Genomic DNA, 228,303 nt, shown 5'->3' on the forward strand with positions numbered 1-228,303 from the left:
CTTGTCCCGTATCACCAAAAAGCCGCCTTAGGGCGGCTTTTTGCTTTGCCGTGCCAGGGTGATGACGCCGGGTGGCGCGGCCTTTTGCCAGCCGCTACGATGGCGGGCTCATCTCCAGGAATTCCATGTCGTCCGTAATGCCCCCACTCGATCTCGATGATGCGTTCGCACCGCTGCCTGCTGGCGACCAGCAGGTGGCCCAGTTGCGCGTGCCGCCGCATTCGATGGAGTCCGAGTCCAGCGTTCTAGGGGGGCTGCTGCTGGACAACAACGCCTGGGAGCGTGTTGGTGATCTGCTGGTGGATGGTGATTTCTACCGCCATGAGCACAAGCTGATCTACGAGGCCATCGGCAAGCTGATCAACGGCAGCAAGCCGGCCGATGTGATCACGGTCTACGAGCATTTGCAGAGCATGGGCAAGGCCGAGGAAATCGGCGGGCTGCTGTACCTGAACCAGCTGGCGCAGTACGTGCCCAGCGCCACCAACATCCGGCGCTATGCGGAGATCGTGCGGGAGCGCTCCATCCTGCGCAAACTGGTGACCGCCAGCGACGACATCGCCACCAATGCCTTCAATCCGCAGGGCAAGACGGTCGATCGCATTCTGGACGAGGCCGAGCAGAAGATCCTGGCTATCGGCGAGGAGGGTGCGCGCAACAAGCAGGGCTTCCAGTCGCTCGACACGCTGGTGGTGGACCTGCTGGACCGTGTTCAGGAGATGGCCGACAACCCCATGGACGTGACCGGCGTGCCCACGGGTTTCGTCGATCTGGACCGCATGACCAGCGGCTTGCAGGCCGGTGACCTGGTGGTGCTGGCTGCCCGTCCCTCGATGGGCAAGACCTCGTTTGCGGTGAATATCGCCGAGCATGTGGCGCTCAACGAGGGCCTGCCGGTCGCCATTTTCTCCATGGAAATGGGCGCGGCCCAGCTGGCGGTTCGTATCGTCGGCTCCATCGGCCGCGTCAACCAGGGCAATCTGCGCACGGGCAAGCTCAACGACGACGAGTGGCCGCGCCTGACGGAAGCCATCGAGCGGCTGCGCACGGTATCCCTGCACATCGACGAGACACCGGGCCTGTCCCCCACGGAACTGCGCGCCAATGCGCGGCGCCTGGCGCGCACCTGCGGCAAGCTGGGCCTGATCGTGGTGGACTATTTGCAGCTGATGAGTGGCTCGGGCTCGGCCGCCAGTTCCGACAACCGTGCGACCGAGCTGGGCGAGATTTCGCGGGGCTTGAAAATGCTGGCCAAGGAACTGCAGTGCCCGGTGATTGCCCTGTCACAGCTCAACCGCTCGGTGGAGCAGCGCACCGACAAGCGTCCCATGATGTCCGACCTGCGCGAATCGGGTGCCATCGAGCAGGATGCCGACATCATCATGTTCATCTACCGTGATGACTACTACAACAAGGACAGCAAGGAGCCGAACATTGCCGAAGTCATCATCGGCAAGCAACGTAACGGTCCCACGGGAACGGTGAAGGTGTTCTTCCAGAAGAACCAGACGCGTTTCGAGAACCTGGCTGTGGGCTACGGTGGCGGCGACGAGTACTGACCGGGATACCCCGGCTTTGTGCCCGCAATGAAAAACGGCCCCGAGGGGCCGTTTGCTTTGGGGGGTTGGCGATCTACATGCGCCAGACCTGGATCAGCAGGCCCGCCACGCAGACGCCAAGGATGGCGCATGCCCAGGCCAGCCGCTGGGCGCCCGTGCGCAGCGCGCCCACGGTGGCCACGATCTGGGCGTTCTGCTCTGCCAGCTTTTCGATCAATTCCAGCGACTGGCGCTGGGATTGTTCCAGTTGCACGATGCGTGCGTCCTGGGCCTGGATCAGCTGCAGCGCCTGTTCGCCAGCCGAGCGCGGCGGTGCCAGCGGCTCGACGGCCGCAGGATGCTGTGCATCGAGCTCCTGCGCAGCGTCCTTCTTGCGCAGCAGGTTCTTGGCGGCCTTGACGACCTGGGGCGTGGCCTCGATGACATCGCCCCAGGGCACCAGCTTCAACGCGGTGATCCAGCTGATCGCCATGGCTTAGAGCACCTCGCTGGCGAAGTCTGCCAGGCGCGAACGCTCGCCGCGCGCCAGCGTAATGTGGCCGCTGTGCGGCCAGCCCTTGAAACGGTCCACGGCGTAGGTCAGGCCCGAGGAGCCTTCGGTCAGGTAGGGCGTATCGATCTGCGCCAGATTGCCCATGCAGATGATCTTGGTGCCGGGGCCGGCGCGCGTGATCAGGGTCTTCATCTGCTTGGGCGTCAGGTTCTGGGCCTCGTCGATGATGACGTACTTGTTCAGGAAGGTGCGGCCGCGCATGAAGTTCATGCTCTTGATCTTGATGCGGCTGCGGATCAGCTCATTGGTGGCCGCGCGGCCCCATTCGCCGGCATTGCCGCCATCGCCCTTGGCCAGGAATTCGAGGTTGTCGTCGAGGGCGCCCATCCAGGGACCCATCTTCTCTTCCTCGGTGCCGGGCAGGAAGCCGATGTCCTCGCCCACGCTCACCGTGGCGCGCGTCATGATGATCTCGGTGTAGCGGCGATCGTCCAGCACCTGGGACAGGCCGGCAGCCAGGGCCAGCAGGGTCTTGCCGGTGCCGGCCGTGCCGGTCAGCGTGACCAGGTCAATGTCCGGGTTCATCAGCAGGTTCATCGCGAAGTTCTGTTCGCGGTTGCGTGCCGTGACGCCCCAGACGGCGTACTTGGGATTGCCGAAGTCCTTGAGCGTCTTGAGCACGGCCGTCTTGTCGCGGATCTCGGTCACGCGCATGAACAGGCTGGGCTCGCCGGGTGCCTCGTGGTAGACGAACTGGTTGATCATCAGCTGGTCGACGATGGCACCGCTGATGCGGTAGTAGGTGATGGCGCCTTCCTGCCAGCTCTCGACGTTCTTGCCCGCCTTGGCCCAGAAGTCCTGGGGCAGGGCCAGGGCGCCTGCGTACAGCAGGTCGCCGTCGTCCAGTACCTTGTCGTTCTGGTAGTCCTCGGCCGCCAGGCCCAGCGCGCGTGCCTTGACGCGCATGTTGATGTCCTTGGACACCAGCACGACTTCGCGCTCGCTGAACTTCTTGCGCAGAGCGGCGACCACGCCCAGGATCTGGTTGTCCGCCTTGCCCTGGGGCAGGCTGTCGGGCAGCGAGGTCTCCAGCGGTTCCGTCTGGAAATACAGCATGCCCGTGGCGCTGCGCTGGCCCGTGGCATTCAGCGGCAGGCCCTTGTCCAGCGTTTCGGAGGGCTGGGAGGCGACCAGCGAATCCAGCGTGCGGCTGACCTGGCGGCCGTTGCGCGCCACTTCGGTCATGCCCTTCTTGTGGCCGTCGAGTTCTTCCAGCACCACCATGGGCAGGAAGATGTCGTGTTCCTCGAAGCGGAACAGGCTGGTCGGGTCGTGCAGCAGCACGTTGGTGTCGAGCACGAACAGCGTCTTCGGTCCTGTGCGCGTGCGGCGCGGGCGTACCGGCGCTGCCAGCAGTGCTGCCGGCTTGGCTTCTGTGGACGACCTGTTGGCCGAGCGGGCGCTGGATGGCGCTGCCGTTGCTTTGGAATTGTCGGTTGCGCGGCGCTGCCGATTGGCAGGGGCTGCAGTCGCGGGCGCAGGAGCCGGTGCCGGTGATGCGGGCTTGGTGTTGCGGCCGCGCGCCGGTGCGGGCTTTGCAGCTGTGGCGGTGTTGTTGGAGGCGGGGGCTGGGGCCGGCTTGCGCTTGCGCGTCGCGGCGGCAGCTACGGCCTCGGCTGCATCGGGAAGATCGTCAGCGGGCAGGGGGTCTGCGTGCTGGGCACCGCGCACGGGAAGAAAGGCTTCGGGGGAGAGCTTGGCGGCACGGCGGCCGGGTGCGGGGGGCAGGGGCATAGTGGACGAACCGTTCCTCAACAGGGATCAAAAAGCACAAAGCCGCCTGGAAACCGAGGCGGCTTTGGTGGGGTGACAGGGAAAAGCGTCTTTGCTAAGAGGCATCGTCCCATTATGCATAGGCTGATGGCCTGAATATGTCGGCCGGCGCTTTGTCGCCTGTCAGATTGTCGCTATCAGGCGGCCTGCTTCAGTGCCTTCAGGGTCTTGACAGCCTTGAGCACCTCGTCAACGTGGCCGGGGACCTTCAGGCCGCGCCATTCCTGCACCAGCAGGCCATCGGTGCCCACCAGGAAGGTGGAACGCTCGATGCCCTTCACCTTCTTGCCGTACATGATCTTGTTCTTGACCACGCCGAACATGTGGCACATCTTCTCTTCCGTATCGGCGATGAGCTCGAACGGCAGTTCCAGCTTTTCCTTGAAGTCGTCGTGCGACTTCATGTTGTCGCGCGAGACGCCAAACACGGTGGCACCAGCTTTCACGAAGTCCTTGTACTTGTCGCGGAACTGCATGGCTTCAGTGGTACAGCCAGGCGTATTGTCCTTTGGGTAGAAATACAGGATCAGAATCTGGCCCGTGTGGGAGGTGTTGGTCACCTTGATCCCGCCGGTAGCGTTGGCTTCAAATTCGGGAAGGGGTTTGTTGACAACGATCGCCATGCGCTTATATCTCTCGGGTGTAGTCGTTGAAATGCCGAGGGCCGTGTTTGTGTTTTTGCTTTTATCGGAAATGCCCCCAACCGCAACCTGCAATTTTACCCTGAAAACGGGATTTCACCCAATCAGGGGGCCAGGAGTCTACTCCAAGAGTAGGGCCGCGACGACGTTACGGCCTTCGCTGGCAAGGATGTTGTAGGTGCGACACGCGGCCTGCGTGTCCATGCTTTCCAGGCCTATGCGCCGGGCCATGAGGGGGCGCAGCCAGGCCGCCGGCGGGAAGCGGTTGCGCTGGCCGCTGCCCAGGATGATGACCTCGGCATCCAGTTGGGACAGCGCCTCGAAATGCTCGGGCGTCAGGTCCTCGAAGCGGACGCAGTCCCAGGCCTGGCGCAGGCCCTTGGCGCCTACCAGCAGGCTGTGCTCGAATTTTTCCCTGTCCACGGCGACCCAGCCGGGGCCATAGCCCGTGATGCTCTGTGCTTCGGATTTGTCGGCGTGGAATTTCATGGATGAGGGTGGCGCGGTCTGCGCGATGGGGGTGGCCGCCACACGGCCGGGGCCAGGGCGATGCTGCATTGCGGAACTGTGGTCAAATTATAGGTTTCACCAGGGTGCATGGGGCACTTTGGCGTGCATGAAGGCCGCAAGCCCGCGCCGGCCACTTTCATATTCTCAGCATGAAAACCGTTCTCAAATCCGCAAAACTAGCCAACGTCTGTTATGACATCCGCGGGCCCATCATGGACGCGGCGAAGAAGATGGAAGAGGACGGGCAGAAGATCATCAAGCTCAATATCGGCAACCTGGCCGTGTTCGGCTTCGATGCCCCCGAGGAAGTGCAGCAGGACATGATCCGCAACCTGCCCAATTCGGCAGGCTACTCGGACAGCAAGGGCATCTTCGCGGCGCGCAAGGCCGTGATGCACGAGACCCAGCGCCAGGGCATCCTGGGCGTGACGCTGGACGATATCTACCTGGGCAATGGCGCATCCGAGCTGATCAGCCTGGCCACGAACGCGCTGCTGGACGACGGCGACGAGATGCTGCTGCCGGCGCCCGACTATCCGCTGTGGACCGCCGTCACCAGCCTGTCGGGCGGCACGCCCGTGCACTATATGTGTGACGAGTCCAACGGCTGGATGCCCGACCTGGACGACATCCGTGCCAAGATCACGCCGCGCACCAAGGGCATCGTCGTCATCAATCCCAACAACCCGACGGGCGCCCTGTACAGCAAGCAGCTGCTGCAAAGCATCGTGGCGCTGGCCCGCGAGCATGGGCTGGTGATCTTTGCCGACGAGGTCTATGACAAGGTGCTGTACGACGATGTCGTGCACACGCCGCTCGCCAGCCTGTCCACCGATGTGCTGACGCTGACCTTCAACTCGCTGTCCAAGGCCTATCGCAGCTGCGGCTACCGCGCCGGCTGGATGGTGGTCTCGGGCGACAAGAAGGCGGCCCGGGACTATATCGAGGGCCTGAATATGCTCTCCAACATGCGCCTGTGCGCCAATGTGCCCGGCCAATGGGCCGTGCAGACGGCGCTGGGCGGCCACCAGAGCATCGACGAGCTGGTGCAGGAGGGCGGCCGGCTGCGCGTGCAGCGCGATCTGGCCCACAAGCTGATCACCGAAATCCCCGGCGTGAGCTGCGTCAAGCCGCAAGCCGCGCTGTATATGTTCCCGCGCCTGGACCCCGAGATCTACCCGATCAAGGATGACCAGGCGTTCTTCCTGGAAGTGCTGCAAGAGACCAAGGTCATGCTGGTGCAGGGAACAGGCTTCAACTGGCCGCACCCCGACCATTTCCGCATCGTCTTCCTGCCGCACGACACCGACCTGCGTGAGGCCATCCGCCGTCTCGCAGTGTTCCTCGAGAAATACCGCAAGCGCCACGGCACGGACCGCGGCTGAGCTGTGCGGGCCGGTGGAGGAGAGGGCCTTCCGCCGGCCATTGCTTTTTACCGGCTGCCGGCGCGCACCCTCTGGGCGCCGCAGCGTTTTTTGACTGGCAAGTAGTTTATGAAACCGATCCAAGTAGGCCTTCTGGGCATTGGCACCGTGGGCAGCGGCACCTTCAACGTGCTGCAGCGCAATCAGGAAGAGATCCGCCGCCGTGCGGGCCGCGGTATTGAGATTGCCATGGTGGCCGACCTGGATACGGAACGCGCCCGCTCCGTCGTGGGCGACACGGCCAAGGTGGTCGGCGATGCGCGCGAGATCATCGCTAACCCCGAGATCGACGTGGTGATCGAGCTGATCGGCGGCTACGGCATTGCCAAGGCCCTGGTGCTGGAAGCCATTGCCGCCGGCAAGCATGTGGTCACGGCCAACAAGGCCCTGCTGGCCGTGCATGGCAGCGAAATCTTCAAGGCCGCCGCCGAGAAGGGCGTGATGGTGGCCTACGAAGCGGCCGTGGCCGGTGGCATTCCCATCATCAAGGCGCTGCGCGAAGGCCTGACGGCCAACCAGATCCAGTGGGTGGCCGGCATCATCAACGGCACGACCAACTTCATCCTGTCCGAAATGCGCGACAAGGGCCTGGACTTCGATGTGGTGCTCAAGGAAGCCCAGCGCCTGGGCTATGCCGAAGCCGACCCGACCTTCGACATCGAAGGCGTGGACGCCGCCCACAAGGTCACGCTGATGAGCGCCATCGCCTTCGGCATTCCCGTGCAGTTCGACAAGGCGCATGTGGAAGGCATCACCAAGCTGTCTGCGGCCGACATCAAGTACGCCGAGCAACTGGGCTACCGCATCAAGCTGCTGGGCATCACCAAGCGCACGGACAAGGGTATCGAGCTGCGCGTGCACCCCAGCCTGGTGCCGACCAAGCGCCTGATCGCGAACGTGGAAGGCGCGATGAACGCCGTCGTCGTGCATGGCGACGCCGTGGGCACCACGCTGTACTACGGCAAGGGCGCGGGCTCCGAGCCCACGGCCAGCGCCGTGATCGCCGATCTGGTGGACATCGCCCGCCTGCACACGGCCGATCCCGAGCACCGCGTGCCCCCGCTGGCCTTCCAGTCGAACACGCTGGTCGCCGCAGGTGGCGAGCTGCCCGTGCTGCCCATGAGCGAGGTGGTCACCAGCTACTACCTGCGCATCCGCGTGGCCGACGAAGCCGGTGTGCTGGCCAAGATCACCAGCATCCTCGCGGGCATGGGCATCAGCATCGACGCCCTGCTGCAGCGAGAGGCCGGCGAAGTGAGCGGCGACAGCGAAGGCAGCCAGGGCGTGCCGCAGACCGACCTGATCATCCTGACCCATGCCACGCGTGAAGGCGATATGGACACGGCCCTGGCCCAGATCCAGCAACTGCCCACGGTGCTGGCCCCTATCAACCGCATCCGCAAGGAAGAGTTGAACTAAGACACCCCCTGAGCGGCTGCGCCGCTTCCCCCTCTCTCGCACGCGGGAGGGGGACGACGCCCTCGCTGCGGGGCGGCCCTTGCTCGGCATCCCTGGCATCGGCCGCGCCCCGTCTCACAGAATACTGACGAGGAAGCGACATGCTTTATCTTTCCACGCGCGGCCACGCGGACCGCAAGCGCTTTTGCGACATCCTGCTCGAGGGCCTGGCGCCCGATGGGGGGCTGTACCTGCCCGAGCACTATCCGCAGATCGATGCCGCCCGCTTGGGCGAGCTGCGCAGCATCTACAAGGAGCAGGGCTACGCTGCCCTGGCCTTCGAGATCCTGAGCCTGTACATCGACGACATCCCGGCCGAGGATCTGCGCGCCCTGTGCGCCAAGACCTATACGCAGCAGGTGTTCGGCACGGCCGAGATCACGCCGCTGCGCCAGCTGGAAGACGGCCTGTGGCTCGAAGCCCTGTCCAACGGCCCCACGCTGGCCTTCAAGGACATGGCCATGCAGCTGCTGGGCAACCTGTTCGAGTACGAACTGGGCCGCCGTGGCGAGGAACTCAACATCCTGGGCGCTACCAGCGGTGACACCGGCAGCGCGGCCGAGTACGCCATGCGCGGCAAAAAGGGCGTGCGCGTGTTCATGACCAGCCCGCGCGGCCGCATGAGCCCCTTCCAGCAGGCCCAGATGTTCAGCCTGCAGGACGCCAACATCCACAACATCGCCATCGAGGGCGTGTTCGACGACTGCCAGGACATCGTCAAGGCCGTCTCCAACGACCACGCCTTTAAGGCGAAGTACAAGATCGGCACGGTCAACTCGATCAACTGGGCCCGCCTGCTGGCCCAGGTCGTCTACTACTTCGCCGGTTACCTGCAGGCCACGCAGAGCAATGACCAGAAGGTCAGCTTCACGGTGCCCAGCGGCAACTTCGGCAACATCTGCGCCGGCCACGTGGCGCGCCAGATGCGCCTGCCGATCGCACGCCTGGTGGTGGCGACCAACGAGAACGATGTGCTCGACGAGTTCTTCCGCACGGGCGCCTACGTGGTGCGCGGCAGCGAGCACACCTACGAGACATCGAGCCCCTCGATGGACATCTCCAAGGCCAGCAACTTCGAGCGCTTCGTGTTCGACCTGCTGGGCCGCGATGGCCAGGCCACGCGCGAATTGTTCGCCGAGGGCGTGGCACGCCAGGGCCGCTTCGACCTGGGCGGCAATCCGCTGTTCCAGGAAGCTGCTGCCCGCTACGGCTTCGTCAGCGGCAAGAGCACGCATGCCGACCGCCTGGCCACCATCCGCGATACCTTCGAGCGCTTCGGCACCATGATCGACACGCACACGGCCGACGGCGTCAAGGTGGCGCGCGAGCAGCTGCAGGCCGGCGTGCCCATGATCGTGCTGGAGACGGCACTGCCCATTAAGTTCGCCGCCACCATCGAGGAGGCGCTGGGCCGCCTGCCCGATCGCCCGGCCAAGTTCGAAGGCATCGAGGACCTGCCCAAGCGCGTGACCGACTTGCCGGCCGATGCCGAGCAGGTCAAGGCCTATATCGCCCGGCATTGCGACTGATGCCGCAGCCGGGCTGCCCAAAGGTCCGCAGCAGGAGTGCATGGCGATGAAGGTCATAGGCTTCGCCGGCTACTCGGGCTCGGGCAAGACCAGCCTGGTGGAGCCCCTGATCACGCTGATGCGTGCGCAGGGGCTCAGCGTTTCGGTGGTCAAGCATGCCCACCACCATTTCGATGTCGATCACGAGGGCAAGGACAGCTGGCGCCACCGCAAGGCGGGCGCCTATGAAGTGGTGCTGGCCTCGGATCGCCGTCTGGCGCTGATGCGCGAATTCCCCCGTCCCACGGAGCTGTCGGTGCACGACATGCTGGCCGAACTCGATCCGCGCGTGGATTGGGTGCTGGTCGAAGGCTTCAAGCACGCCGACCTGCCCAAGATAGAGATCTGGCGCGATCAGCCCGAGCGCGCCAGCGCCGGCAAGACCCAGGCGCCCCTGTATCCGCACGACCCCCATGTGCTGGCCATTGCCACCGACGCACCGCAGCGCCTGCCAGAGCCGCCGCGCCAGCCCGTGCTCGATCTCAATGCGCCAGGGCAGATACTGCAATGGCTGCTGGAGCATGCGCAGCAACTGCGCTACCGTGCCCCAGGCCTCCCTCGAAATTAGGAAAACACCATGCGAGCCCCGCTCAAGCCCCTTGACGAAGCGCTGGCCGAATTGCTGGCCCAGGCACTGCCGCTGGCCGGCGATGACACCGTGGACAGCTTCGATGCCGATGGCCGTGTGCTGCTGGCCGATGCCGTCTCTCCGCTGCAAGTGCCGCCCCAGGACAACAGTGCCATGGACGGCTACGCCGTGCGCAGCGCCGAATGCACCCAGGGCAATGCCGAGCTGCCCGTCTCGCAGCGCATCCCCGCAGGCGCCATGGGCCAGCCGCTGGCCGTGGGCACGGTGGCGCGCATCTTCACGGGCGCTCCGGTGCCCGAAGGTGCCGATGCCATCGTCATGCAGGAAGACTGCGAAGTCCTGGAAGACGGTCGCGTGCGCATCAAGGCGCGGCCCGAGGCCGGGCAATGGATACGCCGCTCTGGCGAAGACATCCGGCGCGGCGCCACCGTCATCGCGGCCGGCACGCGCCTGTCGCCGGCCGAGCTGGGGCTGGCGGCCAGCATTGGCCTGGCCTCTTTGCGCGTGGCACGCAAGCCGCGCGTGGCCCTGTTCTCCACAGGCGACGAGCTGGTCATGCCGGGCACCGTGGCGCCCGAGCAGATGCCGCCCGGCAGCATCTACAACAGCAACCGATTCTTCCTTCGCGCCCTGCTGCAGCGCATGGGCTGCGAGGTCACCGACTTCGGCATCGTCCCCGACCGGCGCGAAGCCACTGTGGATGCTTTGCGCGAGGCGGCCCGCGCGCATGACCTGATCCTGACCAGCGGCGGGGTGTCTGTCGGCGAAGAAGACCATGTCAAGCCCGCCGTGCAGGCGCTGGGCCAGCTCGACCTCTGGCAGATCGCCGTCAAGCCTGGCAAGCCCTTCGCCTATGGCCGCGTGAACCGCGAGGACGAAGGCCTTGCCCACTTCATCGGCCTGCCCGGCAACCCGGTCTCCAGCTTCGTCACCTTCCTTTTGCTGGTACGCCCCTTCGTGCTGCGCCTGCAGGGCGTGCAGCAGGCGCTGCCGCGCTCGGTCGAGGTGCGCGCCGACTTCCATTGGCCGCGCGGGGACAAGCGCCGCGAATTCCTGCGCGTGCGCTACAACGACAGCGGCGGGCTGGAGCTGTTCCGCAACCAGAGTTCGGGCGTGCTGACCTCGGCGGCCTGGGGCGATGGCGTGGTGGACAACCCGCCGGGCCAGGCCATTGCGCCGGGCGACCGGGTGCGCTTCATCGCCTTTTCGGAGCTGCTGTCATGAGCCAGGCCATCACCATCACCGTGCGCTATTTCGCCTCCATCCGCGAAGCCCTGGGCACGGGCAGCGAAACCCTGTCCACCGAGGCAGCCACCGTGGGCGCGCTGCGTGAGGAACTGATTGCGCGTGGCGGTGCAGCCGCCGAAGCGCTGGCCCCGGGCAAGGCCGTGCGCATGGCGCTGAACCAGGTCCTGTGCGATGCCGGTGCCGCCATTCGCCAGGGGGACGAGGTGGCTTTCTTCCCTCCCGTGACCGGAGGTTGACCCAAATGACCACCGACAAGCCCGTGGACCAGGCCATCAGTGCGCGCACGCGCAAGGCCCTGTCCGAAGCCAAGGCGCGCGGCGTGCAACTGGGCCGCGCAGGCGCAGACAACCTGCGCGCCACCGTGGAAAAGCGCAAATCCACGGCCGATGCCTTCGCCCAGCAGCATGAGGCGCTGTTCGCCGAACTGCAGGCGCGCGGCCTGACGCACCGCGCCATGGCCGCCGAACTCAATGCCCGCGGCATTGCCGCGGCCCGGGGCGGCGAGTGGACGCACGGTCAGGTGCAACGCATCCTGAACCGCTATGCCGACCTGCGCTCGGCAACACCGTCTGCAGACGGCAGCAGCGGCAGCTGAATCCCGGCCAGCCGCTGCGCCAGCGCGGCCGATGCCGGCTGCATGGGCGCCCGCAGCGTTGCCCGCATTCGGCCCTGCTGCGCCAGCAAGGCCTTGATGGGTGCGGGATTGGGCTCGGCAAAGCAGGCGGCGATGTGCGGCTGCAGCGGCTGCCACAGCGCACGGGCAGCGGGCAGGTCGCCACGCTCCAGGCATTGCATCAACTCAACGAAGTGCCGTGTATGCGCGTGCGCGCTGGCAGCAATCGCTCCCGCACCGCCCAGGGCCAGCGTGGAAAAGATCTGCGCGTCTTCGCCGGCCAGCACCTGCAGCTGCCCATCGGCGATCAGCGCCTGGGTCTTGGCGGCATCGCCCCCGCAATCCTTGATGGCCACGATGCGCTCATGGGCGGCGAGCGCGCGCAGCGTGGCCAGCTCCAGCACCACGCCGGTGCGGTAGGGAATGTCGTAGACGATGACCGGGTGTGCGCTGCGCTCGGCAATCGCCGTGAACCACTGCAGCAGGCCTGCCTGCGACGGGCGTATGTAATGCGGCGCGGGCACCAGAATGCCGGCCAGCGGCAGGGCGTTCAGTGCCCGAACACGGGCCAGCGCATGCCCCAGGTGGCAGTCCGAAACGCCCATGACCACGGGCATGCCCTGGGCCGCTGAGAGGATGGTGGACAGGGCGGCATCGTGCTCCGCTTCGCTCAGCGCGGCGGCCTCGGCGGTCGAGCCGCAGGCCACGTAGCCGGCGATGCCGCTGGCGTTGTAGTGCTGCACAAGGGCGCGCAGCGCCCCATGGTCCACCGCTGCCTCATCTCCAGGAAGAAAGGGCGTGACCAGCGGAAGCCACAGCCCCTGGAATCGGGCTTGCGGCGAGGTGGTGGAAGGCAAAGACATGGAAGATCCCTTCGGGTGATTCAAACAATGAACGACCGGACGCAGCCACCAGCCAGACCGAGGGCGGAAAGGCAGGCGCCTGAAGGGATGCGGGAAGGGGAGATGGAGGCTGCCGGGCCGGTTCCGTCGCTCATCTGGACGGAACCTCAGCTCCGGTCAGACGAGCTGGGGTTTGCAGGCTTTGCCCAGGCACAGGCGCACGGCATCACCGTGGCATGTGGGGAAGGCAAAGATTGCAGGCATGGCGCGCAGTGTAGCGCGCCTGAGCGCCTGGGTGGTGGCCTTCAGGCTGCGCCTTCGGCGCCGGGAGGGGGGGATGCATCGGGCAGCAACGGTGCCTGCCACTCCAGCAGCTCGGCCAGACGCTGCACGATCCAGCGCGCCTCGCCAGGGCTGACGATGGAGCCCTCGGCCGCCAGGCCCGCGTGCATGCCCAGCAGCACGCCTTGCTCCGAGGAGTTGCCGGAGTGATAGAGCGTCTGCGCCTGCTCGACCAGGTGGCTGGCCAGGTCCTCGCACAGTTCATAGCGCCCGACCACGTCTGCAATCGATGCCTTGAGCCGGCCGTGCCGGTCGGCATACAGGGCGGCAAAGCTCGGCGGTGGCTGTATCTGGCTGGTCTCGTCCATGCGCGCCTCAATCGGGTTCGAACAGGCGTTCGAAGCGAGCAAGGTCCTCGGCCAGCTCGCAGCTCACGAGCTGGCCCATCTTGCCGTCGGCCAGGCGGTGGGCTGCGAACAGCGTGGCCTTGCCGCGAAAGTTGTAGTCGGGCAGATGGATGATGGTGTAGGGATGGGACACGAACAGCTGATGCTCGTAGACCACGCGCTGCTCGTTGCGCGGCGACGGGTAGAGCGTGTATTCGGGGGTGGTGATCGTGAGTGTGGCCATGCATGGCCCGCTGCAGCAAAAGGCCGGCGGCGGGGGAGGGCAATGCTACCGCGTTCATCACACCCTGGCGCGCCGCCGCCCTGCGACAATGCGGGCATGCAAGCAGCCCGTGTATCCATCCAGACCGAGGATTTCGACGTATCGGCCGAACTCGCCGCCCTGCGCGGCGGCGATGCGCGCGTGGGCGCGGTCTGCAGCTTCATAGGCACGGTGCGTGACCGCAATGAAGGCGCCGCCGTGGCCAGCATGGAGCTGGAGCACTACCCGGGCATGACCGAGAAATCCATCGAGGCCATCATCGACGAGGCGGTCCAGCGCTTTGGCATCCATGGCGCGCGCGTCATCCACCGCATCGGTCCGCTGCAGCCCCTGGACCAGATCGTGCTCGTGGCCGTCACCGCATCGCACCGGGGCATGGCTTTTCAGGCCTGCGAATACATCATGGACTACCTCAAGTCGCTGGCGCCTTTCTGGAAGAAGGAACAGACGCCCGAGGGCGCGCGCTGGGTGGATGCGCGCGTCAGCGACGAAGAGGCGCTGGCGCGCTGGCGCCAGTGAGGCGGCGCGCCTTCAGGCCTTGAGCGCAGCGCCCCGCAACCATTGCGGCGGGCGGAACACCAGCAGGTTTCCGAACATCACCAGCAGCAGCCCGCCCACGGCCAGCGGCGTCCAGACATAGCCCTCGAAAAGCGCCGAGATGCTGAGCGCAACAATGGGGAACAGCACCGTCGCATAGGCCGCCTTCTCCGGGCCCAGCCGGCCCACCAAGGTCAGGTAGGCCGTGAACGCAATCACCGAGCCTGGAATGGCCAGGTACAGCCAGGAGCCCACATAGGTCCAGCTGGCATCGAAGCGCCAGGGCAGGCCCGCCACCAGCGCATAGCCGGTCAGCAGCAGCGTGCCGGCCAGCATGCCCCAGGCATTGGTCTGGGCCGGCCGCCAGCCCATGGACTGCAGCGAAGCCGACAGCATGTTCCCGCAGGAAAAGCACAGCGTGCCCAGCACCGCCCAGGCCAGACCAGGCAGGCTGGCATGCCGGCCTGCGCGCAGCTCGGGCCAGAACAGCGCCACCAGGCCTGCAAGGCCGAAGAGGCTGCCGGCCAGCACATGGGGCGCCAGCCTGCGGCCGTGGATGATGCGCGCCAGCAGCGCGTTCCAGAGATTGGCGCTGGAGAACACCACGGCGGCCAGGCCGCTGGCCAGCGTTTCGCTGGCATGCATGAAGCACACGAAGTTGAAGCTGAACAGGCACAGACCTTGCCCCAGCACGCGCGGCAGCGCCGGGCCGCGGGGCACGCGCAGCTGCCGCGACCAGGCCAGCCAGGCGAACATCAGCACGGCGGCCAGCGCAAAGCGGTAGGCAATGGACAGCTCCACGGGGACGGCGCCCAGCTGCAGCTTCAGGGCGATCCAGGTCGAACCCCAGATCAGCACGACCAGGGCATAGAGGGTGGCAGTCATGGCCGGTGATGATGGCGCCGCAGGCTGGGCGGGCATGGCAGATTCCTGCGGTTTGATGGCCTGGCGCCATGCGTCGGTATGGCTGCGGGACCACAATCGCTGCCATGACGCCCACGCCGCTGCCCGAGCTGCCCTCCAGCCACCTGTGCCAGGTGCTGTCACGCTCCAAGGCCCGGCTGCAGCGGCGCGTGCGCCTGAGCGAGGGGGTGGAGCTGGCCGTCTGGGCCAATGTGGACGACGAGGTGTGCTACTGCCAGCCCGGTCACCACACGCTGTCGGTCTACCTGGCCGGGGGCGAGGGCTCGCAGCTCAAGGCGCGGCCCGAGGCCATGGGGGCGCCGGGGCGCATCTGCATCTTCACGCCAGAGGACGAATCGCACTGGCTGGTGCGCTCGCCCGTGCAGTTCCTGCACCTGTATGTGTCCGACCTGGCCTGGGCCGGGCGCGTGGTCCGCATGCTGGATGCCGAGCCCCGCTCGCGCACCTTGCGTGCGCAGATCTACGGGGATGATCAGGCCTTCCACGCCGGTGCCCGTGCGCTGATGCAGCTGGACTGGCAGGACCCCCAGCAGCAACTGGCGGCCGATGCCATTGGCCAGCAGCTGGTGGACCGGCTGGTGCTGCAGTCCGCCACGCCGCGCCAGCTGCAGGCGCTGCAGCGGCCGCTGGGTGGGCTTTCTGCGGCCATGCGGCGCAGGGTGCTGGCCCATGTCGAGGCGCATCTGCATGACTCCAAGGCCGTGTCGCTGCCGGCACTGGCGAGACAGGCCTGCCTCTCCGAATTCCATTTCGCACGCATGTTCCGCCAGAGCATGGGCTGCACGGTGCACGAATGGGTGCTGCAGCAGCGCCTGGCCCGGGCACGGCGCGCCCTGTCTGCGCGCAACGTGCCGCCGCTGGCCGAGCTGGCACTGGATTGCGGCTTTTCCGGCGCCAGCCACCTGGTGCGCAGCTTCCGGGCGCATTTGGGCGTTACGCCTACGCAGTTCTCGATCTTTCAGCGCAATGCTTGAGAAGGATGGCCGGCCTCGCCGGCCTTGATCTGGCGCAAGCGTCTGTCCTTGCAGGCCGGGCATGGCTTGAAATTTGCCCTGCCGGTATCAGATAAATCGCAATGACCCTGTTTCAGGAGCGAAAAGAAACACCATGCGAATCGACAAACTGACAACCAAGTTCCAGGAAGCCCTGGCCGACGCGCAAACGCTGGCCCTGGGCGGTGACCAATCCAATATCGAACCCCTGCACCTGCTCGTGGCGCTGCTGCGCCAGGACGATGGTCCGCGCTCGCTCTTGCAGCGCGCCGGCGCCAACGTGGGCCAGCTGCAGGCCGCGGCCGAGAAGGCCCTGGCTGATCTGCCGCGCGTGCAGCACCAGGACCAGGTGCAGGTCGGCTCCGAGCTGGGCCGGCTGCTGCAGGCGACCGAGAAGGAAGCCCTCAAGCGCGGCGACCAGTTCATTGCCAGCGAGCTGTTCCTGCTGGCGCTGACCGACAGCAGCGGCTCTTCCACGCGCGCAGGCCAACTGCTCAAGGAAAGCGGCGTGACGCGCTCCAGCCTGGAGTCGGCCATCAACGCCGTGCGCGGCGGCCAGACCATGGACAGCGCCGAAGGTGAAGGCCAGCGCGAGGCCCTCAAGAAATACACCATGGACCTGACCGAGCGCGCGCGCATCGGCAAGCTCGATCCGGTGATCGGGCGTGACGACGAAATCCGCCGCTCCATCCAGGTGCTGCAGCGCCGCAGCAAGAACAACCCCGTGCTCATCGGCGAGCCCGGCGTGGGCAAGACCGCCATCGTCGAGGGCCTGGCCCAGCGCATCGTGGCCGGCGAGGTGCCCGAAAGCCTCAAGAACAAGCGCGTGCTGTCGCTGGACATGGCGGGCCTGCTGGCCGGCGCCAAATACCGTGGCGACTTCGAGGAACGCCTGAAGTCCGTGCTCAAGGAAGTGGCCCAGGAAGAGGGCCGCATCATCCTGTTCATCGACGAGATCCACACCATGGTCGGCGCCGGCAAGGCCGACGGCGCCATGGACGCGGGCAACATGCTCAAGCCGGCCCTGGCGCGCGGCGAGCTGCACTGCATCGGCGCGACCACGCTCGATGAATACCGCAAGTACATCGAAAAGGATGCGGCGCTGGAGCGGCGCTTCCAGAAGGTGCTGGTCGAAGAGCCTTCCGTGGAGGACACCATCGCCATCCTGCGCGGACTGCAGGTGCGCTACGAGGCCCACCATGGCGTGGACATCACCGACCCGGCCATCGTGGCTGCGGCCGAGCTGAGCCACCGCTACATCACCGACCGCTTCCTGCCCGACAAGGCCATCGACCTGATCGACGAGGCCGCGGCCAAGATCAAGATCGAGATCGACTCCAAGCCCGAGGTCATGGACAAGCTCGAGCGCCGCATGATCCAGCTCAAGATCGAGCGCGAGGCCATGAAGAAGGAAAAGGACGAGGCCTCGCAAAAGCGCCTGCAACTGATCGAGGAGGAGCTCGGCAGCCTGGAGCGCGAGTACGCCGACCTGGAAGAGGTCTGGAAGAGCGAGAAGGCCAGCGCCCAGGGCTCCGAGCAGATCCGCAAGGAGATCGACCAGATCCGCATCCAGATCGAGGAGCTCAAGCGCAAGGGCGACTTCAACAAGGTGGCCGAGCTGCAGTACGGCAAGCTGCCCTCGCTGGAAAAGCAGCTCAACGAAGCCCAGGCCAACGAGCAGGGGCAGGGCGGCGCGCCCGCCCACAGGCTGCTTCGCACCCATGTGGGCGCCGAGGAAATTGCCGAAGTGGTCAGCCGTGCCACGGGCATTCCCGTGGCCAAGATGATGCAGGGCGAGAAGGACAAGCTGCTGCGCATGGAAGACCGTCTGCATGACCGCGTCGTCGGCCAGGACGAGGCCATCTCGGCCGTGGCCAATGCCATTCGCCGCTCGCGCTCGGGCCTGTCCGATCCCAACCGGCCTACCGGTTCCTTCCTGTTCCTGGGCCCCACGGGCGTGGGCAAGACCGAGCTGTGCAAGGCGCTGGCCGGCTTCCTGTTCGACAGCGAGGACCATCTGGTGCGCATCGACATGAGCGAGTTCATGGAAAAGCATTCCGTGGCCCGCCTGATTGGTGCGCCGCCGGGCTACGTGGGCTACGAGGAAGGCGGTTACCTGACCGAGGCCGTGCGCCGCAAGCCCTACAGCGTGCTGCTGCTCGATGAGGTGGAAAAGGCCCATCCCGACGTGTTCAACGTGCTGCTGCAGGTGCTGGACGATGGCCGCCTGACCGATGGCCAGGGCCGCACCGTGGACTTCAAGAACACGGTCATCGTGATGACGAGCAACATAGGCTCTTTGCTGATCCAGGCCATGGTCGGCGAGGATTACGATGATGTGAAAGATGCGGTCTGGGGGGAACTCAAGAACCATTTCCGACCCGAATTCCTCAACCGCATCGACGAAACCGTGGTCTTCCACGCGCTCGACGCGAAGAATATCGAGTCGATCGCAAGGATTCAGCTCAAGCTGCTGGAGCGACGTTTGGAGAAAATGGACCTTGCGCTGCAGGTGTCCGACCAGGCACTGGCCGAACTGGCCAAGGTGGGCTTCGATCCCGTTTTCGGGGCCCGGCCGCTCAAGCGCGCGATACAGCAGCGGATCGAGAATCCGCTGTCGAAACTGCTGCTCGAAGGGCGCTTCCCGCCCAAGAGCACGATTGCGGTACATGTGGACCCGGTACAGGAGCCGGGCGTATTCCGGTTCGATGCGGCAGACCCCGCCTGACGCACCGGGCCAGCCAAGAAAGGCTTTGCTTTGAACGATTTTGTCGCCACCCTGACCCGCTGGGCCGTTCGCATCCTGCTGATGCTTGTGGGCTTGGTCTTCTTTGTCAGCCTGCTGACCGCCGCGGCGCTGCTGGCCCTGGTCTGGGCCGTGAGAGCGCTGTGGGCCAGGCTCACCGGCCAGCCGGTGATGCCCTGGGCCATGCGCATGAGCCCGCGGGCGGGATGGCAGACCGTGTACCGCTCCGGCTCCGAGTGGATGGCACAGCGTCCGCAGCGCGCCTATGGCGCTGCCGAGGGCGGTGGCCGCCGCGCCGGTGCCGGCGTACTGCCGGGTGCGGGCGAGGTGACCGACGTTCAGCCCCGTGAAGTGCGCGAGCCCTGAAGCGTCTTGCTGCAGCCTTTACGCGGCCTGCGCATCTTCGTGCCCAGGCCGCGCGTGGCGGCCCGTATAGTCTGAAACCCTCGGGAGCCCGTGCAAGGCTCCCTTTTTTTTCCTGCCGCTGCATGCCAACATGTGCCGCGACGCATCCTTGGAATGCGGCGCATGCAAGTGTCTTCTTACCATTGAGCCTATGACCCAGCTGGATCTCCACCGCGTCTTCGACCTTCAGTACCAGGCCAGCCGGGCGCAGGTGGACGTGCCCCTGCTGGTACGCCGCGAACGCCTGCTGCGCATGCAAAAGCTGCTGGACGAGCACGGCCCCGTGCTGGCCGCCGCCGTGCAGGCCGACTTCGGCATGCGCTCGCCGCGGCTGACCGAGATGGTGGAGCTGTTCGTGCTGCGCAACCTGCTCAAGCACACGCTGCGCCATCTGGCGCGCTGGTCGGGGCGCCAGCGGGTGCGAACGCCGCTGATGCTCATGCCCGGCCGGGGATGGATAGAGCGCCAGCCGCTGGGCGTGGTGGGGGTGATTTCCCCGTGGAACTATCCGGTGCAGCTGGCGCTGGGGCCGGCCATCACGGCCCTGGCGGCGGGCAACCGCGTCATGCTCAAGCCCAGCGAACTCACGCCGCACACATCGGCCCAGCTGGCGGCGCTGGTGGGGCAGTTTTTCGCGCCCGAGGAATTCGCCGTCATCGAAGGCGATGTGAGCATCGCCACGCAGTTCTCGGGCCTGCACTTCGACCATCTGCTGTTCACCGGCTCGACTGCCGTGGGCCGTCGCGTGGCGCAGGCGGCGGCGGCGCACCTGACGCCGACGACGCTGGAGCTCGGTGGCAAGTCGCCCTGCATCATCTCCACCGACTGCGACCTGAAGGAGGCCGCGCTCAAGATCGCGCATGGCAAGCTCGTCAATGCGGGCCAGACCTGCATCGCCCCCGACTACGTGCTGCTGCCGCGCGGGCAGGAGGCGGAGTTTGCCGAGGCCTTTCGCACCGCGGCGCGGCGGCTGTTTCCGCGCTTTGCCGGCAATCCGGACTATGCGGCCATCCTCACCAAGCGCCACCTCGCACGCCTGCGGCAGATGCTGCGCCAGGCCCAGGGCATGGGGGCGCATGTCGAGTGGATGGAGGATGGCGGAGCCGGCCAGGAGAGCGCCGACATGGCCTGGGGCGATGCCGTGGAGCGCCAGATGGCGCCGGCCCTGGTCTTCAATGCCACCAGCCAGATGCAGCTCATGCAGGAGGAGATCTTCGGCCCCATCCTGCCCGTGATCAGCTACGACAGGCTGGATGACGTGGTCTCGGCCATCAATGCGGGGCCCAGGCCGCTGGCGCTGTACTGGTTCGGCCGCGATGAGAAAGTGCGTGATGCCGTGCTGTCACGCACCATCAGCGGCGGGGTGACGGTCAACGACACCCTGCTGCACTTCGCACACGAGAACCTGCCCTTCGGCGGCGTGGGCGACAGCGGCTGGGGTGCCTACCATTCGGAGCAGGGCTTTGCACGGCTGAGCCATCAGAAGGCGGTGTTCGTGCAGTCGCGCTGGTCGGGGGCTTCGATGCTGTATCCGCCCTACGGCGCAAGGTTCGACCGCATCATGGAGTTGATGCGCCGCTGGCTGTGAGCGAGGGGGTGATTTCTCGCCGTTGCCGGGCTTGCCTGCATCGTGAGAAATTGTCAACTGATTCCTTGCCAAGCCTTGTGTCGCGTGCGCCAGCTGCTCTTTTTTGGAGAGCACATAGCACATCCCAATGCCGAGGGCAAGAAAACGAGCACAGCCGTACTTGCGTGCATGGCTAAGAGCCGCAACGCACGCAAAAAGCGCGATTCCTGTGAAAATCACGCCCTTCTATTTTCACCTGTTTTCGTTTCGGTTTTTCCATGTCTAGTATCCAGGTTCGTCCAGCCACTCTCCGCGATGCAAAAGCGATTGCCCAGATCCATACTGCTTCCGCCATGGAGGCTTATCGCGGTCTGGTTCCCGATGACCAGCTCAAGAGCATGTCGTCGGTAGAAAAACGCCAGGCCTATTGGCGCGAAGCCATCGAATTTTGCGAACCCCAGGTTCAGGTTGCCATCGACGGCGACAAGATCGTCGGCTTCGTCGGTTTCGACCGCTCGCGCGATGAAAAGTCGCGCCAGACCACCGGTGAAATTTGGGCCATCTATGCCGCTCCCACGCACTGGAATCAGGGTGTGGGCGTGGCCCTGTGGGACGCCGCACGCGACGGCCTGCTCGAAGAAGGCTGCACCAATGTCACCTCGTGGGTGCCGCTGCGCAATGAACGCGCGCTGCGCTTCCATGAGCTCGCCGGCTTCAAGCGCGAAATGTCCACCGCCAAGACGGCCCAGGTCGGCGCTCTCAAGATCGAGGAAGTGCGGCTCAAGCGCGCACTGAACTGATCGATTCGCCAAACCATCCACCCATCACTCACGGAGCAGCAGGCCTTGTCCTCTTCCCAGAACTGGTCCCTGCTGCAGTGGCAGGAGCACGAGGCCACCCAGGTTGCCCTGTGGCGCGCGGACAGCACCATGACCGCACCGCGCCGCATCGTCATCGCTGACGACAGCCTGGCCGCCGACAGCGCCTACCGCCTGGCCTGCGAAGGCCAGGCCATGCTGTGGCGCGGCGATTTCCAGAATGCCCGGCAGTTGCTGTCGGCCCTGGGCCGCCGCCTTGACAAGCCCGCACGTGAGACTTCCGCCAAGGCGCGCCAGCGCCGCGCCGGCAAGGAAGACGCCAAGCCGGTCTTTCCCCACGCCTTCCACCTGCACCGCCAGGCACTGGCGCAGCGTGCGCGCATCCTGTCCAGCGTGATGATCGAGCTCGATACCCGCTGGCACTGTGCCCTGCGCCGCGCACCGGACTGGAGCGAAGCCTGTCGCGAAGCCTGGGGCGAGATTCCCGCCGACCAGGGTCCGCACAGCGTGATCGTTCCCCTGCGTGAACTGCTGGGTGCCCTGGGCGCACATGAGTGGCGCAAGAAGGGCGTGGCCCTGGCCGTGCCGGGCATGCCGGAGTTCAGCATTCATCCGCACTACGGCGTGTTCTCCCCGGTGCGCGGCGAGTACCTGGATCTGGTGGCGCAGGCGCCCCTGCCCGCCGTGGCCCAGCAGGCCGATGCCGCCGTCTGGGATATCGGCACGGGCACGGGTGTGCTTTCCGCTCTCTTGCTGCACCGTGGCGTGCGACAGGTGGTGGCCACCGACCTGAGCGACCGGGCACTGGCCTGTGCGCAGGACAACCTGCAGCGGCTGGGTCTGGCGCAGCGCGTGAGCCTGCGCAAGGCCGACCTGTTCCCTGAAGGCCGGGCCGCCTTGGTGGTCTGCAATCCACCGTGGCTGCCGGGCAAGGCCAGCTCCTTGCTGGAGCAGGCCGTCTATGACGAAGGCAGCCGCATGCTGCGCGGTTTTGTCGAGGGCCTTGCTGCACATCTGCTGCCGGGCGGCGAAGGCTGGCTGATCCTGTCGGATCTGGCCGAGCACCTGCAGTTGCGCTCGCGCGAGGAACTGCTGGGCTGGATCGATGCCGCAGGCCTGCAGGTCCTGGGCCGCGAGGACATCCGCCCGCGCCATGGAAAGGCTGCGGACTCCACCGATCCGCTGCACGCGGCACGCGCCGCCGAGCTCACCTCGCTGTGGCGCCTGGCGCCGCGCTGATCGCGCGCGCGTCCACCCTTCGTTTCGTCTAGGCGCCCTGTGCCGTCGCTGCCTCCTGGGGCAGCAGATGCCGCAGGCGCTCGCGCAGGGCATCGGCGCGCTCGTCGCCCGCATGTTCCTGCACGGTCTGCAGCAACTGCAGGGCGGCGGCCTGCAGTGCCTCAAGATCGCGCGCCTCGCGCAGCAGATGGCGCAGCACCTGGGCCTTGTCCTCATGGCGGTTGGCGAACATGCGCTCGCACATATCGAACAGGTACATGCGTGTGCCGGCAAGATTCAGCGTGGCAGCGGTGCCGGGCGGGCTGGATTCCTTCGCAGCGGCCGGTGCCATGGAGGGGGCCTGAGCATGAGCCGGGGGTGATGATTCGGCGGCTTGGCCAGCCAGGCGCTGCAGGTGGCCGCTGGCGATCAGTTGCTCGATCAGTTCACCGGCCTGTGCACCCAGGACCTGCTGCAACTGCTCCTCGGTGCGGCCATCGGCCATCAGCAGCACCGAGCGCTCGCGCAGCGGCAGGCTGCGGCGGCCGGGCTGCAGCTCTTCAAGGGCCTTGGCGGTTTTTTGCAGCAGCATGGTGGGGGCAGGGAGTCCGACAAGCCCCGATTGCACGTTACATGAATGACCGTGGCGTGAAGAAGCCATGACAACTGGTCCGACCGGTGTTCTGCGGCAAGCGCACAATCGCCTGCCATCGCATGGGCGGGCGCTGATTTCCAGGGGCTGGCGGCCGATGCCGGTCGCAGAAATATTGTTTGATCTGTAACAGGAAGACGGGGCGCAGGCCTCGCGACATAGGTGATGAGACTGTTGCTGGCGCCCATGGAGGGCTTGCTTGATTTCGTGCTGCGCGATGTGCTCACGCGCGTGGGTGGCGCAGACCGCTGTGTCTCGGAGTTCATCCGCGTCACGGGGACCGTGCTGCCCGACAAGGTGTTCCTGCGCACCATGCCGGAGCTCAACAACGGCAGCCGGACGCTGGCAGGTGTCCCTGTGCGTGCGCAGCTGCTGGGCTCGGACCCGGACAGCATGGCGGCCAATGCGGCCAATCTGGCGCGCCTGGGTCCGGAAGGCATCGATCTGAACTTCGGCTGCCCCGCCAAAGTGGTCAACCGCCATGGCGGCGGTGCTGCGCTGCTGCAGGACCCGGAGCAGATCGCGCGCGTGGTGGGTGCCGTGCGTGCTGCCGTGCCGGCGGCCATGCCTGTGTCGGCCAAGATGCGCCTGGGTTTCAACGACACGACACTGATGACCGAATGCGCCCAGGCCATGCAGGCCGGTGGCGCCTGCGAAATCGTCGTCCACGCCCGCACCAAGCTCGACGGCTACCGTCCGCCTGCCTACTGGGACATGATCCCGCGCATCCGCGAGTCCGTGACCGTGCCCGTGGTGGCCAATGGCGAGATCTGGACGGTGGAGGATGCGCTGCGCTGCCGCGAGCAATCGGGCTGCGGCGATCTGATGCTGGGCCGGGGAATCGTTGCCGACCCAGGCTTGGCGCTGGCCATTCGCGCTGCCGTGGAAGGCGGGCAGATGCCAGCAGAACATGTTGCAGCACAGGTGTTCTGGAGCGATCTGGTGCCGCAGGTCCAGCGTTTCTGGGACATGGTCTGCAAGGATCTGGAGCCGCGCCAGCGCGCAGGCCGCCTCAAGCAATGGCTGAACCTGCTGCGCCGCCGCTTCCCCGAAGCCGAGCAGGCCTACCAGGAAGTGCGCACGCAGACTGACCAGCGCGAGATCACGCTGTGGGTGCAAGCGCTGGCGCGGCGCCAGGAGTGGGCCGGGCTTTAGCGCGATCGGCCGGTTACAGCAGATGGTCGGGCGCCAGCGGGCCAATGAGCTTGAGCATCAGGCGCAGGCCCCAGCTGGCATCGGGCTCGCTGTGCTCGTCACCGCGCTCACTGTCTTCCGAGGCCCGCCACACCAGCTCGCCATCCTTGTCGAGCTCGACGCGCCAGCTGCCATCCTGCAGGCCCTCGTCGATGCTTTGCGTGGCCAGGCGGCCGAACTCGCGGCTGGCGATGAGCAGTGCAATCTCGGTGTTCTGCAACTGGGAGCGCAGATCCAGGTTCATCGAGCCGACTGCCACCAGATGCCCGTCCACCACCAGCAGCTTGGAGTGCAGCATTGCACGCGATGCGCCTGTGGAACCCGAAGGACCGCCGCCACCCGTGCTGCCCGAGCCGAATGCAGAGCGGACGCTGGCCGCCGTGCTGCGCATTTCGTAGAGTTCAACGCCCATCTCCAGCAGCGCCTTGCGGTGGCGCGCATAGCCGGCATGGGCCAAAGGTGCATCGTTGGAGGCCAGCGAATTGGTCAGGATGCGCACGCGCACTCCGCGTTGCCGTGCGCCACGAAACGCCTCCATCATGTCCGGGCCCGGCACGAAATAGGGCGAGACCACCAGCAGATCGCGCCGGGTCTTGCGCACCAGGGCCAGCAGGCCATCGACCACCGAATCGGCCTCCAGCACCGGACGCGTCGCCTGGCGCAGGGCGCCAGCCGGCTGGCCCATGGGCAGCGTGCCGGCAGGCCTGGCCTGCGGGCTGTTCGACGCGGGGCTGGCCTGTGCAGACGCATCCGTGCCAGCGCTTGTGATGGGGCCTGGGCTGTCATCCCTGTCCAACGGAATTTTGGCGGGCTCATCCACCAGCACGGCGGCCGATGCCCAGGTCCAGCGAGCCTTTCGCAAATCCATGGGCTGCTGGTCCCAGATGATCCGGCGCTGTTCAGCCGTCTGGTCATCTGCCTTTGTCTCCTTTGCGGGAACGGCACGTGTGGGGTCGTCCTCCTGCGCTTGGTCATCATCGCCCGCAAAGCGCTCGCGCAACTGCTTGAGTTCCTTGAGGCTGATCAGCGACTGGACGGGATAGGCGCGCTGGTTGTTCCAATAGCTGTCGAAGCTGCGTGACAGGTCGTTGACCACCGGCCCCGCAGCCAGCACGTCGAGGTCCACGAAATTGCTGGCGCTGTCCGCATCGAAATACGCATCGCCCAGATTGCGTCCCCCAATCACACCCATGGCGTTGTCGGCGATGAACAGCTTGTTGTGCATGCGCTGCTGGGCCCGCTGGAAATCCGTCAGCAGCGTATAGGCCCGGCCCAGCGCCGAGCTGCGCGCGCCCGCCAGGGGATTGAACATGCGCATCTCGATACCCGGCACAAAGGCCAGCCGCATGACCTGCGCATTCGCCCCCGTGCTGTGGAAATCGTCCAGCAGCACGCGCACGCGCACGCCACGCCGTGCTGCCTCAACCACGCCGCGCAGCAGGCGCTGCGTGCTCTCGTCGGCATGGATGGCGTAGTACTGCAGGTCCAGCGTCTGCTGCGCTCCCTCGACCAGTGCCAGCCGGGCGCCATAGGCGGCCTGGGCGCCGGACAGGAGGGTGAAGGCGGAGGTTTGAGGCTTGACGCTGGCAGGCCGCAATTGCTGAACCAAAGACCCCAATGGCGTGCTTTGCGGGGCTTCCAACGCTGCAGTGACGGGGCGATCGACCTGGGAGGGCAAGCTGCTTGCGCAGCCGCAGACCACGGCGGACACCAGCAGGACAAGCGTGGTCCGCAGGCCTCGAAACAGGCTGGTGGGTGGAAGGGGCTGTAAGTTGCGAGCGCCGGACATGATTCGGAGATTTGGCCCAAGGATCGGTCAATCGGGTGTCGGACGGCTGCGCCAGCCGGTGGTCCAGGAAGCCGCTGTTCGCGTCAGAAGCTGGCGCGGTCCACAACGCGGGCCACAACGCGCAGATCTGGCCCGATGCGTTGCACATCATGCAGTGCCAATGCAAGGGCCTCGGACAGCGCGTCCAGCGGCCCGAAACTGGCGATGCCCATGCCACCCGTCCCCAGCAGCTTGGGGGCCAGGTACAGCAGCAGTTCATCGACCAGCCCCTCGCGTACCAGCGAGCCATTGAGCTTGAAGCCGGCTTCCACATGCAGCTCGTTCGTGCCGCGCGCCGCCAGGTCACGCAGCATGGCGCACAGGTCCACCTTGCCGTGCGCGTTGGGCACGGGAATGACGGTCGCGCCCAGGTCCTGCAGTGCACTGGTTTTCGATGCATCCCGGCTGCTGGTGTAGATCAGACAGCCGGCCGGGGCCTGGAGTACCCGGGCGGTGAGCGGCATGTCCAGCCGGCTGTCCACAACAGCGATGCGCGGCTGGCGCGGCGTAGCCACATCCCGCACGTTCAGGCGCGGGTCATCTTCCAGCACCGTGCCTATGCCCGTCAGTATGGTGCATGCCCTCGCTCGCCAGGCATGGCCATCAGCGCGAGCCTCTGGCGACGTGATCCATTGGCTGGTGCCGTTGTGCAACGCGGTTGCTCCGTCAAGGGAACTGGCCGCCTTCATGCGCACCCACGGTATGCCGCGCAGCATGCGGCTGAAGAAGCCGATGTTCAGCTCCCGGGACTCGTCTGCACCCGGCCCCACCACCACATCCACGCCTGCCGCGCGCAGGCGCGCGAAGCCTTGGCCGGCGACCTGGGGATTGGGGTCCGTCAGTGCGCCTACCACCTTGGCAACGCCAGCGGCGATCAGGGCATCGCAGCAGGGACCTGTACGGCCCTGGTGGGAGCAAGGCTCCAGCGTCACATAGGCGGTGGCTCCACGCACGTCCTCGCCTTGTGCTGCGGCATCGCGCAGCGCCATCACTTCGGCATGTGGGCCACCAGCCTGCTGAGTGAACCCTTGGCCGGCGACCCGGCCATCAGGTGCCACCAGTACGCAGCCCACGCGCGGATTGGGGGAGGAAAGAAAAAGCGCCTGGGCGGCGAGCCCAAGCGCTTGGTGCATGTGTGGCACGGTGTTTGTCATGGTGCCTGGGATGGTAACAAGCCTGGGCTCGGTCAGCGCCTGGCAGGTCGGTATCTACCCGGTGCTCACCTGCCCCAGCAGTCGGAGACGATGGTGCCTGTCGTGGCCCCGTTGGCGCCGCGCAATCCGCTTTGCGTCAAGGTGTAGTTGCCGCACTTGTCGTTGGCTTGGGCTCCCTTGGGCGTTGCCGTCACGGTGAACGTGCTTCCATCCGTGGAGTTCAGTGAAATATCGTAGCGATTGGAGGGAACTGTCTTCAAGGAGGCAGGGAAACTGGCGGTGAGCGGATAGGTTCCGTTAGAAGTTGCCGCCCGCTCAAGCCATTGCGCCGCTTGCAAAAGGCCGGCCCGGGCTTCCGCCCGATGCCCACGCCGAATATATTCGTTGTAGCTTGGCATGGCGATGGCTGAAAGTATGCCGACCACAGCGACGACGATCATCAACTCAATCAGCGTGAATCCAGCAGATCTTTTCATCATGATTTTATTCTCCAGATGCATCAGTTCAATTGCCTCCAGTTGGGGCGCAGCATCAACTCCGGGATTTTTGACAGCTTATCTTCACGCCCACTATTGCCTTTCCTGACCTGAAGAGATTTGTTGCTGAATCGAAGTTCCTTGGGGTCCGAGGTCATCCTGTTCACTGATTTGTCCTCGCCGTTGTATAGGCCATCTCCAGTCAGATCAAGAATCTGCGTTCTAGGTTTTGATCCCTGTTCGATAGTCAACAAAGTGCGAAATGGCTTTGCGGATTTAGGCGTTGGTTCACAGCTTTCTTCCGTACCTGTCGTGGCGCCTCCAGACGCAGGGACTTCACTCATGATTTCCAGAACGTTGCTGCCGTCATAGAATTCAATGGCATTGAGTACACGCTCGCCAGCTTCCGGAAGATCAAAATACCACCCTTTGACTGCGGTGCAATTTGATTTTCCTTGGCAATCATAGATGGCGCTGTTGTTGCTCACGGCCCAGAAATCACGGTTAGAGCTTGCGAGTTCCCCAGGCTTCTTGGCGCCCTCAATCGCCTGGCTCATCAATTGAGTCCGTGAAACTGTGGCAGGTCTCGGATCTGATGTTTCCAAAACAACCTTGCCTTTGCTTGTGGCATCCTTGCTGATCGTATAGCGCGTATTGTCAATAATGGAATAAACAGTCTGTTTGGAGTCTGTGTCTGTACGATCTCCCTCAGTCAGGCTGCGTCCTGTTCCGAAAGCCACCATGAGGCCGCCGACCTGTCTGTTGGGCCTCAATACAGGAGGTGTCGTGATGGGCTGGCGGCTTGTGGCGCTGCCAGTTACTCCCGTGGAATAGGTGGCAGTGAATAATGGGCTTCCGTCAAATGCAACATTCCAGTTGGAGGCATTGTTGCTGGAGATGTCAAATTTCCAGAGATTACCGCGCAAATCTCCTGCATAGACAATATCTGGAACACCATCGCTGTTGATGTCGAGAAACTGTGGGGTTGACAGCCCATTTTGATCAGCCTCTGCGTTTTTGGGTGTGGTCACGGGTACTGCCGAAATTTTCTTGAGCTCCCTGTTTCCATCCAGATATTGAATGAGTAGAACAGGCCTCTCGTTCGTGCTGTTGTAACCGTTACCCATGATTACCGCCCAGCGGCCATCATTGGTTTGTGTTATTTGCAAGGCTCTTTGTGGATTTGCCTCTTCAACGACAGGGGCACCAAAGATGTGGCCAATATCTGCATCTGAGCCATCAGTCTTGTCCATGATGACCAGGCTGCTCGCATTGGCCTTGCTGAAGTCGGTGGCAATCACGCCATCTGTGGTGCCGGGCTTTGTGGTATTGAGCACAAAATAACCTTTGCCGCCAGCGCCCAATGTTCCTACCAGATAGGTGGCCCAGTTCGGGGACTCCTTGGTTCCCAGATTGAGGTCACCTGTGAAAGGTGAGCCATCTACATAATATCTATGTGTGTAGCCGGTGTTGGAGAAATCTGGAAGATTTTTAATGACTCCCTGGGGAACGTATGCTATTTTCTCAGAGCCATCAATGGCAGAGAATCCATGAAGCATGCCATCATTTCCTCCTACATAAAGCATTGGGATGCGTTTACTGTGGGTGGCTATATAGCGGGTGTAGCTGGCAATATTATATGTGAGTGACGGAGGTCCAGCATACCAGATGGTGGAGTTGACAATATCGGCCTGGCGGGATTTTCTTTGACGAAATACTCCTCCAGTTTGATTTTCCTCCTTGCTGCGATCCCCGCGGATATAGTTGACTCTGTCCTTGCCGCGGCCGTCGCTGGGCGTCAAGTTCAAGAGTGCCTGCTGTGCGGTGCTCAGCTGCGTGGTGGTTCCCCATTCAAAGGATATTCCCGTGCTTCCATTGTGTGACAGGATAAGCCTGGATGTGATGTCCGTAGCAGATAAGGCATCCAGCTTATCCGCTGTTGTCATGTGATTATTGGGGGCTGTCTTATTGGGATTGAGGCCCCAGGCTGGATTGGGTGTTGTCTTCCAGCTGATATTCTGTGAATCCTGTGGATCAACGACGGAGATTATTTTCTCGGATGCAACAAAGCCACTCCAACGATTCTTGTTGGAATTAAGGTCTTCTGCGGCGACATACCCCGATTGGAAAGACTCGGTGTTGTTGCGGCTGATGGAATTGGATGCGCTGGTAAATCCTGTCAGTGGGCTTGTATTGTCGGCAACGATGGAGCTGAAAATCTCATCAAATGCTTTTTCCAGATCGGCGCCAGTTTGCACAGGGAAGAACTTCCCTCTGCTGTTGATCGCCATATGCCATAGCTCTTCTGGACGCACATAGTCGGTGATGGCCTGGCCTTTGCGTGTTCCACTGGTATAGCTACCGTCATAATCGTCGTCGGTTGAATCGACCCATGTCTTGATGCCCAGTATCGCGTCAGTGAAACCATCTCCGTACATTCCATTGGTGAAAATAGGGTTTTTCCCTGTGCTATCCCAATTGCTTGCTCGTGCTCCGTAGCCAATGGTGTGGGTGACTAAGTGTTGCCAGGTTGCAGGGTCATTTTTAGGATTCCACTCTGGCTTTATGGTTACAGAGCTGTTCCCAGATTTGAAGGTTTCATCGGTCGATTTTTTGGGTTCAAAAGGTATCTCATTCTTGATGTTGGGCTGCAAGTCTGTGGACCAATAGTGAAATGCCATATCGGCAAGCGTAGGATATGCGAAGTAATAATCTATCCTGTTGACTCTCTGTTTTTTTGTGCCGGAGCCGTAATTATCGCGATATATTTTTGTCTGATCACTCGTGATGTCGTAAGTCAAAGTGGGGCCGTATTTTGGCGCTTCTGGAGTGGGGAGTGATTTCGTCGTTCCATCGGAATTGCCTATGGCTTCTGCATGGGAGCTGACCATCTTGGTCTGGAAATCAAAAGAATTGAAGTTGGTTGATGGTAGATAGGTATTCCAGCCACCGTCTGTCATGAAAACGTGATACGCCCTGCGGCAAGAGATGGGCTTGGTGTCAGCAATGCCGGGAGTGGCATTCCAGGGGCTATCTGCGCCCGTGGTTTTCATATACTGGCCTGCGTTCCACATCATCGTATGAGAAGGAGTTCCGTCCTTTGCACTGATAGAGTCCACCCAGGCGGAGAAATTGTCCTTGTGGGCGCCTGAAAAGTTTGCCATGGCGTTGTTGCCGTCGCAACCTGACTGGTCGCTGGGGATATTGTTACACCGCCACATCGACTGCCATGCCAGCCTAAACTGATTGTCATATTTGCTGGTCTTGACCAGTACATTCTTCAGGCCACTTTTTAGCGAAGTGATACGGGCTGGCTTGCTACTGCTTGCCGAGCCTCCGTCATCATTCCAGGCCATGCTGCCCGAGTCATCGACGGACAAGACTACATTGGGAATCGGCATCTTGTGTGCGGAACCAGCGGGATACTGGGCAAAAGGTATTTCTGCCGAAATTGCCTGTGTACCTGCGAATGCGGAGAGTACGGCGCAGGCCAGTGTGCGTTGCTGAAATGAAGGCTTTTTCATGATTTTCTCCGTATTTATTCGGCCAGGCTCAAAGACAGGGTGGATTGGAGGACCACCTCAGTACCGGGCTTGAGTCCCCGGGCGAGTGCCGTGATGCGATATACCCATCTTTTTTTTCGGGAAGGTGCAAAAATTTCCACATTGGCTCCTGGTGGAACGCCTTTGAGAAGTGAAATATTAGGATCCACATAAGGCAGAACCTCTACCCAGTACCATGCGCCACGACGATCCTTCAGAGCGCTTGGTGTGGCAGTTACGTTGAGTATGGGGTTTCCACCGGTTCCCGTTTTCGCTCCGGTGAACTGTCCGTATCGTGCACCTACGTTTTCTGCAGTCATTTCTGCAAGGCGCGTGGGGTCGTGCCAAAAATCCTGTGGGTCTGCGAATTTCTGACAAATTCCTTTATGGCACTTAGAGTCGTAAGTGCCCAGCGTGTTGATGAGATTGGGTAGATCCTTTGTCTCAATGTCGAAATAGATGGTAGTCAATCTTCGGCACACATCGCCTTTATCTGCATCCGGCGTGCAGTAACTTCCGTTGGTGTTGACTCCGCGTATATCCATTTCAGCATCTTGCAGCATGGCCTGTGCGGCTTCGAAGGCGCGGCGATAGTCTGCATCATTGCCTACAATCATTTCGTTGAGCAGCGCCGTTCTCGATGCCCATAATGCCAAAAGCATTGAGAGTAGAACCAAAATGATAATCACGTAAAGTGATATTCCGCGCTGTTTTTGTCGACGAGCCAAATGGTATGCTGTCTTGTAAATGCTTGGATTTTTCATGATAGCGCTTGGCCTTGGCTACGGATTTGAAAGGTATTCCTGAATACCATGCGCAAGCGGTTGCCACGCTTTACAGATGAGCCATCGCATTTTTTATAACTGGCTCCCGCTGTATCTATTGATTCGGATCCCTCCAGTTCCAGACAAACTTCGATGGCATACACATCACGCCATCCATTTGGCGAAGAGGATGCTGTGCTTGCACTGGCATAGTTGGTTTTAGGTAAACCTGTCTTTGTGCTATCCGGATCCTGTGTCAAATACTTGATTTTCATGTCCTTGACGTTGCGTATGATCGGTTTGGGTGTACCGCTGACCCCCGTACAAATCAGTTCGTCATTGCTTGATAGCCTGAACTTGCTTTCTATGATGTATGCAGTTGCAGATCCACTATTTTCACCCAGGCAGTCGCGCAGTTGATTGCCTTCTGCGTTGGCTGTGGCAGGTGGAGTCGGGGTTAGTATCTCTTCATAGTTTTGATATCCGATGCTTAGGGCGTATTCGCTGCTGCTTGGACTATCTATGCCAGCCAGCATGCTCGTGCGCCTATCGAACATTGGGCGCGTTCCTGCCGGGTCCGGTGGATCAAATGCAACCGGAGTCATGGGTCGGAGTGCTTCTGAAGAGCCAAAAGAGTCGAAGTTCAATTCCAGTTGAATGGTGCCCGCTTGGCGTATTTGCTGGCCCATGACCCGAAATGCGTAAGCGGCTTGTTGCTGCAGGTTGCTGGCGTCACTAACGGTTCCAGAAACACCACGAGATATCATCAGTGCACCGATGCCTACCGCGACTGTCAAAAGGCCGATGGTGATCCCGATCATCAATTCGAGAAGGGTTGCTCCTTCCTGAATTTTCAAGGATTTAATTGTCGGATGATTTATATTTTTGGTCATCGCTGTCTCTCGAAGAGTGAACTTCAGCCGGGGCAATATAGTGGTGTTGTGCCGCTTGCTTTCCCTAAAAGAAATGGTGTGCAGCGCTGATTGGGTTGTATATATTGAATGTGGCATATCAAGCCGGTGGGGCAGCTGACTTTGGCAGATCCTGTATCTGCTGGAGTGAATGGCTCCGTGTATTTGTCATCATTACTGCCGTCTGACGCCTTGTGCTCTTTCTCATTGGCTTTCCAGCCAATCATGACTCCTAGTTGACGCCGGTTTTCTGTGGCACTATCCACAGCACTGACGAAAATGGCTGCATCTCCTTTGGGTAAGGTCGATTTTACGGTTTCTTTCCACTGGGCAATATCATAGGCGCCCATTTCAGAGGGGGAGCATCCTTCTGGTTTGCAGCTACCTGTTGGAAAATCTTTCCAATCACTTTGGTAAGCATCAAGATTGCCCAGGCCATTGGGGTTGGCTTGAATTTTCTCGCTCAGATCTTCTATCAGTCGAATGGCTTGGGCACGGTTGAGGCTGGTTTGAGTATCTGCGAGATTTCGCAGCTGCAAGCCGAGAATTCCAAGAATACCCAACGACATCACGACAATGGCGACAAGAGATTCGATCAGGCTGATGCCAGATTGAATATTGGCCATACGTATTGTTTTCATGGTGGTTCTTGGTGCTGGTGCTGGTGCTGGTGCTGGTGCTGGTGCTGCGTGGCAGATCTGCAAGCCATGATGGATATTCATGGAAAGCAAAGGAGGTAGCCCGATTTCGACAATGCGAGATTGAAAGAAGGATTTTTCGAGATTCAGCATGTGCCATCCCCCGTATTCAATCGGCGGATCATTCCACCTGCTGCCACGCAAAGGGTTGCAGCGGCCGAGTTGGTGGCATTTGAGCCTTGGGGGAAGAGGCGGAAATTGAAACTGCTGCTTCCGGCGCTTGCAAGCTGGCCCCAACGGTCCACCGTGATATATCCGTTGCTGCTTGCGAGATTGATTTCCAGCTTGGTAGGGGCAGAAGATGTCTGAAGCGTCAGTTCACCTGAGTCCTGGGTGGCGTTGTTGTTGGCATCGATAAAGACGGTCCAGCCGCAACCCCACTGGGTGTTGGCGTCGGCCGCAGTGCAGCCATTGCCACTGGCGATCTTTTTGAGGACGATCTTTCCACCGCGCTTGATGGCTTCTGAGCGCGCGTAATAGAGGATGGACTGAAGGTCTTCGGCTGCTGCGCGTACACGCCATCGTTCGATGAGTGGCCGAAAGCTGGGTGCTGCCAACGCAGCCAGTATGGTGATGATGGCGATCACAACCATCAGTTCGATTGTGGTGAAGCCACGTGCGACCAGCCTTTGTTGTTGGCTGGACAGGCTGGATGGGGGAGGGGCAGCGTACATTGGCGCATCCTAGATTTCTGGATGCGCGTTGGGAGTTCATTCCGGATGGATGGCTCAGGCAGCGGGATGAGTGGTGCGCTGTGTAAACCTCTGCTCAGTTCGTCAGGCAGTCGCTTGCCGATTGCTGATCGAGAGGGGGAAGGTGCGTACACCTACCAGGTAGACGCGCTCACTCGGATCTCCTTGGCTCCTTGTGTCGCGGATGCGCATTAACAGGTCAGGAAGCTGGCACTCTGAACTTGTAAGACTACCGCCCCCAGCACTCCACCGCCGTGGTATTCACACCCAGGCCGCGCGCATCACGCTCGCCCGTATGGGTCAGTGTGAAATCGCCGCATCGGTCATTGAGCTGGGAGCCACGGCGCGTGGCGATCAGGGTGTAAGTGTCGTCGTCGTGGCCGCTGGTTGCCAAAAAGTCGATGGTGTAGCGCTTGCTGGAGTCGCGGGCCCAGGTCAGCTCGACGGGGAGCGTGGTGGGGTAGACCCCGTTGGCCGTGGCTGCGCGCTCCAGCCATTGCTGGGCCTGAAGCAGGCCGGCGCGGGCATCGGCGCGGTGCACTCCGCGAATGTATTCGTTGTAGCTGGGCACGGCGACGGTGCCGAGGATGACTATGACGGCCACGACGATCATGAGTTCTATGAGTGTGAAGCCCGGGGGAGGAGGGCGGCGCATTGTGCGGCTCATTTCATTTGGCGCCAGCTGGGGCGCAGGGATTGCTCGGGCATGCGGGCGAGGACGTTGCGGCGGCCATCGGTGTCGTAGCCAATGGCGTGATGGCCTTTGTTGAGCAATGTCTGGGATCCCCCGGAGACGGTTGCGCGCGAGGCTTCCTGATCCGCCGTGTCGTAGACGCCGTCGCCGTTGCTGTCCATCAATGGAACACTGGGCCGCTTGCCATCCATGATGTTCATGAGCGTCAGAAATTGGCTTTCCTCGCTCACATTGCAGGCGTCAGCGGGACGGTTTATGGCTTCACCAGGACGCTTGGAGGATCTTGCGGGTATCTGGCTGTAGATCGCGAGGAGGTTGCTGCCGTCGTAGAAGCTCATCGGCTTGAGCAGGCGCTCACCTGACAGGGGAAGGTCCATGTACCAGCCTTTGTGCCGCGTCCAGTCGAGGTCGGTGGTGGAGTCCACTCGCCAGGTGCCACGGCCTACGATCCCTTGCGTCTGGGGGGTCACCGAGCGTTTGGCCAGCTCATCGATGCCGGATACAGGGGCTGGACGCTGCCCTGCAGGCAGCTTGCACTCAGAGTCCGAGTCACCCGTGCAAGGCTGTACCCGGCCGTCCGCGAGCAGCTTGTAGCGGGTGTTGTCGAGGATGGAATAGATGCTCTGCACCGCCGTGTTGCCAGTGTCCTGCTGGGTGATGTTGCGTCCTGTGCCAAATGCCACCAGCATGCCGCCCACAGTCACGCGTTCATCGCTTCCTTTGGGTTCTGTGGTGGCGCTGTACCGGTCATTGGCGCGTACGGACGCAGGGGCGGTAATGGGCTGGCGCAGCGCGCGAGAGGCCGTTGGCGAGCTGCCACCCATGGCGGTGTACAGTGGCCGGCCGTCGAAGGCCACGCTCCAAGCGGAGGAAGCATCGCTGGCGATGATGAATTTCCACAGATTGCCCTGGAGGTCGCCCGCATAGACCACATCGGGCCGGCCATCGCCATTGATGTCCACGAGGCGTGGTGCGGAGAGCCCATTGCTGGTGGTCTCCGGTCTGGTGCCGGTGGGGATGTCGCCTGTGGCCACGATGCGCAGCAGCTCCTGGTTGCCATCGAGGTACTGGATCAGCAGCACGGGTCGCTGGTTGATGCTGTGGTAGCCGTTGCCCGTCACCAGAGCCCAGCGGTTGTTGTTCAACTGCGTGATCTGGATGCTGCGTTGCGGGTTGGCATCGTCCCGTACGGGGGCTGCAAGGATATGGCCCAGGTCCCTGTCTTCCTGGCAAGTGGTGCGCTGCCAGAGGGCGGCGGAGATGGCGCAGTCACCGGGATTGCTGTTGCGGGCCTGGGTGCGGTCCAGCAGGACCAGCGTGCCGGCGCCGTGTTCGTTGAAAGCCTCTGGGTGCGTGATGTCCAGCACAAAGTAGCCTTTGGCACCGGCGCCCGGCATGCCTGCCAGCACGGTGCGCCACTGCGGGGATGCATGGCTGCCTGAGTTGATGTCGCCGCTCATGGCAGAGCCATCCACGAAGTAGCGATGCCGGGTGTCGTAATCGAGGTCGGAAAGGCGTGCCAGCCCCGAAATCACGCCACGGGGGATGTAGGCGATCTTCTCGCTGCCGTCAGTGGCAGAAAAGCCGTGCAGCATGCCGTCGTTGCCGCCCACGTAAATCATGGGCTGGCGCTTCTGCTGGGCGAGCGTATAGGCTGCGTAGCCCGGCAAAGGCGAGTTGTCCACAGGGCGGCCGGTGTGCCAGATCTGGGAGTTGACGATATCGCCCTGGCGCGAGCCGCGTTGGCGAAAAGGGTGGGCCGGGTCAGGGCGCGGCGGTTGTCCCGCAGCTTCCATGCGGCGGTCGCCACGTATGAAGTTGAACCTGTGCTTGCCCAGTTTGTCTGCCCTGCCTTCGGCATCGAGGCTGAAAGAGGCCTTCTGGGGGCGGTCCAGCTCATGCCATTTGAAAGACACGCCCCTTTGCAGTCTGTCACTCCAGGTGAGGATCAGGCGTTCATTGAGTACCTGTTGATCACTGAGTGCATCCAGGTGGTCAGCCGTGCTTTTGCCTTGCCAGCCGGCTGCTGCGGTGGTGCTCCCGTCGGCTTGGACGGTTTCTGCTTTGATCCAGCCGCTCCAGGCGGCTTTGGCGCTGTAGCGGGCCGTGAATATGTCCACGCCTGCCTGTGCAATCACGCTGCTGTTGGAAGTGGCGGAGCTGCTGCGGCCCTTGGTATCGGCTGTCTGGCCTGTCAGGCAGTCTTCAATGGGCGTGGCAAATTCGTTGTCTTCTCTCTGCGCCGGGGAAACTGGCGTGCCTGCCTCAGAGAAACTTTGGGCCTGGCTGTTTTGCGCGGCCAAGACTGCGGCGATCACGGCTGGCAGCAGGAGGGGGCGGAACCCAGGGTGGAAGAGATAAGGCATGTCAGGCGTTCTGAATCAGTCGCGGCGCTTCTGGCGGACATAGGTCTGTTGCAGCACCACCTGGGTGGCGTTCTTGCGGCCGTGAGCGATGGCTGTGATGCGATAGATCACCTGGGGCTGCATGTAGAGGGCCAGACGGGGTGAGTCGTTTGCGATGAGACCTGAGTTCCCTGCGTTGGCGTCATAGGGCAGGATCTCTATCCAGTACCAACCCCCTTTCCCTGTCTCACGGCTTGCCAGGATGGGATTGCTCTTGCCCTCAGAAATGGCGCCCGTGAACTGGCCGTAGCGTGCGGCTACATCGGGGGCGGTCATCTGGCTCAGCGTGATCCCTTTGGTCTCGTCCACGTTGTTCCAGAAGTCCTGAGGCCCTGTGCGCTTGGTGCACAGGGCGTCTCGGCAGCTTGTGGGGGTGGCTCGGTTCAGGTTGGCCAGCAGCAGACCTACCTGCTGGGTTTCCTGGGGAAACTGGGTGATGGTTGCAGCGTTGCGGCAGACGGATGGCTGGCTGCTGTTGGCGATGCAGGCGGCGCCGTTGGCCTGTTCGCCTCGAATGTCCAGTTCGGCATCCTGCAGCAATGCCTGTGCAGCTTCGAGGGCGCGTTGGTAGTCGGCATCGTTGCCCACGAACATTTCGTTGAACAGGGCGCTGCGCGATGCCCAAAGTGCCAGCAGCATGGAAAGCATGACCAGGGTGATCACGATGAACAGTGCAACGCCTTTCTGGCGCTGCGCGGCACAGGTGTGGGCATGCCTCATGCCTGCTGCTTTGGCGGTCATCCAGCCATCCCCTGGCTGCGCAACTGATACACGCTGCGAAAGACCATGTGCAGGCGCCGGGTCCTGGGCGCCGGCAGCGTGGTCATGTCGATGGATGATTCGGCTTTGCCGTCACTGCTTGCGCAATCGGTGTAGCGGCTGTCGGCGGGCATGTTGATGACTTCGGTTCCGAAAAGCACCAGACAGACCTCGGCGGCAACGACGCGTGACCAGTCCTGGCCCACGGCGGCTGCGTTGACGTACTGCAGGCGTGCATCACCTTTCGGCGACTGGATCAGATAGCGCACCTGGAAGTTGGCGACGTTCTGGGCCAGTGGCTGGGCTCCCGCAGAGGGTGCTCCGGTGCAGCGCAGGGTGTTTTTGCGGGCGTCCAGCACAAAGCGGCTCAGGATCAGGTTGTGGCTGTTGGTCTGGCCCAGGCAATTGCGCTGCAGTGAAGTTTCGATGGCCGAGCCGTGCAGCGGTTGCGTGTAGTTGCTGTAGCCCACGGTGAGCTTGTATTGAGCGCGGCCTGGCGCATCAAGGCCCAAGATGGTGTCGTGCGCAGGGTCGAAATCTTGTGCGCTCGCCTCGAATGCAACGGGGTCCGCCACGTCAACGGTGTCTGTTCCCTTTTTTCCAGACGAGAGAAGCAGCCGAAGAGACCCCGCCTGCCGGATCTGCCGGCCCATGACGCGGAAGATATGGGATGCCTGCTGCTGCAGATGGCTGGCATCGCTGACGGTGCCGGAGACGGCGCGTGATGCCATGAGTGCGCCCAGGGCCACTGCGATGATCAACATTCCCAGGAGAAGGCCCACCAGCAGTTCGACCAGGCTCAGGCCCCGTTGACCAGGCTGCACCAGCGTTGCGGCGGCGATGTGGGTGTGCTTCATGGGCTTGCGCAGAAGAACTGGACTGCGTTGTTGGCAAGATATGGCGCGCAACGGGCGCTGAGCGCTATGTATTGCAGGTGGCAGGTTCTGCCGGTGGGGCAGGCCATGGCTTCGTCGCCGTGTGTGCCATCGCTATGGAGTCCGATAGGTTTTTTGTAGCCGGCTTTGCTGGATTTCTCGTTTTCACGCCAGCTGATCACGATGCTCAGGTGGCGTCCGTTGCTGGTGTCGTCTTTTGCAGGGATGACCTTGGCGGCTCCGCCTGGCAGCAGTTGGTGCACGGAAGCCTTCCACAGCGCGAGGTTGTAGCGGGCCAGCGTTTCCGGGTCGCATGGTGTGGCGCTGCAGTCGGCGGTGGATTCAGGGGTGTGATCCCAATCGGATTCGTAATTGCCCATCTGCCCGAGGGAATTGGGATTGGCGTGGGTGCGCTCGCTGAAGTCTTCGATCAGCCGGATGGCCTGAGCGCGGCGCACGCCGCTTTGGGTGTCGGCCAGGGTGCGCATCTGCAGGCTCAGGATTCCCAGAACACCCAAGGCCGTGACGACGGTGGCCACCAGGGTTTCGATCAGGGTGAAGCCTTTGGCGTGCCGAGCGTGGGTACTTGTCAGGCGCATGGAATGCCTTCCCGGCCGACCACCCGGATACGTCCGCCGGACGAAACGCAGACGCCTTTCGCTGCGGCAGAGACGAGGCCGGCGGAAGACGGGGCGATGGCGAAGCCCATGGCAGTGAATCCACCCATTTGTCCCCACCGGTCCACACTGATGATGGCGGCGGATCTGGAGCGGATGACAAGGGTGCGAGCGGGAGTGTCGAAGCGCTGTAGTTCTTCCCGGGGATCCCAGCGCCTGTTGCCATTGCGGTCAACGAACACCACCCAGCCGCAGCCCCAGTCCACGTGACGTGCAGCCAGAGTGCAGCCGTTGGTGCCTTGGGGTAGCTTCTGGATGAAGACGCCGCCCCCGCGCCGGACTGCTTCGGAGCGCGCGTATTGCAGCGTCGACTGCAGGCCCTCCACGGTCTGGCGAACGCGCCATTGCTCGATGAGGAGGTGGAAGCTGGGTGCTGCCAGCGTGGTGAGCACGGCGAGGATGGCGCCGACCACCATCATCTCGATGGCGGTGAAGCCTTTTGAGCCCAGGTGGGCCTGAGGCCAGGTCGATGACATGTCTTGAAACCCTCCCCGTCGATCTGCTTGCGAAGCGCTGGTTGTTTTTGCGTGCCGCTCAATCTATTGGGGTTGTTCGTACATGTCTTTCAGACAAATCTGTTTCTGTCCTCAACAACTAGGAGTCGTGCCGTTGGTGCGGGGTCATCCGGCGTGACGATGCGTCAAAAAATCCAATGGTGACAAGGTGTTGTTGGCTTTGTCGCTATCGGACTCCTGGGTAGGACTGTTTTTTGTTGGGAGAACGCTCAGCGCTGCTGTCTGCCGGGTGGCGGCCGGGTATATCCGGCGCATGCCCCGGCGTTGTGCCTGCCCTGGCATTCGCGGTACAGCCGCTTGTCGCGTTGCTCGGGCGATTCCTCGGAGCTGCTGCGCTGGGTTGGAACACGGACCCGCTGTCCGCCTTTTTTGCGCTTGGCGCCTTGCGCAGCCGATGTGTCGGAGCCGTGTGGGCTCGCCTGGGCCGGCAGGGCCAGGCAAAGGGCCGCGACCAGGCACAGCAGGGTGCATTGCTGCCGATGTGCGCGCCAGGTTGCAGCAGTGAATGAAAAACGCGTTGCCATGGTGTTGCCCTCCCGTGATCTATGAATGTCTGCAGGCTTCGCGGCATTCTGGGCGGGCTGTCGGCCGGCGCGGTGTGGGGCCACAAAGCATGTGTGGATGCTGGACAGGGCGTGCTTGTTATAATCCCAGGGTTTTGCATGGTGCAAGACGCACGTCGGGGCCTTTCCAGTCCCGGCGCAAGTAACCAAGGCTGCCTCCCTGCTTTTGTCTGTGAGGGGCCAATTTCAAAGGAAAAAAAATGATCGCATCTTCCGTGAAGGCTGAAGTCGTCAAGTCCAACGCACGCTCTGCCAACGATACTGGCAGCCCAGAAGTGCAAGTGGCCCTGCTGACCGCACGCATCAACGAGCTGACCCCTCACTTCAAGCAACACGCCAAGGACCACCACGGTCGTCGCGGCCTGCTGCGCATGGTGAGCCGTCGTCGCAAGCTGCTGGACTACCTCAAGTCCAAGGACGCTGATCGCTACACCGCACTGATCGCCAAGCTGGGCCTGCGCAAGTAAGCACGGTGGGAGATCAAAACGCCTGAGTTAGCCTGTCTAGCTCAGGCGTTTTTTACTTCGGAGAATGCAAGACAGAGCGAAGCTGTGTCATTCCAATGCTGCTGATTTGATAGCAGTGAATCCAGCACTGGAATGGCATCGTGTTCTGAATTGCTCTCCATCATGGCCCGATGAGTGCATCGGTCCACCCATTCCAAAGGAGCAACAATGTCCATCTTCAACAAAGTCACCAAGACCTTCCAGTGGGGCCAGCACACGGTCACCATGGAAACCGGCGAGATCGCCCGCCAGGCTTCCGGCGCCGTGCTGGTCAACATCGATGACACCGTGGTGCTTGCCACCGTGGTGGCGTCCAAGCAGGCCAAGTCCGGCCAGGACTTCTTCCCGCTGACCGTCGATTACATCGAGAAGACCTACGCCGCAGGCAAGATCCCCGGTAGCTTCTTCAAGCGCGAAGCCAAGCCCAGCGAACTCGAAACCTTGACCAGCCGCCTGATCGACCGCCCGATCCGCCCGCTGTTCCCCGAAGGTTTCTACAACGACGTGCACGTGGTCATCCACACCGTGTCGCTGAACCCCGAAGTCGATGCAGACATCGCTGCCCTGATCGCCACCTCGGCTGCCCTGTCCGTGTCGGGCATTCCTTTCAATGGCCCCATCGGTGCTGCCCGCGTGGGTTACATCAATGGCGAGTACGTGCTCAACCCCGGTCAGACCCAGCGCAAGGATTCGCAGATGGATCTGGTCGTGGCTGGTACCGAAGCCGCCGTGCTGATGGTGGAGTCCGAAGCGCAGCAACTGCCTGAAGACGTGATGCTGGGCGCCGTGGTCTTTGGCCACGAGCAAGGCCGCATCGCCATCGACGCCATCCATGAGCTGGTGCGCGAAGCCGGCAAGTCAGTCTGGGACTGGGTCGCTCCCGCCAAGGATGAAGAGCTGATCGCCAAGGTGGCGGCACTGGGCGACGAAGCCCTGCGCACGGCCTACCAGATCCGCAACAAGCAAAGCCGCACGCAAGCCTGCCGCGAAGCCTACGCCGCCGTGAAGGCCGGCCTGACGGCCCAGGGCGTGGAGTTCGACGGCGTCAAGGTCGAAGGCATGCTGTTCGACATCGAGGCACGCATCGTTCGCAGCCAGATCCTGGCCGGCGAGCCGCGCATCGACGGCCGTGACACGCGCACCGTGCGCCCCATCGAAATCCGCAACTCCGTGCTGCCCCGCACGCACGGCTCGGCCCTGTTCACGCGCGGCGAGACGCAGGCTCTGGTCGTGTCCACGCTGGGCACCGAGCGTGACGCGCAGCGCATCGATGCGCTGGCTGGCGAGTTCGAGGACCGCTTCCTGTTCCACTACAACATGCCTCCCTTTGCCACCGGCGAAGTGGGCCGTATGGGCTCGACCAAGCGCCGCGAAATCGGCCACGGCCGCCTGGCCAAGCGCGCCCTGGCGGCCTGCCTGCCCAGCAAGGAAGAATTCCCCTACACCATCCGCGTGGTGTCGGAAATCACCGAGTCCAACGGCTCCTCGTCCATGGCTTCGGTCTGCGGCGGCTGCCTGTCGATGATGGATGCGGGCGTTCCGATGAAGGCCCACGTGGCCGGCATCGCCATGGGCCTGATCAAGGAAGACAACCGCTTCGCCGTGCTGACCGACATCCTGGGTGATGAAGATCATCTGGGCGACATGGACTTCAAGGTGGCCGGTACGACCAGCGGCATTACCGCACTGCAGATGGACATCAAGATCCAGGGCATCACCAAGGAAATCATGCAGGTCGCCCTGGCCCAGGCCAAGGAAGCGCGTATGCACATCCTGGGCAAGATGCAGGAAGCCATGGGCGAAGCCAAGGCCGAGATCTCGTCCTTCGCTCCCAAGCTGTACACGATGAAGATCAACCCCGAGAAGATCCGTGACGTGATCGGCAAGGGCGGCTCCACCATCCGTGCACTGACCGAAGAGACCGGCACGCAGATCGACATCGGCGAAGACGGCACCATCACCATTGCCTCCAGCGATGCCGCCAAGGCCGACGAAGCCAAGCGCCGCATCGAAGAGATCACGGCCGAAGTTGAAATCGGCAAGATCTACGAAGGCCCGGTCACCAAGATCCTGGACTTCGGTGCTCTCGTGAACCTGCTGCCCGGCAAGGACGGTCTGCTGCACATCAGCCAGATTGCCCACGAGCGCGTGGAGCGCGTCGCCGACTACCTGCAGGAAGGCCAGATCATCAAGGTCAAGGTCATGGAGACCGACGAAAAGGGTCGTGTCAAGCTGTCGCTGAAGGCGCTGACCGAGCGTCCTGCCGGCATGGAGCGCAGCGAGCGCCCCGCGCCTGCCGAGCGTGAGTTCCGCCAGCCGCGTGAGCCCCGCCAGCAGCGCGAGTTCCGCGAGCCGCGTGAACCCCGCGAGCCCCGTGACGGCGGCCGTCCGGCTGCCGAGGGCGAGCAGCAACAGCAACAGCAGCAGTAATGCCCGGCAAGGCCATTCCCCAAAAGGGGGTGGCCTTGCAGGTGCATGTGGTGACTGGCAAAAAGCGCTGACCTGTTCAGCGCTTGTGGCATTTTTGACAGGGATTGCGAGGTCGAAAGATGGAAAAGCAAATCATGCGTGCCGTGGAACTCACGGACTTTGGTGCTCCCGAGGTATTGCGCCTGGGCGAGCGTCCGCTGCCCGTTGCGGGTGCGCAGGAGTTGCTGATCCAGGTGTCGGCCAGTGGTGTCAATCGCCCTGATGTGTTGCAGCGCAAGGGGCACTATGCTCCGCCGCCTGGCGCCTCCGATCTGCCCGGGCTGGAAGTGGCTGGGGTGATCGTGTCGGGCGACGACGAAGCCATGCGGTTGGCAGGCCTGCGCGTGGGAGACCGCGTGTGCGCGCTGCTGGCCGGTGGTGGCTATGCGGAGTACTGCGTTGCGCCCGTGGCCCAGTGCCTGCCTATTCCGGCAGGGCTCAGCGAGGTGGAGGCTTCGGCATTGCCCGAGACCTTCTTTACCGTCTGGAGCAATGTATTCGACCGCGGTGCCTTGCAGGCAGGTGAAACCCTGCTGGTGCAGGGTGGCAGCAGCGGCATCGGCGTGACGGCCATCCAGCTGGCCAAGGCGCGCGGCGCCACGGTCATCGTGACCGCTGGCTCCGATGCCAAGTGCGCCGACTGCCTCAAGCTGGGTGCCGACCATGCCATCAACTACCGTACCCAGGACTTTGCCGCAGAGGTGCAGCGCATCACCGAAGGCAGGGGCGTGGACGTGATCCTGGACATGGTGGCGGGTGGCTATGTGGCGCGCGAAGTGCAAAGCCTGGCAGAGGATGGCCGCCTGGTCATCATTGCGGTGCAGGGTGGCATCAAGGCGGAGTTCGACGCGGGCCTGGTCCTGCGTCGCCGTCTGCTGGTGACGGGTTCCACACTGCGTCCGCGGCCTGTGGCTTTCAAGGCAGCCATCGCCCAGGCCCTGCGCCGCGAGGTCTGGCCGCTCATCGAGGCAGGCGGCATTCGTCCTGTGATCCATAGCACCTTTGCTGCCGCTGATGCCGACAAGGCGCACGCGCTGATGGAGTCGAGTCAGCACACCGGCAAAATCGTTTTGACGTGGTAACCATGAAGAAGAAACTCATCGTCGGCAACTGGAAGATGAATGGCAGCCTGGCTGCCAATGCCGTTTTGCTCAAGGCCCTCAAGGAGGGTCTGCCCGAGGGGGGCAACGCGGGCGTGGCTGTGGCCGTGCCTGCCGTCTATCTGGCCCAGGCCCAGGCCGAGCTTGAAGGCTCGGCCATAGGCGTGGCCGCGCAGGACGTGTCGCAGCATGAATCGGGTGCCTATACGGGCGAGCTGTCGGCCGCAATGCTTCGGGATTTTGGCGTGCGCTATACGCTGGTGGGGCACTCGGAGCGTCGCCAATACCATGGCGAAACCGATGCCGTGGTGGCGCTGAAGGCGCAGGCTGCGCTGGCCAAGGGCGTCACGCCCATCGTCTGTGTGGGTGAAACGCTGGCGGAGCGCGAGGCGGGGCAGACCGAAGAAGTGGTCAAGCGCCAGCTGGCGGCCGTGATCCACCAGGTGGGCCAGTGCATCAATGAGCTGGTCGTGGCCTATGAGCCCGTCTGGGCCATTGGCACCGGCAGGACCGCCACGCCGGAGCAGGCTCAGCAGGTGCATGCCGTGCTGCGCGCCCAGCTGGCGGCTGCCAGCCAGCAGGCCGATCGCATCGCCTTGCTGTACGGCGGCAGCATGAATGCCTCCAATGCAGCCCAGCTGCTGGCCCGGGCCGACATTGATGGTGGCCTGGTGGGCGGAGCGTCGCTCAAGGCGGCCGATTTCCTGACCATCATCGCTGCGGCCCAGTAAGCCGGGGCGGTTTTTCCATTCGCTTTTTTAGCTCTCGCGTTACTAGCAGGTACAACCAATGAATGCATTCGCAAGCGTGATCCTCGCCGTTCAGATGCTGTCGGCTCTCGGCATGATCGGCCTGATCCTGATTCAACACGGCAAGGGTGCCGACATGGGCGCCTCGTTCGGCAGTGGCAGCTCCGGCAGCCTGTTCGGTGCCTCGGGCAGCGCCAACTTCCTGTCGCGCTCCACCGCAGGCCTGGCCACGGTGTTCTTCGTGGCAACGCTGGCGCTGGCCTATCTGAGCAATGCGCGTCCCGTCAGCTCGGGCAGCGTGCTGGAAGGTGCCGCACCCATCACGGCGCCGGCTCCTGCGGCCTCTGGCGCTGCTGGCGAAGTGCCAGCTCCTGCTGCAGGCCAGGCGCCTGCTGCCGGTGCTGAAGGCGCCGCCCAGATCCCAACGAAATAATTTCGAACAAAGTCCTCGGTCCTCCGGGTCCGAGGGTTTTTCAGAGTAGAATCTAGAGATTGTTCGGTAGGCGGAATCTTTGCAACGGAGATAAAGAGCCAGCCGAAATCAAGACTTGCCGTCGTGGTGAAATTGGTAGACACGCTATCTTGAGGGGGTAGTGGCGAAAGCTGTGCGAGTTCGAGTCTCGCCGACGGCACCAAGATATAACTAAGAGCCTGCCCTGCTGATCAGGCTGATCGGTGCGGGCATGCCTTTCAAGGTAGCCGCACACGATGAACATCGACCAGTATCTTCCCGTTCTCTTGTTCATTCTCGTCGGCATGGGTGTCGGCGTAGTCCCCCTGGTGCTGGGGTACGTGCTGGGTCCGAACCGACCCGACGCCGCCAAGAACTCCCCCTATGAATGTGGCTTCGAGGCCTTCGAAGACGCGCGCATGAAGTTCGATGTGCGCTACTACCTCGTCGCCATCCTGTTCATCCTGTTTGATTTGGAAATCGCCTTTCTGCTGCCCTGGGCCGTTGCGCTTCGGGACGTGGGTGGGGCTGGTTTCGCCGCTGTCCTTATTTTCCTGACCGTTCTCGTCGTGGGCTTTGTCTACGAATGGAAGAAGGGTGCGTTGGACTGGGACTGAAGCGGGTTCACTAAGGAAACACGATGATCGAAGGCGTGATGAAAGAAGGCTTCATCACCACGAGTTACGACTCTGTGGTGAATTGGGCCAAGACGGGCTCGCTGTGGCCCATGACATTTGGTCTGGCCTGCTGCGCGGTGGAGATGATGCACGCTGCGGCGGCGCGTTACGACATCGGTCGCTTTGGCTCGGAAGTCTTCCGTGCCAGCCCGCGGCAGTCGGACCTGATGATTGTGGCCGGCACCCTGTGCAACAAGATGGCGCCCGCCATGCGCAAGGTCTATGACCAGATGTCCGAGCCCCGCTGGGTCATCTCCATGGGCTCGTGCGCCAACGGCGGCGGCTACTACCACTACAGCTATTCCGTGGTGCGCGGCTGTGACCGCATCGTGCCGGTCGATGTCTATGTGCCTGGCTGCCCCCCCACGGCGGAAGCCCTGATCTACGGCATCATCCAGCTGCAGCAGAAGATCCGCCGCACCCATACCATCGCTCGCGTCTAAGGGCTAGATGATGACTGCTATTGCGATTCACCCCGAAGTGCTTCGGGATGTGGTGGCTGCTGCCTTGGGCGACAAGGCGCGCAGCGTGACCGTGGCCCTGGGCGAGGTGACGGTCGAAGTGTCCGCCACCCAGTATCTTGAGGCCATGCAGGTTCTGCACACTGCTCCGGATTGCCGGTTCGAGGTCCTGGTGGACCTGTGCGGCGTGGACTACTCCACCTATGCAGAAGTCGGGCGTGAAGGCCCGCGCTTTGCCGTGGTATCCCACCTGCTGTCGATCAGCCTGAACCAGCGCCTGCGCGTTCGTGTCTTTTGCACCGACGACGATTTCCCGGTGGTGGCTTCCGTCACTTCCGTCTGGGCGGGTGCGAACTGGTTCGAGCGCGAAGCGTTCGACCTGTTCGGCATCGTCTTCGACGGCCATGACGACCTGCGCCGCATCCTGACCGACTACGGCTTCATCGGCCATCCCTTCCGCAAGGACTTCCCGCTGTCGGGCCATGTGGAAATGCGCTATGACCCTGAGCAACAGCGCGTGGTGTACCAGCCGGTCACCATCGAGCCCCGCGAGATCACGCCGCGGATCATCCGCGAAGACAACTACGGGGGCCTGCACTGAAGGCGCTCCAGGCGCCTTTTTGATGGACGACCATGGCTGAAATCAAGAACTATTCCCTGAACTTTGGTCCGCAGCACCCGGCAGCGCACGGCGTGTTGCGCCTGGTGCTGGAGCTCGACGGTGAAGTGGTGCAGCGCGCAGACCCGCACATCGGTCTGTTGCACCGTGCGACAGAAAAACTGGCAGAGAGCAAGACCTACATCCAGTCGCTGCCCTATATGGACCGGCTGGACTACGTGTCCATGATGTGCAACGAGCACGCCTACTGCCTGGCCATCGAGAAGCTGCTGGGCATCGAGGTGCCCATCCGCGCCCAGTACATCCGCGTGATGTATTCCGAGATCACCCGCATCATGAATCACCTGATGTGGCTGGGCTCCAGCGGCAACGATGCGGGCAGCTCCACGACGCTGATCTACACCTTCCGTGAGCGCGAAGACCTCATGGACATGTACGAGGCGGTTTCGGGCGCGCGCATGCACGCGGCCTATTTCCGTCCGGGCGGCGTCTACCGCGACCTGCCCGACACCATGCCGCAGTACAAGGCCAGCAAGGTGCGCAATGCGCGCTCGGTCGAGATCATGAACCGCAACCGCCACGGCTCGTTGCTGGACTTCATCGACGACTTCACGCAGCGCTTCCCCAAGTGCGCGGACGAGTACGAGACCCTGCTGACCGACAACCGCATCTGGAAGCAGCGCAACGTGGACATCGGCGTGGTGACGGCCGAGCGTGCCATGAACCTGGGCCTGACCGGCCCCATGCTGCGCGCCTCCGGCGTGGCCTGGGACATGCGCAAGTCGCAGCCCTATGAGGTCTATGACCGCATGGATTTCGACGTGCCCGTGGGCAAGACCGGCGACTGCTACGACCGCTACCTGGTGCGCGTGGCCGAAATGCGCCAGTCCAACCGCATCATCAAGCAGTGCGTGGACTGGCTGCGTGCCAACCCGGGCCCGGTGATCGTGGACAACCACAAGATTGCTCCGCCGCCGCGCGAAGGCATGAAGTCCAACATGGAAGAGCTGATCCACCACTTCAAGCTCTTCACCGAAGGTTTCCGCGTGCCCGAAGGCGAGGCTTACGCGGCCATCGAACACCCCAAGGGGGAGTTCGGCATCTACATCGTGAGCGATGGGGCCAACAAGCCCTACCGCCTGAAGATCCGTCCGCCGGGATTCGCCAATCTGTCCGCCATGGACGAAATGTGCCGAGGCCACATGCTGGCCGACGCCGTGATGGTGCTGAGTACCCTGGACATCGTGTTTGGAGACGTTGACCGATGATTACCGAAGCGACCAAGGAGCGCTTTGCGCGCGAGGTGGCCAAGTACCCGGCCGACCAGAAGCAGTCTGCCGTGATGGCCTGCCTGTCCATCGTGCAGCAGGAGCAGGGCTGGGTCAGCGCCGAGAGCGAGGCCGTGATTGCCGAGTTCCTGGGCATGGCCGAGATCGCGGTGCATGAAGTCACCACGTTCTACAACATGTACAACCAGCGCCCCACGGGCACGTACAAGCTGAACGTCTGCACCAACCTGCCTTGCCAGCTGCGCGACGGCTACAAGGCGCTGCACCATCTGGAATCCCGCCTGGGCATCAAGATGGGCGAGACCACGCCTGACGGCATGTTCACGCTGCAGCAGTCCGAGTGCCTGGGCGCCTGCGCGGATTCGCCGGTGATGCTGGTGAACGACCGCTGCATGTGCAGCTTCATGAGCAACGAAAAGCTCGACGAATTGATCGACGGCCTGCGCGCCGCGGAGGGCAAGGCATGAACGCCGCCGCACAATCGGTCCTGGCCAAGTTTGCCTCTTCGGGCAGCGAGACCTGCTTTCACGACCGCCACATCAATCCGCAGATCTACGCCGACCTGACCGGCGCCAACTGGTCCATCAAGGACTACGAGGCACGCGGCGGCTACCAGGCGCTGCGCAAGATCCTGGGCAAGGATGGCAGCGAAGGCCTGACCCAGGACCAGGTGATCGCCACCGTCAAGGAATCGGGACTGCGTGGCCGCGGCGGCGCAGGTTTTCCCACGGGCCTGAAGTGGAGCTTCATGCCCCGCCAGTTCCCGGGCCAGAAGCACCTGGTCTGCAACTCGGACGAAGGTGAGCCGGGTACCTGCAAGGACCGCGACATCCTGGTGCACAACCCGCACATCGTGATCGAGGGCATGATCATCGCCGCCTACGCGATGGGTATCTCCCTGGGCTACAACTACATCCACGGCGAAATCTTCGAAGCCTATGAGCGCTTCGAGGCCGCGCTGGAAGAAGCCCGCGCCGCCGGCTACCTGGGTGACAACATCATGGGCAGCAGCTTCAGCTTCCAGCTGCATGCGCACCATGGCTTCGGCGCCTACATCTGCGGCGAAGAGACGGCGCTGCTGGAGTCGCTGGAAGGCAAGAAGGGCCAGCCGCGCTTCAAGCCGCCGTTCCCGGCCAGCTTCGGCCTGTACGGCAAGCCGACCACGATCAACAACACCGAAACCTTTGCGGCCGTTCCCTGGATCATCCGCAACGGCGGCGCTGCGTACCTGGAGTGCGGCAAGCCCAACAACGGCGGCACCAAGATCTTCTCGGTCAGCGGTGACGTGAACCTGCCCGGCAACTACGAAGTGCCGCTGGGCACGCCCTTCAGCAAGCTGCTGGAGCTGGCCGGTGGCGTGCGCACGGGCCGCAAGCTCAAGGCGGTGATCCCCGGTGGATCGTCCTCGCCCGTGCTGCCGGCTGACATCATCATGGAATGCACGATGGACTACGATTCCATCGCCAAGGCCGGCTCCATGCTGGGCTCGGGCGCCGTGATCGTGATGGACGACTCGCGCGACATGGTCGAGAGCCTGCTGCGCCTGTCCTACTTCTACCAGCACGAGTCCTGCGGCCAGTGCACTCCCTGCCGCGAAGGCACGGGCTGGCTGTGGCGCGTGGTCAACCGAATCGAGCACGGCGAAGGCCGTCCTGAAGACATCGAGCTGTTGGACTCGGTGTCCGTGAACATCATGGGGCGCACGATCTGTGCGCTGGGCGATGCGGCAGCGATGCCGGTGCGCGCCATGATCAAGCACTTCCGCCACGAGTTTGAAGCGAAGATCCAGAACGCTTCCAAGCAGACGGTCCACGCCGCCTGATCGCGAGAAAAGCATATGGTTGAAATTGAACTGGACGGAAAAAAGGTGGAGGTCGCCGAAGGCTGCATGGTCATGCATGCAGCCGAGAAGGCAGGCACCTACATCCCGCATTTCTGCTATCACAAGAAACTTTCCATCGCCGCCAACTGCCGCATGTGCCTGGTGGATGTGGAAAAAGCCCCCAAGCCCATGCCTGCCTGCGCCACGCCCGTGACGCAGGGCATGATCGTGCGCACCAAGAGCGAGAAGGCGATCAAGGCACAGCAATCGGTGATGGAGTTCCTGCTCATCAATCACCCGCTGGACTGCCCGATCTGCGACCAGGGCGGCGAATGCCAGCTGCAGGATCTGGCCGTGGGCTACGGCAGCTCCGCCTCGCGCTACGAGGAAGAAAAGCGCGTGGTCTTCCACAAGGACGTGGGCCCGCTGATCTCCATGCAGGAGATGAGCCGTTGCATCCACTGCACCCGCTGCGTGCGCTTCGGACAGGAAGTGTCCGGCGTGATGGAACTGGGCATGATCAACCGCGGCGAGCACTCCGAGATCACCACGGTGGTGGGCGATACGGTGGACTCCGAGCTGTCGGGCAACATGATCGACATCTGCCCCGTGGGCGCGTTGACCAGCAAGCCCTTCCGCTACAGCGCCCGCACCTGGGAGCTGTCGCGCCGCAAGTCGGTCTCGCCCCATGATTCCACGGGTGCCAACCTCATCGTCCAGGTCAAGAACCACAAGGTTCTGCGCGTCGTGCCCTTCGAGAACGAAGAGGTCAACGAGTGCTGGATCGCCGACCGCGATCGCTTCTCCTACGAAGCCCTGAACAGCGACGAACGCCTGACCCGCCCCATGCTCAAGCAAGGCGGCGAGTGGAAGGAAGTCGATTGGCAGACCGCCCTCGAATACGTGGCCAACGGCCTGCGCCAGATCAAGAATGACCATGGCGCATCCGCCATCGGTTCGCTGGTCAGCCCGCACAGCACGCTGGAAGAGCTGTACCTGGCTGGCAAGCTGGTGCGTGGCCTGGGCAGCGAGAACATCGACTACCGCCTGCGCAATGCCGAGTTCACCGCCGCCCAGGGCGTGCAGTGGCTGGGCACGCCCATCGCGTCGCTGTCCAAGCTGCAAGGCGTCCTGGTGCTGGGCTCCAACCTGCGCAAGGACCATCCGCTGTTCGCGCAGCGCATCCGCCAGGCTGCCAAGCAGGGCTGCGCCGTGCTCGCCATCAATGAGCGTGTCTACGACTGGGCCATGCCGGTGACGGCGTCCATCGTGGCTGCCCCGGACTGGGCCCAGGCGCTGGCCGATGTGGCCGCCGCCGTGGCGCAGGAAAAGGGCGTTGCCGCTCCCGTGGCCGCCGCCGACGTGCATGCCGAGGCCCAGGCCATCGCTGCCGCGCTGCTGCGCGGCGAGCGCAAGGCCATCTTGCTGGGCAATGCCGCTGCGCACCACGCACAGGCATCGACCCTGCTGTCGCTGGCCAACTGGATTGCCGAGCAGACCGGTGCCTCGGTCGGCTACCTGACCGAAGCCGCCAACACGGTGGGTGCACAGTGGGTGGGTGCACAGCCTGCCGCCTCGGGCCTGAACGCAGGCCAGATGCTGGCCGGCGGCCTCAAGGCCGTGCTGCTGCTGAACAACGAACCCGTGTTCGACTCCGCTGCCGGCGCCCGCGCCGCAGAGGCACTGGGCAAGGCCGAGATGGTCGTGACCCTGAGCCCCTTCAAGGCCAACATGGAATTCAGCGACGTGCTGCTGCCCATCGCCCCGTTCACGGAAACCTCGGGCAGCTTCGTCAACGCCGAAGGCCGCCTGCAGAGCTTCCACGCCGTGGTCAAGCCGCTGGCCGAAGCCCGTCCGGGCTGGAAGGTGCTGCGCGTGCTGGCCAACCTGCTGGGCGTGCAGGGCGTGGACTACGAGACGTCGCAGGACGTGCTCGCCGCTGCCACCGCCGCTGCCACCAGCGTGCCAGCCAACCTGCTGGGCAACGGTGCGCCTGCCGTGAATTCCATCGCCAACGGTGCCGGCCATGCCGCGCCCGTGGTGGCCAGTATTTATCAGCTCGACAGCATCGTGCGCCGCGCGACATCGCTGCAACTGACGGCAGATGCACGTCAGGCTCGTGAGGGAGGCGCCGCATGATTGACGCACTCAAGACGGCCGGTGCCGGCCTGATCGCCGCCCCCTGGTGGACCGACGTGGCCTGGCCCGTGCTCTGGATCCTGCTGGGCATCGTTGCCATCGTCGCCCCGCTGATGGGCGCCGTGGCCTACCTGACGCTGTGGGAGCGCAAGCTGCTGGGCTTCATGCAGGTTCGCATGGGTCCCAACCGCGTGGGTCCCTTCGGTCTGCTGCAGCCTCTGGCCGACGGCCTGAAGCTGCTGACCAAGGAACTGATTCAGCCCACGGCTGCCGCCAAGGGCCTGTTCTACGTGGGCCCGGTGATGGCCATCATGCCCGCCCTGGCGGCATGGGTGGCGATCCCCTTCGGCCCCGAAGTGGCGCTGGCCAACGTCAACGCCGGCCTGCTGCTGATCATGGCCATCACTTCCATCGAAGTCTATGGCGTGATCATTGCGGGCTGGGCCTCCAACTCCAAGTACGCCTTCCTGGGCGCGCTGCGCGCATCGGCACAGATGGTCAGCTATGAAATCGCGCTGGGCTTCTGTTTCCTGGTCGTGATCATGGTCACGGGCAGCATGAATCTGACGCAGATCGTGCTGAGCCAGGGCCAGGGCCAGTTCGCCAGCATGGGTGCCAGTGTCCTGTCGTGGAACTGGCTGCCGCTGCTGCCGATCTTCGTGGTCTACCTGATCTCGGCCGTGGCCGAGACCAACCGCCACCCCTTCGACGTGGTCGAAGGCGAAGCCGAAATCGTGGCCGGCCACATGGTCGAGTACTCGGGCATGGGCTTTGCCATCTTCTTCCTGGCCGAGTACGCCAGCATGTGGCTGGTGTCCATTCTGGGCGTGATCATGTTCCTGGGCGGCTGGCTGCCTCCGTTCGACTTCCTGTCGTTCATCCCCGGATGGATCTGGCTGGCGGCGAAGACTTTCCTGGTCGTGTCCATGTTCATCTGGATCCGTGCCACCTTCCCGCGCTTTCGCTATGACCAGATCATGCGTCTGGGCTGGAAGATCTTCATTCCCGTCACCCTGGTGTGGCTGGTCGTCGTGGGTGGCTGGATGCACTCGCCTTGGAACATCTGGAACTGAGCGGAGCAAGAATGTCTGCGGTTGCTGCTACCCCATTTTCGATCAAAGATTTCCTCAAGAGCTTCATGCTCTGGGAACTGGCCAAGGGCATGGCCCTGACTGGCCGCTACACCTTCCGCCGCAAGGTCACGGTGCAGTTCCCCGAGGAAAAGACACCCCTGTCGCCGCGTTTTCGCGGACTGCACGCCCTGCGCCGTTATGACAACGGCGAAGAGCGTTGCATTGCCTGCAAGCTGTGCGAGGCGGTGTGCCCGGCCATGGCCATCACCATCGAGTCCGATGTGCGTGACGACGGCTCGCGCCGCACCACGCGCTACGACATCGACCTGACCAAGTGCATCTTCTGCGGCTTCTGCGAGGAAAGCTGCCCGGTGGACTCGATCGTCGAGACGCATATCTTCGAATACCACGGAGAAAAGCGCGGCGACCTGTACTTCACCAAGGACATGCTGCTGGCCGTTGGCGATCGCTACGAACCCGAGATTGCCGCCGCCAAGGCTGCGGACGCCAAGTACCGCTGAAGCGGCTCCTTGATCACTTGAAAAGATTCGATCCATGGACGCCAAAACTGGTTTCTTCTATCTGTTCTCGGTCGTGCTGCTGTTTGCAGCCTTCCGGGTCGTCACGGCACGCAACCCCGTGCATGCCGTGCTCAACCTGATCCTGGCCTTCTCGCAGGCTGCCGGCATCTGGCTTCTGCTCAAGGCCGAGTTCCTGGGCGTGACCCTGGTGCTGGTCTACCTGGGCGCCGTGATGGTGCTGTTCCTGTTCGTGGTGATGATGCTGGATATCCGCATCGACGCCGTGCGCCAGGGGTTCTGGAAGCATTTCCCCTTCGCTGCCCTGATCGGCGCACTGATTGCCTTTGAAATGGGCATGGTGCTGATGGGCGGCTTCAGCGGCGTCGAGGAGCCCAAGGCCATTGCGGCCACGGTCAACGCTGCCGGCCAGACCGTGCAGTACTCCAACACCCAGGCCCTGGGCAAGCTGCTGTACACCGAATACCTGTACCCCGTCGAGATCGCTGCCGTGATCCTGCTGGTGGCCATGATTGCCGCCATCGCCCTGACCCTGCGCAAGCGCAAGGACAGCAAGGCAGTGAACCCGGCCCAGCAGATCCGCGTGCGCGCAAAGGATCGCCTCGAGCTGGTCAAGGTGCCGGTCACCCAGGCGCCGCAGGCACCGGCCGCCGAGGCAACCCCCGCCGTGGAGACAAAAGCATGACGTTGACTTTGGGCCATTATTTGACGCTGGGCGCCATGCTGTTCGCGCTCTCCGTCGTTGGCATTTTTCTGAACCGCAAGAACCTGATCGTGCTGCTGATGGCCATCGAGCTGATGCTCCTGGCCGTCAACACCAACTTCGTGGCGTTCTCCAGCTATCTGGGTGACATGCACGGCCAGGTGTTCGTGTTCTTCATCCTGACAGTGGCAGCCGCCGAGTCGGCCATCGGTCTGGCGATCCTGGTGCTTCTGTTCCGCAACAAGACCAGCATCAATGCGGAAGATCTCAACTCCCTCAAGGGTTGAGTCCGCCGTAACTTGCAAGGTTCTTAAGAATGAGTCAAACACTCTCTGCATCCATGCTCCTGGCGGTGCCGCTGGCACCGTTGGCGGGCTCCGTGCTCGCGGGCATCTGGGGCACGGCCTTCGGCGGCAACAAGATCGGTCGCGGCGGCAGCCATACCCTCACCATCGCGGGCGTGCTGATCGCCTTCATCCTGTCGGCCATCACGTTCAACAGCGTGATCTTCGACGGCGCGCGTTTCGACCAGTCCATCTATACCTGGATGGAAATCGGCGGCCTGAAGATGGAGGTCGGTTTCCTGATCGACAGCATCACGGCCATGATGATGTGCGTGGTGACCTTCGTGTCGCTGATGGTGCACATCTACACCATCGGCTACATGCAGGAAGATGACGGCTACAACCGTTTCTTCTCCTACATCTCGCTGTTCACCTTCTCCATGTTGATGCTCGTCATGAGCAACAACCTGCTGCAGCTGTTCTTCGGCTGGGAAGCCGTGGGCCTGGTGTCCTACCTGCTGATCGGCTTCTACTACAACAAGCCCACGGCCATCTTCGCCAACATGAAGGCCTTCCTGGTCAACCGCGTGGGTGACTTCGGCTTCATCCTGGGCATCGGCCTGATCGCTGCCTACACCGGCACCATGAACTACGGCGAGATCTTCGCCAAGCTGCCCGAGATCCAGAACACCCTGCTGCCGGGCACCGGCTGGCTGCTGGTGACGGTGACGGCCATCTGCCTGTTCATCGGCGCCATGGGCAAGTCGGCACAGTTCCCGCTGCACGCCTGGCTGCCTGATTCGATGGAAGGCCCGACCCCCATCTCGGCACTGATCCACGCCGCCACCATGGTGACGGCCGGCATCTTCATGGTCTCGCGCATGTCGCCGCTGTACGAGCTGTCGGACACGGCACTGAGCTTCATCCTGGTGATCGGCTCCATCACGGCGCTGTTTATGGGCGTACTGGGCATCATCCAGAACGACATCAAGCGCGTGATCGCGTACTCCACGCTGTCGCAGCTGGGCTACATGACCGTGGCCCTGGGCGCCTCCGCCTACTCGGTGGCCGTGTTCCACCTGATGACCCACGCCTTCTTCAAGGCCCTGCTGTTCCTTGGCGCCGGCTCGGTGATCATGGGCATGCACCACAACCAGGACATCCGCTGGATGGGCGGCGTGCGCAAGTACATGCCCATCACCTGGATCACCTTCCTGCTGGGCAATCTCGCGCTGATCGGTACGCCGTTCTTCTCGGGCTTCTACTCGAAGGACGCCATCATCGAAGCCGTGCACGCCACGAACCTGCCGGGCGCAGGCTTCGCGAACTTCGCGGTGCTGGCCGGCGTGTTCATCACAGCCTTCTACTCCTTCCGCCTGTACTTCATCGTCTTCCACGGCAAGGAGCGCTACGACCAGAACCCGGACGCGCACCACGATGACCACCACGGTCACGATGACCATCATGCCCATGACGACCACCACGGCCATGGCCACGATGCCAAGCCGCACGAGTCGCCCCTGGTCGTGACCGGTCCGCTGATGCTGCTGGCCATCCCCTCGGTGGTGATCGGTGCCATCGCGCTGATGCCCATGCTGTTCGGTGACTTCTTCAAGGGCGTGATCCACGTCGATGGCGCAAAGCACGGCGCCATGGCCGAACTGGCCGAGAAGATCCACGGCTGGGTGCCCATGGCACTGCACGGCTTCACTGCCGCGCCGTTCTGGCTGGCACTGGCAGGCGTCGTCGTCTCATACCTGTTCTACATGGTCAAGCCCGAAGTCCCTGCGGCCATCAAGTCGGCCATGCAGAAGATCGGTGTCTACCAGGCACTGGAAGGCAAGTACGGCGTGGACTGGGTCTACGAAAACATCTTCGCCCGTGGTGCACGCGCCTTCGGCAGCTTCTTCTGGAAGGTCGGCGACCAGGCCATCATTGATGGCGCCATCGTCAACGGTTCGTGGAAGCTCATCGGTCGCATCGGCCAGTGGGTGCGCAAGCTGCAGTCGGGCTATCTCTATCACTACGCGTTGGTCATGCTGCTGGGCGTGTTCGCTCTCATGACGTATTTCGTGTGGCTCAACAAGTAGTAGAGGAAGAACAAAAATGCATTGGTTGAGTCTTTCAATCTGGGTGCCGATCGCATTCGGCGCCCTCCTGCTGGCCCTGGGCCGCGAGGACCAGGTCAAGGCAGTGCGCTGGCTGGCCCTGGTCGGCGCCCTGGCCGGCCTGGCGGTCACGCTGCCGCTGATCCAGCAGTTCGACAACAGCACGGCTGCGATGCAGTTCGTGGAGAAGGCGCTGTGGATCGAGCGCTTCAACATCTACTACCACCTGGGCGTGGATGGCATCTCGTTCTGGTTCGTGCCGCTGACGGCCTTCATCACCGTGATCGTCGTGATCGCGTCGTGGGAAAACATCACCGAGCGCGTGAACCAGTACATGGGCGCGTTCCTGATCCTGTCCGGCCTGATGGTCGGCGTGTTCAGCGCACTGGACGGCCTGCTGTTCTACGTGTTCTTCGAAGCCACGCTGATCCCGATGTACCTGATCATCGGTATCTGGGGCGGACCCAACCGCATCTACGCGGCCTTCAAGTTCTTCCTGTACACGCTGATGGGTTCGCTGCTGACCCTGATCGCGATCATCTATCTGTACACCCAGTCCGGTGGCAGCTTCGAGATCCTCGACTGGCACAAGCTGCCGCTGTCCATGACGGCCCAGACGCTGATCTTCTTCGCCTTCTTCGCGGCCTTCGCCGTGAAGGTGCCGATGTGGCCGGTGCACACCTGGCTGCCCGACGTGCACGTGGAAGCGCCCACCGGCGGCTCCGCCGTGCTGGCTGCCATCATGCTGAAGCTCGGTGCCTACGGTTTCCTGCGCTTTTCCATGCCCATCGCCCCTGATGCATCGCACAAGTGGGCCTGGCTGGTCATCGCGCTGTCGCTGGTCGCCGTGATCTACGTGGGCGTGGTCGCCCTGGTGCAAAAGGACATGAAGAAGCTGGTGGCCTACTCGTCCGTGGCCCACATGGGCTTCGTGACCCTGGGCTTCTTCATCTTCAACCCGCTGGGCGTTGCCGGCGGCATCGTGCAGATGATTGCCCACGGCTTCGTGTCGGGCGCCATGTTCCTGTGCATCGGCGTGCTCTACGACCGCGTGCACTCGCGTGAAATCGCCTCCTACGGCGGCGTGGTCAACACCATGCCCAAGTTCGCGGCCTTCGCACTGCTGTTCGCCATGGCCAACTGCGGCCTGCCCGCAACGGCCGGCTTCGTGGGCGAGTGGATGGTGATCCTGGGTGCCGTCCAGTACAACTTCTGGATCGGCCTGGGCGCTGCCACGGCTCTGATCTTCGGCGCCGCCTACACCCTGTGGATGTACAAGCGCGTCTACCTGGGTCCGGTCACCAACGACAATGTGCGCGGCCTGACCGACATCGGCAACCGCGAGTTCCTGGTGCTGGGTCTGCTGGCCATCGCCGTGCTGTACATGGGTCTGTATCCCAAGCCCTTCACTGACGTGATGGATGTGTCCGTGGCCGAGCTGCTCAAGCATGTGGCCATGAGCAAGCTGCAGTGACCAGACTGAAACGAGAGAATCGAGATGATTGACAACATCAGCTGGCTGGCCATCTATCCGGAGATCCTTCTCCTGGTCATGGCCTGCGTGATCGCCCTGGTGGACCTGGGCGTCAAAAGCCCGCGCCGCACGGGCACCTATGTTCTGACGCTGCTGACCCTGGGCGTGGTGGCCGTGCTGCAAGGCATGTACGCCTCCAGTGGCAACACCTTCTATGGCTGGGGCAACATGGTGGTCTCCGACGCCATGGGCAACTGGCTCAAGTGCTTCGCCACCGTGGCCATGATGGTCACCCTGGTCTACGGCCGCCCCTACGCCGCCGACCGCGACATGCTTCGCGGCGGCGAGCTGTTCACGCTGGCCATGCTCGCGCTGCTGGGCATGTTCATCATGATCTCGGGCAACAACTTCCTGGTCATCTACCTGGGCCTGGAGCTGCTGACGCTGTCCAGCTACGCCCTGGTGGCCCTGCGCCGCGACCACACGGCGTCGGTCGAGGCCGCGATGAAGTACTTCGTGCTCGGCGCCATGGCCAGCGGCTTCCTGCTGTATGGCATGTCCATGCTCTACGGTGCGACCGGCTCGCTGGACATCGGCCAAGTCTTCAAGGCCATCAACTCGGGCGAGATCAAGCACCAGGTGCTGGTGTTCGGTCTGGTCTTCGTGGTCTCCGGCCTGGCCTTCAAGCTGGGCGTGGTTCCCTTCCACATGTGGGTTCCCGACGTCTACCAGGGCGCTCCCACGGCCATCACCACCATGATCGGTGGCGCGCCCAAGCTGGCCGCCTTCGCCATCGTCATCCGCCTGCTGGTGGACGGCCTGCTGCCGCTGGCCATCGACTGGCAGCAGATGCTGGCGGTGCTTGCCATCGCCTCGCTGCTGGTCGGCAACCTGGCCGGCCTGCAGCAGACCAACCTCAAGCGCATGCTGGCCTACTCGACCATCTCGCAGATGGGCTTCGTGCTGCTGGGCCTGATGTCGGGTGTGGTGGATGGCAAGGTCGATCCGGCCACCATCGAGAACGCCTACAGCTCGGCCATGTTCTACGTGGTGACCTACGTGCTGACCACGCTGGCCGCCTTCGGCGTGATCCAGCTGCTGGCCCGCGAAGGTTTCGAGAGCGAAGAGGTCGCCGACTTTGCCGGCCTCAACCAGCGCAGCCCGCTGTATGCCGGCGTGATGGCGATCTGCCTGTTCTCCATGGCCGGTATCCCCCCCCTGGTGGGCTTCTACGCCAAGCTGTCGGTGCTGCAGGCGCTCGTGGCATCGGGCCACAGCCTGTACATCGCGCTGGCCGTGTTTGCCGTGGTCATGTCGCTGATCGGCGCCTTCTACTATCTGCGCGTCGTCAAGGTCATGTACTTTGACGAACCCATCACCGCCACCAGCGTTTCCGCTTCGCTGGACGTGCGCGTGGTGCTGACCCTCAACGGCGCCCTGGTGCTGGGGCTGGGCCTTCTGCCGGGTGGCCTGATGGCCCTGTGCGCCGACGCCGTCGTGCGCGCCCTGGCTTCCTGATCCACTTTCCCGATGCGGGGCCCTGCACGCAGGGCTCCGCGGTGAGGACATCGGCTTGTCGCAAACCGCTTCGATCTGGCTCGTGATATTGGCTGCCCTTGTGGCAGCCAATTTGCCTTTCTTCAACGCCCGCTGGCTGCAGCTGGGGCCGCTGCGCGCCCAGCGCAAGCCGCTGGCCATGTGCCTGCTGGAGATGGTGCTGCTGTACTTCATCGTCGGCGGCGTGGCGCTGCTGCTGGAGCGCCGTGTGGGGCAGATCGCGCCCCAGGGCTGGGAGTTCTATGCCGTCACGGGAGCGTTGTTCCTGACGCTGGCCTTCCCCGGTTTCGTCTATCGTTTCCTGATTCACCGCCGCGGCTGAAGCTGCGGTGCCGGTTGTCTCATGGGTGGGGGTGCGTGATGAAAGTGCTCGACCTGCATTGCCCGCACGGCCATCTGTTCGAGGGCTGGTTCGCCTCGGAAGATGATTTCCAGGGCCAGCTGCAACGCCAGCTGGTGCTGTGCCCCGTCTGCGGCCACAGCGACATCACCAAGCGACTGAGCGCCCCCCGCATCAATCTTGGCGCCAAGCCAGCAGCCACGCCCCCGGCTGCGGCGGCTGAGCCTGCTGCAGCCGCCTCGGCTGCCAGTGCGGCAGCCGTTCCCTCACCGTCCATGCCGCCCCAGGCGCGCGAGCAGCTGCAGGCCATGCAGGCCGCCTGGCTGAAATGGTCGCGCCAGGTGGCGCAGCAGACCGAGGACGTGGGCGAGCGCTTCGCCGATGAAGCCCGCCGCATGCACTACGGCGAGACGGACGAGCGCGCCATCCGCGGCAAGGCCAGCCCCGAGCAGGCCATGCAATTGCTGGATGAAGGCATTGCCGTCCTTCCATTGGCCTTGCCCGAAGGCAGCAAGGAAACGCTGCAGTAAGTGGCGACTGGCACGTGCTGTCTTGGCGACGACAATTGCTCCCATTGCAATGGATCGGCAATTTCCAGGCCAGGCCTTTGCTTGTTGCTATTGATTGAGTAGCGCTCCAGCTGACTTTGTCGTCCTTCAATTGAAGAGACGACAAACTCAAGCATATCCGCGGCTTTTCGCATAGTGACTGAGCAGGCCACAGGGAGATTGCCGACCTGGGTGTTTCCCGTAAGGCAGCGGACATTGGCCGCTGCCCTGTAAGTCGCAAAAAAGGGTAGTTTGCTATCGCTTTGGAAGCGCTCTGGCCTTCCGTGCGGGCCGCGCCGGGCCGAGATGCTGGAGAACCCTAGGCCCTGCCTGCCACCGCGGCACCTTACAGCCCCGTCTGTGCTTGATTATTTCAAGTGTGAGTGGTTGCTTCTGTCGTTTGCGAAGGCCAGGCTTGATGCGCCATGGTGCAGTGCGGGGCAGGGCCTGTGCTTAGGAGCACCTACGTAGGCGTTTTCCCGCTGCGGTGCACAACGTCGGCAAGCCTACGATGCGTCCGACCCTGCACAACGCCCGCCAGAGCCTCTGGCGACGCGTTGGGGGCTGGCAGCATCAACGGAGCAGGCGAAGCGCACATGAGCGACGTTATTCTCGAAACCCGGAACCTGACCAAAGAGTTCAAGGGATTTACGGCGGTGAGCAAGGTGGACCTTTCGGTGCGCCGTGGCTCCATCCATGCCTTGATCGGCCCCAATGGCGCAGGCAAGACCACCTGCTTCAATCTGCTGACCAAGTTCCTGGAGCCCACCTCCGGCACCATCCGTTTCAATGGCGAGGACATCACGCGGGAAGCACCGGCGCAGATTGCGCGCCGTGGCGTGATCCGGTCCTTCCAGATCTCGGCCGTGTTCCCGCATTGCACGCTGCTGGAGAACGTGCGCATCGGCCTGCAGCGCAAGCTGGGCACCGAGTTCCATTTCTGGCGCAGCGAGAAGAGCCTGTCGCAGCTCGATGACCGCGCCATGCAGTTGCTGGCCGAAGTTGGCCTGCAGGATCTGGCCGACGAGGTCACGGTCAACCTGCCCTATGGCCGCAAGCGCGCGCTGGAGATTGCCACCACGCTGGCCATGGAGCCCGAGCTGATGCTGCTGGACGAACCCACGCAGGGCATGGGCCACGAAGACGTGGACCGCGTGACCCAGCTGATCAAGAAGGTCTCGGCCGGCCGCACGATTCTCATGGTGGAGCACAACATGAAGGTGATCTCCACCATTGCCGACCGCATCACGGTGCTGCAGCGCGGCGCCGTGCTGGCCGAGGGGCCGTACGAGGAAGTTTCGCGCAACCCGCAAGTGATGGAAGCGTATATGGGCACCACCGACGGCCAGTTGCAGGGAGCGCATTGAGATGACTGCACCGGCATTGGAAATCAAGGGCCTGCAGGCCTGGTACGGCGAATCCCATGTGCTGCACGGCATGGACCTGGTGGTCCAGCCCGGCGAGGTGGTCACGCTGCTGGGGCGCAACGGCGCGGGCCGCACGTCCACGCTGCGCGCCATCATGGGTCTGACGGGCGCGCGCAAGGGCTCCATCCGGATCAACGGCGTGGAGGCCATCCACCTGCCCACGCACCGCATTGCCCACCTGGGCGTGGGCTACTGCCCTGAAGAGCGCGGCATCTTCTCCAGCCTCTCGTGCGAGGAGAACCTGATGCTGCCGCCGCCGCTCAAGACCGGCCAGCCGGGCATGAGCGTGGATGAGATCTACGCCATGTTCCCCAACCTGGCCGAGCGCCGCCACAGCCAGGGCACGCGCCTGTCGGGTGGCGAGCAGCAGATGCTGGCGGTGGCGCGCATCCTGCGCACGGGCGCGCGGCTGTTGCTGCTCGACGAAATCTCGGAAGGCCTGGCACCCGTCATCGTGCAGGCGCTGGCCCGCATGATCACCATGCTGCGCACCAAGGGCTACACCGTGGTCATGGTGGAGCAGAACTTCCACTTCGCGGCGCCGCTGGCCGACCGCTTCTACGTGGTCGAGCACGGCCATGTGGTCGAGCGTTTCGGCGCGTCCGAACTGCAGGCCAAGATGCCCGTGCTCAACGAGCTGCTCGGAGTCTGACCCGGATATCCATCGTGGCCGGCGCCTGGGGCTCGCCGGCTGCATTCCTGCCATGGCCCTGTGACAAAAACCCAAGACATCAACGCGAAGGAGACACCAATGAAAGCAAAACTGACCGCACTGTCGTGCATGCTGGCTGCGGCCGGCCTGGCCAGCCCGCTTGCCATGGCACAGGAGAAGGTGAAGATCGGCTTCGTGACCGACATGTCCAGCCTGTATGCGGATGTGGAAGGCAAGAACGCCGTCACCGCCATGCAGATGGCCATCGATGACTTCGGCGGCAAGGTGCTGGGCCAGCCCATCGAGCTGCTGAGCGCCGACCACCAGAACAAGGCCGACATCGCCGCCTCCAAGGTGCGCGAGTGGGTGGACACGCAAGGTATCTCGCTGGTGTTCAGCGGCACCAACTCCGGCACGGCCCTGGCGGTGTCGCAGGTGGCCAATGAGAAAAAGCGCGTGCACTTCAACAGCGGCGCGGGTTCCTCGGCACTGACCAACGAGCAGTGCAACGCCTACACCGTTCACTACGCCTATGACACCGTGGCCCTGGCCAAGGGCACGGGTACGGCCGTGGTCGAGCGCGGCGGCAAGGACTGGTTCTTCCTGACGGCCGACTACGCCTTCGGCCACGCGCTGGAGAACGACACCACGGCCGTGATCAAGGCCAAGGGCGGCAAGGTGGTGGGCGGCGTCAAGCACCCGCTCAATGCCTCGGACTTCTCGTCCTTCCTGCTGCAGGCGCAGGCCTCCAAGGCCCAGATCCTGGGCCTGGCCAACGCCGGTGGCGACACCATCAACGCCATCAAGGCCGCCAAGGAATTCGGCATCAACAAGAGCATGAAGACCGTGGGCCTGCTGGTGTTCCTGACCGACATCCACAGCCTGGGCCTGAAGAACACCGAAGGCATGCAGTTCACCACCAGCTGGTACTGGGACCAAAACGATGCCACGCGCAAGTTCGGCGAGCGCTTCTTCGCCAAGACCAAGCGCATGCCCACCTCCATCCAGGCTGCCGACTACTCGGCCGTGACCAGCTACCTCAAGGCCGTGCAGGCCGTGAAGTCCACGGATGCCGACAAGGTCATGGCCTACCTCAAGAGCACGCCCATCGACGACTTCTACGGCAAGGGCTCGATCCGTCCCGATGGCACCTTCGCCCACGACATGTACCTGGTCGAGGTCAAGAAGCCCGCCGAGTCCAAGAAGCCCTGGGACTACCTGAAGGTCGTGGCCACGCTGCCCGCCGACCAGGTCTGGACCACCAAGGCCGAGACCAAGTGCGCGCTGTGGAAGTAACGCTGCGCCGCCACTGACCCCCAACCGCCACCCGGCCAACCACGACAGCTGCATCCCATGGAAATCTTTGGTGTTTCCCTGCCAGGCCTGATGAGCCAGCTCCTTCTGGGGCTGGTCAACGGCTCGTTCTACGCCATCCTCAGCCTGGGGCTGGCGGTGATCTTCGGCCTGCTCAACGTGATCAACTTCGCCCACGGCGCGTTGTTCATGCTGGGCGCCATGGTCACCTGGATGGCCATGAGCTACTTCAACATCAACTACTGGGTGATGCTGGTGCTGTCGCCGTTGCTGGTGGGCCTGCTGGGCGTGCTGATCGAGCGCTTTTTATTGCGCTGGATCTACAAGCTCGACCACCTCTACGGCCTGTTGCTGACCCTGGGCCTGTCGCTGCTGATCGAGGGCCTGTTCCGCTCGGTCTACGGCGTCTCGGGCCTGGGCTACGACACGCCCGAGCTGCTGGAAGGCGCGACCAACCTGGGCTTCATGATCCTGCCCAACTACCGCGCCTGGGTGGTGCTGGCCTCCATCGTGGTCTGCGTGGCCACCTGGTTCATGATCGAGAAGACGCGCATCGGCGCCTACCTGCGGGCGGGCACCGAGAACCCGCGCCTGGTCGAGGCCTTCGGCGTCAACGTGCCCGTGATGATCACGCTGACCTATGCCTTCGGCGCGGCGCTGGCGGCGTTTGCCGGCGTGCTGGCGGCGCCCGTCTACCAGGTCACGCCGCTGATGGGGCAGAACCTCATCATCGTGGTCTTCGCCGTGGTGGTGATCGGAGGCATGGGCTCCATCATGGGCTCCATCCTCACCGGCCTGGGCCTGGGCGTGATCGAGGGCCTGACCAAGGTCTTCTGGCCCGAGGCTTCGTCCACCGTGGTGTTCTTCATCATGGTCATCGTTTTGCTCATCCGCCCCGCCGGCCTGTTCGGCAAAGAGAAATAACAAGAACGAGGACAAGGGGCCGACCACATGAAATCCAAGACTCTCGTTCAACGCATCGCCCCCTGGGGCTATGGCCTGCTGCTGCTGGGCCTGCTGGCGGCGCCCATGCTGGGTGCCTACCCGGTGTTCGTGATGAAGCTCATGTGCTTCGCACTGTTCGCCTCGGCCTTCAACCTGCTGCTGGGCTACACGGGCCTGCTGTCCTTCGGCCACGCGGCCTTCCTGGGCGGTGCGGCCTATGTGACGGGCTACGCCATCAAGGGCTGGGGCTTCACGCCCGAGCTGGCCATGCTGGCCGGCACGGCCGGGGGCGCGCTGCTGGGGCTGATCTTCGGCTGGCTGGCCATCCGCCGCCAGGGCATTTATTTCTCGATGATCACGCTGGCGCTGGCCCAGATGCTGTTCTTCGTGTGCCTGCAGGCGCCCTTCACGGGCGGCGAGGACGGACTGCAGGGCGTACCGCGCGGCAAGCTGTTCGGCCTCATCGACCTGACCAGCGACCTGACCATGTACTACGTCACGCTGGTCATCGTGGTCCTGGCCTTCCTGCTGATCGTGCGCACCATCCACTCGCCCTTCGGCCAGGTGCTCAAGGCCATCAAGGAGAACGAGCCGCGCGCGACCTCGCTGGGCTATGACGTGGCGCGCTTCAAGCTGCTGGCCTTCGTGATCTCGGCCGCGCTCACGGGCCTGGCCGGTTCGCTCAAGACCGTGGTGCTGGGCTTTGCCACGCTGTCGGATGTGCACTGGACCACCTCCGGCCACGTGATCCTGATGACGCTGATGGGCGGCCTGGGCACGCTGTCCGGCCCCATCCTGGGCTCGGCCGTGGTGGTCATGCTGGAGAACAAGATCGGCGAGTTCGGCAGCTTCCTGCAGCGCCTCACGGGCGTGGAGTGGTTCTCCACGCTGGGCGAGTCGGTGACCATCGTCACCGGCCTGATCTTCGTGGTCTGCGTGCTGCTGTTCCGCAAGGGCATCATGGGCGAGCTGATCGCCTGGCTGCAGAAAAAGCGTACTCCTTGAGATCCTGAAGACCGCACCGAGCGGCGCGAAGGGCAGGCCACCAGGACCGCATCTGATCCTGGTGGCCTGCCCTTATCCGTTGTCGGGTTCCTGCATCCATGCCGGCAGGTCCCGCTGGCCGTGCAGCACACGCCATACATCGACGTGATGGGCGTGCTCCACATAGAACACCATGTACGGGTAGCGCGTCAGCGGCCAGGCGCGCAGACCGGGCAGATGGAGTTCATGGGCATAGCGCAGCGAGCCTGTGGCGGGGTGGCGGCCTATGTGTGCGTAGGCCTTCTCCAGCGCGTCGATGAAGCCCAGGGCTGCGTTTGCTGCCTCCTCGCCCAGGTACCAGGCAAGTATCTCTTCGACGTCCCGGTTGGCCTGCTCGCGGGGGACGATGGCCTTGGCCTTCACCTCCTGGCCTTCGCCCGCTCACGCAGTCCATCGAAATAGCCCGCATCCACCGCGGCAGCCGGCGCCGAACCCGCTCCAGCCAACAGCAGGTTGCGCAGTTGCAGGCGCTCCTGATCCCTGCGGATCAGCTCGCGGACATACTCGCTGCTTGTGCCGTAGCCACGCTGGCTGACCTGCTCATCCACAAAGGACTTGAGGGTGTCAGGCAGGGAAATGTTCATGGTGCTCATGGCGCCAGTGTGGGTCGCTTGGCAAAAATTGGCAAGATTCCCATTCAGCCACTGCAGTTTGAAGAGGTTTTCATAGCTGCAGCGGCCGGGCGTAGCCCGTCATCTCCAGATATCCCTGACCGGCTCGCGCCTCCTGGCCCGGGCCGGTGGGCTTTTGGAGGCTGCACAGGCCCTCCCAGTAGATGGCGCCGGTGGAGGCGCTGCTGTCCAGCTCCTGGTCATCGACCAGGGCGTTCACGGTGAAGCGGCCAGCGGGCGTGTCCACCTGCCATTGCACGGGGTAGCGCGCGCCGCTGGCGGGGCTGCTCCAGTGGCGCAGCGGTGTGAACCGCACGGCATCGTGGGCGAAGACCTGTACCTTGCCATCGGCGCCGCGCAGCGAGCCTCCGGCCCACAGCGCGCTGCCATCGCCCCGGCGCACTCGGAAGGCCGTGAGTGCACCGCCGTCGAACAGGTTCATGCCTATCCAGTCCCAGCCCACGGCCTCGGGGTGCATCAGGGCCTGGCTCCATTCATGGTCCAGCCAGGCGCGGTTGTCACCGGGTTCGCGCGCGGCTTCGATCTCCATGCGCTGGCCTGCCAGCTCCAGCGTGCCGCTCACCTGCAGTTGCGGGCGGCTGTAGTAGTAGCTTGCCTGCTCGGGCTCCGGCCCCTTGCGAGAGAGGCCGGCACGGCCCTGCAGCAGCGGGTGCTCGCGGGTCTCGAAGCGCAGGTCCAGTGCGAATGCGGTGCTGCGTATGCGGGTGGTGTAGCGTTCGGCCTCGCCGTTACCGGTGCCTTCATCGGTGCGCTGCAGCGACCAGTCCTGCAGCCGCACGTCGGCATCGGTCTCGCTGGCCTGGGCAATGCCAAAGCCTGCGCGCGCGATGCGCTGGTCGTGGTGCAGGCGGGCGCCCTGCACATCGCACAGCGCCGCATGGGCAAACAGCAGCTGGCGCGCCGCGAAGGCAGAGCGCAGCTCCTGCGTGGCCTGTACGCGCGATCGGAAGAAGGTGATCTGGAAACCCCAGGCCCGGCCTGCCGCGCGTGCCTGGCCGGTGATGTACCACCACTCGGTGCGCAGCCCGGGATGGCTGCCATGGTCGCGCGGGAAGACCAGCGTGCGTGGCGGCAGTGCCTGGGCGGGCAGTCCTGCCGCCCCCAGGCCCAGGCCTGCAGCCAGGCCCAGCAGATGGCGGCGGGGCAGGGGCATCATGGATCAGCTTTGCAACTGCGCGATGCGCGCCTGGGCCGGCCCGCAGTCGCCGATGCGCTGCATCACCCAGTCCGCATCATGGTAGGTGGGCAGGTAGCGCTCGCCCGCATCGCACAGCAGCGAGAGGATGGAGCCCTGCTCGCCGCGCTGGCGCATCTCGCTGGCCAGCCTGAGCATGGCCACGTAGTTGGTGCCCGTGGAAGGCCCCACGCGCCGGCCCAGCAATGCGGACAGGCTGCGCATGGCGGCCAGGGAATCGCAGTCCGCCACCTCCTCCATGCGGTCCACCAGGGTGCGCACAAAGCTGGGCTCCACGCGCGGGCGGCCTATGCCTTCGATGCGCGAGCCCGGCGCGGTGAGGGTGGAATCGCCCGTGCGGTGGTAGGCGGCGAACACCGAGCCCTCGGGGTCGGCCACGCAGATGCCCGTGGCATGGCGCTGGAAACGCACGTAGCGGCCAATGGTGGCGCTGGTGCCGCCCGTGCCCGCGCCCACCACGATCCAGCGCGGCACGGCATGGCGCTCGCGCCGCATCTGGGTGAACATGCTCTCCGCAATATTGTTGTTGCCACGCCAGTCGGTGGCGCGCTCGGCATAGGTGAACTGGTCCATGTAGTGGCCGCCGGTCTGCGCGGCCACGGCGCGTGCCTCGTCGTAGACCTGGCCTGCGCTGTCCACGAGATGGCAGCGACCGCCGTAGAACTCGATCAGCGCAATCTTCTCGGCCGAGGTGCTGCGCGGCATCACGGCCACGAAAGGCAGGCCCAGCAGGCGCGCGAAATACGCCTCGCTCACGGCCGTGGAGCCGCTCGATGCCTCGACGATGGTCGAGCCCTCATGCACCCAGCCATTGCACAGCGCATAGAGAAACAGCGAGCGCGCCAGCCGGTGCTTGAGGCTGCCCGTGGGGTGGGTGGATTCGTCCTTGAGGTAGAGGTCGATCCCCAGGCCGGCAAAGCCGGGCAGGGGCAGCGGGATCAGGTGCGTGTCGGCACTGCGCTGGTAATCGGCCTCGATGCGGTTGATGGCCTCGTGCAGCCAGGAAGAGGTGGTGTGCGGCATGGCGGCCATTGTCGCAGGCTGCCCTGCCCACGCGGCTACAGGCCGTAGAACGGGCGGTTGGCCTCGATGCGTGTCTGCTCGCTGGCGGGGTAGCGGCGTTCGGCCAGCAACTGCTGCAGCGCGGCGCGGCCCAGGTCGCGCAGCGGGGTGTAGAAGGCGCTGACAGCCAGCTCGTCCAGCGCGCGCCAGGCGTAGACCTGGGCGTCGATGAACAGGATGTCCTCGGCCGGGCGCGGCAGCGCGGCGGCCTGGCGCGCATAGAGGCAGGCCAGGGCGAACTCGGACCGCTCGCGGTGGTAGCGCGCCAGCTCGCACAGGGGCTCGGCCCGCTGTGGTCGCGCGGCATAGGCGGTGAGATAGGCCTCGCGCACGGCGGCCGGTTCGGCGCCCGAGCGCTCCAGCAGCACGCCGATCTGGAACAGAGCAAACCACTGCTCCTCGGCCCAGCCGCCCATGGCGGCGCGCTGCCGGTACCAATGCAGGCTGGACTCGATCTGGCCCGCGTCGCGGTGGCTTTGCGCCAGATAGAACACGTTGCGCGTGTTGCCGGGCTGCTCGCGCACGGCCTTCTCGAGCACGGCGATGTCGCGCAGGTAGGTCTGCGGATCACGCGCCCGCGCACCATCGTGCGAGACATCGATGAACGGCCCGGCCAGCATCTGCCAGGGCTGGTGCGCAGGCGCGGTCAGGTACTCGTGCAGCACGCCTTCCCAGCGCCAGTCCACGCGCGTGGAGATCAGCGCATTGCGCTGGTATTCGGTGCCCGCCATGTGGCAGGACAGCATGCAGCCGTCCGCCTCCAGCGCCGGCCATGCAAAGCCTTCGGGCACGCGCAGCTGCTCGTCGGCATCGATGAACAGCAGGTAGTCGCCGTGCGGCCGCGCCAGCTCCAGCGCCTCGTTGCGGTTGTGGGCGAAGTCCACCCAGGGCCGCTCATGCAGGATGCCGGGCACGCCGGCCATGCAATCACGCACCAGGGCCTGCGTGCCATCGCTGGAGCCCGTGTCCACGATCACCCAATGGTCCACCCACGGCTTGACCGAGGCCAGGCAACGCGCGATCACCGGGGCCTCGTTCTTGACGATCATGTTCAGGCAGATGCGGGCAGCAGAGCCTGGGCGTTTGCGCGGCGTGGAACCAGGCATGGTGTGGCTTTGCGCGAGCCTATTGGCACGTCACGGCAGTGCCCACGTCGGCGGCCTGCGCTGCTGTGCTGAACATGCCTGCACTGGGGCACAGGGTCCGGATGCGACGGGAGTGGATGCAGCAGGTGCGACGATCCAGGGTTCCTGTGATGCTTGGATGCATACCGATTCAGGGCGCCGAAAACTGCAGCGGCGCAGTGATGCTTGCCGGCAGACCCGCGTTGCTGAGAAGCGTCTCGACGAGAGGGAACACTGCCTGGTTGGAAGTACTTACTGTGCAGTCGCCCGAAAGAATGTCCTCGGTGGATGTCACGTCAATGCCCAGGCTGGTCTGGCTTTGCGACAGCACCACGCCGTTGGCATTGGCACCGCTCAAGCTATAGGTCTTGTTGTTGACCTTGGCATAGACCAGCGTCTTGGCAAAGCGAGGGATGCCCTCCACCGACCCTCCTGACGCCATGTAGGGCGTGCCCGTGCAGTCGGGCGTGAGAAAGAACAGGTTGTTGTCGTTCTGGATACGGCCGTCGAAGCGCATTCTTAAGAAATGACGGGTCGAGGTAAGCACGCCGACGGTGCTGTAGTTGGCCGTGTTCATGTCGATCAACGTTCCCAATATGGCGCCGCTGTTGTCCCTGAGGGTGACGCCCCCCCCGCCTGCGGGGCCGGTGGGTCCAGTGGGCCCTGCATCGCCCGTGGCGCCCGTGACACCCTGTATGCCCTGGATGCCTTGTGGGCCCATGGGCCCGATCTCCCCGGTCCCCGTGGCGCCGGTCGGTCCCATCGTGCCCTGAATGCCCTGCGGACCCGTGGGGCCGGCCGCTCCCGTGATGCCCGCGCCCGTGGGTCCTGTTGCTCCGGTGACACCGGTGGCACCTGTGGGTCCGGTCGGGCCGGCTGCGCCCGTGGCGCCTGCAGGACCGATGGCACCTGTCGAACCTGTGGCCCCCGTGGCGCCTGTCGCTCCCGTGGCACCTCCACCCACGCCCGCCGCGCAATGCGTGAGCTGGCCCGAGACGCCATCAAAACACAGCAGCTGGTTGCTGGTGGCCGTATCGGCCGGCAAGGCCGGCACCAGTACCTCGCCGGTACGCTGCACGCGCAGGCGCTCGGCGCCCACGGAGTTCTTGATCACGAAATCGCCATTGGCTGGCAGGGTGATGGAGACATCGGCCGCGAGTGCTGCGGAGGTGTGCAGGCCTGCGCCCGCAAACATCGCAAGCAGCAGGGCCGGGACAGGGCGACGGTTCTGGTGCATGTCCGCTCCTCAGATCCGTGTGTTGCGGCGCTGGCGGTGCAGGGCCATGCCGCCCAGCAACAGGCTCATCAGCATCAGCCCGTAGTTGCTGAGCGTGGGAATGCTGGCCGGAGCCGTCACCACAGGCGCTCCGATCTGCACATTGCCAGGCACCACGCTGCCGCTGCTGTTGACCAGGGTCGCCGACGGCCCCATGGTCACCACGGCGGTGCCAGGGCCGGAAGAGGTCAGTACCACCGGCCTGCCAGGAGAGCCCAGGGTAAGGGTGCCCAGCACCGTGAGGTTGGTGCCTGCCGGCAGAACGATGGTGGGAGGCGTTGCGCTGGTGCTGATCAGCGTGAGGTCCTTCACGATGATGTTGCCGCTCAGTTGCAGGGTGGAGCCGGCTGCGCACGAGTCCGACAGCACCACGCTGCTGGTGCCCAGGTTCAACGGCACGGTGCTGGTGAGATCGCCGCTGACGTTGAGCTGGCCCCCGGCGCCGGTGACCGTCGCGCCGGTGTCGAAGCTGAAGGACCCCGTGTCGAACGTCCCTGTGCCCAGTGTCAACTCGCCCTGCATGAGGACCGCCGTGCACGGCAGCTGGAACGAGCCGCCGGCCAGATCGATGCTGCCTCCCGCCGGAACGACCATCTGTCCCCACGCCGAGCCGCACAGCGCCGTGCCCAGGGCCAGCGACGCAGCCCAACGTTTTCCGAAACCTGCCATGAGTCCGATCTCCCGCGTACAGACGGCAATGCGCCTGTCTGATTTTTGTAGAGGCAGGCACCCCCGTGGATAGGGCGCAGCACTGCCGAAGTCGGGCAAATGATCAGATAGAAAATGATTCTCTTGTAAGAAAAATTAACAATTGATTATGCGTTTTCATTTTTAGCAGGCTATCGGTTTACGCGGAGGGATGGGGTTTACCAATCCTCCTTGACCGCCAGCACTGCCTCGCGCCCTGCAGCCGCACGCCCGGCCAGCCAGGCCGTCAGCGTGCCTGCTGCGATCACGCTGGCAGCCAGCGCCAAAAGGCGGGGCCACGGCAGGGACAGCTCCATGGTCCAGTGAAAGCTTTGCGGATTCACCACGTGCACCAGGATCACGGCCACGCCCAGGCCCAGCAGGCTGCCGGCGATGGCGCCTGCCGTGGTCCAGGCCATGCCTTCGCCAGCCACCACGGCCAGGATGTCGCGCCGCGTCAGGCCCAGGTGGGCGAGCAGCCCGAATTCCTTGCGCCGTGCCAGCACCTGGGCGCTGAAGCTGGCCGCGATGCCGAACAGGCCGATGCCGATGGCCACGGCCTGCAGCCAGTAGGTCACGGCAAAGCTGCGGTCGAAGATGCGCATGGAGCGCTCGCGCAGCGCGCCGCTGCTGGCGAACTCCAGGGCCTGCGCGGCGCCCGGCCCGGTCAGCAGGGACTGGATGCGCGCCTGAAGCTGTTGCGCCGTGGCCGTGTCGTCGCCGTCCGGCCAGATGGCGATTTCGGTGGGGCCTGCCGTGGTGGCGCTGCCGTCGGCAAGCCGTTGGTAGTCGTCCCAGTCCATGGCGATGGCGCCGAACTGGCGCACATAGTCGCGCCAGATGCCGGCCACAAACACGCGGGAATCTTCCGACGGCAGGGCCTGGGCCAGCAGCGGCCACTCCTGGCCCGGCCGCACGCCATAGAGTTGGGCCACGGCTTCACTGACATAGACGGGCGTGCTGCCAGCGGGCGCTTGCACGGGGCCTTGTATCCACGGCAACTGCTGGCCCTGGGGGCCATGCAGCGGACGCAGCAGCAGGCTGACGGCAGGGCGATCCGGGCTGAGCCACAGGCTGGTGCTGCGCATGGGCTGGGCGCGCTGCACGCCAGGCAGGGCGGCAATGCGCGCGGCCAGATCGGCAGGCAGGGGCGCGGCATCGGCACGGCCTGCGCTGCCGGCCGTGCGCAGGTACAGCGGGGCGGGCAGCACGGCGTCCAGCCAAGCGATCATGCTGTCCCTGAAGCTGGCCACCATCACGGTCAGCGCCACGGCCAGGCTCAGGCTGGCCACCACGCCGCCCACGGCCACGGTGGTGCTGCGGCGCATGCGCCGTGCGCGCTCCACGGGCAGGAGGGCCAACGGCTGGCGCAGCAGCGATTGCGGCACCAGGCGCAACAGCTGGCCCAGCAGCCAGGGCAGGGCGGCCATGCCGCCCAGAAGCAGCAGGGCCACGGCGGCATAGGCGGCCAGGGGAATGCCGGCCACGGGCGGCACAAAGGCCAGGGCCACGCTGGCTGCCATCAGCAGCAGGGCCGGCAGGCCGCGCGCCGCGCGTTCGGAGCCCGCGCCCTGGCCCTTGAGCGTGGCGGCGGGCGGCAACTCCATCGCCTGGCGCGCCGGCCACCAGCCGCCAGCCACGGTGGCGGCCACACCCAGCAGGCCAAAGGTCAGCGCGGCGCCGGCGCTCCACTGCAGTGCAGGCTGCACGCCGGCAAAGTAGCCGCCGCCCAGGTCACCGCCCAGCAGGTGCAGGGCCAGCCAGGCCAGGCCCGCGCCCAGCGCAATGCCGGCCGCGCTGCCCACAATGCCCAGCAGCAGCGATTCCAGCAGCACCAGGCCCAGGCGCTGGCGCGGCGTCAGTCCCAGCACGGCCAGCAGGGCGAACTGCGGCGCGCGCTGGGCCACGCTGAGCGCCAGCACCGAGAACACCAGGAACGCCCCCGTGAACAGCGCCACCAGGGCCAGCACCGTGAGGTTGACGCGGTAGGCGCGCGACATCTCGGCAATTCGCTGCTGGTCGTCGCCGGGGCGGCTGGCCAGGGCCTGGGCGGGCCAGTCGGGCAGGCGGCGCAGCTCGGCCAGCAGGGACTCGCGCGTGGCGCCTTCGGCCAGCAGCACATCGATGCGGTCCACCTGGCCCCAGCGCTGCAGGCTGTCCTGCAGCGCGCCGATGTCCATCACGGCCAGCGGCGGGCCGGATGCGGCCACCGTGCCCGCGATGCGCAGGGTCTGCGCGCGCCCGCCCAGTTGCCATGGCAGGGGCGTGTGCCGCGCCTGCTCCGGCGTCAGGCCCAGGGCTTCGAGTGCCGTTGCATTGAGGAAGACCGCATCGGGCGCGAACAGGTCCAGCCGCCCGCCGCCATCGAACAGCCGGGGCATGAGCGCAGGCGCCACGGGCGCCAGCCGCAGCGCATCGCCGCCCAGCACGCGCAACTGCACCGGCGTGGCGGTGCCGGCCAGGGCCGTGGCTTCGATCCAGGGTGCGGCCAGGCTGACCTGGGGCTGCTGCGCAACGCGGCCATACAGCGATTCGGGCAGGCCGCCCTGCATGGCACGCAGCTCCAGGTCCGGCTGGCCGCTGACCGTGCGCACGGCGCGCGAGAACTCATCGAGCGCGGACTGGTTGATCACATGCACGGCAAAGCCCAGCGCCACGCCCAGCATGATGGCCAGCAGGGCGGTGGCCGTGCGCCAGGGATGCTGGCGCAGCTCCTGCCAGGAAAAGGTGCGAAGCAGGGCGAGCATGGGCGGGCAATCTTTGGCGCTAGGCGGGCTGCATGCCCTGTGCGGTCAGGCGCAGCACGCGATCGGCACGGCGAGCGGCCTCGATGGAGTGCGTGACCAGCACCAGGGCGGCCTGGTGTTCCCGGGTCTGCTGCAGCAGCAGTTCCATGACCTGTGCGGCCGTGCCGGGGTCCAGGTTGCCGGTGGGCTCGTCGGCCAGCAGCAGGGCCGGTTCGTGGACCAGGGCGCGTGCAATGGCCACGCGCTGCAGCTGGCCGCCGCTGAGCTGCCAGGGCAGGCGCTGCTCCAGCCCCTGCAGCCCGACGGCCTGCAGCAGTTGCTGCACGCGCTGGCGGCCCGCCGCATCCAGCCGCTGCAGCAGCATCAGCGGCAGGGCCACGTTGTGCCAGACATCCAGATGGGGCAGTACATGGAAGGCCTGGAACACGAAGCCCACATGGCTGCGCCGCCACAGCGCGCGGCCGGTTTCATCCAGGGCCGACAGGTCCTGGCCTTCGTGCAGCACGCGGCCCTGCTGCCACTCATCGAGCCCGGCCAGGCAGTTGAGAAAGGTGGACTTGCCCACGCCCGAGTCACCCACGATGGCCACGAACTCGCCGCGCGCCACGCTGCAGTCCACGTTCTCGAAGACGGCGGTTTCCGTGCCGCCGTCGTTGCGGTAGCGCCGTGCCAGGCCCTGGACCTGAAGCAGCGGCGGCTGAGTCAGTGGCGTGTTGTCCCGGGGCGCGGCAGTCATGAAGGCGGTTTCCTGTTCAGCCGTTGCGGGCCTGGGTTGATGCGGCCACCACGGCCATCGCTGCCTGCAGCAGTTGCTGCTGGGCATCGGGCGCATCGCAGGCAATGGCATGGCGGGCGGGCATGCTGCGCAGCCAGGTGATCTGGCGCTTGGCCAGCTGGCGCGTGGCGGCAATGCCGCGTTCGCGCAGCGAGTTCATGGAGTACAGGCCGTCCAGCGATTCCCAGGCCTGGCGGTAGCCCACGCAGCGGATGGAGGGCAGGTCCAGGTGCAGGTCGCCGCGCGCGCGCAGCTGCAGCACCTCGTCGATGAAGCCGGCGTCCAGCATGGCGTCGAAGCGCTGGGCGATGCGCGCATGCAGCCAGGCGCGGTCCTGCGGCTCCAGCGAGAAGAAACCGCCGGGGCTGATCAGGCCCTGTGCCGCATCCTTGCCCGCCCGCGTATGAAAGCTGGACAGCGGCTTGCCCGACACATGCCAGACCTCCAGCGCGCGCTGTATGCGCTGGCTGTCGGCCGGCGCCAGGCGTGCTGCCGTGGCGGGATCGACCTGGGCCAGCAGCGCATGCATGGCGGGCCAGCCGATCTGCGCGGCCTGGGCGTCCAGCCGCTCGCGCACGGCGGGGTCGGCGGCCGGCATGTCGTCAATGCCATCCTGCAGGGCCTTGAAATACAGCATGGTGCCGCCCACCAGCAGCGGCAGGGCGCCGCGCGCGCGGATCTCGGCCACCAGGCGCTGCGTGTCCTGCACGAACTCGGCCGCGCTGTAGGCCTGCAGCGGGTCGCGGATATCGATCAGGTGATGGGGGCAGGCAGCCAGTTCTTCGGGCGTGGGCTTGGCCGTGCCGATGTCCATGCCGCGATAGACCAGGGCCGAGTCCACGCTGATGATTTCTGCGGCCTGGCCGCGTTCGGCCAGCAGCCTGGCCAGGGCCAAGGCGGCAGCGGTCTTGCCGGAAGCGGTGGGGCCGGCGATGGCCAGGCAGGGGAGCGGGGAAGCGTTGGACATTCGAGAAACGGGAACGCAGGAAAGTGGAATCAGCGGTGGCCATCGGCCCGGCCATGGCGGCGCACCAGCCCCCAGGCGACCAGGGCCGTGCACACGCCCCAGAACCAGATGCCGAAGGCCATGGGCCGGGTGGACTGGCCGTCCAGGTGCAGGCCCAGCCAGTGTCCCATGGCAAAGGCGATGAGCATCATGGTGAAGCCGTTCAGCGCCGAGGCCGTGCCCGCCGACTGCGGGAAGGGCGCGATGGCATTGCTCTGGCCGCAGGGCATGTGCACGCCATGGGCGATCTGGAAGATATAGAAGGGCAGGGCATAGGCCCAGAGGCTGCGCGCATCGGCCAGCGCCGCAATGCCGATGGCCGTGGCCGACAGCAGGCTTGCCAGCCCGGCGATCTGCACGGCGCGCCGCACATCCATGCGCTGCAGCAGCCAGCGGCACAGAAAGGTGCCCGCGATGTAGCACAGCGCATTGCTGCCCATCAGCAGGCCGTAGCCCGTGCGGCTCACGCCCAGCACATGGATATAGGTGAAGGAAGATGCGGCCAGGTTGGTGAACAGGGCCGCATAGGTGCAGCAGGTCAGCAACTGGTAGGACTGGAATCCCGGGTGGCGCAAGATGGTGATCCAGTTGCGCGCCAGGGCCAGCGGCTGCAGCGCCGTGGGATTGGTGCGGGCCAGTGTCTCCGTGAAGCGCAGGGCCACCAGCAGCAGGGCCAGCGCACCCATCACGGCCTGGGCCAGCATGGTCGAGCGCCAGCCCAGCGAATCCACCAGCAGGCTGCCGCTGACGGGGCTCAGGAAGGCGATCACGCCCAGCCCGGTCAGCGCCTTGGACATGACCTGGGCGCCCAGGTGCGGTGCGAACAGATCGCGCACCATGGCGCGTGCACACATCACGCCGGCGCCCAGCGATGCCCCCTGCAGCGCGCGCCAGGCGATCAGCGACTCCATGGTCTCGGCACTGGCGCTGCCCAGCGCGGCCAGCACGTAGATGGACATGCCCGCCAGCAGGATGGGCCGGCGCCCGAAGCGGTCGGACAGCGGCCCCCAGGCCAGCTGCGAGCAGCCGAAGGCCAGCAGGAACGCCGTCAGCGTGAGCTGCACCTGGGACACCTGGGTGGAGAAGGCCGCCTGTATCGACGGCAGGGCCGGCAGGTACAGGTCGGTGGCCAGCGGCTGCAGTCCCAGCAGCAGGCCGAGCAGGACGACGACCAGGACGGGGGACATGGCCGGCTGCGCTTGCGCGGCGGCGGGAGACAGGGGCGCTGACATAGGCGACCGAGGGTAGCAGAGAACAAGGGGGGCCGCTGTCCATGTTCCGGCGGTGCATATCCATCTGCGGATTGCGCAGTTGGGAACCGGCCGAGCCCTGCCTACATTGCATTGCAGAGGAATCAACCCGATCAACGCAACTGTGAACAAAGGACCGCAATGGCAACGCTGACCGCTTTCTCCTCCCTTCCCGCCGCGCTGCGCCAGGGGGCGTGCACCCTGCTGTGGGGCGTGGCCCTGGTCGGTGGTGCGGCCCATGCCAATGCGCCTGTGCCCGAAGGCCCGCTGGTCAGCACCGAATGGTTGGCGGCCAACCTCAACCGCGCCGATGTGCGCATCGTCGAGGTCAGCGTCAACCCCGGCCTGTACGAACGCTCCCATGTGCCGGGCGCCGTCAACTTTTCTTGGCACAACGACCTCAATGACAAGGTGCGCCGCGACATCGTGGGCAAGGAGCAGTTCGAGAAGCTGCTGTCGCAGGCCGGCGTGAAGGAAGGCAACACGGTCGTTCTGTACGGCGATACCAACAACTGGTTCGCAGCCTGGGGCGCCTGGGTCTTCGACATCTATGGCGTGCAGAACGTCAAGCTGCTGGACGGTGGCCGCAAGAAGTGGGAGGCCGAGAACCGCCCCCTCAACAACCGCGCCCCGGAATATGCGGCCACCACCTACCGCGTGGGCAAGGTCAACACCGCGCTGCGCGCGCGCCTGACCGATGCGCTGGCCTCGGCCGAAGGGCGCAGCGACGCCAAGCTCGTCGACATCCGCTCGGCCGACGAATACCAGGGCAAGGTCTTCGCCCCGGCCGGCGTGCCGGAGCTGGCCATCCGCGCCGGCCACATCCCCGGCGCCGTCAACGTGCCCTGGGGGCAGGCCGTGCGCGAGGACGGCAGCTTCAAGTCCGCCGAAGAACTCAAGAAGCTCTATGCGGGCGTGGGCATCGACGGCAGCAAGCCCGTCATCACCTACTGCCGCATCGGCGAGCGCTCCAGCCACACCTGGTTTGCGCTGTCCAAGATCCTGGGCTACCAGGTGCGCAACTACGACGGCTCGTGGACCGAGTACGGCAACTCCGTGGGTGTGCCCATCAACAACCCGGCCGGCACGGTCTGGGCCGCGAAATGATCCTGCAGTCGATCAACCTGTCTTGAAGGCGGGGGCCGGGCGAGGGGTGTCGGTGCTCTTGGTTCGACGGATCAGGGGTGGTGACGAGTGGCTTTGGCAAAAGCTCGGCTCCTTTGGGGCCCGCAGACTGCGGGCCCCTTTTTTTTATGCGTGGATGGCAACAAAGGAGGCAGGAATGACAAGCGTGACCGGTGAGCACACGCAGAACGTGAATGGCAGGCACAGGGCAAGGGACTGGACCAGATGGCTGCCCTTGGCCGCCGTGCTGGCCGCAGCCTGGCCTGTGGCGGCGCAGCTGCAGCTGCAAGGCGGCGGGCGCACCCTGGTCTTTGCGCTGGCGCTGGGCCTGCTGCTGGGGCTGGTGCTTCAGCGCTCGCGCTTTTGCTTTTACTGCCATGCGCGCGACTGGTTCGAGTTCGGCGACCCGCGCGGCGTGCTCTCCATCCTGCTGGCGCTGGCCGTGGGATCGGCGGGCATGACCGTGGTGCTGGGCAGCTGGGTGGCCGTGCCCCAGCCGGGCCAGTTGCCGCCCGACATGCACATAGGCCCCGTGAGCTGGGTGCTGGTCCTTGCGGGCCTGGCCTTTGGAGCGGGCATGTCCGTCTCGGGCTCGTGCATCAGCGCCCACTGGTACCGGCTGGGCGAGGGATCGCCCGTGGCGCCGTTTGCCCTGGTCGGCACGGGCCTGGGCTTCGTGCTGGGGTTTCGCAGCTGGAACCCGCTTTACAGCCTGGCCATTGCCGATGCGCCCGTCATCTGGCTGCCGGCCCATCTGGGCTATGGCGGCGCGCTGGCGCTGCAACTGGCCGTGCTGGGCCTGCTGGCGGCCTGGGTCTGGCGCATTCATGGGCGCTCGGGCCGCGCACAGCCACGGCCTGCGGCAGAACCGGCGCAGCCACCGGGCCTGCGCCAGCTGTGGCTGTCGCTGTGGCAAGGCCGCTGGAACGCCGCGCTGGGCGGCCTGGCCGTGGGCCTGATCGCGGCCGCCGCCATCGTGCGCATGCGGCCGCTGGGCGTGACCACCACGCTGGGCAGCACCGTGCGCGGCTGGGCCCAGGCGGGCGGCTGGGTGCCCGAGCGCCTGCATGGCCTCGACACCCTGAGCGGATGCGCCACGGCCGTACTCAACAGCCTGCTCACGCCCCATGCCGTGCTGCTGCTGGGCCTGGTGGCCGGCGCCTGGGGCGCTGCCGTGGCCAGCCGCCAGTGGACGCCGCGCCGCCCCACCTGGCGCGATGCGGCACGCGGCCTGGCCGGTGGCGCCTTGCTTGGCTGGGGCGCCATGACGGGGCTGGGCTGCACCATTGGCACGCTGCTGTCGGGCAGCATGGCGGGTGCGCTGTCGGGCTGGGTCTTTGGCGCGGCTGTTTTCACGGCGCTGTGGTTGGGGTTTGTGTTGCGGCGTTGGCTGCACGAGCGTGCGGGAGTGCGGGGCTTTGACCTGCAGGAGGAGATGATGGCCGAGTGACAGGCGAGAGCGGCGCCTGAAACAGGCTTTCTGGCCATTGTCTGTCCTAGGATTTTTTCTGCCAGTTTTCAGAGGAGACCGCTGGCAATTGCGGGCAGGTCATTCCTGGAAATGTCTGGAAAATAGGATTTACCTGCCCAATTCATTGCTCCTATTATTTTTCCTTCAGAAAGAAGGGAGCGCCTTTCAAAGGCGAAGGAGCCAATGACATTCAGGATCGACATCCATGCGCCATTGGGCCGCGCAGGGCGTTTCCAGGAGTTGAATGGGGCAGTGGAGCGGCCACCGGCCATCCGCTCGGATACATGAGCTGCGGGCAACTGGTCCCCGCCTTCATTGCCCTCAATCGCCTGAAGCGGTCCAGGGACCTGTGCAAGGCTGTCGTGCTTGTGGGCTTCAACAAGGTATGCGGTACCCGGGACTTCGACAATGAACTGGACCGCAGGGCGCTGTGCGAGCTGTTTTGCTGCTGCATGACCGGCGGCCTGGGCCAGCGCTGCGTGGCCGGCGTGGTCATGCAGGCCGATGGGTTTGAAGGCTACCGGGGCTACTACAAGCAGGAAGTGCCGTACCTGAACAGAGCACCTGTCATGTCGCGCAACGAGCCCGTGCGCCGCACGCGCAGCCGGCCTGCGGGCTCGCGCATTCCCGATGTGGTCGTGGTGAAGAACCCGCGCCTGCCGCCTGTGCTGGACAACGTGCAGCGGGTCTATGAGATGAAGTTTCCGGGGGATGGCTTTTCCAATGCTGAAGGGCCAGACGGCAAGACACAGCTTCAGGCCTATACGCACCTTTTTGGAGACAAGTTTCTCAAGAAAGCCTTGGATGCAAGAAGTTGTGCGTGCGACGGCGATGGAGAAAAGTCGAACCAAGGTGTGTTGAACCAGGCAGCGCGATGGCAGGCCAACAGGGAAAAGGCCATCTCTTTGGCAGAGCGGGTGAACAAGGATACGGCGGCGGCGGTCGGGGCTGCGGCCGGTGCATCCGCACTGGGGAGGGCACTGCGAGGTGTTGGTGCGGTAGGGACCGCACTGGCAAGAGTCCTCGGGTTGTCCTTTTGAGGCGATGGCTTCGGTATAGCGAAATATGGAGGGTTGATATGGCAAAAGATTTCAAAAAACCTTTGAGCACCAGAGAGCTGCAAAAAGCCACCGTGGCGACGATGGATATTCTCAAGGCGCTGGTGCTGTGCAATCAGTTCGGTGATGTCTGTGCAAGAGCCGGCTGGACCATTGAAATGGTGTTCCATGAGGGGGATTCCATGGCTGTGCGTGAGCGTGCATGGAAAGTGGTTGATCTTTTTTGTGAGGCCGTAGGGAAGGAGCGGCTGGTTTATTGGTATGACGGAATGCCAGCCATGCTGACTAGTGCGATGGCACAAAAGAAGCTGACTGCAAAGCAGCAAAAAAGCCTGGACAATCCTAAAGGTTATGCACTGATATTTCATATGGCTTCGGGTAAGCCAAATCCCCCTGAGGTGTGGGAGAATAATGCGCAAGACTTTCGCCTTTACTGTCGCATTGAGAATGACGAAGGTATTTGGGGGCATGACAGATATACGACGCCTGGCATAGGCCCTGCCATGTCTTTCATTCGCATGGCATTTCCTGCATGGTGGGTCCTGGATCAGCTGCCCGAAAACAATGTGGGCCGCATTACCACCCAGGTGGTGGAGTTTATGCAGCCTTTCTGGGCCATTGCCGGATGGGGTGTCATGCCTGCAGTGGAGGAGCGCAATATCGATCCCGATGGCAAGGGCCAGCAGATGCTGTACCCCTATCTGCAGCGTTTTCCAGGCTTGAATGCCCTGGGCAGTCTTGCGTTGATGAGCCATGACTTCAACAACGCCATGTACAGCATCAACTGGCTCAGTTTTGTCAGTGATGCATTGCTGGAAAAGCTCGGCGGGAGGGAGGCCGTACGAAAGCAGGTGGAGGCTAGCCAGTATCTTTCGGCCGGGGATGTAGGCAACTGCCTGGGAATCCGTGCGGGAGACTTTCCTGGTCTGGGGGATATGGATCAAGGACTGACGCTGCCCGCCTTTGGCGAGGCGGCGCGCCTGCTCAAACCTTTGCGCGCCAGATCCCGGCTCAACAACTTCATCGGCCCGCCGCCTTCGGGGTCCAATGATGAACATGCGTGGCTGCTGGCATGCGATGCCTACATGAGCCGGTTTGATCTGTTCTGACCCATGCAGGCCCTGCAGCTGAATCCTGCCGGGCCAGCCGGCAGGACGGGTTTTCGGGTCGGGCGGACCTAGTCCGCGTCAACCCCCAGCAGCAGATCCGCGATCTCCTCCGGATACCGCTGCCGACTTCCGTCAATGAGCACGCAGCCGGGTACTTCGGGGTCGGGCCTGGCCAGGGGCATGCCGTGGTCGATGAGGGCCTGGGCGCAGCCCAGCCAGTCGCCGCCGCTGGGTTCCGTGGATTCGGGCCGGTTCAGCGATGCCCAGCACAGGGTGCCTGCGCAGTTGTCGCCATAGGCGTGGCGTTCGGTCCACTGTGCGCCGTGCTCCAGCAGGAAGCGCGCCAAGGCGGCATCGCCACGGAACACGGCCTGGTTCAGTGCGGATGCATCCCAGTCGCCGCCGCGCGCGGCGATGGGCCAGCCCAGTTCCACCATGCAGCGCACGGCGTCCATGCAGCCCAGGGCCGCCAGTTCGGGCAGCATGCGCAGTTGTTCGGGCGCCAGGCCCTTGAGCAGCCCGGGGTGGGCTGCGGCAAGACGGCGGGCCTGTGCTGCGTCGCCCACGGCGCAGGCGGCCAGGAGTTGCTCCTGCGGCGTAGTGGGCTCGCTGCCCGCCGCCTGTTCCAGCAGGGCGGCCACGTCGGCCAGGCCAAAGCGCCGCGCCAGTGCAGCGGCACTCAGGCCCTGCGGCGTGCGGACCGACGGATCGGCGCCGGCATCCAGCAGCGCCTGCACATGGGCGGGCGAGCGGCGCCGGCGGATGGCCCACAGCAGCGGGCGGCCCCATTCGCCCTGGCCGTTGTCCTCGTTCGGATCGGCGCCGTGGTCCAGCAGCAGGCGCAGGGCCTGCACATCGTCCAGGTCCAGCACGCGGAACAGGGCATTGCTGCCGTCCACGCGTGCGCCGGCTTGCAGCAGCAGCCGCGTGCATTCGCGGCTGGCGGGCGTGCCTTCCAGCGAGTGGTAGAGCGATTCGCCATCGTTGGGGTCGGCGCCGGCCTGTAGCAGCATCTGCGTCAGTTGCGCATCATGGTTCTGGCCTGCTGCGCCATAGAGGGCCGACAGCCGCTCGGTATCGGAGGGGGCCTGCAGCGAGGCGGGTGGCCAGCGGTTGCCTATGGTCTGCAGCGGGTCTGCGCCCGCGTCCAGCAGCCAGCGCGCGCATGCGTGCAGGTGCTCGGTGAATTCGGGCAGGCGCAGCAGGCAGGAATGGGTGACGGCCATCAGCGGCGGCAGCGCCAACGGCCCGCCTGCACGGCGCAGCCAGTCGGGGTCGTTGCGCCCGGCCTCGCGCAGCACGGCCAGATTGCCGGTGGCGCAGGCCACCCAGGGATCACTGCCATCACTGCCCGCCAATTCCGGCCGCTCGTCCAGCAGGCGCCGGGCCAGCGCGGGCTGTGCGCGGTGCGTGCCGCCCGCCACATCGCCGGCATAGACCAGGGCCAGCCAGTGCAGCCGGGATTTCTCGGGGTCCGCCGCCAGGCGCTGGCATGCCTCGACGTAGCCTGACAGCTCGCTCCATGAAGCGAAACCGTGCTCGCGCGCCACGCAGGACTGGGCGTCGTGCAGCAGCAGGTCCTTGGCGGCGAGCGCCTCATCGGCAAGGCCTTTGGCCGCTGGCAGGTGGGAGCGCAGGGACTCCATGGCCTGGGCCGAGCCTGCGCGATAGGCGGCCAGCAGTTGCTTGGCCTGTTTCTTGAGGTGGCCCATGTCGGGCCGGGCGGGAATGCGTTTCACAGGAGTACCTCCATGCAAGGGGCCTGTTCACACGGATCCCTGGATCCGTGTGAGCAGGCCCCTGAGGCCAACGACCCGCAATCTGGCAGCACAAAGGCATGTGGCAAGAAAGAACGCGCCGCAGGGGCGCATACAGGTGGGTTCAACCCTTCCCGCGGGTCCGGGTGCGGCCTGCACCGCAGGCGCGGATGTTAGCGCAAGGCAGGAGTCATGTGGGTGACAGCCCGGGGGCCGTGCTTGCGGGTTCCTACCGGCATGCCCGCCCTGCCGTCTGGCATAGGCTGCGTCGGCAATCCCGCTTGAACCTGATTTTTTGCGCGCGTTTCCCTCAACACCTTCATCCCAAGGAGACAGTCTTATGCGAGCCCTGCGTTGGAATCGTTGGAAGTATCTCGGTCTGCTGGCGGCCACGGGCCTTGCGGCCTGCGGCGGGGGGGACGGTGATGCGCCCGAGGAGACGCGGGCACAGGACGGCCGCAGCTTTGCGCCGGCCAATCCTTCGGCCACCAGCTTCGACGCGCTGGCCGCCGCTTCGGGCGATGTGGTCGACAACGCCAGCACCAGCCGCTGGGCCGGTGTGCTGGAAGGCGCGGCCTACCGCATCGAGGTGCCGGCCAACTGGAATGGCCGCCTGGTGATGTATGCCCACGGCTATGCGGGCGAGGGCAGTGCGCTCAACGTCACCAATCCGTCCATACGCCGCTACCTGATCCAGAACGGCTATGCCTGGGCGGCGTCCAGCTACAGCAAGAACTACTACGACGTGCGCGCCGGCGTGGAGGACACGAATGCGCTGGCGCTGGCCTTCAACCGCCTGGCCGCATCCCACGGCCGGCCGCTGGCGCAGCCGCAGCGCCTGTACATCACCGGCCATTCCATGGGCGGCCATGTCACGGCGGCTGCCATCGAGGCCGAGGCCCAGGCCACCGCGAGGAACAAGGTGCGCTACCAGGGCGCCGTGCCCATGTGCGGCGTGACGGGAGATACCGAACTGTTCGACTACTTCGCCGCGGCCCAGGTCACCGCGCAGGCCATGGCCGGCGTGGCCCAGCGCCCTGTCACCGAGTGGGCCGCCATCCAGGGCCAGGTGACCTCGGCCCTGTTCACCACCTTTCCGTCGGCTCCCACCGCAACGGGGCGCGCCTATCTGTCGGTCATCCAGAACCTCACGGGTGGCCCGCGCCCGCTGTTCGATCTGGGCGTGGCCGTGGGCGGCTCGTTCGCGCCGGTCTGGGGCGTGTTCGGCAGCGATGGCTCGGTCAACGGCATCCTGAACCGCAACGTGGCCGACACCAACCGCTTCACCTACCGCATCGACGGGGATGCCGCGGCCTCGGCCGCGCTCAATGCCACCGCGCAAAAGCGCACGGCCGCGCCCGATGCCAACCGGCCGCGCCGCGACGGCCTGCGCTGGATTCCCGTGACTTCCGGCGATATCAACATCCCCGTGGTGACCTTGCATACGCTGGGCGATCTGTATGTGCCCTTCAGCATGGAGCAGATCTACCAGCGCCGCGTGGCCGACAAGGGCCGGAGCCAGTGGCTGGTGCAGCGCGCCATCCGCGGCGCATCGCACTGCGACTTCACCGTGGCCGAACAGGTGGAAGCCTTCGATGCCATGGTGCAGTGGGAGCAGGGCGGCGCCAAGCCGGGCGGTGACGATGTGCAGACGGCCGCCACGGTGGCCGCGCCCACCTATGGCTGCCGCTACACGCGCAACACGCTGGGCCCGGATGACAGCACCACCACGCGGCAGTTGCGCGCCGTGATCTCGCAGAACGCGGCAAGCTGCCCGTAGCGCGGAAGGCGGCGCAGGCTGCGCCGCTCAGCGCGGGCTTGCTGGCGCTGTGGGCGCCTGTGCGAGCAGGCGCAGCCCGAACAGCTCGTCCAGCGCCTGCCGGTATTGCTCCATGGCGCGCGACTGGGTGTTGTGGTGGTTGCCGCCTTCGATGAGCACGAAGCGCTTGGGCTCGCTGGCCGCCTCGAACAGCTGGCGGCCCAGCGTGGCGGGGATCAGCGGATCGGCGCTGCCGTGCACGACCAGCAGCGGCGAGCCTATGCCGGCCACCTTGTCGATGGAGGCAAAGCGCTGCGTGATCAGCGGCCCCACGGGCAGCCAGCCCCAGCGGAAGCTGCGGACCACGTCGGGAATGCTGGTGAAGGTGGCCTCGACCATGACGCCGGCCTCATCCTGGACGCTGCGCGCCAGGTCGATGGCGATGGCACCGCCCAGCGAATGACCGAAGATGAAGCGCGGCCGGCCCGGAGCGTGCCGGCCCAGCCAGTCCCAGCCTGCGCGTGCGTCCTCGGCGGCCGATTCCTCGGACGGCAGGCCGGCGCTGCTCTTGCCAAAGCCCCGGTAGTCGATGGCCAGCACCGAAAAGCCCAGTTCGTGCAGCCGCCGGATGCGCGGCGAGGAGCCGGCAACGTTCCAGCGCGCGCCATGCAGGTACAGCAGCACGGGGGCGTTGCCGGCCGTGGCCGGCTGGGGCAGCCACAGCGCATGCAGGCGGGCGCCGTCCTGCGCTGGCATGTCGATCCAGACATCTTCCATGCCGGCCGTGTTGGCGCCGGGCCAGCTGCGGTCGCTGGGCTGGAAGATCCATTCGCGCTGCTTGGTGTCCAGCACGGAGCAGCCGCTGGCCGCCAGCAGCGCCGCCACGCCCAGCGCCGCCGTGATCCGGTGCAGGCGCCTTCGGGGCCACAGAAAGGGAAGCATTGAGGGCATGACGCAACAATGGATGCACGGGCCGGCCAAAAGTTCAGCGCCGCTGCCCTGCGGGCCGGCGCTGTCATGGATTGGCGCTATTCTTGCCGCTGGTTCGCGGGCCGACAAGGCGATGCGGACCTCTCCCTACTGTTGATGAGTGAACCTGTATGCCGATACGCCTGGGCCTGGCCGCCAACCGAATCCACCACCAAACCGAGGATGCCGCACTGTTCGGCTGGCTGCGCGCCTGCGAGTCCGGCATCCGCGAGCTGCAGCTGGGCCTGCATGCCGTGGGCCGTACCTTCGACGCCATCCAGGCCGCCGGCATGCTGGCGTCCTACCGGGGCCTGCGCCGCTATCCCTATGGCCGCGAAGGCGGGCTGATGAAGCTGGTGGCCGAGGTGGTGGGCGTGGAAGGCGACGAGCGCACGATTGACGGCGCCATTTATCTGACCGACCCGGTTGATCCGTCCTCCATCTTCCCCGAGGCCGTGGCGCTCAAGCGCCAATGCGTGATCCACGGCAAGCCCTTCCTGTCCACCGTGGCCTCGGCGCGCGACTGGATCGAGATGGAGCGCATCCATGCCGGCCTTCCCAGGGATGCGGGCGCACAGCGCTTCCATGACTATGCGCAGCAGACGCTGGCGCTGATCGCCCACGATGCGCTCAAGCCCACCATGCTGGACTTCGCGGCGCGCAACTTCGAGCTGCTGTCGCGCTTTGGCCGGCGCGTGGGCACGGGAACCACGGGCCAGAGGCTCAACGAAATGGCCTGGAGCCGTGGCTGGCCCGAGGACCGGCCCTGGGTGGACCGCTACAACAGCGGCCCGCTGGGCGGCGATGCGCAGATCGCCGACCTGGTGCTGGACCGCCGCTGCCAGCGCGTGATCTTCTTCGAGGACCCGCATGTGGCGCGCCAGCACGAGGCCGACATCCAGCTGCTGGAGCGCGCCGTGACCACGGTGACGCACGACACGGTCTGCACCACTTCTCCGGCCGTGGCGCAGCGCTGGTGCGATTCGGCCTTGATGCGCCGCTGAAACCTTCGTCGCGCAGACGACAGCCTTGCGGCCTGCGGGCGGGCGAACACCCGTGACCAGCCGAGGGCTTTCTGCAAGACTGGCCGTTTCCAAAACCAAGGAGACAACGATGGTCAGTCCGCTCTTTCGGCGTTCCCGGCATGCCATGGCCCTGCTGGCCCTGCTGGCGCTACAGCCCGGCTGGGTGGCGGCCCAGGCACAGGCCCCCGCAGCGCCCGCGCTGCCGCCGCCCGACAGCGTGCGCCTGGAGCAACTGGGGCTGATGCAGGGCTTTCCTCCGGCCGCAGACAAGCGTGTGGATGTGTCCAACGGCTACCGCTATCCGCAACTGCGCTGGGTGGTGCAGCACCTGCGCGAAATACAGCCCACGCAGAACATCCGGCGCGGCGCGGCGGCGCCCTCGGCCCTGCCCGAAGCGCCCATGGCCCTGGGCGGCCTGCGCTTTGACGACGACAAGGGCCAACCCGTCACCGTGGACCAGTGGCTGGACCGCACCTATACCGACGCCATCGTGGTGCTGCACAAGGGGCGGGTGGTCTTCGAGCGCTACCAGAACCAGATGCAGGCCAGCTCGCCGCACCTGCTGTTCTCGGTCACCAAATCGTTCACCGGCCTGATGGCCGCGCAACTGGCCCACGAAGGGCGCATCGACCCCCAGGCGCTGGTGATGAAGTACGTGCCTGAGCTGGAAGGCTCGGCCTGGGGCGACATGACGGTGCGCCAGATCATGGACATGACGGGCGCCGTGCGCTTTCGCGAGGACTACACCGACCCCAAGACCGAGATCTTCGGCTACTCCTGGGCCTCGGGCATGCTGCCGCGTCCGCCCGGCTACGCGGGGCCGACCAATGTCTACGACTTTCTCAAGACCCTGCCCAAGGAGGGCACCCACGGCGAGGGCTTTGTCTACCGCACCGTGCATTCCGAGGTGCTGGGCTGGATCGTCTCGCGCGTCACGGGCCGGCGCTGGAGCGATCTCATGAGCGAGAACATCTGGCAGAAGCTGGGCATGCAGGAAGACGCCTATGTGATGGTGGACAGCACCGGCACGCCGCTGCAGGGCGCGGGCCTGAACGCCACGGCGCGTGACCTGGCGCGCGTGGGCGAGATGCTGCGCCTGGGCGGCAGCTTCAACGGCCACAAGATCTTCGACAAGGCGGTGCTGGACGACATTGCGCGCGGCGGCGACCGCGAGCAGTTCAAGTTCCGCGGCATCCAGGCCGCGCGGCCCGGCTACAGCTACCGCAACCAATGGTGGGTGCTGCACAACGCCGATGGCGCCTACGAGGCCGCCGGCATACACGGCCAGTTCATCCACGTGAACCCGGCCGCGCAGATGGTGGTGGTCAAGCTGTCATCGCACCCGGTGGCGGGCGCGGCCTTCACGCATGCGCTGACGCTCAAGGCCTGGGCGGCGCTGGCCGATGCGGTGCGCGACAGGTAGCAGTAACAGGTAGCAGGAACAGGTCGCAGGCAGGAAAAAAGGCAGCGTGCGCAAACACGTTGCCTTCTGCCCGTGGGCAGGCCGGGCCGGTTTCTGACCACCTGGGACGGCCCGCAATGGAGCACGCGCGTCAGACCTGGCGGCGCCGCATCCGGGTCATGCCGAACAGGGCCAGCAGGGCCGACATGGCTATCAGGCACCACTGCGACAGGGTGGGCACTGCGGTGGTGGTGGCGGCTGCCGCAGGCATGGCCACGACCACGGGGTCGAGGATGGCGCCGTCCTGTGCTCCGTCATCGTCGCCATCGCCGCCGTCCGTGACGGTGTAGCTGGCAGTGCCAGCATTGAAGCTGGAAATCTTCACCCACTGGGCAGGCGTTGCCAGCGGCTTCCATTTCAGCAGAACGGCACCTGCGGGCACGTCTGCATGCGTCACCTGCATGGTCAGCGTGTCGCCGACGGTGCAGTCCCGGGTCTCAAACTCCAGCACGGGCCTGGGCATGTCGGGCACGGCCGTGAAGCCGGCGGGCAAGGGGCCGGGCAGGGCGCTGGTGAATGCGACATGGCGGAAGGTGCAGGTGCCATTGGGCTGGCCTTGCGTGAACTGTGTCCTGCTCGTTCCATCGGCGTGCTGTGTGAGGCCGAGAACAGTCACGGAGACGGTGCCGGTTGCGGCTGCGTAGTTCAATGGATCGCTGCTGGCCTTGGTCCCCCGTACGACGCAGGTGCCGGTGGCCGTGCCGGTCAGCTGGTTGCCGCTGACCGTGCATGGCCCGCTCAGGAGCTGGAAGGCGGGGACGGCATTGCCTATGCCGCCGCTCAGGGCCAGGGTGGTGGTTTCGCCCACGGCGACGGCTGTCGGCGTCGCGGTCACGGTGGCTGCCTGGGGCTCGGGGATCTTGATGGGATTGAGCGTGTAGCTGCGGTCCAGCGTATTGGCTTTGCTGTCGGTGACCCGGATCGTGAACGAGGTGCTGCCTGCGGCTGTGGGCGTGCCGCTGATCGTGCCTGTGGCGGGGTCCAGTTCAAGTCCTGCAGGCAGCGCTCCGCTTTGCAGTGCAAACGTGTAGGGTGCGCCCAGGCCGCCGGTTGCCGTCAGCGTCCGGGAGTACAGGCTGCCGACCTGGGGGCTGGGCAAGGTCGCGGGGCTGATGCTCAGGGGAATGAAGGGCTCGACGGAAACGGACTGCAGGTCCACGCCCACGATGTCGGTGGCCGAGAAAGTGATCTTCACGGCGCCGCTGTTGGTGATGGGCTCGTCCAGCGTGATGGTGGAGATGCCCACAGGCGCCGTCTTGCTGTACGTCACGGCGCCCGATGTGATGGTCAGTGGCAACGGATTGGCCGTGCCGTTGCGCATCACGAATGATTGGAAATTGATCTTTCCGGAGAGAGCCGTCACGGACCAGGAGGCAAAGGGATAGGCCGTGCCGCTGATGCGAAAGCTCATCCAGCCGCTGCTGTCGGTTCCGCAGCGGATGACGCCACTGGTCATCTGTGCAGAGAAAAGATAGCTGGACGATGAAGGCGTCGTGTCAGTCGTGGATATGCAGTAGCCGTTGGCATCCAGATTGGGTTTGAAGCCGAGGGATTCATAGGCGAAGGCATTGCCCAGCGACAGGGCAGCGGCGCCGACGAGCAGCGCTTTGGTGATGGGTCCAGGGAGCATGGGGAACGGGGGTGGAGACAGGGCGCGCTGAGTGTCCTCTCCCGTTGGCCGGCGAATCTGAGCAATTCTGAGAATTGGCTTTCAATGGCGAAGGCCGTCGCGCTTTCTGTGGTGCGGGCCAGCCATGAAAAAAGCCCATGCAGCAGGCTGCATGGGCTTTCGTCAGGGATGGGGAGCGCTGATGCTCAGATCACGCCCTGGGCCAGCATGGCGTCGGCCACCTTGACGAAGCCGGCGATGTTGGCGCCGTCGATGTAGCTGACCGTGCCGTCCTCGCGCTTGCCGTACTTCAGGCAGGCGGCGTGGATGCCTTGCATGATCTGCAGCAGGCGGGCATCGACTTCCTCGGCGGGCCAGGACAGGCGGGCCGCGTTCTGGCTCATCTCCAGGCCCGAGGTGGCCACGCCACCGGCGTTGCTGGCCTTGCCCGGTGCGTACAGCACGCCGGCCTTCTCGAAGGCCTTGGCGGCTTCGATGGTCGAGGGCATGTTGGCGCCTTCGGCCACGCAGACCACGCCGTTGGCGATCAGCACCTTGGCGTCTTCCTCGGTCAGTTCGTTCTGCGTGGCGCAGGGCAGGGCCACGTCCACCTTCAGGTGCCACGGCGTCTTGCCGCGCAGGAATTCGGCGCCCACCAGCTTGGCGTACTCGTCCACGCGGCCGTAGCGGTGGTTCTTCACGTCCATGAGGATGGCCAGCTTCTCGGTGGTGAAGCCGTCCTGGTCATACACGGTGCCCGAGGAGTCGGAGACCGACACCACCTTGGCGCCCAGTTGCAGGGCCTTCTCCACGGCGTACTGGGCCACATTGCCCGAACCCGAGACCGAGACGGTCTTGCCTGCGAAGGACTGGCCGCGCGTGGCCAGCATTTCCTGGGCGAAGTAGACGGTGCCGTAGCCGGTGGCTTCGGGGCGGATCAGCGAGCCGCCGAAGGACAGGCCCTTGCCCGTGAACACGCTGGCGGCGCTGTTGGACAGCTTCTTGTACATGCCGGCCATGAAGCCCACTTCGCGGCCGCCCACGCCGATGTCGCCTGCCGGCACGTCGGTGTCCGGGCCCACGTGGCGGAACAGCTCGGTGACGAAGGCCTGGCAAAAGCGCATGACTTCAGCGGGGCTCTTGCCCTTGGGATCGAAGTCCGAGCCGCCCTTGCCGCCGCCCATGGGCAGCGTGGTCAGCGCGTTCTTGAAGGTCTGCTCGAAGGCCAGGAACTTGAGCACGGACAGCGTGACCGAGGGGTGGAAACGCAGGCCGCCCTTGTAGGGGCCGATGGCCATGCTGTGCTGGATGCGGAAACCGCGGTTGACCTGCACATGGCCCTTGTCGTCGGTCCAGCTCACGCGGAACATGACCACGCGCTCGGGCTCCACCAGACGCTCCAGCAGGCCGAGTTCGGCGTACTTGGGGTTCTTCTCGATGAAGGGCCAGAGGCTTTCCATCACTTCGGTGACGGCTTGCAGGAATTCGGGCTGGCCGGGGTTGCGTTGCGCCACTTCTTCAAGGAATTGGCCGACGGACTCGTACTTCATGGAAAAACCTCTGACTAAAAAACGGCTGCGGGAAGGGGTGAGTGCAAACCAAAATTATGCCAAAAAGTTATGCCGTCATGCATCGTTTTGGTGAACGGTGCCCGTGCTTGGTGCCTGAATGCCGTTTTTCGGTGCATTTCCAGAGAGGTGCTGGCGGTATTTGGTGCATGGGCAGGGCCTGCGTGCCGCAGTGAGCGGGCAGGCTGCGGCCTGGATCAGCCGTATCCGGTGGCGTGCATGGTCATGGCGAATGGGAATGGCTGGCGCCATGCCAACTGACATGAAGAGTGGCTAGGAAGGCCTTGCAGCCGGACGGGGCTTGGGCCCGCCCGGCCATCCCATCGCCGGCCTTTCAGCTGCGCTGCAGCTGGGGATGGCGCGCGAACAGGTCGGCCGCCCAGTCCACGAAGGCCCGCACCTTGGCGCTGAGGTGGCGGTTGGGCGGATAGACCACGTGAATGGGCAGCGGCGGCTGGGTCCATTCGGGCAGGACCTCGACCAGTTCGCCGCTGTCGATCAGCGGCTGGGCAAAGGCCGTGACCAGCTGCGCGATGCCGAAGCCCGCCAGCACGGCGGCCGTGTAGGCATTGCTGTCGTTGGCCGCGATGCGGTAGTTGCCTGCCACCTCGATGGATTCATCGCCCCGCTGGAATTCCAGCGGGTACATGCGCCGCGTATGGCCTGAGAAGAAGGCGACGATCTGGTGCTTCGTATCCAGCTCGGAAGGATGCTGGGGCACGCCATGGCGTGCCAGGTAGGCAGGCGAGGCCACGGTGACCCAGTTCATCGAGCCGATGCGCCGCGCCACCAGGGATTGGTCGCTGAGCTCGCCCCCGCGGATCACGCAGTCCACGTTGTCGCTGATCAGGTCCACCAGGCGGTCGCCCACGCCCAGGTCGATCTGTATGTCGGGGTAGCGTTCGCAGAATTCGGTCAGCGCCGGAATGATGATCAGCCGGGCCATGGAGCTGCCCACGTCCAGCCGCAGTCGCCCGCTGGGCGCGGTCTGGGTGTTGACCATGCTGGCTTCGAGATCGTCGAAGTCATTGAGCAGGCGTGCCGCGCGTTCGTAGTAGGCCGCGCCATCGGGCGTGACGGTGACGCGCCGCGTCGTGCGGTTGAGCAGCTTGACGCGCACGCGCGCCTCCAGCGCCTGTATCTGTTTGGTGACCGTGCCCTTGGGCAGGTCGAGCGAATCGGCGGCGCGGGTGAAGTTGCCGGCTTCCACCACGCGAACGAAGACACGCATGGCCTGGATCTGGTCCATGGAAAGTTGCTCCTGCAGCGCCCGGCAAGGGAATGCCGGCTCGGCGGAATTCTCACATGCGCGGTATCGGGCGATTGTTCGTGAAACGGAAACAGAGCGATGGCTGCGTTGCTATTTCAGACATGGCCGGCGCCGCCTATATTCCAACCATCGACCATTGCCGCAGGTTCGCGCCATGTCCACTTCCCCGTCGCTTCCGAACGGCCCCGCCGCCGGGGCGCAGATTGCCGAAACAGAATTCTCCATCGAGCTGCCCGAGCACGGCACCGTGGCTGCGCGCGCCTATGGCCAGCGCAGGCCCGGCACGGTCTCGCCGCTGGTGCTGCATTTCCATGGCGGCACCTTTGTCTGCGGCACGCTGGACAACGGGCGCTACATCGGCCGGCTGCTGGCCGAGGCGGGCGCCGTCGTGGTGTCGCTGGCCTACCCGCTGGCGCCCGAGCATCCGTTTCCCCAGCCCATCGAGGTGGGCTACGCCGTGCTGCAGTGGCTGTACAAGCACCGCGTGAAGATGGCGGGCAAGGGCGCGCCGCTGTTCCTCGCGGGTGAAGAAGCCGGCGGCAACCTGGCCGCCGCCGTGGCCGTGATCTCGCGCGACCGGGGCCATCCGCCGCTGGCGGGCCAGATCCTGGTGTCGCCCATGCTCGATCCCTGCACCGGCACCGCCTCGCAGCGCGAGGCAACGCCCGAGGCCGGCGAATGCCGCTGGGCCACGGGCTGGCGCGAGTACCTGAGCTGCCCCAAGGACGCCATGCATCCCTATGCCGTGCCCGGCAGCTCGCTGCGCCTGGCCCAGCTGCCGCCGGCCCTGGTGCTGGTGGGTGGCGACGACCCGCTGCGCGACGAGGCCCAGGCCTATGCGGCCCGCCTGCGCGCGGCCGGGGTGACGGCCAGCAGCCATGTGCTGCCCAGCGCGTCGAACTGGCCGCAGGCCCTGTCCGAGGCCGAGGCCTGTACGGCCTGCAGCGCCGCCGTGTTCCAGCATGTGCATGACTTCTTCGAGGCCACCATGAACAAGCCCGCAGCACCGGGCTAGGCCCCGCGCCGCCGCAGCCGGCGACACCTGCTGCCCCGTTTTCCCCTTCCGCCTTCCCGGCGCGTTCAGGCGCCGGGCGGGCATCGTGTTCCCTGAATTTCGCAAAAAAACACCATGTCCACCGAATCCACCTCATCCTCTTCCTCCGTCTCGGCCCAGCGCAAGGGCTGGAGGCTGCCTGCCGCCGCTGCGGCCATCCTCGCCGTCAGCGCCGGCCTGTTCGGCCTGCATGGCTTCGAGGCCAAGGCCGATGACGCGCCCGCCAGCGCCCAGCCCGCCGCCACGCCCGTGTCGGTGGCCACGGTCGCCGAAAGCGAGGTCACCGCCTGGGACGAGTTCTCAGGCCGCCTCGAAGCCGTGGAGCGCGTGGACATCCGCTCCCGCGTGGCCGGCGCCGTGCAGGCCGTGCACTTTCGCGAGGGCGCGCTGGTCAAGCAGGGCGATCTGCTGATCACCATCGACCCCGCACCGTATGCGGCCGAGGTCGAGCGTGCCGAAGCGCAGGTAGCCTCGGCCCAGGCACGCCAGTCCTATGCACGCAGCGAGCAGGAGCGCGCACGCCGCCTGTGGGACGAGCGGGCGATTGCCCAGCGCGAGCTGGACGAGCGCATCAACGCTGGCAGCGAGGCCGAGGCCAATTTGCGCGCGGCCCAGGCGTCCCTGCAATCGGCGCGGCTGAACCTGGGCTACACCCAGGTGCGCGCCCCCGTGTCGGGCCGTATCGGCAAGCGCGAGATCACCGTGGGCAACCTGGTGGCCGCAGGCCCGGGCGCGCCGGTGCTGACCACCCTGGTCTCGGTCAGCCCCATCTATGCGAGCTTCGATGCCGATGAGCAGGTCATCACGCGCGCGCTCAAGGAGCTGGGCGGCGGCGCGGGCAACCGCGCCAAGATCGACAGCATTCCCGTGCAGATGGGCACGGCCACGGCCGGCAGCACGCCCTTCGAGGGCCGGCTTCAGCTGATCGACAACCAGGTCGATGCCCGAAGCGGCACGGTGCGCGTGCGCGCCGCCTTCGACAACAAGGATGGCGCCCTCATGCCCGGCCAGTTCGCCCGCATCCGCATGGGCCAGGCGCGCGACAGCAGCATGCTGCTGGTCAGCGAGCGCGCCATCGGCACGGACCAGAGCAAGAAGTACGTGATGGTGGTAGGCGGCGACAACAAGGCCGTCTACCGCGAGGTGGCCCTGGGCGCCTCGGTCAACGGCCTGCGCAACGTGACCCAGGGCCTGCAGCCCGGCGAGCGCGTGGTCGTCAACGGCCTGCAGCACATCCGCCCCGGCGCCCTGGTCGCGCCCAAGGAGGTGTCCATGGATGCGCGGGCTGATGCCCGCCAGCCGGGCACCCGGCAGGCAGCCGAACAAGTGGCTGACGCAACCAAGTCCTGATCTAGCCGCACACCTTTCCTGCCTCTGAAATGCCGCCTGACCGCAGGCGGCATGGGCCGCGCTTTGCCGTGGCGGAGCCAAACACCATGAACCTATCCAAATTCTTCATTGACCGGCCGATCTTCGCAGGCGTGCTTTCGCTGCTGATGCTGATCGCCGGCCTGATCGCCATGGGCGGGCTGCCGATCTCGGAATACCCCGAGGTCGCGCCGCCGTCCGTGGTGGTGCGCGCCCAGTACCCGGGCGCCAATCCCAAGGTGATCGCCGAGACCGTGGCCACGCCGCTGGAAGAGCAGATCAACGGCGTCGAAGGCATGCTCTACATGGGCAGCCAGGCCACCAGCGACGGCGTGATGACGCTGACCGTCACCTTCCGCCTGGGCACCGACCCCGACAAGGCGCAGCAGATGGTGCAAAACCGCGTCTCGCAGGCCGAGCCGCGCCTGCCCGAGGAGGTGCGCCGCCTGGGCATCACTACGGTCAAGAGCGCACCCGACCTGACCATGGTGGTGCACCTGGTCTCGCCCAACCAGCGCTATGACATCAACTACCTGCGCAACTACGCGGTGCTGAACGTGAAGGACCCGCTGGCGCGCATCGAGGGCGTGGGCCAGATCCAGATCTTCGGCGGCGGCGACTACGCCATGCGCGTGTGGCTGGACCCGCAGAAGGTGGCGCAGCGCGGCCTGTCGGCCAGCGATGTGGTGGCTGCCATCCGCGGCCAGAACGTGCAGGCTGCGGCCGGTGTGGTCGGCGCCTCGCCGGGACTGCCGGGCGTGGACATGCAACTGTCCATCAACGCCCAGGGCCGCCTGCAAAGCGAGGAGGACTTCGGCGACATCATCGTCAAGAGCGGCTCCGACGGCGCCGTGACCCGCCTGCGCGACATCGGCCGCCTGGAGATGGGCGCAGCCGACTATTCGCTGCGCTCGCTGCTGAACAACGACCCGGCCGTGGGCATGGGCGTGTTCCAGGCGCCGGGCTCCAATGCGCTGGAAATCTCGGCCAACGTGCGCAAGACCATGGAGGCCCTGAACAAGAACATGCCCGAGGGCCTGGAGTACCGCATCGCCTACGACCCCACGCAGTTCGTGCGCGCCTCCATCGAATCGGTGGTGCACACGCTGCTGGAGGCCATCGTGCTTGTGGTGCTGGTGGTGATCCTGTTCCTGCAGACCTGGCGCGCCTCCATCATCCCGCTGCTGGCCGTGCCGGTGTCGGTGATCGGCACCTTCGCCGTGCTGCATCTGCTGGGCTTTTCCATCAACGCGCTGAGCCTGTTCGGCCTGGTGCTGGCCATCGGCATCGTGGTGGATGACGCCATCGTCGTGGTCGAGAACGTGGAGCGCAACATCGAGGCCGGTCTCACGCCGCGCAACGCCACCTACCGCGCCATGCGCGAAGTGTCCGGCCCCATCATCGCCATCGCCCTGGTGCTGGTGGCGGTGTTCGTGCCGCTGGCCTTCATCAGCGGCCTCACGGGCCAGTTCTACAAGCAGTTCGCGGTGACGATCGCCATCTCCACGGTGATCTCGGCTATCAACTCGCTGACGCTGTCGCCCGCGCTGGCGGCCCTGCTGCTGCGCGGCCACGATGCGCCCAAGGACGCGCTGACGCGCGGCATGGACCGGGCCTTCGGCTGGCTGTTCCGCGGCTTCAACCGCATGTTCCACCGGGGCTCCGAGGCCTACAGCGGCGGCGTGGGCCGCGTGATCTCGCGCAAGGCGCTGATGCTGGCCATCTACCTGGCGCTGATCGCCGTGACCTTCGGCCTGTTCAAGGCCGTGCCTTCGGGCTTCGTGCCCGCGCAGGACAAGCAGTACCTGATCGGCTTTGCCCAGTTGCCCGACGGCGCCACGCTGGACCGCACGGACGAGGTGATCCGCCGCATGGGCGAGATCATGAAGGACAACCCCAACGTGGAGGACACCATCGCCTTCCCGGGCCTGTCCATCAACGGCTTCACCAACAGCTCCAACTCGGGCATCGTCTTCGCCACGCTCAAGCCCTTTGACGAGCGCAAGCGCGCCGACCAGAGCGGCGGCGCCGTGGCCGGCCAGCTCAACCAGGCCTTCGCGGGCATCCAGGACGCCTTCATCGTCATGTTCCCGCCGCCACCCGTGGCGGGCCTGGGCACGACGGGCGGCTTCAAGCTGCAGCTGGAAGACCGCGCCTCCCTGGGCTATGACCAGATGGATGCGGCCGTGAAGGCCTTCATGGCCAAGGCCTACCAGACGCCCGAGCTGACCGGCATGTTCACCAGCTGGCAGGTCAACGTGCCCCAGCTGTATGCCGACATCGACCGCACCAAGGCGCGCCAGCTCGGCGTGCCGGTGACGGACATCTTCGACACCATGCAGATCTACCTGGGCAGCCTGTATGCGAACGACTTCAACAAGTTCGGCCGCACCTACAGCGTCCGCGTGCAGGCCGACGCGCCCTACCGCGCGCGTGCCGAGGACGTGGGCATGCTCAAAGTGCGCTCCAGCTCGGGCGAGATGATTCCGCTGTCGGCGCTGATGAAGGTGGACTCCAGCTTCGGCCCCGAGCGCGCCATGCGCTACAACGGCTACCTCACGGCCGACATCAACGGCGGTGCCGCACCGGGCTTCTCTTCGGGCCAGGCGCAGGACGCCATCAAGCGCATCGCGGCCGAGACCCTGCCCAAGGGCATCGATTTCGAATGGACCGACCTGACCTACCAGGAAATCCTGGCCGGCAATTCGGCGGTGATCGTGTTCCCGCTGGCCCTGCTGCTGGTCTTCCTGGTGCTGGCCGCGCAGTACGAGAGCCTGACCCTGCCGATTGCCATCATCCTGATCGTTCCCATGGGCCTGCTGGCGGCCATGACCGGCGTGTGGCTGTCGGGCGGGGACAGCAATGTCTTCACGCAGATCGGGCTCATCGTGCTGGTGGGGCTGAGTGCGAAGAACGCCATCCTGATCGTGGAGTTCGCGCGGGAGCTGGAGTTCGAGGGCCGCACGCCCATACAGGCCGCCATCGAGGCCAGCCGGCTGCGCCTGCGCCCCATCCTGATGACCTCGCTGGCCTTCGTCATGGGCGTGCTGCCCCTGGTGCTGTCCACGGGCGCCGGCTCGGAAATGCGCCGCGCCATGGGCGTGGCCGTGTTCTCGGGAATGATCGGGGTGACGGCCTTCGGCCTGTTCCTCACGCCCGTGTTCTACGTGCTGATGCGCCGCCTGGCAGGCAACCGGCCGCTCAAGCAGCATGGTCCCGAGATGGAGCAAGAGGCCCCTGCACATGCACCCGCCCACGGCCATGCCTCGGGTGGCGGCGCGCTGCCCATGCCCTCTGCTGCGCGTGGCGAGCATGAATGAGCCCACACCACAAGAACAGGAACCGATCATGAAGATCCCATCGCTTTCGAAACTGTCCAGGCGTCTGCTGCCCCTGGTGGCGGCGCTGGCCCTGGCCGGCTGCGCCAGCGTGTCCCAGAGCCTGCCCGAGCTGCCGGCCGCCCCCGCCTTCAAGGAGCAGGGCGCCGCGCCGCAGGCGGGCTGGACCCAGGCCCTGCCCGCTGAAGCCCAGGCACGCGGCCAATGGTGGCTGGCCTTTGCCGACCCGGCGCTGGACGCGCTGGTGGACAAGGCCACGCTGGACAACCAGAGCATCCAGGCCGCGGCCGCACGTCTGGCCGAGGCCCGCGCCCTGGCGCGCAGCGCCAATGCCGAGCGCCTGCCCCAACTGGGCCTGGGCGCAGGGGCCACGCGCGGCGCGGGGCTGGACAAGGCCTCGGGCACGCGGCCTGCCACCCTGGTCAATGCGGGGCTGAACCTGTCGTATGAGGTCGATCTGTTCGGCCGCATTTCCCAGGCGGCCGACGCATCGCGGCTGGATGCCGAGGGCCGCGAGGCCCTGCTGCAAAGCACGCGGCTGGCCGTGCAGGCCGAGGTCGCACAGACCTATCTGCAACTGCGCGCGCTGGACGCCGAGCGCGCCCTGATGCGCGAGACCGTGGAGGCCTACCGCGACACGCTGCGCCTGTCGGAGCGAAGGCTGCAGGCCGGCGACATTGCCGAGCTGGACGTGGCGCGCATCCAGGCCGAGCTGTCGGCCACCGAATCGGATGCGCTGGCGCTGGACCGCCAGCGCGCCCAGGTCGAGCATGCGCTGGCCGTGCTGGTGGGTGACTCGGCCTCGCGCTTCGGCCTAGGCGAAGGCGCCTGGACCACGGCTCTGCCTTCTATTCCAGCCGGCGTGCCGGCCACGGTGCTGATGCGCCGGCCCGACATCTCGGCCGCGCAGCGCGCCGTGTTCGCCGCGCAGTCGCGCGTGGGCGTGGCGAAGACGGCATGGTTCCCCAGCATCTCGCTGACCGGCGCGGCCGGCCATGCCTCGCCCGAGGTCGGTGACCTGTTCAAGTGGTCCATGCGCTCCTGGGGCGTGGGCGCCTTGCTGTCGCTGCCGCTGTTCGACGGCGGCCGGCGCGAGGCCGGCGTGCAGGCCGCAGGCGCGCAGCTCGATGCCGCGCTGGCCGCCTACCGTCAGCAGGCGCTGGTGGCCTTCCAGGAGGTGGAGGACCAGCTGTCGTCCATCCGCATCCTGCAGGAGCAGTCCACCGTGCAGGGCCAGGCCGTGGTGGCCGCCCAGCGTGCCACCAGCCTTTCGGACACGCGCTACCGCAATGGCTACGTCAGCCAGCTGGACCTGCTGGATGCGCGCCGCAGCGAACTGCGCAACCGCCGCCAGGCGCTGCAGGTGAAGTCTGCGCAGTACCAGGCCGCCGTGGGCCTGATCCGCGCGCTGGGCGGGGGCTGGGATGTGCCGGCTGACGTGCCGGTGGCCCAGGCCACGTTGCGCTGAGGCACCCTCAGGCCAGCACGTCGATGGAGCGGAACACGCGCTGCAGCACCGGGTCCGGGCTGTGGCGGCAGGCGTGGACCTGCTCCATGAGGTGGTGCACGAAGCGCTCGGCCACCCAGGGCAGGGGGCCGTGGCCGCGCTGGACCACGCCCACGGTGTGGGGCTCGAACTGCTCGCGCAGGGACAGTGGCACCAGGGTGCCCTGGGGCACGCCCGATTCGATCAGCGGCCAGGGGCAGAACGAGAGCATGTCGCTGTGCGCGATCAGGTGCAGCAGCAGCGATGCCGAATGCACCAGGTGGATGTGGCCCACGGGCACGGGCAGGCCGTGGCACAGGAACAGGCGCCGCACCAGGTCGTCCTCTTCGGGTGGGGTGTAGTTGAGCAGCCAGTCGCAGTCCATCAGCTCGGCCAGCGAACGGGCGCCTGCCAGCGGGTGGCCGGTGCGGGCCACGACGGTGGCGTCGTAGCGGAACAGCGGCGTGCCATGCAGGTCGCCGCCCGAGGGGCCCGAAGGCACGCGGCCAATCAGCAGGTCCAGCGTGCCTTCGCGCAGGCGCGGATGGGCCACGGCCGACAGGCCCTCGAACAGTTCCAGGCGTACCTGGGGCAGTTCGGCGCGGAAGGCGCGCAGCACATGGGGCAGCAGGCTCTGGCCCACCCAGGGCGTCACGCCCACGGACAGGCGCGCCACGGCGCAGGTGTCGCGCAGGCGTGCCATTTCATCCTCGGCCTGGGCCATCTGCCCGGTGATCAGCTGGGCATGGCGCAGCAGCGTGCGCCCGGCCGGCGTGAGGACGATGCCGCTGCTCTGGCGCTCGAACAGCGCAAGGCGGTGGCCTTCCTCCAGTTCGCGCAGGGCCTGGGTGATGGCCGACTGCGTGATGCCCAGCGCCCGTGACGCGGCGCGCACGCTGCCGCAGCCGGCCACGGCGACGAGGTAGCGCATCTGGTGCAGCTTCATGGCGGGACCGGCATCGGGGTGGGGCTGGGAATGCATGGGCCGATCTTGCAGGTTTCGTGCCATGTGTGCCATGCCCGTGATTGGCGCGTGCAGGTGTTCAGGGGATGACAGGCAATGCCTGGCAGGGCAGGCGCTGGCGGTCTTCCGCCCGCTGCCCACGCTTCCTAGACTGCGGGCATGAACATTGACCCGCCCGTTTCCACCACGGCCGAAGCCGCCGATCCGGTGCTTGCCGGCATACGCGCCACGCAGGCCGAGATGGTGGCCCTGCGCCATCACCTGCATGCCCATCCCGAGCTGGCTTTCGAGGAGTTCGCCACCAGCGACTTGGTGGCCGAGCGCCTGGCCTCCTGGGGCTATGAAGTGCATCGAGGGCTGGGAGGCACGGGCGTGGTCGGCACGCTGCGCTGCGGTACGGGCACGCGCCGGCTGGGCCTGCGCGCCGACATGGATGCGCTGCCCATCCACGAGCAGACCGGCCTGCCCTACGCCAGCCGCCATGCGGGCCGCATGCATGCCTGCGGGCATGACGGCCATACCGCCATCCTGCTGGCCGCCGCGCGCGAGCTGGCCCAGGCGCGCGGCTTCGACGGCACGCTGCACCTGATCTTCCAGCCGGCCGAGGAGGGCCTGGGCGGGGGCCGCAAGATGGTGGAGGATGGCCTGTTCGATCTTTTCCCCTGCGATGCCATCTTTGCGCTGCACAACATGCCGGGCTTTGCAGAGGGGCAGTTCGGCTTTCGCGAGGGCTCGTTCATGGCCTCGTCGGACACGGTGATCATCACCGTGCGCGGCAAGGGCGGCCATGGCTCGGCGCCCCACCTGTCGGCCGACCCGGTGGTGGCGGCGGCTCACCTGGTGCTGGCGCTGCAGACCGTGGTCTCGCGCAATGTCGATCCGCGCGACATGGCCGTGGTCAGCGTGGGCGCCATCCATGGCGGCGATGCACCGAATGTCATCCCCGGCGAGGTGGAGCTGCGCCTGTCCGTGCGCGCCTATCGGCCCGAGGTGCGTGCCCTGCTGCGCGAACGCATCACCGCGCTGGCCCACGCCCAGGCCGCCACGCTGGGGGCCGAGGCCGTGGTGGACTACCGCTGGCGCTATCCGGCCCTGGTCAACGACGCGGCCAGCACGGCCTTCGCCCGCGAGGTGGCGCGCGACTGGCTGGGCGAGCAGGCGCTGATCCCCGATCTGCAGCCGCTGACGGGCAGCGAGGACTTCTCCTTCATGCTCGAACAGTGCCCGGGCAGCTATCTGATCGTGGGCAATGGCGTGGGCGACACGCATGGCACGGGCGGCTGCATGGTCCACAACCCCGGCTACGACTTCAACGACCGCATCCTGCCGCTGGCAGCCACCTACTGGGTGAAGCTGGCCCGGCGTTTTCTGTCCGCCGCCTGAGGCGCGGCGCCCGCACCGGATTCCCTTTCACGATCTCACCTACCCATCTGTGATTGCCACCATGCGCACTGCATTTCCTCTCTCCTCCGAGGCCCGCCAGGTCCTGAGCCGCCGCAGCCTTCTGGGCGCAGCCGCGCTGGGGCTGGCCTTGCCGGCTGCTGCACAGGCCGGCTTTCCTGCCAAGCCCTTGAAGCTGGTCGTCGGATACCCGGCCGGTGGTTCGGTGGACCTGGCCGCCCGCGTGGTGGGCGATGCGCTGGCCGCGCGGCTGCGCGGCACGGTGGTGGTGGACAACGTGGGTGGGGCGGCCGGCGCCATTGCGGCCCAGCGCGTGGCCTCGGCACCGGCCGATGGCTACACACTGCTGGTGGGGGCCAGCAACGAGCTGGTGGCCACGCGCATCGTCAACCCCGCGCAGCGCTACGACGGCCGCCGCGATTTCACGCCGCTGGGCCTGGTGGCCACCAGCCCGCTGATCCTGGCCGCACGCCCGGGCCTGGGCGTGAAGACCCTGGCCGAGCTGCTGGAGCTGGCGCGCCGCCAGCCCGGCAAGCTCAGCTACGGCAGCTCGGGCGTGGGATCGACCCTGCATTTCGCGGGAGAGCTGTTCAAGCAGCGCGCGGGTGTCTCCATCACCCATGTGCCCTACCGCGGCGTGGCGCCGTTGACCAGCGACCTGGCGGGCGGCAGCCTGGACCTGGCCATGCTCTCGCCCACGGCGGCGCAACCGTTCCTGCAGAGCGGGCGCATCGTGCCGCTGGCGGTCACCAGCGCGCAGCGCCTGTCCGCCTTGCCCCTGGTTCCGGCCATGGCCGAGCTGGCGCCGCTGCGCGGTTATGAATTGGTGGGCTGGTTTGCGCTGATGGCGCCGCGCGGGCTGCCCGCCGCCACCGCGCAGCGCATCACGGCGGCCCTTCAGGAGGCGCTGGCCGAGCCCGCCGTGCGCAAGCGCCTGGAAGATGCAGGCATGGTGCCCGCCTCGGGCCGCGAGGACCTGGCGCGCCTGATCGCCGAGGAAGACCGCAAGTACGAGCAGCTCGCGGCCTTCGCGAACATGCGCGACTGACGGTGCTGACGGTGTAGACGGTGCTGACGGCGCTGGCGGCAGCCGCGCAGGTTCAGCGACCGCGCAGGAACAGCGCGTCCAGCTCCTTCATGCTCATCTGCCGCCAGGTGGGGCGGCCGTGGTTGCATTGGTCGGAGCGCTCGGTGACTTCCATCTGGCGCAGCAGGGCGTTCATCTCGTCCAGCGTCAGGCGGCGGTTGGCGCGCACGGCGCCGTGGCAGGCCATGGTGGCCAGGATCTCATTGCGCGCGCGCTGCACCACGGTGCTGGCGTCGTGCTGGGCCAGCTCGGCCAGCACGCTGCGCGCCAGCTCCACGGCATCGCCCTGGGCCAGGGTGGCGGGCACGGCACGCACGGCCAGCGTCTTGGGCGAGAAGGGGGAAACCTCCATGCCCAGGGCCTGCAGCGTGTTGCCATGGGCCTCGGCCGTGGCCACTTCCTCGGGTGTGGCGGCGAAGGTGGCGGGAATCAGCAGCGGCTGGCTGGGGATCTGCTCTGCCGCGTTGACGGCATTCTTGAGCTGCTCGTAGACGATGCGCTCGTGCGCCGCATGCATGTCCACCACGACCATGCCCTGGGCGTTCTCGGCCAGGATGTACACGCCGTGGATCTGGGCGACGGCGCGGCCCAGGGGCCAGATGGTTTCTTCGGCAGCGGCAGGGGTATCCGCTGCCGGGGGCGTGAAGTTCGCAGGTGAAGGCTCGGAGACAGCAGCTGGCTGGGGCTGTGCAGCGGGTGCGTAGCTGGCGGGCACATCACCGGCAGGCCATTGCACGCCGGGCCTGTCCACCGGGTCTTCGGCAGCACCGGCAGTCTGCATGGCCGTCTGTGCGGGAAGCGCCACCGGGGCCGGCGCGGCTTCGCGCATGGGTGCCCACAGGCCCGCCATGTTGCTGACCTTGTGGCCGCCCTGTTCATCGCCAAAGCTCATGCGCGCCTGGGGCCAGGCGGGAGCCGCCACCTTGGGCGCGGTGGCCGGTGCGGCAGGGGCCAGCTCCGGGGTGCGGTCGGCTTCCTCGGCGGCAGCGGCGGCGGCCGCCGCCGCGCGCGGGGCGGCCAGCGCGTTCTCTATGGCGTGGCGCACGGCCTGGTGCACCTCGCGGCTGTCGCGAAAGCGCACCTCGATCTTGGTGGGATGCACGTTCACGTCCACGCGCGCAGGGTCGATCTCCACATACAGCGCATAGACAGGCTGCTTGTGGCCGTGCAGCACATCCTCGTAGGCGCTGCGCGAGGCGTGGGTCAGCACCTTGTCGCGCACGAAGCGGCCATTGACGTAGCAGAACTGGTGGTCGGGCCGGGAGCGCGCCGCATCGGGAATGCCCGCGCGGCCCGTGACGTGGACGGCGCCCGACCAGTGCTCCACCGTCACGGAGTTCTGCACGAAGGCGTCGCCCAGCACATCGCCCAGGCGGCGCGCAAGGGCTTCGTCCGACATGCTGCCTGCGGCACGCCACTGCTCGACCAGCTTGCCTTCGTGCCAGATGGCAAAGCCCACGTCGGGCCGGGCCAGCGCATGGCGGCGCACGGACTCGATGCAGTGGGCCAGCTCCGTGGCGTCGCTCTTGAGGAATTTGCGGCGGGCCGGCGTGGAGAAGAACAGCTCCTTGACCTCGACCGTCGTGCCCTGGTTGCGGGCGGCGGGGCGCAGCTCGCCGCTGCGCGCATCGAGCAGATAGGCCGAGTCCTGGCCCGCAGGGCGCGAGAGGATGGACGCCTCCGACACCGAGCAGATGGCCGCCAGCGCCTCGCCGCGAAAGCCCATGGTGGCCACGGTCTCCAGGTCGTGCAGGTCGGTGATCTTGCTGGTGGCATGGCGGCGCAATGCCACGGGCAGCTCGTCGCGCGGGATGCCGCCGCCGTCGTCCTCCACCGAGATCAGCCGCACGCCGCCGGCCAGCAGCCGCACGTTGATCTGGCGGGCGCCCGCATCCAGGGCGTTGTCCACGAGTTCGCGCACCACCGAGGCAGGGCGCTCGACGACTTCGCCGGCCGCGATCTGGCTGATCAGCTCGTCGGGCAGGTCGCGGATGGGGCGGCGGGGGAGGGTGTCGGAGGAGGGGATGGATGCGTTCACGCGGCAATTCTAGGGGCTGGCATCCACCGCTTGCGGGCTGTGGGAATGGGGTGTGCGGCGCCGGCGCCCGCAAAAAAAAGGAGCCGCGAAAGCGGCTCCAAGAGGCGTCCCCGGCAACAAAGGCCGGAGCCGGGGGCACTCTTTGAATGAGGGTGGCTGCAGGGTCAGCGGCGGCGCCCTGCGCGGTCGCTGTTGCTGCCCATCTGGTTGCCGACCAGCGCACCGGCCGCGGCGCCGCCCACGGTGCCCAGCGTGGTGCCGAACAGCGCGCTGCCCAGCACACCACCGGCCACGGCACCCACGCCCGTGCCCAGTTGCGCATTGTTGGGACGGTGGGCGCAGCCGCCCATCGCGAGCGCGCCGGTCAGCAGGGCGGCGATGGCCAGGGTGCGGCCCATCGTGGAGCCGGACTGGCGTTCGGACTTGTGCGCGAAAGTGCGAAGGGTCTTGTTCATGGCTTGCTTCCTTGTGTCTTGGCGATGATGGTGAGGCCGGGCCGGCATTGCCGACGGCATGGAAGCACTTTGCCTGCAAAAAGCTGACGCACTCATGAGTTTTTCGTAGAGTTTTATCAAGTTGTGTAACAAAACAAGCTTGATTTCAAGCATTTGTAGATTCCTGCAAGCGCCGGTGTGTGCGATGGCGTGACCGGCTCCGGCTCGGCCGTGGGGGCATGTCGGCGAAGTACAGTACGGGCCGGTGCGGCGCCCGCCGCGGAGGACTCTCTTTTGGAAATCATTCAGTTCCTGATCGACTTCATCCTGCACATCGACAAGCATCTGGAGGCCTTTGTCGTGGCCTATGGACCCTGGGTGTATGCGCTGCTGTTTCTCATCGTCTTCGTGGAGACGGGCGTGGTGGTCATGCCCTTTCTGCCCGGCGACTCGCTGCTGTTCATCGTCGGCGCGCTGTGCGGCGTGGGCCTCATGGACTATTCGATCGCCTGCGCCGTGCTGCTGGTGGCGGCCGTGCTGGGCGACCAGTGCAACTACACCATCGGCCGCTACATAGGGCCCAAGGTGTTCCAGTGGGAGGACTCGCGCTGGTTCAACCGCCGTGCCTTCGACCAGGCCCACGCGTTCTACGAGCGCTATGGCGGCATCACCATCGTGCTGGCCCGCTTCATGCCGTTCATCCGCACCTTTGCGCCCTTCGTGGCCGGGGTGGCCGCGATGAACCGGGGCAAGTTCACGGCCTTCAATGTGGGCGGGGCGATTGTCTGGGTGTGCGGCATCAGCGCAGCCGGCTATTTCTTCGGCAACCTGCCCTGGGTGCGCGAGAACCTGGAGAAGATCATCTGGGGCCTGATCCTGGTGCCGGGCCTGATCGCGATCTTTGGCGCCTGGCGCGCGGGGCGCGCGCCCAAGACGGCCGCCTGAGCTTTCCGCGCATAGAAAAAACCCCTTGCACCTTCATGGCGCAAGGGGTTTTTTCATGGAGCGGGAGTGGGGATCAGCGGCGATCGTTGCGCTTGCCCACCTCGTTACCGATCAGTGCGCCGGCGGCTGCACCGCCCACGGTGCCCAGCGTGCTGCCGAACAGGGCATCCCCCACGACACCACCGGCCACGGCGCCTACGCCGGTACCGATCTGTGCACTGCTGGGATTGGTGGAACAGCCGGCAGAGAACAGGGCAATGGCTGCTGCGGCGGCAATGGAATAAAGGCGTGTCTTCATGTTCATCTCCTGTGATGGCCTGCCTTGTCGCCGTGAGTGGCGTATGGCGCAAGCACTGTGTGGAACATGTTTGCATGCTCTCATTCAGGGCTTGCGGCAGCGGTAGGAGATCTGCCCGAGCTGCCGCCGGGCGGCTCGGAAGTGTCGCGTCTTTGCCGTCCGACAGCGGCTGCGGGCGGCATCGCCCGCGCCCTTCGCCTGGCTCTGTCAGACGGAGCGGCTGCGTGCCAGCGGCGGGTTGTGCGCGAAGTAGTTGCGGATGCCGCGCATCAGCGCGTCGGCCAGTTGCACCTGGTATGCGCTGCTGCGCAGCCGGGCCTCTTCCTCGGGGTTGCTGATGAAGGCGGTTTCCACCAGCACGCTGGGAATGTCGGGTGCCTTGAGCACGGCAAACCCGGCCTGCTCCACGCGCGGCTTGTGCAGCTTGGCCATGTTGCCGATCTCGCCGAGCAGGGCGCCGCCGAGCTTGAGGCTGTCCTTGATCTGGGCCGTGGTGCTCATGTCCAGCAGCATGCGCTGCACATGCTGGTCCTGCGAGCCCATGTTCAGGCCACCGACGATGTCGGACTGGTTTTCCTTGTTGGCCAGCCAGCGCGCGGCCGTGCTGGAGGCGCCCTTGTCGCTGAGCGCAAAAACGCTGGCACCACGCGCGGCCGGCGTGGTGAAGGCGTCGGCGTGGATGCTGATGAACAGGTCGGCCTGCACGCGCCGGGCCTTTTCCACGCGCGTGGCCAGGGGCACGAAGAAGTCGGCATCGCGCGTCATGAAGGCGCGCATGGGGCTGCCGCCGATGCGGGTGTCGTTGATGCGGTCGCGCAGCAGGTGGGCGATCTTGAGCACCACGTCCTTTTCGCGCGTGCCGCTGGGGCCGGTGGCGCCGGGGTCCTCGCCGCCGTGGCCGGGGTCCAGCGCCACGATGATGATGCGGTCGGTCTGGCGCGAGGTGGCGATGTTGGGCGCGGCAATGGGGGCAGGGGCCGGAACGGGCGCAGGCGCGGCAGGGCGAGGCGCCGGGGCCGGAGCGGCAGGGGAAGGTGCCTGTGCCACCACGGCGGGCGGTGCAGGCGTCTTGCCGCCGGAGCCGCTGCTGTGCTGGGCGATCAGGTCGCCCAACGGGTCGGGGGCTGGCGCCGTGGGGCCTGAGGGCCGGGGCAGCGGTGGTGGAGGCGGCGGCGGTGCCGATGCAACAGCGGTATCGTCGCCGGAGGCATCGCGCAGGCGCTCGCTGATCAGCGCCTCCAGCGGGTCCACGGCCTTGGCGGGGTACAGGTCGAACACCAGCCTGTGCTTGTAGGCCGCCACGGGCTGCAGCGTGAAGACCTGGGGCTTGGCGGGCTGCTTGAGGTCGATGACCAGGCGCACCACGCTGGGCGAGTTCTGGCCCACGCGGATGGAGGCGATGTTGGGATCGTCGGAGCGGACCTTGGCCACCAGTTCACGCAGCGCGGGATTGAGGTCGATGCCCTCGATGTCCACGGCCAGCCGCGGGGGCTGGTCCACGAAGAACTGCTTGGCAGCCAGCGGCCGGTCGGACTCTATGGTCACGCGCGTGTATTCGGGCGCGGGCCAGACACGCACGGCCACGATGGTGGCGCCATGCGCGATGTGCTGGCGGCCCAGCAGCAGCACGATGGAGCCCGCCTGCAAAAGATTGCGGCGCGACAGGCCGGACGGATAGGAGGAGGAGTTGGCGTCGCTCATGCCTTGAGTGCTTGGATCACGGCGCGTCCGACGGGCGTGCCGGCGAGCAAGGTCACCTGGCGCTGCGTCTCGTCGATTGCTTCGATATGAATAGCTATATCTGCCGCAGGCGTAAGCGCTGCGGCCTTTTCGGGCCATTCTGCCAGCTTGAGACCGGGGCTGGCGAAAATATCGCGAAATCCTGCATCCTCCCACTCGCGCGGGTCATCGAAGCGGTAGAAGTCGAAGTGCCAGATGGCCAGGTCCGGCGCCTCATGCGGCTCCACCACGGCATAGGTGGGGCTTTTGATGCGGCCCTGCACGCCCAGTGCGCGCAGCCAGTGCCGCACCAGCGTGGTCTTGCCTGCGCCCAGGTCGCCGTGCAGCGTGACGTAGGCGTTGCGCAGCGCGGGATGGTCTGCAAGCTGCTGCGCAAACCGCTGCGTGTCTTCCTCGCTGCCCCATATCCAGCGACGGCCCGCAGTTTCCGCATCCTGCGGCTGGGCGCTTTCTACAATCGAGGGAGTATGTTGTGCAGCAGTCAATTGGTTCCTTTGATGCAAGGCTGGGCCCGCGAGCTGGGATTTTCCCAAATTGGCGTGGCCGGCGTGGATTTGTCTTCTGCGGAGCCTGGTTTGATGCAGTGGCTGGCCCAAGGGTTCCATGGCGAGATGGACTATATGCAGGCCCACGGCCTGCGCCGCGCCCGGCCTGCCGAGCTGGTGCCGGGCACGGTCAGCGTGATCACGGCGCGCATGGACTACCTGCCGCGCGACACGTCCGCCGATGCGCCGGGCGCCTGGCAAGCGGTGGAGTGGGCGCGGCTGCAGCGGCCCGACGAGGGCATTGTCTCCGTCTATGCCCGGGGGCGCGACTATCACAAGGTGCTGCGCAACCGGCTGCAGAAACTGGCCGAGCGCATTGCACAGGAAGTCGGCCCCTTCGGGCACCGCGCCTTCACCGATTCCGCGCCCGTGCTGGAGGCGGAGCTGGCCCGGCGCAGCGGCCAGGGCTGGCGCGGCAAGCACACGCTGGTGCTCAATCGCGAAGCGGGCTCCATGTTCTTCCTGGGCGAGATCTATGTGGACCTTGCACTGGAGCCCACGGCGCCGGTGACCGCGCACTGCGGCAGCTGCGCGGCCTGCATCACGGCCTGCCCCACGGGCGCCATCGTGGCGCCGCACCGGGTGGACGCGCGGCGCTGCATCTCCTATCTGACCATCGAGCATGCGGGCGCCATTCCCGAGGAGCTGCGGCCGCTGATGGCCAACCGCATCTATGGCTGCGACGACTGCCAGCTGGCCTGCCCCTGGAACAAGTTCGCCCAGCCCAGCCGCCTGCCCGACTTCGATGCGCGCGAGGCCCTGTCCGGCGGGCAACTGGTGCACTTCTTTGCCTGGGACGAGCCGACCTTTCTGCGCCTGACCGAAGGCAGTCCCATCCGGCGCATAGGCCATGCACGCTGGCTGCGCAATGTGGCCGTGGCGCTGGGCAATGCCTGGCGTGACACCGGCAACGCGGCATTGCAGCAGGCGCTGTCCAGCCGCGCCGAACATCCGGACGCCCTGGTGCGCGAGCACGTGGCCTGGGCGCTGTCGCAAAGATCGGATTGAGCTGATAAGACCAGGGCGCTTGTGTGTGAAACAATTGTTGCGCTCTGTCGGAGTGCCCCCCGGCGGCCTGTTGCGGGCCACTGCCCTTGAAGGCGCGGGGCCTGTGTGACTCAACATGATGTTTGATATGCGCGCAAAGCCTCCCCGCAGCCTGTCCCGCCTGCTGAACGCAGAACCGCTGACCCAGACCGCTGTGGCCGTCTGGGTGGGACTGTGCTGCGTGCTGCTGGCCACGGTGGCGTACTGGACGGTGCTGGTGGACAGCCACCGCACGCAGCGCAGCTTTACCGAGTCCCAGTCCTGGCTGCGGGTGGGGCAAATGTCGCATGCGGTGTCGGTGCAGGTGCAGACCCTGCTGTCCGGCCTGGACTACACCATGCGCGGCCTGGAGTCCGACTTTGCCGGTGGCGATGTCGACGGGTTCCGGCGTGCCGTGCAGACCACGTTCGACGCCTACCCGGCCGGCACCTTCCTGCAGATCGCCGTGGCCGACGAGAAAGGGGACATCGTGTACTCCAACCTCCAGCAGGAGGCGCAGACGCGGGCTGCCAAGGTCTCCATCCGGGACCGCGAGCATTTCCAGGTGCATGCCAACCGCGAGAACATGGGCATGTTCATCGGCCGCCCCGTGCAGGGGCGTGTCTCGCACAAATGGACCATACAGCTGAGCCGCGCGCTGTACCGCCAGGGGCAGTTCTCGGGCGTGCTGGTGCTGTCGCTGTCGCCCGAATACATCTCGCGCTATTTCCAGTCCATCTTCGATGGCGCCAACGACGTCATCCTGCTGCTGCGCACCGATGGCGCCTACCTGGCGCGCTCGCAGGGGCAGGAGCAGGTGATGGGCCGCTCGGTCTCCGATGTGCGCGTGGCGCTGTTCGCACCGGCCCTGGAGCGCGGCACCTACGAGGCCGAATCGTCCGTCGATGGCGTGCAGCGCATGTATGCCTGGAGCCGGGTGGAGGGCTATCCGCTGATCGTCAGTGCAGGGCTGGACAAGAAAGCCATCTTCGAGCCGCTGGAGGCATCGCTGGAGCGCGGCCTGTTGCGCAACGGCATAGGCACGGCCGTGCTGCTGCTGGGCATGCTGCTGACGCTGTGGCTGGCGCGTCAGCGCCAGCTCAGCGAGCGCATGCGGCTGCAGGGTGAGCGGCGCTTTGCGCGGCTGGCGCAGGAGGTGCCGGGCGGGCTGTTCCAGTTCCGCATAGGCGCGGATGGACAGTTCCGGTTCCCTTTCACCAGCCCCGGATTCTTCGAACTGCATGGCGCCAAGGCCGATGCCACCAGGTTTGCCGACCATGAACTGCTCAAGCGGGTCCACCCCGAGGATTTGCCGGCCCTGGCTGCCTCGGTGCAGGCCAGCGTGGGCAGCAAGGGTGTCTGGGAGCACAAGTACCGCGTCTACGGCCCTGCAGGCGAGCTGCGCTGGCTGCATGGTCACGCCCGGCCGCAGCAGGAGGAAGACGGCTCCCTGCTGTGGCATGGCTATGTGCACGATGTGACGCAGGACCAGGCCATGCAGGAATCCATACGCCACAGCGAGGAACGCCTGCGTCTGACCGTGGGCGCCGTGCGCGACGGCCTGTGGCAATGGGACTGCCGCAGCGGCCATGTGGAATGGGATGCCCGCTGCTACCAGATGCTGGGCTTCGAGGCCGCGCAGTTCCCCATGAACTATGACGCCTTCTGCGCCATGGTCCATCCCTCGGACAGGGCGCGGATGCTGGCGCGGCTGCAGCGCCATGCCGAGGCCGGGGCCGACTTCCGCGTGGAGATGCGGCTGCGCAGCTCGGCCGACAGCTGGCTGTGGGTGGAGTCGCGCGGCGAAATCACCCAGCGCGATGCCGACGGCAAGCCCGTGCGCATGCTGGGGACGCACACCGACATACAGCAGCGCGTGGAGCAGTCCCGGCTCATCAAGGCCTTGCTGGACCGGGGAAGCGCCCTGATCGTCATGGCCGGTCCCCAGCGCGAAATCCTCTATGCCAACGAGCGCGCGGTGCAGACCTTCGAGATCGAGACAGACCGGCTGCCCGGCGGCGTGAACTTTCGCGCCCTGCATGTCAGCGACGAGAGCTTCGAGCGCTTCGGCCAGCTCTACGCACAGCTCAACGCACGCGGCACGGTGCGCACGGAATGGATTTTGCGCATGCCTTCGGGCTCGGGCCACTGGTTCGACATGCAGGGCTCTCTGCTGGACCCCGACGAGGACGACGGCCGCGTCATCTGGACCATGATCGATACCGACGCGCGCCGGCGAGCCGAGACCGCGTTGGCCGAGACCCAGCACCGGCTGGAGGCCATCATCGACCGCTTTCCCGCAGGCATTCTGGTCACCGACGCCCAGGGCCGCCAGGTGCTGGCCGCCAACCGCATGCTGGCGGCCGCGCTGCGGCTGGACATGGCGCCTGCCGCCCTGGTGGGGCTGGGCATGCCGGCGCTGATCCAGCTGCTGCCGCCTTCGGTGGCTGGCGTGCTCAGCGCGGGGCCCGTGGCTGGCCGGTCCCTGCATGCGCTGCCCGACGACCACTATGTGGAGATCGAGGGCATGCAGTTGCGCGACGGTGATCGCTCCATCGGCCACTGCTGGGTCTTCCACGATGCGACGGAGCGGCAGCAGCGCGAATCCCAGCTGGAGACCCTGGCGCTGACCGACGCGCTGACCGGCATTCCCAACCGCCGCGCTTTCATGGAGCGGCTGGCGATGGAGCTGGACCATCTGCGCAGCGGACTGGTGGCGCACTCCACGCTGATCATGCTGGACATAGACCACTTCAAGCAGGTGAACGACGGCTACGGCCATGCGGTGGGCGATATCGTGCTCAAGGAGCTGCTGGCCTCGGTGGCGCAGGAAATGCGCAAGGAAGACATGGTCGGCCGGCTGGGTGGCGAGGAGTTTGCCGTGCTGCTGTCCGACACCGATGCCGAGGTGGGCCTGCGCCGCGCCGAAAGCCTGCGCGAAACCGTGGCCGCGCGCGCCATCGATGCGGGCCTGGCCGGCGACCTGCACATCACCATCAGCTTGGGCGTGTACGAGCTGCAGCGCAGCGATGCCTCGGCCCAGGGCTGCCTGGAGCGTGCCGACGCCGCGCTGTACTACTCCAAGCGCAACGGCCGCAACCAGTCCACGCTGTGGAGCGAGCGGCTGCCTGCCATTGCGCGCTGATACGCGCTGATCCGGGCTGGTGCGGCGCACAGGCCTAGGAATTCACCCCGGTGAATTTTCAGAATCATCCAATGGCCTGATCGGGCCGCAATCCCGAAAATCCTGGGTTCATGCTGCCGCGTGGACCTGCCGCCTCTTGCCTGGCCCCAACACTCGGGTGCGGCCGACTCTCCGTGCAACCCATCAAAAAAAGAGGCTGCGCGCCGAGCGCAGGGCGAGGAATGTATGACGTACAACCGCTGGTCCACGGTGCATATCGCGCCGCTTTCGCGAGCGCAGTTCTGGAGCGATGCCAGCCGCGAGGCGCAGATGCCGCACACGCCCTTGGTCGCGCAGCCCGAGCGCTTCGAGGCCGTGCTGACATCGCGCGGCGTGGGCGCGGTGGTGCTCAACCGCATCCAGATGGCGGCCGAACATGGCATGGAGCGCCTGCATGCCGATGGCCAGCGCGCAGGCCCGCCCTGCCTGCTGTGCGTGCTCTACGCCAAAGGTGGAGCCCAGGTATTCGCACCGGATGCACCTGACGTACCTGACCTGTCGGACGTGCCGGACGTAACGGATGCCTCGACGTCATCTGGGGAGCCGGGCATGGCGGTTGCGGGCAGGAGGCTGCAGGCACAACCCGGCCAGCTGTTCCTGCTGGACGAGCGGCGCGGCTACCGCATCTGGCAGAAAGAGGCCGTGGACCTGGTGGTGCTGGCCGTGCCGCTGGCACTGATTGATTCGCGTGGCGGTCTGGCTTCGCAACTGCTGGCACGCAGCCTGCCCGACTGTGCATCGCTTCAACTGCTGGTCCAGCAGATGCAATTGCTGGCCGCGTGGCAGGACCCCTTGCCCGAGGCCGAATCTGCCAGGCTGTCCGACTTGGTCATCAACACCGTGAAGACCGTGCTGCAGGCCAGCGCCGACATGGCGATGGCCCGACCCGGCGCGCCCATGCACGTGCTGTTGCGCAGGGTGCGCCAGCTCATTGCCCGCCAGTACCCGGACCCGGCGTTGGGGCCCGAGCGCGTGGCGTCCAGGCTGGGGCTGTCCGTGCGCTCGCTGCAATCCCAGCTGTCGCGCGAAGGCACCAGCCTCAGCGCCGAACTCATGGCCTATCGCCTGGAGCGCGCCCATGCGCTGCTGCGTGGCACGGAGCCGGGAACGCTGGGCATTGCGGAGATCTCGCAGCACTGCGGTTTCAGCTCACCCGCGCATTTTTCCCGGCGGTTCAGGGCACGCTACGGCAGCACGCCGCTGGGGTTGCTGCGGGACGCGGAGGGCGGGCAGGGGGCCTAGGCAGGCTGGGCGGCGCCGCGCCCGGCGTGGCGTGCGCAGATCAGGCCGAGGATTTCGAACATCATCTGCGCGCCCGCATGGGCGGTGTTGGTGGTGGCGTCGTAGGCTGGAGACACCTCGACCACATCGCCGCCCACGATGTGGATGCCGGCCAGGCCGCGCACTATGGCTTGTGCCTCGCGCACGGTGAGTCCACCGACCTCGGGCGTGCCCGTGCCGGGCGCAAAGGCCGGGTCCAGGCAGTCGATGTCGAAGGAGACGTAGACGGGCGCATCGCCCACCACCTCGCGTGCGCGGGCAATGACGCCGTCCACGCCCAGCGCGGGAATGTCTTCGGCATGGATCACGGTCATGCCCGACTCATAGGAAAACTCCCAGAGATATTCGGCCGCGCCGCGTATGCCGATCTGAATGGTCCGCGTGGGGTCGAGCACGCCGTCCAGCACGGCCTGGCGAAAGGGCCCGCCGTGGTGAAAGCGGCTGCCGTCGAAGGGGCCCCCGGTGTCGCAGTGGGCGTCGAAATGCACCAGGGCCAGTGGCCGCTCGCGGCCCAGCGCCCGCAGTATGGGCAGGGTGATGGAGTGGTCTCCGCCCGCAGACAGCGGAATCACGCCGGCCGCATGGATCTTTGCGAAGGTCGACTCTATGTCGCGGTGCGACTGCTCCAGGCTGTAGCGGCTGGACAGCGGCACGTCGCCGATGTCCGCCACGCGCAGCTCGCGTGTGGGAGTGGATCGAAGCATATGGTTGTAGGGGCCCACGCGTTCGATGGAACGCAGGGCACGGGGGCCGAAGCGGCAGCCGCTGCGGTTGCTGATGCCCAGGTCCATGGGCACGCCGATCAGTGCGGCCTGGAGGTCGCCAAACTCCGGGCGGCTCCAGTCCATGGGACGCATGGGCGCGTCCAGCAGCGTGGGCATGCCTGCGTAGGGCGCGTTGCGCGTGCCGCTGGCGTCGATGATGTGGGCGGCCACGGCGCGGAAATGCGGGTCGTGGATCACGGACTCGTTGGCGCCGCCGAAGCGTGCGCGCAGCGCCTGCAGCCTGTCTGGTGTGAAAAGCGTCATGTCGTCTCCGATTCAGTGCCGGGATCAGGATTGAATGCCCGACAGCGAACGCTGCTGCGTGCGCTGCGCCAGGCTGATGAGGATGAAGCTGGCCGTGCTCACGGCCAGGCTGGCATAGATGGGCGTGTTGGCGGCCAGGCCGTCCCTGACCATGAAGGCGACGGCCGTGGCGCAGCCCAGCAGCATGCTGGCGATGGCACCCGCCGTGGTGGCCCGGCGCCAGTAGATGGCGCCGATCAGCGGCACCAGCATGCCGCCCACCAGCAGGTTGTAGGCGGTGGTCAGGGCATTGAGCACATCGTCCACCACCAGGGCGATGCCGAGCACGGCCAGCCCCACCAGCAGCGTCAGCAGCCGGTGCCAGCGCACATCGACCAGCGGCCGGCCGCCCCGCAGCAGGGGCACGAGGTCCTCGGCCAGCACGGTGGAGCCGGCCAGCATGGCGGCGCTGGCGGTGGACATCATGGCCGCCAGTGCGGCAGCGATCACCAGGCCGCGGATGCCGTCCGGCAGGCTGGCCTGCACGATGGCGGCAAAGGCGTTGTTGGCGTTGTCCAGGTCCGGCAGCAGCACGCGCGCTGTCATGCCCACCAGGGCGCCGACCAGTCCGTAGACCACGCAGTACACGCCGGCGAGGCTGCCCGCCACGGCGGCCACCCGTTCGCTGCGGGCCGTGAACACGCGCTGCCACACGTCCTGGCCGATCATGATTCCGAAGAAATAGATGACGAAGTAGGTGGCGATGGTGTCCCAGCCGATGTGGGTGACATCGAAGCTGGACGCAGGCAGTTGTGCAACCAGCTGGTCCCAGCCACCCACGCGGTACAGGCAGATGGGCAGCAGGATCAGCATCAGGCCCGCGGTCTTGATCACGAACTGCACGATGTCCGTCAGCGTCAGCGACCACATGCCGCCCACGGCCGAGTAGATGACCACGACGCCCCCGCCCACCAGGATGGAGATCCACAGCGGCAGGTCGAACAGCACCTGCATCACGGTGCCGATGGCGATCACCGACGTGGCCGCCAGCATCAGCGAGTAGGCCAGCATCACCAGGGCGCTGGCCTGCTTGGTGCGGGCGCTGTAGCGCCGCTCCAGCACCTGGGTCACGGTGCAGATGCGCAGCCTGAGCAGGGGCTTGGCCAGGAACAGGTTGAGCACCAGCAGGCCCGCGCCCAGCGCCGCGCAAAGCCAGAATCCGGAGATGCCGTACACATAGCCCAGCCGCACCGTGCCCACGGTGCTTGCGCCGCCTATCACCGTGGCGGCCATGGTGCCCATGTACAGGCCCGGCCCGAGGTTGCGGCCGGCCACGAGAAAGTCCTCCTGCGTCTTCGCGCGGCGCATGCCGTACCAGCCCAGCAGCAGCATGGCCGCCGCGTAGATCACCACGACCGAGATATCGAGCAACATGGTTTGTCTCCCTTTTGTTGCGGCCCTGTTGGCAGGGGCCTCTTGAAACAGCGGTATCCATGGAAGTGAATTCCCTGGCCCACCCCTCTTGTTCTGTATTGCAGTCCCTCTTTGTTCAATCCAGATGTGCTGCAACAGCCGTGGATGCTAGACAGCAGCCCGGATTGCATCCATTTCAAGTTCCATTTACAAACATCGATAAGAATCGATCTTTTCCGAGTGAAAACCCCATGCTCCATACCGTTTCAGATCTGGACCTGCGGCTGCTGCGCGTGTTTCTGGCCATCGTTGACGCGGGCGGCGTGTCGGCGGCGCAGGCCAGCCTTGGCGTAGGGCAGTCCACGCTCAGCAGTCAGCTGTCCACACTGGAGACGCGGCTGGGTTTCAGTTTGTGCGAACGCGGGCGCGGCGGCTTTCGCCTGACGGCCAAGGGTCGGCGCTTCGTCGATATGGCTCGCACCGCCCTGCAGGGACTGGAAGGCTTCAGTGCGCAGGCGCGCAACATGCACCGGCAACTGGTCGGCAGCCTGGCCATCGGCCTGATCGGCAATGCACCCATGGAATACAACGCGCTGATGGGGCGGGCCATACAGCGCTTTCGCCAGCGCGACGAGGCCGTGCGCCTGTCGGTGCTGGTGCGCGGGCCGCGCGAGCTGGAAGAGATGCTGCTGCGCGATGAGCTCCAGGTCGCCGTGGGCTATTTCCTGCACCGTGCGCCGGCGCTGGAATACACGCTGCTGTTCAGCGAAAGGCAGGTGGCCTATTGCAGCGCCAGCCATCCATTTGCCGCACGCGCGGGCCGCATCGGCGCGCAGGAGGCGGGCGAGGCCGACTGGACCTGGCGGACCTATCCGCTGCCCCAGGCACCGCTGACGGGGCGCCCGCGCCATGTCACCTCAGAGGCGGACAACATGGAGGCGGCCGCCATCCTCATCCTGTCAGGCGCCCACCTGGGCTACCTGCCAGAGCACTACGCGGCGCCCTATGTGGCTGCCGGCCTGCTGCATGCGCTGGACGAATCCCTCTTCAGCTATGACGTGGACATCACCATGGTGGCCAAGAAGCGCGCACGCCAGGACGACATCACGGCCGCCTTCACGGACGACATGCGTGCCGTGCTGTAGGGGCGCCGCGGCACCGCGGCATCAGTACTGCAGCAGGCTCAGCGCAAAGGGCAGGCTGAGCACGCCCAGCAGCGTGGACAGCGTGACCAGCCCCGCCACGTACGAGCCGTTGTAGCCCATGCGTGCGGCCAGCACATAGCACGACGATGCGGTGGGCAGGGCCGAGAAGGCCATGAGGATCAGGGCCTGCGCACCGCTCAGGCCAAACGCCCGCACCATGGCATAGGCGATCAGCGGCTGCACCAGATGCCGCACGGCCAGCAGGCACACGGCCAGCAGCTTGCCGGCGGCCAGCGCGCCGAACTGCATGCCGGCGCCGGCCGACATCAGGCCCAGCGCGATGGAGGCTGCGCCTATGCGGGAGATCGACGGCTCGATCAGCGCCGGCAGCTTCAGCCCCAGCGCGCTGAACACCAGGCCCGACAGCGTGCCCACGATCAGCGGATTGCGCACCAGCTGGCCCAGGAAATGCTGGTTGCTCCCGCGCGCCATGGGCCAGACGGCCGCGATATTGCATAGCGGCACGCTCACGCCGATCAGCACCGAGATGAACAGCAGGCCCTCAGGCCCCGCCAGCCGGCTGGCCAGCGCCAGGCCGATGAAGGAGTTGAAGCGAAACGCCACCTGCACGGCGCCGGCATGCTCGCGCACATCGATGCGGCCGCGCAGGCCCGGCCACCAGGGCAGGCTGTAGGCCAGGGCAATGCCCACCAGGGCCGCGCACACGCCAGCGGCCAGCAAGTGGGAGGTGGCACCCCAGTCCACCGGGCTCTTGACGATGGAGTGGAACAGCAGCACCGGGAACAGCAGGTAGTACACCAGCGCCTCCACCGCCTGCCAGACCGTGCGGTTGAGCTGTGTGAAGCGGCACAGCACGTAGCCAAGCACGATGAGCGAAAAATCGGGGAAGAGCAGCACGGCGTAGTTCACGAGGGCAGAGCATAAGCGCAACCCCGCAGTCGCCGCGTCTCCCGAGAAACCATGGCGCGAGGCTAGGGGTAAACACCGGGAAATCAGTGCTGCGACAAACTGTGACAACCGGGCCCCGGGCCTTAGCATCGCTGGGGTCCACACAGCCGATCCGAAAGCGCAGGTCCTGACGACCGTCAAGCGCGCAGCGGGCTCCAGGCCCCACCATGGCTGTTCCGTGGCAGCGTTTGCGAGCCTTCGTTTCGCAGACCATCCATCCGCAGGCACGGCCTTGCGGATGTCCATGAAACCTTCTTCGTCAACACGACCCCCAAAAGGAGATCTTGTATGAATCGTCGCAGCTGGATGGGCCTGACCCTGGTCCTCGCAAGCACCGGAGCCCTGGCCCAGGCCTATCCCACCAAGCCGATCAAGCTGGTGGTGCCCTTCGCCCCCGGTGGCACGACCGACATCATCGCCCGCGTGATCGCCGAACCCCTGACCAAAGAACTGGGCCAGCCCGTGGTGGTGGACAACCGCGGCGGTGGCGGTGGCGTGATCGGCGCCATGGAAACCGCGCGCTCGCAGCCCGATGGCTACAGCCTGGGCATCGCCACGGTCTCGACCACGGCGACCAACCCCGCGATCAACCCCAAGATCTCGTACAACACGCTGACGGACTTCACGCCCATCATCAACGTGGCGGCCACGCCCAACGTGATTGCGGTGAACCCCAAGTTCCCCGCCAAGGACTACAAGAGCTTCGAGGCCGAACTCAAGAAGTCCCAGGGCAAGTACTCCTATGCCTCCTCGGGCACGGGCGGCATCCAGCACATGCTGATGGAGCTGTACAAGAGCCTGACCAACACCTTCGTCACCCACATCCCCTACCGCGGTGCGGGCCCTGCGCTCAACGACGTGGTGGCGGGCCAGGTGCCTATGGTGCTGGACAACCTGCCCTCGGCCCTGCCGTTCATCAAGGACAACCGCCTGGTGCCCATCGTGGTGGCCGCGCCCCAGCGCCTGGCCGTGCTGCCCAATGTGCCCACCTTCAAGGAAGTGGGCCTGGAGCCGGTGAACCGCATGGCCTACTACGGCATCCTGGGCCCCAAGAACATGCCCAAGGACGTGGTGGACAAGATCAACGCCGCCGTGCGCAAGGTGCTGCAGGACCCGGCCGTGCGCAAGCGCATCGAGGACACGGGCTCCCTGGTCATCGGCAACTCGCCTGAAGAGTTCGCCAAGCAGATCAAGGACGAGTACGAGACGTACAAGAAGGTGGTTGCTCAGCAGAAACTCACGCTGGAGTAAGCACCGCCTTGAGCGGTTGGCTCAGAACCCGAGGCTGCTTGCGGACCTCGGGTTTTTTCGTTGTAGGCTTGATGGGATGTCCCAAGTGCCTGTTGCTTCCATCGCTTCCCCATCGGCTGCCGAAGCCGAATCTGCTGCCGATCCTGCATCCTGGCCGGCGCCGCTGCCGGCCAGCCTGGATGCGCTGGACCTGTTCATGGATGCGCTGCTGCTGGAGGACGGGCTGTCGCGCAATACGCTGGCGGCCTATCGCCGGGATCTGACGGCCTGGGGGCGGTGGCTGGCGCACCAGCAGCCGCCGCTGGCGCTGGATGCGGCGGGCGAGCTGGAGCTGCAGGGCTATTTCGCGGTGCGGGTGGAGCAGACCAAGGCCAGTTCTTCCAACCGGCGGCTGACGGTGCTGCGCCGCTACTACCACTGGGCGCTGCGCGAGCAGCGCATTGCCGCCGATCCCACGGCACGCATGCTGGCGGCCCGGCAGCCGCCGCGCGTGCCGCATACGCTGACGCAGGCGCAGGTGGAGGCGCTGCTCAGGGCGCCCGATGTCGATACGCCACTGGGCCTGCGTGACCGCGCCATGCTGGAGCTGATGTATGCCAGCGGCCTGCGCGTGAGCGAGCTGGTGGATCTGCCCTTGCATGGCATCGATCTGCGCTCGGGCGTGTTGCGCGTGACGGGCAAGGGGCAAAAGGAAAGGCTGGTGCCCTTCGGCCAGGAGGCGCACTGGTGGCTGGAGCGCTACCTGGCCACGGCGCGCGGTGCCATCCTGGGCGGGCAGCGCAGCGATGCGGTCTTCGTGACCCAGCGCGGGGCTGCCATGAGCCGCGTGATGTTCTGGGTCATCGTCAAGCGCTGCGCGCAGGTTGCGGGCGTCACGGCACCGCTGTCGCCGCACACGCTGCGCCATGCCTTCGCCACCCACCTGCTCAACCATGGCGCAGACCTGCGCGTGGTGCAGATGCTGCTGGGCCATGCCGACATCTCCACCACCACCATCTACACCCATGTGGCGCGCGAGCGGCTCAAGGCATTGCACGCTTTGCACCATCCGCGTGGTTGATTGGGTGTGGAGGGTTCGCCGGTTTGGGTGTTTCTGCCGTTGAAATCGTCGAAGTGGCAAAGCCTGTCCCGGGGATATGCGCTTTGCAGAACAATCACCGCCGTGTTCGATGTGTTTCTGCGGAGTTTTCGATGACTGATTTCCTGCGCCGGCATGTGCTGGTGACTTCCATGCTGGCGGCGACGGTCGCTGCTGCGGCCTTGCCGATGTCCGCGTCGGCCGCCGATGCCGCCTGGCCCAGCCGGCCCATCCGCGTGGTGGTTTCCTATCCGGCCGGTGGCGTCAGCGACGTGGTGGCACGCGCCCTGGGCGAGAAGCTGGCCGCCCGCCTGGGCCAGCCCGTGGTGGTGGACAACAAGGCCGGCGCCGGCGGCGCCATCGGCCTGGACCTGGTGGCCAAGGCCGCACCTGATGGCTATACGCTGGGCTTTTCCTCCATCAGCCCGCTGACGCTGAGCCCGCACCTGGGCAAGCCGCTGTTCGATCCGCAGCGCGATCTCGTGCCCGTGACCAGCGTGATGTATTCGCCCGTGCTGCTGCTGGGCACGGCCCGCTCCACGGCGACCGATTTCAAGGCACTGGTGGCGCAGGCCAAGGCCCAGCCCGGCGAAGTCCGCTGGGCCACGGCCGGCCTGGCCTCGCTGGGCCACATCATGCTCGAGCAGATCATGTATGCCTCGCAGGCCAAGATCACGCACATTCCCTACAAGGGCGGCGGCCAGCAGCTCAATGATGGCCTGAGCGCCCAGTTCGAGGTGCTCTCCACCAACGCCGGGCCGGCCGTGCTGCAGCACATCAAGGCGGGCAAGCTCAAGGCCCTGGCCGTGGGCGCCCCCCAGCGCCTGGAGTCGCTGCCCGGCGTGCCCACGCTGGCCGAACTGGGCTACAAGAGCGCCAACATGACCTCGGTGTTCGGCATCTTCGCGCCCGCAGGAACGCCCGCGCCCGTGCTGCAAAGGCTCAATGCCGAGATCAACCAGGTGCTGACCCAGCCCGACATGCGTGCCAAGCTGGAGGCCACCGACAACGTGGCCACGGGCGGCAAGGCCGAGGATTTCGCGCGCCAGATCGAGGCCGAGTCCCAGTCCAACGCGCGCATCATCCAGGCTGCAGGCATCAAGCTGAACTGATACCGCTGCGGCGCGTGGCATGCAAAAAGGGCTTGCGGCTTCCCGGCCGCAAGCCCTTTGCCATGGTGGCTGGCCCGTTCAGACCGTGGCGTCGTCCGCCGTGAGGTTGTCGGCCCAGGCCAGGGCCTGCAGGTGCGCCCAGTTGACCTGGTGGTTGGACAGCTGCAAGGCGTTGGCGGCGCGCGCAAAGCCTTCGTCGTCGCCGCTTTCGCAGGCGCGCGTCAGCTCCAGGAAGGGCGCGAACACGCCCTTGTTGTGCACCAGCGCATCGATCACGGGCTGGGGCAGGGCGATGGATTCCAGCGCCTTTTCCATGGGCTGGCCCAGCATCACATCCAACAGCGAGAACACGCCCACCACGAAGGCGTTGTCACATTCCTCGGGCGAGAGCAGCTCGGCCGTCAGCAGCTCCATCAGGCGTCCGCGCACCACGGCGGTCTGGCCCACGGCCGGCGGCGTGCCGCCCGCGCGCGAGGTGGTCAAAAGCAGGGCCGCCCAGCGGAACAGCTTCTTGAGGCCCAGGATCATCACCGCATGGCGGAACGAGGTGATCTCGCAGGACAGGCCAAATCCCGAGGAGTTGATGAAGCGCAGCAGGTTGAAGGACAGCGTGGGGTCCTTCTTGAGCAGGGCTTCGATCTCGTCCGTGCTGGCCTGCTGGCGCACCAGGTTGATCAGCTGGATGATGGTCGCCTGCGTGGGGCGGATGGTGCGTGCCTGCACGAGTTGCGGCTGGGCGAACCAGAAGCCCTGGAACAGCCGCACGCCCAGGTCGCGCATGCGCTCGAACTGCTCGGAGGTCTCGACCTTTTCGGCCACGATCTGGGCATTGGTATGGGCGCGCGCGAAATTCACCAGGGTCTCGGCATCGGCCAGTGCAAAGGTCTGCATGTCCAGCTTGATGAATGCGGCCGCAGGAAGCCAGCTGGCATAGGCGCGGCGCAGCAGGTGCTGGTTGAAGGCCAGGCGGAAACCGCGCTGGCGCAGGGCCTGGAAGGTGGGCAGGCGCTCTTCGATATCGGCTGTGGTGGCGTTCTCGCCCAGCGTGGTCACTTCCAGCACCACCTTGTCGGGGTGGATCAGTTCCAGGTGGCCGCCGGCCAGGCTGTCATGCGTGCAGTTGATGAAGACCGTCTTCTTGCCCACCAGCGCCTCGGCTCCCGCATACGACAGTGCGTTGAACAGCAGGGCGGCATCGGAGGCCGCCGTGTGCGCATGCTGGGCTGTGGAGCGATCGAAGAGTTCATAGCCGAAGACATCGCGCGCCTCGTTGACGATGGCCTGGCGCGCAATGACGGCCACCTGTCCGTCCTCCACTCCTTCTGGCAGGGGTGGTGGCGGAGCGGAGGAGTTGTCGTTGGTAGTCATTTGGAAGCTGAGAAAGATGAAGGAGCGGCGGCGTTGAGTTGCATGCGATAGCTCATGACTATAGCGAGCTGTCTGCCAGTTGATCGGTCCAGGCCAGGGCCTGCAGATGGGCCCAGTTGATCTGCTGGCTGCTCAGGCGCAGTGCGTCTGCGCTGCGGTTGAAGGCTGCGTCGTCGCTGGCCTCGCAGGCCTGGGCCAGGATCAGCAGCTCGCCCAGCACGCCTTCATGGCGCAGCACGGCGGCGGAGACGGCATCGGGCACGGGGATCAGGCTCATGGCCACGTCCTGCGGCAGGTCCAGCATGCTGCCCAGCAGCGAGAAGATGCCGACGACGAAGGCCTGGTCGGAGTCTTCCTCGCTCAGCGATTCCTGGGCCAGCAGCTCCATCAGCCGCCCGCGGATCACGGCGGTCTGGCCGATGGCCGGCGGCGGCCCGCCGTTGCGCGATGCGGTCAGCAGCATGGCCGCCCAGCGGAACAGCTTCTTGAGGCCCATGAGCATCACGGCCTGGCGGAAGGAGGTGATCTCGCGTTGCACGCCAAAACCCACGGAATTGATCAGGCGCATCAGGTTGAAGGCCAGGCCCGCATCCTTCTTGAGCACATCCTCGATGGCATCGGTGCTGGCCTGCTGGCGCACCAGATTCAGCAGCTGGACGATGCTTTGCTGCGAGGGCGACAGCAGCTTGGTGCGCACCACCGTGGGCCGCGCAAACCAGAAGCCCTGGAACAGCTGTATGCCCAGGCGGCCGACCTGCTCATGCTGCTGGGCGCTTTCCACCTTCTCGGCGATCAGCTCGGCGCGCGTGTGGCGGCCAGCGAAGTTGACCAGCACGGCCAACTGGTCAGGGGCCAGCACGGACAGGTCGAACTTGATGTAGTCGGCCAGGGGCAGCCAGGCCGCATAGGCGGACTCCAGCACCGTGTGATTGAAGGCCAGGTTGAAGCCGCGCGCGCGCAGATTGCTGAGGATGGGCAGGCGGGCCTGCACCTCTTGCTGTGCGGCCAGGCCCAGCGGCGGTATCTCCAGCACCACCTTGTCGGGGTTGAGCAGCTCCAGATGCCCGCCGGCCAGGCTTTCATGCGTGCAGTTGACGAACATCAACTTGGTGCCGACCAGATCCTCTTCGCCAGCATGCGACAGGGCCGTGAACACCAGGGACACGTCCGAGGCCGCCGTATGGTCCGGGTAGGCGCGAGAACGGTTGAAAAGCTCGTAGCCGATGATCTGCTGCACCCCGTTGACGATGGCCTGGCGCGCGATCATTCCCCGGTCTGTGGACGCGGGGCTGGCCGCAGGGGCATCGTTGAAGAGATGGACAGGCAATTCGGTCATGGAGTGTTCGGTCGAAGAGGCACGGTAAGCAGCAGATCTGATTGTAGGAATGTTCTGAATAAATATGCCGACAGGCAGTGTCTGCTGGGACAAGTCCGATTGCGGAGTCGGACCCATCCTAGTTTGTAAACCATTGTGCGGCCATGCGGACGGGACGGGCCTGTCCGCGCGGCTGCGGCAGTCTTTCTTCAGACCTGCTGCAGCCAGGCCAGTTCGGTATCGGTGAAGCCAGCGGCGCGGCGCGCGCGCTCGTTGAAGGGCGGGCGCAGGCGCGGTGCCTCGTAGCGCTGCGTCAGGTGCTGGTAGTGCGCCTCCGGCTCCAGGCCTTCCCGTTCGCACAGCCAGCGGTACCAGTGGTTGCCTATGGCCACGTGGCCCACTTCCTCGCGCAGGATGATGTCGAGGATGTCCACGGCCGCCAGCGCATCGGGCGCGCGCGTGTTGCGCAGCTTGTTCTGTATCTGGGGCGTGGCGTCCAGGCCCCGTGCCTCCAGCGTGCGTGGCACCAGGGCCATGCGGGCCACCACGTCATGCGCGGTCTTCTCGCACATGGTCCACAGGCCCTGGTGGGCCGGGAAGTCGCCATAGTCATGGCCCAGGTGCGCGCGCAGATGCTCGCGCAGCAGGCGAAAGTGCTTGGCCTCCTCGGCGGCCACCTGCAGCCAGTCCAGGTAGTACTGCTGCGGCATGCCGTCAAAGCGCCAGACGGCATCCAGCGCCAGATTGATGGCGTTGAACTCGATGTGGGCAATGGCGTGGATCAGCACGGCCCGGCCTTCGGGCGTGGCCGGCGAGCGCCTTGCAACGGCAGTGTGGTGGCGCAGCTCGGGCCGCAGCGGGCGGCCGGGCAGGTCCGGTGCGGGATCGGGCAGGGCCGGTGCCTGCGCTGCTATTGAATAAAGCGCCTGCCGTGCATACATGTCCAACGCGGCGGCGGCCTTTTCTTCGGGGTCCGGGAGGCACAAAACCTCAAGGGCGCGGTGACGTAACTCCATCCCTACAATTCTAGGTTTCCTGCCATCACCAATAATTGACGGAGACAAAGACCCATGGCGATTTATGAACTGGATGGAGTGGCCCCTGAAGTGGCAGCATCGGCCTGGGTGGCCGACAGTGCCGAGGTCATGGGCAATGTGCAGCTGGCCGAAGACGCCAGCATCTGGTTCGGCGCCGTGCTGCGCGGCGACTGCGAGAGCATTTCCATCGGCGAGGGAAGCAACATCCAGGACGCCAGCGTGCTGCATGCCGACCTGGGCAAGCCGCTGGTCGTGGGGCGCCATGTGACCGTGGGCCACCAGGTCATGCTGCATGGCTGCACCATCGGCGACGAGTCGCTGATCGGCATCGGTGCCGTGGTGCTCAACGGCGCGAAGATCGGCAGGAACTGCCTGGTCGGCGCAGGTGCCCTCATCACCGAGGGTAAGGAGTTTCCCGATGGCTCGATGATCATCGGCAGCCCGGCCAAGGCCGTGCGCCAATTGACGCCCGAGCAGATCGAAGGCTTGCGCCGCAGCGCCCAACACTATGTCGATAATGCGCGCCGGTTCAAGACCGGGTTGCGCAAGCTGGGCTGAGCGAGGCCCGGCACTTTTTTACGGAATCCATCAGCGTGTCTGAACTGCATAAATTCATCTTCGAAGGCCTGCCCGTGCGCGGCTCCATCGTCCGCCTCACCGACGCCTGGCAGGAAATCCTGCAACGCCGCGCGGGCAACGGCGAGACCGGCGCCTACCCCGCTGCCGTGCGCGAACTGCTGGGCGAAATGGCGGCTGCCGGCGTGCTCATGCAGTCCAACATCAAGTTCAACGGCGCCCTGGTCTTCCAGGTCATGGGCGACGGCCCGGTCAAGCTGGCCGTGGCCGAGGTGCAGTCCGACTTCGGCCTGCGCGCCACCGCCACCCTGATCGGGGAGGCGCCCGAAGGCGCCACGCTGGAGCAACTGCTCAATGTGAACGGTGGTGGCCGTTGCGCCATCACGCTGGACCCCAAGGGACGCCAGCCGGGCCAGCAGCCCTACCAGGGCGTGGTGCCGCTGCAGGATGCGCAAGGCCGCAGGTTCTCCAAGGTGTCCGATGCACTGCAGCACTACATGCTGCAGTCCGAGCAGCTGGACACCGTGCTGGTGCTGGCCGCCAATGACCAGTTGGCTGCCGGCCTGCTGATCCAGCGCATGCCGGTCAAGGGTGAGGCCAACCTGGCCTCCGCCACCGAAAGCGAGCAATCGGGCCAGGACGCCATCGGCCTGAACGAGGACTACAACCGCATCGCCACGCTGGCCGCCAGCCTGACGCGCGATGAACTGCTCACGCTGGATGTGGAAACCATCCTGCGGCGCCTGTTCTGGGAAGAGAAGCTGATGCGCTTCGTCCCCCAGCAGGATGAAGAGCGCCCGCGCTTTGCCTGCACCTGCAGCCGTGAGCGCGTGGGCGCCATGCTGGTCTCGCTGGGCATTGAAGAGGTGGACAGCATCCTGGAGGAGCGCGGCAATATCGAGGTGGGCTGCGACTTCTGCGGCAAGCAGTACGAGTTCGATCCCATCGATGCCGCCCAGCTGTTCACCGAAGCCGGCAAGCAGCCACCGACCTCGACGAACGTCCAGTAAATACGCTCGGAGTCAGTCCCGCCCGCTGCGCAGCGCGTCGAACAATCGCCGCTCGCAGTCCGGGTCGCTGCATTGCTCGCAGCCGTAGGGGCGAAGGCGTGCGCTGCGTTGCGCGGGGCTTGCGGGCAGCCAGGACCAGTCCATTTGCGGAGCCTTGAGCCTGAGCGACTCGGCCAGCTGTTGCCATTGCCGGGCGGTATTGCCGTAGAGCACCACGTAGTCGCGTGACTGGCTTTGCAATTGGTCACGCCAATGCTGGAGCTGTGCGGCAGGGCCATTGCTCACCCCTTCGTGCTCGGTGACGGAGGCTCTCCAATCCAGTCCCAGCAGGTAGACAGCCCCATGTTCCGGCAGAGACTGCCCCGGCTCGGCCGCCAGGCATTGCCAGTCAGCAGGAGATGCTCCGTGGTGCCGCCAGGCCTGGCGCAATGCATGGGCCATGGAAAGCGCGAGCGCGGGCGGCGATCCCAGAAGAATCACCGGGGGCGGGGGCAAGTGGTCTGTGTCCAAGTACCTGTCTCGGCTTGCGCGCAGGCCCGGTTAAGGGGTGCAGGCGCCTTGTTGCAAAAGCACAAGGCCGGCATGAAGCCGGCCTTGGTGCAAAAAATCCCAACCTTCAGCGCCGCACGATCTGCACGAAGATCTCGTTGGGCTTGACCATGCCCAGCTCGCTGCGGGCCTTTTCCTCGACCATGGCCAGGCCGTCCTTGAGGTCGTTGACTTCGGAGGCCAGGCGGTCGTTCTCGGCCTTTTCCAGGGCATTGGCCACGTTCTGGTCGTGGATCTGCTGCTGCAGTTCCTTGACGTAGGCCACGCTGCCATGGCCCAGCCACAACTGCGCGTGCACGGCGGCGAGCAGGGCGAGCAGGACAAGGGGGACGACGCGGTTGACCATGGCAGCAGATGTTGCGGAAAGGAAAAAGGCTTGCAGGCCGGATGGCTTGCAAGCCTAACGCTTTTCAGCGCAGGTTGTAGAAAGCCTCGCGGCCGGGGTAGTGGGCGATGTCACCCAGGTCTTCCTCGATGCGCAGCAGCTGGTTGTACTTGGCGATGCGGTCCGAACGGCTCAGCGAGCCGGTCTTGATCTGGCCGGCATTGGTGCCCACGGAGATGTCGGCAATCGTCGAATCCTCGGTTTCGCCCGAGCGGTGCGAGATCACGGCCGTGTAGCCTGCGCGCTTGGCCATTTCGATGGCGGCGAAGGTTTCGGTCAGCGTGCCGATCTGGTTGATCTTGATCAGGATGGAGTTGGCGATCTTCTTGTCGATGCCTTCCTTCAGGATCTTGGTGTTGGTGACGAACAGGTCGTCGCCCACCAGCTGGACCTTGGCGGCCAGGCGGTCGGTCAGGATCTTCCAGCCATCCCAGTCGCCTTCGGCCATGCCGTCCTCGATGGAGATGATGGGGTACTTGTCGCACCAGCCGGCCAGCATGTCGGTCCACTGGGTGGCGGTCAGCGTCAGGTTGCCTTCACCGGCCAGCACGTACATGCCGTCCTTGTAGAACTCGCTGGCGGCGCAGTCCAGGCCCAGGGCTATCTGTTCGCCGGCCTTGTAGCCTGCGTTTTCGATGGCCTGCAGGATCAGCTGGATGGCGGCTTCGTGGTTTTCCACGGAAGGCGCAAAACCGCCTTCGTCACCCACGGCCGTGCTCATGCCCTTGTCGTGGATGATCTTCTTGAGCGCGTGGAAGACTTCGGCACCCCAGCGCACGGCTTCGCGGAACGACGGCGCGCCCACGGGGATGATCATGAATTCCTGCAGGTCCAGGCTGTTGTTGGCGTGTGCGCCGCCGTTGATGACGTTCATCATCGGCACGGGCAGCTGCATGCCGCCCATGCCGCCCAGGTAGCGGTACAGCGGCAGGCCGGCTTCTTCGGCGGCGGCACGGGCCACGGCCATGGAGACGGCCAGCATGGCGTTGGCGCCCAGGCGGCCCTTGTTGTCGGTGCCATCCAGGTCGATCAGGGTCTTGTCCAGGAAGGCCTGCTCGGAGGCGTCCAGGCCCAGCACGGCTTCGGAGATCTCGGTGTTGATGTGCTCGACGGCCTTGAGCACGCCCTTGCCCAGGTAGCGGCTCTTGTCGCCGTCACGCAGCTCGATGGCTTCGCGCGAGCCGGTGGACGCGCCCGAAGGCACGGCGGCACGGCCCATCACGCCCGATTCCAGCAGCACGTCGCATTCGACGGTGGGGTTGCCGCGGCTGTCCAGCACTTCGCGGCCTACGATGTCAACGATTGCACTCATGGCATTTCCTTTGCGGTTTTTGAAATCGGTGTGCAGGCGGGTTCCGGTGAGGTTGCGCCCTGGTGCTTGCCGGGCAAGCGGTATGGGTGGTCGATGGCGTGGCTGGCTGCCGTGCCACCGGGCACAGCCATGCTCCGCGGCGCAGTATCTGCGATCGGGCGGCGGCTATTGTGCACAAATTGGTTGTATGGCTTTGTATGCGCTGCGCTCTTGACGAGCCGGGATGGCTGGCCGTCAGACGCCTTCCACGCAGACCATGCGCATGATGGATGCGCCTTCACGCGCCTCGCGGGCACGCAGGTACTCGGGCGTGTCGTAGAAGGCCCGGGCTGCCTCGAAGCTGGGGAACTTGAGGATCACGGTGCGGCCGGGGTTCCAGTCGCCTTCGAGCACTTCGACCTTGCCGCCGCGAACGCAGACTTCGGCGCCATGCACGCGCATGGCCTCGGTGCTCCACTTGCGGTATTCCTCGTACTGCTCGGGCTTGGTGACGGTGACGGACGCAATGATGTAGCCGCTGGCCATGGGTCAGACTCCAAAGTCGTTTTCGAGGAAGCCGTTCTTCTTGGTCACGTCGTCGAGCGCGACCAGGGTTTCGAGCAGGGCCTTCATGTGCTTGAGCGGCACGGCGTTGGGGCCGTCGCTGAGGGCGCAGGGAGGGTTGGGATGGGTTTCCATGAACAGGCCCGCCACGCCCACGGCCACGGCCGCGCGCGAGAGCACGGGCACCATCTCGCGCATGCCGCCGCTGCTGGTGCCGTTGCCGCCGGGCAGCTGCACGCTGTGCGTGGCGTCGAAGACGACGGGCGCGCCGGTCTCGCGCATGATGGACAGGCTGCGCATGTCCGAGACCAGGTTGTTGTAGCCAAAGCTGGCGCCGCGCTCGCAGGCCATGAAGCTGTCCTCGGGCAGGCCGGCTTCCCTTGCAGCCGCACGGGCCTTGTCGATGACATTCTTCATGTCATGCGGGGCCAGGAACTGGCCCTTCTTGATGTTCACCGGCCGGCCCGACTGGGCCACGGCGCGGATGAAGTCGGTCTGGCGGCACAGGAAGGCCGGCGTCTGCAGCACGTCCACGACCTGGGACACGGCCGGGATTTCGGACTCGGTGTGCACGTCGGTCAGGATGGGGACCTGCAGGTCCTTCTTCACCTTGGCCAGGATCTCCAGGCCCTTGTCCATGCCCGGGCCGCGAAAGCTGGCGCCCGAGCTGCGGTTGGCCTTGTCGTAGCTGCTCTTGAAGATGAAGTGGATGCCCAGGGCCGCCGTGATTTCCTTGAGATGCCCCGCCACGTCCATCTGCAGCTGTTCGGACTCGACGACGCAGGGGCCTGCAATGAGAAAGAAGCGCCGGTCGAGGCCGACATCGAAGCCGCAGAGTTTCATGGTGAGGATTCCTTGGGAAATGGTGGGCGGCGGTGCAGAGTCAGGGCTTGCGCGGCGCCTTCTGGCGTTCGATCGCAGCCTTCACGAAGGCGTTGAACAGCGGGTGGCCGCTCCACGGCGTGGACTTGAACTCGGGGTGGAACTGCACGCCGATGTACCAGGGGTGAACTTCCTTGGGCAGCTCGACGATCTCGGTCAGCTGCTCGCGCTGCGTCAGCGCCGAGATCACCAGGCCCGCTTCGCGCAGCTGGTCCAGATACTGGACGTTGGCTTCATAGCGGTGGCGGTGGCGCTCGGTGACCACATCACCGTAGATGCTGTGGGCCAGCGTGCCAGCCTGCACGTCGGAGGACTGCGCGCCCAGGCGCATGGTGCCGCCCAGGTCAGAGTTCTCGTCGCGGGTCTTGACCGTGCCGTCGGCATCCTTCCACTCGGTGATCAGGGCGATCACGGGGTTGGCGGACTTGGGGTCGAACTCGGTGGAGTTGGCGCCTTCGAGGCCGGCCACATGGCGGGCGTATTCGATGGTGGCCACCTGCATGCCCAGGCAGATGCCCAGGTAGGGCACCTTGTTCTCGCGGGCGTAGCGGGCCGTGGAGATCTTGCCTTCCACGCCGCGCGAGCCGAAGCCGCCGGGCACGAGGATGGCGTCGTACTGCGAGAGCTTGTCGCGCGCATTGGCGTCGCTGATGGTCTCGGAGTCCACATGGGTGATCTTCACTGCCACATGGCTTTGCATGCCGGCGTGCTTGAGCGCCTCGTTGACGGACTTGTAGGCGTCCGACAGCTCGACGTACTTGCCGACCATGGCGATCTTGACCTCGCCCTGCGGGTGCTCGGTCTCGTGGACCAGGTCGTCCCAGCGCTTGAGGTTGGTGGGCGGCGTGTTCAGGCGCAGCTTGTCGCAGATCAGGCCGTCCAGGCCCTGCTCGTGCAGCATGCGGGGCACCTTGTAGATGGTGTCCACATCCCACATGGAGATCACGCCCCACTCGGGAACGTTGGTGAACAGCGAGATCTTTTCCTTCTCCTCTTCCGGCACCTGGTGCTGCGCGCGGCACAGCAGGGCGTCGGGCTGGATGCCGATCTCGCGCAGCTTCTGCACGGTGTGCTGCGTGGGCTTGGTCTTGAGCTCGCCGGCCGTGGCAATCCAGGGCAGGTAGGTCAGGTGCACGAAGGCCGTGTTGTTGGGTCCCTGCTTGAGGGCCAGCTGGCGAACGGCTTCGAGGAAGGGCAGGGACTCGATATCGCCCACCGTGCCGCCGACTTCGCAGATGGCGACATCGACAGCGTCAGGCGTGCCCAGGCCGGCGCCGCGCTTGATGTACTCCTGGATTTCGTTGGTCACGTGCGGGATCACCTGCACGGTCTTGCCCAGGTAGTCGCCGCGGCGCTCCTTTTCCAGAACGCTCTGGTAGATGCGGCCGGTGGTGAAGTTGTTGGACTGCTTCATGCGCGTTTCGATGAAACGCTCGTAGTGGCCAAGGTCCAGATCGGTCTCGGCGCCATCATCGGTCACGAACACTTCACCGTGCTGGAAGGGCGACATGGTGCCCGGGTCCACGTTGATGTAGGGATCCAGCTTGATGAGGGTGACTTTGAGGCCGCGCGATTCGAGGATCGCAGCAAGGGAGGCTGAGGCGATTCCCTTGCCCAGGGAAGACACCACACCGCCTGTGACGAAGACAAATTTGGTCATGTCTTTTATTGGTGGTGGTAAAGCAGGATTATAGATGCGCCGCCGAATTCGCCGCGCCGCGCGGGGCTGCTCGGATGCTCCGGCTCTGCTAAATTGCGCGCCATGACTGAAGTGTTCGCAGGTAAACATCTGGTGCTCGGCCTCTCCGGAGGCGTGGCTTGTTACAAATCTGCCCAGCTGGTGCGCCTGCTGGTGCAGGCCGGGGCCACCGTGCAGGTGGTGATGACCGAGGCGGCAGAGCAGTTCATCACCCCGGTGACCATGCAGGCGCTGTCGGGCCGTCCGGTCTATGGTTCGCAGTGGGACGCGCGCGAGCCCAACAACATGCCCCACATCAACCTCAGTCGCGAGGCCGATGCCATGCTGATCGCGCCTTGCAGTGCCGACTTCATCGCGCGCCTGGTGCAGGGCCGCTCCGACGAGCTGCTGAGCCTGATGTGCCTGGCGCGCCCCATGGACCGCGTGCCCCTGTTGCTGGCGCCTGCCATGAACCGCGAGATGTGGGCGCACCCGGCCACGCAGCGCAACCTGGCGCAAGTGGCGGCCGACGGTGCGATGGTGCTGGGCGTGGGAACGGGCGACCAGGCCTGTGGCGAGGTGGGCGACGGCCGCATGCTGGAGCCCGAGGAAATCATGGAGGAGCTGGCTGCCTTCTTCACGCCCAAGCTGCTGCAGGGCCGCCAGGTGCTGGTCACGGCGGGCCCGACCTTCGAGGCCATCGACCCCGTGCGCGGCATCACCAACCATTCCAGCGGAAAGATGGGCTTTGCCATTGCGCGCGCCGCCCGCGAGGCGGGCGCCCAGGTGACCCTGGTGGCCGGGCCCGTGCACCTGCGCACGCCGCGCGGCGTGCAGCGCATCGACGTGCAATCGGCGCAGCAGATGTTTGATGCCGTGCACCAGCAATTGCCGCAAGCCGGTGTGTTCATCGCCACGGCGGCCGTGGCCGACTGGCGCCCGGCCACGGCGTCAGACCAGAAGATCAAGAAGGACGGCTCGGGCCAGACCCCCACGCTGACCTTCGTCGAGAACCCCGACATCCTGGCGGCCGCCGCGCAGTCCGAGCCTGCGCGCAGCGGCCGGCTGTACTGCGTGGGCTTCGCCGCCGAAAGCCATGACCTGCTGCAGCACGCCAGCGCCAAGCGCCTGCGCAAGCAGGTGCCGCTGCTGGTGGGCAATATCGGTCCCGCAACCTTTGGGCGGGATGACAATGCCCTGCTGCTGATCGACGAGTCCGGCACCATGGAGCTGCCGCACGCCTCCAAGTCCCTGCTGGCGCGCCAGCTGGTGGCCGAGATCGCCCGGCGCCTGCCACCCGTCCGTTGACACCACCGAAGGCCCGCATGTCACAGAACACCTACGAAGGCCCCCGCCACGGCGACTATGTGCGCTATGTGGATGAGCTGCTGCGCGCCAGCCCCCTGTACCGCTCTGCGGCCCACGGCTGGATGGCGCAGGGACGCAGCGATTTCACCGATGCGGTGGCCACGCCGGGCGCGCAGTCCCAGTCCGTCGTCGAGCGCGTGCGCGAGCAGGTTCAGGCTGCGGCCGAGAAGGCGCGCATCGCCGCGCAGCAGGCTTCGGTGCCTGCCCTGCCGGGGCGCCAGCCGTCTGCAGGCGACAGGAATGGCGACAGGAACGGCGATAGAAATGGTGGCAGGGCCGATCGCGGCCGGCAGGCGGCGCGGGCACAGCAAGCCCAGGCGTCCTCCGCCGCCAAGGCCGTCAAGAAGACGGTCTTCAAGATAGGTCCGGGCCAGTTGCTGGGTATCGTGATCGGCCTGATCCTGGCCGTGGTGATTCCGGGCATCGGCCCCTTCATCCTGCTGCTCACCATCATCAATGCCATCGTCAAAGGCTTTCGCAGCGGGCTCAAGTCGTCCGGGTGACGGCGCGGGGCACAATGCGCGCTTTGCTTTTCAAGAGAGCCTGCCGTGAGGCGCTCCCCAGATTGTTTCCATGAACGTTGATATCAAGATCCTTGACGCGCGCCTGCGCGAGAACATGCCCGCCTACGCCACGCCGGGAAGCGCGGGCCTGGACCTGCGCGCCTGCATCGATGCGCCGCTGACGCTGGAGCCCGGCCAATGGCAACTGGTGCCCACGGGCATGGCCATGTACCTCAAGGACCCCGGCTACGCGGCCATGATCCTGCCGCGCTCGGGCATGGGCCACAAGCACGGCATCGTGCTGGGCAACCTGGTCGGCCTGATCGACAGCGACTACCAGGGCCAGCTCATGGTCAGCGCCTGGAACCGCTCGACCACGGCCTTCACGCTGCAGCCCATGGACCGCCTGGCCCAGCTGATCATCGTGCCCGTGGTGCAGCCCAGCTTCAATGTGGTCGAGGAGTTCGAGTCGGCTTCCGAGCGCGGCGCGGGCGGCTACGGCTCTACAGGCAAGCAATAAGGCGCTCAGCCAGAAAACGCCCGCAGCCGCGCTGCCCGGGCATCGCTCCAGGGAGGAATCCGCATGGCCAGGCCATCCCGGCGCACGCGCCACCGCCCATCCGCATCATGGACGCGCGTGATGCTGACGCAGGAAGACCGCATGCGCCGCCGCCTGCAGCAGCGCCACTGGCTGCGGCTGCATGCGGCACTGACGGGCGGGTTGAGCCTGGCCGGCATGTCGCTGTTGAGCCTGGGCCTGCTGCACGCGGGCATGCACAGCATGGCGCTGCGCTATGGCGTGGCCCTGGCCTGTGGCTATCTGCTGTACCTGCTGCTGCTGCGCCTGTGGGCCGAATGCATGCTGCGCCGCGACTGGGAGGTGTCCGATGTTCCCGATGTGACGCCCGGCAGCAGCGGCTCTTCACCGGCCCGCACGCCGGAGGCTGGCGGATTCGACAGCGGGCAGGGCGGCTCGTATGGCGGCGGTGGCTCCAGCGGCAGCTGGGATGACGGCGGCGCCATGTCCGAGGCCGCTTCCTCGGCGTCGCAAGGCTTTGATGTGCCGGGCATCGATGGGCTGGATGAAGGCGCCGTCGTCCTGGTCCCCGTGCTGCTGGTGTTTGCGGCGCTGCTGGTCGCGGTCACGGGGGCAGGGTCGCTGCTGTGGCTGGTCTTTGGGGCCGACCTGTTCCTGGCCGTGGCGGTGGAGGTGGCCTTTGCGCTGCTGATGGCGCGCACGCTCTATGTGGTGGAGCGCGAGGGCTGGCTGCTGGCCGCGCTGCGCCTGAGCTGGAAGCCGGTGCTGGGCGCACTGGTGGCCGCCGTGGCGCTTGGCGCGCTGGCCGACTGGCTGTTTCCCCAGGCAGATACCCTGGTGCAGGTGCTGCGCGCGCTGAGAGGACACTGAAAGGACCCTGAGAGGGCACTGAGCCGCTGCTGCCCCGCTCCTGCGGTCACAGCTGTCTTTTTGCCCCCGGCAGGCGCAGCTGCATGCGCAGGCCGCCCAGCGGCGAGCGGCTGGCCGCGATGCTGCCGCCATAGGTCTGCACCAGGTCACGCACGATATCCAGGCCCAGGCCTGCGCCGGGCCTGCGTTCGTCCAGGCGCTCGCCGCGCTCGAAGATGCGGCCAAGGTCGGCGTCTTCGATGCCGGGGCCGTCATCGTCCACCGTCAGCAGCAAGGGGCCGCCGGCCTGATCGTGCTCCAGGCCCTGGACTTCCAGGCTCACGGCCTGGGCCGCCCACTTGCCGGCGTTGTCCAGCAGGTTGCCCAGGATTTCCATCAGGTCCTGGCCATCGCCCAGAAAGTCCCAAGGCTGCGCATCGCCCTTCAGCGCGAAGCGGATGCCGCGGCCGGCGTGCAGCCGCTCCATGGTGCGCACCAGTGAGGCCAGCGGCGGCTCCAGGGGCGTGCGCAGGCCTGTGGCCTGGCGGGCCGCAGCGCGGGCGCGTGCCAGATGGTGGTCCACCTGGCGGCTGGCGCTGGCGACCTGCTCTCGGACCAGTTCGGCCAGCGCCCCGCCTTCCTGCGCGGCGGCATTGCCGAGGATGGACAGCGGCGTGTTCACCGCATGGGCCAGGTTGCCGGCCTGCGTGCGCGCGCGCTGCACCATGTCGGCGTTCACATCCAGCACATGGTTGAATTCCTGCACCAGGGGGCGCAGTTCCTGCGGGAACCGGCCTTCGAGGCGCGGCGTTGCCCCCTTGCGCACGTCGGACAGGCCTTTGCGCAGCAGCTGCAGCGGCCGCAGCGCCAGGCGCAGCTGCAGCACCACGGCCAGCACCAGCCCGGCCGCCAGCGTGCCCAGTGCGGCGATCAGCATGGTGGTGAAGCGCTGCATGGGCTCGGCCAGCAGGGCGCTGTCGGCCGCAACGATCAGGCGCAGCGGCGGCGCGTCGGCTTCGGGCAATTGCAGAGGGCGTGCCACGGCCACGAGCTGGTGGCCCTGGCCATCGGGCAGCATGCCGGTGTTCAGCGCCGTGTCCTCGTGGTGCTCATCCGGGCGGCCGGCATCGGCGCGGAACTGGTGCCAGTCCAGCGTCTGGTCCCACAGCGAACGAGAGCGCAGCAAGCCGGCCTTCTCGGGCGGACCCGCGCCATCGCTCACCTGGTCGATCTGCCAGTACAGGCCCGACAGCGGCTGCGCCAGACGCGGATCGCCCACGGCCAGTCCGACTTCGATGCGCCCTCCGGGCAGGCTGTTGACGGCTGCGCTGAGCTGGTCGAGCTGCAGCACCAACTGCGCCTGCAACTGCTGCGCGATGTGGTCGCGGAACAGGCCGCGCAGCCCCCAGCCAGCCAGCAGCACGGCCGCCAGCACCCAGGCCAGCGTGCCGGCCAGCAGGCGCAGGCGCAGCGAATCGCCAAGCCGGGATACCTGTCTTTCCTGTGGCGCGTTCATGCAGCGGGCATGCCTTCCACCAGCCGGTAGCCCAGGCCGCGCACGGTCTCTATGCTGCCGGCCGGCAGCTTCTTGCGCAGGCGGCCGACGAAGACCTCGATGGTGTTGGAGTCGCGGTCGCTGTCCTGCGGGTAGATGTGTTCTGACAGTTCGGTGCGCGAGATCACCTGCCCCACGCGCTGCATCAGCAGGGCCAGCACCTTGAATTCATGGCTGGTCAGCGTGAGCGGCTGGCCGGCGACGCTCACACGCGCCTGGCGCGAGTCCAGCACGATGGGGCCGCATTGCCACTGGGCGCTGGCGTGCGGGCTGAGCCGGCGCAGCAGGGCGCGCAGGCGGGCCATCAGCTCTTCCATGTGGAAGGGCTTGGCCAGATAGTCGTCGGCGCCGGCATCCATGCCGGCCACCTTCTCATGCCAGGCGCCGCGCGCCGTGAGGATCATCACCGGCATGACCCTGCCCTGCGCACGCCAGGCGCGCAGCACGGTGAGCCCGTCGCGCACGGGCAGGCCCAGGTCCAGCACGGCGGCGTCGAATTCCTCGACCTCGCCCAGGTACTGGGCCGTTGCGCCGTCCGCGGCCGTCTCCACCGTATGGCCTGCCTGCTGCAAGGCCTGTACCAGTTGCCCGCAGAGCGTGGGCTCGTCTTCCACCACGAGGATTCGCATCTGCGTCTAGTCCTTGCGCTTGAAGCTCAGTACCTTGCCATCGCGCGCATCGATCTTGAGCTTGGCCACGCGGCCGCCCGATTGCAGCAGCCGGATCTCGTAGATGAAGCGGCCGTCGTCATGCTCGAACTCGACCTTGATGACCTGGCCCTGGTAGTCGCGCTCGACCTGATCGAGCACGGTGCGCAGCGGCAGCACGCGGCCTTGCTGCAGGGCCTGGCGAGCGAGTTCATGGTCGCTGTCGCCGGCGTCCGAGGGCGTGGTCCAGGAGGCCAGGGCCGCCGCCATCAGCAGCAGTGCGGCCAGCAGCATCCAGGACCTGCGAGGAATGGAGAAGGATGGAGTGGGCATGGAAAACTTTATAGCCCAGCGTGGATGAACCTCGGATGAACGGCTGCTTCAGCTTGCGTTCATGGCCTGCATCGAACAATGGCTGCACGCCGTCGCAATCCACCGGAAACGAAGGCGCAGCAGCCGGCAGATGCGGCCTTTTCAAATGCATCGCCAGCCCAATCGCCGACCCAATCGCCGGCCCAGTCGCCGACCTTCACATGCCAAGGAGAACCTCATGCCTTCCATCCGACAACTGATTTCCCGCGCTGCACGCCATGGCCTGACGGGCCTGGGCATTGTTCTGATCGCCACTGCCGGGCTGGTCGCCCAGGTGCAGGCCCAGGCCGCCGCCACGGGCGGGCCTTCCGTGACCGTACAGGCCGGCGAGGCCGTGGCCACCACGGTAGCCTCCGTGCGCGGCGCCTTCCAGGGGCCGGGCCTGAGCATCCGCGAAATCTTCGAGCGCATGGAAGTCCTGGGCTACCGCGACCTGCGCGAGATCGAGTGGGAGGACGGCCTCTACCAGGTCAAGGGCCAGACCGGCGATGGCCGCCCTGTGAAGCTCTACGTCGATGGCAACAACGGCAACGTGCTCAGCATCCGCGCACGCAATTGAGGCCGGGCGGGCAAGCTGATTTTTGTCAGCAAGTGTTCTGTCCGGTCGGCAGGCATGCGGCCTGGGACGTTGAAGCGGTATGCAGTCGCTGGCCGGTCCGGTGGCTGCCCTTGATCGATCCACGGACAGTACACAGGAGATTCTCATGCCTTCCATTCATCGCTTGAGCGCCATGGGCGCCGGCTGCATTGCCGCGCTGATGCTCAGCGCCTGCGCGGGCTACCCCCAGCAGGGCGGATACCCGGGTGGCGGCTACCCTGCCGGCGGCTATCCAGCCGGGGGCTATCCGACCAGCGGCTACCCCAGCGGTGGCTATCCCAACGGCGGCCAGCCCGGCACGGCCTACCCGGGCGGCGGTGGCTATGTGCAGCAGGGGCGCGTGACCAATGTGCAACTGGTGCAGATCCAGCAGCCCAGCGGCATTGGCGGCTCGGGCATAGGCGCCGGGGCCGTGGTGGGCGGCGTGGTCGGCGGGGTGCTGGGCCGCCAGGTGGGCAAGGGCAGTGGGCGCGACATCGCCACCATTGCGGGCGTGGTGGGCGGTGCCATGGCGGGCAATGCCATCGAGAAGAACACCGGCCCTGGCGACCTGCGCGATGTCTACCGCGTCACCGTGCAGTTGAACGATGGCAGCACGCGCGTGTTCGACTACCAGAACAATCCGCAGCTGCGCATAGGCGAGAGCGTGCGCGTGGACAACAATCAGCTGATTCGCTGAGTACCAGGCTCGCTCCATGCAAAAGGGCTCCCCGCAGGGAGCCCTTTGCCATTTCAGCGCGGCAATTTCAGTGCAGCGTGTCGTTGCCCGGTGCCATGGGCTGGATGCGGAAGAAGCCGGTGCCGGCCGAGCCGCGGCCGATTTCTTCCTCGGTGGCTTCGCGCACGCCTTCGACCTTCAGGTGCAGGCGCAGCGCAATGCCGGCCAGCGGGTGGTTGCCGTCCAGCACCACATGCTCGGGATAGATTTCCGTGACGGTGTAGAGCAGGTCGGGCTGCACGGCGCTGCAGCCCTTGGGCAGGGCGCTGGCCTCGAAGCTCATGCCTTCCTCCAGCTCGGCCGGGAACAGGGCGCGCGGCTCCAGGAAGATCAGGCTTTCGTTGTAGTCGCCAAAGGCTTCCTCGGGCTCCAGGTGCAGGTCCAGGGTCTTGCCCTGGCCGTGGCCCTGCAGGGCTTCCTCGATGCGCTTGAGCAGATCGTCGCCGCCGACCAGGAACTCCACGGGCTCATCGAGCACGTCCAGTTCCTCGCCCAGGGTGTCCTTGAGGGTCCAGGTCAGAGCGACCACGCATTGTTCTGTGATTTCCATGGTGTGCAGCTTGTGCGGCCCATGCCGCGGTGGGGAAAAAGAAAGACCGCCGCGCGCGCCCGTGTTTGACGAAGGCGTGCCGGCGGCCGCGTTGGCGCGATTTTCCCACGGCTGCCCGGCTGCTGCGCAGGCCGGGCGGCGAGTCCTGCCGATCAGAACGGATAGTGGCGGGGGGTGGTCTGCATGGTGATCCAGCGCGTCTCGGTGAAGGCATCGATGCCTGCCTGGCCGCCGAAGTGGCCGTAGCCCGAGTTTTTCACGCCGCCAAAGGGCATCTGTGCCTCGTCATGCACGGTGGGGCCGTTGACGTGGCAGATGCCGGCCTCGATGCGCGCGGCCACGCGCCAGCCGCGTGCGGTGTCGCGGGTGTAGACGGACGAGGACAGGCCGAATTCGTTGTCATTGGCCATGGCAATGGCCTGCTCCTCGCCGCGCACACGCACGATGGCCTTGACGGGGGCGAAGGTTTCCTCGCGGAAGATGTCCATCTCGGGCGTGACGCCGTCGATCAGCGTGGCGGCCATCAGGGTGTTGGTGGCCTTGCCGCCGCACAGCAGTTTTGCGCCCTTGGCCAGCGCGTCGTCGATCAGGCGGTTGGCACGCTCCACGGTGGCCATGTCCACCACCGAGCCCAGCACCACGGGGCCCTTGCGCGGATCGCCCAGCGGCAGCGAGGTGGCACGGGCCACCAGCTTGTCCAGGAAATCGCCGGCCACGGACTCGTCCACGATGATGCGCTCGGTGGACATGCAGATCTGGCCGGAGTTGGCGAAGGCACCGAAGGTGCAGCCGGCCACGGCGGCGTCGATGTCGGCATCGTCCAGCACCACGAAGGGCGCCTTGCCGCCCAGCTCCAGGATGGCGGGCTTGAGGTACTTGGCGCAGGTCTGGCCGAGGATGCGGCCCACGCGCGTGGAGCCCGTGAAGTTCACGCGGCGCACGGCCGGGTGGGCCACCATGGCTTCGACCACGGCACCGGCATCTTCGGGCGCATTGGTCACGAAGTTGACCACGCCGGGCGGCAGGCCGCCTTCCTGCAGGGCCTCAATGATCAGGCCGTGCGTGGCGGGGCACAGCTCCGAGCCCTTGAGCACCACGGTGTTGCCGCAGGCCAGCGGCGTGGCAATGGCGCGCACGGCCAGGATGACGGGGGCATTCCAGGGCGCAATGCCCAGCACCACGCCAGCGGGCTGGCGCACGGCCATGGCCAGGCTGCCGGGCACGTCCGAGGGAATGATCTGGCCATTGATCTGGGTGGTCAGCGATGCGGCCTCCAGGAACATGTTGGCGGCCAGGTGCACGTTGAAGCCGGCCCAGATGCCCGATGCGCCGGTCTCGGCGGCCATGGCGGCGGCAAACGCCTCGGTCTTGGCCTCCAGGGCCTGCGATGCCTTCATCAGCATCTGGCGGCGTTCGGTCGGGCCCAGCGCGGCCCAGGCGGGGAAGGCCTTTTGCGCGGCCTCGACGGCGCGCACGGCATCTTCGGGTGTGGCAGCCGGGGCGCGCGTGGCCACCGATCCGTCCAGCGGATTGCGGCGCTCGAAGGTGGCGCCATTGCCGGCCTGTGCGGCCTGGCCTGCGATGAGCATGGTTTGTTCGATCATGACTGTCTCCTTGGTATGCGGTTGTGGCGTTGGCGTTGGCTTTGGCTTTGGCGCTGCCTGGCGTGCCGGTCATCGTAGAAGCAGGCGATGGCGCAGGCAGCCCGCTGCGCGCACAAAGCGCATGACGGATCGTGCACAGGCTCCGGGGTTTACCCTTGTCCTGGCTGTACGCGGGGAAAGCCATGGGGCGCGACAGGCCTGCACTTTCCCATAATCATGTCCATGGCCGCACACAGATCCTTCACCCGTGCGGCGAGCAGGAGAGACCGCACATGACCGATGCCATGGTGTTGAGCACCGACGGACTGCCGCCCGGCGAGACGGCGTCGGCCTGGCACGCCTGGATGTCGCGCCTGTTTGCGGGCCTGGATACCGATGTCTATGGCGATCGCCTGTTCGAAGGCCATGTGCGCGTGGCCAATGCCGGTGATGTGGTGCTGACCCGTCTGGAGGCGGGCCGCCACCGCGTCATGCGCAGCATGCAGGGCCTGCGCGCCCATGAGTCCCCCTATCTGAAGATCGTCGCGCCCTGGGAGGGCGTGGCCAGCGTGCGCCAGCACAACCGCGAGGCCAGCGTGCGCAAGGGCAGCTGGGTGATCTATGACACGGCGCAGGAGTACGAGGTCACCAACCCCGAATGGTCCGAACACCTCATCGTGATGCTGCCGCGCCAGGCCATCGTGGACCGGGGCATCCGGCTGGAAGGGCTGATGGGGCGCAATGTGGGCGGCAGCTCGGGCATTGCCCGCATCGCGCTGGAAACCATGCGCAGCACCTACCAGGAGTTGCCCGGCATGGCGCCGCATCTGGCGCGCCGCGCGGGCGAGCTGCTGGTGGACATGGTCCATCTGTCGCTGCAGGAGCTGGCAGGGCAGGGCACGGCAGGCACGCAGCAACTGGCGCTGCAGGACCGCATCCGCGCCCATGTGGCGGCCCATCTGCGCGACCCGGGCCTGTCGGTGGAGTCGGTGGCCGCCGCGCTCAACTGCAGCAAGCGCCATCTGCACAACGCCTTCGCGGACAGCCAGACCAGCCTGGGCGCCTTCATACAGCACAGCCGCCTGGAGCTGTGCATGCGCGAGCTGCTGCAGCCCGCCCAGGCGCAGCGCACCATCACCGAGGTCGCCATGGATTGCGGCTTTGGCAGCACCGCGCATTTCAGCCGCGCTTTCAAGATCTATACGGGCCTGTCGCCCTCGGATTTCAGGGCCATGCGCAAGCCGGCCGGCTGACTGCCACGAAGCCATTGCGGGGCAGCTTGCGCTGGCGCCAGGACAGGGCAATGCCCGCATAGGACAATGCCGCCCTGTCTCTTCGCTCACTTCGGACCATTTCATGGACACCAACACACCGCTTGCCCTGCTGGGCGGGCTTACCGCTTCCCAATTCATGCGCCGCCACTGGCACAAGAAGCCCTTGCTGGTGCGCCAGGCAATCCCGGGCTTCAAGCCCCTGATTCCCCGCGCCAGGCTGCTGGCCATGGCAGGCGAGGACGGTGTGGAGTCGCGCCTGATCCAGCAGCAGGACGGTGGCCACTGGAAGCTCAGCCACGGCCCGCTGTCGCGCCGCAGCCTGCCCTCGCTGCAAAAGCCCGGATGGACCGTGCTCGTGCAGGGCGTGGATCTGCACGACGACGGCGTGCACCAGCTGATGCAGCAGTTCCGCTTCGTGCCCGAGGCGCGGCTGGACGATCTGATGATCAGCTTTGCCACCGACCAGGGCGGCGTGGGCCCGCATTTCGACAGCTACGACGTCTTCCTGCTGCAGGCGCATGGCCGCCGGCGCTGGCGCATCGGCCGCCAGAAGGACCTTTCGCTGCAGCCCGATGTGCCGCTGAAGGTGCTCTCGAATTTCGAGCCCGAGGAGGAGTTCGTGCTCGAGCCCGGCGACATGCTCTACCTGCCGCCCAAGTGGGCCCATGACGGCATCGCCGAGGGCGAGTGCATGACCTACTCCATCGGCTTTCGCTCGCCCGCGCGCGACGAACTGGCCCGCGAGCTGCTGCTGCGCATGTCCGACGAGCCCGATGAACCCGAAGCGCCCATGGTCTACCGCGATCCCGACCAGCCCGCCGTAGAGGCCCCGGGCGAGATTCCGTCGAGCCTGCACGACTTCGCGCGCAAGGCGCTGGAGCGCGCGCTGGCCGAGCCGCTGGCGCTGGAGCGCGCGCTGGGCGAGTACATGACCGAGCCCAAGGCCAATGTCTGGTTCGAGCATGGCGAGGAACACGGCATGTTCGAGAGCGTGGTCCTCGACCGCCGCACGCGCATGATGTATGACGCAAAACACATCTTCATCAACGGCGAAAGCTATCTGGCCGGTGGCCGCGATGCCACCCTGATGCGCAAGCTGGCCGATACGCGTGCCCTGTCACGCGCCGATCTGGCCAAGGCCAGCGATGACGCGCTGGAGCTGCTGTCCTCCTGGTTTGACGCCGGCTGGGTACGAGGCGGGCCGCTGTCCTGAACCGGGTAGACGCTGTGACGCAGTCATGCTAAGTTCGGGCATTCACCGTTGACAGCGTTCTGCTGATTCATAGCGGACTCCGATAGATTTGTAAAGAATTGTCTTGGGTTCGTCAGTAAATTGACAGCAACCTGGTTTTGTTACACAGTGGACGCCAAGGCAGCTTCTTGCTGCCCCATTCGGACTTGGCAAGAGGATTTGTGCGGAATTGTTCAGAGGTTGTCAGTTTCAGTCAGCCTTGAAAAAATCTCCCTATAATTCGCTCCAAGTCGAATGAATGTGTTTGACGTGGCCTGGCCGCCGCGTACCGGTTGCCCGCATCCGGTGGCGCAAGTGGCGGGGCCCCTCCTGTGTACTGTCTTCTTACCTACTCTCTAGGAAACTGTGATGAAGAACTCTCTGATCCTGGCTACCGTGATCGCTGCTGCAGCTCTGGCCGCTTGCGGCAAGAAGGAAGAGGCTCCGGCCCCCGCTCCCGCACCCGCCGTTGAAGCTCCCGCACCGGCAGCTCCCGCTCCCGCAGAAGCTCCTGCTGCTCCCGCCGCCGACGCTGCTGCTCCCGCAGCGCCTGCCGCTGACGCTGCAGCACCTGCTCCCGCTGCTGACGCTGCCGCTGCAGACGCCGCCAAGGCTGCTGCCGACGCTGCCGCCAAGGAAGCCACCAAGCAGTAATTCGGCCCTCGCCGATGGCAGAGGTTTCGGCCTCTGCCGCGAAAAAACCGCATCCTTCGGGCTGCGGTTTTTTTTTCGCCTTCGCTTTGCTTTGGTCCAGTAAAAAAGCCACCGGCAAATGACTGCGCGGTGGCTGCAAGCCAAGGGCAGACGCTGCCGCCCCAAGGCCCGAAAAGAGGCTTGCTTACTTCATGTCGTCGGTGATGACGCGCACGATGCGCTGGGCATTGGCCGATGTCTCGGGCTGGCCCTGGGTGTTGAGCACGGTGACGGTGGACTTGTCGCCTTCGCTGCGCACCTGGATCTGGTACTTGACCGGCGCGGCCGCATCGGGCGAGCGGCTGAACAGCTTGCTGAAGAAGCCCTTGGGCTCGACCTTGGCGTCAGGCGCGACATAGCGCACGAAGTAGATGCCGCGGCTGCGGTCACGGTCCTCCACGGTGAAGCCCGTGCGGTCCAGGGCCACGCCGACACGGCGCCATGCGCGGTCAAAGCCTTCGTCGATCTGCAGCACGGGCTGTCCGTTGGCGGATTCCATGCGCACGCTGCCGGTGGCGGCTGCCGTGGTGGTGTTGGCCTTGGCCACGGCATCGGCCTGCTCCTGGCTCACACCGAGCTTGACCATCAGGCGGCGCAGGAATTCGGTTTCCAGTTCCGGATCCGAGGGGCGCGGCTGCCAGATGGTCTGGTCCTTCTGGGCGCTGGTGTAGACCTCCTGCATGCCGCGGTGCGTGATGTAGACCTCGGTGGAGCCGTCGGCCGAGCGCTCCAGGCGTGTGCGGAAGCGGTCGCGCTCGCTGGTGGAGTACAGGCCGTCGAAGACCTTGCCCAGCGTCTTGCGGATCACGTCCTGCGGGATCTTGGCACGGTTCTCGGCCCAGTCGGTCTCGATGATGCCCAGCTGGCGGTCTTCGGTGGTGAAGATGAAGCCGTTTTCCAGCCAGAAGTCACGCACGGGCTCCCACAGCTGGTCCGCCGGGCGCTTGATCACCAGCCAGCGCTGTTCGCCGTTGCGCTCGATGCGCACATCGCCCATTGCAACGGTGGCCGTGCGGCCTTCGCTGGGCTTTTGCGCCTTGGAGTTGGCTTCCATGGCTGCGGCGGAGACCACGCCACCGGGCACGGCATAGCGGGAATCCGTGGACAGCTGGGTCAGATCCGGGGGGACTTCCAGGGTGGGCGCCTGCTGCTTGCCGGCGCTCTTGTAGTCGATCTTGCTCTCTTGGAACGTGGTCGTGCAGGCTGTCAGGCCGATGGCCAGGCTCAGCAGGCTCAGACGTGCAATGGGCTGTTTCACGCGAATATCCTTGGTGCGTTCGGTCGGTGAGGCGGGGCGCCTCACAGCAGGCCAGCGGAGCCCAGGGCGGCTTCCACGGTGGCTTCCAGGTTCTTGCTCAGAGGTGTCATCGGCAGGCGCATGGCCGGGCCGCACAGGCCCAGGCGCGCTGCGGCCCACTTGACGGGAATGGGGTTGGCCTCGACGAAGAGGTTCTTGTGCACGGGCATCAGGCGCAGCTGGATGTCCATGGCGGTGCGCACATCGCCGGCCAGGGCCGCCTTGCACAGATCGCTCATCAGGCGCGGTGCCACGTTGGCCGTGACGCTGATGTTGCCATGGCCACCACACAGCATCAGGGCCACAGCGGTCGGGTCATCGCCGGAGTACACGCCGAAGTCCTTGGGCACTTCACGGATCAGCCATTGGGCGCGCTCGATGTTGCCCGTGGCTTCCTTGATGCCGATGATGGCGGGGATCTGCGCCAGGCGCAGCACGGTGTCGTGCTGCATGTCGGCCACGGAACGGCCGGGCACGTTGTAGAGCACCACGGGCAGGTCGCCCACCGCTTCGGCAATCGCCTTGAAGTGCTGGTACTGGCCTTCCTGCGTGGGCTTGTTGTAGTAGGGCACGACCTGCAGCTGGCTGTCGGCGCCGACCTTCTTGGCGTAGCGGGCCAGCTCGATGGCTTCGTGCGTGCTGTTGGCGCCGCAGCCGGCCATCACGGGCACGCGGCCTGCGGCCTGCTCGACGGACACGCGGATGATTTCGCAGTGCTCCTCCACGTTGACGGTGGGGGATTCACCTGTCGTTCCCACCACGCCGATGCAGTCCGTGCCTTCGGCCACATGCCAATCGATGAGTTTTCGCAGCGCCGGGTAGTCAACACTACCGTCCTCGTGCATGGGCGTGATGAGGGCAACGATGCTGCCAGTGAGAGCGACGGAGGAGGATGTCATGTCCGCAAGAAAAAACGGGAAAGGATCATTCTAACGAGTGTCGGAGGCAGGCCCAAGGCGGGCGCCTGTAGGGATTCAGGCGATTGCAGAGCCTGACGCCTTCTGATGCGCCAGCATGGCCACGGGTTCCCGGCCTGTTGCATCGGGGCGCAGTGCCGCAATGCGCTGGACCATGCGATCGGGCTCGCCCAGCTGGCCGTGCTCGTAGGCCACGATGTGCCAGCCCGCGCAGGCCTGCAGCAGCTCGCCGGGCGCCAGCAGGAAATCGGGGCGGGAAGGCTTGCCGAAAGCCTCATTGCCCTGGGCAAAGGTTTCGTACAGCAGCACGCCGCCAGGGGCCACGCTGTCCAGCAGTGCCGGCCATAGCGGGCGCCACAGATAGTGGGTCACGACCACGGCGCCGAACTGCCGGCCGGGCAGGGGCCAGGGGCCGTTTTCGATGTCGGCGCACAGCAGCTCGCCCACGCCCTGCAGGCCGGCCAGGGCCTGGGCGTCGCGGTCCACCCCGGTGACGGCGTGGCCACGCGCATGGAACCAGCGCATGTGCCGGCCGGGCCCGCAGGCCACGTCAAGCACCGAGGCCTGGGGCGCCAGAAGGTGTGACCAGCGTTGGATCCAGGGCGAGGGCGGCGTGGCTGCGTGCATGTGCAATTTTGGAAATAAAGTGAAAGCGGCCGACATTGTGCCGGCAGGCCTTCGCAGCTGCCGCTTCCATTTCAGAAGCAGGCCCAGATCTGGTCTGCCATGCCCAGCATGAACTGCGGCTGCAGGTAGAGCATGAAGACCAGGCCCAGCACCAGCAGCACGGCGGCCCACAGCGCCAGCCTGCGCAGGATGCGTGGGCGGGGCCTGGTGGATGTCGTCATGTCAGGCAGCGGCCTGGGCCGCGCGCAACCGTGCCACGGGGGCTTCGCGGATGGGCAGGTTCAGCAGGCCGGCGGCCACGCCCAGGCCGATGGCCAGGTACCAGACTACCTGGTAGCTGCCCGTGTGGTCATAGAGATAGCCGCCCAGCCAGACGCCCAGGAAGCTGCCCACCTGGTGGCTGAAGAACACCATGCCGCTCAACATGGACAGATGCTGCACGCCGAAGATCTGGGCCACGGTGGCATTGGTCAGCGGCACGGTGGACAGCCACAGCAGGCCCATGGCGGCAGAGAAGATGTAGACCGACCAGGGCGTCAGCGGCGCCAGCAGGAAGAGCACGATCACCACCGAGCGCGTGAAGTAGATGGTGGATAGCAGGTAGCGCTTTGGCAGGCGCTGGCCCAGGTTGCCGGCCACGTAGGTGCCAACGATGTTGAACAGCCCCACCAGCGCCAGCGAGATGCTGGCCACCTGCGGTGCCAGGCCGTAGTCCTTGAGGTAGCTGGGCATGTGCACGCCGATGAACATCACCTGGAAGCCGCAGACGAAGTAGCCGGCCGTCAGCAGCACAAAGCTGGGCGTGCGCAGCGCTTCGGCGACGGCCTGGCCCGCGCTCTGGTCGCGCACGGGACGGGTGTTGCCGGCCTGGAAGCCCGGCTCGCGCAGGCCGAAGGCCAGCGGAATGATCATCAGCGCGCACAGCGACAGCAGCAGCAGGGCGTTGGACCAGCCGAAGTTCGAGATCAGGCTGCCTTCCACGGGCACCATGAAGAACTGGCCGAAGGAGCCCGCCGCCGCCGTCACGCCCATGGCCCAGCTGCGCCGCGCCACGGGAATCTGGCGGCCCAGCACACCGTAGATCACGGCATAGGTGGTGCCTGCCTGGGCTGCGCCTATCACCACGCCGGCCGTCAGGGCGAACCAGGTTGTCGTGGGCGCCATGGCCATGCCGGCCAGGCCCAGCGCATACAGCAGCGCGCCCACCAGGAGCACGCGGAAGGCGCCGAAGCGGTCGGCCAGCATGCCGCCGAAGATGCCGAGCACGCCCCAGGACAGGTTCTGGATGGCGATGGCCAGCGCGAAGGACTCGCGCGTCCAGCCCATCTCCTGGGTGATGGGCTGCAGCCACAGGCCGAAGCCGTGGCGGATTCCCATGGACAGCGTCACGACTGCGCCCCCGCACAGCAGTATCTGCACCATGGACATGGGTTGGTTGTTTTTGTGCATGCGGCAAACTTTAGCGAAACTCCGGGTTTTGCGCTGTGCCGCTTGGGTCGCCCATGCGCCAGCGCGGCCCTTGATGGCAGCGGCTTTTTCGGGATAGTCACTGTCAATGACTGTGAATGCATCCAGCACTGAGCCGGGCCGCGCACTACAATCCGCCCCCATGGCAGTCAAACCATCTCCCACTTCCGCCAGCGAATACTCCGAAGGCTCGATACGCGTGCTCAAGGGCCTTGAGCCCGTCAAGCAGCGTCCCGGCATGTACACGCGCACCGACAACCCCCTGCACGTGCTGCAGGAGGTGATCGACAACGCGGCCGACGAGGCACTGGCCGGCTTCGGCAAGAAAATCCGCTTCACCCTGCATTCTGACGGCTCCTACAGCGTCGAAGACGACGGCCGGGGCATCCCCTTCGGCATGCATCCCGAGGAAAAGGCGCCCGTGGTGGAGCTGGTCTTCACGCGGCTGCATGCGGGCGGCAAGTTCGACAAGGGCAAGGGCGGCGCCTACAGCTTCTCGGGCGGCCTGCACGGCGTGGGCGTCTCGGTCACGAACGCGCTGGCCACGCGCCTTGAGGCCTGCATCCACCGCGAGGGCAAGGTGGCCACCATCGCCTTCTCGGGCGGTGACGTGGTCGAGCCCCTGCAGTCGCGGCCGCTGGCCGCGGGCGAACGCAAGCAGGGCACGACCGTGCGCGTGTGGCCCGATGCCCGCTATTTCGAATCGCCCCAGCTGCCCATGGGCGAGCTGATGCACCTGCTGCGCAGCAAGGCCGTGCTCATGCCCGGCGTCTCGGTGACCCTGGTCAACGAGAAGACGCGCGACACCCAGACCTGGCAGTTCAAGGGCGGCCTGCGCGACTACCTGCAGCAAAGCCTGCATGGCGAGGCGGTCATCCCCCTGTTCGAGGGCGAGGGCTTTGCCGACCGCCACCACGACAGCTTTGCCGAAGGCGAGGGCGCCGCCTGGTGCGTGGCCTTTACCGAGGACGGCGCACCGCTGCGCGAAAGCTATGTCAACCTGATCCCGACCACCGCCGGCGGCACGCATGATAGCGGCCTGCGCGACGGCCTGTTCCAGGCGGTCAAGGCCTTCATTGAGATGCACTCGCTGTTGCCCAAGGGCGTCAAGCTCATGCCGGACGACGTGTTTGCGCGCGCCAGCTATGTGCTCAACGCCAAGGTGCTGGACCCGCAGTTCCAGGGCCAGATCAAGGAGCGCCTGAACTCGCGCGATGCCGTGCGCCTGGTCAGCGGCTATGTGCGCCCCGCGCTGGAGCTGTGGCTCAACGAGCACGTGGAATGGGGCCGCAAGCTGGCCGAGATCGCCATCAAGGCCGCGCAGACCCGCCAGAAGGCGGGCCAGAAGGTCGAAAAGCGCAAGGGCTCGGGCGTGGCCGTGCTGCCGGGCAAGCTCACCGATTGCGAAAGCCGCGACCTGAGCCTGAACGAGGTCTTCCTGGTCGAGGGCGACTCGGCCGGCGGCAGCGCCAAGATGGGCCGCAACAAGGAAACCCAGGCCGTGCTGCCCCTGCGCGGCAAGGTGCTCAACACCTGGGAGGTGGACCGCGACCGGCTGTTCGCCAACAACGAAATCCATGACATCTCGGTGGCCATCGGCGTGGACCCGCATGGCCCCAACGACACGCCCGACCTGTCGGGCCTGCGCTATGGCAAGGTCTGCATTCTTTCGGATGCCGACGTGGACGGCTCGCACATCCAGGTGCTGCTGCTGACGCTGTTCTTCCGCCATTTCCCCAAGCTCATCGAGGCCGGCCACATCCATGTGGCGCTGCCGCCGCTGTTCCGTGTGGACGTGCCTGCGCGCGGCAAGAAGCCTGCGGCCAAGATGTACGCGCTGGACGAGGGCGAGCTGACCGCCATCCTGGACAAATCGGCCAAGGACGGCGTGCCGCGCGAGAAATGCCAGATCAGCCGCTTCAAGGGCCTGGGCGAGATGAATGCGGAGCAGCTGTGGGAGACCACGCTCAACCCCGACACGCGTCGCCTGCTGCCCGTGCAGTTCATGAACCTGGACTTCGCGGCGGCCGAGCAGGTCGTCACCAAGCTCATGGGCAAGGGCGAGGCCGCAGCGCGCCGCGAGCTCATGGAGCTCCATGGCGACTCCATTGAAGTCGACATCTGACCCATGACTGTGCTCCGCGCCGCCCCGAAGCACCGCCCGCACCCGGCGCGCGGCGCCGGGGTGCGCGCGCTGGCGGCGCTGGGCCTGGCCCTGGCGCTGTGGGGGCTGGCGCGGCCGGCGCATGCCGATCTCTGGGCCTTCGTGGACGAGCGCGGCATCACGCACTTCGCTGCCGAGGCGCTGGACGAGCGCTACAGGCTGTACTTTCGCGGCTCGGTCTACGACAGCACCGAGCAGGGGCTCAAGCCCCCGATGGTGCAGGCCGAGGCTGCTGCCGACGCTGACGGCAGCGGCGATGCCGGCCGCAGGCTGCAGGCGCATACGCGGCTGCAAAGCTTCTTCGACATCTCGCCGCGCTACAAGAGCGTGCGCGGCCATCTGCGCAAGGCGGCGGACCACACGGGCGTGGACTACGACCTGCTCAAGGCCGTGATCGCCGTCGAGTCGGGCTTTGACGCGCAGGCCATCTCGCCCAAGGGGGCGGTCGGCCTGATGCAGCTGATGCCGGCCACGGCCCAGCGCTTCGGCGTGGAGGCCAGCCGCCAGCGCAGCGTGCAGCAGCAACTTGCCGATCCGGCCGTCAACGTGCCGGCCGGCGCGCGCTACCTCAACCATCTGATGGGGCTGTTCCCCGGCCGGCTGGACCTGGTGCTGGCCGCCTACAACGCAGGCGAGGGCGCCGTGCGGCGCGCGGGCCAGGCCATCCCTCCCTTCCAGGAAACCCGCAATTACGTGAAGGCCGTGCTCGGCATCTACGAGCAGCTGCAGGGCGGGCGCGAGCGCGCGGGCCCTGCAGCGCCTGCAGCAGCGGCGTTGCCGGGCACCACGCCCCGGGTGCGCATGACGCTGCCCACAGGACTGCCCACGCCGCAATGAGCGGCATTCATTGCATTTTTTGAGATCACGAATTTCTTCATGAGCGACCAAACCTCTCTGGATCTGGCACAACAGGCGGCCGGCGATGCACTGGACCTGGGCCAGTACGCGCAACGGGCCTATCTCGAATACGCACTGTCCGTGGTCAAGGGCCGGGCACTGCCCGATGTGACCGACGGCCTCAAGCCCGTGCAGCGGCGCATTCTGTACGCCATGGACCGCATGGGCCTGAGCTACAGCGGTCCCAACCACAACACGGCGGCCAAGCCCGTCAAGAGCGCACGCGTGGTCGGCGATGTGCTGGGCCGCTTTCACCCGCACGGCGACCAGTCGGCCTACGACGCGCTGGTGCGCATGGCGCAGGACTTCAACCAGCGCTATCCGCTGGTCGATGGTCAGGGCAACTTCGGCAGCCGCGACGGCGACGGCGCAGCCGCCATGCGCTACACCGAGGCGCGCCTGTCCAAGATCACGGGCCTGCTGCTCGACGAGATCGACATGGGCACGGTGGACTTCGTGCCCAACTACGACGGCAGCACGCAGGAGCCGCAGCAACTGCCCGCGCGCCTGCCGTTCGCCCTGCTCAATGGCGCCAGCGGCATTGCCGTGGGCCTGGCCACGGAAATCCCCAGCCACAACCTGCGCGAGGTGGCCGACGCCTGCGTGGCCCTGATCAAGCGGCCCCAGCTCAGCGACGAGGAACTGTTCCAGATCATCCCCGGCCCCGACTATCCGGGTGGCGGGCAGATCATCAGCAGCGCCTCCGACATCCAGGACGCCTATCGCACGGGCCGTGGCAGCCTCAAGCTGCGCGCGCGCTGGAAGATCGAGGAGCTGGCGCGCGGCCAGTGGCAGATCGTGGTGACCGAGCTGCCGCCCGGCGTCTCGGCGCAGAAGGTGCTCGAAGAGATCGAGGACATCACCAATCCCAAGGTCAAGACCGGCAAGAAGGCCTTGAGCCAGGAACAGACCCAGCTCAAGGCCAGCATGCTGGCCGTGCTCGACGGCGTGCGCGACGAGTCCAGCAAGGATGCGCCGGTGCGCCTTGTCTTCGAGCCCAAGACCGGCAAGGTGCCGCAGCAGGAACTGATCACGGCACTGCTGGCGCATACCAGCCTGGAGTCGTCCAGCTCCATCAACCTGACCATGATCGGCCTGGATGGCCGCCCGGTGCAGAAAAGCCTGCGCCTGATGCTCGAGGAATGGATCGCCTTCCGCCAGACCACGGTCACGCGGCGCAGCCAGCACCGGCTGGCCAAGGTGCTGGACCGCATCCACATCCTCGAAGGCCGCCAGGCCGTGCTGCTGAACATCGACAAGGTCATCGCCATCATCCGGGCCAGCGACGAGCCCAGGCAGGCGCTGATCGATGCCTTTGCGCTGTCCGAGCGCCAGGCCGACGACATTCTTGAAATCCGCCTGCGCCAGCTGGCGCGGCTGGAGGCCATCAAGATCGAGCAGGAACTCAAGGAGCTGCGCACGGAGCAAGGCAAGCTCGAAGACATCCTGGGCAGCGAAAGCACCATGCGCCGCCTGATCTGCAAGGAGATCGAGGCCGATGCCAAGCAGTTCGCCGATGCGCGCCGCACACTGATCCAGGAGGAAAAGAAGGTCGTCGCCGAAGTCAAGGTGGTCGATGAACCCACCACGGTCATCATCTCGGACAAGGGCTGGGTGCGCACGCGCCAGGGCCATGGCGTCGATGCGGGCACGCTGAGCTTCAAGGCCGGCGATAGCCTGCACGGCACCTTCGAGTGCCGCACCGTGGACCAGTTGCTGGCCTTTGGCAGCAACGGCCGCATCTATTCGGTGCCGGTGGCCCAACTGCCCGGCGGGCGCGGCGATGGCCAGCCCGTGACCACGCTCATCGAGCTGGAGGCCGGCACCCAGATCCTGTACTACTTCGCCGGTGCCGAGGGCACGGCGCTGCTGCTGTCGGGGTCGGGTGGCTACGGCTTCGTGGCCATGGTGAGCGACATGGTCTCGCGCCAGAAGGCGGGCAAGGCCTTCGTCACGCTTGCCGATGGCGAGACGCTGTGCGCCCCGTCCACGGCCTACGGCGTGCCCATGGGCGCACGTGCCGAGCCGCAGGAAGGCGAGCAGGGCGCGGGCCTGCTGCTGCCGGCCACGCATGTGATCTGCGCTTCCACGGGTGGCCGCATCCTCACCTTCGAGATCGCCAGCCTCAAGCACATGGCCAAGGGCGGTCGCGGGCTGATGCTGCTCGATCTGGAGGACAAGGACACGCTGGCGGGCGCTGCCGCCTACACGCGCAGCATCCGCATCGATGGCCTGGGCCGCGGCGGCAAGGAGCGCAGCGAGACGCTGGAGATCCGCAGTCTCAACAATGCCCGTGGCACGCGCGGCCGCAAGGGCAAGTCGGCCGACCTGGGCTTCAAGCCGCAAAGCGTGACGCGCGTGGAGTAAGAGCGCGGCTGCCCCTGCAATGCCCTCCGCGAAAGGGGCGGATCAGGGGTTTCCTCTGGGTTTTTCCGCCCACCAGGCCCTCTTCCAGGCCTCAACATGGAGTCTTCCAAAATGAGGGAGACTGGATATGCTGCGACTTCGCATGGCACACAAGCTGTGGCTTGCAGTGGCCGCCATCGTGGTGGCGCTGGTGGGCGTGGTCGGCTTGTCGGGCTATCGCTCGGCCCAGGTCCAGGCCCGGTCCGAGGCGGTGACCCAGGAGATGCAGGCGCGGGTCCAGGCCGCCGTGCGCTGGATGGGGCTGACTGAAACCAACGCAGCCCGCACCCAGGCCGTGGTGGTCAGCAGTGATGCCGCCGTCGAGGCCGAGTTCAAGGACGTGATCTCCGCCACCTCGGCGCGGATCACCGAGGTGCAGAAATCGCTGGAAGCCATGCCCCTGTCCGACGCAGACAAGGCGCAGATGGCCAGGATTGCGGCAGCCCGCAAGACCATGATCGAACTGCGTGCCCAGGCACGCCAGCTCAAGGCCGACGGCCGGCAGGACCAGGCGTTGGTCCTGGTCAAGCAGTCCTACAACCCCGCCGTGGATGCCTACCTGCAGTCGCTGCGCGACTTCGTGCAGATGCAGGAGCAGGTGGCGCGCAGCAGCCAGCAAGAGACGGCAGCCTCGCGCAGGCTCACCGTGGGCTTTGCCGCTGCGGCCGTGGGCGTGCTGCTGCTGGGCATCGTCATCGGCGCCCATTTCCTGATTGCCAGCATCCGCCGGCCCCTGGCCGAGGCCAGCGAACTGGCCGAACGCATTGCCGCAGGCGACCTGAGCGCAGGCGTGCAGGGACAGGCGCAGCGTGCTGATGAATTCGGCGACCTGCTGCGCTCGCTGCAGGCCATGAGCGAATCGCTGTCGGGCATGGTGCAGCAGGTGCGCCAGAGCACGGACAGCATCGCCATCGCCAGCGCCGAGATCGCCACCGGCAACCAGGACCTGTCCGTGCGCACCGAGCAGACCTCCAGCAACCTGCAGGAGACGGCTGCCGCCATGGAGCAGTTCACCAGCACGCTGCAGCAAAGCGCCAGCAGTGCGCAGCAGGCCAGCAGCCTGGCGGCGGGTGCGTCACAGGTGGCGCAGCGCGGCGGCGAGGTCGTGGCCCGGGTGGTCGAGACCATGAAGGGCATCAACGACAGCAGCAGGCAGATTGCCGACATCGTGGGCGTCATCGACTCCATTGCCTTCCAGACCAACATCCTGGCGCTGAACGCCGCCGTGGAGGCGGCCCGCGCCGGCGAGCAGGGCCGGGGCTTTGCCGTGGTGGCCAGCGAGGTGCGCACGCTGGCACAGCGCAGCGCGGCGGCTGCCAAGGAAATCCGCCAGCTCATCGGCGCCTCGGTGGAGCGGGTGGAGGACGGCGCCCGCCTGGTGGGCGACGCGGGCACCACCATGGAGGGCATCGTGCAGTCCGTGCAGCGCGTGGCCGACACCATCGGCGAGATCACGGCGGCCTCTTCGGAGCAAAGCGCGGGCGTGGCCCAGGTCAACCAGGCTGTGGGACAGCTGGACCAGATGACGCAGCAGAACGCGGCCCTGGTCGAGCAAAGCGCGGCTGCAGCGCAAAGCCTGCGGGAGCAGGCCGAGCAGCTGTCGCGCACGGTGGCGGTGTTCAAGGTGGCGCACCTGGCGCCTTCGCCGACGACGCTCGCAAGGCAGGCTGCGCCGGCGGTGCGCACTGCGCACAGCGCTGCCGCAGCGCCAAGGCGGCCGGCAGCAGCCGTGGCGCCTGCGGCTGCCGGGCCGGTTGCCGCGCGGCCTGCCGCCGCAAGGGCGGCGGCGCCCAAGCTGGCCTCGGCACCCCGGCCTGCCGCACCGGCAGCCGAGGATGGCCAATGGGAGAGTTTCTAGCCGCCTGCGAGCACGGCGGCGCCGTGCGGCGGCATGCTGCCGATCAGGCCAGTTCGGCGATCAGCTCGATTTCCACGCAGGAGCCCAGCGGGATCTGGGCCACGCCGAAGGCGCTGCGCGCATGCGTGCCGGCATCGCCGAAGACCTGGCCCAGCAGCTCGCTGCAGCCGTTGGCCACCAGGTGCTGCTCGGTGTAGTCGCCCGTGGAGTTGACCAGGCACATCAGCTTGACGATGCGGCGCACGCGGCCCAGGTCGCCGCCGGCGGCATGCTGCAGCGTGCCCATCAGGTCGATGGCGATGGCGCGCGCGGCCTGCTGGCCGTCGGCAGTCTGCAGATCACGGCCCAGCTGGCCGGCCCAGACCTTGCCGTCCTTGCGCGCGATATGGCCGCTCAGGAACACCAGATTGCCCGTCTGCACATAGGGCACGTAGGCCGCCGCCGGGATGGCAGGCGACGGCAGTTCGATGTTCAGGGCCTTCAGTTGTTCGTAAACGCTCATCGTTGATTCCTTCGAGACAAGAAAAATCCGGCACCAGTGCCGGGGTGGCGGACAGTGTGACACAGCCCCTTGCACCCTGGCTTGTCAGGGCCTGGGCTTCCGCCAGTCTGATTGTTGTCTGAATCCGAGGCGCTGCATGGTGGCTGCGCGGCATCCGCTCCTAGCATGTGTGGATGCACCCTGCGGCACCTGCCCAAACCCTCTCGCCGTCTTCCTGGACGCCCCTGCTGCTCGGCTGCGTGGCCGGTGCGGCCTGGCAGGTCACGCAGCCGCGCCTGTGGCCGCTGTGGATGTATCTGCTCTTGGCGGGCATGGGGCTGGCAGGCCTGGCATGGAGGGCATGGGCAGGCCGGCGGGGCCGTGGTGTGCACCGCCTGTGGGCCGCTGTCTGCGCTGCCTTGCTGGTGGGCGGGTTGACCGGCTGGCGGGCTCAGGACTTTGCGGGCCAGGCGCTGTCTGCGCCGTTGGAGGGGCGTGACCTGCGCATCGTCGGCGTCGTGGCATCGCTTCCCCAGAACATGGCCCAGGGCATGCGCTGGCGCATGGAGGTGGAGCAGGCTCGGATCGTCGGCAGCGAAGAGGTCTTGGCGCCGTTTCCTGCACTGATCGAACTGTCATGGTATGCCCCCCGGGGCCGGCAGTCCAGGGGTATTGCCATGCTGCCCGATCTGCGGCCGGGCCAGCGCTGGGCGCTGACCGTGCGGCTCAAGCGCCCGCATGGCGCGCGCAATCCCCATGGTTTCGACTATGAGCTGTGGCAGTGGGAGCAGGGCGTGCAGGCCACGGGCCATGTGCGCGAACAGCCCGCTGCACGCCAACTGGCCGACACCGGCAGCCATGCCCTGCAGCGCTGGCGCCAGCAGATGCGCGATGCCATCTTGGGTCGCACAGCCGCGCTTGCGGCATCCCTGCAGCGCATCGGCCTGGACCCTGCCCATGCGCCGCGCATGCTGGGTGTGGTGGCCGCCCTGGCCATGGGCGATCAGCAGGCCATTGCGCGGGATGACTGGGCGCTGTTCCGGCATACCGGCGTGGCCCATCTGATGAGCATTTCCGGCCTGCACATCACCTTGTTCGCCTGGCTGGCAGCCCTGGTGGTGGGGCGGCTTTGGCGCTGCAGCGCACGAGCCTGCCTGTGGTGCCCTGCGCCGCAGGCGGCCCTGCTGGCCGGCGTGCTGCTGGCGGGTGGCTATGCGCTGTTCAGCGGCTGGGGCCTGCCGGCACAGCGCACCGTCTGCATGCTGGCCAGCGTGGCTGCGTTGCGCGGCGCCGGACTGCGCTGGCCCTGGCCCGCCGTGTGGTGCCTGGCGCTGGCCGTGGTCGTGGTGCTGGACCCCTGGGCCCTGTGGCAGGCCGGCTTCTGGCTGAGCTTTGTGGCCGTGGGCGTGCTGCTGGCCACCGATGCGCGCATGCAGGGCGCGCAGCGGCCTTCGCTGCCTGCCCGTGCGCTGGCCTTGTGGGGCGAGCAATGGCGCATCTCGCTGGCGCTGGCGCCGCTGGGACTGATGCTGTTCGGCCAGCTGTCGCTGTCGGGGCTGCTGGCCAATCTGGCGGCCATTCCCTGGGTGACCTTCGTGGTCACGCCGCTGGCCCTGCTGGGGGCCTTGTGGCCTCCCTTGTGGACAGGCGCGGCGCTGGCGCTGGCCCCGCTGCTGGAGCTGCTGCAATGGCTGGACCAGTGGGCATGGGCCGTGGTGCAACTGCCGCAGCCGCCGCTGTGGGCAGGGCTGGCTGCGCTGTGCGGTGGCCTGGCGCTGGTGGCTCCGGTGCCTGCCGGATGGCGCTGCTGGGGCCTGGCCATGTGCCTGCCGGCCCTGTGGTGGCCGTCGCCAGCACCGGCGCATGGCGAGTTCGATCTGATGGCCGTGGACATAGGCCAGGGCAATGCCGTGCTGGTGCGCACGGCGCGGCATGCCTTGCTGTATGACACGGGGCCGCAGTACGGCATGGACAGCAATGCCGGCGACCGGGTGCTGGTGCCGCTGTTGCAGGCTCTGGGTCTGAGGCTGGATGCCCTGTGGCTCAGCCACCGCGACAATGACCACACGGGCGGTGCATTGGCCGTGCATGCCGCGCAGCCGCAGGCGGAGGTCTGGGGATCGGATTCCGTGATCCTCGACCCTGCGCTGGCCGGTCTGGGCGCTGTGCGCCGCTGCCAGGCGGGCCAGCACTGGGAATGGGATGGCGTGCGGCTGGAGGTGCTGCATCCGTCTGCCGGCGAACGGTTGCCCTCCGCACGGGCGCTGGCCCATGCCAATGCGGGCAGCTGCGTGCTGTTGCTGCGCTCGGCATCTGGCGTGCAGGCCTTGCTGGCCGGTGACATCGAGGCTGGGCAGGAGCGGTCACTGGCAAGGGCCGGCGCCCTCACGCCCGTGCAGTGGCTGCTGGTGCCCCACCACGGCAGCCGCACTTCATCGAGCACCGCCCTGGTGCAGGCCCTGGCACCGCGCTGGGCCATGGTGCAGGCGGGATATCGCAGCCGTTATGGCCATCCTGTCCCCGAGGTGGTGCGTCGCTATGAGGCCCATGGCGCCGGCGTGGTGCAGTCGGCCCGCTGCGGCGCGGCTCACTGGCGCTCTTCGGACCCCGTGCACCTGGTCTGCGAGCGGGAAAGGGCGCGCCGCTATTGGGATGTGCACGTCACGCAGGGGCAGGGCGGATAGGGCGTGCGCCGATGGCGGAACAGGATGCATATGCTGGATACCGCTTGTCCGGATTGAGGTTACCTATCGCTACACTGGTGCGATACGAGGGCTGGCCCGTAGCTTGCTAGACCCCGTACACATGCAGCGACAGGAGGTGACGAATGCATCCATTTGACGAGATGTACACGATGACGCCGTTCGACGGCAGCGATGTGCGCCTGCACTACAAGGACTACGCGCAATGGCTTGCGCGCCAGTCCGAACAGACGCTGCGAGCGCGCAGCGCCGAGGCCGAGATCATCTTCCGGCGCGTCGGCATCACGTTCGCCGTCTACGGCGACAAGGACGAAAGCGGCGCCGGCAACGAGCGCCTCATCCCCTTCGACCTGATACCGCGCGTCATTCCCGCACATGAATGGTCGCGAATGCAGGCGGGCCTGGTGCAGCGCGTGACGGCGCTCAACCGCTTCCTGCACGATGTCTATCACGACCAGGAGATCCTGCGCGCGGGCCTGGTGCCGCGCGAACTGGTGCTGAACAACAGCCAGTACCGGCCCGAGATGCGGGGCCTGGCGGTGCAGGGCGGCATCTACGCCCACATTGCCGGCATCGACATCGTGCGCGCTGCCAATGCCCAGGGCGAGGGCGTGTACTACGTGCTGGAGGACAACCTGCGCGTGCCCTCGGGCGTGTCGTACATGCTGGAGAACCGGCGCATGATGATGCGGCTGTTCCCGGACCTGTTCTCGCGCCATCCCGTGGAGCCCGTGGCCCACTATCCCGACATGCTGCTGGAGACGCTGCGCGCCAGCGCGCCGGCCGGCACGCCCGAGCCCACGGTGGTGGTGCTGACGCCCGGCATGCACAACAGCGCCTACTTCGAGCATGCCTTCCTGGCCCAGCAAATGGGCGTGGAGCTGGTCGAGGGCCAGGACCTGGTGGTGGACAAGGACGTTGTCTACATGCGCACCACGCGCGGCCCGCAGCGCGTGGACGTGATCTACCGGCGCGTGGACGATGATTTTCTCGACCCCGAAGTCTTTCGCCCCACCTCCACGCTGGGCTGCCCCGGCCTCATGCGCGCCTACCGTGCCGGCAACGTGAGCATCTGCAATGCAGCGGGCACGGGTGTGGCCGATGACAAATCGGTCTACCCCTATGTGCCGGAGATGATCCGCTTCTATCTGGGCGAGGAGCCCATCCTGCAGAACGTGCCGACCTGGCTGTGCCGCAAGCCCGATGACCTGCGCTACGTGCTCGACCACCTGGACGAACTGGTGGTCAAGGAAGTCCACGGCGCCGGTGGCTACGGGATGCTGATCGGGCCTGCCGCCTCGCGCGGCGAGATCGAGGATTTCCGCCGCGCGCTCATCGCCAATCCCGGCGGCTATATCGCGCAGCCCACGCTGGCGCTGTCCACCTGCCCCACCCTGGTGGAGCAGGGCATAGCGCCAAGGCATATCGATCTGCGGCCCTTCGTGCTCAGCGGCAATCAGGTGCGCATGGTGGCCGGCGGCCTCACGCGCGTGGCGCTCAAGGAGGGCTCGCTGGTGGTCAATTCATCACAGGGCGGCGGCACCAAGGACACTTGGGTGCTGGGGGCCGGTGAGTCAAACGAGGGAGGACATTGAATGCTCAGCCGTACTGCCGATCATCTGTACTGGATGTCCCGCTACACGGAGCGTGCGGAGAACACCGCCCGCATGCTCAACGTCTCCTATGACACCTCCATGCTGCCCCAGGCGCCGCAGGTGGCGCGCAAGGCCTGGCAGGGCGTGCTGTCCATCAGCGAGCTGATCCCCTCCTACGCCGCCCGCCACGGCGAGGTACAGCGCGAGGCCGTGCTGCACTTCATGGTGCGCGACGAGAGCAACTCCTCGTCCATCGCCTCCTGCCTGCGCGCTGCGCGGGAGAACGCGCGCGCCGTGCGCGGCGCGCTGACCACCGAGGCCTGGGAGACCCAGAACCAGACCTGGCTGGAGCTCAAGCGCCTGCTGGCCGAGGGCGACTGGGAGCGCGATCCGGGCCAGTTCTTCGAATGGGTCAAGCACCGCTCGCACCTGTCGCGCGGCGTGACGCTGGGCACCATGCTGCAGGACGAGGCCTTCCACTTCCTGCGCCTGGGCACCTTCATCGAGCGCGCCGACAACACGGCACGCCTGCTGGACGTGAAGTTCCACGCCATCGAGCGCGACTACCACGGCAGCGCACGCAACGGCGCATCGGGCAAGGCGGCCACGCCGTTCGACTTCTACCACTGGAGCGCGCTGCTGCGCAGTGTCTCGGCCTTCGAGGTCTACCGCAAGGTCTACCGCGACGTGATCACGCCCGAGCGCGTGGCCGAGCTGCTGATGCTGCGCAGCGACATGCCGCGCTCGCTGCTGGCCAGCATGCTGGAGGTGGTGGCCAACCTGGAAAGCGTGGCCAACGCCCAGTCGCGCGAGACCCAGCGCAAGGCAGGCCGCCTGCTGGCCGACCTGCGCTATGCGCGCATCGACGAAATCCTGGCCACGGGCCTGCACGCCTATCTCACGCAGTTCCTGGACCGTGTGCACGACCTGGGCCAGGGCATCAGCCGGGACTTTCTGGTGCCCGCCTGAGTCCGCCGGCCGCCATGCAGCACAAAGCCGCCCTCGGGCGGCTTTGTTCATTGGTTCATTGGGCGGGCCGAATTCAGGCCTGCGCGCTGTCCAGGTCCAGCACAACGCCCTCGGCGCCGCCGATGGGCAGCACGTCGCAGTTGTCGCCAGGGCCGCCACGGTCGATCACGATGAAGCGCGCCGGCGCATTCAACGCGATCAGCGAGTGGTGCCAGACGCCGCGCCGGTAGTTCACGCCCTGGCGGCCGTTGGTGATGAAGGCGCGCAGGTCGGCGGTTGCCACCTGTTCGCCCAGGGGGGCCACCACCACGATGAAGGGCTGCGCATCCAGCGGCATGAAAGCCTGGCTGCCCAGGGGGTGGCGCTCCATGCTGGTCAGCCGCAGGGGCAGCGCATAGGGCCGGGCATGGAACAGGTTGATCAGCCCATGGCCTTCGCTGCCGCCCGTGTCCACGCGGGCCAGGGCGTGGTAGCGCTCGGTCATGCCATCGTTGATGAGCAGCGGTGTGTGGCCTGTGCTGTCCAGGACCTCGCCAAACTCGGCAAAGGCCTCGGCGGTCAGCGGCTGGGCGCGCAGGCAAAGGCTGGCGGGGCGGGTCTCTGACAAGGTGTTCACGAAGTTTTGCCTCTTGTTTTCATACTGGTAATACCAGTTTGCAGTTGGACCGGATTTTTGTCAAACCTCGGGGAATTGGTTTTGCTTGCGTTGAATTGGGGTAAATGCGAGTGCACATGGCAAAGCGCTGGGGGTACCGTTCGCTTCGTAATTTCATACCGGTAATACCAGTTGGTCGCAACTCCTCAACCAAGGACTCCCTGATGTCATCTCTTCCCGCATCTGCCGAGGTCGCCGGCGCGGCGCCGGCGCTGGCCAGCGAAACGCCGGCCGAGGCCGCCGTCTACCGCAAGGTGGCCTGGCGCCTGCTGCCCTTCATCATGGCCTGCTATGTGGCGGCCTACCTGGACCGGGTGAACGTGGGCTTCGCCAAGCTGCACATGCTGGCCGACCTGCAGTTCAGCGAGGCCATGTACGGCCTGGGAGCGGGGCTGTTCTTCATCGGCTATTTCTTCTTCGAGGTGCCCAGCAACATGCTGATGCACCGCATAGGCGCCAAGGCAACCATCTCGCGGATCATGATCATGTGGAGCCTGATCTCGGCGGCCATGATGTTCGTGAGCACGCCCACGCAGTTCTACGTGCTGCGCTTTCTGCTGGGCGCGGCCGAGGCGGGCTTCTACCCCGGCATGATCCTGTACATGACCTACTGGTTTCCGTCGTACCGGCGCGCCCGCATGGTGGCGCTGTTCATGTGCGCGATTCCGGTCTCGGGCATCCTGGGCGGCCCGCTGTCGGGCGGCATCATGGACCTGATGCAGGGCGTGGCGGGGCTGCGCGGCTGGCAATGGCTATTCCTGCTCGAGGCCATTCCCTCGATGATCCTGGGCCTGGCCGTGCTCTGGTATCTGGACAACGGCATCCGCGCCGCACGCTGGTTGACCGAGGCGGAAAAGACCCTGCTGGAGCGCAACATCGCCCGCGAGAACGCCAGCAAGAGCGATAGCCATGTGACGCTGCGCGCGCTGTTCTCCGACCCGCGCATCATCAAGATGGCCCTGATCTGCTTTTGCACCGTCATGGGCCAGTACGGCCTCACGTTCTGGCTGCCCAGCCTGATCCGCCAGTCGGGCGTGGAGGGGGCCTTTCACATCGGCCTGCTGACGGCCGTGCCGTTCTCGGTGGCCGTGGTGTCCATGAACCTGGTCAGCCGCAGTTCGGACCGCATGCGCGAGCGCCGCTGGCACCTGATCGTGCCGTTCTGCGTGGGCGCAGCGGGCCTGATGCTGTCGGCCATCTTCAGCGGCAACGTCTATCTGTCGCTGGCCGCCCTGGCGCTGGCCGCGGGCGGCAGCCTGGCGACCTCTCCGCTGTTCTGGAGCCTGCCCACGGCCATCCTGTCCAGCGCGGGTGCGGCAGCCGGCATTGCGCTGATCAACTCCTTTGCCAACCTGGCCGGCTTCATCAGTCCCTACATGATCGGCCTCATCAAGGATGCGACACAGAGCACCAATGCCGCCATGTTCGTGCTGGCCGGCGTGCTGCTGTTCGGCGCCTTCCTGACCTATACGGTGCCGGCCAAGCTGGTCAACAAGTAGAGGTACCAACGCCGCACGACCACGCGGCAGCGGTGCGCAGTCGCTAAGATCAGCGCACCTGCCGCCCCCGACCCCGAGACCTGCCAACGCATGGAACCCAGCACCGCTTCCAGTCCTTCCGCCAGCACCGCCGTTGCCGGCAATGCCGCCCGCGTGATCCGCGAGTGGATCGAGGGCGGCGTGTATCCGGTGGGCGCGCTGCTGCCGTCGCAGCGCGACCTGTCGGAGCAACTGGGCATCAGCCGGACCTCGCTGCGCGAAGCGCTGTCCACGCTGCAGGGGCTGGGCCTGGTCGTGGCGCGGCCCGGCAAGGGCATGTACGTGACCGAGGCCACCGACGCCCCGGCCTCTGGCGCAGAGGCCTGGCGCTTTGCCGACTCGCATGCGCTCACCGATGTCTATCAGCTGCGCTATGCGCTGGAGGGCTTTGTCGCACGCCTGGCTGCCCTGGTGGTGCAGCCCGAAGACGTGGCGGCCCTGCAGGCCAACCTGCAGGCCATGCAGCAGAGCATCGAGCTGGCCGATTTCGTGCAGGCCACGCGCCTGGATTTCGAGTTTCACCTGCAGATCGCCACCATCTCGGGCAACCATGCGATTGCCGACGTGCTGCGCGGCAGCGGCGAGGTCATGCAGGAAAGCCAGCGCCTGCCGTATTACAAGCGCGGCGCGCGCCATGCGACCGCCGAGGAGCATGCCGCCATCATCGAGGCCCTGTCCCAGGGCCGGCCCGAACTGGCGCAGCAGGCCATGGCCACGCACATCGTGCAGGCTGCCCAGCGCGCGGGCGTGCACTTTCCCACCGGCCTGTAAGCGCGCCGGCACGAGCCCGATCGGCCGGGTTTTTGGCCTTACCATCCTTGGCGCAACGCATTTTTTCCCTCTCTACAGACCGCCACGGATGCCCATCCATGACAAGCCAAGGAAATGAACTCTGCATACTGGCAGACGCCCTCGCGGCGCAGCGCGAAGGACTCTTGCAGACATGGCGCAAGGCCGTCAGGCGGGACCCGGCACTGACCGCCGGCGAGGCGCTTCCCCGCACCCAGTTGAACGATCACATTCCGGCCGTGCTGGCCGCGTTCGAGCAGCAATTGCGGACCCTCGGCGGTGCCCCGGCAGGCGCTGCCGAGCCGCCGGTCGATGGCGAGCAGGCCGCCGCCCACGGCCTGCACCGCTGGCAACAGGGCTATGACCTGCATGAAGTCGTGCGCGAGCTGGGCCTGCTCAACGAAGTCATGGTGGCGCAACTGGAGGCCTATGCCGAGGAGCATCCCGATGCGCATGGCGCCATGCCCGTTGCGCGCAAGGCCTGGGCCGCCACCTACACGCGCGACGTGCAGGACAGCAGCACCCAGTATTTCCGCCTGCAGCAGCAGGAGGCCGAGGGCCATGTCCGGGACCTGGAAGCGGCGCTGCATGACGTGAGCACGCTGGACCTGCAGCGCTCGCAACTGTGGGAGCAGGTCGCGCATGACCTGCGCAGCAACGTCGGCGTGGTGGCCAATGTGACGCATGGCCTGGGCATGCAGCATGCGCCGGCGCAGTCGCGCGAGAAACTCCTGCGCATGCTGGACCGCAACGTCCAGTCGCTGCGCCATCTGCTGGATGACGTGACGGAGCTGGCCAAGCTGCACGCCGGGCGCGAGCATCGCCAGCTGACCTCCTTTGACGCAGCCGAGGTGATCACCCATCTGTGCGAGGGACTGCAGGCCCTGGCCAACGATCGCGGCCTGTACCTGCACCTGCAGGGGCCGGGGACGATGCCGGTGGAAGGGGATGCCTTGAAACTGCGCCGCATCGCGCAGAACCTGATACTCAACGCGCTCAAGTACACCCAGGAGGGCGGTGTCACGGTGAAGTGGGCTCTGGGTGATGGGGAGGACCGGCGCCGCTGGATGCTCTCCATCGGGGACACGGGCCCTGGCATGGCGCCTGCGGCGCCTTTGGTTGCCGCCCTCAAGCAGGCCACGGACATGGACCCTTCGGGCCACCTGGGGACGGCGGCGTCCGGGGAGGTCCGCACCGGGGGCGCGCCGCAGCAAGGCGGTGCGGCGGCCAGCTACCGCAGCGGCGCAGGCGAGGGGATCGGCCTGTCCATCGTCAAGCGGCTGGCGGAATTGCTGGACGCCACGATCGAGGTGCAGTCGGCCGCGCAGACCGGCACGACCTTTCTTCTGTTGTTTCCGCTGCGATACGCCGACGAGTGACCGATAGCTGGGCCAGAAGATGAAAAAACGGGCACACAGGCCCGTCGTTTCGAGTGCGGGGTGCGGCCTGTGCCGCCGCCCCTGAGTCCGATGCTCAGGACTCTTCGTCCATCTGCGACTGCAGGTAGTTCTGGATGCCGACCTTGTCGATCAGGTCCAGCTGGGTTTCGAGGTAGTCGATGTGCTCCTCGGTATCGTCCAGGATCTTTTGCAGCAGGTCGCGCGAGACATAGTCGCGCACGCTTTCGCAGTGGGCGATGCCGTCCTTGATGGTCTGCTGCGCGGTTTTCTCGCTGCTCAGGTCGCAAGCCAGGGCTTCGGGCACGTCCTCGCCGACTTGCAGCTTGCCCAGGTCCTGCAGGTTGGGCAGGCCGTCGAGCACGAAGATGCGGTCCATGAGCCAGTCGGCGTGCTTCATCTCGCCGATGGACTCCTTGTATTCCTTCTTGGCCAGCCTGTCGAAGCCCCAGTGCTTGTACATGCGGTAGTGCAGGAAGTACTGGTTGATGGCCGTCAGCTCGTTCTTGAGCTGGGCTTGCAGCCAGGTGATGACTTGTGCGTCGCCTTGCATGGGGAACTCCTTTGTTGTACGTGGGGGACCGCGCCGATCGCCGGCCGCTATAGGGGTGGATTGTCTAGGGTTTCTGCGTCAGATCAAGCAAACCCCTGTTATCGCGCATTGGCTGCTTATGAGGCGCGTTCTCGTTTGCGGGCCGGCTGCCGACGCGGCTGCGGGGTTGCTGCATTGCCTTGTCATATTTCGGCCCAAAATAGCCTCTTCAGGCCGGTGGCGGGCTGGTCAAGCCCGCAGGCCTGGAGACCAAGGATGTTCACATAGTTTTTGGCAATCGGATGAATTCAATCAATTCATTGGATCAATCGATTGCCTGGGCCTAGACTTCGTCCTGTGTTCACTCACCAACCACAAAGGAAACAGCAATGTCCGTGATCAACACCCAAATCAAGCCCTTCAAGACGCAGGCCTTCAAGAATGGCAAGTTCATCGAAGTGACCGAAAAGGACGTCCTGGGCAAGTGGGCCGTGTTCTTCTTCTACCCCGCTGACTTCACCTTCGTGTGCCCCACCGAACTGGGCGACGTGGCCGACCACTACGACGAACTGCAAAAGCTGGGCGTGGAAGTCTTCTCCGTGTCCACCGACACCCACTTCGTGCACAAGGCATGGCACGACACGTCTGACACCATCCGCAAGATCAAGTACACGATGCTGGGCGACCCCACCTGGGAAATCAGCAACAACTTCGAAGTCCTGCGTCCCGGCCAGGGCCTGGCTGACCGCGGCACCTTCATCGTCGATCCCGATGGCGTGATCCAGGCCGTGGAAATCACCGCCGAAGGCATTGGCCGCAACGCCGTCGATCTGCTGCGCAAGGTCAAGGCTGCCCAGTACGTCCGCAACCACCCCGGTGAAGTCTGCCCCGCCAAGTGGGAAGAAGGCGACAAGACCCTGGCTCCTTCGCTCGACCTGGTCGGCAAGATCTAAGCGGTACACCGCTTCCTGTTCACAGTTGAACTGTTGAAGACGCCCGGGTGCCTGGCGCCCGGGCTTTTTTTTCCGAAAATTCGTATTTCCCTAGGAGTCCGACATGCTTGACAACAACCTGAAAGCCCAATTGCAGGCCTACCTGGAGCGCCTGCAGCGTCCGGTGGAGCTGGTGGCTTCGCTGGATGACAGCCAGGGTGCGCGCGAGCTGAAGGAACTGCTGCTGGAAATCCGCGAGCTGAGCGACAAGATCACCGTCGTCGAGCACAACGACGCCGAGGTGCGCAAGCCCTCGTTCCTGATCACCAATCCCGGCGTGGACAGCGGCGTGCGTTTCGCAGGCGTCCCCCTGGGCCATGAATTCACCTCGCTGGTGCTGGCCCTGCTGCAGGTCGGCGGCCATCCGTCCAAGGAATCGGCCGAGCTGCTGGAGCAGGTGCGCAATATCGACGTGCCGCTGCACTTCGAGACCTATTACTCGCTGTCCTGCCACAACTGTCCCGACGTGGTGCAGGCGCTGAACCTGATGTCCGTGCTCAACCCCAAGATCAGCCATACCGCCATCGACGGCGGGCTGTTCCAGAAGGAAGTCGAGCAGCGCGAAGTCATGGGCGTGCCCACCGTCTTTGTGAACGGCGAGCGCTTCGGCCAGGGCCGCATGGAGCTGGCCGAGATCGTGGCCAAGGTCGATACCGGTGCCGCTTCGCGTGAAGCGGCCAAGATTTCCGCCAAGGATGCCTTCGACGTGCTGATCGTCGGCGGCGGCCCGGCCGGCGCGGCAGCTGCCATCTATGCGGCACGCAAGGGCATCCGCACCGGCATCGCCGCCGAGCGCTTCGGTGGCCAGGTGCTGGACACCGTGGACATCGAGAACTTCATCTCGGTCTCCAAGACCGAAGGCCCGCAACTGGCCGCCGCCATGGAGCGCCATGTGCGCGACTACGAGGTGGACATCATGAACCTGCAGACGGCGTCCAAACTGATTCCGGCCGCCACGGAAGGCGGGCTGATCGAGGTGCAGACCGCCTCGGGCGCCAGCCTCAAGGCCAAGACCGTCATCCTCTCGACCGGCGCGCGCTGGCGCAACATGAACGTGCCGGGCGAGGACAAGTACCGCACCAAGGGCGTGACCTACTGCCCGCACTGCGACGGTCCCTTGTTCAAGGGCAAGAATGTGGCCGTCATCGGCGGCGGCAACTCGGGCGTGGAAGCGGCCATTGACCTGGCCGGCATCGTGCGCAGCGTGACGCTGCTGGAGTTCGCCAGCGAGCTCAAGGCCGACGCCGTGCTGCAAAAGAAGCTGCGCAGCCTGCCCAACGTCACGGTCATCCTCAACGCCCAGACCACCGAGGTCAACGGCGATGGCAAGAAGGTCACCGGCCTGACCTACAAGGACCGCACGACGCAAGAGGTCAAGACCGTGGCGCTGGAAGGCATCTTCGTGCAGATCGGCCTGCTGCCCAACACCGACTGGCTCAAGGGCACGGTGGAGCTGACACGCTTCGGCGAAATCGTGATCGACGCCAAGGGCCACACCAGCGTGCCCGGCGTGTTCGGCGCAGGCGACTGCACCAACGTGCCGTACAAGCAGATCATCATTGCTGCCGGTGCCGGCTCCACGGCTGCGCTGTCGGCCTTCGACCACCTGATCCGCCACTGACCAGCCGTTGCTCCGCCATGGTGCGGAGCAGGCCGGAGGAAGGGCCCGGATGCCATGGCATCCGGGCCCTTTTTTCATCGCCCTGCCAGGGGCAGAAGGCCTGGCGCAGCAAGGGGAGGGTGGGGGCTATTTTTCATGCCCGCGTCTTCAGGCGCGGGCCTTGTCGCTGTGGGTGTCGCACAGATAGCTGCCTGGCGGCACGCGGCGCCAGCAGGGTTTGTTCCGGGGCCCATGCGCCAGATCAAACCAATAAATGAGAACTATTCGCATATAATTTTTCTTCATCCAGCCAGCACATGACGCGCCAACGGCTGGCGGGCCACCCGCCAGCTGCTGCAAGCAGAAGCCAGCTCTCGCACATCCATGTTGATCAGAGAGAGAGGGCTTCGCAATGGCTTACGACTTCGCAATGCAATCAAGCGCCCGGCGGGCGCGTCATCCCCTGGCCGCCGCCTGCGCGCTGCTGTGCGCCTCCGCTGCCCTGGCGCAGGAGCCGGGGCAGGCCGCCGCAGACGCCGCAAACGTTGCAAATGCCGGAGATGCCGACACGCAATTGCTGGCGCAGGCCGCGTCCGGGGCACGGACCCGCGCCCCGGCCCTCAAGGAGATGGTGATCAGCGCTTCGCGCGAGGTGCAGGACCCTGACACCCTGCCCATGAGCATCGACGTGATCGACGCCGGCCGCATGGAACGCGAGCAGGCCAGCGACATCCGCGAGATGGTCAACCTGCTGCCCAATGTCGAGGTGCCGCGTGCCCCGGCGCGCTTCTCTCTGGCGACCTCTCCGGCCGGGCGCGATCAGAACAGCGGCTTCAACATCCGTGGCCTGGATGGCAACCGCGTGCTCATGCTGGTCGATGGCGTGCGCCTGCCGCGCAGCTACAGCTTCAGCGCCAACAGCTTCGGCCGCGACTACCTGGACCTGGGCCTGGTGCAGCGCGTGGAAATCCTGCGCGGCTCCACGCCCGCGCTGTATGGATCGGACGGCATGGGCGGCCTGGTCAACTTCGTGACCGTGCAGCCGGACGATCTGCTGGGCAAGGACAAGCGCATCGCCGGCCGCGTGGCTGCCGGCTATGACGGCTCGGACAACGGCCGCAAGCTGGGCGCCACCGTGGCGGGCCGTGCCAGCCCCGAATGGGCATGGCTGCTGTCGGCGGGCCTGGGCCGCTCGCACGCGCTGGAGAACATGGGCACGAACAACGTGACGGGCGCGGCGCGCACCACGCCCAATCCCGAGAAAGACCGCAGCGAATCGCTGATGGGACGCCTGGTCTTCACGCCCAGCGCCGTGCAAAAGCATGTCTTCACCTTCGAGAACGTGGACAAGCGCGCCGACTACGCCCTGCTGTCCGCGCGCTCGGCCACCGTGGCCAATTCCGACTCGCGCACCGACATGAAGCGCTGGCGGGCCAGCTGGCAGGGCCAGTGGCAGCAGCTGGGCACGGCGCTGGCCGACGAACTGCAGCTGATGGCCAGCTACCAGAAGTCCGACGCGCGCGAATTCGTCACCGAGACGCGCATCGGCCTGCCCTACCGCGAGCGCGACGTGACCTATGACGAGGACGCGATCCAGCTGCACGCCCAGGCCAGCCGCCTGCTGCGCTGGAGTTCTTCGGCCAGCGGCAAGTTCACCTACGGGCTGGACTACCTCCGCAACAAGGTGGTCAACGCGCAAAACGGCATCACGCCGCCCGTGGGCGAGAGCTTCCCGCTCAAGCGCTTCCCCGACACCACCGAAAGCGCCACCGCCCTGTTCGCCCAGGCCGAACTGCACAACGGCCCCTGGAGCGTGACCCCGGGCCTGCGCGCCGAGCACTACAGCATCAAGCCCCGGCAGAACGGCTTTGTGCCCACCGTGGTCAGCAACTCCGACTCCGCGCTCTCGCCCAAGCTGGGCGTGATGCTGCAGGCCAGCCCGGCCTGGTCCGTATATGGCAACTATGCGGCGGGCTTCCGGGCGCCCAACGCCGGGCAGATCAATGCCTTCTTCGAGAACCCGGTGGCGTTCTACCGGAACATTCCCAACCCCAATCTGCGGCCCGAAAAGAGCCAGACCTTCGAGCTGGGCCTGCGCGGGCGCATGGACAGGCTGCGCCTGGACGCCGCCGTGTTCACGGGGCGCTACAAGGACTTCATCGTCGACCAGCAACTGGTTGCCGGCCAGCCCGGCAACGCGGCCAACCCCGCCATCTACCAGTCCATCAACGTGGGCCGCGCCCGCATCAGCGGCTTCGAACTCAAGGCCGACTACGACTGGGGCCGCCGGGCCGGCGGCGACTGGCAGACGCGCCTGGCCTACGGCTATACCGACGGCAAGGACACGCAGTCCGACAAGCCGCTGGACACCATCTCGCCCCAGCAACTGGTGCTTGGCGTGCGCTACGAGCGCTCTGCCGTGGGCGTGCAGTTCAACGTCTCGCACTGGAGCGGCAAGAAGGCCGGCGACGTGTCCAACGGCAGCGCCGCCTGGCTCAGCCCCTCGGCCACCGTCGCCGACCTGAGCGCCCAGTGGCGCATACGCCCCGACCTGCGCCTGAACGCCGGCATCTACAACCTGACCGACAAGAAGTACTGGCGCTGGGCCGATGTGCGCGGCCTGGCTGCCAGCACGGCGATTGCCGACGCCTACAGCCAGCCCGGCCGCCATGTGCGGGTGTCGATGGTCAAGGATTTCTGAAGCATGCGCCTGTGGCGCGGGCGCATGCATGTGCAACGCTGCCAACTGAAACGCAAGGAGAACCCCATGCATCCATCCAAGAGTGAGAGCCTTGCCCAGGACGAGGAATACCTGCTGCCTGAGAACGAGGCCGCGCTGGCTGCCACGCTGGCCCTGATGACCGGCTTCGGCCACGGCTGCTGCGACACCCATAGGCCGGCCATGGCCGCCCGGGTGGCCGAGCAGCTCGAAAACCTGGCCTGCGCGGGCGGCTTGTCCCATGACATGCGCGCCCTGCTGGGGCGGCTGCAGCAACGCTGGCAGGCAGTGGCCGATGCGGGCGCGCCGTCGCGCTCGCACCGCGCCGTGTCCGATGCCGGAGTCGCCCTGCCTGGAGTCCATGCAGCCCAGCCGGTGCCCCATGCGCTCTGGCACGCACCGCTGGACACCCTGCAATGAGCAGCGCCGTCCACGATGCCGAGGAGGGCGGGCTCCTGATTCCCGTCGATGCTCCCGCAGTCCGCCAACGCTTTGCGCGGGCGCGCCAGGGTGGCCTGCGCGCCAAGGAGGCCGCCGATTCCCTGGGCCTGCCGGAAGGCGCCGCCATTGCCGCGCATGCGGGCCAGCACGAGGGCAGCCTCCAGGCCGTGCCGCTGCGCGCCGAATGGCTGGCCATCCTGAAGGGCTTGCAGGACTGCGGCCCCGTGATGGCGCTGACCCGCAACGAGTCCACGGTCCACGAAAAGACCGGGGTCTACCAGAAGCTTTCGGCCAACGGCGGCGTGGGCCTTGCCCTGGGCCGCGACATCGACCTGCGAATGTTCTTTGCCCAATGGCATGCCGGCTATGCCGTGACCGAGCAGCCTGCCCAGGCCGGCAGGCCGGCCATGCGCAGCCTGCAGTTCTTCAATGCGCAGGGCCGTGCCGTGCACAAGGTCCATGCGCGCGAGCCCACCGACCTGCAGGCATGGGAGGCGCTGGTGCAGCGTTTCGCCGAGCCCAGCGCTGGTTACCTGTTCCGCCATGCCCGCCCGCGTGCGCTGCCGCAGGCCGACGAGGCCATCGACGTGCCCGGCCTGAGCACTGCCTGGGCCGCCATGCAGGACACGCATGAATTCTTCGATCTGCTGCGCCGGTTTGGCGCCGAGCGCCAGCAGGCCTTCCGCCTGGTGCCCGGTCACTGCGCGCGGCTGGCGCCCGAGTCCGTGGCCCAGTTGCTGGGCGATGCGGCCGTGGACGGCCTGCCCATCATGGTCTTCGTGGACAGCGGCGGCTGCATACAGATCCACACCGGCCCCGTGCACAACATCCAGCCCATGGACACGCCCGGCGGCGCACAGTGGATCAATGTCATGGACCCGGATTTCAACCTGCATCTGCGCTGCGACCTGATCGCCAGCGTCTGGGCCGTGCAAAAGCCCACGGCCGATGGCGTGGTCACCTCGGTCGAGGCCTTCGATGCCCAGGGCGACCTGATGGCCATGTTCTTTGGCGAGCGCAAGCCGGGCCGGGCCGAGCTGCCGGGTTGGCGCGAACTGGTGGCGGGCCTGCCGCGCCTGGCAGCGCAGGCGCTGGCCTGAGAGCACCCAGGCCCTGAAAAGAAAGATCCGGCCCTGCGTCTGCGTCGGGCCGCGTCAGAGATGCACGGTGGCGGCCACCAGCTTGCCCACCAGCGGACGCACCACCATCACGCAGACAAAGGCCACGGGCATGGCCAGCACATAGGTCTGCATCACGCGCTGCAGGTAGTCGGCGCCCAGGCCGCTGTTGGCGCCGACGATGGCGCAGCACATCAGAAACGCCATGATGGCCGACATGTAGAAGGCAAAGACGATGGGCGCGAAGCGGCGGTGCAGCTTGCGGCTGCTCGGCGCCGCAGGGATTGCGGGAGCGATGGAGGCAGAGGTATCGGGCATGAAGGCGTATCCTGTCAGGCCGCTTGTCGATTCGGCGCGGCAAGTGCAGGACTGTAGGCAAGGCCCGTGCTGCCGTGTAGAGGGCTGCAGCTTGGTGCACTCGTAAGCTATATTGATGAATCCATTTTTCATCCATAGTTTTTTGTGCCTAATCTGCGCTCCATCGAGACCTTCGTCAAAGCCCTGGAAGGCGGCTCCATTGCCTCGGCGGCGCGCCAGCTGGGCATTTCTCCGGCGGCGGCCAGCCAGAACATCGCCCGGCTGGAGCGTGAGTTGGGCACGCGGCTGATCACGCGCACCACGCGATCCATGGCGTTGACCGAGGCGGGCGAGCGCTATCTGGCGCGCGTGGGCCCCGTGCTGCAGGAGCTGGAAAAAGCGCAGTCCGACCTGTCCCAGCTGCACGGCGAGTTGCAGGGCCGGCTGCGCATCGCCTGCATGGCAGCCTTTGGCCGCCATGTGCTGGCGCCGCTGCTGCCGGCCTTTGCCGCGCAGCATCCCCGGCTGGAGCTGGAGTTGCTGGTGGTGGACCGGCAGGTGGATGTGCTCAAGGAAGATGTGGACATCAGCGTGCGTTACCGCGATGTGCTGGAGCCCGGCATGGCCGTGCGCCAGCTGGCGGCCGTGCCGCGCGTGCTGTGTGCATCGCCGGCCTATCTGCAGGCCCATGGCAGGCCACGGACGGCCCAGGATCTGCTGGACCATGCCTGCCTGCTGTACCGGCGCGAGGCCGATGGCCGCTTCATGCGCTGGCCGTTTTCACGCGACGGCAAGCGCGTGGACCCGCAGCTGCGCGTGACCGCCATCGCCAGCGACGTGGATGCCCTGACCGAGATGGCCGTGGCCGGGGGCGGCATTGTCTGGATCGGCAGCTTCATTGCCCACCGCTACATGCGCGAAGGACTGCTGCAGCCGCTGGCCCTGGGCCCGGCGCGCAAGGGGCAGCTGCATTTCGAGGACACCACGCTGGATTTCTTCGCCTGCTTTCGTGACCGCCAGTACGTGCCGACCAAGGTGCGTGCCCTGGTGGACTACCTGGTCGAGACGCTGCCGCAGCAGTCCATGCTGCGCTGGAACGTCCCGGCCTGAGCAGCGCAGGGGAGGCTAGTGCCCCAGGTGCTGGGGCAGCACCTCCTGCAGGATGGTGGTGGCGATTTCCTCGATGGACTTGGTCGTGCTCGACAGCCACGGTATGCCGCTGCGGCGCATCATGGATTCGGCCTCGGCCACCTCGTAGCGGCAATTGACGAGGCTGGCGTATTTGGAGTCGGGCCGGCGTTCGTTGCGGATGCTGGACAGGCGCTGCGGATCGATGGTCAGGCCGAACAGCTTCTTGCGCGAGGGCACCAGGGCGGGCGGCAGCTGCTTGCGCTCGAAATCCTCGGGGATCAGCGGGTAGTTGGCCACCTTGAGGCCGAACTGCATGGCCAGGTACAGGCTAGTGGGGGTCTTGCCGCTGCGCGAGACGCCGACCAGGATCACGTCGGCGCCCGTCAGGTCCTGGTGGGTCTGGCCGTCGTCATGGGCCAGCGTGTAGTTGATGGCCTCCATGCGCTCCAGGTATTCCTTGCTCTCGCTGATGTCGGCGAAGCGGCCCACGCGGTGCAGCGATTTCTGGCCCAGCTCCAGCTCCAGCGGCCGCACGAAGGTGCCGAACATGTCGAACACCTTGCCCTTGCACTGGCTCTCGATCAGGTCGAGCATGTCCTGGTTGACCAGGGTGGTGAAGACGATGGGCTTGTGGCTTTCCGACTCGGCCACATGGTTGATCTGGCGCACTGCCTGGTGCACCTTGTCCATGGTGTCCACGAAGGGGATGCGGACCAGGCGCGACTTGGTGTCGAACTGGGCCATGATGGCTGTGCCGAAGGTCTCGGCTGTAATGCCAGTGCCATCGGAGATGACGAAGATGGTGTGGGTGTGCATGGTGGTCGGGCTCTGGACAGGGGGCTGCCGTCGGTTCACGGCAAACGCCTACAATGACGCCCATTATTCCCAATTTCCCATCCATGCTCGCTGCCGGCCTCCAACCAGAACAGCAAAGCCTCGCGCACGCCTGCGTGGATGGATCGACCGTGCCCGGCTTTGGCAGCCGGGGCGGCGCACGACGGTTTTCAACTTCTGGAGCTTTCCCATGTCTCAACTGTTCGAGGCCACCGCCCTCGTCGTTCCGTTTGAACAACTGAGGATGACCGATGTCGAGTCCGTAGGCGGCAAGAACGCCTCGCTCGGCGAAATGATCTCGCAGCTGCCGCAAGGCGTGCGCGTTCCCACGGGCTTTGCCACCACGGCCCATGCCTTCCGCCAGTTCCTGGCCCACGACGGCCTCGCCGACAAGATCAGCGCCAAGCTGGCCGCCCTGGACGTGGAAGATGTCCGCGCCCTGGCCCAGGTCGGTGCCGAAATCCGTGCCCTGGTCGAGAACCAGCCCTTCCCGGCCGATCTGGAGCAGGCCATCCGCGAGGAATTCGTGCGCCTGCAGGGCGGCAACGAGGCGGCCTCGTTCGCCGTGCGCTCCTCGGCCACGGCCGAAGACCTGCCCGACGCCTCGTTCGCCGGCCAGCAGGAAACCTTCCTGAACGTGGTGGGCATCGAGTCGGTGCTGCACAAGATGAAGGAAGTCTTCGCCTCGCTGTACAACGACCGCGCCATCTCCTACCGCGTGCACAAGGGCTTTGCCCACGACGTGGTGGCCCTGTCGGCCGGCGTGCAGCGCATGGTGCGTTCCGACCTGGGCGCGGCCGGCGTGATGTTCACCATCGACACCGAATCGGGCTTCGAGGACGTGGTCTTCATCACCTCCAGCTATGGCCTGGGCGAGACCGTGGTGCAGGGCGCCGTCAATCCTGACGAGTTCTATGTGCACAAGCCCATGCTCAAGGCCGGCAAGAAGGCCCTGATCCGCCGCAACCTGGGCTCCAAGCTGATCCAGATGGTCTTTGCCTCGCCCGAGGAAAAGGCCGCCAGCGGCAAGCTGGTCAAGACCACCGACGTGGCCCATGAGCTGCGCAACCGCTACTCGCTGTCCGATGAGGACGTGCAGCAGCTGGCCCACTATGCCCTGGTCATCGAGCAGCACTATGGCCGCCCCATGGACATCGAGTGGGGCAAGGACGGCACGGACGGCCAGCTCTACATCCTGCAGGCCCGCCCCGAGACCGTGAAGAGCCAGGCCAAGGGCCAGGCCGAGCAGCGCTACGCCCTCAAGGGCACGGGCAATGTGCTGGCCGAAGGCCGCGCCATTGGCCAGAAGATCGGCACGGGCCCCGTGCGCCTGGTCAATGACATCGCCAACATGGACCAGGTCCAGCCCGGCGACGTGCTGGTGACCGACATGACCGATCCCAACTGGGAGCCGGTGATGAAGCGTGCCTCGGCCATCGTCACCAACCGTGGCGGCCGTACCTGCCACGCTGCCATCATCGCGCGCGAACTGGGCATTCCGGCCGTGGTCGGCTGCGGCAACGCTACCGACCTGCTCAAGGACGGCACCCTGGTCACCGTCAGCTGCGCCGAAGGCGATACCGGCAAGATCTACGATGGCCTGATCGAGACCGAGATCACCGAAGTGCAGCGTGGCGAGATGCCCGCCATCAAGACCAAGATCATGATGAACGTGGGCAACCCCCAGCTGGCCTTCGACTTCGCCCAGCTGCCCAACGAGGGCGTGGGCCTGGCCCGCCTGGAGTTCATCATCAACAACAACATCGGCGTGCACCCCAAGGCCATCCTGGACTACCCCGCCGTCGATGCCGACCTCAAGAAGGCCGTCGAGTCCGTGGCCCGCGGCCATGCCTCGCCGCGTGCCTTCTATGTGGACAAGGTTGCCGAAGGCGTGGCCACGATTGCCGCCGCCTTCTGGCCCAAGCCCGTCATCGTGCGCATGTCGGACTTCAAGTCCAACGAGTACCGCAAGCTCATCGGCGGCAGCCGCTACGAGCCCGAGGAAGAGAACCCCATGCTGGGCTTCCGTGGCGCCGCGCGCTACATCTCCGAGGACTTCGGCGAGGCCTTCCGCATGGAGTGCGAGGCACTGCGCCGCGTGCGCGAGGACATGGGCCTGACCAACGTGCAGATCATGATTCCCTTCGTGCGCACGCTCAAGCAGGCCGAGCGCGTCACCCAGCTGCTGGCGGCCAACGGCCTCAAGCGCGGCGACAACGAGCTCAAGCTCATCATGATGTGCGAGGTGCCCTCCAACGCCATCCTGGCCGATGAGTTCCTCGAGTTCTTCGACGGCTTCTCCATCGGCTCCAACGACCTGACCCAGCTGACGCTGGGCCTGGACCGCGACTCCGGCCTGGAGCTGCTGGCTGCCGACTTCGACGAGCGCGACCCGGCCGTGCGCAAGATGCTGTCGCGCGCCATCAAGGCCTGCCTGGACCAGGGCAAGTACGTGGGCATCTGCGGCCAGGGCCCTTCGGACCACCCGGACTTCGCCCAATGGCTGGCTGACGAAGGCATTGCCTCCATCTCGCTGAATCCCGACAGCGTGGTCGCCACCTGGCAGCGCCTGGCGCAGTAAGGGCTGGCAGCGTCGCCATGCATACGCCGAAAGCGCACTTGCATGACGACGCGGTCGGGGGACCGTCCGAAGGCGAGACCTTCGCCCCCGACCTGCACGACATCCGCCATCTGTGGCTCAAGGCCGTGCTGTTCGCGGTCTGGGTGGCCGTCTCCTTTGGCGCCTGCTACTACGCGCGTGACCTGCAGGCGCTGATGCCCGACTGGCCGCTGGCCTACTGGTTCGCGGCCCAGGGGGCAGTCCTGATGTTCCTGGCCATCGTCATCGTCTATTGTTTGTCCATGGACCATTTCGAGCGCCGCTAGGCCCGGGCCGCTTTTGCGATGGCACCGGCTCCCGCATCCCCATCGGCCGATACGCAACCGTCCGCACCGCCATCGCCTCCCGGCCATGGCTGAGCGCGCCCCGCTGACGGCGGCCTCCCACTGGCGGCTGCACCGCATCGTGGCCCTGTACACGCTCGGCGTGCTCGGCTTTCTGGCCCTCATGTTCTGGGCCGAGCAGCAGGGCCTGTCCCGCCACTGGATAGGCCCCATCTTCCTGTTCTTCACCGTCATGGTCTATGCGGCCATCGGCGTGTACCTGCGCACCAGCGACCCCGAGGAGTACTACGTCGCGGGCCGGCGCATTCCGCCCTTCTACAACGGCATGGCGGCTGCGGCGGACTGGGTCAGCGCGGCCTCGTTCATCAGCCTGTCGGGGGCGCTGTACCTGCAGGGCTTTGCCGGCGTGCCGGGCCAGGCCGGCGGACTGGCCTACCTGCTGGGCTGGACGGGCGGCTTTTGCCTGGTTGCCATGCTGATCGCGCCGCACCTGCGGGCGATGAAGCTCTACACCATTCCCGATTTCTTCCAGCAGCGCTACGGCGGGCGCTGGCCGCGCGTGATCGCGGCGCTGGCGGCCGTGATCTGCTCGTTCACCTATGTGGTGGCGCAGATCTACGGCGTGGGGCTGATCGCCTCGCGGCTGACGGGCGTGCAGTTCGAGATCGGCATCATGCTGGGCCTGGGCGGCGTGCTGCTGTGCTCCTTCCTGGGCGGCATGCGCGCCATCACCTGGACCCAGGTCGCGCAGTACGTGGTGATCCTGCTGGCCTTTCTGATCCCCGTGTCCTGGCTGGCCTACCGGCAGATGGGCAATCCCGTGGCGCCGCTGGCCTATACGGCCCAGCTCAGCCAGATTGCGGAGATGGAGCAGCGCCTGCTGGACTCGCCGGCCGAGCAGGAGGTGATCGCCGCCTACCGCCTGCGCGCCGAGGTGCTGGAGGACAAGCTCAAGGACGTGCCGCGCGTGCTGGCCGCCGAGCGCCAGGCGCTGGCCGAGCGCATACGCGATCTGCGCACGCGCAGTGGCGATATCGGCGCCATCATGGCCGCCAGCCGCGAACTGGCCGCCATGCCGCGTGACGAAGCCGCCGCGCGCGCGCTGTGGACACGCCAGCTGCAGGAAATGCGCGAGCGCGAGAAGCCGCTGGGCGGCATTCCACTGCACAGCCTGCCATTCGCCGGCAACCCCGATGGATCGCCCCAGGAGCAGCAGATCTACGAGGACAGCCGGCGCAACTTCCTGGCGCTGATGTTCTGCCTCATGGCCGGCACGGCCGGCCTGCCGCACCTGCTCACGCGCTACTACACGGCGCCCTCGGTGTCGGGGGCGCGGGCCTCGGTGGGCTGGACGCTGTTCTTCATCGGCGTGCTGTACATGAGCGCGCCGGCCCTGGCCGTGCTGGTCAAGTTCGAGGTCATGAACAACCTCGTGGGCATCCGCTTTGACGAGCTGCCCAACTGGATGGCGCAGTGGGCCCGGGTGGATGCCTCCTTGCTGGCCGTGGAGGATGTCAACGGCGACGGCGTCCTGCAGTTCGGCGAGATCCGCATGGGCGCCGACCTCATCATGCTGGCCACGCCCGAGCTGGGCGGCATGCCCTACGTGGTCTCCGGCCTGGTGGCGGCCGGCGGCCTGGCTGCGGCGCTGTCCACGGCCGATGGACTGCTGCTGACCATCAGCAACGCGCTGGTGCGCGACCTGTACTTTCGCGAGCGCCGCCGCCGCGCCTCGCCCGAGCAGCGCGTGATCCTGTCCAAGTTCGCGCTGCTGGTGATGGCGCTGTCGGCCGCCTTCGTGGCCTCGCGCCGTTCCTCGGACATCCTGCCCATGGTCACGGCATCGTTCTCGCTGGCGGCCTCGGCCTTCGTGCCGGCCATGGTGCTGGGCATCTTCTGGCGTGGCACCACGCGCCGGGGCGCCGTGGCCGGCATGCTGGCCGGGCTGGGCGTCACGCTGTACTACATGGTCTCGCATGTGCCGGCACTGCAGCCCGTGCTGCCCGAAGCGCTGCACGCGCGCCTGTGGTGGGGCATACAGCCGATTTCATCGGGCGTCTTCGGCGTGCCGGCCGGCCTGCTGGTGACCTGGCTGGTCAGCTGCCTGGACCCGCGCCGCCGGGCCCCGGCGCGTTCCGTGCCCGCAAAAGCGTCCTGACGGACAGAGGCCGCCGGGCGGGAGGATGGCCATTTTCTGCCCCGTTTTTGCGCTTTTGGCAGATCTGGATCATTGCCGGCCCCACTGAAGCCCGTGCGTGCTGGAAAACCCGCTTTTGGGAGCAGGAGGCTCATGACACGCTGCGAGCCGTGTCCGATCCGATCCCTTGCAGAGAATCCCGTCCGCCATGCATTTTGTGAAAACGTCCGCCGGCCAACAGGCATTCAAGGAACGCCATGCCGATCTCTCGCCCCGGTTGCGCTCGGCCTTTTTGCTGTTTGACGGGCAACGCAGCCTGGCGCAGGTGCTGCAGGCCGTTGCCGGAATGGGCGTGACGCAGGACGAGATCCTGGCGCTGGTGGAGCGCGAATGGCTGGCACCGCGCGACGCGGCCGAGCCCCGGCTGGGCGTGGTGGCCGTCGCGGTGCCTTCGGTCCCTGCCGCGCCTGCTGCAGCGGTTTCGTCCACGGATTCGGCTGGCGATGCCCCCGCGCAGTCCGAGCCATCGCTGGCCGTGCGCTATCGCAACGCCTATCCGCTGGCCGTGGCCATCACGGCCAACCTGGGCCTGAAGGGGTTCCGGCTCAACCTTGCCGTGGAAGCGGCCATGGGCTACGACCAGCTGGTGGCGCTGGCGCCGCGCCTGCGCGAGGCGGCCAGTCCTGCCAGCTACCTGCCGCTGCACGAGGCGCTGTTCGGCAAGGCACCGTGAATGAGGAATGGCCCGCACGCTCGCCAAGGGAGCGCTTTTCATCTTGGGGTGGCCCGGCAATGAAAAAGGGCAAGGCGCCTTCGCACCTTGCCCTTGCATGAACCTGTGGGTGCAGGCTCAGACGGCCAGCAGCTCCACGTCGAACTTCAGCGTGGCGTTGGGGGGGATCACGCCGCCGGCGCCACGGGCGCCATAGCCCAGCTCGGCCGGGATGATCAGGGTGCGCTGGCCGCCCACCTTCATGCCTTGCACGCCTTCGTCCCAGCCCTTGATCACCATGCCGCCGCCCAGGGGGAAGACGAAGGGATCGTTGCGGTCCTTGCTGGAGTCGAACTTGGCGCCCTGCACGCCGTTGTTGTAGAGCCAGCCCGTGTAGTGCACGGTCACGCTGCGGCCGCGCTGGGCTTCGGCGCCGTCGCCCACGACGGTGTCTTCATACTGCAGGCCGGATGCGGTGGTGGTGAAAGCCATGGTGGTATTCCTTGAGAGAGAAACGGTTGGGGGAAAGGAGACGACCCGGCTGGCCGGTGGCCCTGCGCGGGAAGAGGCCGTGGCGCCTGGTGCCGCGCCCGGCCTGACATCACTTCTTGGCGCGCGCGGCCACCCAGCGGTTGGCAAAGGCCTGCACATCGGACAGGCGCTTGAGCAGGTCCTGGCCGGCCAGCGTCACGGTGTAGCCGTCGGAGCCATGCTCCAGCAGCCCGCACTCGCGCAGCTCCTTGATGCGGGTGTTCAGCGTGTTGGGCGTGATGCCGCCCACGCTGTCTTGCAGCAGTCGAAAGGTCTGAGGATGGCCGTCCCGCAGCGCCCACAGCACGCGCAACGCGTAGCGGCATTCGAGTTTCTCGAACAGCTGGTTGATGGCGGCGTTTTCCTTGGAGCTCATGACGCTTCTCCTTGCGCAATGGTGTGGGTGAGCCGGCGGGTGCGTCCGGGTGGGACGCGCGCCGAGCCAAGTCCCGGGGAACTATAGCTCTGGATCCATTCTGCTACAAGTTTGGTAGCTCAAAACCCACAGCGGCAATGCCCCACGCTAGAGGAATACGCGTATGACCAAGCCAGTGTTGCAGGCCCGCCACGTGGCCTGCCCGCTGCGCGGCGGTTTCTCAGCTCTTGAGTTTGAGCAGATAGGTCATCACGCTGGCCGTGGTGTGCTCCAGCTCCAGAAAGCCGTTGAAATCGCGGCCCGCCTGCCAGGAAGGCTCCCAGCGGTTCTGGCGCAGGGCGCGTTGCCAGCTCTCGTGCTGCGTGGCCTGCTCCACGGCGCCCAGCAGGGCCTGGGCACGTGCGGCGCTGACCTGCTTGCCGGTGAAGACGGCGCGCCAGTTGGCCATGTCCGCATCCAGCCCCTGCTCGCGGAACGAGGGCAGGCCGAACAGGCTGCGGCGCGAGGACACGCCGATGGCGCGCAGCTTGCCGCTGGCCAGCGCCTCGCTGAACTCGCTGTAGCCGGACACGCCCATGCGCGCATCGCCCTTGAGCAAGGCCTCCACCACCTGGGCGCCGCCAGGAAAGGGCTTGTAGACCAGTTGCTCGGGCGCCGCCTTGGCCGCGCGCGTGAGCAGGCCGGCGAACATGTGGTCCACGCCACCGGCCGAGCCACCCGCAAAAGACTGGTGGGCCAGGTCGCTGCGCAGCGCGGCCACCAGGTCCTTGGCATTGCGGATGGGGGAGTCGGCCGGTACGGCCACGACCAGGTAATCGCTGGTCAGGCGGGCAATCGGCTGCACATGCGACATGTTGACGGCCGGCTTTTGCAGTGCCACCGCACCGACCATCACCATGCCGCCGATCAGCAAGGCGTCGGGGTCCTTGCCATGGCGCTCGGCAAACTGGGCCAGGCCGATGGTGCCTCCCTTGCCGCCCACGTTTTCATACTCCACGCGCTCGGCCGCGCCGCTGGCCACCAGCGCTGCGCCCAATGCGCGGCCGGTCTGATCCCAGCCGCCGCCGGCATTGGCCGGAATGACGATGCGCAGGCTGGTCGCCACGCGCTGGGCGCTGCCGGCAGCCCGTGGCGCATGGGCTGCAGGTGCTGCCGCTGGCGGTGCGGCATGGGCCAGAGGAGAGCACAGCATGGCCAGGGCAGCGCCCTGGGCCAGCATCTGGCGGCGGTTCTGGCGCGTTCCATCGGCGGTATGGGCGGCGTTGGCGGCGGTTTGCGAAAAGCTCGGAAGGCGCATGCAGTCTCCAATCGGGTTCGCGCGCCATTGTGGGCGCAAATGAATCAGAAAAGCAGATTATGTAAGCATGTGCGTCAGCTGCTTGACACAACACAGTACAGCGCAGTCCGGCCCGCGCGGCTCTGTGATCTCTGGGCCGGTGCGGTCCCTCAGCGCTCAGAAGTCGTAACGCATGCTCACGTTGACGCTGCGTGGCGCGCCCCAGGTGTAGTACAGGCCCTGGGCATTGAAGTTGGTCACGCCCGAGAAATAGTGCTTGTCGAACAGGTTGTTGACGTTGGCCACGATGCTGAGATGGCGGTTGATCTGGTAGCGCGCCATCAGGTCCATCACCCAGTAGGCGTCCTGGCGCAGCGTGGCGGCGCCGCGGCTGGTGGAGATGGCGCTTTGCCAGCGCGCGGCGCCGCCCACAGTCAGGCCGGACAGCGCGCCCTGCGCGAAGCGGTAGGTGGTGCCCAGCTTGAACTGGTGGCGCGGGCTGGTGGCGGCGTTGTCCAGATTGCTGTTGATGGTCACGTAGCTGCCCTGGGCCTGCCAGCCCTTGGCCAGCTCGCCGGACAGTTCCAGTTCGAAGCCGCGCCTGCGCGCGCCCTGGACCGCGCGGTAGGCCGTGTCGCCATTGGGCATGAGCCCGTCTTCCACGGCCGTGTTGTCGGTGCGCATCCAGAAATGGGCGACGCTGGCGTTCAACCGCTTGTCGAAGAATTCGCCCTTGGCGCCGATCTCGTAGGTCAGGCCCTCCTCGGGCGGCAGGGTGCGTTCCTGCAGATCCTTGGCGCTTTGCGCCTTGAAGATGCTGGCGTAGCTGCCATACAGCGAGATGTTCGGGCTGACGTCATACACCAGGCCCGCATAGGGCGTGACCACGCCGTGCTCGCGCATGTTGTAGTTGTACCAGCTGATGTCGGTCACATCCTTCTGGTCGTAGTTGGTCACGCGCAGGCCGGCGATCAGCTTCAGCGGATCGGCCAGATTGAGGCGTGCCGCGCTGTAGAGATAGCTGCGCTTGTTGCTGAACAGGTCGTTGGAATAGGGGATGTTGTCCGCTGGCGCCGGGATGGCTGCGCCGCCCTGGCTGAAGTCCACCTGCGGCAGGTCCAGGCCGGGGCGCGCGCCGCGCAGCAGCGTGGTGCGGTTGCGTGCGGCGCCCGCGCCCACCAGCAACTCATGCTGGCGGCCGAACAGCGTGAACGGGCCCTGAACGTCGATGCTGATGTTCTGGTTGCGGGACTCGATGTCCTTGTAGGCCGCGAACTGGGCCGAGCTGGGCAGGGCGTAGCGCAGCAGGCCGATCTGCATGTCGGGCGTCTTCACCTCTTCATGCGACATCTGCAGCTTGGCCTTCCAGCCGCTGGCAAAGCGGTGCTCCAGGCGCGCGAAGCTGTTGAGCGACTCCTGCTCGTAGCCCGACCAGGGCGCGGCGATGTTCAGCGAGCGCGGCATCCAGCCGACGAACTGGCCGGTGCCCGTGTAGCCCTGGATGGGCGTGGTGCCGCCCGAGCCGCGCAGTTCGCGCTGGCGGTAGGTGATGCCGGCGCTCAGCAGGGTGTCGGGGGTGAGGTCGTATTCCAGCGTGCCGTACAGCATGGAGCTGTTGCTGTGCTGGTGGTCGCGGAAGCTGTCGCCGCTCTTGCGCGAGGCCACCAGGCGGCCGCGCAGGCTGCCTTCCTGGTTCAGCGGACCGGCAATGTCGGCATCGGCACGGTAGGTGCCCCAGCTGCCCGCGCTGGCCATTACGCTGGCCTGGAAGTCGCGCGTGGGGCGCTTGCGGATCAGGTTGACCGTGGCTCCGTAGGCGCCGTCGCCATTGATCAGGCCCGACGAGCCCTTGAGCACTTCAACGCGGTCGATCTCGGCCAGATCGTCCAGCGAGTACATGATGTGCGTGTTCCAGCCCCAGCCATTGGTGAGCTGGCGGCTGCCATCGGTCTGCAGGTTGACGCTGGAGCCGCGCACGTTGAAGGTGGTCATCTCGCTTTGGCGGACCACGGCCACGCCGGGCGTCTGCTCCAGCACGTCGGTCAGCGTCTCCAGCTTGAAGTCATCCATGCGCTGGCGCGTCATCACGCTCACCGACTGCGGCGTCTCGCGCAGCGACAGGCCCAGGCCCGTGGCCGTGCTGCTGGGTCCGGTCGCGGTGTAGGCGCCCGTGCCTTCCGTGGCGCTGCCGACCTCGGCCTTGGCGGTGACGTGCACCTCGCCCAGCGTGGTGGCGCCTACGGCTGATGCGGCAGGCGCTGTCGAGGACGCAGGCGATGCCTGCGAGCGGCGCAGCGTATAGCCGCCGTTGCCCGAGGTCGCGGCCGCTAGGCCCGAGCCCGCCAGCAGGCGGGTCAGCGCCTCGGCCGGCGCATGGCTGCCCTGCAGGCCCGGGCTTTGCAGATCGCGCACCAGCTCGGGCGTATAGGCCAGCAGAACGCCCGAGGCCTTGGCGAAGCGCGTGAGCGCGGCCTCCAGCGGTCCTGCCGGAATGTCGTAGGCCTGGGCGCGCTCGGTACTACCTGTCTGGGCCTGGGCCTGGGCATTCGCGGGCAAGGGCAGGGCGGACAGGCTGGCCAGTGCGGCGGCCAGGGCCAGGGTCAATGCGGACAGGTGGAACACGGGCGCAGGTTGCGCGGGGCGGAGGACGCGTGCCGCCGCGGTAGCGAGGCGGCGCTGGTGATGGAGGTCGGACATGTTGGTGCGGTCTTTGGATCAGGGAGGAAACATGGCGCCGCAAAGCGCCTCTCCCCTGCTTGTCACGCGAGATGAGAAAAGGTACAGACCGATGTCACCGGGCCGGGTTGTCCCGCCGCCTTCTCTTCACGCCGGACCTATGCGCACCCAGTAGCGCACCGGCACATGGATGCGCACGGGCAGCACCTGTACCAGGGACTGCAGGATGCGATCCGTATCGGCGAGCGGGAAGACGCCTGACAGGCGCAACCCGGCCACCTCGGGTGCCAGCGTGATCAGCCCGGGTCGGTAGCGGCGCAGTTCGTCGATGAAGCGGTCCAGGCGCATGTCCGAGGCCACGAGCACGCCTTCGTCCCAGCCCGGCCCCTCGCCGGCCGCGCCGGCCGGCAGGGCCTGCGTGGCACTGAGCCTTGCGGCTTCGCCGCTGTCGACACGCAGCAACTCGCCCGTGCGGCTGCGGGCCTCGACCGCACCCTCGAAAACGGCCACGCGCGTATCCGCAGTCTCCATGTCATGGCGCACCGTGAAACGCTTGCCCAGGGCGCGCAGCCTGCCCGCGGGCGTGTCCACCACAAAGGGGCGCGCGGGCTGGGCCGTGTCATGGGCGGTGGCGACCATCAGCTCGCCGCGCAACAGCAGCACGCGGCGCAGCTGGTCGTCGAAGGCAAGGTCCACGGACGTCTCGGTGTTGAGCAGCAGCTGCGTGCCATCGGGCAACTGCAGGGAGCGCCGCTCGCCCTTGGCGGTGCTGACATCGGCATTCCAGGCCTGCCAGGGCAGGCGCTCATGCGCAGTCCATGCCGCAGCACCTGCGCCGGCCAGGCCAGCGACGCTGGCCAGCAGGCGGCGGCGTGACTGGGCGGTCTTGAGGCTGCGCGCCAGCGTGGCCGTGGCAAGGGGTCCATTGAGGGGACCGCTGTCCGGGCGTGCGTCAGGCAACCTGAGCCGCGCATTCGTGGCCTCGATGCGCTGCCAGGCCCGCTCATGCAGCGGATGGGCCGCGCGCCAGTCCAGCCATTGCGCGCGTTGTTCCGCTGTGCACTCGCCTGACCACAGCTGCACCAGCCAGTCCACGGCGCTGTGGACCACGTCAGGCGGCAGCGCGGGGTCGGCACTATGGGTGGAGCCATCGGCGCCATGGACGCGCCCGGCAGCGCAGCGCTGTGTCATGCCGCATGTTCCGGGAAGTAGCAATGCCGGATGGCGCGCGCCATGTACTGCTTGACCGAGCTGACCGAGACCTGCAGCAGCAACGCGATCTCGGCATAGGCCATGCCGTCCAGCTGGGCGTGCAAAAAGGCCGCGCGCACCTTGGGCGGCAGGCCGTCGAGCAGGCGGTCCAGCTCGCACAGCGTCTCCAGCACGATGGCGCGTTCCTCGGGCGAGGGCGCCAGCGGCTCGGGCTGCAGCGCCAGCGTGTCCAGATAGGCACGTTCAATTTCTCGGCGGCGCAGGTGGTTGGCCATCACGCGCTTGGCCACCGTGGTGAGGAAGGCGCGGGGCTCCCGGATCTCGGACAGTTCGGTGCGGGACTCCATCACGCGCACGTAGGTGTCCTGTGCGAAATCTGCCGCATCGCCTGCATGGCCCAGCCGGCGCTGCAGCCAGGTGCGCAGCCAGCCATGGTGCTGCTGGTAGAGATGGGCAAGGGCCTGGTGGGGAGTCACGGCGGGACAGGACACGAAGGGTAAAGAGAGAGATGCAAGTGATAAGCATTCTTATTTTACTTTGGGTGATGCTGGCACCGCCTTGGCGTGGCGCACGATTAAGCCGGTAAAGCTTGTGTAAATGCGATCAATTCTTATTTGTGGGCGGTAGAATCCCCGGGCCTTTCCTTTCCTGGGCTCCCGTGCCCGCCATCCGTGATGGTTGACGCCGCGTGGCGCTGCCGCCTTTTTCTGTTGCGATGACATCCCCCAAACCGGACCCTCGGCGCCGTTCCTACTGGCTCAAGACACTGCACGAGTGGCACTGGGTCAGCTCCGCGCTGTGCCTGATCGGCATGCTGCTGTTCGCCGTCACGGGGTTCACGCTCAACCATGCGGGGCAGATCGAGTCCAAGCCGCGCATCGTGCGTGGCGAGGCGGCATTGCCCGATGCGCTGCGCGTGCAGTTGGTCCAGCAGCAGGCCAGCCAGCCGCGCGACCGGGCGCCCGTGCCTGCGCCGTTTGCGGACTGGGTGCGCGGCCAGTGGGGCCTTGAGGCCGAGGGCCGCGAGGCCGAATGGACGGCCGACGAACTCTATGTCTCCCTGCCACGCCCCGGCGGCGATGCCTGGGTGCGCGTTGCCCTGGCCGATGGCGAGGCCGAATACGAGCGCACCGACCGGGGCTGGATCGCCTATCTGAACGACCTGCACAAGGGTCGCAACACGGGCGCCGCCTGGAGCTGGTTCATCGACATCTTTGCCGCAGCCTGCCTGGTGTTCACCGTCACGGGCCTGTTCATCCTGAAGATGCATGCAGGCAATCGCCCCTTCACCTGGCCCATGGTCGGCATGGGGCTGGTGATTCCCATGCTGCTGGCCCTCCTGTTGATCCACTGAGAACCGAAAGAGCCTTGCCAATGAATCCGCACTTCTCTCTGCGCTACACCATGGCGCTTGGCGCCTGCCTGGGCGCGGTCCCGGTCTTTGCCGCCGGCCTGAACGTGGGCGTGGAAATTCCGCGCCTGGATGTCGCCGAATACCACCGCCCCTACGTGGCCGTGTGGATCGAGCGCGCCGACGCCTCGGTTGCCTCCACGCTGTCGGTCTGGTACGACGTGAAGATGCGCAATGCCGAAGGCACGAAGTGGCTCAAGGACATGCGCCAGTGGTGGCGCCGCACGGGCCGTGACCTGACGTTGCCGATCGATGGCGTGACCAGCCCCACGCGTCCCGTGGGCAAGCACCAGCTGAGTTTCACCGAAGGCGCCAATCCCTTCGCCAAGCTGCCGCCCGGTGAATACAAGCTCGTGGTCGAGGCCGCGCGCGAAGTCGGCGGCCGCGAAGTGGTTACCGTGCCCTTCAAGTGGCCCGCGGCCAAGGCCGAGCAACTGAGCGCCAAGGGCAGCAGCGAGCTGGGCGAGATCAGCGTCGAGCTCAAGCCTTGAAATTGAAAGCCGCCGAGGCGCTGTGCGCCTTCCCCCTCACGAGGGGGACGACGCCATCGCTGCGGGGCGGCCAGGCCCTTGCTCGGCATCCCTGAGCTGAGCCCTGCATGTTGGTGGGCCACGCATCTTGCGGGGGATCCACGTGCCAGACCCATCCACGAACCAAGGAGATTTTTCATGAAGTCCAAGACCCGCTTTGCCGTCCGTCTGGCTGCCAGCCTCGCCATTGCCTGCGGCGCCTTCCAGGCCGCCCAGGCCCACAACCTGTGGCTGCTGCCCTCGACCACGGTGCTGTCCAAGGCCGAATGGATCACGGTGGATGCCGCTGTCTCCAACGACCTGTTCTTCTTCAACCACGTGCCGCTGGGCCTGGACAACCTCGTTGTCTCGGCGCCGGACGGCTCGGCCGTCGCGCCGCAGAATGCCCATCGCGGCAAGCTGCGCAGCGTGTTCGACCTGGACCTGCAGCAAAGCGGCACCTACCGCCTGGCCATCGTCAACGACGGCCTGTTTGCCTCTTGGAAGGACAAGGCCACGGGCCAGAACCGCCGCTGGCGCGGCTCGCCCGAGAAGTTCGCCGCCGATGTGCCCGCCGACGCGCAGGACCTGAAGGTGACCCAGTCCGTGGGCCGCATCGAGACCTTCGTGACCGTGGGCAAGCCCAGCGCCGTCAAGCCTTCCGGCAAGGGGCTGGAGCTGGTGCCCGTGACCCATCCCAACGACCTGGTCAAGGGCGAGAAGGCCACCTTCGCCTTCCATGTGGACGGCAAGCCCGCCGCCAACCTGGAAGTCGTGCTGGTGCCCGGCGCCACGCGCTACCGCGACAACAAGGGCGAGATCAAGGCCACGACCGACGCCAAGGGCGAGTTCAGCGTGACCTGGCCCACCGCCGGCATGTACTGGGTGGATGCCGACGCGCAGGACAGCAAGACATCGCTGCCCCAGGCCAAGGAGCGCCGCCTGTCCTACGTGGGCACGTTCGAGGTGCTGCCCTGAGCCTTGCGTCCCCACCCGGGGCTCCGTCTGCGCCCGCGCCCGTGCGCGTGAGCTTCGCGCCCGCCCTATTGCAGGGCAGCGCAGGCCGGGGCCTTGCCGCGCCTGTGTCCACAGGCGCGGCGTCCTTTGCCGTCTCCGGCTACGCGCCGCAGGCCGTGCGGCGGGCAGACCCCGCCGCGCTGCAAACACTCACCGGCGAGTCCATGGGCACGAGCTGGAGCGTGCGCCTGCACAACCCGGATTTCCGCCCGCTCGATGAGGCGCGCCAGGCCATAGAGGCTGCGCTGGCCCTGGTCGTGCGCCAGATGAGCAACTGGGAAGCTGGCTCCGACATCTCGCGCTTCAACCGCGCCGAGCCCGGCAGCTGGCATGCACTGCCACCCGAATTCTTCACCGTGCTGACCTGTGCACTCGATTGGGCACAGGCCAGCGGCGGCGCCTGGGACCCTACCGTGGGGCCGCTGGTTGATCTGTGGGGCTTCGGCCCGCGTGCGGAAAAGTCGCAGGGCGCCGGCATCCCCGATGCCGACGCGCTGCGGCGGGTGCGCGAGCGCGTGGGCTACCAGCGCATCGTGCTGGACCTGGCAGGCCGGCGCGCGCTGCAGCCCGGCGCCGTCCATGTGGACTTCAGCGGCATCGCCAAAGGCTATTCGGTGGACCTGGTCGCCGAGCGCCTGCAGGCGCTGGGCCATACCGATTTCCTCGTCGAGGTGGGCGGCGAGCTGCGGGCCTGTGGTCAGCGCCCTGGCAACCAGCCCTGGCGCGTGGCCGTGGCCAGCATGGCGGACCAGTCCACGCCGCTGGCGCTGCCGCTGCGCGACATGGCCATCGCCACCTCGGGCGACCACTGGCATGCCTTCGAGCAAGGCGGGCGCCGCTACTCCCACACCATCGATCCGCGCAGCGGCGAGCCCGTGGCGCATGGCCTGACCAGCGTCACCGTGCTGCATGCCGAATGCATGCAGGCCGACGCCCTGGCCACCGTGCTCACCGTGCTGGGGCCGCGCGAGGGCCTGGACTTTGCCGAGCAGCGCGGCGTGGCGGCGCTGCTGTGCGAGCGCACTGCCCAAGGCCCTGCCATGGCGATGACAACGGCTTTTGCCGCGCTGCTGCCGTGAGCGTTTCCTTCCCTTTTTCCGCCGTGTAGATTTCCGGTCCTCGCCATGACCTTGTCCGAAACCGGGCTGCGCGTACTCGCAGCCGCCGTGCTGGTCCTGCTCTATGCGGCCATGTGCGCCGCCATCTGGTGGCGTGAGCGCCGCCAGCGCATGCGGACCCTGCAGGAAGCGGCTGCGCTGACCAGCGCACGCGAGGGCGCGCTGCCCCTGCTCGTGGCCTATGCCAGCCAGACCGGCCAGGCCGAGGAGCTGGCGCGCGAGACCGCCCGGCTGCTGCACACGGCCGGAGAAAGCGTGCACCTGTGCGCCCTGGACGCTGTGGATGCCGACCTGCTGGCGCGCACGCAAAGGGCGCTGTTCATCGCCAGCACCTATGGCGAGGGCGATCCGCCCGACAACGCGGCGCTGTTCCTGGCGCACGCCATGGCCGATGCACGGCCGCTGTCCCATCTGCAATACGGTCTGCTGGCGCTGGGCGACCGGCAGTACGCGCAGTTCTGCGGCTTTGGCCGCGCGCTGGACAGCTGGCTGCGTGCCGGTGGCGCCAGGCCCTGGTTCGAGCGCATTGAAATGGACAACGGCGCGCCGCAGGTGCTGACTGCCTGGCAGCACCAGCTGACCCAGATCAGCAGCCTGGGCGACATGCCGGCATGGGAGCAGCCGGTCTTCAGCGAATGGACGCTGGCCGCGCGCCGGCACATGAACCCGGGCAGCGCAGGCGAGCCGGTGTTCCACATCGAGCTGCAGCCCCCTGCAACGGAGCCCGCGCTGTGGGAGTCCGGCGACCTGGCGCAGGTCTGCATTCCTGCGGACCCGCAGCATCCGCGCGAGTACTCCATCGCCTCCATTGCCCAGGATGGCTGCGTGCACCTGCTGGTGCGCCAGGCGCGGCGCGAGGATGGCTCGCCGGGCCTGGCCTCGGGCTGGCTCACGCAGGGCGCGCCCCTGGGTGCAGCCATCACCCTGCGGCTGCGTGCGCACCGCAATTTCCGGCTGGAAGACAACCTGCAGCGCCCGCTGGTGCTGATCGGCAACGGCACGGGCCTGGCCGGCCTGCGCAGCCACCTGCGCGCGCGTGCTGCGGCGGGCCTGGGTCCCAACTGGCTGCTGTTCGGCGAGCGCAATGCGGCGCACGACCGGCTGTACGGCGACGAGCTTCAGGCATGGTGCGATGGCGGCGTGCTGCAGCGCCTGGACCTGGCCTTCTCGCGCGACCGCAGCGAAGGCGCGCCGCGCGCCTATGTGCAGGACCTGCTGGCGCAGTCCGGCGATGTCTTGCGCCAATGGGTGGCGCAGGGCGCAGCCATCTACGTGTGCGGCAGCCTGCAGGGCATGGCCCAGGGCGTGGACCAGGCGCTGCACGCCGTGTTGGGCAAGGCGCAGATGGACCAGCTGGTGCGCAGCGGTCGATACCGGCGCGATGTGTACTGAACGCCGCTTGCGCGAGCGCAAAGATGGGCCGGTTTGCTCCTAGGAACGTAGCATCGGCACGACAGATAAATCCTATTGTGCTCGTGAGAATGGAAATGATTCTCAATGTTCATATAATTTCGTTACATATCCCCATCCCATCGCATAACCAAACATTTCAAAGCGAGTTTCACGGGCCCCACAGCCCGTTTTCCGTTTCTGGAGTGTTTGCATGTCGTATCGCGATCCGCGCGGAGTTCTTCCGTCGCGTCCTTCCCATCTGGCCCTTGTGGTGGCTGCCGTCTGCGCTTCGGGTGCCGTCTCTGCTCAGACGGCAACAGGCAATGCCGCGCCCGCCACGGAGCTGCGCGAAGTCGTGGTCTCCGCCTCGGGTTTCGAGCAGGACATCAAGGAGGCGCCGGCCTCCATCACCGTCATCCCGCGTGAGGAACTGGCCAAGGGCCGCTTCGGCAGCCTGACCGACGCGCTGGAAAGCGTGGAAGGCATCGACGTGGGCGCCCCCGCAGGCAAGACCGGCGGCCTGAACATCAGCATCCGCGGCATGCCCAGCGACTACACGCTGGTACTCATCGACGGCCGCCGCCAGAACTCGGCCGGCAACGTCACGCCCAACGGCTTTGGCGAGACGCAGACCAGCTTCATGCCGCCCATCGGCGCCATCGAGCGCATCGAGGTCATCCGCGGCCCCATGTCCACGCTCTACGGCTCCGACGCCATGGGCGGCGTGATCAACATCATCACCCGCAAGGTCGGCAAGACCTGGACGGGCAGCGTCAGCGCCGACTACACGCTGCAGGAAGAGTCGGAGTTCGGCGACATCAAATCCGGCAAGTTCTACCTGAGCGGCCCCATCAAGCAGGACATGCTGGGCCTGTCGATCCGCGGCAGCACGCAGCGCCGGGCCGCTTCGGACATCACCTATGCGGGCGCCAACGGCCAGCCAGCCGTTCCCCTCATGGGCGGCAACCCCGTCAAGTCCGAGATCAACAACCTGGGCCTGCGCCTGGCGCTCACGCCCAACAGATACCACGACATCACGCTGGACCTGGACTCGGGCCGCCAGACCTATGACAACTCGCAGGGCCAGTTGGGTACGCTGGGCACGGGGGGCTACAGCCCCGAGCAGAAATACAACCGTGACCAGCTCACGCTGGCCCATACCGGTCGCTACGGCTTCGGAACCTGGGACACCAGCTTCATGGTCAACCGGACCGAGACCATCGGCCGGACCATTCCCCGGGGAACCCCGGGCGCGACGCCAGGTGCCGCGCGCACGCTGGAGGTGGAAAGCAAGGTGCTGGACAGCAAGCTGGTCCTGCCCTGGGGTGCCCACCTGACCACGCTGGGCGGCCAGTGGTGGGATGCCGAGATGAAGGACGGCGTGGCGCCGAACAAGTTCGCCTTCACGCAGAAGGCCCTGTTTGCCGAGGACGAATGGAGCCTGACCGACGCCTTCAAGCTCACCATGGGCGCGCGCTATGACCGCCACAGCCTCTTCGGCGGCAAGCTCAGCCCGCGCATCTACGGCGTGTGGAATGCCGCGCCGCAGTGGACCGTGAAGGGCGGCATCAGCAACGGCTACAAGACGCCGCGCGTGGAGCAGCTGGCGCCCGGCATCAACGGCTTCGGCCAGCAGGGCCGCCTGCCGCTGGTGGGCAGCCCCAACCTCAAGCCCGAAACCAGCCGCACCACTGAACTGGGCGTCTATTTCGACAGCCCCACGGGCTTTGCGGGCAGCGCCACGGTGTTCAACAACGAGTTCAAGGACAAGATCACCAGCGGCCCGGGCCTGATCAACTGCGACTTTGCGGCAGCGCCCAACCGCCCCGGCTGCGTGAGCTTCGGCGACTGGCCGCTGGTGGATGCCTTCGGCCAGTCCATCAACGTGGACGAGGCCGTCACGCGCGGCCTGGAGCTGAGCGCGCGCATGCCGCTGGCGCGCGGCTGGAATGCCAGCGCCAACTACACCTTCACCAGGAGCGAGCAAAAGAGCGGCCCCAACCGGGGCAACCCGCTGAGCGACACGCCCAAGCATGCGCTCAACGCCCGCCTGAACTGGGAGCCGGGTGCCCAGTGGAACCTGTGGCTGCGTGCCGAATACCGCAGCGAACGCTTCCGCGACCCCGGCACCAGCGCCAGCTCCCAGGCCGCCAAGGCCGCGCTGGGCAACTACAAGGCCTATACCCAGTTCCACCTGGGCGGCAGCTACCGCGTGAGCAAGCAGTTCACCATCAACGCGGCCATCTACAACCTGTTCAACAAGGATTTCGTGGACTACCAGCCCTACAACGTACCGGGCCAGGTCCAGGGTACCGTGATCTTTGGCAACCGCTACGCGAACAACCAGGAAGGCCGCCGCCTGTGGGTGTCCGCCAACTACGAGTTCTGAGGCGGGTTCCGGGGCGCCTGGCTGGCCTGCACGCGTGACGGGGCCAGCCTGACCAGCACCTGCAGCGTGCGGTTCAGCGGCACGGGCACGCCCAGGGCCTCGCCGCGCCGCACCACGTAGCCGTTCAGGTGGTCGATTTCGCTGGGCTTGCCCAGCGCCAGATCCTGGGCGGTGGACGAGAACTGGCCCGGCATGGTGGCCGGCAGGCCCCGCACGGCAGCGGGCACGTCGCCGGGCAGGGCTACGCCGTCGGCCCTGGCCACGGCCAGGCATTCGGCCACCACGTCATCCACCACGTCCGTCACGCCGGGCGACTGCACCAGTGGGCCGTAGGGCAGCTGGCAGAGCGCCGACAGCGCGTTGTAGGCGCAGTTGATCACCAGCTTGGCCCACAGCGCGCCGCGCACATCGGGCGATACCTGCACGGCAATGCCCGCCGCGCCAAATTGCAGGGCCACCTGTTCGCTGAGTGCAGAGGGCGCGATGACCAGCTCGCCACGCCCGAAGTGGCGCACATGGCCGGGACCGGCCATGGCCGTGGCCACATAGACCACGGCGGCCGCCACGGCAACGGACGGGCCCAGCACGGCGCGCACGCGCTCGTCGTTGTCCACGCCGTTTTGCATGGTCAGCACCAGGGCGCCCGGCGCCAGGTGCGGCTGCATCTCGCGGGCCGCTTCCTCGGTGGCCGTGGACTTGACGCAGAACATCACCACATCGGCATCGCGCACGGCGCTGGCCTCGGTCGATGCCTGCATGGGCACCTGGATGTCCAGCGCCGCCGTCTCCAGCCGCAGGCCATGCTGCTGCACGGCCTGCACATGGGCGGGACGGCCAATCAGCGTGACCTGGTGGCCGGCGCGTGCCAGCAGTGCGCCGAAATAGCAGCCCACGGCGCCTGCACCCATGACGGCGATGCGCAGCGGCGCGGTGGGGGAGGAGGGGCTGGCGGAAGAAGCGTCCATGGTGCGAATCGGATAGGCCTTTGATGGCGCCCAGTCTAGCCAGGCTGCCGTCAAGGGCCCATGCTGTCTTCCCTGCCGGGGGGGCACTGCGGACTTCAGGCCGTCCTCATGCCGTGCTCATGCCGTCTGCAGGCACAGGTACTTGGTTTCCAGGTATTCCTCGATGCCGTGACGCGAGCCCTCGCGGCCCAGGCCGGACTGCTTGACGCCGCCGAAGGGCGCGACCTCGTTGGAGATCAGGCCGGTATTGATGCCCACCATGCCGTACTCCAGCGCACGCGATACGCGCCAGATGCGGCGGTTGTCGTTGGTGAACAGATAGGCGGCCAGGCCGTAGATGGTGTCGTTGGCGCGGCGCACCACTTCGTCCTCGTCGTGGAAGCGGAACAGCGGCGCCAGCGGGCCGAAGGTTTCCTCCTCGCAGACCCGCATGCTGTCGTTCACATCGGCCAGCAGCGTGGGCTCGAAGAACAGCTGGCCCGGCACCGGGCGCCTGCCGCCCGCCAGCAGGCGCGCGCCCTTGGACAGCGCGTCGGCCACATGGCTTTCCACCTTCTGCACGGCGGCCTCGTTGATCAGCGGGCCATGCGTCACGCCGGGCTCCAGGCCGTTGCCGACCTTGAACTCCGCCATGGCCCGCGCCAGGCGGCGGGCCAGTTCGTCATGGATGCCGTCCTGCACATAGATGCGGTTGGCGCATACGCAGGTCTGGCCCGCGTTGCGGAACTTGGAGGCCAGGATGCCGGCCACGGCCTGGTCGATATCGGCATCGTCGAACACGATCAACGGCGCATTGCCGCCCAGCTCCAGCGACAGCTTCTTGACCGTGTCGCTGCACTGGCGCATCAGCAGCCGCCCGGTGGCCGTGGAGCCCGTGAAGCTGAGCTTGCGCACCACGGGGCTTTGCGTCAGCGCCTGGCCGATGTCCTGCGGGTGGCCGGTCAGCACCTGGAAGACGCCGGCGGGAATGCCGGCCTCCTGGGCCAGCACCCCCAGGGCCAGTGCGGTGAAGGGCGTGCTTTCGGCCGGCTTGACCAGCATGGTGCAGCCGGCGGCCAGCGCCGGGCCGGCCTTGCGCGTGATCATGGCGGCCGGGAAGTTCCAGGGCGTGATGGCGGCGCACACGCCAATGGGCTCGCGCAGCGTCAGCAGTTGCTGGCCGGCCGTGGGCGACTGCAGCAGTTCTCCGTCCACGCGCTTGCCTTCCTCGGCAAACCATTCGATGAAGGAGGCCGCGTAGGCGATCTCGCCGCGTGCCTCGGCCAGGGGCTTGCCCTGCTCCAGGGTCATCAGCCGCGCCAGATCGTCCTGGTGCGCCAGCATCAGGTCGAACCAGCGGCGCAGGATGCCTGCGCGCTGCTTGCCCGTCAGCGCGGCCCAGGCGGGCAGGGCGCGCTGTGCGGCGGCAATGGCGGCTTCGGTCTCGCCGGCCTGCAGGGCAGGCACCTGGCCCAGGCGCTCGCCCGTGGCGGGGTTGAAGACGTCGATGGCGGGGCCGGAGCCCACGGCTCGCCAGCCCTCGGCGAGCAGGCAGGCCTGGCGGAACAGATCGGGGCGTTGCAGTGAAAGACTCATGGTGCAGCAGGGTGTGGCTGGGATGGGGATTCAGGCGGCGACTGGCTGGGACGCGCTCTGGGTGATGGCGCTGTCGATGATGTCCAGGGCCCTGGCGAACAGCGGCTGTGGAATCGTCAGCGGATAGAGAAAGCGGATGGCGTTGCCGTACAGGCCGCAGGTCAACAGCAGCAGGCCCTGCTCCTGCGCGTGCCGGACGACGGCGGCCACGCGCTGCGCGTCGGGCTCGCCGCTGCCGGGAAGGCGGAACTCCACGGCCAGCATCGAGCCCAGGCCGCGCACGTCGGCAATGCCGGCATCCTGCGCCTGCAGGGCTTGCAGGCGCGCGCGCAGCTGGTTGCCCAGTGCGTGGGCGCGCTCGCACAGCCGTTCTTCATCGATCACGTCGAGCACGGCATGGGCCGCGGCCACGGCCAGCGGGTTGGCGGCATAGGTGCCGCCCAGGCCGCCGGGATGCGGCGCGTCCATGACGGCCGCGCGGCCCACCACGCCCGAGATCGGCAGGCCGCCGCCCAGGCTCTTGGCCATGGTGATCAGGTCGGGCTGCACGCCGTAGTGCTCCATGGCGAACAGCTTGCCCGTGCGAGCGAAGCCGGTCTGCACCTCGTCGGCGATCAGCAGCATGCCGTGCTGGTCGCACAGCTGGCGCAGGCCGGTGAACAGGGCGGCAGGCACGGGGTGAAAGCCCCCTTCGCCCTGGACGGGCTCCACGATGATGGCGGCCACGCGCTGCGGGTCCACCGAGGTCTTGAGCAGCATGGCAATGGCGTCCAGCGACTGCTGCACGCTCACGCCCGCCTGCTCGCAGGGGAAGGGGGCGTGGAAGACTTCGCCCGGCATGGGGCCGAAGCCCTGCTTGTAGGGCGCCACCTTGCCCGTCAGTGCCATGCCCAGCTGGGTGCGGCCATGGAAGGCGCCCTGGAAGGCGATCACGGCCGAGCGGCCCGTGGCATGGCGCGCGATCTTGACGGCGTTCTCCACGGCCTCGGCGCCCGTGGTGAAGAAGGCGGTCTTGGCCGGGCCGGCGATGGGCGCCAGCGCATTGATGCGCTCGGCCAGCGCAATCGCGCTTTCGTAGGGAACGATCTGGAAGGCCGTGTGCGTGAAGCGCTCCAGTTGCTGCTGCACAGCCTGGACCACGCGCGGATGGCGGTGGCCCGTGTTGAGCACGGCAATGCCGGCCGCGAAATCGATGTACTGCCGGCCCTCGGCATCGGTCAGCAGGGCGTTGTCGGCCTGCACGGCATGGAAGCCGCACATCACGCCCACGCCGCGCGGCATGGCGGCGTTGCGCCGGTTCTGGAGTTGCTGGTTCGGGGAAGAGGCGGTGGCGCTGGACATGAGAGGGTTCTCCGTTGATGGGGATGCAAGGCTTCCCGTTATAGTGGCCATTGGTTCCATGACTGGAGCCATCTTTTGAAAAGATGGTGGTGCCAATTGAGCGCGCCTCCACCTCCACCTCTATCCTCACTCCACCAAGGCAGGCATGGCAAAACCCTCCGTGTGCGCGGATCTCATCCTCCAGATGGACTGGCGCGGGCTGGGCGGCGACCGCACTCATCTCAACCGGGGCCTGTACCTGGCCATCCGCCAGGCCATAGACAGCGGGGCCCTGTTGCCGCGCAGCCGTCTGCCTGCCTCGCGTGACCTGGCGCGCGAGCTGGGCGTGTCGCGCAACACCGTCAACCACGCCTACGAGCAGCTGCAGGTGGAGGGCTATGTGCGCAGCCAGGTGGGGCGGGGCACGCATGTGGTGGACACCCTGCCCGCGGCCTTGCTGCTGAGCGGCGGGCGTGCGCCCGCACGCCGCGCCACCGCCGCGGCGCCCGTACCGGGCGGCGGCCTGTCTGCACAGGCGCAGGCCCTGCTGAAAACGGCCCAGGCCTCCGAGCAGCAATGGGGCGCCTTCATGCCCGGCGTGCCCGACGTGACCGAATTTCCGCGCGCCACCTATGCTCGCATCCATAACCGCCTGCTGCGCCACGCCGGGCCGCAACTGCTGACCTACGGCACGCGCGGCGGCATGGACGCGCTCAAGCAGGCCCTGGCCGAGCACCTGCGCGTGGCGCGCTCGGTGGACTGCGGGCCGGGCCAGGTGCTGATCACCGAAGGCGTGCACCAGGCCATCGACCTGGTGGTGCGCAGCCTTGCCGATCCCGGCGACTGCGTGTGGATGGAGGAGCCCGGCTACTGGGGCATTGCCAACGTGCTGCGCATGCAGCACGGGCTGCACCTGCACAGCGTGCCCGTGGATGAGGAGGGCATGCAACTGCCCGAAGGCCTGCCCGCACCCCGGCTGATTTTCGTCACGCCCTCGCACCAATATCCCTTGGGCGCCGTCATGAGCATGGCCCGGCGCCGTGCGCTGATTGCCTATGCGCGCCGCGTGGGCGCCTGGATCGTGGAGGACGACTACGACAGCGAATTCCGCTTCTCCGGCAGTCCCGTGCCCAGCATGCAGGGCATGGAGGAAGGTGCGCCCGTGATCTACATAGGCACCTTCAGCAAAACCCTCTATCCGGGGCTGCGCATGGGCTACATGGTGCTGCCACCGGCGCTGGCCGAGCCCCTGCGGCGCATCCATTCCGAGCTGTACCGCGAGGGGCACCAGCTGCCCCAGCAGGTGATTGCCGAGTTGATCACCGAAGGCCACTACGCCGCCCACATCCGCAAGATGCGCCTGCTCTACGGCAAGCGCCGCCGCATGCTGCTGTCCCTGATCGAGCGCTACCTGGGCGCCGACCACCTGCCCTGGGTGGAAAGCAGCGCAGGCCTGCATTTCGTGATGCAGCTGCCGGGCCAGGACGACGATGTGGCGCTTGCCGAGGATCTCCGGCAGGCGGGCATCTTCGTCAAGCCGCTGTCGCGCTATTACGCAGGCCCGCACAAGCGGCGCGGCCTGCTGCTGGGATACGCCTGCGTCTGCGAGGAGGAGATCGGTGCCGCTTTCTTCCGTATGCTGGCGGTGCTCGGAGCCCGGCATGGCCGGGGCTGAGGTTCTCTTTCCCAACCCCTTTGCCTGACGCAGAAAGCTCCATGATCTCCATCCGCCCCGTTGATCCCCATGAATGGCCGCAGTACCGCGATATCCGCCTGCGTGCCCTGCGCGACGCCCCCGACGCCTTCGGCAGCACCTGGGCGGCAGAGGCTGCAAGGGCGGACGCGGACTGGGCTGCACGGCTGCAGGCCGCTGCTGCCGGGGGCAGGGACAGGGTGCTCTTCGCCGTCAACGGCGGCCAGGCCTGCGGCCTGGTCTGGTGCAAGCTGTGTGCCCCCGAGCCCGGCGTGGCCGATCTCTTCCAGATGTGGGTCGATCCTGCCGCGCGTGGCCGGGGCGCAGGCCAAGCGCTGCTGGCGCAGGCCGTCGCCTGGGCCTGGCACAAGGGCATGCAGCGTGTGCGGCTGGGTGTGACCGATGCCGACTCTCCCGCCATGCGCCTGTACCTGGCGCATGGCTTTCGGCCTGTGGGTGGGCTGCAGCCGCTGCGCGAGGGCTGCGAACTGCGGGTGCAGACGATGGCCCTGGACCGGGCCGGCGACTGAACCGCTGCACAGCGCAGGCAGTTCCGGCAGTCAGTCCCTATAGCCCCGGGGCGTCCACAGGGCCGTCCTGCTTCAACCCGGCAGCAGGGCCGGCGAGGGCAGCTGCCGGGTCTTGGCCAGTTGCGAATTGCTGTAGCGCAGGTCGGAGGTGACCTCCGCGCCCAGCCAGGCGGGCGATGGCGGCTGGATATCCTCGCTCGCCAGTTCGATCTCGGCCGTGACCAGGCCGGCCAGGGGGCCTTCGAACACATCGACCTCGAAGTCGAAGCCGTCCACCGGCACGATGTAGCGCACCTTGTCGATGGCGCCATGTGCGCAGTGCTGGGCCAGCAGCGTCTCGGCATCGGCCAGCGGGATCTGGTATTCGAATTCGGCGCGGCTCATGCCGCGTGCCGGGCCCTTGAGCGTGAGAAATCCGGTGTCTCCGGCGATGCGCACCCGCACCCACATGCCGTTGTCGGCGATGTATCCCTGCGCCATGCGCACGCCGGTCAGGCCTGCCACGATGCCAGGGTCGGCCACCAGGTATTTGCGTTCGATTTCGAGAGCCATGCTGTTGCCCGTGCAGACAAAGGCGGCAGTCTATCGCGCCACCGTCGCCCTGCCCGGCAGATGGCCCGCCACAAACAAAAAGCCCCGCAGGGGAGTGCGGGGCTTTCCAGGGGGCGGTTGCCGGCCCGGAGGCCGGCATCCACAGCGCCTTACAGCGAGTCGATGAAGCTGCGCAGCTTGTCCGAGCGGCTCGGGTGCTTGAGCTTGCGCAGGGCCTTGGCCTCGATCTGGCGGATGCGTTCGCGCGTGACGTCGAACTGCTTGCCCACTTCTTCCAGCGTGTGGTCAGTGGACATTTCGATGCCGAAGCGCATGCGCAGCACCTTGGCTTCGCGCGGGGTGAGGCCGTCGAGGATGTCCTTGACCACGTCGCGCAGGCCGGCCTGCATGGCGGCGTCCACGGGAGCGGTGTTGTTGGTGTCCTCGATGAAGTCGCCCAGGTGCGAATCGTCGTCGTCGCCGATCGGCGTTTCCATGGAGATCGGCTCCTTGGCGATCTTCATGATCTTGCGGATCTTGTCCTCGGGGATCTCCATCTTGGCCGCCAGGATGGATGCATCGGGCTCGAAGCCGAACTCCTGCAGATGCTGGCGCGAGATGCGGTTCATCTTGTTGATGGTCTCGATCATGTGCACCGGGATGCGGATGGTGCGCGCCTGGTCGGCGATCGAGCGCGTGATGGCCTGGCGGATCCACCACGTGGCATAGGTCGAGAACTTGTAGCCGCGACGGTATTCGAACTTGTCCACCGCCTTCATCAGGCCGATGTTGCCTTCCTGGATCAGATCCAGGAACTGCAGGCCGCGGTTCGTGTACTTCTTGGCGATGGAGATCACCAGGCGCAGGTTGGCCTCGATCATCTCCTTCTTGGCGTCACGGCTGGCGCGCTCGCCATCGTTCATGCGCTTGTTGATGCGCTTGAGCTCGTCCAGCGGCACGACCACGCGCGATTGCAGGTCGATCAGGTTCTGCTGCAGCTCCTGCACGGGCGGGATGTTGCGCTCCAGCACGTTGCTCCAGGGCTTGCCGGCCGCGACCTGCTGCACCACCCACTGCAGGTTCAGCAGGTTGGGCGGGAACTGGGCGATGAAGGTCTCCTGCGGCATGCCGCACTTGTCCACGATGATCTTGCGCAGCTCGCGTTCCTTCTTGCGCACGTCATCCACCTGGGCGCGCACGAGGTCGCACAGCTTCTCGATGGTCTTGGCCGTGAAGCGGATGGTCATCAGCTCTTCGGTCAGGGCCTTCTGCACCTTCATGTACACGGGCGTGCCGTAGCCGTCCTTGTCGTACACCTTGTGCATCTTGTCGAAGTTCTCGCGCATGGCGTCGAAGCGGCGCAGCGCCTCGTTCTTGAGCTCTTCGAGCTTCTTGGTCAGCGCCTTGGAGCCGCCCTTGCCGTCGTCGTCGTCCTCTTCGTCGTATTCGTCGAAGTCTTCTTCGGCCACGTAGTCGTCGTTCTCATTGGCGTTGACGAAGCCGTCGACGATGGTGGAGATGACGACCTTGCCTTCGCGGATTTCCTCGGACATGGCCAGGATCTCTGCGATGGTGGCAGGCGAGGCCGAGATGGCCTCCATCATGTCCATCAGGCCGCCTTCGATGCGCTTGGCGATTTCGATTTCGCCTTCGCGCGTCAGCAGCTCGACCGTGCCCATTTCGCGCATGTACATGCGCACGGGGTCGGTGGTGCGGCCGAATTCGGAGTCCACCGTGGACAGGGCGGCTTCGGCCTCTTCCTCGGCTTCCTCTTCGGTGGTGGCGGACTGGCCCGTGTTGTTCAGCAGCAGGGTTTCCGCATCGGGAGTCTGCTCGTAGACGGCCACGCCCATGTCGTTGAGCATGGAGATCACGACTTCCAGCGTCTCGGCATCGACCAGCTTGTCGGGCAGGTGGTCGTTGATTTCGCTGTGCGTCAGGTAGCCGCGCGTCTTGCCCAGCTTGATCAGCGCCTTCAGGCGCTGGCGGCGGGTGGACATTTCCTCTTCGGTCAGGACGGTTTCGTCCAGGCCGAATTCCTTCATCAAGGCGCGTTCCTTGGCCTTGCTGATCTTCATGCGCAGGGGCTTGACCTTTTCGGCCGGGGCCGAAGTGGTCTCGACCTCGACTTCCACTTCGGTCTCGACCTCGGACTCGCCTTCACCTTCGCCGTCGATGTCGCCATCAATATCGGACAGGTCGGCATCATCGATGTCGTCGCCGCCTTCCTTGGCCTTGGGCTTGCGGCCGCGCTTGGCGGGGGTCTTGGCAGCGGCGGTGGAGCTTGCGGCTGCCTTGGCCGGCGCCTTCTTGGCGGCGGCAGGCTTCTTTTCGGTCTGGGCGGGGGCGTCGTCGCCTTCGGCTGCCTTCTTGCGGCCGCGCTTGGGGGTCGCGGCGGCGAGCAGCTCGTCGGCCATGGCTTTGAGTTCGGCTTGGGACTTGGTTACCACGTCGGTATCTTTCTTTGCTTTGGCCGCAGATGCGGCGCTCTTCGGTCCTGCAGCGGCTTTGCCGGCACCGGCCTTGGCCGGGGCTGAAGAGGTTGTCGAAGTCTTGGGCTTCGCTGGAGCTTCGGGGGCCTGCTTGGACTTCACGGACTTTGAAACGGGCATGAACACCTCACGGTCAGGAGCGAACACACACAAAGGGAAACTCAAACAAGCGCCGCCTAGGCGCACGCGCGGACGGACTAGGTCCGCCAGGGAAGCGAAAAACGTTCCAGGCAAGATGTCTGGGCGAACATTTGGTGTGCAGTCCTTGCGGGAAATTGGGCCGTGCAGTTGCTGCAATCACGTGAGTTCTTCACGGGGCCCGGTCCGGAGGTGCTGCTGTCGCTCTTGCCGATAGCCCCTAATTATATCTGCTTACCTCGATTTCAAGAGGAAGTACGCATCTGGTTTTCCAGGACCTGCTGTCGGGCAAAGAGATCGCGATAGCGCTGGGCGGCGCTGGGGTCCCGTGCCATGTCGCGCACGGCTTCGTCGATCTGGGCCTTGATGTGGTCGATGACGATGCGGTTGAGCACGCCACGCAGCTCGCGGCGCAGCTCGGACAGCTCGCCTTCGGGATGGGCGTGGGGGCCGCTCATCAGCTTGTCGGCCAGCACCTCATGGGGCAGGCCGCGCAGTTGCTCGCGCAGCACGGCGAAGGGCCGGGGGCCGGATTCCTGGAACTGTGCTTCCATCCAGCGGAACAGCGCGCCGTGCCCGGCGGCGCAGCGCGCCAGCGCCTCGAAGTCCTCGTGGGTGAGTTCTTCCATGAACTCCATGTGCGCCATGAGCAGGCGCGCCGCCTGGTCCGTGCGCGTGGCGGGGGCTACGCGCGGCCCCATGGGCGGCGGGTTGAAGTCGCTGCGGCCATTTTTGTCCCAGGGCTTGCGAGGCCAGGGCTTTTTGCCGCCGCGCCCGGGCTCGCCTGCGCGCCAGCCGCCTGCGCCGCCGCCCTGGCTGCCCCCCTCGGGCCAGCCCGAAGGCGCGTTGTATTCGGCCGGCTGGCCCCAGTCGGGCGCGGCCGGTGCATGGCTGGCCTGGCCCGGATGGTGGGCGCCGCCGGCCATGGAGCCCCGTGCGGGGCCGCTGCGGGCGGCTTCCTGCGACCACAGGTCCGAGAGATCGCGCGCATCCAGCTGCACGAGTTCGGCGATCTCGCCCAGCAGCTGGCGCTTGAGGGCGCCGTCGGGCAGGGCCGTCCACAGCGGGCGGGCATTGCTGGCCATGTGGGCGCGGCCTTCGGCCTGGCCCAGGTCGCAGCCCTCGCTGGCGGCTTCGATGAGAAAGCGGCTCAGCGGCAGCGCGTCGCCCACGTAGCGGGCAAAGGCTTCGCTGCCGTACTCGCGGATGAAGCTGTCCGGGTCATGCTCGGCGGGCAGGAAGAGGAATTTGACGCTGCGCGTGTCGCTGGCATAGGGCAGGGCCGCATCGAGCGCCTTGCGCGCGGCGCGCCGTCCCGCCGCATCGCCGTCGAAGCTGAAGACGACGGCTTCGGTAAATCGAAACAGTTTGTGAATATGGTCGGGCGTGCAGGCCGTGCCCAGCGTGGCGACGGCGTTGGCAAAGCCCAGCTGGGCCAGGGCCACCACGTCCATATAGCCTTCGGTGACCAGCGCATAGCCCATGTCGCGCAGGGCGGTGCGGGCCTCGAAGAGGCCGTAGAGCTCGCGCCCCTTGTGAAAGACCGGGGTTTCGGGCGAATTCAGGTATTTGGGCTTCTCGTCGCCGAAGACGCGGCCGCCGAAGCCGATGCACTCGCCCTTGACGTTGCGGATGGGAAACATCAGCCGGTCGCGGAAGCGGTCGTAGCGCTTGTCGTCGCCCTCGCCAACGATGACCAGGCCTGATTCTTCGAGCTGCGGATCGTCGTACTGCGGGAACACGCTTGCCAGCGACCGCCAGCCCGCAGGCGCGTAGCCCAGGCCGAAGCGCTTGGCGGTCTCGCCCGAGACGCCGCGGCGCTTGAGGTAGTCGATGGCCTGGGGCGATGCCTTGAGGTGCTTGCGGTAGGCGTCGCCTGCCTTCTCCAGCACGTCGGTGAGGGTGGCCTGTTTCTGCTTTTGCGCAGCCTGGCGCTCGCGCTCGGCGGGGCTGATGTCGTCCTGCGGCACCTGCAGGCCGACCTGGCCGGCAAGATCCTGCACGGCTTCGACAAAGCCCATGCCGGCATGGTCCATCAGAAAGCCGATGGCGTTGCCATTTTTTCCGCAGCCAAAGCAGTGATAGAACTGCTTGCTGGGACTGACGGTGAAGGAGGGCGACTTCTCGCTGTGGAACGGGCACAGGCCCATGAAGTTGGCGCCGCCCTTCCTGAGCTGCACGTAGCGTCCCACGATATCGACCACGTCGACGCGCGAGAGCAATTCCTGGATGAACGATTGGGGAATGGACACCCGCGTATTGTGCCTTCGCGGGGCCATCCGGCCGTGCCCCGGGGGCACTGACCGGCGGTGCCCGGCCCTCAGCCCAGGCGCTGGAAGGTCAGCGTGAAGGCCACGCCATCGCGCGTGTTGTGCGCCTTGATTGTGCCGCCCATCTTGGCCATATAGGTCCTGGCCACGAACAGGCCCTGGCCCCGGTGCTCGGCGCTGCTGGCGGCCGCCGGCTCCTGGGGGGCGGACACGCCCAGCTCGAAGATGCGCTCCAGCAGGTCCTCCGCAATGGTGGCGCCCTGGTTGTGCAGCGTGGCGCTGGCGGCGGACTCCGAGGCCGACAGCGACAGCGTGATGGCCGTGCCCGCGGGCCGGTAGCTGTCGGCATTGCGCAGGATGTGGGTGACCACGTCTTCCAGCGCAAACTCGTCGGCGCGCACGATCACGGCGCCCGTGACGTCCCTGTTCCCGCCCCCGCTCCCGCCCCCGCTCCCGCCCCCGCTCCCGCCCCCGCTCCCGCCTTCGTAGACCACGTTGGCAATGCCCGCAAAGTGCGCGTTGGCGGCCACGTGGGACAGAAAGGCGTTCAGGTCCAGCCGGCCTTCGGGCACGTTGGCGGCCTGCAGCGCCTCGGCCGGCGATGCCGTGCCGTAGAGCACATGCACGGCCTGCTGCATGCGCTGCACGTAGCGGTGGCCGGGGTCGTCGGGTCCGTAAAGCACCATCAGCGATTGCAGGGGCGACATGATCTCGTGGCCCACGGCATGCCACATGTCGCGTTCCTGCTGGGCGCGCAGCTGTTCGCGCTGCAGGTCGTCCTTCACGCGCTGCAGCAGGTCGGCCAGTCCGCCGGCCAGAATGCCCAGCTCGTCGGAACCACGAAGGTCCGATACTTCGAGGTCGCCCAGGCGCGGGCCGACATGGCCGTCCTGCACGTTGTAGGACACGGCGGCGGCGCGCCGGGTGAGGGCGGTCACGCGGCGGATCAGCCCCAGCTCGACGATCAGCCAGGCCAGCGCAATGGCCGCCAGCATGGCGCCCAGGTACCAGGACAGGCGCGTGGCCACGGCGGCCAGGCCCTGCTCCACATCGCGCGGGTGGCCGGTGAAGCTGACGGTGTAGTTGCCCGTGGGCGTGTCCAGAATGTCCTGGCCCGTGGGCACGGCCGGGGTCATGGTGGCGGCGGAGACGCCGGCTGCATCCAGCGGCAGCCAGCTGATCAGGCGCAGCAGCCAGGGTGCCGACGGCGCGGCCTGCACATCCACGCCCTTGAGGGTGATGGCGCTGGCTTCGTCGGCACCCACCTTGCGGATCTGCACGCGCTCGCCCGGCAGCAGGCTGCGCGAGATGTCGTTGAGCGAGGCGGCAAGCTGCGCCCCGGGCGTATTGCTGTCGAACAGCGGCGGCTCCGTGTCGCCGGGGGCCAGCATTTCCACGCGCACACGCATGCTGCCCAGGTCTTCGGGCGGCCAGACGGGGCGCACGTCCCTGCGGAACAGGGCCTCGCGGAACAGCTCGACCGGCAGGCGGATGGAGTAGTGCGTGCGGCGCAGGCAATCGGCTGCAGGGGGCGTCTTGTCATTGCCCGCATGGCCCTGCACGCCAGGCGGCAGGTCGCGGCAATGGCCGTTCTGCCAGAGCCAGCCACGGAAATCGCGCACGGGCCGCGCGCGGGCGTCAAGCTGGGGCGTGCCGTTGTCCACAAAGCCGGTGAGCCGGCCGTGCTCGCCGTTGCCGGCCCTGCTGCCCTGCTGCGGCATGGCCTCATAGGGGGCGATCCAGCGGTAGGTGCTGCCGCGCATGTCCAGCGTGATGCGGGCGCGGTGCGCCTGGGCGGGCTCGCGCGAGCCGCGTTCGCGCGGTGTCAGCTCGCCTGCGAAGAAGCTGCCCACCAGATAGATGAAGCCGCCTGCGTAGGGATTGTTGCCGATGGCCGCGCACAGCGAGGCGCCATCGGGATACTGCACCGAGCAGCCAGCCATCTCCACGGCCTGCTGGGACTTTTGCGGATCGTCGAAGTCGATGGCCGCATAGGGCAGCAGCAGCGGCGCCAGCGGCGTCACGCCCTGGCCCAGGTGGCCGGCGTTGAGCAGGGCCAGCCGGCCCGAAGGATGGCGCAGCCGCGCCATGACCTCGGCCTGGCTGCGCACAAAGCCGTGCTGGTAGGCCTGCCAGGCGCGTTCCTTCTCGTCCTTGAGCACCACCACGCTCAGCGCCACCGTGGCCACGGCCAGCAGCACGAACACGCCGCGCAGCAGGATGCGCTGGCGGAAGGCGGCCAGGCCCAGGCGCGGAACTTCCAGCCGGGGCAGCTCCAGTTTGGGGTTGAGCAGGCGCTTCATGCGCGGGCGGCGGCGCCGGCCTGGCCCACCCAGCGAAAGCCGCGCATGGGCACGTTCTCTATGCCTTCGAAGCCCGGGTCCACCTCGCGCAGGGCCTCGCGGATGGTGCTGACGTGCTTGCGCACGTTGTCGCGGTTGCGGCCGCTTTTGACCACCTCGAACAGCTCGTCGTAGGACACCACTTCGCCGCTGCGCTGGTGCAGCGTGGCCAGGATGCGCTGGGCCGTCAGCGGCAGGTTGATGCGCTCGCCGCGCCAGGTGGGCGTGCGCTGCCAAAGCGGGTCCAGCACCAGGGCATCGCCTGCGGGCGCTGCGGCGGCCTGCGCGGCCACGGGCGCCGCGCGCTGCGTGGTGCGCAGGATGTCCAGGAAGGTCTCGATGAAGTCCGCCTCCTCGAAGGTGGTCTTTTGCAGGTAGTCCCAGGCGTCCAGCGCTTTCATGATGCTGCGGTAGATGGCGGCCGGCATGGCCGACACCACCAGCACCGGCGTGCCCTGGCCCAGCTTGTTGATGGCGTTGATCAGGGCCACGCCCGCGTGGCGCTCGCGGCCCAGCTCGATGTCCAGCACCACGGCGTCGTAGTGCTCGCGCGCCAGGGCGGCCTCGGCCTCGTCGCGCGTGAACCACTGGTCGATCACGATGCCGCTGCGCGCACTGCGTATCCATCCCGCCAACTGGTTGCTGGTGGGAAGGTCGTCTTCGATCACGGCGATACGGGTCATGGGGCTGTGCAGTGGTGGGGTCGGGGAGGCCGCCGTGGCGGTGTTCGCGGGATTATCTCGGCCCTGCGCCGGCCCGGGTGTGAGTTTTTCTTCCGGGGCCGGAGCGTTTGCGCTGGCGCCGTGAACGCATTGGGCCGCGCGCCGCGTTGTTGCTTCCGGGGTGGATCCGAACAATCGGTCCTCAATGAGCCACCCCTGTTTCCGGTGCCTCAGAAACAGCCAACAACAGCCAACAACAGCCATCACAGCCGAGAGAGAGAACACCATGAAAGCCACCTGGAACCGCATCATGCAGGCCCTGACGGGCCGCAAGTCCGCCCGCTTGGACGAAGCCGGCACTGCCGCGCCCGCAGCCGGGTCCGATGCTGCAACGCTGCCGGGCAACGCGCCCCGCCGCCAGCCCGTGGACTGGGCAGTCCTGCTGCCCACGGCACGTACCGTGCGCTGGCTGGCCATCGGCGCCGTGGTGGTGGCGGCAGGTCTGGTGGTGGTGCGCAACCCGCCCGTGCAGCACCTGGAGCAGGGCACGCTGGGCGTGCGCCTGAACCAGTTCACGGGCTCCGTCAGCCTGTGGCGCGATGGCAGCGTGTGGGTGGTGCCGGGCCTGCACACGGTGCGTGTGTTCTCCCTGCGCGACCAGAGCTACCGCCCGGAGGCCATGCGCCAGGCCAATGGCAGTGCACCCCTGCAGTCGGTCGAGGGCCTGTCCCTGGGTCTGGACCTGAACGTGCGCTATGCGCTTGATCCCGCATCGCCCGCCGTCAAGGCCGGCAACCTGCCTCTGGACATAGGCGGCGACATCGTGGAGCCCGCCGTGCAGGGCCTGGTCTACAAGGTGTTTGCGCGCTACACCGTGCGCGAAATCTTCTCGACCAAGCGCGCCGAGATCGCCCAGATCATGGAGACCGAACTGCGCACGCGCCTGGCGGCCGACGGCGTCACGCTGCGCAGCATCCAGATCGGCAAGGTGGACCTGCCCGCCGAGTACCGCCGCGGCATGGACAGCCTGCTGGCCGAGGAGCTGGCCTCGGAGAAGATGCGCTACACGCTGGAGCTCAAGGACAAGCGCGTCAAGGAAACCGAGCTGGACGCCAATGCCGACAAGGTGCGCCGCGAAGTGGCCGCCGAAGCCGCCGCACGCGAGCAGGTGATTGCGGCGCGTGCCCAGGAAGAGGCCATGAAGCATGTACTGCCCTTCAAGCAGCGCCAGATCGAGCAGCGCCAGCTGGAGGCCGAGGCCGAGCGCGTGGCCCGCGTGAAAGCCGCCGAGGGCAGCGCCCAGGCCCGCCGCATCGAGGCCAATGGCGAAGCCGACGCACGCCAGAAGCTGGCCGAGGCCGAGGCCTTCCGCATGGACCGCCTGGGCAAGGTCAACGCCGAGCAGATGGCGCGCGAAGGCACCCTGGTCACGCGCTACCCGCTGCTCATCCAGAAGACGCTGGCCGACAAGCTCTCGGACAAGATCCAGGTCATCATCGCGCCCCCGCCGGCCAATGGCGACTTCATCGGCGCGGCCCTGCTGGGCGGCAGCCGCAATGCACAGGCCGGCGCAGCCTCCGTGGCGGCCGAAGATGCCAACGCAGCCGTTCAGGAGCAATAAGCCATGCTGACCGTATCGACCTTGGCCGCCGCAGCGCTGGCCACCGGCATGGGCAGCGCCATCGTGGTGCAGGACCAGGCCAGCCTGCGCGCCGCGCCGCGCGATGGCGCCCAGCAGCAGGCCAGCCTGTGGCAGGGCGAGGTGCTGGAGATCAGGGGCGAACGCCTGGACTACCTCCAGGTCTGGGACCACAAGCGCGAGCGCGGCGGCTTCATCCGCGCCGGCGATGTGCGCCGCGTGGCCATGACCGAGGCCGATGCCCCCGCCTTGCTGGCCGTGCTGCGCTTCGTGCAGGACACGCCCGGTGCCGAGGCGCTGGGCATCGGCCTTGCGGCCGCCTACCTGCAGGCCGCGCCCGCCAGGACCCTGGCCGGCGCCGAAGGCGCGCAGGCCTTCGACGCACTGGGCGGCTTTGCCGACCGGCTGGCGCGGCGCGCCTCCGCCGCTGCGCCCGGCAAGGCCTCGGGCGCCACGCTGTCGGCCCACCTGGATGTGGCCAACGGCTACGGCCTGCGCTTTGCGACCTATGAGGTCGAAGGCCGCATGCAGGTCTGCTATGAAGGCGAATTCTTCCGCCGCGTGCTGGCCATGCCCGCCGCCGACGCGCCGCAGCGCGCCCGCGCCGCCCTGGCCCTGACACGGCCCGAATGCGTGGACCCCGATCTGCCGGCCCATGAGCGCGCCCGCATGCATGCCTGGCAGGCCGATGTGCTGGAGCGCGTGGATGTGACCGGCCTGCCGCCCTACCTGCGCGGCCGCGTGCAGATGCGCCGCGCCAGCGTGTGGGCGGCGCTGGCCTTTCAGCAGGCGCGCAAGAGCATGGCCGACCCTGCCGTTGCGGTATCGGCCGCCCGGGCGCTGGCCGAGTTCACGGGCGTCGGCAAGTCCGAGCTGCCCGATGAAGACCAGAGCGCCTACAACGACGCAGCCATGCGGGTGAGCGCCGTGCGCTGGGCGCTATCACCTGTTGCTGCTGCGGCTCCTGCTGCCGGAGCCCGCCCGACGCTGCTGACCGAGCCCGGTGCTGCCGGCGAAACCTGCGTGCTGCTGGTGGACGCCCAGCACGGCGCCAAGGCCCCTTTGCTGCGCCGCTGCACCTATGGCGTGGTGTGGGCCGCATCGGCCAGCACCAACCGCGAGGGCACGGCCGTGGCCCTGGCCGTGCAGCCGCTGGAAGGCTGGCGCGAACTGTGGGTGCTGCGCAAGACCGAAGGCGGCTGGTTGGCCGACGTGCTGCCCCCGGCCGCCACCGCCCCGGAGACCGGCGTGGCCGAATGGGCGGGCTGGGTGCCTGGCGGCCAGCTGATGCTGGTGGCGCGCGAGGCCCGTGGCCAGGGCCGCTACCGCAAGAGCTTCGAAGTGGTGCGGCTGGACGGCCTGGCCACCGAGCGCGTGACCGGCGATGTATCGGCCCTGCCGCTGTTCCAGCGCTGGCAGGACCCGGCCTGGAAGCGCCAGTCCCTGAGCCTGCGCTGAAGCAAAAAAAAGCCTGCACCGGTGGGGTGCAGGCTCGTCTCCAACGATGCCTGGAGCGTTGCCAGGCGACTCCTCTAGGAACTCCTTGTTCGCCTTCCAGCGGTGCTGGCCGGCGAATCCAAGCGGCGATTCTACGAGTGAAGCCGGGGCCGTGCGGCCGAGTCATCTGATAAATGATGTCTTATAGAGGACTGTGGTTGTGCAGTCGCCTGGGGGACAGTCGGAGGCGCGCCTGCAGGCAGGTCAAGTGATTGTCCTGCATAGGTATTTTTAATTTCCATGAAATTCTGAAAATTGTGATGCCCTGCAAAGACCATGCATGCCGCTTTGGTTATCCGGGCCTGTGCAGTGGCGAGCCGGGTGGATGCGCATCAAGCTTGTGTAAGCCTGTCTTGCTATATCTTCAGGTTTCGCCAGCCTGCGGCCGCAGGCGGGCATCTCACCAGAAAACCCAGCGAACCGGAGACCACGATGACCCACATTTACGACCAGCATCTGGAGCGCAACAGCGCCAACCATGCGCCGCTCAGCCCCTTGGGCTTCATCGCCCGCACGGCCGAGGTCTATCCCGAGCGGCTGGCCGTGGTCCACGGCACGCTGCGCCGCAACTGGGGCGAGACCTATGCGCGCTGCCGCCAGCTGGCCAGCAGCCTGCACAAGGCGGGCGTGGGCAAGAACGACACCGTGGCCGTGATGCTGCCCAATACGCCGCCCATGGTGGAGGCGCATTTCGGCGTGCCCATGGCGGGGGCCGTGCTCAATGCGCTGAACACGCGGCTGGATGCGGAAACCATTGCCTTCATGCTGGACCACGGCGAGGCCAAGGTGCTGATCGTGGACCCGGAGTTCACGGGCGTGGTGGCCAAGGCGCTGAAGCTGCGCCAGCGCAGCGCGCCGCTGCTGGTGATCCAGGTCGAGGACGTGCTGTACGGCCCGGCCGCCGAGCAGGTGGGCAGCCTGGACTACGACGATTTCGTGGCCGGCGGCGATGCCGGTTTCGACTGGCAGCTGCCTGCCGACGAATGGGATGCCATCGCGCTGAACTACACCAGCGGCACCACGGGCAACCCCAAGGGCGTGGTCTATCACCACCGGGGCGCGGCCATCAATGCCATCAGCAATGTGCTGGAGTGGGACATGCCCAAGCACGCCGTCTATCTGTGGACCCTGCCCATGTTCCATTGCAACGGCTGGTGCTTTCCGTGGACGGTGGCGGCACGCGCGGGGGTCAACGTCTGCCTGCGCCGGGTGGAGGCGCAGGCCATCTTCGATGCCATCCGCAACCACGGCGTCACGCATTACTGCGGCGCGCCCATCGTGCACGGCCTGCTGGTCAATGCGCCGGCCGCCATGAAGGAGGGCGTGCCCGCCGGGGTCAAGGCCATGGTGGCAGGCGCCGCGCCGCCGGCGTCGATGATCGAGGGCATGGAGCAGCTGGGCTTCGACATCACCCATGTCTACGGCCTGACCGAGGTCTATGGCCCGGCCACGGTCTGCGCCAAGCACGCAGCCTGGGATGCGCTGGACATCGGCGAACGCGCGCGCCTCAATTCCCGCCAGGGCGTGCGCTACCACCTGCAGCGCTCGGCCAGCGTGCTCGATCCGGAGACCATGGAACCCGTGCCCCATGACGGCCGGACCATGGGCGAGATCATGTTCCAGGGCAACATCGCCATGAAGGGCTACCTGAAGAACCCGCAGGCCACGGACGAGGCCTTCCGCGGCGGCTGGTTCCACACGGGCGACCTGGCCGTGCAGCATCCGGACGGCTATATACAGATCAAGGACCGCAGCAAGGACATCATCATCTCGGGCGGGGAGAACATCTCGTCCATCGAGGTCGAGGACGTGCTCTACCGCCACCCGGCCGTGCTGGCCGCCGCCGTGGTGGCCAAGCCCGATCCCAAATGGGGCGAGACGCCCTGCGCCTTCATCGAGCTGAAGGCCGGCGCGCAGACCACGGCCGAAGACATCGTGGCCCACTGCAAGAAGCACCTGGCCGGCTACAAGGTGCCGCGCGCCGTGGTCTTTGGCGAGCTGCCCAAGACCAGCACGGGCAAGATCCAGAAGTTCGAGCTGCGCCGCCAGGCCGGGTCGGTCCAGGCCATCACGGGCTGAGGGCCGGGCCGCAGCGCGGGCAGCGGCTCAGTGTCCGGCCGTCTTGGAAAACAGCTGGATGACCAGCACGCCCGCCACGATCAGGCCCATGCCCGCCAGCGCGGGCAGGTCCAGCGTCTGGCCCTGCCAGAGCCATCCGACCAGGGAGATCAGCACGATGCCCGCGCCCGACCAGATCGCATAGGCCACGCCCGTGGGCACGGTGCGCAGCGTCAGCGACAGGAAGTAGAAGGCCAGCGCGTAGCCCAGGACCGTGACCACGCTGGGCCACAGCCGCGTGAAGCCTTCGGACTGCTTGAGGCAGGAGGTGGCCGCCACCTCGGCGACGATGGCCAGGCCCAGGTACAGGTAGTTGGACGCCATGCTCAGATGGCCGCGTAGCTGCCCGTGCCCTCGGGCCAGCGCGTGAGCACGTCGAAGCCCGTGTCGGTCACCACCACCATGTGCTCCCACTGGGCGGACAGCGACTTGTCGTTGGTGATCACCGTCCAGCCGTCGGCCAGTTCGCGCGTGGCCGCCTTGCCGGCGTTGAGCATGGGCTCGATGGTGAAGATCATGCCGGCCTCCAGCACCATGCCCTGGCCGGGCTGGCCGTAGTGCAGCACCTGGGGGTCGTCGTGGTAGACCTTGCCGATGCCGTGGCCGCAGTACTCGCGCACCACGCTGAAGCGCTCGCGCTGAGCCACGGTCTGGATGGCATGGCCGATGTCGCCCAGCGTGGCGCCGGGGCGCACGGCGCGGATACCGGCCAGCAGGGCCTCGTAGGTGGTCTCCACCAGGCGGCGCGCCTGGTTGGAGGGCTGGCCCACGTAGTACATGCGGCTGGTGTCGCCGATCCAGCCCTCGGGCGTGGTCACGGCCACATCGACATTGAGGATGTCGCCCTCGCGCAGGATCTGCCGGGCGTCGGGGATGCCGTGGCAGACCACGTGGTTGGGCGAGGTGCAGACCGTCTTCGGAAAGCCGTGGTAGCCCACGTTGGTGGGCACGCAGCGCAGTTCGTCGACGATGAAGTCATGGCAGAGCTTGTCCAGGTGCTCGGTGCTGACGCCCGGCTGCACGTGGGGCACCAGCATCTGCAGGACACGGGCGGCCAGGCCACCGGCCTTGCGTGATTGCCCGATATCGAGGGCATCGTGCAGCGGGACGCTGCGCAGCTTGGCGCCCCTCATTGCAGGCCTCCCGACAGCCGCACGGGGCGCGGGCGGCGTGCTGCCGTATCGGCGGGAGCCGGTGCCGCCTCGGGCTCGCCCAGCTTCAGAGTGGCCGCGGCCTCTTGCAGCAGCAGGGCGCAGATGCCTGCGTAGTCGAGATGGGGATGGTGTTCGGCCAGCTGGCCGACACGCAGCCAATGCTCGGCCTGGGCGTTGATGGATCGACCCAGGGCCGCGCTGGACAGGCGGATCTGGTCGTGCAATTGGTCGGATATTTTGACGATTCCCATGGGGTGGCGATCATACGGGGAATATACGTTTCGTATATTGACAATCGCAAATCGCGGGCCCGGCGGCGGGGCATTCGTGCAGGCCTTCAGATGCAGGCCGCCATGTCGTCGGCAATGCTGCGTGACGGACGGGGTGGATGCTCTTGTGTTGATAGCGCAATGATCACGTCCGGCTGGCCATCCGGCAGGGATGATGTTTTTCCTGCAGCGCGGTCCTGTACAAGACTGGGCCTTGCGCGATCGGCGGTCTTCTATCAGATATCTGTTGCAGATCTGGGGCTTACCCCTAGCAACTCGCCTGCTACCCAAACTGACAAGAATCAAGACTGTCTGGAAGCGAATGTCCTGCAAGCCGGCGCATGGTGCGGCCGGCCGGGCCTTCCGGCAGGGAGCAGCAATGGGCAAGGAACAAGAAGCGGGTTCGGCAACGGGATCGGGCGGGGCGCGCATCGTCGTCGTGGGCGGTGGCGTGGCGGGGCTGGAGATTGCCACGGCGCTGGGCAAGGGGCGCACGGGGGCCATCGGCTCGGTGACCCTGGTGGACAGCGATTCGGCCCATGTCTGGAAGCCCATGCTGCACACCATTGCAGCCGGCACGCGCGACCTGGCCCAGCAGCAGACCACCTACCTGGCCCAGGCCAGCGACGCCAGCTTTGCCTACCAGCCCGGCGAAATGTGCGGCCTGGACCGCGAGGCGCGCGAGGTGCTGCTGGCCCCCATCGAGGCGCCCGATGGCCGCGAGATCGTGCCGGGCCGGCGCATTGCCTACGACAGGCTGGTGATCGCCGTGGGCAGCGGCGCCAATGATTTCGGCACGCCGGGCGTGGACGAGCACTGCTTCATGATCGACTCGCGCCGCAAGGCCGATGCCTTCAACAGCGAGATCCGCCTGCGCATGGTGCGCTGCATGACCAGCGGCGAGCAGCTGCGCGTGGCCATCGTGGGCGGCGGCGCCACGGGCGTGGAGCTGGCGGCCGAGCTGGTGCAACTGGCCGAGAGCGCCCGGGCCTACGGCGCGCTGGGCGAGGCCGCGCGCTTCGGCATCGTGCTGATCGAGGCCGGGCCGCGCCTGCTGCCCGGTTTTCCTGAAGAGATTTCCGAAGCCACGCGCCTGCGTCTGCAGGCCCTGGGCGTTTCGGTGATCGTCAACGGCCGCGTGCAGTCGGCCAGCGAAGAGGGGTTCGTTCTGGCCAGCGGCGAGTTCGTTCCCGCAGGCCTGCGCGTCTGGGCAGCGGGCGTGAAGGCCCCGGCCTTCCTGGCGCAGCTGGGACTGGAAACCACGCAAGGCAACCAGCTCAAGGTCAACGGCCAGCTGCAGACCAGCGACCCGAACGTCTACGCCGTGGGGGATTGCGCCAGCTTCACCCTGCCCGGCGCCAGCGTGCCGCTGCCGCCCACCGCCCAGGTGGCGCACCAGCAGGCCCGCTATCTGGTGGAGACGCTGCCGCGCCTGCTGAAGGAGCCGGGTTTCCGTCCCGAAGGCTTTGCCTACCGCGACTTTGGCGCCCTGGTGTCATTGGCCCATTACGACGCCTATGGATCGCTGGGCAAATTCGGCCTGTTCAACGGCGGCGTGATCCGCGGGCGCATGGCCATGCTGAGCCACATCATGCTGTACCGCTCGCACCAAGCCCGCATCTACGGCTTTTGGCGCGGGGGGCTGCTGTGGCTGATCGATTTGATGAATTCGCGCCTGCGCCCGTCGATCCGGCTGGACTGAGCGGCCGGGCCCGGCATCAAAGCAGCCCCTCGATGGGCAGCCAGCCCAGCACGCGCAGCATCAGGCGCTTGAATGCACTGCTGCCGGGCTCGGTGGTGGTGGTGAGTGGCGCAGGCGGCGTGCCGCTTTCCGTGGTCCAGCTCAGGCGGCCCTGTGCATCGATCTGCACATGGTAGGCAGCCGCTGGCAGGCTCTGGTCGAGTATGCGGCTCATCTGCGAAGCCATCTCGGGGCTGTCGATCAGCAGGCCCATCTCGGTGTTGAGGTGGGCCGAGCGCGGGTCGAAGTTGAACGAGCCCACGAAGATGCGCTCGCCATCGACCGCAAAAGTCTTCGCATGCAGGCTGGAGCCCGAGCTGCCGGGGCGGCTGCCCGAACCCACGCCCGCCTTCCCGCCCGAGGACGCGGCGGGCGATGGTAGCCCCTGCCGGGGCACGCCTGCATCGGCGGCGGGCGTGTCCGGCTCGCCGATCTGGCGGCGCAGCTCGTACAGCTGCACGCCTTCCTCGATCAGCGGGCGCCGGTACCGGGCATAGCCGGCATGGACCACGGCCACGTCGGTCGCCTCCAGGCTGTTGGTGAGCACGCGCACGGCAATGCCCTGGCGGCACAGGCCGGCCAGGGCACGCACACCGGCCTCGGTGGGCACGAAGTAGGGCGAGACCAAGTCCAGCTGGCGCTGCGGCTGGCCAATGGCGGGTGCCAGCTGCGTGATCAGCAGCCCCTGCCTGGGCACCTGGCCCAGCACCTTGGCCGGGTCGTCGCTGACCAGGGTGGTGCGGGCCCATTGCAGCGGCAGGCGGCCGGCCAGCAGCTCTTGCGTGAACGGGCTTTGCGCCACGGCGCGCACATAGGCCTGGGCCTCGGGGCGCTGCACCTCGGTGGCCAGGGCCTCGCTGGCGCGCGCCACCGCATAGTCGGGCAGCGGCGGCAGCAGGCTGGCCACGGGGTAGGCCGAGGCGCTGGCCCAGTACTGGTCGAACGAGTGCGCGATATCGGCCACCACCGGCCCCATGGCGACCACGTCCAGGTCGGCGAACAGCACGCCGTCGGTGGCCGCGAAGTACTCGTCGCCGATGTTGCGTCCACCCACGATGCTGGCCTGGCTGTCGGCCGTGAAGCTCTTGTTGTGCATGCGCCGCTGCGTGCGCGAGAAATCCGTCACATAGCCCAGCGCCTTGGGCGTGCGCTGCGCAAAGGGGTTGAACAGCCGCACCTCGATCTGCGGATGCCGGTCCAGCGCGCTGAGCTGCGTGTCCAGCCCCGCCGTGCCGCCGTCGTCCAGCAGCAGGCGCACGCGCACGCCCCGGTCGGCGGCCTGTCGCAGTTCGTCAAGCAGCAGGTGGCCCGTGGTGTCGTCACGCCAGATGTAGTACTGCACATCCAGCGTGCGCTGGGCCACGCGGGCCAGCAGGGCACGCGCCGCGTAGGCGTTGCGTGCATCGGAAAGCGCGTGGATGCCAGTGAGCCCCGGATGCTGGTCCAGCAGCGGTGCCAGCGCCTGGCCCAGCAGCGTGGCCTGGGCGGCCTCGGGCGCCAGCGCCGTGGATTCGCTGCGGCCGGCCAGCGGCGGCAGGCTGCAGCCTGCCAGCAGCAGGGCCAGGACGAGCGCCTGGGTGGCGGCAAGGGCGCGGCGCAGCAGGGGCATGGGGCGTTCGGTGTTTGCGGTGGTCAGTGCAGCCAGCGGATGAACAGCTGGATCACCGTGGCATTGACGATGTCGACGAAGAAGGCGCCCACCATCGGCACGATGAGGAAGGCCTTGTGCGAGGGGCCGTACTGGTTGGTGATGGCCTGCATGTTGGCCACGGCCGTGGGCGTGGCACCCATGCCGAAACCGCAGTGGCCGGCGGCCAGCACGGCCGCATCGTAGTTGCTGCCCATGATGCGGAACGTCACCAGCGCGGCATACAGGCCCATCACCAGGGTCTGGGCCGCCAGGATCACCATCAGCGGCGCCGCCAGCCCCGCCAGCTCCCACAGCTTGAGCGATAGCAGGGCCATGGCCAGGTAGATGGACAGCGAGGCATTGCCGAAGACGTCGATGGCCCGGTCGAATACCTGGAAGTGAAAGACATAGTCCAGCGTGTTGCGGATCACGACGCCGCCTGCCAGCGCCCAGACGAAGGTGGGCAGGGAGAACAGGGTGCCGGCGGTGAACTGCGCCATGAACTCGGCAAAGCCCAGGCAGCCTGCGAACAGGGCCAGTGTTTCTATGGCCGCGCTGGTGGTGATCAGGCGCGTCTGCTCGGGGTTCTCGAAGCCGCCGTGGCTTGCACTTTCGCCCAGCGGGGGCTGTTTTTCGGGGGCGGCTGCGGGGTCGTGCACGGCAAGCCTGCGGCGCGTGATCAGGGCCTTGGCCAGCGGGCCGCCGATCAGGCCGCCGATCACCAGTCCGAAGGTGGCACAGGCAATGCCCAGCGTGACCGCGCCCTGGATACCGTATTCGCGCTCGAAAACCTGGCCCCAGGCGCCTGCCGTGCCATGGCCGCCCGTCAGGGTGACGGAGCCTGCGATCAGCCCGAACAGCGGGTCGAGCCCGAGCATCGTTGCCAGGCTCACGCCCACCAGGTCCTGCAGGCCGATGAAGACGGCGACCACGGCCAAGAACAGCAGCAGCGAACGGCCGCCTTCGCGCAGCTTGGCGAAATTGGCGCTCAGCCCGATGGATGAGAAAAACACCAGCATGAAGGCCATCTGCAGCTCGCTGCTGAAGCTGAAGGTGTAGCCCAGGGTCTGGTTGAGCACGAACAGGGCGACGGCGACGACCAGACCGCCGGCCACGGGCTCGGGGATGTTGAATTCGCGCAGCAGGCGCAGGTGCTGCACCAGCCATTTGCCCAGCAAAAGGACGAGGGCGGCGAAGATCAGGGTGTAGTAGGCGCTGAAAGTCAGGTGCATGGCTTCCGTGTTCTGGTGGGCGGGGCAAGGCAGCTCACCATACGATAGGCGGCATGCCGGGGGGCGATGTCAGGATAGCCACTGATTCCGAGGCCTGCTGAAAGTGCCCTTCGGTCGTGCCCTGCGTCAGTGCCCTGTCAGCTGGCTACGGGGCCGGGCCGCCTGTCCTCGACGGTGAAGCGGGCTAGCGTGTAGATGCGGCTGTCGGCGCGCATGGGGTTGGCCACGGCACGCAGCTCGCTGGTCCAGCGTTCGGGCGTGATGTCTGCCAGGCCATAGCCGCGTTCCTCGCAGCGTGCGTACAGCACCTGCGGGTTGTGGGCGACGATGGCATCGACCTTGGCCTGTGTGGTGCCGCTGCGCGAGGTGATCGAGGTGCTGCAGAACTCGCTGGCCACGATGGGGTTGCGCCGTTCGGGCGCGGCCTCGGGATCGGCATGCACGGCACAGACGTAGTTCTGGTGCAGGTCGCCGCCCAGCAGCACGCTGTTGCGCGGCGTGGGCTGGGCGCCCGGCGTGAGGTGGCGCACCAGGCGCTGGCGCGCGGCCGGGTAGCCGTCCCAGCTGTCCGTGGCCTGCGATCCCGAGGGCGGCCGGTGCGCCGACAGCAGGGTGGGCTGGGCCAGGATGCTCCAGCGCGGCCCCTCGCTGCCCTGGTGGCGTGCGTCCTCGGCCAGTTGGCGGTACAGCCACTGCTCCTGGGTCCAGCCCAGGAAGCTGCGCGCCGTGTCCGACAGGGCCGCACATTGCGCAGGGCGCACGCTGCCCTTGTCTGCCTCGCCCTCGGTGCGGCAGGCCTGGGCGCTGCGGTACTGGCGGCCGTCCAGCAGATGCAGCCGGGCCAGCCGGCCCCATTGCAGGCTGCGGTACAGCTGCAGTCCGCCGCCGCCATGCGATGCCCCGGCGCCCGTCAGCGCGCTGGCACGCAGCGGCATGTTCTCGTAGAAGGCCTGCCATGCGGCCATGCGCCGGGCCAGGAAACGCGCGGCATCGCCCTGGCCCTGGTCGCCCGCGTAGTTGTTCTCCACCTCATGGTCGTCCCAGCCCACGGACCAGTTGCACAGGGCGTGCGCGGCCTGCAGCAGCGGGTCGCTCTTGTGCAGGGCGTAGCGGTCGCGGTAGTCCTGCAGGGTCTGCGCGGCGCGCAGGCTGTGCGTGCGGGCCAGGCCCAGCGTCATGGCGGGCGTGGCGTATTCGTAGATGTAGTCGCCCAGGAAGATCACCAGGTCCGGCGCATCCTGCACCACCTGGCGCCAGGCCGCGTAGTAGCCGTGCTCCCAGCGCTGGCAGGAGGCATAGGCCAGGCGCAGGCGCTGCGGCATGCTGCCGGGGGCGGGCGCCGTGCGGCAGCGGCCCGTGCCGCTGACCGCCTGTCCCAGCATGAAGCGGTAGTGGTACCAGCGGTCGGGCGCCAGTCCTCCCACCTGAACATGCACGCCGTGGCCCCATTCGGGCTGGGCCATGGCCTCGCCGCTGCGCACGATCTGGCGGAACAGCGGGTCGTGCGCCAGCTCCCAGCGGATCTTGAGCGCAGGCATGGCCGTGGTGTCGGTCTCGCCCAGCTGGGCCAGCGGTGGCGTCAGCCGCGTCCACAGCAGCACGTTGTCGGGTTCGGGGTCGCCGCTGGCCACGCCCAGCGTGAAGGGGTTGTGCGCAGGCCGCTCGCCCAGCCGGGCCCAGGCAGGCAACTGGCCCAGCGCCGTGGCCAGGCCCGAGCCGACCAGAAACTGGCGCCGCGGTGCAGGGACGGAGGCGCTGAAGGGCAGGTGCATGGCGGTTCGGGGCAGGTGGCGCAAAAAAGCGGGGAAAGACGGGGCGTGGCCCTGGGTGGATCAAAGGCCGGCGCCTGCATTTCCAACTGGTTGCCATTGTGCGCCTGATGCCGTGGCAATGCAGTGTTTGCCGCGCTCCTTGGCCTGCAGCATGGCGGTGTCGGCGCGGCGCAGCACGTCCATGCCGTTTTCGTGGCTTTGCAACTGGGCGACGCCCGCGCTGAAGCTCAGGGGCCGGGGTGCGGGCTGGCCTGGGGGCTGAGCAGATACGGGCAAAGGCGCCTGCTCCAGCAGCTGCAGAAGGCGCTGCAGTGCCTGGGCACCCGCCGTCTCCGGGGTCTGCGGCAGCAGCAGCACGAAGGCCTGGCCTTCATAGCGGCCCACCACGTCTTCCGGGCGCAGCCCTTGGCGCGCCAACTGGGCCACATGCACCAGCGCGGCATCGCCCATGGCATGCCCCAGCTCGGCATTGAGGGCCTGCATGCCGTCCATATCGACCAGGGCAACGCTCAGCGGCTGGCCATGGCGCTGTGCGCGTGCCACCTCGCGGTCCAGTGCCTCGCTCACGCCCAGGCGGTTGAGCTGGCCGGTCAGCGGGTCGTGGCGTGCGCGGCGCGCGGCCTCGTCCAGCTCCTGCTGCAGTGTTTCGATGCGGGCCTCGCAGGCATCGACATGGGCGCGCAGCGCCTGCAGCTCCTCCTGGGCCACGCGGCTGCCGGCGGCCATGGTGCGCGTGGCCTCCAGCACCTGCTGCAGCAGCGGGGCTGCGTCTTCCAGGCGCTGGATGCCGT

At 66.4% G+C, this 228,303-nt stretch carries 199 protein-coding genes, 1 tRNA gene and 1 pseudogene (1 of these 201 running past the window's edge); 107 read left to right on the top strand and 94 right to left on the bottom strand.

What is annotated here, in order from left to right:
- Positions 1-125 precede the first annotated feature (125 nt).
- Complete coding sequence (dnaB, locus tag DA1_RS01500) at positions 126-1,559, top strand: replicative DNA helicase (RefSeq protein WP_012207024.1); 1,434 nt, start codon at positions 126-128, stop codon at positions 1,557-1,559.
- A 73-nt stretch (positions 1,560-1,632) separates the two neighbouring features.
- On the opposite strand, the gene DA1_RS01505 is transcribed toward dnaB, so the two are convergent.
- From DA1_RS01505 to DA1_RS01520, 4 genes are all read right to left on the bottom strand, one after another.
- Positions 1,633-2,031 (bottom strand): hypothetical protein, encoded by a 399-nt coding sequence (locus tag DA1_RS01505; RefSeq protein ID WP_013801024.1) that lies wholly within the window; start codon positions 2,029-2,031, stop codon positions 1,633-1,635.
- Between the two features lie 3 nt (positions 2,032-2,034).
- Positions 2,035-3,846, bottom strand: coding sequence for a PhoH family protein (locus DA1_RS01510; RefSeq protein ID WP_034396643.1), 1,812 nt, complete (start codon positions 3,844-3,846; stop codon positions 2,035-2,037).
- 176 nt (positions 3,847-4,022) lie between these two features.
- A complete protein-coding gene (locus tag DA1_RS01515; RefSeq protein WP_013801026.1) occupies positions 4,023-4,508 on the bottom strand; it encodes a peroxiredoxin in 486 nt (161 codons plus the stop codon).
- Between the two features lie 138 nt (positions 4,509-4,646).
- Positions 4,647-5,015: an Mth938-like domain-containing protein gene (locus DA1_RS01520; RefSeq protein WP_012207020.1), complete on the bottom strand. Its 369-nt coding sequence runs from the start codon at positions 5,013-5,015 to the stop codon at positions 4,647-4,649.
- A gap of 170 nt (positions 5,016-5,185) precedes the next feature.
- Between DA1_RS01520 and DA1_RS01525 the strand changes: the two genes are divergently transcribed.
- From DA1_RS01525 to DA1_RS01555, 7 genes are all read left to right on the top strand, one after another.
- Complete coding sequence (locus DA1_RS01525) at positions 5,186-6,421, top strand: pyridoxal phosphate-dependent aminotransferase (RefSeq protein WP_013801028.1); 1,236 nt, start codon at positions 5,186-5,188, stop codon at positions 6,419-6,421.
- Between the two features lie 108 nt (positions 6,422-6,529).
- Entirely contained in the window at positions 6,530-7,879 is a 1,350-nt protein-coding gene (locus DA1_RS01530) for a homoserine dehydrogenase (RefSeq protein WP_012207018.1), read from the top strand.
- 140 nt (positions 7,880-8,019) lie between these two features.
- Positions 8,020-9,447, top strand: a complete 1,428-nt coding sequence (thrC, locus tag DA1_RS01535; protein WP_034396639.1) for a threonine synthase — start codon at positions 8,020-8,022, stop codon at positions 9,445-9,447.
- A gap of 46 nt (positions 9,448-9,493) precedes the next feature.
- Complete coding sequence (mobB, locus tag DA1_RS01540) at positions 9,494-10,054, top strand: molybdopterin-guanine dinucleotide biosynthesis protein B (RefSeq protein ID WP_034396637.1); 561 nt, start codon at positions 9,494-9,496, stop codon at positions 10,052-10,054.
- A 9-nt stretch (positions 10,055-10,063) separates the two neighbouring features.
- Positions 10,064-11,299, top strand: coding sequence for a molybdopterin molybdotransferase MoeA (locus DA1_RS01545; RefSeq protein WP_034396634.1), 1,236 nt, complete (start codon positions 10,064-10,066; stop codon positions 11,297-11,299).
- The gene (gene moaD / locus DA1_RS01550; protein ID WP_034396626.1) at positions 11,296-11,559 is read left to right on the top strand and encodes a molybdopterin converting factor subunit 1; all 264 of its coding nucleotides are present in this window, start codon (positions 11,296-11,298) and stop codon (positions 11,557-11,559) included. Before DA1_RS01545 ends, moaD begins: the two co-directional genes overlap by 4 nt.
- Before the next feature lie 5 nt (positions 11,560-11,564).
- Positions 11,565-11,918, top strand: a complete 354-nt coding sequence (locus DA1_RS01555; protein WP_016447744.1) for a recombinase family protein — start codon at positions 11,565-11,567, stop codon at positions 11,916-11,918.
- Here the strand turns inward: DA1_RS01555 and dapA (DA1_RS01560) are convergent.
- The 3 genes from dapA (DA1_RS01560) to DA1_RS01570 all read right to left on the bottom strand — a co-directional run bounded on the left by dapA (DA1_RS01560) (position 11,864) and on the right by DA1_RS01570 (position 13,690).
- Positions 11,864-12,799 (bottom strand): 4-hydroxy-tetrahydrodipicolinate synthase, encoded by a 936-nt coding sequence (dapA, locus tag DA1_RS01560; RefSeq protein WP_034396621.1) that lies wholly within the window; start codon positions 12,797-12,799, stop codon positions 11,864-11,866. The two genes, DA1_RS01555 and dapA (DA1_RS01560), sit on opposite strands and share 55 nt — an antisense overlap.
- A 284-nt stretch (positions 12,800-13,083) precedes the next feature.
- Complete coding sequence (locus DA1_RS01565) at positions 13,084-13,428, bottom strand: hypothetical protein (RefSeq protein WP_013801035.1); 345 nt, start codon at positions 13,426-13,428, stop codon at positions 13,084-13,086.
- Between the two features lie 7 nt (positions 13,429-13,435).
- Complete coding sequence (locus DA1_RS01570; RefSeq protein ID WP_012207010.1) at positions 13,436-13,690, bottom strand: hypothetical protein; 255 nt, start codon at positions 13,688-13,690, stop codon at positions 13,436-13,438.
- A gap of 96 nt (positions 13,691-13,786) precedes the next feature.
- Between DA1_RS01570 and DA1_RS01575 the strand changes: the two genes are divergently transcribed.
- A complete protein-coding gene (locus tag DA1_RS01575; protein WP_034396618.1) occupies positions 13,787-14,248 on the top strand; it encodes a molybdenum cofactor biosynthesis protein MoaE in 462 nt (153 codons plus the stop codon).
- Between the two features lie 12 nt (positions 14,249-14,260).
- Here DA1_RS01575 and DA1_RS01580 read toward each other — a convergent pair whose 3' ends face one another.
- A complete protein-coding gene (locus DA1_RS01580) occupies positions 14,261-15,151 on the bottom strand; it encodes a DMT family transporter (protein ID WP_230590929.1) in 891 nt (296 codons plus the stop codon).
- 104 nt (positions 15,152-15,255) lie between these two features.
- Here DA1_RS01580 and DA1_RS01585 point away from each other — a divergent pair, with 104 nt between their 5' ends.
- The 6 genes from DA1_RS01585 to DA1_RS01610 all read left to right on the top strand — a co-directional run bounded on the left by DA1_RS01585 (position 15,256) and on the right by DA1_RS01610 (position 22,957).
- A complete protein-coding gene (locus DA1_RS01585; protein WP_034396615.1) occupies positions 15,256-16,164 on the top strand; it encodes an AraC family transcriptional regulator in 909 nt (302 codons plus the stop codon).
- Positions 16,165-16,297: 133 nt separating this feature from the next.
- Positions 16,298-18,910, top strand: a complete 2,613-nt coding sequence (gene clpB / locus DA1_RS01590) for an ATP-dependent chaperone ClpB (protein ID WP_034396613.1) — start codon at positions 16,298-16,300, stop codon at positions 18,908-18,910.
- A gap of 30 nt (positions 18,911-18,940) precedes the next feature.
- On the top strand, positions 18,941-19,294 hold the full coding sequence (locus DA1_RS01595) for a hypothetical protein (RefSeq protein WP_012207005.1): 354 nt from the start codon (positions 18,941-18,943) through the stop codon (positions 19,292-19,294).
- A gap of 130 nt (positions 19,295-19,424) precedes the next feature.
- The gene (locus DA1_RS01600; RefSeq protein ID WP_080736955.1) at positions 19,425-20,921 is read left to right on the top strand and encodes a coniferyl aldehyde dehydrogenase; all 1,497 of its coding nucleotides are present in this window, start codon (positions 19,425-19,427) and stop codon (positions 20,919-20,921) included.
- A 257-nt stretch (positions 20,922-21,178) separates the two neighbouring features.
- On the top strand, positions 21,179-21,700 hold the full coding sequence (locus DA1_RS01605; RefSeq protein WP_012207003.1) for a GNAT family N-acetyltransferase: 522 nt from the start codon (positions 21,179-21,181) through the stop codon (positions 21,698-21,700).
- A 45-nt stretch (positions 21,701-21,745) separates the two neighbouring features.
- On the top strand, positions 21,746-22,957 hold the full coding sequence (locus DA1_RS01610; RefSeq protein WP_034396603.1) for a methyltransferase: 1,212 nt from the start codon (positions 21,746-21,748) through the stop codon (positions 22,955-22,957).
- A gap of 28 nt (positions 22,958-22,985) precedes the next feature.
- On the opposite strand, the gene DA1_RS01615 is transcribed toward DA1_RS01610, so the two are convergent.
- The gene (locus DA1_RS01615; protein WP_034396601.1) at positions 22,986-23,528 is read right to left on the bottom strand and encodes a hypothetical protein; all 543 of its coding nucleotides are present in this window, start codon (positions 23,526-23,528) and stop codon (positions 22,986-22,988) included.
- A 225-nt stretch (positions 23,529-23,753) separates the two neighbouring features.
- On the opposite strand from DA1_RS01615, the gene DA1_RS01620 reads away from it, so the two are divergent.
- Positions 23,754-24,743, top strand: coding sequence for a tRNA dihydrouridine synthase (locus DA1_RS01620; RefSeq protein WP_034396600.1), 990 nt, complete (start codon positions 23,754-23,756; stop codon positions 24,741-24,743).
- Between the two features lie 13 nt (positions 24,744-24,756).
- On the opposite strand, the gene DA1_RS01625 is transcribed toward DA1_RS01620, so the two are convergent.
- The 15 genes from DA1_RS01625 to DA1_RS31495 all read right to left on the bottom strand — a co-directional run bounded on the left by DA1_RS01625 (position 24,757) and on the right by DA1_RS31495 (position 41,296).
- Positions 24,757-26,571, bottom strand: a complete 1,815-nt coding sequence (locus tag DA1_RS01625) for a phospholipase D family protein (protein WP_034396598.1) — start codon at positions 26,569-26,571, stop codon at positions 24,757-24,759.
- A gap of 83 nt (positions 26,572-26,654) precedes the next feature.
- Entirely contained in the window at positions 26,655-27,743 is a 1,089-nt protein-coding gene (gene ribD / locus DA1_RS01630) for a bifunctional diaminohydroxyphosphoribosylaminopyrimidine deaminase/5-amino-6-(5-phosphoribosylamino)uracil reductase RibD (RefSeq protein ID WP_373861015.1), read from the bottom strand.
- An 86-nt stretch (positions 27,744-27,829) separates the two neighbouring features.
- On the bottom strand, positions 27,830-28,243 hold the full coding sequence (locus DA1_RS01635) for a type IV pilin protein (RefSeq protein ID WP_013801046.1): 414 nt from the start codon (positions 28,241-28,243) through the stop codon (positions 27,830-27,832).
- Positions 28,244-28,263: 20 nt separating this feature from the next.
- A complete protein-coding gene (locus tag DA1_RS29425; RefSeq protein WP_080736954.1) occupies positions 28,264-31,764 on the bottom strand; it encodes a pilus assembly protein in 3,501 nt (1,166 codons plus the stop codon).
- 14 nt (positions 31,765-31,778) lie between these two features.
- Positions 31,779-32,546: a pilus assembly PilX family protein gene (locus DA1_RS01640; RefSeq protein WP_051940956.1), complete on the bottom strand. Its 768-nt coding sequence runs from the start codon at positions 32,544-32,546 to the stop codon at positions 31,779-31,781.
- The gene (locus DA1_RS29430) at positions 32,543-33,439 is read right to left on the bottom strand and encodes a PilW family protein (protein ID WP_080737015.1); all 897 of its coding nucleotides are present in this window, start codon (positions 33,437-33,439) and stop codon (positions 32,543-32,545) included. The genes DA1_RS01640 and DA1_RS29430 overlap by 4 nt, the downstream gene beginning before the upstream one ends.
- A 23-nt stretch (positions 33,440-33,462) precedes the next feature.
- Entirely contained in the window at positions 33,463-34,248 is a 786-nt protein-coding gene (gene pilV / locus DA1_RS01645) for a type IV pilus modification protein PilV (protein WP_051940953.1), read from the bottom strand.
- Complete coding sequence (locus DA1_RS01650; protein WP_051940951.1) at positions 34,242-34,829, bottom strand: GspH/FimT family pseudopilin; 588 nt, start codon at positions 34,827-34,829, stop codon at positions 34,242-34,244. Before DA1_RS01650 ends, pilV (DA1_RS01645) begins: the two co-directional genes overlap by 7 nt.
- Positions 34,830-35,076: 247 nt before the next feature.
- Positions 35,077-35,502 (bottom strand): type IV pilin protein, encoded by a 426-nt coding sequence (locus DA1_RS01655; protein ID WP_034398883.1) that lies wholly within the window; start codon positions 35,500-35,502, stop codon positions 35,077-35,079.
- Between the two features lie 8 nt (positions 35,503-35,510).
- A complete protein-coding gene (locus DA1_RS01660; protein ID WP_034396594.1) occupies positions 35,511-37,907 on the bottom strand; it encodes a pilus assembly protein in 2,397 nt (798 codons plus the stop codon).
- A gap of 15 nt (positions 37,908-37,922) precedes the next feature.
- Complete coding sequence (locus tag DA1_RS01665) at positions 37,923-38,687, bottom strand: pilus assembly PilX family protein (RefSeq protein ID WP_034396592.1); 765 nt, start codon at positions 38,685-38,687, stop codon at positions 37,923-37,925.
- Positions 38,684-39,562, bottom strand: coding sequence for a PilW family protein (locus DA1_RS01670; protein ID WP_034396590.1), 879 nt, complete (start codon positions 39,560-39,562; stop codon positions 38,684-38,686). The genes DA1_RS01665 and DA1_RS01670 overlap by 4 nt, the downstream gene beginning before the upstream one ends.
- Entirely contained in the window at positions 39,559-40,179 is a 621-nt protein-coding gene (gene pilV, locus DA1_RS01675; protein ID WP_034396587.1) for a type IV pilus modification protein PilV, read from the bottom strand. The genes DA1_RS01670 and pilV (DA1_RS01675) overlap by 4 nt, the downstream gene beginning before the upstream one ends.
- Positions 40,170-40,733, bottom strand: a complete 564-nt coding sequence (locus DA1_RS01680; protein ID WP_080736953.1) for a GspH/FimT family pseudopilin — start codon at positions 40,731-40,733, stop codon at positions 40,170-40,172. The genes pilV (DA1_RS01675) and DA1_RS01680 overlap by 10 nt, the downstream gene beginning before the upstream one ends.
- Positions 40,734-40,981: 248 nt before the next feature.
- Positions 40,982-41,296 carry a hypothetical protein gene (locus DA1_RS31495; protein WP_080736952.1) on the bottom strand — a complete coding sequence of 105 codons (315 nt, stop codon included), beginning with the start codon at positions 41,294-41,296 and terminating at the stop codon, positions 40,982-40,984.
- Between the two features lie 239 nt (positions 41,297-41,535).
- Here DA1_RS31495 and rpsO point away from each other — a divergent pair, with 239 nt between their 5' ends.
- The 27 genes from rpsO to DA1_RS01815 all read left to right on the top strand — a co-directional run bounded on the left by rpsO (position 41,536) and on the right by DA1_RS01815 (position 67,586).
- Complete coding sequence (gene rpsO, locus DA1_RS01685; RefSeq protein WP_012206984.1) at positions 41,536-41,802, top strand: 30S ribosomal protein S15; 267 nt, start codon at positions 41,536-41,538, stop codon at positions 41,800-41,802.
- Positions 41,803-42,009: 207 nt separating this feature from the next.
- A complete protein-coding gene (gene pnp, locus DA1_RS01690) occupies positions 42,010-44,271 on the top strand; it encodes a polyribonucleotide nucleotidyltransferase (protein WP_034396584.1) in 2,262 nt (753 codons plus the stop codon).
- A gap of 119 nt (positions 44,272-44,390) precedes the next feature.
- Positions 44,391-45,392, top strand: coding sequence for an NAD(P)H-quinone oxidoreductase (locus DA1_RS01695; RefSeq protein ID WP_012206982.1), 1,002 nt, complete (start codon positions 44,391-44,393; stop codon positions 45,390-45,392).
- A gap of 2 nt (positions 45,393-45,394) precedes the next feature.
- On the top strand, positions 45,395-46,141 hold the full coding sequence (gene tpiA, locus DA1_RS01700) for a triose-phosphate isomerase (protein ID WP_034396581.1): 747 nt from the start codon (positions 45,395-45,397) through the stop codon (positions 46,139-46,141).
- Between the two features lie 58 nt (positions 46,142-46,199).
- The gene (gene secG / locus DA1_RS01705) at positions 46,200-46,592 is read left to right on the top strand and encodes a preprotein translocase subunit SecG (protein ID WP_012206980.1); all 393 of its coding nucleotides are present in this window, start codon (positions 46,200-46,202) and stop codon (positions 46,590-46,592) included.
- A 117-nt stretch (positions 46,593-46,709) separates the two neighbouring features.
- Positions 46,710-46,794, top strand: a tRNA-Leu gene (locus tag DA1_RS01710).
- A gap of 73 nt (positions 46,795-46,867) precedes the next feature.
- Complete coding sequence (locus tag DA1_RS01715) at positions 46,868-47,227, top strand: NADH-quinone oxidoreductase subunit A (RefSeq protein WP_012206979.1); 360 nt, start codon at positions 46,868-46,870, stop codon at positions 47,225-47,227.
- Positions 47,228-47,250: 23 nt separating this feature from the next.
- Positions 47,251-47,730, top strand: coding sequence for a NuoB/complex I 20 kDa subunit family protein (locus DA1_RS01720; RefSeq protein ID WP_012206978.1), 480 nt, complete (start codon positions 47,251-47,253; stop codon positions 47,728-47,730).
- A gap of 10 nt (positions 47,731-47,740) precedes the next feature.
- Positions 47,741-48,349 carry an NADH-quinone oxidoreductase subunit C gene (locus DA1_RS01725; protein ID WP_034398879.1) on the top strand — a complete coding sequence of 203 codons (609 nt, stop codon included), beginning with the start codon at positions 47,741-47,743 and terminating at the stop codon, positions 48,347-48,349.
- Positions 48,350-48,381: 32 nt separating this feature from the next.
- Entirely contained in the window at positions 48,382-49,635 is a 1,254-nt protein-coding gene (locus tag DA1_RS01730; RefSeq protein WP_013801061.1) for an NADH-quinone oxidoreductase subunit D, read from the top strand.
- Positions 49,632-50,123 (top strand): NADH-quinone oxidoreductase subunit NuoE, encoded by a 492-nt coding sequence (gene nuoE / locus DA1_RS01735; protein ID WP_012206975.1) that lies wholly within the window; start codon positions 49,632-49,634, stop codon positions 50,121-50,123. The genes DA1_RS01730 and nuoE overlap by 4 nt, the downstream gene beginning before the upstream one ends.
- Complete coding sequence (nuoF, locus tag DA1_RS01740; RefSeq protein ID WP_034396578.1) at positions 50,120-51,478, top strand: NADH-quinone oxidoreductase subunit NuoF; 1,359 nt, start codon at positions 50,120-50,122, stop codon at positions 51,476-51,478. Before nuoE ends, nuoF begins: the two co-directional genes overlap by 4 nt.
- 15 nt (positions 51,479-51,493) lie before the next feature.
- Positions 51,494-53,617 carry an NADH-quinone oxidoreductase subunit NuoG gene (gene nuoG, locus DA1_RS01745; protein WP_013801063.1) on the top strand — a complete coding sequence of 708 codons (2,124 nt, stop codon included), beginning with the start codon at positions 51,494-51,496 and terminating at the stop codon, positions 53,615-53,617.
- Complete coding sequence (gene nuoH / locus DA1_RS01750; RefSeq protein ID WP_034396575.1) at positions 53,614-54,690, top strand: NADH-quinone oxidoreductase subunit NuoH; 1,077 nt, start codon at positions 53,614-53,616, stop codon at positions 54,688-54,690. Before nuoG ends, nuoH begins: the two co-directional genes overlap by 4 nt.
- A gap of 11 nt (positions 54,691-54,701) precedes the next feature.
- On the top strand, positions 54,702-55,211 hold the full coding sequence (gene nuoI / locus DA1_RS01755; protein WP_012206971.1) for an NADH-quinone oxidoreductase subunit NuoI: 510 nt from the start codon (positions 54,702-54,704) through the stop codon (positions 55,209-55,211).
- Positions 55,212-55,245: 34 nt separating this feature from the next.
- On the top strand, positions 55,246-55,914 hold the full coding sequence (locus tag DA1_RS01760; protein ID WP_012206970.1) for an NADH-quinone oxidoreductase subunit J: 669 nt from the start codon (positions 55,246-55,248) through the stop codon (positions 55,912-55,914).
- Positions 55,911-56,219: an NADH-quinone oxidoreductase subunit NuoK gene (gene nuoK, locus DA1_RS01765; protein WP_012206969.1), complete on the top strand. Its 309-nt coding sequence runs from the start codon at positions 55,911-55,913 to the stop codon at positions 56,217-56,219. The genes DA1_RS01760 and nuoK overlap by 4 nt, the downstream gene beginning before the upstream one ends.
- Positions 56,220-56,248: 29 nt before the next feature.
- The gene (gene nuoL / locus DA1_RS01770; protein WP_174549351.1) at positions 56,249-58,306 is read left to right on the top strand and encodes an NADH-quinone oxidoreductase subunit L; all 2,058 of its coding nucleotides are present in this window, start codon (positions 56,249-56,251) and stop codon (positions 58,304-58,306) included.
- Between the two features lie 16 nt (positions 58,307-58,322).
- A complete protein-coding gene (locus DA1_RS01775) occupies positions 58,323-59,798 on the top strand; it encodes an NADH-quinone oxidoreductase subunit M (RefSeq protein ID WP_012206967.1) in 1,476 nt (491 codons plus the stop codon).
- Between the two features lie 24 nt (positions 59,799-59,822).
- Positions 59,823-61,316: an NADH-quinone oxidoreductase subunit NuoN gene (gene nuoN / locus DA1_RS01780; RefSeq protein ID WP_012206966.1), complete on the top strand. Its 1,494-nt coding sequence runs from the start codon at positions 59,823-59,825 to the stop codon at positions 61,314-61,316.
- 55 nt (positions 61,317-61,371) lie between these two features.
- Positions 61,372-61,677, top strand: a complete 306-nt coding sequence (locus DA1_RS01785; RefSeq protein ID WP_012206965.1) for a DUF2818 family protein — start codon at positions 61,372-61,374, stop codon at positions 61,675-61,677.
- Positions 61,678-61,715: 38 nt separating this feature from the next.
- Entirely contained in the window at positions 61,716-62,225 is a 510-nt protein-coding gene (locus tag DA1_RS01790) for a DUF1178 family protein (RefSeq protein WP_034396569.1), read from the top strand.
- A 614-nt stretch (positions 62,226-62,839) separates the two neighbouring features.
- Entirely contained in the window at positions 62,840-63,610 is a 771-nt protein-coding gene (locus DA1_RS01795) for an ABC transporter ATP-binding protein (RefSeq protein WP_012206963.1), read from the top strand.
- Between the two features lies 1 nt (position 63,611).
- Positions 63,612-64,322 (top strand): ABC transporter ATP-binding protein, encoded by a 711-nt coding sequence (locus tag DA1_RS01800; RefSeq protein ID WP_012206962.1) that lies wholly within the window; start codon positions 63,612-63,614, stop codon positions 64,320-64,322.
- 99 nt (positions 64,323-64,421) lie between these two features.
- Positions 64,422-65,618: an ABC transporter substrate-binding protein gene (locus DA1_RS01805; RefSeq protein ID WP_012206961.1), complete on the top strand. Its 1,197-nt coding sequence runs from the start codon at positions 64,422-64,424 to the stop codon at positions 65,616-65,618.
- A gap of 57 nt (positions 65,619-65,675) precedes the next feature.
- On the top strand, positions 65,676-66,560 hold the full coding sequence (locus tag DA1_RS01810; RefSeq protein ID WP_012206960.1) for a branched-chain amino acid ABC transporter permease: 885 nt from the start codon (positions 65,676-65,678) through the stop codon (positions 66,558-66,560).
- Between the two features lie 27 nt (positions 66,561-66,587).
- The gene (locus tag DA1_RS01815; protein WP_012206959.1) at positions 66,588-67,586 is read left to right on the top strand and encodes a branched-chain amino acid ABC transporter permease; all 999 of its coding nucleotides are present in this window, start codon (positions 66,588-66,590) and stop codon (positions 67,584-67,586) included.
- 72 nt (positions 67,587-67,658) lie between these two features.
- Here the strand turns inward: DA1_RS01815 and DA1_RS01820 are convergent, their stop codons facing one another.
- The 11 genes from DA1_RS01820 to DA1_RS01870 all read right to left on the bottom strand — a co-directional run bounded on the left by DA1_RS01820 (position 67,659) and on the right by DA1_RS01870 (position 79,316).
- Positions 67,659-67,988, bottom strand: coding sequence for a type II toxin-antitoxin system RelE/ParE family toxin (locus DA1_RS01820; protein ID WP_012206958.1), 330 nt, complete (start codon positions 67,986-67,988; stop codon positions 67,659-67,661).
- The gene (locus DA1_RS01825) at positions 67,985-68,218 is read right to left on the bottom strand and encodes a type II toxin-antitoxin system ParD family antitoxin (RefSeq protein WP_012206957.1); all 234 of its coding nucleotides are present in this window, start codon (positions 68,216-68,218) and stop codon (positions 67,985-67,987) included. The genes DA1_RS01820 and DA1_RS01825 overlap by 4 nt, the downstream gene beginning before the upstream one ends.
- Before the next feature lie 70 nt (positions 68,219-68,288).
- Positions 68,289-69,413 (bottom strand): lipocalin-like domain-containing protein, encoded by a 1,125-nt coding sequence (locus tag DA1_RS01830; protein ID WP_034396565.1) that lies wholly within the window; start codon positions 69,411-69,413, stop codon positions 68,289-68,291.
- Between the two features lie 3 nt (positions 69,414-69,416).
- The gene (locus DA1_RS01835; RefSeq protein ID WP_034396563.1) at positions 69,417-70,484 is read right to left on the bottom strand and encodes a PLP-dependent cysteine synthase family protein; all 1,068 of its coding nucleotides are present in this window, start codon (positions 70,482-70,484) and stop codon (positions 69,417-69,419) included.
- 26 nt (positions 70,485-70,510) lie between these two features.
- The gene (locus tag DA1_RS01840; RefSeq protein WP_051940948.1) at positions 70,511-71,620 is read right to left on the bottom strand and encodes a glycosyltransferase; all 1,110 of its coding nucleotides are present in this window, start codon (positions 71,618-71,620) and stop codon (positions 70,511-70,513) included.
- Between the two features lie 169 nt (positions 71,621-71,789).
- Entirely contained in the window at positions 71,790-72,875 is a 1,086-nt protein-coding gene (locus DA1_RS31465; RefSeq protein WP_197485527.1) for a collagen-like protein, read from the bottom strand.
- 9 nt (positions 72,876-72,884) lie between these two features.
- Positions 72,885-73,583: an IPTL-CTERM sorting domain-containing protein gene (locus DA1_RS01850; RefSeq protein ID WP_034396540.1), complete on the bottom strand. Its 699-nt coding sequence runs from the start codon at positions 73,581-73,583 to the stop codon at positions 72,885-72,887.
- A 197-nt stretch (positions 73,584-73,780) separates the two neighbouring features.
- Positions 73,781-76,348, bottom strand: coding sequence for an FtsX-like permease family protein (locus tag DA1_RS01855; RefSeq protein ID WP_034396537.1), 2,568 nt, complete (start codon positions 76,346-76,348; stop codon positions 73,781-73,783).
- A 19-nt stretch (positions 76,349-76,367) separates the two neighbouring features.
- Positions 76,368-77,084 carry an ABC transporter ATP-binding protein gene (locus DA1_RS01860; protein ID WP_034396534.1) on the bottom strand — a complete coding sequence of 239 codons (717 nt, stop codon included), beginning with the start codon at positions 77,082-77,084 and terminating at the stop codon, positions 76,368-76,370.
- 16 nt (positions 77,085-77,100) lie between these two features.
- A complete protein-coding gene (gene miaA, locus DA1_RS01865; RefSeq protein ID WP_034396531.1) occupies positions 77,101-78,090 on the bottom strand; it encodes a tRNA (adenosine(37)-N6)-dimethylallyltransferase MiaA in 990 nt (329 codons plus the stop codon).
- 29 nt (positions 78,091-78,119) lie between these two features.
- Positions 78,120-79,316 (bottom strand): multidrug effflux MFS transporter, encoded by a 1,197-nt coding sequence (locus tag DA1_RS01870; RefSeq protein ID WP_034398874.1) that lies wholly within the window; start codon positions 79,314-79,316, stop codon positions 78,120-78,122.
- A 204-nt stretch (positions 79,317-79,520) separates the two neighbouring features.
- On the opposite strand from DA1_RS01870, the gene DA1_RS01875 reads away from it, so the two are divergent.
- From DA1_RS01875 to DA1_RS01890, 4 genes are all read left to right on the top strand, one after another.
- A complete protein-coding gene (locus tag DA1_RS01875; protein WP_034396528.1) occupies positions 79,521-80,486 on the top strand; it encodes a sulfurtransferase in 966 nt (321 codons plus the stop codon).
- 175 nt (positions 80,487-80,661) lie between these two features.
- Positions 80,662-81,954 carry a YeeE/YedE family protein gene (locus DA1_RS01880; RefSeq protein WP_034396525.1) on the top strand — a complete coding sequence of 431 codons (1,293 nt, stop codon included), beginning with the start codon at positions 80,662-80,664 and terminating at the stop codon, positions 81,952-81,954.
- A 305-nt stretch (positions 81,955-82,259) separates the two neighbouring features.
- On the top strand, positions 82,260-83,015 hold the full coding sequence (locus DA1_RS01885) for a hypothetical protein (protein ID WP_034396523.1): 756 nt from the start codon (positions 82,260-82,262) through the stop codon (positions 83,013-83,015).
- Positions 83,016-83,053: 38 nt separating this feature from the next.
- Entirely contained in the window at positions 83,054-84,142 is a 1,089-nt protein-coding gene (locus tag DA1_RS01890; RefSeq protein WP_034396520.1) for a type VI immunity family protein, read from the top strand.
- 68 nt (positions 84,143-84,210) lie between these two features.
- On the opposite strand, the gene DA1_RS01895 is transcribed toward DA1_RS01890, so the two are convergent.
- Positions 84,211-85,881 (bottom strand): ankyrin repeat domain-containing protein, encoded by a 1,671-nt coding sequence (locus tag DA1_RS01895; protein ID WP_034396516.1) that lies wholly within the window; start codon positions 85,879-85,881, stop codon positions 84,211-84,213.
- Between the two features lie 358 nt (positions 85,882-86,239).
- Between DA1_RS01895 and DA1_RS01900 the strand changes: the two genes are divergently transcribed.
- Positions 86,240-87,679 carry an alpha/beta hydrolase family protein gene (locus DA1_RS01900; protein WP_062794098.1) on the top strand — a complete coding sequence of 480 codons (1,440 nt, stop codon included), beginning with the start codon at positions 86,240-86,242 and terminating at the stop codon, positions 87,677-87,679.
- Positions 87,680-87,706: 27 nt separating this feature from the next.
- Here the strand turns inward: DA1_RS01900 and DA1_RS01905 are convergent, their stop codons facing one another.
- On the bottom strand, positions 87,707-88,609 hold the full coding sequence (locus tag DA1_RS01905) for an alpha/beta hydrolase (protein ID WP_034396513.1): 903 nt from the start codon (positions 88,607-88,609) through the stop codon (positions 87,707-87,709).
- A gap of 149 nt (positions 88,610-88,758) precedes the next feature.
- Here DA1_RS01905 and DA1_RS01910 point away from each other — a divergent pair, with 149 nt between their 5' ends.
- Positions 88,759-89,631: a methylglyoxal synthase gene (locus tag DA1_RS01910; protein WP_034396509.1), complete on the top strand. Its 873-nt coding sequence runs from the start codon at positions 88,759-88,761 to the stop codon at positions 89,629-89,631.
- A gap of 109 nt (positions 89,632-89,740) precedes the next feature.
- Positions 89,741-91,075, top strand: coding sequence for a serine hydrolase domain-containing protein (locus tag DA1_RS01915; protein WP_034396506.1), 1,335 nt, complete (start codon positions 89,741-89,743; stop codon positions 91,073-91,075).
- Positions 91,076-91,205: 130 nt separating this feature from the next.
- Here DA1_RS01915 and DA1_RS01920 read toward each other — a convergent pair whose 3' ends face one another.
- The 3 genes from DA1_RS01920 to DA1_RS01930 all read right to left on the bottom strand — a co-directional run bounded on the left by DA1_RS01920 (position 91,206) and on the right by DA1_RS01930 (position 95,540).
- On the bottom strand, positions 91,206-92,744 hold the full coding sequence (locus DA1_RS01920; RefSeq protein WP_034396502.1) for an IPTL-CTERM sorting domain-containing protein: 1,539 nt from the start codon (positions 92,742-92,744) through the stop codon (positions 91,206-91,208).
- A gap of 185 nt (positions 92,745-92,929) precedes the next feature.
- Complete coding sequence (gdhA, locus tag DA1_RS01925) at positions 92,930-94,273, bottom strand: NADP-specific glutamate dehydrogenase (RefSeq protein WP_013801081.1); 1,344 nt, start codon at positions 94,271-94,273, stop codon at positions 92,930-92,932.
- A gap of 352 nt (positions 94,274-94,625) precedes the next feature.
- Positions 94,626-95,540 (bottom strand): LysR family transcriptional regulator, encoded by a 915-nt coding sequence (locus DA1_RS01930; protein ID WP_012206938.1) that lies wholly within the window; start codon positions 95,538-95,540, stop codon positions 94,626-94,628.
- A 175-nt stretch (positions 95,541-95,715) separates the two neighbouring features.
- Between DA1_RS01930 and DA1_RS01935 the strand changes: the two genes are divergently transcribed.
- From DA1_RS01935 to DA1_RS01950, 4 genes are all read left to right on the top strand, one after another.
- On the top strand, positions 95,716-96,576 hold the full coding sequence (locus DA1_RS01935; RefSeq protein ID WP_012206937.1) for an alpha/beta hydrolase: 861 nt from the start codon (positions 95,716-95,718) through the stop codon (positions 96,574-96,576).
- A 114-nt stretch (positions 96,577-96,690) separates the two neighbouring features.
- Positions 96,691-97,965, top strand: a complete 1,275-nt coding sequence (locus tag DA1_RS01940; protein ID WP_034396497.1) for an efflux RND transporter periplasmic adaptor subunit — start codon at positions 96,691-96,693, stop codon at positions 97,963-97,965.
- An 86-nt stretch (positions 97,966-98,051) separates the two neighbouring features.
- The gene (locus DA1_RS01945; protein ID WP_034396493.1) at positions 98,052-101,303 is read left to right on the top strand and encodes an efflux RND transporter permease subunit; all 3,252 of its coding nucleotides are present in this window, start codon (positions 98,052-98,054) and stop codon (positions 101,301-101,303) included.
- A 28-nt stretch (positions 101,304-101,331) separates the two neighbouring features.
- On the top strand, positions 101,332-102,789 hold the full coding sequence (locus DA1_RS01950) for an efflux transporter outer membrane subunit (RefSeq protein ID WP_034396489.1): 1,458 nt from the start codon (positions 101,332-101,334) through the stop codon (positions 102,787-102,789).
- A gap of 7 nt (positions 102,790-102,796) precedes the next feature.
- Here the strand turns inward: DA1_RS01950 and DA1_RS01955 are convergent, their stop codons facing one another.
- Entirely contained in the window at positions 102,797-103,816 is a 1,020-nt protein-coding gene (locus DA1_RS01955; protein WP_034398872.1) for a LysR family transcriptional regulator, read from the bottom strand.
- A 114-nt stretch (positions 103,817-103,930) separates the two neighbouring features.
- Between DA1_RS01955 and DA1_RS01960 the strand changes: the two genes are divergently transcribed.
- Both DA1_RS01960 and DA1_RS01965 read left to right on the top strand, forming a co-directional pair.
- Positions 103,931-105,154, top strand: coding sequence for a M20 aminoacylase family protein (locus DA1_RS01960; protein ID WP_034396486.1), 1,224 nt, complete (start codon positions 103,931-103,933; stop codon positions 105,152-105,154).
- Between the two features lie 61 nt (positions 105,155-105,215).
- The gene (locus DA1_RS01965) at positions 105,216-106,220 is read left to right on the top strand and encodes a Bug family tripartite tricarboxylate transporter substrate binding protein (RefSeq protein ID WP_034398869.1); all 1,005 of its coding nucleotides are present in this window, start codon (positions 105,216-105,218) and stop codon (positions 106,218-106,220) included.
- 52 nt (positions 106,221-106,272) lie between these two features.
- Here DA1_RS01965 and mutL read toward each other — a convergent pair whose 3' ends face one another.
- Together mutL and DA1_RS01975 are read right to left on the bottom strand one after the other, a co-directional pair.
- Positions 106,273-108,297: a DNA mismatch repair endonuclease MutL gene (gene mutL / locus DA1_RS01970; protein ID WP_034396483.1), complete on the bottom strand. Its 2,025-nt coding sequence runs from the start codon at positions 108,295-108,297 to the stop codon at positions 106,273-106,275.
- 164 nt (positions 108,298-108,461) lie between these two features.
- Positions 108,462-108,752 (bottom strand): glycine zipper 2TM domain-containing protein, encoded by a 291-nt coding sequence (locus DA1_RS01975; RefSeq protein WP_013801089.1) that lies wholly within the window; start codon positions 108,750-108,752, stop codon positions 108,462-108,464.
- Positions 108,753-109,025: 273 nt separating this feature from the next.
- Here DA1_RS01975 and DA1_RS01980 point away from each other — a divergent pair, with 273 nt between their 5' ends.
- A complete protein-coding gene (locus DA1_RS01980) occupies positions 109,026-109,676 on the top strand; it encodes a DedA family protein (RefSeq protein ID WP_034396480.1) in 651 nt (216 codons plus the stop codon).
- A gap of 73 nt (positions 109,677-109,749) precedes the next feature.
- On the opposite strand, the gene DA1_RS01985 is transcribed toward DA1_RS01980, so the two are convergent.
- The 3 genes from DA1_RS01985 to tsaE all read right to left on the bottom strand — a co-directional run bounded on the left by DA1_RS01985 (position 109,750) and on the right by tsaE (position 112,199).
- A complete protein-coding gene (locus DA1_RS01985; protein ID WP_012206927.1) occupies positions 109,750-109,974 on the bottom strand; it encodes a YMGG-like glycine zipper-containing protein in 225 nt (74 codons plus the stop codon).
- 207 nt (positions 109,975-110,181) lie between these two features.
- Positions 110,182-111,675: an N-acetylmuramoyl-L-alanine amidase gene (locus tag DA1_RS01990; RefSeq protein ID WP_034396477.1), complete on the bottom strand. Its 1,494-nt coding sequence runs from the start codon at positions 111,673-111,675 to the stop codon at positions 110,182-110,184.
- Entirely contained in the window at positions 111,672-112,199 is a 528-nt protein-coding gene (gene tsaE / locus DA1_RS01995; protein WP_034396474.1) for a tRNA (adenosine(37)-N6)-threonylcarbamoyltransferase complex ATPase subunit type 1 TsaE, read from the bottom strand. Before tsaE ends, DA1_RS01990 begins: the two co-directional genes overlap by 4 nt.
- A gap of 12 nt (positions 112,200-112,211) precedes the next feature.
- Here tsaE and queG point away from each other — a divergent pair, with 12 nt between their 5' ends.
- From queG to DA1_RS02010, 3 genes are all read left to right on the top strand, one after another.
- On the top strand, positions 112,212-113,267 hold the full coding sequence (gene queG / locus DA1_RS02000; protein WP_034396471.1) for a tRNA epoxyqueuosine(34) reductase QueG: 1,056 nt from the start codon (positions 112,212-112,214) through the stop codon (positions 113,265-113,267).
- A 115-nt stretch (positions 113,268-113,382) separates the two neighbouring features.
- Positions 113,383-116,430 carry a diguanylate cyclase gene (locus tag DA1_RS02005; RefSeq protein ID WP_034396468.1) on the top strand — a complete coding sequence of 1,016 codons (3,048 nt, stop codon included), beginning with the start codon at positions 113,383-113,385 and terminating at the stop codon, positions 116,428-116,430.
- Between the two features lie 225 nt (positions 116,431-116,655).
- The gene (locus DA1_RS02010) at positions 116,656-117,711 is read left to right on the top strand and encodes a helix-turn-helix transcriptional regulator (RefSeq protein ID WP_174549352.1); all 1,056 of its coding nucleotides are present in this window, start codon (positions 116,656-116,658) and stop codon (positions 117,709-117,711) included.
- Here the strand turns inward: DA1_RS02010 and speB are convergent.
- Both speB and DA1_RS02020 read right to left on the bottom strand, forming a co-directional pair.
- Positions 117,708-118,778, bottom strand: coding sequence for an agmatinase (gene speB / locus DA1_RS02015; RefSeq protein ID WP_034396465.1), 1,071 nt, complete (start codon positions 118,776-118,778; stop codon positions 117,708-117,710). The genes DA1_RS02010 and speB overlap by 4 nt on opposite strands.
- 24 nt (positions 118,779-118,802) lie before the next feature.
- Positions 118,803-120,191: a sodium:solute symporter family protein gene (locus tag DA1_RS02020; RefSeq protein WP_034396462.1), complete on the bottom strand. Its 1,389-nt coding sequence runs from the start codon at positions 120,189-120,191 to the stop codon at positions 118,803-118,805.
- Positions 120,192-120,421: 230 nt separating this feature from the next.
- On the opposite strand from DA1_RS02020, the gene DA1_RS02025 reads away from it, so the two are divergent.
- Entirely contained in the window at positions 120,422-121,315 is an 894-nt protein-coding gene (locus DA1_RS02025) for a LysR family transcriptional regulator (protein ID WP_012206919.1), read from the top strand.
- A 21-nt stretch (positions 121,316-121,336) separates the two neighbouring features.
- Here DA1_RS02025 and DA1_RS02030 read toward each other — a convergent pair whose 3' ends face one another.
- Entirely contained in the window at positions 121,337-122,245 is a 909-nt protein-coding gene (locus tag DA1_RS02030) for an AEC family transporter (RefSeq protein WP_034396459.1), read from the bottom strand.
- Positions 122,246-122,572: 327 nt separating this feature from the next.
- On the opposite strand from DA1_RS02030, the gene DA1_RS02035 reads away from it, so the two are divergent.
- The 3 genes from DA1_RS02035 (at position 122,573) to DA1_RS02045 (ending at position 125,725) form a co-directional block, all read left to right on the top strand.
- Positions 122,573-123,535: a tripartite tricarboxylate transporter substrate binding protein BugE gene (locus DA1_RS02035; RefSeq protein WP_012206917.1), complete on the top strand. Its 963-nt coding sequence runs from the start codon at positions 122,573-122,575 to the stop codon at positions 123,533-123,535.
- Positions 123,536-123,611: 76 nt separating this feature from the next.
- Positions 123,612-124,595: a site-specific tyrosine recombinase XerD gene (gene xerD, locus DA1_RS02040; RefSeq protein WP_012206916.1), complete on the top strand. Its 984-nt coding sequence runs from the start codon at positions 123,612-123,614 to the stop codon at positions 124,593-124,595.
- A 131-nt stretch (positions 124,596-124,726) separates the two neighbouring features.
- Positions 124,727-125,725, top strand: a complete 999-nt coding sequence (locus DA1_RS02045; RefSeq protein WP_034396456.1) for a Bug family tripartite tricarboxylate transporter substrate binding protein — start codon at positions 124,727-124,729, stop codon at positions 125,723-125,725.
- A 78-nt stretch (positions 125,726-125,803) separates the two neighbouring features.
- Here the strand turns inward: DA1_RS02045 and DA1_RS02050 are convergent, their stop codons facing one another.
- From DA1_RS02050 to DA1_RS02060, 3 genes are all read right to left on the bottom strand, one after another.
- On the bottom strand, positions 125,804-127,093 hold the full coding sequence (locus tag DA1_RS02050) for an EAL and HDOD domain-containing protein (RefSeq protein ID WP_012206914.1): 1,290 nt from the start codon (positions 127,091-127,093) through the stop codon (positions 125,804-125,806).
- A 58-nt stretch (positions 127,094-127,151) separates the two neighbouring features.
- On the bottom strand, positions 127,152-128,429 hold the full coding sequence (locus DA1_RS02055) for an EAL and HDOD domain-containing protein (protein WP_034396453.1): 1,278 nt from the start codon (positions 128,427-128,429) through the stop codon (positions 127,152-127,154).
- Between the two features lie 188 nt (positions 128,430-128,617).
- On the bottom strand, positions 128,618-129,424 hold the full coding sequence (locus DA1_RS02060) for a ferritin-like domain-containing protein (RefSeq protein ID WP_013801101.1): 807 nt from the start codon (positions 129,422-129,424) through the stop codon (positions 128,618-128,620).
- A 54-nt stretch (positions 129,425-129,478) separates the two neighbouring features.
- Between DA1_RS02060 and DA1_RS02065 the strand changes: the two genes are divergently transcribed.
- Together DA1_RS02065 and hslO are read left to right on the top strand one after the other, a co-directional pair.
- Positions 129,479-130,003 (top strand): gamma carbonic anhydrase family protein, encoded by a 525-nt coding sequence (locus DA1_RS02065; RefSeq protein WP_012206911.1) that lies wholly within the window; start codon positions 129,479-129,481, stop codon positions 130,001-130,003.
- Between the two features lie 35 nt (positions 130,004-130,038).
- Entirely contained in the window at positions 130,039-131,031 is a 993-nt protein-coding gene (gene hslO / locus DA1_RS02070) for an Hsp33 family molecular chaperone HslO (RefSeq protein WP_012206910.1), read from the top strand.
- Positions 131,032-131,043: 12 nt separating this feature from the next.
- On the opposite strand, the gene DA1_RS02075 is transcribed toward hslO, so the two are convergent.
- The 6 genes from DA1_RS02075 to pyrG form a co-directional block, all read right to left on the bottom strand.
- Complete coding sequence (locus DA1_RS02075) at positions 131,044-131,472, bottom strand: hypothetical protein (RefSeq protein ID WP_034396449.1); 429 nt, start codon at positions 131,470-131,472, stop codon at positions 131,044-131,046.
- 175 nt (positions 131,473-131,647) lie between these two features.
- Positions 131,648-131,926: a cell division protein FtsB gene (gene ftsB, locus DA1_RS02080; protein WP_012206908.1), complete on the bottom strand. Its 279-nt coding sequence runs from the start codon at positions 131,924-131,926 to the stop codon at positions 131,648-131,650.
- Positions 131,927-131,990: 64 nt separating this feature from the next.
- Positions 131,991-133,277: a phosphopyruvate hydratase gene (eno, locus tag DA1_RS02085; RefSeq protein WP_012206907.1), complete on the bottom strand. Its 1,287-nt coding sequence runs from the start codon at positions 133,275-133,277 to the stop codon at positions 131,991-131,993.
- Positions 133,278-133,511: 234 nt separating this feature from the next.
- Positions 133,512-133,802, bottom strand: a complete 291-nt coding sequence (locus DA1_RS02090) for a DUF1330 domain-containing protein (protein ID WP_012206906.1) — start codon at positions 133,800-133,802, stop codon at positions 133,512-133,514.
- A 3-nt stretch (positions 133,803-133,805) separates the two neighbouring features.
- Positions 133,806-134,663 carry a 3-deoxy-8-phosphooctulonate synthase gene (gene kdsA / locus DA1_RS02095; protein WP_013801105.1) on the bottom strand — a complete coding sequence of 286 codons (858 nt, stop codon included), beginning with the start codon at positions 134,661-134,663 and terminating at the stop codon, positions 133,806-133,808.
- Positions 134,664-134,703: 40 nt separating this feature from the next.
- The gene (gene pyrG, locus DA1_RS02100; RefSeq protein ID WP_012206904.1) at positions 134,704-136,362 is read right to left on the bottom strand and encodes a CTP synthase; all 1,659 of its coding nucleotides are present in this window, start codon (positions 136,360-136,362) and stop codon (positions 134,704-134,706) included.
- Positions 136,363-136,464: 102 nt separating this feature from the next.
- Here pyrG and coaBC point away from each other — a divergent pair, with 102 nt between their 5' ends.
- From coaBC to DA1_RS02120, 4 genes are all read left to right on the top strand, one after another.
- A complete protein-coding gene (gene coaBC, locus DA1_RS02105; RefSeq protein WP_034396446.1) occupies positions 136,465-137,688 on the top strand; it encodes a bifunctional phosphopantothenoylcysteine decarboxylase/phosphopantothenate--cysteine ligase CoaBC in 1,224 nt (407 codons plus the stop codon).
- A 17-nt stretch (positions 137,689-137,705) separates the two neighbouring features.
- Complete coding sequence (locus tag DA1_RS02110) at positions 137,706-138,251, top strand: hypothetical protein (protein WP_034396443.1); 546 nt, start codon at positions 137,706-137,708, stop codon at positions 138,249-138,251.
- 70 nt (positions 138,252-138,321) lie between these two features.
- Positions 138,322-138,771: a dUTP diphosphatase gene (dut, locus tag DA1_RS02115; protein ID WP_034396440.1), complete on the top strand. Its 450-nt coding sequence runs from the start codon at positions 138,322-138,324 to the stop codon at positions 138,769-138,771.
- A gap of 63 nt (positions 138,772-138,834) precedes the next feature.
- Entirely contained in the window at positions 138,835-139,659 is an 825-nt protein-coding gene (locus DA1_RS02120) for a hypothetical protein (protein WP_034396437.1), read from the top strand.
- A gap of 46 nt (positions 139,660-139,705) precedes the next feature.
- Here the strand turns inward: DA1_RS02120 and DA1_RS02125 are convergent, their stop codons facing one another.
- From DA1_RS02125 to DA1_RS02135, 3 genes are read right to left on the bottom strand one after another with little or no spacing between them, the layout of a single operon-like run.
- Complete coding sequence (locus tag DA1_RS02125) at positions 139,706-141,154, bottom strand: sensor histidine kinase (RefSeq protein WP_034396434.1); 1,449 nt, start codon at positions 141,152-141,154, stop codon at positions 139,706-139,708.
- Positions 141,151-141,822 carry a response regulator transcription factor gene (locus tag DA1_RS02130; protein ID WP_034396433.1) on the bottom strand — a complete coding sequence of 224 codons (672 nt, stop codon included), beginning with the start codon at positions 141,820-141,822 and terminating at the stop codon, positions 141,151-141,153. The genes DA1_RS02125 and DA1_RS02130 overlap by 4 nt, the downstream gene beginning before the upstream one ends.
- Before the next feature lie 6 nt (positions 141,823-141,828).
- Positions 141,829-142,134, bottom strand: coding sequence for a PepSY domain-containing protein (locus DA1_RS02135; RefSeq protein ID WP_012206897.1), 306 nt, complete (start codon positions 142,132-142,134; stop codon positions 141,829-141,831).
- A 256-nt stretch (positions 142,135-142,390) separates the two neighbouring features.
- On the opposite strand from DA1_RS02135, the gene DA1_RS02140 reads away from it, so the two are divergent.
- Entirely contained in the window at positions 142,391-142,771 is a 381-nt protein-coding gene (locus DA1_RS02140) for a PepSY domain-containing protein (protein ID WP_013801111.1), read from the top strand.
- Between the two features lie 145 nt (positions 142,772-142,916).
- Positions 142,917-143,489, top strand: coding sequence for a glycine zipper 2TM domain-containing protein (locus tag DA1_RS02145; RefSeq protein ID WP_034396430.1), 573 nt, complete (start codon positions 142,917-142,919; stop codon positions 143,487-143,489).
- A gap of 67 nt (positions 143,490-143,556) precedes the next feature.
- Here the strand turns inward: DA1_RS02145 and DA1_RS02150 are convergent, their stop codons facing one another.
- Together DA1_RS02150 and DA1_RS02155 are read right to left on the bottom strand one after the other, a co-directional pair.
- Positions 143,557-144,078, bottom strand: coding sequence for an FKBP-type peptidyl-prolyl cis-trans isomerase (locus DA1_RS02150; protein ID WP_012206894.1), 522 nt, complete (start codon positions 144,076-144,078; stop codon positions 143,557-143,559).
- A 152-nt stretch (positions 144,079-144,230) separates the two neighbouring features.
- Positions 144,231-145,682, bottom strand: coding sequence for an aldehyde dehydrogenase (locus DA1_RS02155; RefSeq protein ID WP_017404385.1), 1,452 nt, complete (start codon positions 145,680-145,682; stop codon positions 144,231-144,233).
- A gap of 272 nt (positions 145,683-145,954) precedes the next feature.
- Between DA1_RS02155 and DA1_RS02160 the strand changes: the two genes are divergently transcribed.
- The 3 genes from DA1_RS02160 (at position 145,955) to DA1_RS29450 (ending at position 148,820) form a co-directional block, all read left to right on the top strand.
- Positions 145,955-146,914, top strand: a complete 960-nt coding sequence (locus tag DA1_RS02160) for an AraC-like ligand-binding domain-containing protein (protein ID WP_034396427.1) — start codon at positions 145,955-145,957, stop codon at positions 146,912-146,914.
- A 103-nt stretch (positions 146,915-147,017) separates the two neighbouring features.
- A complete protein-coding gene (locus DA1_RS02165; protein WP_013801115.1) occupies positions 147,018-148,148 on the top strand; it encodes a cupin domain-containing protein in 1,131 nt (376 codons plus the stop codon).
- Between the two features lie 387 nt (positions 148,149-148,535).
- Entirely contained in the window at positions 148,536-148,820 is a 285-nt protein-coding gene (locus DA1_RS29450) for a hypothetical protein (RefSeq protein WP_012206890.1), read from the top strand.
- Positions 148,821-149,004: 184 nt separating this feature from the next.
- Here the strand turns inward: DA1_RS29450 and bamC are convergent, their stop codons facing one another.
- The 5 genes from bamC to DA1_RS02190 form a co-directional block, all read right to left on the bottom strand.
- The gene (gene bamC, locus DA1_RS02175) at positions 149,005-150,117 is read right to left on the bottom strand and encodes an NlpB/DapX family lipoprotein (protein ID WP_034396421.1); all 1,113 of its coding nucleotides are present in this window, start codon (positions 150,115-150,117) and stop codon (positions 149,005-149,007) included.
- A 41-nt stretch (positions 150,118-150,158) separates the two neighbouring features.
- Positions 150,159-151,055: a 4-hydroxy-tetrahydrodipicolinate synthase gene (gene dapA / locus DA1_RS02180; RefSeq protein ID WP_012206888.1), complete on the bottom strand. Its 897-nt coding sequence runs from the start codon at positions 151,053-151,055 to the stop codon at positions 150,159-150,161.
- A 75-nt stretch (positions 151,056-151,130) separates the two neighbouring features.
- Positions 151,131-151,700, bottom strand: coding sequence for a class I SAM-dependent methyltransferase (locus DA1_RS02185; protein ID WP_034396418.1), 570 nt, complete (start codon positions 151,698-151,700; stop codon positions 151,131-151,133).
- A 71-nt stretch (positions 151,701-151,771) separates the two neighbouring features.
- The gene (locus DA1_RS30995; RefSeq protein ID WP_013801118.1) at positions 151,772-151,921 is read right to left on the bottom strand and encodes a hypothetical protein; all 150 of its coding nucleotides are present in this window, start codon (positions 151,919-151,921) and stop codon (positions 151,772-151,774) included.
- 1 nt (position 151,922) lies between these two features.
- Positions 151,923-153,149 (bottom strand): MFS transporter, encoded by a 1,227-nt coding sequence (locus DA1_RS02190; RefSeq protein ID WP_034396415.1) that lies wholly within the window; start codon positions 153,147-153,149, stop codon positions 151,923-151,925.
- Between the two features lie 160 nt (positions 153,150-153,309).
- On the opposite strand from DA1_RS02190, the gene DA1_RS02195 reads away from it, so the two are divergent.
- The 4 genes from DA1_RS02195 to DA1_RS02210 all read left to right on the top strand — a co-directional run bounded on the left by DA1_RS02195 (position 153,310) and on the right by DA1_RS02210 (position 160,492).
- On the top strand, positions 153,310-155,292 hold the full coding sequence (locus tag DA1_RS02195) for a DNA topoisomerase IV subunit B (protein WP_034396412.1): 1,983 nt from the start codon (positions 153,310-153,312) through the stop codon (positions 155,290-155,292).
- Between the two features lie 3 nt (positions 155,293-155,295).
- On the top strand, positions 155,296-156,168 hold the full coding sequence (locus tag DA1_RS02200; protein WP_034396409.1) for a lytic transglycosylase domain-containing protein: 873 nt from the start codon (positions 155,296-155,298) through the stop codon (positions 156,166-156,168).
- Positions 156,169-156,207: 39 nt separating this feature from the next.
- On the top strand, positions 156,208-158,595 hold the full coding sequence (gene parC / locus DA1_RS02205) for a DNA topoisomerase IV subunit A (RefSeq protein ID WP_034396406.1): 2,388 nt from the start codon (positions 156,208-156,210) through the stop codon (positions 158,593-158,595).
- Between the two features lie 127 nt (positions 158,596-158,722).
- On the top strand, positions 158,723-160,492 hold the full coding sequence (locus tag DA1_RS02210; protein ID WP_034396403.1) for a methyl-accepting chemotaxis protein: 1,770 nt from the start codon (positions 158,723-158,725) through the stop codon (positions 160,490-160,492).
- A 43-nt stretch (positions 160,493-160,535) separates the two neighbouring features.
- On the opposite strand, the gene DA1_RS02215 is transcribed toward DA1_RS02210, so the two are convergent.
- Entirely contained in the window at positions 160,536-160,994 is a 459-nt protein-coding gene (locus tag DA1_RS02215; protein ID WP_012206880.1) for a RidA family protein, read from the bottom strand.
- A gap of 173 nt (positions 160,995-161,167) precedes the next feature.
- On the opposite strand from DA1_RS02215, the gene DA1_RS02220 reads away from it, so the two are divergent.
- From DA1_RS02220 to DA1_RS02230, 3 genes are all read left to right on the top strand, one after another.
- Complete coding sequence (locus DA1_RS02220) at positions 161,168-163,657, top strand: DNA internalization-related competence protein ComEC/Rec2 (protein WP_034396400.1); 2,490 nt, start codon at positions 161,168-161,170, stop codon at positions 163,655-163,657.
- 143 nt (positions 163,658-163,800) lie between these two features.
- Positions 163,801-165,270: a circularly permuted type 2 ATP-grasp protein gene (locus DA1_RS02225; protein ID WP_012206878.1), complete on the top strand. Its 1,470-nt coding sequence runs from the start codon at positions 163,801-163,803 to the stop codon at positions 165,268-165,270.
- Positions 165,271-166,239, top strand: coding sequence for an alpha-E domain-containing protein (locus DA1_RS02230; RefSeq protein ID WP_012206877.1), 969 nt, complete (start codon positions 165,271-165,273; stop codon positions 166,237-166,239). It begins immediately after the preceding gene.
- 73 nt (positions 166,240-166,312) lie between these two features.
- On the opposite strand, the gene DA1_RS02235 is transcribed toward DA1_RS02230, so the two are convergent.
- A complete protein-coding gene (locus tag DA1_RS02235; RefSeq protein ID WP_034396397.1) occupies positions 166,313-166,855 on the bottom strand; it encodes an ureidoglycolate lyase in 543 nt (180 codons plus the stop codon).
- Positions 166,856-167,058: 203 nt separating this feature from the next.
- On the opposite strand from DA1_RS02235, the gene DA1_RS02240 reads away from it, so the two are divergent.
- From DA1_RS02240 to DA1_RS02250, 3 genes are all read left to right on the top strand, one after another.
- Positions 167,059-168,393 (top strand): MFS transporter, encoded by a 1,335-nt coding sequence (locus tag DA1_RS02240; protein ID WP_013801125.1) that lies wholly within the window; start codon positions 167,059-167,061, stop codon positions 168,391-168,393.
- 90 nt (positions 168,394-168,483) lie between these two features.
- On the top strand, positions 168,484-169,203 hold the full coding sequence (locus DA1_RS02245) for a FadR/GntR family transcriptional regulator (protein WP_034396394.1): 720 nt from the start codon (positions 168,484-168,486) through the stop codon (positions 169,201-169,203).
- 98 nt (positions 169,204-169,301) lie between these two features.
- A complete protein-coding gene (locus tag DA1_RS02250) occupies positions 169,302-170,600 on the top strand; it encodes a sensor histidine kinase (protein WP_034396391.1) in 1,299 nt (432 codons plus the stop codon).
- A gap of 94 nt (positions 170,601-170,694) precedes the next feature.
- On the opposite strand, the gene bfr is transcribed toward DA1_RS02250, so the two are convergent.
- Positions 170,695-171,171: a bacterioferritin gene (gene bfr, locus DA1_RS02255; protein ID WP_012206872.1), complete on the bottom strand. Its 477-nt coding sequence runs from the start codon at positions 171,169-171,171 to the stop codon at positions 170,695-170,697.
- A gap of 368 nt (positions 171,172-171,539) precedes the next feature.
- On the opposite strand from bfr, the gene ahpC reads away from it, so the two are divergent.
- The 5 genes from ahpC to DA1_RS02280 all read left to right on the top strand — a co-directional run bounded on the left by ahpC (position 171,540) and on the right by DA1_RS02280 (position 178,002).
- Complete coding sequence (gene ahpC / locus DA1_RS02260) at positions 171,540-172,103, top strand: alkyl hydroperoxide reductase subunit C (RefSeq protein WP_012206871.1); 564 nt, start codon at positions 171,540-171,542, stop codon at positions 172,101-172,103.
- Between the two features lie 103 nt (positions 172,104-172,206).
- Positions 172,207-173,763, top strand: a complete 1,557-nt coding sequence (gene ahpF / locus DA1_RS02265) for an alkyl hydroperoxide reductase subunit F (protein WP_034396388.1) — start codon at positions 172,207-172,209, stop codon at positions 173,761-173,763.
- A gap of 391 nt (positions 173,764-174,154) precedes the next feature.
- Complete coding sequence (locus tag DA1_RS02270) at positions 174,155-176,443, top strand: TonB-dependent hemoglobin/transferrin/lactoferrin family receptor (RefSeq protein WP_034396385.1); 2,289 nt, start codon at positions 174,155-174,157, stop codon at positions 176,441-176,443.
- 66 nt (positions 176,444-176,509) lie between these two features.
- Positions 176,510-176,881: a hypothetical protein gene (locus DA1_RS02275; RefSeq protein WP_034398862.1), complete on the top strand. Its 372-nt coding sequence runs from the start codon at positions 176,510-176,512 to the stop codon at positions 176,879-176,881.
- Entirely contained in the window at positions 176,878-178,002 is a 1,125-nt protein-coding gene (locus tag DA1_RS02280) for a hemin-degrading factor (RefSeq protein WP_034396382.1), read from the top strand. The genes DA1_RS02275 and DA1_RS02280 overlap by 4 nt, the downstream gene beginning before the upstream one ends.
- 54 nt (positions 178,003-178,056) lie before the next feature.
- Here DA1_RS02280 and DA1_RS02285 read toward each other — a convergent pair whose 3' ends face one another.
- Positions 178,057-178,338: a DUF2798 domain-containing protein gene (locus DA1_RS02285; RefSeq protein WP_034396379.1), complete on the bottom strand. Its 282-nt coding sequence runs from the start codon at positions 178,336-178,338 to the stop codon at positions 178,057-178,059.
- Between the two features lie 144 nt (positions 178,339-178,482).
- Between DA1_RS02285 and DA1_RS02290 the strand changes: the two genes are divergently transcribed.
- On the top strand, positions 178,483-179,427 hold the full coding sequence (locus DA1_RS02290; protein WP_034396376.1) for a LysR family transcriptional regulator: 945 nt from the start codon (positions 178,483-178,485) through the stop codon (positions 179,425-179,427).
- A 15-nt stretch (positions 179,428-179,442) separates the two neighbouring features.
- Here the strand turns inward: DA1_RS02290 and ppsR are convergent, their stop codons facing one another.
- Positions 179,443-180,264, bottom strand: coding sequence for a posphoenolpyruvate synthetase regulatory kinase/phosphorylase PpsR (gene ppsR / locus DA1_RS02295; RefSeq protein ID WP_012206864.1), 822 nt, complete (start codon positions 180,262-180,264; stop codon positions 179,443-179,445).
- 208 nt (positions 180,265-180,472) lie between these two features.
- Between ppsR and ppsA the strand changes: the two genes are divergently transcribed.
- The 4 genes and pseudogenes from ppsA (at position 180,473) to DA1_RS02315 (ending at position 186,056) form a co-directional block, all read left to right on the top strand.
- Positions 180,473-182,863 (top strand): phosphoenolpyruvate synthase, encoded by a 2,391-nt coding sequence (gene ppsA, locus DA1_RS02300; protein ID WP_034396373.1) that lies wholly within the window; start codon positions 180,473-180,475, stop codon positions 182,861-182,863.
- A 17-nt stretch (positions 182,864-182,880) separates the two neighbouring features.
- Positions 182,881-183,261 (top strand): annotated as a pseudogene (locus DA1_RS02305) (DUF4212 domain-containing protein).
- On the top strand, positions 183,254-185,344 hold the full coding sequence (locus tag DA1_RS02310; protein ID WP_034396370.1) for a VC_2705 family sodium/solute symporter: 2,091 nt from the start codon (positions 183,254-183,256) through the stop codon (positions 185,342-185,344). Before DA1_RS02305 ends, DA1_RS02310 begins: the two are co-directional and overlap by 8 nt.
- Positions 185,345-185,531: 187 nt before the next feature.
- Positions 185,532-186,056 (top strand): hypothetical protein, encoded by a 525-nt coding sequence (locus tag DA1_RS02315; RefSeq protein WP_034396368.1) that lies wholly within the window; start codon positions 185,532-185,534, stop codon positions 186,054-186,056.
- Between the two features lie 117 nt (positions 186,057-186,173).
- On the opposite strand, the gene DA1_RS02320 is transcribed toward DA1_RS02315, so the two are convergent.
- The 6 genes from DA1_RS02320 to DA1_RS02345 form a co-directional block, all read right to left on the bottom strand.
- Positions 186,174-186,527, bottom strand: a complete 354-nt coding sequence (locus DA1_RS02320) for an FKBP-type peptidyl-prolyl cis-trans isomerase (RefSeq protein ID WP_012206859.1) — start codon at positions 186,525-186,527, stop codon at positions 186,174-186,176.
- Between the two features lie 109 nt (positions 186,528-186,636).
- Positions 186,637-186,942, bottom strand: a complete 306-nt coding sequence (locus DA1_RS02325) for a winged helix-turn-helix transcriptional regulator (RefSeq protein ID WP_012206858.1) — start codon at positions 186,940-186,942, stop codon at positions 186,637-186,639.
- 220 nt (positions 186,943-187,162) lie between these two features.
- Positions 187,163-188,239: a Bug family tripartite tricarboxylate transporter substrate binding protein gene (locus DA1_RS02330; protein WP_034396365.1), complete on the bottom strand. Its 1,077-nt coding sequence runs from the start codon at positions 188,237-188,239 to the stop codon at positions 187,163-187,165.
- Positions 188,240-188,395: 156 nt separating this feature from the next.
- The gene (locus DA1_RS02335) at positions 188,396-190,915 is read right to left on the bottom strand and encodes a TonB-dependent siderophore receptor (protein ID WP_034396362.1); all 2,520 of its coding nucleotides are present in this window, start codon (positions 190,913-190,915) and stop codon (positions 188,396-188,398) included.
- A gap of 126 nt (positions 190,916-191,041) precedes the next feature.
- The gene (locus DA1_RS02340; RefSeq protein WP_051940942.1) at positions 191,042-192,085 is read right to left on the bottom strand and encodes a FecR domain-containing protein; all 1,044 of its coding nucleotides are present in this window, start codon (positions 192,083-192,085) and stop codon (positions 191,042-191,044) included.
- Entirely contained in the window at positions 192,082-192,582 is a 501-nt protein-coding gene (locus DA1_RS02345; RefSeq protein ID WP_230355034.1) for a sigma-70 family RNA polymerase sigma factor, read from the bottom strand. The genes DA1_RS02340 and DA1_RS02345 overlap by 4 nt, the downstream gene beginning before the upstream one ends.
- Before the next feature lie 239 nt (positions 192,583-192,821).
- Between DA1_RS02345 and DA1_RS02350 the strand changes: the two genes are divergently transcribed.
- The 6 genes from DA1_RS02350 (at position 192,822) to DA1_RS02375 (ending at position 199,942) form a co-directional block, all read left to right on the top strand.
- Positions 192,822-193,460 carry a PepSY-associated TM helix domain-containing protein gene (locus DA1_RS02350; protein WP_013801140.1) on the top strand — a complete coding sequence of 213 codons (639 nt, stop codon included), beginning with the start codon at positions 192,822-192,824 and terminating at the stop codon, positions 193,458-193,460.
- Between the two features lie 20 nt (positions 193,461-193,480).
- Positions 193,481-194,008, top strand: coding sequence for a DUF2271 domain-containing protein (locus tag DA1_RS02355; RefSeq protein WP_034396360.1), 528 nt, complete (start codon positions 193,481-193,483; stop codon positions 194,006-194,008).
- Positions 194,009-194,185: 177 nt separating this feature from the next.
- Positions 194,186-195,004, top strand: a complete 819-nt coding sequence (locus DA1_RS02360; RefSeq protein ID WP_012206854.1) for a DUF4198 domain-containing protein — start codon at positions 194,186-194,188, stop codon at positions 195,002-195,004.
- Positions 195,005-195,045: 41 nt separating this feature from the next.
- Positions 195,046-196,122 (top strand): FAD:protein FMN transferase, encoded by a 1,077-nt coding sequence (locus DA1_RS02365; protein WP_034396357.1) that lies wholly within the window; start codon positions 195,046-195,048, stop codon positions 196,120-196,122.
- A gap of 45 nt (positions 196,123-196,167) precedes the next feature.
- Positions 196,168-197,553: a sulfite reductase subunit alpha gene (locus tag DA1_RS02370; RefSeq protein ID WP_034396354.1), complete on the top strand. Its 1,386-nt coding sequence runs from the start codon at positions 196,168-196,170 to the stop codon at positions 197,551-197,553.
- A gap of 211 nt (positions 197,554-197,764) precedes the next feature.
- On the top strand, positions 197,765-199,942 hold the full coding sequence (locus DA1_RS02375; protein ID WP_034396351.1) for a TonB-dependent receptor domain-containing protein: 2,178 nt from the start codon (positions 197,765-197,767) through the stop codon (positions 199,940-199,942).
- On the opposite strand, the gene DA1_RS02380 is transcribed toward DA1_RS02375, so the two are convergent.
- The 3 genes from DA1_RS02380 to gabT all read right to left on the bottom strand — a co-directional run bounded on the left by DA1_RS02380 (position 199,930) and on the right by gabT (position 203,823).
- Positions 199,930-200,907 carry a ketopantoate reductase family protein gene (locus DA1_RS02380; protein WP_034396348.1) on the bottom strand — a complete coding sequence of 326 codons (978 nt, stop codon included), beginning with the start codon at positions 200,905-200,907 and terminating at the stop codon, positions 199,930-199,932. The two genes, DA1_RS02375 and DA1_RS02380, sit on opposite strands and share 13 nt — an antisense overlap.
- A gap of 117 nt (positions 200,908-201,024) precedes the next feature.
- Positions 201,025-202,482: an NAD-dependent succinate-semialdehyde dehydrogenase gene (locus tag DA1_RS02385; RefSeq protein WP_034396345.1), complete on the bottom strand. Its 1,458-nt coding sequence runs from the start codon at positions 202,480-202,482 to the stop codon at positions 201,025-201,027.
- A gap of 30 nt (positions 202,483-202,512) precedes the next feature.
- Positions 202,513-203,823, bottom strand: coding sequence for a 4-aminobutyrate--2-oxoglutarate transaminase (gene gabT, locus DA1_RS02390; protein ID WP_034396343.1), 1,311 nt, complete (start codon positions 203,821-203,823; stop codon positions 202,513-202,515).
- 145 nt (positions 203,824-203,968) lie between these two features.
- On the opposite strand from gabT, the gene pdxR reads away from it, so the two are divergent.
- The gene (pdxR, locus tag DA1_RS02395) at positions 203,969-205,477 is read left to right on the top strand and encodes a MocR-like pyridoxine biosynthesis transcription factor PdxR (RefSeq protein WP_034396341.1); all 1,509 of its coding nucleotides are present in this window, start codon (positions 203,969-203,971) and stop codon (positions 205,475-205,477) included.
- A gap of 41 nt (positions 205,478-205,518) precedes the next feature.
- Positions 205,519-206,025 (top strand): GNAT family N-acetyltransferase, encoded by a 507-nt coding sequence (locus DA1_RS02400; RefSeq protein ID WP_034396338.1) that lies wholly within the window; start codon positions 205,519-205,521, stop codon positions 206,023-206,025.
- A gap of 72 nt (positions 206,026-206,097) precedes the next feature.
- On the opposite strand, the gene DA1_RS02405 is transcribed toward DA1_RS02400, so the two are convergent.
- From DA1_RS02405 to DA1_RS02425, 5 genes are all read right to left on the bottom strand, one after another.
- Positions 206,098-206,577 (bottom strand): CYTH domain-containing protein, encoded by a 480-nt coding sequence (locus tag DA1_RS02405; RefSeq protein ID WP_034396335.1) that lies wholly within the window; start codon positions 206,575-206,577, stop codon positions 206,098-206,100.
- Between the two features lie 149 nt (positions 206,578-206,726).
- Positions 206,727-209,168 carry an RNA polymerase sigma factor RpoD gene (rpoD, locus tag DA1_RS02410; protein WP_013801152.1) on the bottom strand — a complete coding sequence of 814 codons (2,442 nt, stop codon included), beginning with the start codon at positions 209,166-209,168 and terminating at the stop codon, positions 206,727-206,729.
- 263 nt (positions 209,169-209,431) lie between these two features.
- On the bottom strand, positions 209,432-211,465 hold the full coding sequence (gene dnaG, locus DA1_RS02415) for a DNA primase (protein ID WP_034396333.1): 2,034 nt from the start codon (positions 211,463-211,465) through the stop codon (positions 209,432-209,434).
- Positions 211,466-211,506: 41 nt separating this feature from the next.
- The gene (locus DA1_RS02420) at positions 211,507-213,759 is read right to left on the bottom strand and encodes a sensor histidine kinase (protein ID WP_034396330.1); all 2,253 of its coding nucleotides are present in this window, start codon (positions 213,757-213,759) and stop codon (positions 211,507-211,509) included.
- Entirely contained in the window at positions 213,756-214,481 is a 726-nt protein-coding gene (locus DA1_RS02425; RefSeq protein WP_016447581.1) for a response regulator transcription factor, read from the bottom strand. Before DA1_RS02425 ends, DA1_RS02420 begins: the two co-directional genes overlap by 4 nt.
- A gap of 265 nt (positions 214,482-214,746) precedes the next feature.
- Between DA1_RS02425 and DA1_RS02430 the strand changes: the two genes are divergently transcribed.
- The 3 genes from DA1_RS02430 to DA1_RS02440 all read left to right on the top strand — a co-directional run bounded on the left by DA1_RS02430 (position 214,747) and on the right by DA1_RS02440 (position 219,675).
- Positions 214,747-216,081, top strand: a complete 1,335-nt coding sequence (locus DA1_RS02430) for an SPFH domain-containing protein (RefSeq protein WP_034396327.1) — start codon at positions 214,747-214,749, stop codon at positions 216,079-216,081.
- A 3-nt stretch (positions 216,082-216,084) separates the two neighbouring features.
- A complete protein-coding gene (locus tag DA1_RS02435) occupies positions 216,085-217,557 on the top strand; it encodes a hypothetical protein (protein WP_034396324.1) in 1,473 nt (490 codons plus the stop codon).
- Between the two features lie 471 nt (positions 217,558-218,028).
- A complete protein-coding gene (locus tag DA1_RS02440; protein WP_034396320.1) occupies positions 218,029-219,675 on the top strand; it encodes an acyl-CoA synthetase in 1,647 nt (548 codons plus the stop codon).
- 27 nt (positions 219,676-219,702) lie between these two features.
- Here the strand turns inward: DA1_RS02440 and DA1_RS02445 are convergent, their stop codons facing one another.
- From DA1_RS02445 to DA1_RS02455, 3 genes are read right to left on the bottom strand one after another with little or no spacing between them, the layout of a single operon-like run.
- Positions 219,703-220,038, bottom strand: coding sequence for an SMR family transporter (locus DA1_RS02445; protein WP_012206837.1), 336 nt, complete (start codon positions 220,036-220,038; stop codon positions 219,703-219,705).
- Positions 220,039-220,040: 2 nt separating this feature from the next.
- Positions 220,041-220,847 (bottom strand): type I methionyl aminopeptidase, encoded by an 807-nt coding sequence (gene map, locus DA1_RS02450; RefSeq protein ID WP_034396318.1) that lies wholly within the window; start codon positions 220,845-220,847, stop codon positions 220,041-220,043.
- Positions 220,844-221,119, bottom strand: a complete 276-nt coding sequence (locus tag DA1_RS02455; RefSeq protein ID WP_012206835.1) for a ParD-like family protein — start codon at positions 221,117-221,119, stop codon at positions 220,844-220,846. The genes map and DA1_RS02455 overlap by 4 nt, the downstream gene beginning before the upstream one ends.
- 397 nt (positions 221,120-221,516) lie before the next feature.
- Between DA1_RS02455 and DA1_RS02460 the strand changes: the two genes are divergently transcribed.
- Entirely contained in the window at positions 221,517-222,839 is a 1,323-nt protein-coding gene (locus tag DA1_RS02460) for an NAD(P)/FAD-dependent oxidoreductase (protein ID WP_034396316.1), read from the top strand.
- Positions 222,840-222,855: 16 nt separating this feature from the next.
- Here the strand turns inward: DA1_RS02460 and DA1_RS02465 are convergent, their stop codons facing one another.
- From DA1_RS02465 to DA1_RS02480, 4 genes are all read right to left on the bottom strand, one after another.
- Complete coding sequence (locus tag DA1_RS02465; protein WP_034396314.1) at positions 222,856-224,487, bottom strand: phospholipase D family protein; 1,632 nt, start codon at positions 224,485-224,487, stop codon at positions 222,856-222,858.
- Positions 224,488-224,510: 23 nt separating this feature from the next.
- Positions 224,511-225,740, bottom strand: coding sequence for a sodium/glutamate symporter (gltS, locus tag DA1_RS02470; protein WP_012206832.1), 1,230 nt, complete (start codon positions 225,738-225,740; stop codon positions 224,511-224,513).
- A gap of 137 nt (positions 225,741-225,877) precedes the next feature.
- Positions 225,878-227,512 (bottom strand): alkaline phosphatase D family protein, encoded by a 1,635-nt coding sequence (locus DA1_RS02475; RefSeq protein ID WP_034396312.1) that lies wholly within the window; start codon positions 227,510-227,512, stop codon positions 225,878-225,880.
- A 60-nt stretch (positions 227,513-227,572) separates the two neighbouring features.
- Positions 227,573-228,303: the final stretch of a GGDEF domain-containing protein gene (locus tag DA1_RS02480; RefSeq protein ID WP_034396310.1), read on the bottom strand. Its footprint extends 868 nt past the window's final position; the window shows 731 of its 1,599 coding nt (coding positions 869-1,599); its start codon lies beyond the right edge, outside the window; it ends in the stop codon at positions 227,573-227,575.

Source organism: Delftia acidovorans NBRC 14950 (assembly GCF_001598795.1).
In the GTDB taxonomy this organism is placed as follows: domain Bacteria; phylum Pseudomonadota; class Gammaproteobacteria; order Burkholderiales; family Burkholderiaceae_C; genus Comamonas; species Comamonas acidovorans.

Coding starts and splice junctions, on each gene's coding strand:
- DA1_RS02280 (WP_034396382.1), top strand. CDS start 176,878: ATGAGCAGCGCCGTCCACGATGCCGAGGAGGGCGGGCTCCTGATTCCC.
- DA1_RS02400 (WP_034396338.1), top strand. CDS start 205,519: ATGATCTCCATCCGCCCCGTTGATCCCCATGAATGGCCGCAGTACCGC.
- DA1_RS02065 (WP_012206911.1), top strand. CDS start 129,479: ATGGCGATTTATGAACTGGATGGAGTGGCCCCTGAAGTGGCAGCATCG.
- DA1_RS01775 (WP_012206967.1), top strand. CDS start 58,323: ATGCATTGGTTGAGTCTTTCAATCTGGGTGCCGATCGCATTCGGCGCC.
- DA1_RS01910 (WP_034396509.1), top strand. CDS start 88,759: ATGCCGATACGCCTGGGCCTGGCCGCCAACCGAATCCACCACCAAACC.
- DA1_RS01975 (WP_013801089.1), bottom strand. CDS start 108,752: ATGAACAAGACCCTTCGCACTTTCGCGCACAAGTCCGAACGCCAGTCC.
- speB (WP_034396465.1), bottom strand. CDS start 118,778: ATGACGCTTTTCACACCAGACAGGCTGCAGGCGCTGCGCGCACGCTTC.
- DA1_RS01940 (WP_034396497.1), top strand. CDS start 96,691: ATGTCCACCGAATCCACCTCATCCTCTTCCTCCGTCTCGGCCCAGCGC.
- tpiA (WP_034396581.1), top strand. CDS start 45,395: ATGAAGAAGAAACTCATCGTCGGCAACTGGAAGATGAATGGCAGCCTG.
- DA1_RS02045 (WP_034396456.1), top strand. CDS start 124,727: ATGACTGATTTCCTGCGCCGGCATGTGCTGGTGACTTCCATGCTGGCG.
- DA1_RS01890 (WP_034396520.1), top strand. CDS start 83,054: ATGGCAAAAGATTTCAAAAAACCTTTGAGCACCAGAGAGCTGCAAAAA.
- DA1_RS01795 (WP_012206963.1), top strand. CDS start 62,840: ATGAGCGACGTTATTCTCGAAACCCGGAACCTGACCAAAGAGTTCAAG.
- nuoN (WP_012206966.1), top strand. CDS start 59,823: ATGATTGACAACATCAGCTGGCTGGCCATCTATCCGGAGATCCTTCTC.
- DA1_RS01640 (WP_051940956.1), bottom strand. CDS start 32,546: ATGAAAAATCCAAGCATTTACAAGACAGCATACCATTTGGCTCGTCGA.
- DA1_RS01985 (WP_012206927.1), bottom strand. CDS start 109,974: ATGAAGACACGCCTTTATTCCATTGCCGCCGCAGCAGCCATTGCCCTG.
- DA1_RS01875 (WP_034396528.1), top strand. CDS start 79,521: ATGGCAACGCTGACCGCTTTCTCCTCCCTTCCCGCCGCGCTGCGCCAG.
- nuoF (WP_034396578.1), top strand. CDS start 50,120: ATGAACGCCGCCGCACAATCGGTCCTGGCCAAGTTTGCCTCTTCGGGC.
- DA1_RS01655 (WP_034398883.1), bottom strand. CDS start 35,502: ATGCGCCGCCCTCCTCCCCCGGGCTTCACACTCATAGAACTCATGATC.
- DA1_RS02135 (WP_012206897.1), bottom strand. CDS start 142,134: ATGCTGCTGGCCGCACTGCTGCTGATGGCGGCGGCCCTGGCCTCCTGG.
- DA1_RS01965 (WP_034398869.1), top strand. CDS start 105,216: ATGCGCACTGCATTTCCTCTCTCCTCCGAGGCCCGCCAGGTCCTGAGC.
- DA1_RS02325 (WP_012206858.1), bottom strand. CDS start 186,942: ATGAGCTCCAAGGAAAACGCCGCCATCAACCAGCTGTTCGAGAAACTC.
- DA1_RS02055 (WP_034396453.1), bottom strand. CDS start 128,429: ATGACCGAATTGCCTGTCCATCTCTTCAACGATGCCCCTGCGGCCAGC.
- queG (WP_034396471.1), top strand. CDS start 112,212: ATGCAAGGCTGGGCCCGCGAGCTGGGATTTTCCCAAATTGGCGTGGCC.
- DA1_RS02150 (WP_012206894.1), bottom strand. CDS start 144,078: ATGGAAATCACAGAACAATGCGTGGTCGCTCTGACCTGGACCCTCAAG.
- nuoH (WP_034396575.1), top strand. CDS start 53,614: ATGATTGACGCACTCAAGACGGCCGGTGCCGGCCTGATCGCCGCCCCC.
- DA1_RS01920 (WP_034396502.1), bottom strand. CDS start 92,744: ATGCTCCCTGGACCCATCACCAAAGCGCTGCTCGTCGGCGCCGCTGCC.
- DA1_RS01950 (WP_034396489.1), top strand. CDS start 101,332: ATGAAGATCCCATCGCTTTCGAAACTGTCCAGGCGTCTGCTGCCCCTG.
- DA1_RS01990 (WP_034396477.1), bottom strand. CDS start 111,675: ATGAGCGACGCCAACTCCTCCTCCTATCCGTCCGGCCTGTCGCGCCGC.
- DA1_RS01575 (WP_034396618.1), top strand. CDS start 13,787: ATGCAAGCAGCCCGTGTATCCATCCAGACCGAGGATTTCGACGTATCG.
- DA1_RS29450 (WP_012206890.1), top strand. CDS start 148,536: ATGAAGAACTCTCTGATCCTGGCTACCGTGATCGCTGCTGCAGCTCTG.
- DA1_RS01790 (WP_034396569.1), top strand. CDS start 61,716: ATGAAAGTGCTCGACCTGCATTGCCCGCACGGCCATCTGTTCGAGGGC.
- DA1_RS02190 (WP_034396415.1), bottom strand. CDS start 153,149: ATGCACAAAAACAACCAACCCATGTCCATGGTGCAGATACTGCTGTGC.
- DA1_RS02240 (WP_013801125.1), top strand. CDS start 167,059: ATGTCATCTCTTCCCGCATCTGCCGAGGTCGCCGGCGCGGCGCCGGCG.
- rpoD (WP_013801152.1), bottom strand. CDS start 209,168: ATGCCCGTTTCAAAGTCCGTGAAGTCCAAGCAGGCCCCCGAAGCTCCA.
- DA1_RS01715 (WP_012206979.1), top strand. CDS start 46,868: ATGAACATCGACCAGTATCTTCCCGTTCTCTTGTTCATTCTCGTCGGC.
- DA1_RS01805 (WP_012206961.1), top strand. CDS start 64,422: ATGAAAGCAAAACTGACCGCACTGTCGTGCATGCTGGCTGCGGCCGGC.
- DA1_RS02385 (WP_034396345.1), bottom strand. CDS start 202,482: ATGAGTCTTTCACTGCAACGCCCCGATCTGTTCCGCCAGGCCTGCCTG.
- DA1_RS01570 (WP_012207010.1), bottom strand. CDS start 13,690: ATGGCCACACTCACGATCACCACCCCCGAATACACGCTCTACCCGTCG.
- DA1_RS01840 (WP_051940948.1), bottom strand. CDS start 71,620: ATGCCTGGTTCCACGCCGCGCAAACGCCCAGGCTCTGCTGCCCGCATC.
- DA1_RS01605 (WP_012207003.1), top strand. CDS start 21,179: ATGTCTAGTATCCAGGTTCGTCCAGCCACTCTCCGCGATGCAAAAGCG.
- DA1_RS01860 (WP_034396534.1), bottom strand. CDS start 77,084: ATGACTGCCGCGCCCCGGGACAACACGCCACTGACTCAGCCGCCGCTG.
- nuoI (WP_012206971.1), top strand. CDS start 54,702: ATGTCTGCGGTTGCTGCTACCCCATTTTCGATCAAAGATTTCCTCAAG.
- DA1_RS02250 (WP_034396391.1), top strand. CDS start 169,302: ATGACAAGCCAAGGAAATGAACTCTGCATACTGGCAGACGCCCTCGCG.
- nuoE (WP_012206975.1), top strand. CDS start 49,632: ATGATTACCGAAGCGACCAAGGAGCGCTTTGCGCGCGAGGTGGCCAAG.
- DA1_RS02155 (WP_017404385.1), bottom strand. CDS start 145,682: ATGATCGAACAAACCATGCTCATCGCAGGCCAGGCCGCACAGGCCGGC.
- DA1_RS02445 (WP_012206837.1), bottom strand. CDS start 220,038: ATGGCGTCCAACTACCTGTACCTGGGCCTGGCCATCGTCGCCGAGGTG.
- mobB (WP_034396637.1), top strand. CDS start 9,494: ATGAAGGTCATAGGCTTCGCCGGCTACTCGGGCTCGGGCAAGACCAGC.
- xerD (WP_012206916.1), top strand. CDS start 123,612: ATGTCCCAAGTGCCTGTTGCTTCCATCGCTTCCCCATCGGCTGCCGAA.
- DA1_RS02245 (WP_034396394.1), top strand. CDS start 168,484: ATGGAACCCAGCACCGCTTCCAGTCCTTCCGCCAGCACCGCCGTTGCC.
- DA1_RS02285 (WP_034396379.1), bottom strand. CDS start 178,338: ATGCCCGATACCTCTGCCTCCATCGCTCCCGCAATCCCTGCGGCGCCG.
- DA1_RS01815 (WP_012206959.1), top strand. CDS start 66,588: ATGAAATCCAAGACTCTCGTTCAACGCATCGCCCCCTGGGGCTATGGC.
- gdhA (WP_013801081.1), bottom strand. CDS start 94,273: ATGAAGTACGAGTCCGTCGGCCAATTCCTTGAAGAAGTGGCGCAACGC.
- eno (WP_012206907.1), bottom strand. CDS start 133,277: ATGAGTGCAATCGTTGACATCGTAGGCCGCGAAGTGCTGGACAGCCGC.
- DA1_RS02060 (WP_013801101.1), bottom strand. CDS start 129,424: ATGGAGTTACGTCACCGCGCCCTTGAGGTTTTGTGCCTCCCGGACCCC.
- coaBC (WP_034396446.1), top strand. CDS start 136,465: ATGACTGAAGTGTTCGCAGGTAAACATCTGGTGCTCGGCCTCTCCGGA.
- DA1_RS01900 (WP_062794098.1), top strand. CDS start 86,240: ATGCGAGCCCTGCGTTGGAATCGTTGGAAGTATCTCGGTCTGCTGGCG.
- pilV (WP_051940953.1), bottom strand. CDS start 34,248: ATGCTGAATCTCGAAAAATCCTTCTTTCAATCTCGCATTGTCGAAATC.
- map (WP_034396318.1), bottom strand. CDS start 220,847: ATGAGGGGCGCCAAGCTGCGCAGCGTCCCGCTGCACGATGCCCTCGAT.
- ppsR (WP_012206864.1), bottom strand. CDS start 180,264: ATGCACACCCACACCATCTTCGTCATCTCCGATGGCACTGGCATTACA.
- DA1_RS31495 (WP_080736952.1), bottom strand. CDS start 41,296: ATGGCAACGCGTTTTTCATTCACTGCTGCAACCTGGCGCGCACATCGG.
- DA1_RS02145 (WP_034396430.1), top strand. CDS start 142,917: ATGCCTTCCATTCATCGCTTGAGCGCCATGGGCGCCGGCTGCATTGCC.
- DA1_RS02050 (WP_012206914.1), bottom strand. CDS start 127,093: ATGACTACCAACGACAACTCCTCCGCTCCGCCACCACCCCTGCCAGAA.
- nuoK (WP_012206969.1), top strand. CDS start 55,911: ATGACGTTGACTTTGGGCCATTATTTGACGCTGGGCGCCATGCTGTTC.
- DA1_RS02355 (WP_034396360.1), top strand. CDS start 193,481: ATGAATCCGCACTTCTCTCTGCGCTACACCATGGCGCTTGGCGCCTGC.
- DA1_RS02455 (WP_012206835.1), bottom strand. CDS start 221,119: ATGGGAATCGTCAAAATATCCGACCAATTGCACGACCAGATCCGCCTG.
- DA1_RS02360 (WP_012206854.1), top strand. CDS start 194,186: ATGAAGTCCAAGACCCGCTTTGCCGTCCGTCTGGCTGCCAGCCTCGCC.
- DA1_RS01935 (WP_012206937.1), top strand. CDS start 95,716: ATGTCCACTTCCCCGTCGCTTCCGAACGGCCCCGCCGCCGGGGCGCAG.
- DA1_RS01825 (WP_012206957.1), bottom strand. CDS start 68,218: ATGAGCACCATGAACATTTCCCTGCCTGACACCCTCAAGTCCTTTGTG.
- DA1_RS02275 (WP_034398862.1), top strand. CDS start 176,510: ATGCATCCATCCAAGAGTGAGAGCCTTGCCCAGGACGAGGAATACCTG.
- DA1_RS01520 (WP_012207020.1), bottom strand. CDS start 5,015: ATGAAATTCCACGCCGACAAATCCGAAGCACAGAGCATCACGGGCTAT.
- DA1_RS01880 (WP_034396525.1), top strand. CDS start 80,662: ATGACAAGCGTGACCGGTGAGCACACGCAGAACGTGAATGGCAGGCAC.
- ahpF (WP_034396388.1), top strand. CDS start 172,207: ATGCTTGACAACAACCTGAAAGCCCAATTGCAGGCCTACCTGGAGCGC.
- DA1_RS02335 (WP_034396362.1), bottom strand. CDS start 190,915: ATGTCCGACCTCCATCACCAGCGCCGCCTCGCTACCGCGGCGGCACGC.
- DA1_RS01945 (WP_034396493.1), top strand. CDS start 98,052: ATGAACCTATCCAAATTCTTCATTGACCGGCCGATCTTCGCAGGCGTG.
- DA1_RS01585 (WP_034396615.1), top strand. CDS start 15,256: ATGACGCCCACGCCGCTGCCCGAGCTGCCCTCCAGCCACCTGTGCCAG.
- DA1_RS01810 (WP_012206960.1), top strand. CDS start 65,676: ATGGAAATCTTTGGTGTTTCCCTGCCAGGCCTGATGAGCCAGCTCCTT.
- DA1_RS01580 (WP_230590929.1), bottom strand. CDS start 15,151: ATGACTGCCACCCTCTATGCCCTGGTCGTGCTGATCTGGGGTTCGACC.
- DA1_RS01725 (WP_034398879.1), top strand. CDS start 47,741: ATGACTGCTATTGCGATTCACCCCGAAGTGCTTCGGGATGTGGTGGCT.
- DA1_RS01670 (WP_034396590.1), bottom strand. CDS start 39,562: ATGAAGCACACCCACATCGCCGCCGCAACGCTGGTGCAGCCTGGTCAA.
- DA1_RS02210 (WP_034396403.1), top strand. CDS start 158,723: ATGCTGCGACTTCGCATGGCACACAAGCTGTGGCTTGCAGTGGCCGCC.
- DA1_RS01515 (WP_013801026.1), bottom strand. CDS start 4,508: ATGGCGATCGTTGTCAACAAACCCCTTCCCGAATTTGAAGCCAACGCT.
- DA1_RS29430 (WP_080737015.1), bottom strand. CDS start 33,439: ATGACCAAAAATATAAATCATCCGACAATTAAATCCTTGAAAATTCAG.
- bfr (WP_012206872.1), bottom strand. CDS start 171,171: ATGCAAGGCGACGCACAAGTCATCACCTGGCTGCAAGCCCAGCTCAAG.
- miaA (WP_034396531.1), bottom strand. CDS start 78,090: ATGTCCAACGCTTCCCCGCTCCCCTGCCTGGCCATCGCCGGCCCCACC.
- ftsB (WP_012206908.1), bottom strand. CDS start 131,926: ATGGTCAACCGCGTCGTCCCCCTTGTCCTGCTCGCCCTGCTCGCCGCC.
- DA1_RS02405 (WP_034396335.1), bottom strand. CDS start 206,577: ATGGCTCTCGAAATCGAACGCAAATACCTGGTGGCCGACCCTGGCATC.
- DA1_RS01660 (WP_034396594.1), bottom strand. CDS start 37,907: ATGCCTTATCTCTTCCACCCTGGGTTCCGCCCCCTCCTGCTGCCAGCC.
- DA1_RS01625 (WP_034396598.1), bottom strand. CDS start 26,571: ATGTCCGGCGCTCGCAACTTACAGCCCCTTCCACCCACCAGCCTGTTT.
- DA1_RS31465 (WP_197485527.1), bottom strand. CDS start 72,875: ATGCACCAGAACCGTCGCCCTGTCCCGGCCCTGCTGCTTGCGATGTTT.
- rpsO (WP_012206984.1), top strand. CDS start 41,536: ATGATCGCATCTTCCGTGAAGGCTGAAGTCGTCAAGTCCAACGCACGC.
- DA1_RS01635 (WP_013801046.1), bottom strand. CDS start 28,243: ATGATGAAAAGATCTGCTGGATTCACGCTGATTGAGTTGATGATCGTC.
- DA1_RS02005 (WP_034396468.1), top strand. CDS start 113,383: ATGATGTTTGATATGCGCGCAAAGCCTCCCCGCAGCCTGTCCCGCCTG.
- DA1_RS01760 (WP_012206970.1), top strand. CDS start 55,246: ATGGACGCCAAAACTGGTTTCTTCTATCTGTTCTCGGTCGTGCTGCTG.
- moaD (WP_034396626.1), top strand. CDS start 11,296: ATGAGCCAGGCCATCACCATCACCGTGCGCTATTTCGCCTCCATCCGC.
- dut (WP_034396440.1), top strand. CDS start 138,322: ATGAACGTTGATATCAAGATCCTTGACGCGCGCCTGCGCGAGAACATG.
- DA1_RS01955 (WP_034398872.1), bottom strand. CDS start 103,816: ATGGCACGAAACCTGCAAGATCGGCCCATGCATTCCCAGCCCCACCCC.
- DA1_RS01800 (WP_012206962.1), top strand. CDS start 63,612: ATGACTGCACCGGCATTGGAAATCAAGGGCCTGCAGGCCTGGTACGGC.
- dnaG (WP_034396333.1), bottom strand. CDS start 211,465: ATGGCCCCGCGAAGGCACAATACGCGGGTGTCCATTCCCCAATCGTTC.
- DA1_RS02200 (WP_034396409.1), top strand. CDS start 155,296: ATGACTGTGCTCCGCGCCGCCCCGAAGCACCGCCCGCACCCGGCGCGC.
- DA1_RS01870 (WP_034398874.1), bottom strand. CDS start 79,316: ATGTCCCCCGTCCTGGTCGTCGTCCTGCTCGGCCTGCTGCTGGGACTG.
- DA1_RS01930 (WP_012206938.1), bottom strand. CDS start 95,540: ATGGACCAGATCCAGGCCATGCGTGTCTTCGTTCGCGTGGTGGAAGCC.
- DA1_RS02165 (WP_013801115.1), top strand. CDS start 147,018: ATGGACACCAACACACCGCTTGCCCTGCTGGGCGGGCTTACCGCTTCC.
- DA1_RS01885 (WP_034396523.1), top strand. CDS start 82,260: ATGAGCTGCGGGCAACTGGTCCCCGCCTTCATTGCCCTCAATCGCCTG.
- DA1_RS02375 (WP_034396351.1), top strand. CDS start 197,765: ATGTCGTATCGCGATCCGCGCGGAGTTCTTCCGTCGCGTCCTTCCCAT.
- DA1_RS02340 (WP_051940942.1), bottom strand. CDS start 192,085: ATGACACAGCGCTGCGCTGCCGGGCGCGTCCATGGCGCCGATGGCTCC.
- DA1_RS02075 (WP_034396449.1), bottom strand. CDS start 131,472: ATGGCCCATGCATTGCGCCAGGCCTGGCGGCACCACGGAGCATCTCCT.
- secG (WP_012206980.1), top strand. CDS start 46,200: ATGAATGCATTCGCAAGCGTGATCCTCGCCGTTCAGATGCTGTCGGCT.
- DA1_RS02010 (WP_174549352.1), top strand. CDS start 116,656: ATGACGTACAACCGCTGGTCCACGGTGCATATCGCGCCGCTTTCGCGA.
- DA1_RS01720 (WP_012206978.1), top strand. CDS start 47,251: ATGATCGAAGGCGTGATGAAAGAAGGCTTCATCACCACGAGTTACGAC.
- DA1_RS02465 (WP_034396314.1), bottom strand. CDS start 224,487: ATGCCCCTGCTGCGCCGCGCCCTTGCCGCCACCCAGGCGCTCGTCCTG.
- ahpC (WP_012206871.1), top strand. CDS start 171,540: ATGTCCGTGATCAACACCCAAATCAAGCCCTTCAAGACGCAGGCCTTC.
- DA1_RS02435 (WP_034396324.1), top strand. CDS start 216,085: ATGCTGACCGTATCGACCTTGGCCGCCGCAGCGCTGGCCACCGGCATG.
- DA1_RS02315 (WP_034396368.1), top strand. CDS start 185,532: ATGCATTTTGTGAAAACGTCCGCCGGCCAACAGGCATTCAAGGAACGC.
- DA1_RS01830 (WP_034396565.1), bottom strand. CDS start 69,413: ATGATGCCCCTGCCCCGCCGCCATCTGCTGGGCCTGGCTGCAGGCCTG.
- DA1_RS02460 (WP_034396316.1), top strand. CDS start 221,517: ATGGGCAAGGAACAAGAAGCGGGTTCGGCAACGGGATCGGGCGGGGCG.
- DA1_RS02440 (WP_034396320.1), top strand. CDS start 218,029: ATGACCCACATTTACGACCAGCATCTGGAGCGCAACAGCGCCAACCAT.
- DA1_RS01530 (WP_012207018.1), top strand. CDS start 6,530: ATGAAACCGATCCAAGTAGGCCTTCTGGGCATTGGCACCGTGGGCAGC.
- DA1_RS01960 (WP_034396486.1), top strand. CDS start 103,931: ATGAACATTGACCCGCCCGTTTCCACCACGGCCGAAGCCGCCGATCCG.
- pdxR (WP_034396341.1), top strand. CDS start 203,969: ATGGCAAAACCCTCCGTGTGCGCGGATCTCATCCTCCAGATGGACTGG.
- DA1_RS01835 (WP_034396563.1), bottom strand. CDS start 70,484: ATGGCCGCCATGCCGCACACCACCTCTTCCTGGCTGCACGAGGCCATC.
- pilV (WP_034396587.1), bottom strand. CDS start 40,179: ATGCGCCTGACAAGTACCCACGCTCGGCACGCCAAAGGCTTCACCCTG.
- DA1_RS02475 (WP_034396312.1), bottom strand. CDS start 227,512: ATGCACCTGCCCTTCAGCGCCTCCGTCCCTGCACCGCGGCGCCAGTTT.
- DA1_RS02225 (WP_012206878.1), top strand. CDS start 163,801: ATGCATCCATTTGACGAGATGTACACGATGACGCCGTTCGACGGCAGC.
- ppsA (WP_034396373.1), top strand. CDS start 180,473: ATGTCTCAACTGTTCGAGGCCACCGCCCTCGTCGTTCCGTTTGAACAA.
- DA1_RS02215 (WP_012206880.1), bottom strand. CDS start 160,994: ATGAGCGTTTACGAACAACTGAAGGCCCTGAACATCGAACTGCCGTCG.
- DA1_RS02320 (WP_012206859.1), bottom strand. CDS start 186,527: ATGGCTTTCACCACCACCGCATCCGGCCTGCAGTATGAAGACACCGTC.
- DA1_RS02020 (WP_034396462.1), bottom strand. CDS start 120,191: ATGTTGCTCGATATCTCGGTCGTGGTGATCTACGCGGCGGCCATGCTG.
- DA1_RS01905 (WP_034396513.1), bottom strand. CDS start 88,609: ATGCCCTCAATGCTTCCCTTTCTGTGGCCCCGAAGGCGCCTGCACCGG.
- DA1_RS01600 (WP_080736955.1), top strand. CDS start 19,425: ATGTGCCGCGACGCATCCTTGGAATGCGGCGCATGCAAGTGTCTTCTT.
- ribD (WP_373861015.1), bottom strand. CDS start 27,743: ATGCACCAAGCGCTTGGGCTCGCCGCCCAGGCGCTTTTTCTTTCCTCC.
- DA1_RS01615 (WP_034396601.1), bottom strand. CDS start 23,528: ATGCTGCTGCAAAAAACCGCCAAGGCCCTTGAAGAGCTGCAGCCCGGC.
- DA1_RS01565 (WP_013801035.1), bottom strand. CDS start 13,428: ATGGACGAGACCAGCCAGATACAGCCACCGCCGAGCTTTGCCGCCCTG.
- DA1_RS01695 (WP_012206982.1), top strand. CDS start 44,391: ATGGAAAAGCAAATCATGCGTGCCGTGGAACTCACGGACTTTGGTGCT.
- DA1_RS02230 (WP_012206877.1), top strand. CDS start 165,271: ATGCTCAGCCGTACTGCCGATCATCTGTACTGGATGTCCCGCTACACG.
- thrC (WP_034396639.1), top strand. CDS start 8,020: ATGCTTTATCTTTCCACGCGCGGCCACGCGGACCGCAAGCGCTTTTGC.
- gabT (WP_034396343.1), bottom strand. CDS start 203,823: ATGTCCAGCGCCACCGCCTCTTCCCCGAACCAGCAACTCCAGAACCGG.
- DA1_RS01680 (WP_080736953.1), bottom strand. CDS start 40,733: ATGTCATCGACCTGGCCTCAGGCCCACCTGGGCTCAAAAGGCTTCACC.
- DA1_RS01665 (WP_034396592.1), bottom strand. CDS start 38,687: ATGACCGCCAAAGCAGCAGGCATGAGGCATGCCCACACCTGTGCCGCG.
- DA1_RS02380 (WP_034396348.1), bottom strand. CDS start 200,907: ATGGACGCTTCTTCCGCCAGCCCCTCCTCCCCCACCGCGCCGCTGCGC.
- DA1_RS02110 (WP_034396443.1), top strand. CDS start 137,706: ATGTCACAGAACACCTACGAAGGCCCCCGCCACGGCGACTATGTGCGC.
- kdsA (WP_013801105.1), bottom strand. CDS start 134,663: ATGAAACTCTGCGGCTTCGATGTCGGCCTCGACCGGCGCTTCTTTCTC.
- dapA (WP_034396621.1), bottom strand. CDS start 12,799: ATGTCTTTGCCTTCCACCACCTCGCCGCAAGCCCGATTCCAGGGGCTG.
- DA1_RS30995 (WP_013801118.1), bottom strand. CDS start 151,921: ATGACGACATCCACCAGGCCCCGCCCACGCATCCTGCGCAGGCTGGCG.
- gltS (WP_012206832.1), bottom strand. CDS start 225,740: ATGCACCTGACTTTCAGCGCCTACTACACCCTGATCTTCGCCGCCCTC.
- DA1_RS02430 (WP_034396327.1), top strand. CDS start 214,747: ATGAAAGCCACCTGGAACCGCATCATGCAGGCCCTGACGGGCCGCAAG.
- dapA (WP_012206888.1), bottom strand. CDS start 151,055: ATGACATCCTCCTCCGTCGCTCTCACTGGCAGCATCGTTGCCCTCATC.
- DA1_RS02330 (WP_034396365.1), bottom strand. CDS start 188,239: ATGCGCCTTCCGAGCTTTTCGCAAACCGCCGCCAACGCCGCCCATACC.
- DA1_RS02140 (WP_013801111.1), top strand. CDS start 142,391: ATGCCTTCCATCCGACAACTGATTTCCCGCGCTGCACGCCATGGCCTG.
- DA1_RS02270 (WP_034396385.1), top strand. CDS start 174,155: ATGGCTTACGACTTCGCAATGCAATCAAGCGCCCGGCGGGCGCGTCAT.
- DA1_RS02350 (WP_013801140.1), top strand. CDS start 192,822: ATGACATCCCCCAAACCGGACCCTCGGCGCCGTTCCTACTGGCTCAAG.
- DA1_RS01850 (WP_034396540.1), bottom strand. CDS start 73,583: ATGGCAGGTTTCGGAAAACGTTGGGCTGCGTCGCTGGCCCTGGGCACG.
- nuoL (WP_174549351.1), top strand. CDS start 56,249: ATGAGTCAAACACTCTCTGCATCCATGCTCCTGGCGGTGCCGCTGGCA.
- DA1_RS02125 (WP_034396434.1), bottom strand. CDS start 141,154: ATGAACGCGCCACAGGAAAGACAGGTATCCCGGCTTGGCGATTCGCTG.
- DA1_RS02120 (WP_034396437.1), top strand. CDS start 138,835: ATGGCCAGGCCATCCCGGCGCACGCGCCACCGCCCATCCGCATCATGG.
- clpB (WP_034396613.1), top strand. CDS start 16,298: ATGCGAATCGACAAACTGACAACCAAGTTCCAGGAAGCCCTGGCCGAC.
- DA1_RS01915 (WP_034396506.1), top strand. CDS start 89,741: ATGGTCAGTCCGCTCTTTCGGCGTTCCCGGCATGCCATGGCCCTGCTG.
- DA1_RS01855 (WP_034396537.1), bottom strand. CDS start 76,348: ATGCTCGCCCTGCTTCGCACCTTTTCCTGGCAGGAGCTGCGCCAGCAT.
- DA1_RS02160 (WP_034396427.1), top strand. CDS start 145,955: ATGACCGATGCCATGGTGTTGAGCACCGACGGACTGCCGCCCGGCGAG.
- pnp (WP_034396584.1), top strand. CDS start 42,010: ATGTCCATCTTCAACAAAGTCACCAAGACCTTCCAGTGGGGCCAGCAC.
- DA1_RS01525 (WP_013801028.1), top strand. CDS start 5,186: ATGAAAACCGTTCTCAAATCCGCAAAACTAGCCAACGTCTGTTATGAC.
- DA1_RS02025 (WP_012206919.1), top strand. CDS start 120,422: ATGCTCCATACCGTTTCAGATCTGGACCTGCGGCTGCTGCGCGTGTTT.
- dnaB (WP_012207024.1), top strand. CDS start 126: ATGTCGTCCGTAATGCCCCCACTCGATCTCGATGATGCGTTCGCACCG.
- DA1_RS01510 (WP_034396643.1), bottom strand. CDS start 3,846: ATGCCCCTGCCCCCCGCACCCGGCCGCCGTGCCGCCAAGCTCTCCCCC.
- nuoG (WP_013801063.1), top strand. CDS start 51,494: ATGGTTGAAATTGAACTGGACGGAAAAAAGGTGGAGGTCGCCGAAGGC.
- pyrG (WP_012206904.1), bottom strand. CDS start 136,362: ATGACCAAATTTGTCTTCGTCACAGGCGGTGTGGTGTCTTCCCTGGGC.
- DA1_RS01545 (WP_034396634.1), top strand. CDS start 10,064: ATGCGAGCCCCGCTCAAGCCCCTTGACGAAGCGCTGGCCGAATTGCTG.
- DA1_RS02035 (WP_012206917.1), top strand. CDS start 122,573: ATGAATCGTCGCAGCTGGATGGGCCTGACCCTGGTCCTCGCAAGCACC.
- DA1_RS01730 (WP_013801061.1), top strand. CDS start 48,382: ATGGCTGAAATCAAGAACTATTCCCTGAACTTTGGTCCGCAGCACCCG.
- DA1_RS01620 (WP_034396600.1), top strand. CDS start 23,754: ATGAGACTGTTGCTGGCGCCCATGGAGGGCTTGCTTGATTTCGTGCTG.
- DA1_RS01555 (WP_016447744.1), top strand. CDS start 11,565: ATGACCACCGACAAGCCCGTGGACCAGGCCATCAGTGCGCGCACGCGC.
- DA1_RS01650 (WP_051940951.1), bottom strand. CDS start 34,829: ATGTACGCTGCCCCTCCCCCATCCAGCCTGTCCAGCCAACAACAAAGG.
- DA1_RS02310 (WP_034396370.1), top strand. CDS start 183,254: ATGGCTGAGCGCGCCCCGCTGACGGCGGCCTCCCACTGGCGGCTGCAC.
- DA1_RS02420 (WP_034396330.1), bottom strand. CDS start 213,759: ATGAAGCGCCTGCTCAACCCCAAACTGGAGCTGCCCCGGCTGGAAGTT.
- DA1_RS02220 (WP_034396400.1), top strand. CDS start 161,168: ATGCACCCTGCGGCACCTGCCCAAACCCTCTCGCCGTCTTCCTGGACG.
- DA1_RS02370 (WP_034396354.1), top strand. CDS start 196,168: ATGACCTTGTCCGAAACCGGGCTGCGCGTACTCGCAGCCGCCGTGCTG.
- DA1_RS01505 (WP_013801024.1), bottom strand. CDS start 2,031: ATGGCGATCAGCTGGATCACCGCGTTGAAGCTGGTGCCCTGGGGCGAT.
- DA1_RS29425 (WP_080736954.1), bottom strand. CDS start 31,764: ATGAAAAAGCCTTCATTTCAGCAACGCACACTGGCCTGCGCCGTACTC.
- DA1_RS02195 (WP_034396412.1), top strand. CDS start 153,310: ATGGCAGTCAAACCATCTCCCACTTCCGCCAGCGAATACTCCGAAGGC.
- parC (WP_034396406.1), top strand. CDS start 156,208: ATGAGCGACCAAACCTCTCTGGATCTGGCACAACAGGCGGCCGGCGAT.
- DA1_RS02130 (WP_034396433.1), bottom strand. CDS start 141,822: ATGCGAATCCTCGTGGTGGAAGACGAGCCCACGCTCTGCGGGCAACTG.
- DA1_RS02090 (WP_012206906.1), bottom strand. CDS start 133,802: ATGGCCAGCGGCTACATCATTGCGTCCGTCACCGTCACCAAGCCCGAG.
- DA1_RS02425 (WP_016447581.1), bottom strand. CDS start 214,481: ATGACCCGTATCGCCGTGATCGAAGACGACCTTCCCACCAGCAACCAG.
- DA1_RS02185 (WP_034396418.1), bottom strand. CDS start 151,700: ATGCACGCAGCCACGCCGCCCTCGCCCTGGATCCAACGCTGGTCACAC.